Origin of the sequence: Paraburkholderia ginsengisoli NBRC 100965 (assembly GCF_000739735.1) — a bacterium.
GTDB classification, from domain to species: Bacteria; Pseudomonadota; Gammaproteobacteria; order Burkholderiales; family Burkholderiaceae; genus Paraburkholderia; species Paraburkholderia ginsengisoli.
Genome location: NZ_BBJF01000002.1, coordinates 1 through 166,246 on the forward strand (window position 1 = coordinate 1; position 166,246 = coordinate 166,246).

The following is a 166,246-nucleotide window of genomic DNA, read 5'->3' on the forward strand; positions in this document are numbered from 1 at the left end:
TGGAAGGCTTGTTCTTCTACGTCGGCTTTACACAAATCCTGGCGCTCGGCCGCCAGAACAAGATGACCGGCGCGGCGGAACAGTACCAGTACATCCTGCGCGACGAGTCGATGCACTGCAACTTCGGCATCGACCTGATCAACCAGATCAAACTCGAAAACCCGCAACTCTGGACGGCTGAGTTCCGCGCGGAAATCCGCGAGATCTTCCAGCAGGCGGTCGAACTTGAATATCGTTACGCAGAAGACACGATGCCGCGCGGGGTGCTCGGCCTCAATGCGTCGATGTTCAAGAGCTATCTGCGCTTCATCTGCAACCGCCGTTGCCAGCAGATCGGTCTCGATCCGCTGTACCCGAACGAGGAAAACCCGTTCCCGTGGATGAGCGAGATGATCGACCTGAAGAAGGAACGCAACTTCTTCGAGACGCGCGTGATCGAATATCAAACTGGCGGTGCGCTGACCTGGGAGTGATCCGGGTTCGTGTCGCAGATGCATTCATCGATGGGGATGCCGCCGGCTTCGGCCGCGGCAATTTTGGTTAGGAGCAGAACCGCCTGATGCAAAGCGTGCCCGGTGCCTTAGCGGCCCACAAACATGACAGGCACTTTGCGAACCCTTCAGTGGGATGGGCAGACTTCCCCCCGGAAAAAGCCGTTGGCGTCACTGCCGACGGCTCGATCAAGCAATTGCCGGCGTTGAGATTCAACGCCGATCAGATCTGGCGCGCGGTGCCTGTCGGCACGGCGCGCCTTACCGCATTCATTAGCGTAAGCGCGCGGCACCTGCGTACGCCGATGAATAGCCCGCTTCGTAGCGCGCGCCCTGAGAAGCGTCCGCGGGAAGCGGGTTTTGACGAAGGGTGTAGTTTGAACTGACTCTCATCTGAAAACCTGAAGGAGAAAATGATGGCAACTGCAAAGAAAGCCGCCGCTAAGAAACCCGCAGCAAAGAAGGTCGCAGCAAAGAAGGCTTCTCCGGCCAAGAAGGCTGCTCCGGCAAAGAAAGTCGCTGCCAAGAAAGTCGCAGTGAAGAAGGTTGCAGCGAAGAAGGCAGCACCGGCTAAGAAGGTTGCAGCGAAGAAAGCTGCACCGGCCAAGAAGGTCGCAGCCAAGAAAGTCGCAGCGAAGAAAGTTGCTGTGAAGAAGGTCGCGGCGAAAAAAGCGGCACCGGCCAAGAAGGCAGCACCGGCGAAGAAAGCCGCGGTGAAGAAGGTTGCAGCGAAGAAGGCAGCACCGGCGAAGAAGGCCGCAGCGAAGAAGGCCGCACCGGCCAAGAAGGCTGCTGCGAAGAAGGCCGCGCCCGCGAAAAAGGCTGCTGCTAAAAAGGCTGCGCCCGCGAAAAAGGCTGCTGCCAAAAAAGCTGCACCTGCCAAGAAGGCTGCCGCGAAGAAGGCTGCTGCTCCTGCAAAGAAGGCTGCTCCTGCGAAGAAGGCTGTCGCCAAGAAGGCTGCGCCTGCACCCGCTGCGACTTCTGTCTCGAGCGCACCGGCGGCGACGGTGAAGACCGCGTTGAACCCGGCAGCGGCATGGCCGTTCCCGACGGGCAGCCGCCCGTAAGCTGGTCAGTAGGCTGTAGAAGTACTTCGGCACGTCGCACGATGTGTCCGATGATCGAGTGGCGCTTACGCAGTGACGAGCGCTACTCGGTCAGGGTCCCGTTGCCGGTTTCCGGCGGCGGGATTTTTTTTGGCCGAACGTTTTTGCGTGCGCGTGCGCGACCGATTGCTTGAAGACCGGCCAAGACGATTCGGTTGGAAAACCTGCGGGCGAAAAAAGACGCATGCACAGGGGAGGGCATGCGTTTGAGGTCGTCGCGGCGGCGCTTAGGCCGGCCGCGCGAGAGGGAAAATGTTGAGTGTGCTTTAGTGCGTCACGCGCGTGACGCCGCCGCTGGAGAGAAGCCGCACGCGATCGCCGGCGCGGAAGATTTCGCCGGTGGTGGTTTGCGTGATCGCGCGCAGGTCGCCGTTGTCGAGTCGCACGGTGATCTCGACGCCGTCGCGCATCGCGACGCTGTTCTCGATCGCATTGCCGGCCACCGCACCGCCGATGCCGCCGATGATGCCCGTGGCAACCGAGCCGCGCCCGCCGCCGATCGTGCTGCCGGCCAACGCGCCCAGAGCGCCGCCGCCGACCACACCCAGGCCGCTCGGCTGGCCGTTGTTCGTGCTGATGCGGACCGCGCGCACGCTGTCGACCGTGCCCATGCGGACCGTCTGTTCGCGCTGTGCCTGCGACGCCGTGAAGACGTTGGGAGAACTACTGTTGCTAGCGCACCCCGACATGGCCAGCGAACCGGCGATCAAGGTGGCGACTATCAGGCGACTCGTTGTTCTCATTCCTTGGCTCCCATAACTCTCGATCAGGGCAGGCTATATCCGAATGCCTGCTCGAACCGTTCGTTGATCTCCGCCCGGCTGGGCGCATAGTTTTGTGGGCCTTGCTGCTCGATTTTCAAGGCACCCATCAGACTCGCGAGGCGGCCCGTGGTGGCCCAGCCCAGCTTGTTCTCGATACCGTACAGCAAGCCGCCGCGGAATGCATCGCCACAGCCTGTCGGATCCAGTACCTGCTTCGCCTGAACCGCCGGAATGTTTTCGACACCGCCGGCATGATGGATCTGTGCACCCTGTTCGCCGAGCGTGACGATCAACGCTTCGACCTTGCCGGCGATCTCTTCGATCGACCAGCCGGTCTTGTTGCTCACCAGCTTGGCTTCGTAATCGTTGACAGCTACATACGTGGCAAGTTCAATCATGCGCCGCAGCGTATCGCCGTCGAAGAGCGGCAAACCTTGACCCGGATCGAAAATGAACGGCACGCCGGCGGCCGCCAGATGTTCGGAGTGCTGGATCATGCCGTCGAAGCCGTCCGGTCCGACGATGCCGAGCGTGATGCCCTTCGCTTCGTCCGCGCGGTTCAGATGCGACTGCATCATCGCGCCCGGATGGAACGCGGTGATCTGATTGTTTTCCAGGTCGGTGGTGATCATCGCCTGCGCGGTATAGGTGTCCGGCACGACGAGCACGCTTTCCGTCGACAACCCGAGCTGTTCGAAGCGTTCGATGTAGCGCTGCGCATCCACCGCGCCGAGCGTGCCCATGATGCGCGCGTCGCCGCCGAGCAGATGCAGCGCGTAAGCGATGTTGCCCGCGCAGCCGCCGAACTCGCGGCGCATGGTCGGCACCAGAAAGCTCACGTTCAGGATGTGGACCTGCTCCGGCAGGATGTGCTCCCGGAAGCGCCCTTCGAAAGTCATGATGTTGTCGTAGGCGAGCGAACCGCAGATGAGCGTAGCCAAGGCGAGCGTTCCTGTAAAAATGCGATTGAGAGAGCGCGCGAACCCGCGTTGCGCGACAGCGCCGCGCATGATGCGCGGCGCCGGGCTCGTGCGCGAAGCTTTACTTCAGCGCGGCGAGTGCTGCGTCGTAGTTCGGCTCGTTCTTGATTTCGCCGACCAGCTCCGCGTGCACGACCTTGTCGTTCTCGTCGATCACCACCACGGCACGCGCCGTCAGACCGGTCAGCGGGCCGCTCGTCACGTCGACACCGTACGCTTGCGCGAACTCGTGGCCGCGGAACGTGGAGGCCGTGACGACGTTCTCGATGCCTTCGGTCGTGCAGAAGCGCGACGCGGCGAACGGCAGGTCGCCCGACACGACGATCACGGCCGTATTGGTCAGCTTCGCGGCCGCTTCGTTGAACTTGCGGGTCGACGTGGCGCAGGTCGGCGTATCGAGGCTCGGGACGATGTTCAGCACCTTGCGCTTGCCGGCGAAATCGGCGAGCGACACCGGCTTCAGATCCTTGCCGACCAGCGAGAAAGCGGGCGCGCTCTGGCCCACCGACGGGAACGTGCCGGCTACTTCGATCGGGTTGCCACCCAGCGTGACTTGACTCATGTTGTTGTGCTCCGAAAATTCGTCAGTGATGACGGTGAAGGCGCCCGGTCACGGCCGGGCGCGCGAGGATGCGTTACGGATAGAAGATCTGTACGCGGAAATTGGACGCGACCGCCATGCCTGTGTCGAGATGCACGATCATCGTCTGGGTCGTGTGCGCCGGCAGGCCGGCTGCGATCGCCGTGCCGGGCGGCACGTAGTCTTGCGGCCACAGCACGCGCCGCACGGCGACGTTGTTCTGGTCGTCGAGCAGCGTGAGTTCGATGGCGGGGTAGGCCAAGGCGATGCCGTAGCGGTTGTGCAGCGGCATCTTCAGTTCGAGCTTGTGCGGGCCGTCGATCTGCCGCAGATCGGACGGCTCGACCTGCAACCCGTCGATGTCGTGCGGCGGTGTCATCTGACAGCCGAGATATGCGCATGCCTTCACGTACAGCGGCTGCGTGCGCGGCAGATACACCTGCACGCTCTCGCGTTGCCACCACGCGAGTTGCGCGAGCAGCCCGAAGACCAGCAGCAGCCCCACCAATGACGCGGCAATCGCCCAGCCCACGCGCCGCTTGTCGGCGGGGCGGGTTTCGCGCACGACGGGGAAAGGATCGCTGCCGTCGTTGACGGGATTCACGGAGAAGGGCTCGCCGCCTGAAGCGGCCGGAGCCGGGCCGCCTGGGCCCGGACCACGGGTGCCCGAGCCGCCAGCGCCCGCAGCCGTGGCCGCGCCGAAACTGGCGGCCGTGCCTATACCGGCCGTGCCTATACCGGCCGTGCCGAAATGCGGTTCGTTGTCGGGGATGCCGTGCAGGCTCGGTGCCTGGTCGAGCGCCGGTTCGGCCGCGCGCTCGGTCTTGTGCCACACGCGCGGCGCTTCTTCGACGGGCGGTTCGACGATGGGCTGATCGTCGGCATCGTAGGCGAAGGGATCGAGCGGCGCGTCGGCCAGCACGGGTTCGTCGTCGTGAGGCAGCGGCTTCGTGAATGCGCCGGCCGGCAATTCAGGTTCGACCGCGTGGCTGGGGCTCGGGGTGACCGCGACGCCGGCGCCGGTTGAGACCGGCGTCAGCGGCACGTTGCCTGCGTTGTGAAGCAGACGGTTGTCGATGGCGGCGTCGGGCGCGGGCGCCCACGGATCCCACGCTTCGGCGCTGAAGTCGGGGTCCTTCTGACGCACGCCCGACAGCGCCTCGATGGCCGCCGCAGCAGCGACCGGTTTGGCGGTGGAGAAGTCACCGCCTTCAGTGATGTCGAACAGACTACTCGACGCGTCGAACACTTCCTGGCAATGCCCGCAGCGCACGAGGCCGCGACGCTGCGCGAGCTGCGCCGATTGCAGACGGAAGACGGTTTCGCAGAAGGGGCAACGCGTCGCCAGGAGCATATTGAGCCGTTAAGCCGGAAGGCCGTTGGTTTGACAATACGCCTTATTCTAATGGCTTTCGCGACGGGTTCCCGTTAGACATACCCAACCTTCGTGTTCGCGCCACACGCCGATATCGATCCAGCGCGCGTAGACCTGCGCGACCTCGTCCGCCTGCCGCGCAAGAATGCCGGACAACGCGATCCGGCCACCCGGCTTGACCTTCGACGACAGCATCGATGCCATCAGCTTGAGCGGATTGGACAGGATGTTGGCGACCACGATATCGAACTCGCCGGTGGGGCATTCGTCGGGCAAACCGTAGGTGACTTCGGCGTGGTTGCGCTCGCTGTTGTGACGTGCCGACTCGACCGCTTGCGGGTCGATGTCGATGCCGTACACCGGATTCGCGCCGCACTTCTTCGCGAGGATCGCGAGAATGCCGGAGCCGCAACCGTAGTCGAGCACCGACTGCCCAGGCTTGACCGATTGCTCCAGCCACTCCATGCACAGACGCGTGGTGGGATGGCTGCCGGTACCGAACGCGAGGCCCGGGTCCAGCTCCAGCACCAATGCTTCGGGGTCTGGTGCATCGTGCCACGACGGCACGACCCAGATGCGTTCGCCGATCGGAATCGGATCGAATTGCGATTGCGTGAGCCGCACCCAGTCCTGCTCTTCGACTTCCCGCACGGTGAACGACGGCGCGCTTTCCAGCCCGATTTCGTTCACCGCCGCAGTCAGCAGCACCGCCGGCTCCTGCTCCGGCGCGAGCAGTGCGATCACCCGCGAGCGCTGCCACGCGGTGCGATCCGGCGTGAGACCGGGCTCGCCGAACAGCGGCTGCTCGTCGGGCGTGTCGGCGTCCGCGTCTTCGACCGATACGGACAACGCGCCCAACTCGAGCAACGCGTCGGAGAATTCCTCCGCGTGCTCGCGCGCCAGCTCAGCGATCAGTTCCCGGTAGCTCATGACTTACGCTTCTTCCGGCGCGGCCTGCAGCTTCGCGGCCAACCGGTTTTCGAGGTAGTGAATGCTGGTGCCACCTTCGACGAACTTCGCGTCCAGCATCAGCTCGCGGTGCAGCGGGATGTTGGTCTGAATGCCTTCGACCACCATTTCCGACAACGCGATGCGCATCCGCTTGATCGCCTGCTCGCGCGTCGCGCCGTAAGCGATCAGCTTGCCGATCATCGAATCATAGTTCGGCGGCACGAAATAGCCGTTGTACGCGTGCGAATCGACGCGGATGCCGGGGCCGCCCGGCATGTGCCACGACGTCAAACGACCCGGCGACGGAATAAACTTGAACGGGTCTTCGGCGTTGATCCGGCATTCGATCGCATGACCCTTGAACACGATGTCGCGCTGACGGAACGCGAGCTTCTCGCCGGCCGCGATGCGGATCTGTTCCTGCACGATGTCGACGCCCGTGATCAGCTCGGTCACCGGATGCTCGACCTGCACGCGCGTGTTCATCTCGATGAAGTAGAACTCGCCGTTTTCGTACAGGAACTCGAACGTGCCCGCGCCCAGATAGCCCATCTTCTTGCAGGCGTCTGCGCAACGGTCGCCGATGCGGTCGATCAGACGGCGCGCGATGCCCGGCGCCGGCGCTTCTTCGATCACCTTCTGGTGACGGCGCTGCATCGAGCAGTCACGTTCGCCGAGCCAGATGGCGTTCTTGAACGAATCGGACAGCACCTGGATTTCGATGTGCCGCGGGTTCTCCAGGAATTTCTCCATGTAGACCTGCGGGTTGCCGAACGCGCGGCCGGCTTCTTCGCGAGTCATGTTGACCGCGTTGACCAGCGCCGCTTCGGTGTGCACCACGCGCATGCCGCGGCCACCGCCGCCGCCGGCGGCCTTGATGATGACCGGGTAGCCGACCTGGCGGGCAATCTTCACGATCTCTTTCGGATCTTCCGGCAACGCGCCTTCCGAACCCGGCACGCAGGGCACGCCGGTCTTGATCATGGTCTGCTTGGCCGTGACCTTGTCGCCCATCATCCGGATCGTTTCCGGGCGCGGGCCGATGAAGGTGAAACCGGACTGCTCGACGCGCTCGGCGAAGTCGGCGTTCTCCGACAGGAAGCCGTAGCCGGGGTGGATCGCTTCGGCGTCGGTCACTTCGGCCGCGCTGATCAGCGCTGGCATGTTCAGATAGCTCAGGTTCGAAGGCGCCGGGCCGATGCAGACCGCCTCGTCGGCGAGCTTCACGTACTTGGCTTCCTTGTCGGCTTCCGAATAGACGACGACCGTCTTGACGCCGAGTTCGCGGCAGGCGCGCTGGATACGAAGCGCGATCTCGCCACGATTGGCAATGAGGATTTTTTCAAACATAGCGGGTTTTCGACTCATCAATGGGCGCCGGGTTGGTTGCAACACCGGCCGCCTCAGAGGATCGGTCGCGCGCCTTTCGGACTGCGGGCGCGCGGGCGGCGAACAATGCGTGCCGCGTTAGCCGACCACGAACAGCGGTTGGCCGTACTCGACCGCCTGGCCGTTTTCGACGAGGATTTCCTTCACCACGCCGGACTTGTCCGACTCGATTTCGTTGAGCAGCTTCATCGCTTCGATGATGCAGATCGTCTGGCCTTCCTTGACCGTGTCGCCCACCTGGACGAACGGGTCCGCACCCGGCGACGGCGCGCGATAGAACGTGCCGACCATCGGCGAAGTCACCACGTGACCTTGCGGCGCGGCCACTGCCGGCGTAGCCGGAGCGGCGGCAGCGGCGGGCGCTTCTGCGCCCGGAGCCGGAGCCTGTTGCGCATATTGCGGCGCGTACGAGGCGGACGGTTGCACGTAAACCGGCGGCGCATTCTTGACGATGCGCACCTTGCCTTCGCCCTCGGTCACTTCGAGTTCGGAAATACCGGACTCCGAGACGAGGTCGATCAGAGTTTTCAGTTTACGTAGATCCATCAGGATGCCCCTTTCAATGCGTAAAGTGCCGGCGCGTGCAGTCGTGCAGTACCCGGCTTAAATTGGACGTGTTTGGATTCAGCCGCGCGACGAGCCGGCGGCGAGCCGGTCGAGCGCGAATTCGAGCGCGTACAGATATCCCTTCCAGCCAAGGCCGCAAATCACGCCTTCGGCCTGGTCGGAGAAATACGAGTGATGCCGGAACGGTTCGCGACGATGCACGTTCGACAGATGAATCTCGACGAACGGGATGCCGACCCCCGCCAGTGCGTCCCGAATGGCCACGCTCGTGTGCGTGTACGCGGCGGGATTGATCAGTATGAACTCGGTGTTTTCAGTCCGCGCGGATTGGATGCGGTCGACCAGTGCGCCTTCGTGGTTGCTCTGGAACGACGCGAGTTCGACATCTGCGTCCGCTGCACGGTCCGCCAGCGCCTGATCGATCTGTGGCAAGGTCACGCGACCGTAGACCTCGGGTTCCCGGGTGCCGAGAAGGTTGAGGTTGGGTCCGTGCAGTACCAGCAGTCGCGTCATGGTGGCTTCTTTTTCCGTGGAATTGGGCGCACTTTAGCGCTGATTAGAGAAACTTGTCTAGTTTCCCGGACGTACGGAGCGACGCTTGCGTCGATCCGCCGCTGCGCCGGGCGCCCATCTTCTCTCAATTTCGCGCGATTTGCGCGTATTTTTGCGTGTTCCGCACGGAATCGGTCAGCAAAAGAATGCGAAATTTAAAGTGCGTCGAGCGTCTGCCGGAGCGCGGCCGGGTCGATCTGGCCTAATTTTGTCGAGCGGACATTGCCTTTGGCGTCGATGACGACCGTGAACGGCAGCCCGCCCGCGTTATTGCCGAACGCGCGCGCGAGGTCGGCGCCGCCGAAGCCAGTCACGTAGATTGGGTACGCGACTTTGACCTTCTGCAGGAAGGTCTGGATGTTTTTCTCCGAATCGACGCCAAGTCCGACGAACTGGATGCCTTTCTTCGCATATTCGCGCTGAAGCTGCGACAGGGCCGGCATTTCCTCGACACACGGGCCGCACCACGACGCCCAGAAGTTGACGACGATGGGATGACCTTTATGCAAACTTAGCGACTGCGGCTTGCCGTCGACGCCGGTGACCGGCGCAGCCCACAGTTGCTCGACCGCGCTCGTCGGCGAACCGTTCTGCGCGGCCTGGGCGACTTCGCCACCGCTATTGAGCCAGTGATTGGCCAGCACGCCGCCGCCCGCAGCAACGACGGCGACGAGCGCCGCCGCCAGAATCCGTCTCATGTTCATGCCTGATCTGTCTAATTAGTGGAAGGGGTGGCTTCGCTGCTGTCGACCAGCGCCTGGACCGCCGGCAGATTCGCCCGCGCCGTGCGGCCGCGCGCGTCGGCTTTGACCGCGCCACGCAGGTCGTCCGTTTCGTACAGCGCGACGTGGATGCCGACCGGTTCCGCGTCGCGCGCTTCGTTCGTGGGACGCCACAGGAAGCTCAGCGTCTCCACGTAACCGCGACCCGCGAAGTGCCGCGTCTCCGACACGTCGTATTGAATGTTGGCGTTCAGAAAGTAGATCGCGACTTCTTTAGGGTTGTCGCAGAACACCTGCAGATGCACGTCGGAGTGTTCGCCGGCCGTGCCGCCCAGCACGGCGCCGGTCAGATAGGGATTGAACGGCGCGAGCCGCTCCATCCAGTCCAACGCGATATGGCGCAGCCGCCTGAGCAGCGCGGGCTGGCTTTCGCCCTGGAACAGCGCCTGGTATTCGCGGATTTCTTCTTCAATCTGGTCGTTATCCGGCAGCCATTCGCCGGCAACACGGCTCTCGCCGACGACTTGCCGCGCCGCCTTGCGCTTGGCCGTGGCGTAGTCCAGACCGTCTTCGGCGATCAGGCGCGCAGCCGCGATGGCGATTTCCTCGCGCACGCGCTGCGGATCGAAATGTGATTTGCGAACCATCCGTGAATCATACTAGAGATTGCTGACAGCCCTTGTCAGGCGGGCCGCACCGGGCGACCGGCGGGCGCGGCGCGGGCGAGCGTTCGTGGGGCGCGCGGTAGCTGTCGGTTACAATAGCGTCCTTTGCAGACGGTCGTTCCGGCCGCTTTGCAGCACCCCCATTCCTCGCAAAAAACGCCAGCGCGGCACGACAGGCTTATGCACATCCACATCCTCGGTATCTGCGGCACGTTCATGGGCGGTCTCGCGGTGCTCGCGCGCGGCGCGGGCCACACCGTGACGGGCTGCGACGCCGGCGTCTATCCGCCGATGAGCACGCAGCTCGAGGCGCAAGGCATCCGTCTGATCGAGGGTTACGACGCGGACCAGCTGAACGGCCTGAACGCGGATCTGTTCGTGATCGGCAACGTGGTCTCGCGCGGCAACCCGCTGATGGAAGCGATTCTCGACCGCGGCCTGCCCTACGTTTCCGGCCCGCAGTGGCTCGGCGAGCATGTGCTGAACGGCAAGTGGGTGCTGGCGGTGGCCGGCACGCACGGCAAGACCACCACCAGTTCCATGCTGACGTGGCTGCTCGAAGACGCCGGGCTCAATCCGGGCTTTCTGATCGGCGGCGTGCCGCTCAACTTCGGCGTGTCCGCACGGCTCACGGATTCGAGCTTCTTCGTGATCGAAGCCGACGAATACGACACGGCCTTCTTCGACAAGCGCTCGAAGTTCGTCCACTACCGGCCGAAGACTGCGGTCCTGAACAACCTCGAATTCGATCACGCCGACATCTTCCCGGATCTCGCCGCGATCGAAACCCAGTTCCATCATCTGATCCGCACGGTGCCGGGCATCGGCCGGGTGGTGACGAACGGGCGCGAAGACGCGCTGGAGCGCGTGCTGACGCGCGGCTGCTGGAGCCAGGTCGAGCGCTTCGGCGTGCAAGGCGGCTGGCAAACCCTGCCCGCCGAAGACGGCGTGCCGGTCGACCAGCGTTTCGCCGTGTATCACAACAGCGAACGCGTCGGCGTGGTCGAGTGGCAGGTGCAGGGCGAGCACAACCGGATGAACGCGCTGGCCGCGATCGCCGCCGCGCGCAGTGTCGGTGTGCCGCCGGCGCAAGCCGCGAAGTCGCTCACGAGCTTTCGCAACGTGAAGCGGCGCATGGAAGTGCGCGGCAGCGTCGACGGCGTGACCGTCTACGACGACTTCGCGCATCACCCCACCGCGATCGACACCACCGTGGCCGGGCTGCGCGCGCGCGTCGGCCGCGACAACACGCGCATTCTCGCGGTGCTGGAGCCGCGTTCGAACACGATGAAGCTGGGCGTGATGAAAGCGCAGTTGCCCGCCAGCCTCGCCGACGCCGACCTCGTGTTCGGCTACGGCGCGCCGAATGGCCGCGACGCGCTCGGCTGGAATCTCGGCGAGGCGCTTGCTCCGCTCGGCGGCAAGGCGCAAGCGTTCGACAATCTCGACGCGCTGGTCAAAGCGGTGGTCCACGCGACGCGCCCCGGCGACCAGATTCTGGTGATGAGCAACGGCGGCTTCGGCGGCGTGCATCAGAAGCTGCTCGACGCACTTTCCGCGCGAGGCGCGTCGTGATTCTCTATCTGCACGGTTTCCGCTCGTCGCCGAATTCGTTCAAGGCGCGCGTGCTGGCGGCGCGGCTGGTCGAGCTGGGTCGCGCCGACGAATGGTGCTGCCCGATGTTGCCGGTTTCGCCGTTCGAGACGGTGGCGCTCGCGGAGTCGCTGGTGGCGGCTGCCAAAGCGAAGGGCGAGAAAAACGTCACGGTGATCGGCAGTTCGCTGGGCGGCTATTTCGCCACGCATCTGGCCGAGAAGCACGGCTGGCCGGCCGTGCTGCTGAACCCGGCGGTCGTGCCGCAGCGCGACCTGAGCGCCTATCTCGGCGAACAGCCGCTGTGGCACGGCGGCGGGAGTATCGTCGTCGAGCCGCATCATCTGGACGAGCTGCGCGCGCTCGGTGTCGCGTCGATCACGCGGCCCGAACGCTATTATCTGGTGGCCGCCACCGGCGACGAAGTGCTCGACTACCGCGAAATGCTCGCGCACTATCCCGGCGCACGCACTACGCTGATCGAAGGGAGCGACCACGCGATCAGCGAGTTCGCGCAATACGTCGACGACGTGCTGGCCTTTTGCGACGCCGAAGACGTCGAGCCGCCGGCGCCGCGCGAAGCGGCTTGAGGTGCCCAGGCGCGGCCGCAGACCCACGATCCGGCGGTGAGCCGCTGCCGATCAGATTGAATCAGATACAACCCGCCGGCGCGCGTATCCGTACGTCAAGCGCTGCGGATCCACTACCACGAACACGTTGCCGCGCCGCGCACGCAGTGACCGATCGCTGAACCAGATCGGGCGCGCCGGCAGATGCAAGTCAGAACGAGAGTATTGAGTGAACGTTTTCTTCGAGGAATCGGGCAGTTTCAAGGCGGGCAGCGTGCTGTCGCGCCAGGGCGACGCGTTTCAGGTCGAGTTGCCGGGCGGCCGGCGCGCGAAGGTGCGCGCGAAAGACGTGCTGATCGAATTCGACAAGCCGAGCGCGGCCGAACTGATGCAGCAGGCCGATGCGGCCGCGCAGGACATCGACCTGGACTTTTTGTGGGAATGCGCGCCTGACGACGAATTCCCGTTCGCCACGCTGGGCGCCGAATACTTCGGCGAAGGCTTCGGTTCGATCGAGCGTGCCGCGCTGGTGCTGCGCATGCACGGCGCGCCGGTGTATTTCCGCCGCAAGGGCCGCGGCATGTACCAGCGCGCGCCGCAGGAACAACTGAAGATGGCGCTCGCCGGTCTCGAGCGCAAGCGTCAGCAGGCGCTGGTGCAGCAGGGCTACGAGGAAGAACTGAAGGCCGGCCGGCTGCCGGAAGCCTTCGTCGGCAAGACCGCGCTGATGCTGGTCACCAAGCCCGACAAGAACACGATCGAATACAAGGCGCTCGAAAACGCCGCCGCCGCGCGCGGCATTTCGCAGGCGCGCCTGATGCTCGAATGCGGCGCGATCCCGTCGGCGCGCGCGTTGCACGAGGCGAAGTTCCTGTCCGAGTTCTTCCCGCACGGCACGGGCTTTCCGCCCGTCACGGTCGGCAGCTTGCCGGACGATCTGCCGGAAGCCAACGTCGAGGCGTTCTCGATCGACGACATCACCACCACCGAAATCGACGACGCGTTCTCGGTCGAGCATCTGGCCGACGGCCGCGTGCGAATCGGCGTGCACATCGCCGCCCCGGCGCTCGGCATCCAGCGCGGCGACGAGGTGGACGCGATCGCGCGCACGCGTTTGTCGACCGTCTACATGCCGGGCGACAAGATCACGATGCTGCCCGATAGCGTGGTCGAAGCGTTCACGCTGGCCGAAGGCGGGTTGCGGCCGGCGCTGTCGCTGTATGTGATTGTCAATCGCGAGACGCAGGAGATCGTCGCGAGCGAAACGCGCGCCGAGCGCGTGTTCGTGAAGAACAATCTGCGTCACAACACGCTCGACGAGCTCGTCACCGAAGAGGCGCTCGCCGCCGGCACCGGCGACTATCCGCACAAGGAAGACATCGCCGTGCTGTGGCCGTTCGCGCAGGCGCTGTTCGAAAAGCGCCAGACCGCGCGCGCCGGCTACGGTCTGCGCCGCGAAGTGCAGCGCAATACCGACTTCAACTTCTACGTGGAAGGCGAGCACATCACGATCACGCCGCGCCGGCGCGGTTCGCCGCTCGACACGATCGTCGCCGAGCTGGCGATTCTCGCGAACTCGTCGTGGGGCGCATTCCTGCACGACCACGGCGTGCCGGGCATTTACCGCACGCAGCGCGCGTTCGGCGCGCCGACCGGCCCGAAGCGTACGCGCATGCAGACCAACGCCGCGCCGCACGAAGGCCTCGGCGTCACGCAATACGCGTGGAGCACGTCACCGCTGCGCCGCTACGTCGACCTCGTGAACCAGTGGCAACTGATCGCGTGCGTGCAGCACGGCGTGACCGCGAAGCTGGCCGCGCCGTTCAAGCCGAAGGACGCCGATCTGTTCGCCGTCGTGCAAGGCTTCGACGACACCTACACCGCGTACGCCGATCATCAGCGCCGCATGGAGTACTTCTGGTGTCTGCGCTGGCTGAAGCAGGAGAACCGCAAGCAGGTGGTGGCGTCGGTGGTGAAGGGCGATCTGGTGCGTCTCGAAGAGATTCCGCTGCTGCTGCATGTGCCGGGTCTCGGCGTGCATGCACGCGGCACGCGTTTGCAGATGGAAGTGATGTCGCTCGACGAGCTGACCGTCGAAGCGTCCGTGCGTCTGTTGCACGTGCTCGACGCGCCGACCGTGACGAGTGGCAGCGAAGCTGAAGAAGCGGACGAGGGCGACGAAGGCGATGAGGAACTCATCGACGCGGCCGACGACAGCGCCGAAGGCGAAGCCGAGGCGCAGGCCGAAGCCCTGGACGGCGACGCCGCGGCAGCCGACGCCGCTGCCGGGAACAGCACCGACGTCAGCGCGAGCGACGCCGCCGCCGACCACCACATTGCGGAGCCGGGACGATGAGCAGCAATCCCACACGCGACCGCTATGCGGTCATCGGCAACCCGGTCGGGCATAGCAAGTCGCCCTTCATTCATGGCCGGTTCGCCGCGCAAACCGGCGAACCGGTGGAATACGGCGCGCTGCTCGCGCCGGTCGACGCGTTCGTGCCGCACGTGCGCGCGTTCATCGACGCGGGCGGACGCGGGATGAACGTGACCGTGCCGTTCAAGCTCGACGCGCATGCGTTCGCCACCACGTTGTCGCCGCGTGCGGCGGCGGCCGGCGCGGTGAACACGTTGCGCTTCGACGCGAACGGCATCTATGGCGACAACACGGATGGCTTCGGTCTGGTGCGCGACATCGAGGTGAATCTCGGCGTGTCGCTGAAGGGCGCGCGCATCCTGTTGCTCGGCGCGGGTGGCGCCGCGCGCGGTGTGGTGCTGCCGATGCTGGAGCGCGCGCCGTATTCGCTGACCATCGTCAATCGCACGGCGGCGAAGGCCGAAGCGCTGGTCGACCAGTTCGCGCAGGCCGCACGCGACGCCGCGTGCCGTCTGAGCGGCGGCAGCGCACGCGCGATCGAAGCGGGCCAGTACGACGTGATCGTCAACGCGACGGCGGGCAGCCTCGACGCGTCGTTGCCCGAGTGCGACGACCGCGCGTTCGGCAACGGCACGCTCGCGTACGACATGATGTACGGCGCGCATCCGACGGTCTTCATGGAACACGCGCACAAGCTGGGCGCGCGCGGCGCCGACGGTCTCGGCATGCTGGTCGAGCAGGCCGCCGAATCGTTTTACGTGTGGCGCGGCGTGCGGCCCGATGGCGCGCCGGTGCTCGCCGAACTGCGTGCGCTGTTGACGGCGCCGTCGCACGCGTAGCGGCCCGGTGCATCGCTCAGCGGATCACTCAACCGGGGACGGGACGTACATGACAACAACGCGGCGCGCAAGCCGGCCCAGTCCGGTGCGATGGATGGTCTACCTGGGCGCCGTGCTGGTCATCGCGTGGCTCGCGACGCAGGCGTTCTACTTCGCGCAGATCGCGATCTGGAATAGCGTGAATCCGCGTTCGACAGCGTTCATGCGCTCGGACGCGTGGCGTTTGTCACAGGATCGGCCGGATCTGTCGATCCAGCATACGTGGGTGCCGTACGAGCAGATCTCGCGCAATCTGAAGCGCGCGATCATCGCGTCCGAAGACGCGAACTTCGTCAACAACAACGGCTACGAAACCGACGCGATCCTGCAAGCGTGGGAGCGCAACAAGGCGAAGGGCAAGATCGTGCGCGGCGGTTCGACGATCACCCAGCAGCTCGCGCGCAATCTGTTTCTGTCCCGTGAGAAGAGTTATATCCGCAAGGGCCAGGAGCTGATCATCACGTGGATGCTCGAAACCTTGATGGACAAGGAGCGCATCTTCGAGATCTATCTGAACTCCGTCGAGTGGGGCAACGACGTCTACGGCGCCGAGGCGGCCGCCCAGTACTACTTCAAGACTTCGGCGAGCAAGGTGAGCGCGGCACAGTCGGCGCGACTCGCCGTGATGCTGCCGCGTCCGAAATACTTCGACGAACACCGGGGCTCCGCCTATCTCACCCAGCGCGCACGCGTGATCGCGCGGCGCATGGGTGCGGCCGAATTGCCGGATTAAACGTTTTGCACGCGCGGCGCAATCGCGTGCGTGCGTGGCCTCGCGGGAAATTCCGATGGAACTGCGGCAGCTACGTTACTTCATCAGCGTGATCGAACACGGCAGCATGGGCAAGGCGGCGCTCGAACTGGGCGTCGTCACGTCGGCGTTGAGCCAGCAGATCGGACGGCTCGAAAGCGAGCTGTCGACCCGTCTGCTGCAACGTACGTCGAGCGGCGTCGTGCCGACCGATGCCGGGCTCGCGTTCTGGCGCCAGGCGCAACTGGCGCTGCGCCATATCGACGACGCGGCGCTCGCCGCGCGCGACGCGCGTCTCTCGGGACACGTCAGCGTTGGATTGCCGCCGAGCACCACCGGCGTGCTCGGCCTGCCGTTCATGCGGGCGATGCGCGAACGCTATCCGGACATTCGGCTGCGCATGGTGGAAAGCTTGTCCGGCTATCTGGCGTCGATGCTTGGCGCGCGCACCATCGACCTCGCCATCCTGTTTCAGGAAGCGCCCACGCAACGCTGGAGCGTGATGCCGCTGCTCGACGAGCGGCTCTTCGTGATCGGTCCGCGCGACCTGCCCGGCATGCCGACGCAACGCGAAGTGCGGTTGTCGAAGCTCGGCAAGCTGCCGCTGATCCTGCCGAGCGGCTCGCACGGCTTGCGCGCGTTATTGACCACCGCGTTCAAACGCGCGAGGTACGAGCCGCATGTCGCCGCCGAGGCCGACGGCCTCGCGATGCTGATGGATGCGGTGCGCGGCGGGTTAGGCGCGACCATCCAGCCCGGCGCGGCGCTCGCCCGTTCGGAGAACGCGACGCTCGCCAGCAGCCGCATCGCGGATACGGATGCGGTGCGCGCGAATCTGCTGGTCAGCGTGTCCGACGACGAACTATCGCCGGCCGCGCTGGCGGCCCGCGTCGTGCTCGCGGACGTTGCGCGCACTTTGGTGAGCGAGGGCCGCTGGCCCGGTGCGAAGCTCAGATAAGCCGACCATTCACAAAAACTGAAGACCTCTAGCCCGTTTGCTGATGGCGGCGATCGCCGCCGCTGACTACAGTTCGCCTCGACAGCAATTACGTTGCATGGATCGGAGACGCGCCAAAGCGCCAACTCCGATCCACAGGAGGCAAGCTAGATGGTCGATGTACTTGTAATCGGAGGAGGCAACGCCGCGCTATGCGCCGCGCTGATGGCGCGCGAAGCGGGCGCGTCGGTGCTGCTTCTCGAATCGGCCCCGCGCGAATGGCGCGGCGGCAACTCACAACACACCCGCAACTTGCGCTGCATGCACGATGCACCGCAAGACGTGCTCGTCGAAGCCTACCCGGAAGAAGAGTACTGGCGCGACCTGTTGAAGGTGACCGGCGGCATCACGAACGAACATCTCGCGCGTCTCGTGATCCGCGCGTCGGCAACCTGCCGGCCGTGGATGCGCAAACACGGCGTGCGATTCCAGCCGCCGCTGTCCGGCGCGCTGCACGTCGCGCGCACCAACGCGTTTTTCATGGGCGGTGGCAAGGCGCTCGTCAATGCGTACTACCGCAGCGCCGAAGCGCTCGGCGTGCAGGTTCTCTACGACACCCCCGTCGACACGATTGAACTGGACGGCGACCGCTTCGTCGCGGCCCGCAGTGGCGAACGCCGTTTCGAGGCGCGTGCGTGTGTACTCGCGGCGGGCGGCTTCGAATCCAACCGCGAATGGCTCAGGGAGGCCTGGGGGCAGAATGAGCGCGGCGAATGGCCGGCCGATAACTTCCTGATTCGCGGCACCCGCTTTAACAAAGGCGTGTTGCTGAAGTACATGATCGACGCGGGCGCGGATGCGATCGGCGACCCGTCGCAATCGCATTGCGTCGCGATCGACGCGCGCGCACCGCTCTACGACGGCGGCATCTGCACGCGGATCGACTGCGTGTCGCTGGGCGTGGTGGTCAATCGCGACGCCGAGCGGTTCTACGACGAGGGCGAGGACTTCTGGCCGAAGCGTTACGCGATCTGGGGACGCCTCGTCGCGCAGCAGCCTGGCCAGACCGGCTACTCGATCATCGACTCGAAGGCGATCGGCCGCTTCATGCCGCCGGTGTTTCCAGGTGAGAAATCCGACACGCTGGACGGACTGGCGCGTCAGCTCGGTCTGCCGGAAGCGGCGTTCGTGCGGACCGTCACCGAGTACAACGACGCATGTCGCGTTGGCACGTTCGACCACACCGCGCTCGACGACTGCCACACCGAGCAACTCGTGCCGCCGAAAACCCACTGGGCCAGGCCCATCGACACGCCGCCTTTCTATGGCTATGCGCTCAAGCCCGGCATCACGTTCACTTACCTGGGGCTGAAGGTCAACGATCGCGCGCAGGTCCATTTCGGCGGCCAGCCGAGCGAGAACCTGTTCGTCGCGGGCGAGATGATGGCCGGCAACGTGCTCGGCAAGGGCTATACGGCTGGGGTCGGCATGTCGATCGGCACGGCGTTCGGGCGTATCGCCGGCACCGAGGCGGCGAGGGCCGCGCAGGCCACGCCGACGGCGCAAGCGTCGCAAATCGAATACGCGGCTCGAACCGCACGCGAATCATCGGGAGTACTCAGTGCAGAAAATTGAAGCGCTCGCGCGTGAAGCGCAGCAACTGGCCGACTCGCCCGGCGGCGCCGGTCATTCTTCCGCGCGCGATCCCCGGTCGAAAGTCATCCCGATCGTTCCGCTGACCCGCAATGAAACCGAAGTCGCGCGGCAGATGCAGATCTGCAACGCGTGCCGCTACTGCGAAGGTTTCTGCGCGGTATTCCCGGCGATGACCCGTCGCCTCGAATTCGGCAAGGCGGACGTGAACTACCTCGCCAACCTGTGCCACAACTGCGGCGCGTGCTATCACGCGTGCCAGTACGCACCGCCGCACGAATTCGCGGTGAACGTGCCGCAGGCGATGGCGAAAGTCCGGCTCGAAACCTACACCGAATACGCATGGCCGCCGGTGATGGGCGCGCTGTACAAACGCAACGGCTTGACCGTGTCGCTGGCGCTGGCGGCGGGCCTCGCGCTGTTCCTGCTGCTCGGCACCGCGCTCGCGGGCTCGCTGTTCGACTACCGCCCGGGCGCGCAGGCATCCGCACAGGCATCCGGCTTCTACGCGATCTTCCCGCATAACCTGCTCGCGCTGATCTTCGGTGCGGTGTTCGGGTTCGCGGCGCTCGCGTTGGGCATCGGCGTGACGCGATTCTGGCGCGACGTGTCGGCGGGCACGGCGTCGGCGCCGGCGATCGTCGAGGCGACCCGCAATGTGCTGGGCCTTACCTATCTCGACGGCGGTCACGGCGACGGCTGCAACGAAGCCGACGACCGCTTCACGCTCGCGCGCCGGCGCTTTCATCACTTCACGTTCTACGGCTTCATGCTGTGCTTCGCCGCGACGGTGGTGGCGACGCTGTATCACTACGTGCTCGGCGAAGAGGCGCCTTACCCGATGCTGAGTGTGCCGGTCGTGCTGGGCACGCTGGGCGGTCTCGGTCTGTTGATCGGACCGGCCGGTCTGCTGTGGCTGAACCTGCGGCGCGACCGCGCGCGCGGCGACGCGAAGCAGCGTCCGATGGATCGCGGTTTCATCGCGCTGCTGTTGCTGACGAGCACCACCGGACTTGCGCTCCTCGCCGGCCGCGACACGCCGGCAATGCCCGCGCTGCTCGCGACGCATCTGGGCGTGGTGGTGGGACTGTTCGCGACGCTGCCTTACGGCAAATTCGCGCACGGCATTTATCGCAGCGCCGCGCTGCTCAAGTCCGCGATCGAAAAGCGCCGCGGCAGTGGTCTGCAAGCCGGCGCCGACTAGACACGGCAGCGTCGCCAGCATCGTAAAGACAATACAACGGAGACCTTGATCATGAACCCCACAACCCCGATCGCGAAGGACGCGGCCACCTCACGCGTGTCGAAAGTCGGCGCGGTGTTGCGCGTGACCAGCGGCAACTTTCTGGAGCAGTTCGACTTCTTTCTGTTCGGCTTTTACGCGCCGTCCATTTCGAAGGTGTTCTTCCCGACGAGCAGCGAGTTCGCGTCGCTGATGCTCACGTTCGCGGTGTTCGGCGCGGGCTTCCTGATGCGGCCGCTCGGCGCGATTTTCCTCGGGGCGTACATCGACCGGGTGGGACGTCGCAAAGGTTTGATCGTGACGCTGTCGATCATGGCGAGCGGCACGATCCTGATCGGCTGTGTGCCGGGTTACGCGTCGATCGGTCTGCTGGCGCCGGGGCTCGTGCTGCTCGGGCGGCTGTTGCAGGGCTTCTCCGCCGGCGCCGAACTGGGCGGCGTGTCCGTCTATCTCGCCGAGATCGCGACGCCGGGCCGCAAAGGCTTCTATACGAGCTGGCAATCGGCGAGTCAGCAGGTCGCGATCGTGATTGCGGCGGCGCTCGGCTACGGCCTCAATCACTGGATGACGCCCGAGGCAATCGGCGCATGGGGCTGGCGGATTCCTTTCTTTATCGGCTGCGCGATCGTGCCGCTGTTGTTCCTGCTGCGCCGCTCGCTGGAGGAGACGGAGCAGTTCAAGGCGCAGCGGCATCGTCCCAGCTCGCGTGAAGTCTTCGGCACACTGTTGCAGAACTGGAAGATCGTGTTCGCGGGCATGCTGCTGGTGGCGATGACCACCACCACGTTCTACCTGATCACCGTCTACACGCCGACCTTCGGCAAGAGCGTGCTGAAGCTCACCACCGCCGACAGTCTGATCGTCACGCTGTGCGTCGGCATTGGCAATTTCTTCTGGCTGCCGGTGGGCGGCGCGCTGTCCGATCGCATCGGACGCCGGCCGATCCTGATCGCGATTACCGTGCTGGCGCTACTGACCGCGTATCCGGCACTGTGGTGGCTGGCGTCGGCGCCGAGCTTCGGCCGCATGCTGCTCGTGCTGCTGTGGTTTTCGTTCTTCTTCGGCATGTATAACGGCGCGATGGTGGCCGCGCTGACCGAAGTGATGCCGGAGAACGTGCGCGTGGCCGGCTTCTCGCTCGCGTTCAGTCTCGCGACGGCGATCTTCGGCGGCTTTACGCCGGCGGTGTCGACCTATCTGATCCAGATGACCGGCGATCGCGCCGCGCCGGGATACTGGCTGAGTTTTGCGGCGGCCTGCGGGCTCGTTGCGACGTTGATTCTTTATCGGCGGAGTGAGGTGGCCAAGCGGTTTGCGACGTAGCGCGACGCAGTGAAGTCCAAGATTCGAGCCCGCCTTCCGCGGGCTTTTTTTATGCGCGCCCAAACTCGCGCAGCAAGCCTCCGCGTCTGTCCTGGTCGGTCCAATTTCATTAAATCCCATTATCTGAATCCAACATTCACATATTGGTGATTTCTCAAAAATGCTCCTACAATCCAACCCAACACGCAACGTGAGCCGAAAAGCCCCTCAGCAATCCGGCCGCGCAAACAGCGATAGCAAAAAAAATCGGAGACAAGGCCAACCATGCCTACCAGCCCAAGGCAGCACCTCTGCGCCCGCCGCATCGCGCGTATTTCAGGCTTTTCCTCCGGCCCCGCGCTGTAAGCGCACACACCATCCAACGCCAATCGCCATGAACAAAGCGATGCCCACTCACGCCGCGAACGCGTCCGAAGCCGATCACGCGGGCAGCGCCGCACCGCTGGCGGCCTCGGCCGCCAAGGCGCCGCGCGCCAGCGCGCAACCGGCCGCCGTCAACGGAATCGCCGTGCCCAGCACGCTGCTGGACATCACGCCGCAACAAGCCGGCACGCAAACGCTGTTGCGCGGCCTGGCGATTCTCGAAGCCGCCGCCGCCGGCGTGCGCGATCTGCGCACTTTCGGCGCCGCGCTCGGCACGACTCGCAGCACCACGCATCGCCTCGTGAGCAGCCTCGTGCAGGCGCGCTATCTACGTCAGGTGCAGGGCGGCTATCTGCTGGGTCCGAAATTGATCGAACTCGGCACCATCGCGCTCGAACAGATGCCGCTCACCGCCGTCGCCCGTCCGCATCTCGAATCGCTCGCCGAACAGACGCTCGACACGATCCACCTCGGTGTGCGCGACGGCGACGACGTGCTGTACATCGACAAGATTCCCGGCACCCGTGGCCTCGAAATGCGTTCGCGCGTCGGGCACCGTATGCCGCTGGCGTCGACGGGGATCGGCAAGGCGATGATGCTCGACCTCACGCCCGACATCTGGCAGTCGCTGTTCGACGCATCGCGCCGCGCGCTTGCCAGCGTTTCGTTCAAGCCGGACAACCGCCCCGACGCGCCGACCTTCATGCAGCGCATGGCCAACTACGCGGCCGGCGGCTACACGTTCGACCTCGAAGAGAACGAAGCGGCGATCCGTTGCGTCGCCGCCCCGGTGCGCGATGCGTCGGGCGCGGTGGTGGCGGCGCTGTCGGTGGCGAGCACGATTCCGTACATGCCGCTCGAACGCATGGACGAACTGATTCCCGTCGTGCAGCGCGAAGCGCGCGCGATCTCGGAAGAACTCGGTTGGCGCGCTCCGCAACCGACCACCCGCAGGATCAAGCGATGAAACAGGCGGGTTCTCTCACTCCGGCAGGCAGCCATCCGGCGGCAGGCGTCGCCGACGCCGCCGACATCGATTTCGCGCACGCCGCACTGATCGCGCTCGACTGGGGCACCAGCTCACTGCGCGCCTATCTCTACGATGCCGATGGCCAGGTGCTGGCGACGCGCGCGTCGCTAGCCGGCATCATGAATCTGCCGCGCAGCGCGGAGCAGGGCGGCTTCGACGCCGCTTTCGACGACGTGTGCGGCGCGTGGCTCGCCCAGACGGGCACGTTGCCGGTGATCGCGGCGGGCATGGTCGGCAGCGCGCAGGGCTGGCTCGAAGCGCCGTATGTCGACGCACCGGCGAGCGCCGATGCGCTGGTGAGCGGCCTCGTCCGCGTGCAGGCGGCTTGCGGCGCGACGCTGCACATCGTGCCGGGCGTTCTGCAACGCGGCGAACTGCCCAACGTGATGCGCGGCGAAGAAACGCAGATTTTCGGCGCGCTCAGCCAGGACGCGAACGCCGCCAGTGTCGCGGAAAGCGGTAAGCGCGCGTTGATCGGCTTGCCCGGCACGCACGCGAAATGGGTGGTCGTGCAGGCGGGGCGCATCGAACGTTTTCATACGTTCATGACCGGCGAGGTGTTCGCCGCGCTGCGCGAGCACACGATCCTCGGTCGCACGATGGTCACGCCGGATCGTCCGGATACCGAAGCATTCCTGCGCGGCGTGAGCATCGCGCGCGAAAAAGGCCAGGCGGGCATGCTCGCGACCGTGTTCAGCGCGCGCACCCTCGGCCTCACCGGACAACTGGCGGGCGACAAGCAACCCGACTATCTGTCGGGTCTGCTGATCGGCCACGAACTGGCGGGCCTCGACGCCGTGCTGACGCAACAGCAAAGCTCGCTCGCCGCGCAGCGCCTGCGGCTGATCGGCAATGAAGCGTTGTGCGAGCGGTATCGACTCGCGCTCGCGCAATTCGGCTGCACCCAGGTGGAGCTGGTGAAGCACGCGACCGAGCGCGGCTTGTGGCGCGTCGCGTCGCAGGCGGGGCTCGTCAATCCGGCCGCCCACGCGGCGCGCGCCGGCTAGGCGGCGGGTCAAGCCGTCACAGCGCCCCTCACGAAACAAGGAACCGACATGCAACCTCACATCAATCTGCCCGCACCGTACATGCCGCACGCGGGTTTGATCGCGGCGTTCGAAGTCTGTCCGCTGATCGCGATCATGCGCGGCGTGACGCCCGCCGATGCCGCCGATCACGGTCAGGCGCTGTACGAGGCGGGCTTTCGCATCGTCGAAGTGCCGTTGAATTCGCCGCAGCCGTTCGACAGCATCGCCGCAATCCGCAAGGTGTTGCCGGCCGACGCGATCGTCGGCGCGGGCACGGTGCTGCATCCGGGCTTTGTCAACGACGTGAAGTCGGCGGGCGGCGAACTGGTCGTGATGCCGCACAGCGATCCGGAAGTCGTCATCGCCGCGAAAGCACAAGGACTTGCGTGCGCGCCTGGCGTCGCTACGCCGACGGAAGCGTTTATCGCGCTGAAGAACGGCGCGGACGTGCTGAAGATGTTTCCCGCCGAACAGCTCGGCTGCCACATCGTGAAGGCGTGGCGTGCGGTGATTGCGGCGCAGGTGCCGCTGGTGCCGGTCGGCGGCATCACGCCGGACAACATGGGCCCGTTCCTGAGCGCGGGCGCGAACGGCTTCGGCCTCGGTTCGGCGTTGTACAAGCCGGGTCAGAGCGCGGCCGTGACCGCGTCGCATGCGAAGGCGTTCATCAACGGCTTGCGCATCGCTCGCGCGGGCGCCAAGAAATGAAACGGCTCGCCGGCAAAGCCGCCTTGGTGACCGGCGCGGGGCGCGGCATCGGCGCGGCGATCGCGCTCGCGTTCGCACGCGAAGGAGCATCGGTCGTGCTCGCGGAACTGGATATCGACACCGCGCAGCAGACGGCCGAGCACATCAAGGCGCAAACCGGCGCGCGCGTGCTCGCGGTACGCACGGACGTCACGCAATCGGCGTCGGTGCAGCACGCGGTCAGCGAGGGCGAGCAGGCGTTCGGCGCGATCGACGTATTGGTGAACAACGCGGGCATCAACGTGTTCTGCGATCCGCTGACGATGACCGACGACGACTGGCGCCGCTGTTTCGCGGTCGATCTCGACGGCGTGTGGAACGGTTGCCGCGCGGTGTTGCCGGGCATGGTCGAACGTGGCGCGGGCAGCATTATCAACATCGCGTCGACGCACGCGTTCAAGATCATTCCGGGCTGCTTTCCGTACCCGGTCGCGAAGCACGGCGTGATCGGTTTGACGCGCGCGCTCGGCATCGAATACGCGCCGCGCAACGTGCGCGTGAACGCGATTGCGCCGGGCTACATCGAAACGCAATTGACGCACGACTGGTGGAACGAGCAGCCCGATCCCGAGGCCGCGCGGCTGGCGACGCTGCAACTGCCGCCGATGAAGCGCATCGGCCGCCCGGAAGAAGTGGCGATGACCGCGGTGTTCCTCGCATCGGACGAGGCGCCGTTCATCAACGCCAGTTGCATCACCGTGGATGGCGGCCGCTCGGCGCTGTACCACGACTGATTTTTGCAGCACGGAGTTTGCGCAGGGGCGCAAGAGTACACCGGACGACGCGCTGGCCGCGTGTGTCATCACCGGTACAAGAAGACGCGGCCGATACCTTCTCGTTATCAATTAGTCAGGAGACACGCATCATGAAACGTAGAATTTTCCTCACGCTGGCAGCAGCGGCGACGGGTGTGCTCTTCAACGCGCCGGTTGCGCAAGCGGCCGACCCGGTCAAGATCGGCTTCCTCGTGAAGCAGCCGGAAGAACCCTGGTTCCAGGACGAATGGAAGTTCGCGGAAATCGCCGCGAAGGAAAAGGGCTTCACGCTGGTGAAGATCGGCGCGCCGTCGGGCGAGAAGGTGATGAGCGCAATCGACAACCTGTCCGCACAGAAGGCGCAAGGCTTCGTGATCTGCACGCCGGACGTCAAGCTCGGACCGGGCATCGTCGCGAAGGCGAAGGCCGACAAGCTGAAGATGATGACGGTCGACGACCGCCTCGTCGACGGCGCGGGCAAGCCGATCGCATCGGTGCCGCATATGGGCATCTCGGCGTACAACATCGGCAAGCAGGTCGGCGACGGTCTGGCTGCGGAAATCAAGAAGCGTGGCTGGGACATGAAGGACGTCGGCGCGATCGACGTGACTTATGAACAGCTGCCGACCGCGCATGACCGCACCAGCGGCGCGACCGACGCACTGGTGGCCGCGGGCTTCCCGAAGGCGAACATCATCGCTGCGCCGCAAGCGAAGACCGATACGGAAAACGCGTTCAACGCCGCCAACATCGCGCTGACGAAGAACCCGCAGTTCAAGCACTGGGTGGCTTACGCGCTGAACGACGAAGGCGTGCTCGGTGCGGTGCGCGCAGCGGAAGGCCGCGGCTTCAAGGCCGACAACATGATCGGTATCGGCATCGGCGGTTCGGACTCGGCATTGAACGAATTCAAGAAGCCGACGCCGACGGGCTTCTACGGCACGGTCATCATCAGCCCGAAGCGCCACGGCGAAGAAACCTCGACGCTGATGTACGACTGGATCACGCAAGGCAAGGAACCGCCGGCACTCACGCTGACGACCGGCATGCTGGCCACGCGTGAGAACGTCAGCGACGTGCGTCAGAAGATGGGGCTGGCGTCGAACTGAGCGTTCGCGATTCAGCACGCTTTGACATGAAGTGAACTGCCGGCGCGTCATGGTCGAAACATGGCGCGCCGGTGGCAGCAATAGAAAAGTAGAGACAGGCGATGTTTTGCGCCGGCCCATGACTGCGTAGTACGCACCACGCAATCACGCGGCCAGGCGAGAAGCACGGTTCACATGAAGCAGCAACTACATTGCATGGGACCGGCGTGAGTGCTGAAGCACTGACTCCGGTCGACAGAGGAGGCGAAGTGTCAGCGACGCTACGTTTTGACAATATCGGCAAAGTCTTTCCAGGCGTGCGTGCGCTCGACGGTGTGTCCTTCGACGTCAACGTCGGCCAGGTTCACGGCCTGATGGGCGAAAACGGCGCAGGGAAATCGACCCTGCTGAAGATACTCGGCGGTGAATATCAACCCGACTCGGGCCGCGTGCTGATCGACGGCAACGAGGTGCGCTTTTCGAGCGCGGCTTCGTCGATCGCGGCGGGCATCGCGGTGATTCACCAGGAGCTGCAATACGTGCCCGATCTCACGGTCGCGGAAAACCTGCTGCTCGGCCAACTGCCGAACTCGCTCGGCTGGGTCAACAAGCGCGAAGCCAAGCGCTTCGTGCGCGAACGCCTCGAAGCGATGGGCGTGGCGCTCGATCCGAACGCGAAGCTGCGCAAGCTTTCGATCGCGCAACGGCAGATGGTCGAAATCTGCAAGGCGCTGCTGCGCAACGCGCGCGTGATCGCGCTCGACGAGCCGACCAGTTCGCTGTCGCATCGCGAGACCGAGGTGCTGTTCAAGCTGGTGCGCGACCTGCGCGCCGACAATCGCGCGATGATCTACATCTCGCACCGGATGGACGAGATCTACGAGTTGTGCGACGCCTGCACGATCTTCCGCGACGGCCGCAAGATCGCGTCGCATCCGACACTCGAAGGCGTGTCGCGCGACACCATCGTCAGCGAGATGGTGGGGCGTGAAATTTCGGACATCTACAACTATTCGGCGCGACCGCTCGGCGAAGTGCGCTTCGCGGCGAAAGCGATCGAAGGCCATGCGCTCACGCAGCCGGCGAGCTTCGAAGTGCGGCGCGGCGAGATCGTCGGCTTCTTCGGGCTGGTGGGCGCGGGCCGCAGCGAGCTGATGCATCTCGTGTACGGCGCCGATCACAAGAAGGGCGGCGAACTGCTGCTCGACGGCAAGCCGATCAAGGTGCGCAGCGCGGGCGAAGCGATTCGGCACGGCATCGTGCTGTGTCCGGAAGACCGCAAGGAAGAGGGCATCGTCGCGATGGCGACGGTGTCGGAGAACATCAATATCAGTTGCCGCCGGCACTATCTGCGCGCGGGGATGTTCCTCGATCGCAAGAAGGAAGCGGAAACCGCGGACCGTTTCATCAAGCTGCTGAAGATCAAGACGCCGAGCCGCCGCCAGAAAATCCGCTTCCTGTCGGGGGGCAATCAGCAGAAGGCAATTCTGTCGCGCTGGCTCGCCGAGCCCGATCTGAAGGTCGTGATTCTCGACGAGCCGACACGCGGCATCGACGTCGGCGCGAAGCATGAAATCTACAACGTGATCCATCAGCTGGCCGAACGCGGCTGCGCGATCGTGATGATCTCGTCGGAATTGCCGGAAGTGCTCGGCGTGTCCGACCGCATCGTCGTGATGCGCCAGGGCCGGATTTCCGGCGAGCTCGCGCGTCAGGATGCAACGGAACAATCGGTGTTGAGCCTCGCGTTGCCGCAAAGCTCGACCGCGCTGCCCGGAACCGACACTGGAACCGACGCCGCCACCCAGCAGGCGGCCTGAACCTTATTGGACGCAAGTCCGGCAACCCGTGGGGATACGGGAGGAGTATTGAACATGCAAGCCAGAGAAAACCTCGCGCAACAGGCCGCCAAGAGCGCCGCCGACGCGCTGATTCCGCAGACCAACGACAAGGCGAAATGGTGGCAGCAGATCACCGAGTACAGCCTGATCGTGATTTTCGTCGTGATGTTCGTCACGATGTCGCTGACCGTCGATCACTTCTTCTCGATCGAGAACATGCTCGGTCTCGCGCTGTCGATCTCGCAGATCGGCATGGTCGCGTGCACGATGATGTTCTGTCTCGCCTCGCGCGACTTCGACCTCTCGGTGGGCTCGACCGTCGCGTTCGCCGGCGTGCTGTGCGCGATGGTGCTCAACGCGACCGGCAATACCTTCATCGCGATCATCGCGGCGGTCGCTGCGGGTGCGGTGATCGGTTTCGTCAACGGCGCGGTGATCGCATATCTGCGCATCAACGCGCTGATCACGACGTTGGCCACGATGGAAATCGTTCGCGGCCTCGGCTTCATCGTGTCGCACGGGCAGGCCGTGGGCGTGTCGTCGGATACGTTCATCGCGCTCGGCGGCTTGAGCTTTTTCGGCGTGTCGCTGCCGATCTGGGTCACGCTGCTGTGCTTCATCGTGTTCGGCGTGATGCTCAACCAGACCGTGTACGGCCGCAATACGCTCGCGATCGGCGGCAATCCGGAAGCGTCGCGGCTCGCCGGCATCAATGTCGAACGCACGCGCGTCTACATCTTCCTGATTCAGGGCGCAGTGACCGCGCTGGCCGGTGTGATTCTGGCGTCGCGCATCACGTCGGGTCAGCCGAATGCCGCTGAAGGCTTCGAGCTGAACGTGATCTCGGCGTGCGTGCTGGGCGGCGTGTCGCTGCTCGGCGGCCGTGCGACGATTTCCGGCGTCGTGATCGGCGTGCTGATCATGGGCACTGTCGAGAACGTGATGAACCTGATGAACATCGACGCGTTCTATCAGTACCTCGTGCGCGGCGCGATCCTGCTCGCCGCCGTGCTGCTCGACCAGTTGAAGAACCGCGGCTCGCGCGACTGAACCCGCGACCGAGCCCGTCACTTACCTCATTAGCTCTCAAAGGAATCGAACGATGTCGTCTCCGGCCAATGCAACTGCCCGTCTCGCGGACAACGCGTTCGCGCGCTATCCGAGTCTCGTCGACCGCACGGTGTTGATCACGGGCGGTGCGACCGGCATCGGCGCATCGTTCGTCGAGCATTTCGCGGCGCAAGGCGCGCGCGTCGCATTCTTCGATATCGACGCAAGCGCGGGTGAAGCGCTCGCCGACGAACTCGGCGATTCGAAGCACAAGCCGCTGTTCCTGTCGTGCGATCTGACCGACGTCGACGCGCTGCAAAAAGCGATCGCCGACGTGAAGGCCTCGCTCGGCCCGATTCAGGTGCTGGTCAACAACGCGGCAAACGACAAGCGCCACGCGATCGGCGACGTGACGCGCGAGTTTTTCGACGCGGGCATCGCGGTGAATATCCGCCATCAGTTCTTCGCGGCTCAAGCGGTGATGGAAGACATGAAGGCCGCAAAGAGCGGCTCGATCATCAACCTCGGCTCGATCAGCTGGATGTTGAAGAACGGCGGTTATCCGGTGTACGTGATGTCGAAATCGGCGGTGCAGGGTTTGACGCGCGGTCTCGCGCGCGACCTCGGGCACTTCAACATTCGCGTCAATACGCTGGTGCCGGGCTGGGTGATGACGGAGAAGCAGAAGCGCTTGTGGCTCGACGACAACGGCCGCCGGCAGATCAAGGAAGGGCAGTGCATCGACGCCGAACTGGAGCCGTCCGATCTCGCGCGCATGGCGCTGTTCCTCGCCGCCGACGACAGCCGCATGATCACCGCGCAGGACATCGTTGTTGACGGAGGCTGGGCGTGAGTGCCGGGCCGTCGTCATCCGGCGCAGCGTTGCGCGCGGCGCTGCTGCTCGACACGCAATGCACGCTTGGCGAAGCCGCGACGTGGTGCGCGCGAAGCGGCCGCTTCTACTGGACCGATATCGAAGGCGCGCGGCTGTGGCGCTTCGATCCGGACGACGGCGCCAGCACCTCCTGGAGCATGCCTGAGCGGCTCGCGACGTTCGCGTTGTGCGCGAATCCGCGCTACCTGCTGCTCGGTCTCGCGACGCATCTGGCGTTTTTCGATTTGACGAGCGGCAAGACGCAACGCATCGTCGACGTGGAACCCGGCTTGAACACGCGCGTAAACGATGGCCGCTGCGATCGTCAGGGGCGCTTCGTATTCGGCACGAAAGACGAAGGTGCGCCGGCGCAACCGGTCGGCGGCTTTTACCGGCTCAATCATGATCTATCGCTGGAGCGCCTGCCGTTGCCCGCGCCCGCGATCTCGAACAGCATCGCGTTCAGTCCCGACGGCGCGACGATGTACTACTGCGATTCGAAGGTCCCTGAAATCCGCGCGTGCGACTATCGCGCGGACGGCAGCGTCGGCAACGATCGCCAGTTCACCCGCGTGGGCGACGCGGGCGTGGAACCGGACGGCTCGACCGTCGATCGCGACGGCGGTTTGTGGAACGCGCAATGGGGCGGCGCGCGCGTCGTGCGTTACGGTCCCGACGGCGTGGAGACCGAGCGCGTCGAGGTGCCGACGGCGCAACCCAGTTGCGTCGCGCTGGGCGGCCCGGAACTCGGCACGCTGTACATCACGAGCGCACGCGCGGACCTCGACGCCGCGGCGCTGGCGACCGATACTCACGCGGGCGGCGTGTTCGTCGCGACGCTGGCTCGACGCGGCTTGCCCGAGCCGGAGTTCCAGGGCGCGCCCGCTTAGCGCAGAATGACGCAGCCTCGCGTGTTCGCGAGGCGCGGCGCCGCACCGGCCCGCAATGATTTTGAAAGCGAATAAGAAGGTGATGTCGCAATTCCAGTGGCAGCAAATCGGCAGCATGCAGTTCGGACCCAGAGGCGACCCATTCCAGAAAGGCGCCCACCAGAACCCGTCAGCGATGACGGCAATGTCCCAAGCCTCTCGATGGAGCCAGATATGACTGTTGCGAATCTTGTTTCCTCTTCCCCCACTTCTCAGAGCCGACGCTCGCGATTGGCCGCGGCGGCCAATCCGGTGCTGGCCGGGCCGAGTACGTCGGCGGTGGCGGTCGGCGAAAGCAGCGGCGGCGACGTCGCGTGCATCACGCTCGCCAACGCGCATTTGCGCCTCGACGTCGCGCCGACGCTAGGCGGCGGCGTCACCCGTTTCGACTGGCGCAACGACGGCGCGCTCACGCCGATTTTCCGGCGCTGCCGCCATGTCGGCACCGACACGCAGCCGAATCAGCTCGCCTGCTATCCGCTGCTGCCGTATTCGAACCGGATCGGCGGCGGGCGCTTCAGTGTGGCGGGGCGGCGGGTCGACGTGCCGCGCAATCGCGCCGACGAACCGTTGCCGATTCACGGCGACGGCTGGCTGTCGGCGTGGGAAGTGGCCGAGTCGGACCGCGAGAACGTGCGCCTGACGCTCGATCGCCACGACGGCAAGCCGTACGCGTTCCGCGCGACGCAAACGTATACGCTGGATGGGCCGACGCTGATCGTCACGCTGGAGATCGAGAATGCCGGGCGCGAAGCACTGCCGTTCGGACTCGGCGTGCATCCGTTTTTTGTGCGCGACGCGGATACCGAGTTGTCGGCGGCGGCGGGCGGCCTGTGGCTGTCCGGCGACGACTGGCTGCCGGTGCGTCACGTGCCGGCGCCGCCCGCGTGGCAATTCGGCGTCGCGTATCCGCTGCCGGAGACCATCGTCAATCACGCGTTCACCGGCTGGAGCGGGCAGGCGGCGGTGGTGTGGCCGAAGCGCCGCCTGTCGCTGAACATTGCCGCCGACACCGATTACTACGTGCTGTACACGCCGCCCGGCGAAGACTTTTTCTGCTTCGAGCCGGTCGACCACCCGATCAACGCGATGAACCTGGCCGGCGGCGCATGCGAAAACGGCATGACGCTATTGGGGCGCGGCGAGCGGTTGACGCGCACGTTCCGGTTCACGGTCGAGCGGACGGGACTGCGGTCGATGCCGGGCGCGCGGGGAACGCGGGGAGCGCGGCGGCAGTAGCGGGGCGGCGTGCGGGAAGCGGCGCGGTTGTATGGCGCGTGCATCCCGCTACGTCCGCTGCACCCCACGTGCTCGCCCACCCCACACGTTTCGGCCGCGGGCCGCCGCGCAGGACAGGTAAAATACGCGGCTCCTCCGTTTTCCTGCTCGCCGCGAGACCCACCATGTCCAATTTCATCCAGACACTCAACGACGCCTGGCAGCGCACCAACTCGCTGCTGTGCGTCGGCCTCGATCCCGAGCCCAGCAAATTCCCGGGCGCGCTAGCGGGCCGGCCCGACGCGATTTTCGAGTTCTGCCGCACGATCGTCGATGCGACCGCGCCGTACGCGTCGTCGTTCAAACCGCAGATCGCCTACTTCGCGGCGCATCGCGCGGAAGACCAGCTCGAACAGCTGATCGCCCACATTCACGCGAACCATCCGGGCCTGCCGGTGATTCTGGACGCGAAGCGCGGCGACATCGGCAGCACCGCCGAGCAGTACGCGCGCGAGGCGTTCGAGCGCTATCTGGCGGACGCGGTGACGGTGAATCCGTACATGGGTTTCGATTCGATCCAGCCGTATCTGGAGCACGAAGGCAAGGGCGTGATCGTGTTGTGCCGCACGTCGAACGCGGGCGGCTCGGATCTGCAATTCCTCGAAACGGGCGGGCGGCCGCTGTACCAGGTCGTCGCGCAACTGGCAGCGGACAAGTGGAACGCGAGCGGGCAACTGGCGCTGGTGGTCGGCGCAACGTTCCCGAAGGAGATCGAAGCGGTGCGGACGATCGTCGGCGATATGCCGCTGCTGATTCCGGGCATTGGCGCACAGGGCGGCGATGTCGAGGCGACCGTCAACGCCGGGCGCACCGCGAACGGCACGGGCATGCTGATCAACTCATCGCGGGCGATCATCTACGCAGGCAAGGGCGACGATTTCGCGCAAGCCGCAGCAAAGGCTGCGATGGAAACGCGTGACCGGATCAATGCGTTCCGGTGAGCGGCGACGTGGTGATTGGTGAAGCCGGCTGCGCTGGAAAAGCCGGCTGATTGAACGGCCCGGACTCGGGCCGTTTTGACGTGGTGGCTGGGAACGGTTCAGACCGTTCCGGCCGACGAGGCGCTCTGCATCCGAGCACAGCAAACCCCAGCCAATCTCAGGCGCAACGTGACGACGCCACGTCACGTGAACCGACCGAACCGACCAAAGCAATTCAAGCCGTTGGCCCCAATCGCGCGATCAACTCCGCATGCCGCGGATGCTCCGCTTTCAGCGCTTCCACATCTGCGATCTCGAACTCGCTGAATTCGAACCCCGGCGCGACGGTGCAGCCCACCAACGCGAAGGTCGCGGGATCGGCGCACTCCGCCGCGAACCACAAGCCTGCCGGCACCACTGCCTGAAATACGGCGTCGGGATGCGTCAGCGTATTGCCGAGCGTGTGCGTGACCAGCGCGCCGTTCGCGTCGAGCACGTGGACGTTCAGCGACTCGCCCGCGTAGAAGTGCCAGACTTCGTCCGACTTGATTCGATGCCACGCCGAATGCGCGCCATCGCATAGCAGGTAGTAAATCGCGGTCGACGCCGAGCGCGTCTGCTCTGAGCCGTCACCGTCGCGGCTCACGCGTACGGCTGACCGATACGTCTCGCTGAAAAATCCGCCTTCGGGATGCGGCTTCAGACCGAAGCGGCGAATCAGCTCGTCCTTGTCTGCGTGCGAATCCGGCATCGTTCCCGCCTTCAAACGAGGTTCAATATTCGCGTTCGTCGAGCAGCTCGAGCACGCCGCGCAGCGCATGCGCGGCGGCCTGCACGCGGATCTGCTCGCGGTCGCCCTTGAAGATCTTCGTTTCCACCGACGTATGCAGCCGGTTGCTCCAGCCGAACGAGACCATCCCGACCGGCTTGGTCTCGGTGCCGCCGCCCGGTCCGGCGACGCCGGTGATCGACAGCGACACCTGCGCGCGGCTGTTGCGCAGCGCGCCTTCGGCCATCGCGCGCGCGACCGGTTCGCTGACCGCGCCGTGCTTGTCGATCAGATCGGCAGGCACGCCGATCATCTCGCTCTTCGCCTGATTCGAATACGTGACGAAGCCGCGCTCGAACCAGCCGCTGCTTCCGGAGATGTCGGTGATCGCGGTCGCCACCATGCCGCCGGTGCACGACTCGGCGGTGACGAGCATCAGGCGCTGGTCGCGCAGACGGTTGCTCACGCGAATCGCGAGCTGATGAACGACGGAATCGGTAGGCATGGCGTCAGTCAATCCGGAAAACGAGGGCCGGCGGTCAGGCGCGGCAGGCGGCGATTGCCGGTAACGGTCAAACCGACATGCGCCACAGCGCAATCACGAGCAGCGTGAAAAAGGCCGCGACGAGGTCATCGAACATGATGCCGAAGCCGCCTTTCAGACGGCGGTCGAAATAACTGATGGGCGGCGGCTTCACCATATCGAAGAAGCGGAACACGATGAACGCCCACAACTGGCCGGTCAGCGTGGCCGGCGTGACCATCAGCAGCACCAGCCAGAATGCGATGATTTCATCCCACACGACCGGCGACGGATCGTCGATGCCGAGCCGCTTCGCGGTAAACCCGCAAATCGCAATCCCGCCGATGAAGCCCAGGCCGATCAGCAAGCCCCACTCGATCACGGTCAGATAGCGGCTCAATACGGCAAACGAGGCCCACGCGAACAGCGTGCCGATCGTGCCCGGTGCGACCGGCGACAAGCCGCTGCCGAAACCCAGCGACAGCAGGTGCAGCGGATGCGACAGCATGAAACGCGCGGTGGCGCGGCGCGGCTGCGGTCGAGGTGCGCGCGGCTTCGGCGCCTGGGGCGGCTCGCCGCCAATGAGATCGTCGGCGGGGCCGAGCGGGGGATCAGTCTGCATGAAAGTGATCGAAGCCTTGCAACGTCAGGGTGAGCGGCGCGCCGGCGGCATCGCGCCAGTCGATTGCCGGGCGGTCGTCTGCCGCCTGGAGAGCGCTTATTGTACCGACGCGCGTGACCGGAACGGCCGCCTCGCGCCCGGCCGCTTCGACCGCGGCGCGTGCCGTCGCCGGCGCGGTGAAACACAGCTCGTAGTCGTCGCCGCCGGCGAGCGTGCAGCGTCGCTGGATTTCGGGTGCGAGGCGGCGCAGCGCGGCGGAACGCGGCACGGCGTCGGCATCGACCGTGGCGCGCATACGCGAGCGTTCGAGGATATGCAACAGATCGCCCGCGAGACCGTCCGATAGGTCCAGCGCCGCATGCGCGATGCCGCGCAGCGCGAGACCGAGCGGCACGCGTGGCTCAGGCCGTTCGAGGGCGTGGCGAAATGTCGCAGCATCGCTGGCATCGGCCGACCACTCGCCGCGTTGCACGCCGAGTCCCGCGCGCGCGTCGCCGAGCGTGCCGGAAATCCAGATGTCGTCGCCCGGCTTCGCGGCGTCGCGGCGCAGCGCGGCTTGCGGCGGCACGCTGCCGAACACGGTCACGCACAGATTCAACGGGCCACCCGTCGTGTCGCCGCCGATCAGTTCGCAGCCGTAGCGAGCGGCGAGCGCGAACAGTCCCTCGCTGAACGCGGCGAGCCAGGCTTCGTCCGCTTTCGGCAATGAAAACGCCAGCGTGAACGCCTGAGGTTGCGCGCCCATCGCGGCGAGGTCCGACAGATTCACCGCGAGCGTTTTGTGACCCAGCGCTTGGGGATCGACATCGGCGAAGAAATGGCGCCCTTCCACCAGCATGTCCGTCGATATCGCCAGCATTTCGCCCGCGCGCGGCGCGAGCAGCGCGCAGTCGTCGCCGATGCCGAGTGCGCCGGCGGCGGTGTCGGACACACGTACGGCGGCGGCCCGGCGGGCAAAAAAACGGTCGATCAGCGAAAACTCGGAGAGCATGGTGGCAAAAGGTGAACTCATAAGTGCCGCGAACGGCGGCTAACGGCGCGCATTGTACGAAGTTGCCACGCGATCGGCGCCTGGTGCGAACGTGAGGCCGGTCCGGATCGCGTCCGGGCGGGCACGCCGGCCCGGCGTTTCGCTCTGTTTAAGTCGCGGCAGTTGTACCCGTATTGAAGGAATCGTGTAGGCAATTGGGGCTACAATGCCGTCGAACGTCTATTCTAATCCGCACTTCGAAGCCCGCCTTATGTCGAATCCCGTCAATAGCAAACTCCGCGAAGCCGCACTCGATTACCACGAGTTCCCGACCCCTGGGAAGATCGCGATCGCCCCGACCAAGCAGATGATCAACCAGCGCGACCTCGCGCTGGCGTATTCGCCGGGCGTCGCGTTCGCGTGCGAAGAGATCGTCGAAAACCCGCTGAACGCGGCGCGCTTCACCGCCCGCAGCAACCTGGTCGGCGTCGTCACGAACGGCACCGCGGTGCTGGGGCTGGGCAACATCGGGCCGCTCGCGTCGAAGCCAGTCATGGAAGGCAAGGCCGTCCTGTTCAAGAAGTTCGCCGGTATCGACGTGTTCGATATCGAGCTGAACGAAACCGATCCGCACAAGCTGGTCGACGTGATCGCCGCGCTGGAGCCGACTTTCGGCGGCATCAACCTGGAAGACATCAAGGCGCCGGACTGCTTCATCGTCGAGCGTGAATGCCGCAAGCGCATGAAGATTCCGGTTTTCCACGACGACCAGCACGGCACGGCAATCGTCGTCGCGGCGGCGATCACCAATGGTTTGAAGGTGGTCGGCAAGGACATCAAGAACGTCAAGCTGGTGTCGTCCGGCGCGGGCGCGGCTGCGCTGGCCTGTCTGGATCTGCTGGTCGATATCGGCCTGCCGCTCGAAAACATCACCGTTACCGATCTGGCCGGCGTGGTCTACAAGGGCCGCGTCGAACTGATGGACCCGGACAAGGAGCGCTTCGCGCGTGAAACCGACGCCCGCACGCTCGCCGAAGCAATTGGCGGTGCGGACGTTTTCCTGGGTCTGTCGGCCGGCGGCGTGCTCAAGCAGGACATGGTCAAGCAGATGGCCGAGAAGCCGCTGATCCTCGCGCTGGCCAATCCGACGCCGGAAATCCTGCCGGAACTGGCGCTGGAAGTGCGCCCGGACGCCGTGCTGTGCACGGGCCGCACCGACTACCCGAACCAGGTGAACAACGTGCTGGTGTTCCCGTTCCTGTTCCGCGGCGCGCTGGATGCGGGCGCGACGACGGTGACGCGGGAAATGGAAATCGCCGCGGTCAACGCGATCGCCGAACTGGCGCGCCAGGAGCAGAGCGACATCGTCGCAACGGCGTACGGGATTCAGGACCTGTCGTTCGGGCCGGAATATCTGATTCCGAAGCCGTTCGATCCGCGTCTGATCGTCAAGGTCGCGCCGGCGGTGGCGAAGGCGGCGATGGATTCAGGCGTCGCCGAGCGTCCGATCGAGGACATGGAAGCGTACGAACAGCATCTGCAGCAGTTCGTGTATCACAGCGGCACGACCATGAAGCCGATTTTCCAACTCGCGCGTGGTGTCGAGCCGGAGAAAAAGCGCATCGTGTTCGCGGAAGGCGAAGAAGAGCGCGTGCTGCGCGCGATGCAGATCATCGTCGACGAAAAGCTGGCCAAGCCGATTCTGATCGGCCGCCCGGCTGTGATCGAGCAGCGCATTGCGCGCTACGGTCTGCGGCTGGTCGCGGGGCAGGACTACACGGTCGTCAACACCGATCATGACGAGCGTTACCGCGATTTCTGGCAGGAGTATCACAAGATGATGTCCCGCAAGGGCATCACGCCGCAGATGGCGAAGCTCGAAATGCGCCGCCGCACCACGCTGATCGGCGCGATGCTGGTGAAGAAGGGCGAAGCGGACGGGATGATCTGCGGCACGGTCAGCACGACGCATCGCCATCTGCACTTCATCGATCAGGTGATCGGCAAGAAGGAAGGCCGCAAGGTCTACGCGGCGATGAACGGGCTGGTGTTGCCGAATCGCCAGATCTTCCTGGTCGACACGCACGTGAACGTCGACCCGACGCCGGAACAGCTGGCCGAGATCACGATCATGGCGGCCGAGGAAGTGCGCCGCTTCGGTATCGAGCCGAAGGTCGCGCTGGTGTCGCATTCGAACTTCGGTTCGAGCAACGCGCCGACCGCGCAGAAGATGCGCGACACGCTGGAGATCCTGCGCGAACGCGCGCCGGACCTGCAGGTGGACGGCGAGATGCACGGCGACGTCGCGCTCGACGCGAATCTGCGCCGCGAAGTGATGCCCGACTCGACGCTCGAAGGCGACGCGAACCTGCTGGTGCTGCCGAACATCGACGCGGCCAACATCTCGTACAACCTGCTGAAGACGGCGGCGGGCAACAACATCGCGATTGGCCCGATTCTGCTGGGCGCCGCGCAGCCGGTCCACGTGCTGACCGCTTCGGCGACGGTGCGCCGGATCGTCAACATGACGGCGCTGCTGGTGGCGGATGTAATCGCCGCTCGCTGATTCCCTGACCGGGGGCATGGCGCCGGCTGATCGCGCGCCATGCAAAAAAACGGCGTGCCCGCAATGGGCACGCCTTAGGGCAAGCAGGGGATTGCCACCCAAAAACGGCAAAGGACACAATTCCACCTTCAAAAGACTGCCGGCCCGCAGCTCTCGCTACGGGGAATGCAAGCGCATCCAGGCAGTGTGCTGATTAGCCTGAGTTTCCCCTCCATTCGCGCAGTCAAGTTAAGTTTAGCCCGATCAAGCTAAACATTCTGTCAAAAGTCGTCAAAGCCCCGGCTGCGGCCTTTTCCGCACGATCCGGCAGGCCAGGCCTAGCCGTCGAACGTTGATTCCAAAGGCCATTAGCGATACCCTTACGACTTTCATGGTCGTCAAACTCGTGATCTAACAGCGGGGAACCCTGATACATGGCACGCAAGTGGCTGCGCATCAAAGGCGTGCTGACCGCTGCTGTTACGCTGTGCGTGTTAGCCGGCTCCGTACCGGGCGCCGTTGCACGCGACTACGCGGCACCCACCGATGCGACCGCACAAGGGCAGGGCACCGTCGCGCTGGCGCAGTTGCCGCGCGAAGCGGTCAATACATTGAACTTGATTGCTGCGGGCGGGCCTTACCCGTATGAGAAGGACGGGATCGTATTCGGCAATCGCGAACGGTTGCTGCCGGCCCATCGGCGCGGCTATTACCACGAATACACCGTTCCCACGCCTCGCGCGCGTAATCGCGGGGCGCGTCGCATCGTCTGCGGTGGTCCGCTACAGCGAACCGATAATTGTTACTACTCGGACGACCACTACACCAGTTTTAATCGTATTGTTGAATGACATCGGGATGAACGGCATGAGCGACAACGTCTACGCGCACGACACCGGAGTCGCGACGGATCTTTTCGCGGCCGGCGACGGCAATTTGTTCCAACGCGTCATGAAGATGCGCGCCGGCGATCAGGGCCGCGACAATCAGGGCGATGCAGGCACTGTGGTTTCATCGAACGAGGAGCCCATGAGTCTTTTCAAGACCGTGCGACCGAACATCGTGCAGTCGATCCGCGCGTTCCGCGTGCAGGATCTCGCCGACGAGGCCGGCCGGCTCGGTCAGCATTTTCTGTATGCGTATTGCGCCAATGCGGCGTCCAAACAGGAAGTGCTCGAGACCATCGCCACATCGTTTCTGTTTCCGAAGCATTTTGGCAAGAACTACGACGCGCTCTACGATTGCCTGACCGACCTCGTCCACAAGGCCGGCACGCAGCCGGGCTTCGTGATTGTGCTAGAGCAGTTGCCGGTTGCGCAGAAGTTCGACAAGGAAGGCCGTGAAACGCTGCTGGACGTGTTTCGCGAGGCGGCTGAGTTCTGGGCGGAGCGCAAGGTGGCGTTCCGGGTGTTTTACTCGTTTGCCTGAATTTAGCCTGCATGGGCGCTGTCGGTCGCGGCCGGCGGTTGCAGTAAGAATAAAGAGAAAGGCCCGCCAATCGGCGGGCCTTTGCTTTTGGTGCCTGGGTACGCGCAGCTCCGCACTCGTCCGCGTGCGCGGGAGAGCGAGCGGCGAGACGACCGCTTACCAGCCGCCCCAGCGAGCCGCCAACGCCGACAACACCGCAATGCCCGCGGTCTCGGTGCGCAGCACGCGCGGTCCGAGGCCGACGGCGGTGAATCCGTGGTCGGTGGCCGCCGCTTCTTCCGCGGCGGAAAAACCACCCTCCGGCCCGACCAACACGGTCACGCGGCCGGTCGGCGGAGTGCTGGGCAATGCTGAAAAGCTGATGCTGGCGCGTGGCGACAGCAGAATGCGCAGCTCACCTCCGCCGGGTTCGCGAGGCAGCGCGCCGAGCCATGTCGCGATTTCGCGGACCGGCATGACTTCTGGCAGGCGATTGCGCCCGCACTGTTCGCACGACGCGCGCACGATACCTTGCCAGTGCACATGTCGCCGCTGCGCACGCTCGCCAGCGAGACGCACGACGCTGCGCGTGGTGGTCAGCGGCACGAAGCACGACGCGCCGAGTTCGACCGCCTTTTCGATCAGCCAGTCCATCTTGTCGCCGCCGGCAATGCCTTGCGCGAGCGTGAGGTGGTACGGGGCCTCGACTTCGATGGGCCGGAATTCGCGAATTTTCACCTGGGCGGAGCGGCGCTCGACCTCGACCAGTTCGGCGCTGTACTCGCCGCCTCCGCCGTTGAACAGGACGATCGAGTCGCCGGGCTGCAGGCGCAGCACGAGGATGTGGCGCACGACGTCATCGGGAAGCGGCATGACGTCGTCGGGATTCAGCGGCGTACCGACGAAGAAGCGGGGCATCAAAAAAATACTCATTAGCTCAGGAAAGGTGGCGAGCGAGCGCCCAGCGGTAGCCGTCGAGATCTTCGACCTGAGCGAACCGGTCGCCCCAGAATTGATCTTGCGGCTCGCTCAGCGATTTTGCGCCGGCCGCCAGCGCCCGCGTATAAACCGCGTCGACATCGTCGACATAGACATAGAACGATTGCGGGGCGATCGCGCCCGCGCTTTTGGGTGTTTTCGCAGCCGAGCCGAACGCGCCTTCCGGTGCGAACATCACGATGAGCTGGCCTTGATAGGTCATCTCGACATGCATGACGACGCCGTCGTCCTGAACACTGTCGCGGACTTCGAAGCCGAACGCCGCGGAGAAGAACGCAGTCGTGGCACGCGCGTCGCGTACCGTCAGATAGGGGGTCAACCAGGGCACACCGGCTGGGCGGGAGGCGGTCATGGAGTTCTCCGGATCTTGATGGTGTGCGAAACGCAAGCTGCGGATTGGGGCGGCGTTCGCGTACCGATGCTTCGATAGCGCGGTCCGACCCAACCGTGCATTGTGCCCACACGTTAGCTTGATGGCTTTAAGAATTGACTTAGTTTATCGCGCACGGAGCGGGATGCCGAGAATAGTCCGGCGTGCATCGCCGGATCGTAGTGCTTCAACGGCCCGATTCGACGCGCGACGAGGCGCTCGACCAGCGTGTCGGCGGCGAGCGAGGCGGGGTCGAGCGTGTCGCTCGCGCAGGCCATCATCCATAGCGAGCCGTAGAGCGGCACGAAGGTTTGCATCGTGCGCACGACGCCGAAGGCGCCGCGCAGATCGTCGAGCAGGCCGGCAATGCGCCGCGCGTGGAAGTACGGCGAGCCGAGATGCAGCGAGAGCGCGGCGGGCGCGCGCATCGTCCGCTTGAGCCGCGCGTAGAAGGCCGGCGTGTACAGACCCGCGGCGGGCGAATCCGGTGGCGTCAGGTCGAACACGACCAGGTCGAACTGCGCTGGCGCCGCGGCCGCAACGTAATGCGCGGCATCGCCGATCACCAGTTCGACGCGCGGATCGTCGAAAGCGCCGCCGTGCACGTCGGGCAAATGCTCGCGGGTCAGGCGGACCACCTCCGCATCCAGTTCCGCCACCACGATCCGCTCGATACCCGGATGCGCGAGCAACTGCCGCGCGGCACCGCCGTCGCCGCCGCCCAGTACGAGCGCCGAGCGCGGCGACGGATGTGCGAGTGCCTGCGGATGCACCATGCATTCGTGATAGATGAACTCGTCGCCGGTGGAGGTCATCGGCCGGCCGTCGAGCGTGAAGAGCCGCCCGAGCTGGTGCGTGTCCCACACCTCGATGCGCTGATAAAGCGAATCGACGCGCGCGACGAGCCGCGCGTGCGGAAATCCGTAGACGGCGTCGGGAGTCGGATGGAACAGCAGCGGAGCGCTCACGGATGACAGGCTCCGGCGGGAGCGCAGTGGGTGGGGTTGTCCAATTGTAAAGGGCGACGCGCGCCGCGCGTAGGCGTGTGCGGCGACACTCACAGCCAGGCGGCTTTCCGAGCCGGAGGCCGGGCAACGTTCTGTTAGAATGTCTCGCTTTCAGCCTTGTCCGTTTGCTCTGCCCGTTTCGCGCTCCTGGCGCCGCATCGTGCGCCGAAGCGAACTGGCATTCGAGCTCCCGGTCCTCAAGCGCGCACCGCTTTCTGACTCTGTCTCCGGACTCGACATGACGACCTCGTCTCCCGCACCCACCTCCCTGATGGCCAACGCAATCCGCGCGTTGTCCATGGACGCCGTTCAAAAAGCGAATTCCGGTCACCCTGGCATGCCGATGGGCATGGCCGAAATCGGCGTGGCATTGTGGTCGCGGCATCTGCGACACAATCCGACGAACCCGCAATGGGCCGATCGCGACCGTTTCGTGCTCTCGAACGGCCACGGCTCGATGCTGCTGTACTCGCTGCTGCACCTCACCGGCTACGACCTGCCGATGGAAGAGCTGAAGAACTTCCGCCAGATGCACTCGAAGACGCCGGGCCACCCGGAGTACGGCATCACGCCGGGCGTCGAAACGACCACCGGCCCGCTCGGCCAGGGTCTGGCGAATGCGGTCGGCATGGCGCTCGCCGAGTCGCTGCTCGCCACCGAATTCAACAAGCCCGACGCGAAGATCGTCGACCACCACACGTACGTGTTCGTCGGCGACGGTTGCCTGATGGAAGGCATCTCGCATGAAGCGTGTTCCCTGGCTGGCGTGCTGAAGCTGAACAAGCTGATCGCGTTCTACGACGACAACGGCATCTCGATCGACGGCGAAGTGGTGCACTGGTTCCACGACGACACGCCCAAGCGCTTCGAAGCATACGGCTGGAACGTGATCCCGAACGTGGTCGGTCACGACGTCGACGCCGTGGACGCGGCGATCAAGCAGGCCAAGCTGTCCGACAAGCCGACGCTGATCTGCTGCAAGACCGTGATCGGCGAAGGCTCGCCGAACAAGGCTGGTAGCCACGATTCGCACGGTTCGGCGCTCGGCGACAAGGAAGTCGCGGCCACGCGCGAAGCGATCGGCTGGAAGTGGGAGCCGTTCGTGATTCCGCAGGAGGTCTACGCAGCATGGGACGCGAAGGAAGCCGGCGCACGCAACGAAGCCGAGTGGGACAAGGCATTCGCGGCCTATGCGGCCAAGTACCCGCACGAAGCGGCCGAGTTCAAGCGCCGTGACGCGAAGCAACTGCCGGCGGACTGGAAGGAAAAGGCTAAGGCGATCATCGCCGGCGCGAACGAGCGCGCGGAAACCATCGCGACGCGCAAGGCTTCGCAACAGGCCATCGAAGGTTTGTCGGCCGTATTGCCCGAACTGCTCGGCGGTTCGGCCGACCTGACCGGCTCGAACCTGACCAACTGGAAGGCCGCGAAACCGGTGCGCGTGAATGCCGAAGGCAAGGCCGCCGGCAACTACGTGAACTACGGCGTGCGTGAATTCGGCATGAGCGCCGCGATCAACGGCGTCGCGCTGCATGGCGGCTTCAAGGCGTTCGGCGGCACGTTCCTGACGTTCTCGGACTACAGCCGCAACGCGCTGCGCGTCGCCGCGCTGATGAAAGCGCCGTCGATCTTCGTGTTCACGCACGATTCGATCGGTCTGGGCGAAGACGGCCCGACCCACCAGTCGATCGAACACGTGGCGAGCCTGCGCCTGATTCCGAATCTGCAAGTGTGGCGCCCGGCCGATACCGTCGAAACGGCGGTGGCCTGGACCCACGCGGTCGAACATCATGGCCCGTCGTGCCTGATCTTCAGCCGTCAGAACCTGCTGTTCTCGGAGCGCACCGATGCGCAGATCGCCAACATCGAGAAGGGCGGTTACGTGCTGCGCGACTGGAACGACGAGATCGTCGCGCGCAAGATCATCCTGATCGCCACCGGCTCGGAAGTCGAGCTGGCGCTGAACGCGGTCGAGCCGCTGGCGCGCGAAGGCATCGCCGCGCGGGTCGTATCGATGCCGTCGACCACGGTGTTCGACAAGCAGGACGCCGAGTATCGTGAACGCGTGTTGCCGCACGGCGTGCGCCGCGTGGCGGTCGAAGCGGGCGTGACGGATTTCTGGCGCAAGTACGTGGGCCTCGAAGGCGGCGTGGTCGGGATCGACACGTTCGGCGAATCGGCCCCGGCTGGCGTGCTGTTCAAGCATTTCGGCTTCACGGTCGAGCACGTGGTAGAGACGGCCAAAGCCGCGCTCGGCTGATTCAGCTCAAGCGTTGCCGCTTTGCGTGTGAACGCGCGGCAACGCAGCCAGTCAGACGAACCAGGACGAATTTTTTAGCCATCAGGAGATAAATCATGACGATTCGCGTCGCAATCAACGGCTACGGCCGGATCGGCCGCAATACCCTGCGCGCCTTCTACGAAAACGGCAAGAAGCACGATATCGAAATCGTTGCCATCAACGATCTCGGCGATGCCAAGACCAACGCTCACCTGACGCAATACGACACCGCGCACGGCAAGTTCCCGGGCGAAGTGTCGGTGGATGGTGACTACCTGGTCGTCAACGGCGACAAGATCCGCGTGCTGGCCAACCGCAACCCGGCCGAACTGCCGTGGGGCGAACTGAACGTCGACGTCGTGATGGAATGCACGGGCTTTTTCACGACCAAGGAAAAGGCGAGCGCGCACATCAAAGGCGGCGCAAAGAAGGTCATCATCTCGGCGCCGGGCGGCAAGGACGTCGACGCAACGATCGTCTACGGCGTGAACCACAACGTGCTGAAGGCATCGGACACGGTGATCTCGAACGCGTCGTGCACGACCAACTGCCTGGCACCGCTCGTCAAGCCGCTGAACGACAAGATCGGCCTTGTGAACGGCCTGATGACGACCATCCACGCGTACACGAACGACCAGGTTCTGACCGACGTGTACCACGAAGATCTGCGCCGCGCGCGCTCGGCTACGCACAGCCAGATCCCGACCAAGACCGGCGCTGCGTCGGCGGTCGGTCTGGTGCTGCCGGAACTGAACGGCAAGCTGGACGGCTACGCGATTCGCGTCCCGACGATCAACGTGTCGGTGGTCGACCTGTCCTTCATCGCCGCGCGCGATACGACGGTCGAAGAAGTCAACGCGATCATGAAGGAAGCGTCGCAAGGCGCGCTGAAGGGCATCCTCGGCTACAACGATGCGCCGCTGGTGTCGATCGACTTCAACCACAACCCGGCTTCGTCGACGTTCGACGCGACGCTGACCAAGGTGTCGGGCCGTCTGGTGAAGGTGTCGAGCTGGTACGACAACGAGTGGGGCTTCTCGAACCGCATGCTGGACACGGCTGTGGCGCTCGCCAACGCAAAGTAAGTTATCGCGCCTCGTGCGCCCTGCGCTGTGCCCTGTGAAGCCGGCCTCGGGTCTGGCGGCAAGGCACCACGGCAAGGGCAAAAAAGCCGCTCCTCGGAGCGGCTTTTTTACATCTGCGGCGTCGGGAAATACACGCCGGCGCGCTGCGCGGCGTTCGAGATGTGGGTTTCGATGGCCTTGCCGGCAGCCGCGGAATCGCGCGCGGTCAGCGCATCCAGAATCGCGCGATGCTCGGTGTACGTGGACAGCACCAGTTCACGCCGATAAAACGGCATCCGCTGGCTTTCCTTCATGATGTCCGCGCTGCTCTGCAGGATCGATTCGATCGCCGCATTGCCGGCAATGCTTACCATCCGCATATGGAACGCGTAGTCGAGGCGCGCAGCTTCGTCGAGTTCGTCGCAGGCAAGCGCGGTCTGCATCGCTGTGATGTTCTCCTCGAACCAGGCGAGGTCAGCGTCGCTCACGGCAAGCGCCGCCATCCGCGCGACAAAGCCTTCCAGCGCGAAGCGCATCTGATAGGTGTCCGGCAGCGACGATTGCTCGGAGAAGCGCCACGATTGCGCGGCGGTGGCCTGCGCGCTTTCCACATACACGCCCTTGCCGGGGCGGATCACCAGCAGACCGAGCGCTTCGAGCGTGGTGAGCGCCTCGCGCAGCGACGCGCGGCTGATCGACAGTTCTTCGGAAAGTTGACGCTGGGCCGGCAGCAGACTGCCCACCGGATAGTCGCCCGCTTCGATCCGTTCGCGGATGGTCGCGATGGCGGCATCGGTGACGGTATGCGGAACGTTTTTCATCGTGGCTCACTGGGTGACGCGGTCTGACCAGCATTGTAATACGCGGTCTGAACGCGTGCGCCGTCGCGCGGCCGGCCTGTGCGATCCGACCCGGAATGGCTGTAAAAACAACGGGTAAACACTGTTTTATGAATCCTTGACGCCAGTATATCGACTTCCTACTATTAGCCATAACAGTACTGGTCGGACCAGTCTGAACAGAACTGAACCGAGACTAGGAGGAAGCCGTGTTGAAGTTTTTCAATTCGCTGTTTGGCCGGGTCGTGATAGCGCTGGTGGTGGGTATCGTGATCGGCGCGGTTTATCCGCACTTTGCCCAGTCGCTGCGCCCGCTCGGCGACGGCTTTCTCAAGCTGATCAAGATGGTGATCGGTCCGATCGTGTTTTGCGTCGTGGTCAGCGGCATGGCGCACGCCGGCGACCTGCGCAAAGTTGGGCGCGTCGGGCTGAAGGCGGTGGTCTACTTCGAGGTCATGACGACGATCGCGCTGGTGATCGGCGCTGTGCTGGCCTACGTGACGCGGCCCGGCGTCGGCATGAACATCAATCTGAATTCGCTGGATCCGGCTTCGCTGTCGACCTACACCGAGCACGCGAAGAGCCTCAAGGACACCGCCGGCTTCCTGCTGAAGATCATCCCCGACACGGCGATCAACGCGTTCGCGACCGGCGACATCCTGCAAATCCTGGTGTTTTCGGTGCTTTTCGGCTCGGCGCTGTCGCTGCTCGGCAAGAAGGCGCAGCGCGTGAGCGGCCTGATCGACGAGCTGTCGCAGGTGTTTTTCCGCGTGATGGGTTTCATCATCAAGCTCGCGCCGCTCGGCGTGCTCGGCGCGATCGCGTTCACCACCGGCACCTACGGGGTTGAGTCGCTCAAACAACTCGGCATGCTGGTGCTCGTGTTCTACGTGAGCTGCTTCGTGTTCGTCGCGGTGGTGCTGGGCATCGTGATGCGGCTGGCGGGCTTCAGCCTCTTCAAGCTGATCCGCTATCTGCGCGAGGAACTGTCGATCGTGCTCGGCACCGCATCGTCGGACGCCGTGTTGCCGCAGATCATGCGCAAGCTCGAATGGATGGGCGTGAAGGACTCGACCGTCGGCCTCGTGATTCCGACCGGCTACTCGTTCAACCTCGACGGCTTTTCGATCTATCTGACGCTGGCGGTGATCTTCATCGCGCAGGCCACCAACACGCCGCTGTCGATGCACGACCTGATCGTGGTGGTGCTCGTGTCGCTCGTGACGTCGAAGGGCGCGCACGGCATTCCCGGCTCGGCCATCGTGATTCTGGCAGCGACCTTGTCCGCGATTCCGGCGATTCCCGTGCTCGGGCTCGTGCTGATCCTGCCGGTCGACTGGTTTGTCGGGATTGCCCGCGCGTTGACCAACCTGATCGGTAACTGCGTCGCCACGGTGGTGGTCGCCGTGTGGGAAAACGACATCGACCGGGGGCGCGCGCATCGCGTGCTGAATCGCGACGCGGCTTTGCGCTACGTGCCGGCCGGCGAAGACGCGGGTGCTGAGCCGATCGGCGGCGAACCCGCGCACGCGATCTGACGAGCTGACAGTAACCAGCAATCGATCCGCAATCCGAATCAAGATTTCGCGCGCCGACGCGGCGCGCTTTTCCACAGCGGCGGATGCCGTGACTCCGCCGCTTGTTTTCCACTTTTCGCATCCTGACCGAAACCATGGCCAATCCGATCCTCGACCCCAACGCTCCCGCCTTCACGCGCCGCTACATGAATCTCGCCGACCCGCGTCTGGGCGCGAAGGCGCTCTTCGCCAGCGACGAATTTTTCGCGCCGAAAGAGCGCATGCTCGAACCGCAGCCGGCGGTGTTCATCCCCGGCAAATACGACGACCACGGCAAGTGGATGGACGGCTGGGAAACCCGCCGCAAACGCACCACCGGTCACGACCATTGCGTGATCCGGCTCGCACGGCCGGGCGTCGTGCACGGCGTCGACATGGATACGAGCCACTTCACCGGCAACTTCCCGCCGGCCGCGTCGATCGACGCCTGTTACGTGGACGGCGGCGTGCCGCCCGATAACGCCGACTGGCAGACGCTCGTGCCGGCCACCACATTGCAGGGCAACCAGCACCACTACGTCGAAGTGAACGACGCGCGCGCGTTCACCCATCTGCGCGTGAACCTGTATCCGGACGGCGGCCTCGCGCGCCTGCGCGTGTACGGCCAGCCGAAGCGCGACTGGGAACGTGTCGAGCGCGGCACGCTGCTGGACCTCGCCGCGATCGAAAACGGCGCGTACCTGGTCGCGGCGAACAATCAGCACTTCGGACCCGCTTCGCAGATGCTGATGCCGGGCCGCGGCGTCAACATGGGCGATGGCTGGGAAACCCGGCGCCGTCGCGAGCCAGGCAACGACTGGGCGATCGTCGCATTGGCGCGGCCGGGCGTGATCCGCAAGATCGAAGTGGACACCGCGCACTTCAAGGGCAATTTCCCCGACCGCTGCTCGGTGCAGGCGGCGTCGGTGACGGGCGGCACGGACGATTCGCTCGTCACGCAGGCGATGTTCTGGCCGGTGCTGCTCGGCGAACAGAAGCTGCAGATGGACCACGTGCACACGTTCACGGATGGCCTCGCGTCGCTGGGGCCGGTCACGCACGTGCGTTTCAATATTTTTCCGGACGGCGGCGTGTCGCGCCTGCGTCTGTGGGGCGAGATCGCGTAACGGAGCGGCGTCGATGAAGACATTGCAGGTGGAACGTTTGACGCGCGCGGCGTTCGCGCCGTTCGGCGACGTCATCGAACTGGACGGCGCGCGCCATTTCGCGATCAACGGCGGCACGACCGAGCGCTTTCACGATCTGGCGGCGGTCGACGTGACGGAGCAGGGCGGCCGCGCGCTGATCAATCTGTTCCGCGCGCAGCCGCGCGCGCTGCCGGTCGATATCACGATGATGGAGCGGCATCCGCTCGGCAGTCAGGCTTTCATTCCCTTACGAGAGGGTCGCTACCTGGTGGTGGTCGCGCCGGCGGGCGAGTTCGACCCGGCGCGCATGCGGGCCTTCTGGACCGACGCGTGGCAGGGCGTCAATTACGCGAAAGGGGTGTGGCATCACCCGCTGCTGGCGCTCGATCAGGTGAGCGATTTCATCGTGGTCGATCGTGGTGGCGAGCAGCCCAATTGCGACGAATTGTCATTGGCGGAGCCGTGGCGGCTCGAGTTCGAAGTAAGCGCCGAACTGGTCGCCTAGCGGCTTACGAAGGTGCCCGTCGCGGCGCCGCCGTCAACGTCAAAAGACCCGGCCGATTCACATCGGCCGGGTCTTTTTCTGTTTGCCGCCACGCACCCCGGCGCGGGCGGCGATGCCGCATCAGTGTTTGCGATGCGGGCAATTCTCCTTGGTGCAGGCACCATACAGCGCCAGTGCGTGTTCCTGCAGCTTGAAGCCGCGTTCCTTCGCAATGGACTGTTGACGGCTCTCGATTTCGGAATCAAAAAACTCTTCCACGAGTCCGCAGTCCAGACAGACGAGGTGATCATGATGCGACCCCTCGTTCAGTTCGAACACCGCCTTGCCCGATTCGAAATTGCTGCGCGAGAGCAGGCCGGCCTGCTCGAATTGCGTCAGCACGCGATACACGGTTGCCAGGCCGATATCGAGTTCCTCGTGCAGGAGGTTGCGGTACACGTCTTCGGCCGTCAGATGACGTACCGGACTGTGCTGAAAAATCTCAAGGATTTTGAGGCGCGGAAGGGTCGCCTTGAGCCCGATATTCTTGAGATCGGTTGGATTGGTCATGACAAGGGATCCCTAGAGTACAATGCTGGGCTCTCATAGTAATGTGTTTTTGCCGTTCTGGTCATCTTCGATGGAATGAAACTCGCGCGGCTCGTCAGCGGGCCCGCACGGTGAGTGAAATGATTTCAAAATCTCAATTGATCTACCGGGGGAGCCGCATGCGGGGTACCTTGATCGCTGTTGCGACTGTCGCGGTTCTTGCCGGATGTTCCACGTACGACAGCCTCACACAGCGAGTTGCCCAAAGTATTACGCCGTACCGGATTACAGTGGTGCAAGGCAATTTCGTTTCGAGTGAAATGGCGGCGCAGATGCAGGTCGGCATGACTCGCGCGCAAGTGCGCCAGGTGCTCGGCACGCCGCTGCTGACGGATATGTTCCACGCGGACCGCTGGGACTACGTGTTCTATTTCAAACGCGGCTCGACGGCCATCGTGCAGCAGCGCGACTTCGTGGTGTTCTTCTCGGGTGACCTCGTCACCAGTTGGTCCGGCGGAGAAGATCTGCCGTCCAATCTCGAATTGCTGGCGGAAATCGACGGCGATCGTCGCGGTAGAAGGCCGCAGGCGAGCCCGCCGAACGCGGCAAGCGCCGCTGCGGCGAATGCCGCAAACGCCGCGAGCGCGCCGGATGCCGCCGCGCAAGTGCCGGACACCACGCGTTCACCTTCGGTCGACGGCGCGGCAGCAGCGGGCGCGCCGTCCACGGACGCCAATGCGGAAGCCGCGCAAGCCGCCAATCGTGCGACCAATGCGGTGCAGACGCCGTCGAACGGGCAGTCGTCGGTGCGTTCCACGGCGCCGACCCCGAATGCCGGCGGCATCCCACCGCAAGGCCCAACCTCGGGCGGGCAGCCGCAGTTCCAGTTCCACCGTCCGGCGCCGCCGGTTCCGGCTACGCAGAGCAATCCGGTGGGACCGACGGGCCCGCAAAGCAGCAACAGCGGCCCAACGTACAACGCACCGCTGACCTCTACTCCGTCGACCACGGGAACGGGCGGCTAATCCCGCTGTCCCTGTCTTAAGGCGGGCACGGCGCCCTGCGCGGCGCCCGCCGGATTCTCCGCTTGTCCCATGAGTGCGGCGCCCGGGTGTGCTGCCCGCCGCCGCCGCTTTTGCCCGCATTTGCCCGCATTTGCCCGGTTTAGTCTTTCGAACCCTCGTAGCCATGAAAATTGCCATTGCTGGCGCATCGGGCCGTATGGGCCGCATGCTCATCGAAACGGTCCTTAACGATTCCGCCGCCACGTTGTCCGGCGCGCTCGTCCGCGCGGGCTCCGCGCACCTCGGTCAGGACGCCGGCGCGTTTCTCGGCAAACAGACGGGCGTGCTGATGACCGACGACATCGAGCGCGTGTTCGCCGAATCCGATTACCTGATCGACTTCACGCGCCCGGCCGGCACGCTCGTGCATCTGGACGCGGCGCAGCGCCACAATGTGAAGATGGTGATCGGCACGACCGGCTTCGACAACGAACAGAAAGCGCAACTGCGCGCGGCGTCGGAGAAGATCGCCGTCGTGTTCGCGTCGAACATGAGCGTCGGCGTGAACGTCACGTTGAAACTGCTGGAATACGCGGCGAAGCATTTCGCGACGGGCTACGACATCGAGATCATCGAGGCGCATCATCGTCACAAGGTCGACGCGCCGTCGGGCACCGCGCTGACGATGGGCGAAGTGATCGCCAACGCGCTCGGGCGCAATCTCGATGACTGCGCGGTCTACGGCCGCGAAGGCGTGACCGGCGAACGCGATCCGTCGACGATCGGCTTCTCGGCGATTCGCGGCGGCGATATCGTCGGCGATCACACGGTGCTGTTCGCGGGCACCGGCGAGCGCATCGAGATCACGCACAAATCGTCGAGCCGCTTGTCGTACGCGCAGGGCTCGCTGCGCGCGGTGCATTTCCTCGAAGGCCACCAAACCGGCTTTTTCGACATGCAGGACGTGCTCGGCCTGCGTTGAGCGGGGCTTGCGCTAGCACGTTACGCACAAGGGGCATCGCGCCCCTGTGCGAGCCCTGAAACTGAAATCACTTTCCCACGGCGAGGTCAGATGGCAGGCAGCAGCGGCATCATCCATTACCTGCAAACCAGCGACGCGATCACGCATGGTGTCGCGTATGTGCTGCTGGCCATGTCGATTGCGAGCTGGTGCTTTCTGATCGTCAAGAGCTGGATGCTGACGCGCGCCAAGCGTCAGGCCCCGCGAGCGATCACGCTGTTCTGGCAGGCGCCGACGCTGTCCGAGGGTGTCGCGGTGCTGCGGCGCGCGGACCGTGAGCGTGTCTTCCTGCCGCTCGCCGAAGCGGCGCTGCATGCGGCCGAAGTGGACATTCCCGGCGCGCTGCTCGCGCGCGTCGAGCGCGGCGAGCGGGTGCTGCGGGCGTTGCGCCAGGCGCTCAACGCGTCGCAGCGGCGGCTCGAATTCGGCCAGGTGCTGCTGGCCTCGGTGGGCGCGACTGCGCCGTTCGTCGGTTTGCTCGGCACCGTGTGGGGCATCTATCACGCGCTCGGCAGCATTGCCGCCGCCGGCCAGGCGCAGATCGAGAATGTCGCCGGCCCCGTTGGTGAAGCGCTGATCATGACCGCGTTCGGTCTGGTGGTCGCGATTCCGGCCGTGCTCGCATACAACGTACTCGGGCGCCTCGTGCGACAGTTGTCCGAGGAACTCGACGGTTTCGCGCATGACCTGCATGTGTACGTGTGCGCGCCCGCTGAGCAGGCTCAGGCGCCGCGACAGCAGCAGGCTTCGACCCACTAGGCGCACTGTCCGGGACGGCTTGGGCGTCAGGCTCGCGCAAAGGCCTGGCAGCAGACGGCTTCCCCCTAAAGGCGCAGGCGCAAAGCACGGTTGGACAGATCACGCAGAAGGAGGCGACATGGCATTCGGCGGACTCGAGAAAAAGCAGACGGCCGCGCCGATGGCCGAAATCAACATGACGCCGCTGATCGACGTGATGCTGGTGCTGCTGGTCATTTTCATCATCACCGCGCCGCTGTTCACGCATGCGATCCGGCTCGATCTGCCAAAAGTTTCGGCGACACCCGCGCGCGAAACGCCGCAAACCATCTCCCTATCGATCGACGCCGCCGGCAAGCTGTACTGGAACGGCAGCGTCATCACGCTCGCGCAGATGCGCACGCGGTTCGCGCAAGCGGCGAGCCAGGCAAAGCAGCAGACTGAGCAGCCCGAGATTCATCTGCGCGCGGAACGCTCGACGCGCTACGAGGTGATCGCGCAGGTGATGGGCGCGGCGCAGCAGGCCGGGCTCGAGCGGATCGGTTTCGTCACGGACCCGCCGGCGCCGGACGCGGCACATTAGCCGCGCGGCACCCAGGCACAGGCCGCTCACCCTCCCGCCCCCACACCACGCCGCGCGGCGGACCCCGCCGCGAACGGTATAATCAGCCCTTTCCCCGCCGACGGGGAAACGAAGCCATTTCATCCAGCAGAGCACCCAAGCGGCCAGGTGCGAAAGCACCGAACCCAGCGATCCCATCACACCATGCACGAAAAATACGTTCCCTCCGCCGTCGAAGCCGCCGCGCAAGGGCAATGGCGCGCCATCGACGCGTACAAGACGACGGAATCCACCGACAAGCCCAAGTTCTATTGCGTCTCGATGCTGCCGTATCCGTCGGGCAAGCTGCACATGGGCCACGTGCGCAACTACACGATCAACGACGTGATGTACCGCTATCTGCGGATGAACGGCTACAACGTGCTGATGCCGATGGGCTGGGACGCGTTCGGCATGCCGGCGGAAAACGCGGCGATGGCCAACAACGTGCCGCCCGCGAAGTGGACCTACGACAACATCGCTTACATGAAGAAGCAGATGCAGTCGATGGGCCTCGCGATCGACTGGAGCCGCGAAGTCGCAACCTGCAGCCCCGACTACTACAAGTGGAACCAGTGGCTGTTCCTGAAGATGCTGGAAAAGGGCATCGCGTACAAGAAAACCGGCACCGTCAACTGGGACCCGGTCGATCAGACCGTGCTCGCCAACGAGCAGGTGATCGACGGCCGCGGCTGGCGCTCGGGCGCGCTCGTCGAGAAGCGCGAAATCCCGATGTACTACATGCGCATCACGCAGTATGCCGACGAACTGCTGAACGACCTCGACGGCCTCGGCTGGCCCGAGCGCGTGAAGATCATGCAGCAGAACTGGATCGGCAAGAGCTTCGGTGTGAACTTCGGCTTCCCGTATGAAATCGACGGCGAACAGAAGCTGCTGCGCGTGTTCACCACGCGCGCCGACACGATCATGGGCGTGACCTTCTGCGCGATCGCCGCCGAGCATCCGCTCGCCACGCGTCTCGCGCAAGACAAGCCGGAACTGCAGGCGTTCATCGAGGAATGCAAGCGCGGCGGCGTCGCTGAAGCCGACGTCGCGACGATGGAAAAGAAGGGCATGGGCACCGGCTTCTACGTCACGCATCCGCTGACGCAGGAGCAGATCGAAGTGTGGATCGGCAACTACGTGCTGATGAGCTACGGCGAAGGCGCGGTGATGGGCGTGCCCGCGCACGACGAGCGCGACTTCGCGTTCGTGAAGAAATACGGTCTGCCGATCAAGCAGGTGGTGGCGGTCGAAGGCAAGGAATTCTCGACCGAAGCCTGGCAAGAATGGTACGGCGAGAAGGCCGGCACGCTGATCAACAGCGGCAAGTACGACGGGCTCACGTACGAAGCGGCGGTCGACCAGATCGCCGCGGACCTGAAGGAACTTGGCCTCGGCGACAAGCAGATCACGTGGCGTCTGCGTGACTGGGGCGTGTCGCGCCAGCGTTACTGGGGCACGCCGATTCCGATCATCCACTGCCCGACGTGCGGCGACGTGCCGGTGCCGGAAAAAGATCTGCCGGTGGTGCTGCCCGAAGACCTCGTGCCGGACGGCACGGGCAATCCGCTCGCCAAGTCCGAAGCGTTCGTGAACTGCACCTGCCCGACCTGCGGCGGCGCGGCTAAACGCGAAACCGACACGATGGACACCTTCGTCGATTCGTCGTGGTACTTCTATCGCTATGCGTCGCCGGATGCGAAGACGATGGTCGACGAACGCACCGACTACTGGGCGCCGATGGACCAGTACATCGGCGGCATCGAGCACGCGATTCTTCACCTGCTGTACTCGCGCTTCTGGGCGAAGGTGATGCGCGACCTGGGCCTCGTGAAGTTCGGCGAGCCGGCCAAGAACCTGCTCACGCAGGGCATGGTGCTCAACGAAACGTATTACCGCGAAAGCGAAGCGGGCAAGAAGACCTGGTACAACCCGGCGGACGTGACCGTGTCGTTCGACGACAAGGGGCGCCCGGTCGGCGCGATCCTCAACGAAGACGGACAGCCGGTGGTGCTCGGCGGCGTCGAGAAGATGTCGAAGTCGAAGAACAACGGCGTCGATCCGCAGTTGCTGATCGATCAGCACGGCGCCGACACCGCGCGTCTGTTCGTGATGTTCGCCGCACCGCCCGAGCAGCAACTCGAATGGTCCGGCTCGGGCGTCGAAGGTGCGAGCCGCTTCCTGCGTCGCGTGTGGAATTTCGGTCAGTCGAACGAAGCGGCGTTGCGCGCGGGCGGTCAGCTCGACGCCGCGCAATTCGGCGAAGCCGACAAGCTGCTGCGCCGCGAGATCTACAGTGTGCTGAAGCAGGCCGACTTCGACTACCAGCGTCTGCAGTACAACACGGTGGTGTCGGCGGCGATGAAGATGCTCAACGCGCTCGACAGCGCGAAGGGCGCACAACCCGCCGTGCTGCGCGAAACCTATAGCGTGATGCTGCGCGTGCTGTACCCGGTGGTGCCGCACCTGACGTTCCAGTTGTGGCAGGAACTCGGTTACGCCGACGAATTCGGCTCGTTGCTCGACGCCGCCTGGCCGAAGGTCGACGAGAAGGCGCTGGAGCAGGCCGAGATCGAACTCGTGCTGCAGGTGAACGGCAAGGTGCGCGGCGCGATCACAGTGGCCAAAGATGCGTCGCGTGAGACGATCGAACAGCTTGCGGCCGCGCATGAGATGGTCGCGAAGTTCAGCGAAGGCAAGGCCCCGAAGAAGATCGTCGTGGTGCCGGGCCGTCTCGTGAACGTGGTCGTTTGACAGCCCACGAAAACATGTCGGCAGACAGGACGTCGCCGCGCGCGGCGGCGTCGGTCTGCGCTGCGGAATTTACTGCGAACCGGGAGCCAATGTGACTCGCAGATCGTTTTTGACGCTGGCTTGCAGCGTGATGATGTTGTCGGCCTGCGGCTTCCAGTTGCGCGGCCAGCAGGACTACGCATTCAAGCGCCTGTATGTTTCGGGCGGTTCGCCGGCGGCGGTCGCGCGTTTGACGCGCATGGTGCAAGGCGGCAGCGACACGGTCGTGGTCAATTCGCCTGCGAATGCCGACGCGTTGTTGCAAATCACACAGAATCGCAGCCAGAGCACGCTGACGCTCAACACGCTCGGCGTGGTCCAGGAGTATCAGCTGAATCTGTCGATGATTTACACGCTCACCGGCAAGGACGGTACCGTGTTGATTCCGCAGAGCGTGATTGCGCTGAACCGCGCGATGACCTATAGCGACCAGTTCTCGCAAGCGAAGTCCGCCGAGTCCGACATCCTGTTCGCGGATATGGAAAGCGACGCGATCGACCAGTTGATTCGCCGTCTGGCGGTCGTGCGCTCGCTGAATCCGGCGCCGGGCGAGGGTGTGCCGGCCGTCGCGCCGCGTGCGCCATTGCCGCCGCCGCCGCTGTGAGCGCGCGGTTGTCTGCGGTATCGTGTTTCATGCTGTGTCTGATTCACCGCTCCTGTTCAATCTCGCCGATCGGTAGCCATGCAACTGCGACTTGACGCGCTCGAAGCGCATCTCGCGAAGGGACTCGCCGGACTGTACGTCGTGTACGGCGACGAGCACCTGCTCGCGCAGGAAGCGTGCGACCGGATTCGCGCGACGGCGCGGGCGGCTGGCTTTACCGACCGCTCGGTGTTCACGGTCGAGCGCGGGTTCGACTGGAGTTCGCTGCTGGGCGCGAGCCAGTCGATGTCGCTGTTCGGCGACCGTCAACTGGTCGAGCTGCGCATTCCGTCGGGCAAGCCCGGCAAGGAAGGGGCGGATGCGCTGAAGTCGCTCGCCGCCGCGGTCAACGACGACGTGTTGACGATGGTCACGTTGCCCCGGCTCGACGCGGCCACGCAAAAGTCCGCGTGGTTCATGGCGCTCGCCGACGCGGGCGTCGCGTTGAAGATCGATCCGGTCGAGCGCGCGCAATTGCCGAACTGGGTCGGCCAGCGGCTCGCGGCGCAAGGTCAGCGCGTTGCCGCCGGCGAAGAAGGGCGGCGCGCGCTGGCGTTCATCGCCGAGCGGGTCGAAGGCAATCTGCTCGCCGCGCATCAGGAGATCCAGAAGCTCGGGCTGTTGTATCCCACCGGCGTGCTCAGCTTCGAACAGATTCACGACGCCGTGCTCAACGTCGCGCGCTACGACGTTTTCAAGTTGAACGAAGCGATGCTGGCGGGCGACGTCGGCCGCTTGTCGCGCATGCTCGACGGGCTGCGCGGCGAGGGTGAGGCCGCGGTGCTGGTGTTGTGGGCGGTCGTCGAAGAAGTCCGCACGCTGTTGCGGATCAAGCGCGGCGTCGCCGCCGGCAAGCCGCTCGCGATGCTAGTGCGCGAGAACCGCGTGTGGGGTCCGCGCGAACGGCTGATCGGACCGGCGCTGTCGCGCGTCACCGAGGGTGGGTTGGAGAAGGCGCTCGCTTTGGCGGCGCGGGTCGATCGGCAGGTGAAGGGTTTGTCCGGCGCCACGCCGGGCAATCATCGCAACGATCCGCCGCCCGATCCTTGGGACGGTCTGTTCGAACTCGCGATGACTGTGGCGTCGCCAAAAACCGCGCCGGTGCCGCCGGTTCGACCTCGGGCCGGAACGACGGCGCCAGCGCGAAGGCCGGCTTGAATCGCAGCGCGAAGCAAAGTTGACGCGCTTCGCGGGCAGTTCGCGGGTACTGGGCGGTGATCGGCACAGCATGGATCGATGATGCCTTTTTTCTCAAACGCCGCCGCGCGTGCTATCGGCACTGCTACCTTCAGGCGCTTGCAGATTCGATCGACCCGCACAGCACAGCACAGCACAGGCCGCCGCCGCGAGCAAAGCCCCTGTACCCGACTTACAATCGTTGCTTCTTTCGCCAATCCTGCAGTCCGCTGCACGTCGACGTGCGCGGCACCACGAGAATGACCATGGATATCGACCAGTACATGACCGACCTCGGCCGACGCGCACGCCAGGCTTCGCGCGCGATGGCGCGGGCTTCGACGGCCGCGAAGAACGCCGCGCTCGCCGCTGTCGCCGAGGCTATCGAACGCGATGCGGCACTGCTCAAGGAAGCCAACGCGCGTGACCTCGCGCGTGCTCGCGACAAAGGCCATGACGCCGCGTTCATCGACCGTCTGACGCTGTCCGACAAAGCGCTGAAGACGATGGTCGAAGGCTTGCGGCAGGTCGCGGCGCTGGCCGATCCGATCGGCGAGATCAGCAATCTGAAATACCGGCCGAGCGGCATCCAGGTCGGCCAGATGCGCGTGCCGCTCGGCGTGATCGGCATCATCTACGAATCGCGTCCGAACGTGACGATCGACGCCGCGGCGCTGTGCCTGAAGTCCGGCAACGCGACGATTCTGCGCGGCGGCTCGGAAGCGCTCGAATGCAATACCGCGTTGGCGAAGCTGATCGGCGAAGGCTTGCAAGCCGCCGGTTTGGCGCAGGACGCGGTGCAGGTGGTCGCCACGTCGGACCGTGCGGCGGTCGGCAAGCTGATCACGATGACCGAGTATGTCGACGTGATCGTGCCGCGCGGCGGCAAGAGCCTGATCGAGCGGCTGATCAACGAGGCGCGCGTACCGATGATCAAGCACCTCGACGGCATCTGCCACGTGTATGTGGACGACCGCGCGGATCTGACGAAGGCGCTGACCGTCTGCGACAACGCGAAGACGCACCGCTACGGCACCTGCAACACGATGGAAACGCTGCTCGTCGCGCGCGGTATCGCGGCCGACGTGCTGCCGCCGCTCGGCAAGCTGTATCGCGGCAAGGACGTCGAGTTGCGCGTGGATGCGGCGGCGCGCGCGGTGCTCGCGGATGCGGGCGTGGGTCCGCTCGTCGATGCCACCGAGGAAGACTGGCGCACCGAATACCTCGCGCCGGTGCTCGCGATCAAGGTCGTCGACGACCTCGATGCGGCGATCGACCACATCAACGAGTACAGCTCGCATCACACCGACGCGATCGTCACCGAAGACCACGACCGCGCGATGCGTTTCCTGCGCGAAGTCGATTCAGCCAGCGTGATGGTCAATGCGTCGACGCGTTTTGCCGACGGTTTCGAATTCGGTCTGGGCGCAGAGATCGGCATTTCGAACGACAAGCTGCACGCGCGCGGCCCGGTGGGTCTGGAAGGTTTGACGTCGCTCAAGTACGTCGTGCTGGGTCACGGCGAGGGCCGTCAATAGCCGCGATAATGCCGCGCGAACCGGCAGGCAAACGTGCCTGCCTATGTCACAACGTCGTATGAGGACCGCAGATGCTTTGGGTAAAAACGTTTCACATCGTGTTGGTTGCCTCCTGGTTTGCCGGCCTGTTCTATCTGCCGCGCATCTTCGTCAATCTGGCGATGGAAACGGAACCCGCCGCCACGGCGCGCCTGCTGATCATGGCCCGCAAGCTGTTCCGCTTCATGACGTTCATCGCGGTGCCGGCGCTCGTGTGCGGTCTCTGGTTGTGGCTGGTGATCGGCATCGGCAGCGGGCAGGGCTGGATTCACGCGAAGGTCGGCGTGGTGGTGCTGCTGATTCTTTATCACGCGTATTGCGGCGTGCTGCTGCGCACGTTCGAGCGCGGCGAGAATCGTCGCTCGGACAAGTGGTATCGGATGTTCAATGAACTGCCGGTGCTGGGCATGCTGGCGGCGGTCGCGTTGGTCGTGATCAAGCCGTTCTGATCGTGGCGCCAGGGCGCTCAAGCCCGATGTGATGTTTATCGCTGCAATGAAAAAGAGAAAGGGCGGTTTGCCGAGTGATCGGCAAACCGCCCTTGTTGTTTCCGGCGTGCTGTTTTACAAACGCGAGCGCCGAGCGTTGCGCCACCCGCGCCTCACCCGTGCGAGTCCACCCTGCGCCGGTGAATCACCTCCTTGGTCTGCGACAGCTTTTCCAGCAACTCCGGCCCGCGGCTGAGCGCCACCCCCACCGCCAGAATATCGCCGATTGCCAGATGCGAGACACGCGAGGTCATCGGCGAAAAGATGTCGGTGTCCTCATCGACGTTCGCGAACAGGCCGACCGTCGCGAGCCGCGCGAGCGGCGAATTGCCATGCGTGATCGCGATCACCTTCGCGCCCGCGTTGAGCGCGGCCTTCGCGGCGTCGATGATGTCGCGCGTGCGGCCGGTGTTCGAGATCGCCACCACGACGTCGCCCGCGCCGAGCAGCGCCGCCGACATCAGAAACGTATGCGGGTCCGAATACGCGACGCTTGGCATGCCGAGCCGGAAGAACTTGTGCTGCACGTCGAGCGCGGCGATCCCCGAGCCGCCCGCGCCGTAGAACTCGATGCGCCGCGCCTGCGCGAGCATGTCGATCGCCGCGGCCACGCTGTCCGACGACAGGTTGTTGCGCACCTGGATCAGCGCGCCGATGGTCCGGTCGAGCACCTTCGCGGCGACGCCCGGTGTCGGCTCGTCGGGCCGCACGTCGCGATAGACGGCCGGCACCTCGGCGGCAATCCCCTGCGCGAGCCGGATCTTGAACTCGCGAAACCCCGAAAAGCCGAGCGCATGACAGAACCGCGCGATGGTCGGCTGGCTCACGCCCGCGCGCGCGGCGACTTCGGTCATCGACAGGTCGAGCACCTCGCGCGGCGCTTCGATCACGTAATCGGCCAGCTTGCGCTCGGACGGGCGCAACTGGTCGCGCATCTCTGCCACCTGGGACAGCATCATTGGAAAACTCGCACTATGCTGAAGAATGCGTGGACTATATCTGATTGCACGAGAAGGTACAAAAACTACATATCAGCCTCTAGGTGTTATCCCTAGGTTGTTGTCATTCAGCGCTTACTGGCTTCCAGTAAGGCGCAACGCGAGATGGCGCAATGTCGCGGTGCAACAGGAATCAGCGTTGCGATCGTGTAGTTTTTCTACTAAGATGGCGTCGTCGGTTGAGCCGACGCCCCCGCGATACCTACCTGGCAAAGTGCGCGCGCGCCTGCCGCCAGCGACGAAGGAGCTCCGATGGTTTCCCCGCATTCGCAATTGTTGAACGTCACGAAGCGCGTGATCGAGCGCAGCAAGCCCACGCGCGACGCCTACCTAACCCGCATCCATCACGCGCAGGGCAAGTTCCCCGCGCGCGGCGCACTCTCGTGCGCGAACCTCGCGCACGGTTTCGCCGGGCTCGAGGGCAACGACAAGCTCGTCATCAAGCAGATCCGCGAGCCGAACATCGGCATCGTGTCCTCGTACAACGAGATGCTGTCGGCCCACGCGCCGTACAAAAACTACCCCGACATCATCAAGCAGGCCGCGCGTGAAAACGGCGGCGTCGCGCAATTCGCGGGCGGCGTGCCGGCCATGTGCGACGGCATCACGCAGGGCAATGCGGGCATGGAGCTGTCGCTGTTCTCGCGCGAAGTGATCGCGATGAGCACGGCGGTCGCGCTCACGCACAACATGTTCGACGCGGCGCTGTGCCTCGGCATCTGCGACAAGATCGTGCCGGGCCTATTGATCGGCGCGCTGCAATTCGGCCATCTGCCGACCATCTTCGTGCCGGCCGGCCCGATGGCGAGCGGCCTGTCCAACGACGACAAAGCCAAGACGCGCCAACTGTTCGCGACCGGCCAGTGCGGCCGCGACGCGCTGCTCGAAGCGGAAGCGGCCGCGTATCACAGCCACGGCACCTGCACGTTCTACGGCACCGCGAACAGCAACCAGATGCTGATGGAAGTGATGGGCCTGCATCTGCCGGGCTCGGCCTTTGTGCATCCGCACACGCCGCTGCGCGACGCGCTGACCGCGCAGGCCGCGCGCCGCGTGCTCGATCTGACCGTGGAGCGCGGCAACTACATGCCGATCGGCCACGTGGTCGACGAGAAGGCGGTGGTCAACGGGATCGTCGCGTTGCTCGCGACGGGCGGCTCGACCAATCACACGCTGCACCTGGTGGCGATTGCGCGCGCGGCGGGCATCGTGATCGACTGGGACGACTTCGACACGCTGTCGCAAGTGGTGCCGCTGCTCGCGAAGATTTATCCGAACGGCAAGGCGGACGTGAATCACTTCCACGCAGCCGGCGGCGTCGCGTTCCTCGTGCGCAATCTGCTGGAAGGCGGCTTGCTGCATGACGACGTGAACACGGTCGCGGGCAAGGGCCTCAAGCATTACACCGAAGAGCCGAAGCTGATCGACGGCAAGCTCCAATGGGTGCCGGGTGCGCAGACGAGCGAAGACACGGCGGTGCTGCGTGGCATCAAGGAACCGTTCCAGCCGGACGGCGGCCTGCGTCTCATGCAGGGCAAACTCGGCCGCGGCGTGATCAAGATTTCGGCGGTTGCCGCGCAGCATCGCAAGGTGAAGGCGCCGGCGATCGTGTTCGATTCGCAGGAAGCGGTGCAGGAAGCCTTCGACAAAGGCGAGTTGAAGCGCGATTTCGTCGCCGTCGTGCGCTTCCAGGGCGCGCGGGCAAATGGCATGCCCGAGCTGCATCGTTTGACGCCGCTGCTCGGTGTGTTGCAGGATCAAGGTTTCCATGTCGCGCTGGTCACCGACGGCCGCATGTCCGGTGCGTCGGGCAAGGTGCCGGCGGTGATCCATCTGTCGCCGGAAGCGCTGTTGCAAGGCCCGATCGGCAAGGTGCGCACCGGCGACATGCTGGTGATCGACGCCGAAGCGGGCGTGCTCGACATCGAGATCGATGCGGCCGAATGGGCGGCGCGGCCGAACGCCGAGCCGCAGCATCAGGCGGACAACGAAGTCGGCTTCGGCCGCGAGCTGTTCGGCGTGTTTCGCGCGGCGGCGGCGCCAGCGGAGCAGGGCGCGTCGGTGTTCGGCAAGATGGTGGGCGAAGGCGCGGCCTCGCACGCCGGTCAGCACGACACTTCGCATGCGGCGCATCACGGCAAAGCGGCCACAGCGCATACCGACAAACACACAAGCACCACGCAAGCCCGCTAAGTGCTGCAGAAACAAGGAGTCTGACTATGACGTCGAAAACAGTAAGCGAGATCGTGCGCCTCGGCCCGGTGATTCCGGTGCTCGCGTTCGACTCCGTCGAACAGGGCGAACACGTGTCGCGCGCGCTGCACGCGGGCGGCGTGAAGGTGCTGGAAATTACGCTGCGCACCGCGGCGGGCCTCGAAGCGATCGAGCGCGCGAGCCAGTTGGCCGACGACATCGTGGTCGGCGTCGGCACGATCACGAAGCCGGAGCACTGCGCTCAGGCGAAGAAGGCGGGTGCGCAGTTCGGCGTCTCGCCGGGTCTCACGAAAGACATGCACAAGGCCGCGCAGGATGCCGGCTTGCCGTTGCTGCCAGGCGTAATGACGCCGACCGACATCATCACGGCGCTAGAACTCGGCTATGAGATCGTGAAGTTTTTCCCGGCGCAACAAGCCGGCGGCGTGCCGATGCTGCAGGCATTCCATGGACCGTTCCCGACGCTGAAGTTCTGCCCGACCGGCGGCATCACGGCCGAAACCGCGACGCATTTCCTGTCGCTGCCGAACGTGGTGTGCGTCGGCGGTTCGTGGCTCACGCCGAAGGCCGCGCTGGCTGCGCAGAACTGGGACGAAGTCACGCGTCTCGCGCGGGCCGCCAGCCAACTCGCCGCGCCGGCTCACTAACCGCCGCGCGTACTCGATACGTCGCCCGTTCGGGTTCGACGCCAGGGAGCCTCGTCGATCCAGCCTTCAGGCTGTCGCGCCGAGGCTCTTTTTTGCGATTTGCATAACGGATTCACGCGCGGTTTCAGGAAACAAACAGTAAAATTCAGCGTCCGCGCGGTCAGCCGGGTTCTCCGGCGCCGTGCAGGTCGCCGTGAGACGAAGTGCTGACCGTGTTCCGCACTCAGAATCAATAACGCAAAAAAGGAGGAGCTTCATGGAAGCTGTCCACGGCAGCATGCTGCTGGTTTACGCGGTGGTCGCCATCGCCTTGCTGATCCTGCTGATCACGCGCTACAAGGTCTATCCGTTCCTTGTTCTCATCATGGTGTCGCTGCTGCTCGGCCTCGTCGCCGGCATGCCGATGGCCACCATCGTCAAATCGTTCGAAACGGGTAACGGCAATACGCTGGGGCACATCGCGATCGTGGTCGGTCTCGGCACGATGCTCGGCAAGATGATGGCCGAGTCGGGCGGCGCCGAGCGCGTCGCCACCACGTTGATCGACTTCTTCGGCGAGAAGCACATCCACTGGGCGATGATGGTCGTCGCGATCATCGTCGGCTTGCCGGTGTTTTTCGAAGTCGGTTTCGTGCTGCTGATTCCGATCGCGTTCAACGTCGCGAAGCGCACCAACAAGTCGCTGCTGCTGGTCGGCCTGCCGATGGTCGCCGGTCTGTCGGTCGTGCACGGCCTGCTGCCGCCGCACCCGGCCGCGATGCTCGCGGTGCAGGCGTATCACGCGGATATCGGCAGGACCATCGCCTACGGGCTGATGGTCGGTGTGCCGACCGCGATCGTCGCCGGTCCGCTGTTCGCGCTGATGATCAGCCGCTACATCAAGCTGCCGAAAGAAAACGCGCTGGCCGCGCAATTTCTCGGCAGCGCTGACGGCAACGGCGCCGACGCGAAGAACGGCGCCGCGAACACGGCGCCCACGCGTAAGCGCGAGCTGCCGAGCTTCGGCATCACGCTGTTCACGATCCTGCTGCCGGTGATCCTGATGCTGATCGGCAGCTGGGCCGATTTGATCTCCACGCCGAAAACGCTGCCGAACGATCTGCTGCGCTTCTTCGGCAACTCGGACGTTGCGCTGTTGACGGCCGTGCTCGTCAGTTTCTGGACTTTCGGTGCGAGCCGCGGCTTCAACCGCGATCAGATCCAGAAGTTCTGCGGCGAGTGTCTGGCGCCGATCGCGGGCATTACGCTGATCGTCGGCGCGGGCGGCGGTTTTGGCCGCGTGCTGATGGATAGCGGTATTTCGAAGGAAATCGTCAATGCGGCGACGTCGGTGCATATGTCGCCGCTGCTGTTCGGCTGGCTCGTCGCGGCGCTGATCCGCCTCGCGACCGGCTCGGCGACGGTCGCGATGACCACCGCGTGCGGCATCGTCGCGCCGATCGCGGCGGCGGGCGCGGTGCAGGTCAAGCCGGAGTTGCTGGTGCTCGCCACCGGCTCGGGCTCGCTGATCTTTTCGCACGTGAACGATGGCGGCTTCTGGCTGATCAAAGAGTATTTCGGCATGACGGTGGGGCAGACCTTCAAGACATGGTCGCTCCTCGAGACCATCATCTCGCTGATGGGTTTGGGCTTGACCTTCGCACTCGCGGCGGTTCTGTAAAGAAGTAAGGAGTTTCAGATGATTCTGATCGCAATGGGCGTGTCGGGCGCCGGCAAGACGAGAATTGGCGAAATGCTGGCGGAGCGCCTGCACTGCGCATTCACCGACGGCGACGCGTTCCACAGCGCCGCCAACAAGGAGAAGATGCACCACGGCATTCCGCTCACCGACGACGACCGTTGGCCGTGGCTCAAAACCATCCGCGCCGCGATCGAAGACAAGCAGAAGGCGGGCGAGACGGCGGTGTTCACGTGTTCGTCGCTGAAGCGCTCGTATCGCGACATCCTGCGCGACGGCGACAAGGACGTGTGCTTCGTCTACCTGAAGGGTTCACGCAAGGTGCTCGAAGAGCGTCTGACCACCCGCACTGGGCACTTCTTCGATCCGTCGCTGCTGCAAAGCCAGCTCGACACGCTCGAAGAGCCGGGCGCGGACGAAGCGATCACGGTGAGCATCGAACTGTCGCCGGAAGCAATCGTCGACGATGTGCTGAAACAGGTCGAAGCGCGCTGAGTTTGGGTTAGCTCACGCGCAGTCTCGTAGCAACAAAAAAAGCCGCTCTGTCGTGACAGAGCGGCTTTTTTACGCCCGCCTCGTGCATGACGAGACAGGCTTGCACGAAGCGTCGAGCGGCGAATCAGGCGATACGCTTCGCCAGTTCCACTGCCTTGCCGATGTACGAACCCGGCGTCATCGCGAGCAAACGGTCTTTCGCGTCCTGCGGAATCGCGAGGCCGTTGACGAACGTCTGCAGCGCTTCGCGCGTGATGCCCTTGCCGCGCGTCAGTTCCTTCAACTGCTCGTACGGGTTCTCGATGCCGTAACGGCGCATCACCGTTTGCACCGGCTCGGCCAGCACTTCCCAGCAGTTGTCGAGGTCTTCGTTCAGACGCTGTGCGTTCACTTCGAGCTTGTCGAGACCGCGGATCAGCGAGTCGTATGCGAGCAGCGAGTAACCGAACGCGACGCCGATGTTGCGCAGCACCGTCGAATCGGTCAGATCGCGCTGCCAGCGCGACACCGGCAGCTTGTCGGCCAGATGGCGCAGCGTGGCGTTCGCGAGACCCAGGTTGCCTTCGGAGTTTTCGAAGTCGATCGGGTTGACCTTGTGCGGCATCGTCGACGAGCCGATTTCACCGGCCTTGGTGCGCTGCTTGAAGTAGCCGACCGAGATGTAGCCCCACACGTCGCGGTCCAGATCCAGCAGGATCGTGTTCGCGCGCGATACCGCGTCGAACAGTTCGGCCATGTAGTCGTGCGGCTCGATCTGGATCGTGAACGGATTGAACGTGAGCTTCAGGCGCTGTTCGATCACTTCGCGCGAGAAACCTTCCCAGTCGAACTCCGGATACGCGGAAAGATGCGCATTGAAGTTGCCGACCGCGCCGTTCATCTTGCCGAGCAGTTCGACCTTCGCGATACGGTCGATCGCACGTTCGAGGCGCGCGGCGACGTTGGCCATTTCCTTGCCGAGCGTGGTCGGGCTGGCCGGCTGGCCGTGCGTGCGCGACAGCATCGGCTGGGCGGCGTGCGCATGCGCCAGCGCGACGAGGCGCTGATGCACCGAGCGCAGCGCGGGCAGGATCACGTGTTCACGCGCGCCGGCGAGCATCAGGCCATGCGACGTGTTGTTGATGTCTTCCGACGTGCACGCGAAGTGGATGAACTCGCTCGCGCGTTCCAGTTCTTCCTGACCCTTGACCGATTCCTTCAGCCAGTACTCGACCGCCTTCACGTCGTGATTCGTCACGCGCTCGATGTCCTTGATGCGCGCGGCGTCGTGCGCGGTGAAGCGCTCGGCCAGTTGCAGCAGGAATTGCTCGGACGCTTCGGAAAAGCGCGGCACTTCGGCGAAGCCGGCGCGCGACAGCGCGATCAGCCAATGGATTTCAACCGTCACGCGATTGCGCATGAAGGCGGCTTCCGAGAGCCAGTCGCGCAGGGCTTCGGTTTTCGAGGCGTAGCGGCCGTCGAGCGGGGAGAGCGCGTTCAGCGCGAACAGGGTGTCGGGGCGGGTGTCGGACATGATGGGGGCCGGGTCGAAGCGTTGAGCGCTCAGGGAGCGGATCGGGAACGGAGGGAACCGCGAATTTTACCACTGTGCGCGGGGCTGGCCGTTGCCGGGTAAATTTGCGGCGCGGGCGGACGGGCGTTGAGCGGGGGGCGCGTCTCGCGTACCTCGCGTTGTGACGCGTTGTCGAGCGGATACGGATACGGATGTGTGTGCGTGTGCATGTGGCGTATGCGAGTGCGTGTGCGCGCTTCCCGGTCAGGCCGTGATCAGCCGCCGCATCAGCGCGTCACGTTGTGCCCCTTTGCGCTCCGTTGCCTCGCGCCCTGCGCCGCGCCGCTAGAATGCTGACTTCCTCCTCCCGCCCGGCAGCACACCTCGCATGGAACTGAAATGGCTCGAAGATTTCGTTTCGCTCGCGGAAACGCGTAGTTTCAGCCGCTCGGCCGAATTGCGCCACGTCACGCAGCCGGCGTTCTCGCGACGCATCCAGGCGCTCGAAGCGTGGCTCGGCACGGAACTGATCGACCGTTCGGTTTATCCGACGCGGCTCACGGCGGCCGGCCAGGTGTTCAACGAGCAGGCGCTCGCAATGCTGTCGCAGTTCCACGAGGCGCGCGCGCTGCTGCGCGGCCATACGGCGACGCCGCAGGCGACCATCGAGTTCGCGGTGCCGCATACGCTGTCGCTGACGTATTTTCCCCGCTGGCTGCAACGCATCGAAGCGCAGATGGGCCCGATCCATACGCGGCTGCGCGCGCTGAACGTGCACGATGCGGCGTTGTCGCTGGTGGAAGGCGGCTGCGATCTGATGATGGGCTATCACCATCCGAGCCATCCGGTCGCGCTCGACCCGGCCCGCTACGACATGCTGACGCTCGGCAACGAGCCGATCAGCCCGTTCTCCGCGCCGGGCCGCGCGAGCCGGCCGCGTCACACGTTGCCGGGCACGGCCGAGGCACCGACGCCGTATCTGTCCTACACGCCGAACGCGTATCTTGGGCGCATGACCGAGGTGATCCTCGCGAACGCGCCGGAGCGTCTGTATCTGGACCGGCTGTATGAAACCGACATGGCCGAAGGGCTCAAGGCGATGGCGCTGGCCGGTCACGGCGTCGCGTTCCTGCCGCACAGCGCGGTGGAAGATGCGGTCGCCGACGGCAAGCTGATTCGTCTCGATCGTGCGACACGCGGCACGCCGGAAGGACAGCTCACGCTCAGCATGGAGATCCGCCTGTACCGCGACAAGCTCGCGGCGAAAAGCGACGATGCGCGACAGATACTCGTTCGGCAATTGTGGGACGTGGTGTCGGCGGAGTTGGGACAGGACGCGGCATAAAAGGCAAGCGCGAGGCAACCGCGAAACCTGCGCGCCCACGACGCGAATTTGCGGCTTCCCGAGGGTTATGCAAAAAAAGCATAATCGGATAAGGAAACGGCATTGGATTTCAAAACGGCGTTTTTCGACAATGCACGTATTCGATCAACGCCGGAGCGTTCATGTCTTCCCAGCAGCAATCCGTCCAATCCGCAGCATCGTTGCAATCGGTTCCGTCTTACCTCAATAGCGAAGACCTCGGCCCCTGGGGCAACTATCTGCGCCAGGTCGACCGCGTCGCGCCGTACCTCGGCTCGCTGTCCCGCTGGCTCGAAACCCTCAAGCGCCCGAAGCGCATTCTGATCGTCGACGTGCCCATCGAACTCGATAACGGCACCGTCGCGCACTTCGAAGGCTATCGCGTGCAGCACAACGTGTCGCGCGGTCCGGGGAAGGGCGGTGTGCGTTATCACCAGGATGTGACGCTGTCGGAAGTGATGGCGCTGTCGGCGTGGATGTCGGTGAAGAACGCGGCGGTCAACGTGCCGTACGGCGGCGCGAAGGGCGGCATCCGCGTCGATCCGCGCACGCTGTCGCGTGGCGAGCTGGAGCGCATGACGCGCCGCTACACGAGCGAAATCGGCATCATCATCGGACCGAATACCGACATCCCCGCGCCGGACGTGAACACGAACGAGCAGATCATGGCGTGGATGATGGACACGTACTCGATGAACCAGGGCCAAACGGCCACGGGCGTGGTGACCGGCAAGCCGATCACGCTCGGCGGTTCGCTGGGCCGCCGTGAAGCGACCGGCCGCGGCGTGTTCGTGGTCGGCTGCGAAGCGGCGCGTCGTATCGGCTTCGATATCGAAGGCGCGCGCATCGCGGTGCAGGGCTTCGGCAACGTCGGCGGGATTGCCGCGCGGCTGTTCCAGGAAGCGGGCGCGAAGGTGGTCGCGGTGCAGGATCACACGGGCTCGCTGTACAAGTCGACCGGCATCGATGCGGGCGCGCTGCTCGAACACGTCGCGAAGACGGGCGGCGTGGGCGGCTTCCCGGAGGCGGACGCCGTGACCAACGAGGAATTCTGGACCGTCGAATCGGACATTCTGATTCCGGCCGCGCTGGAAAATCAGATCACCGAAAAGAACGCCGGCAAGATCAAAACGAAGATCGTCGTCGAAGGCGCCAACGGCCCGACCACCACCGCGGCCGATGACATCCTGCACGACCGCGGCATTCTCGTGATTCCGGACGTGGTGGCCAACGCAGGCGGCGTGACGGTGTCGTACTTCGAATGGGTGCAGGACTTCTCGAGCTTCTTCTGGACCGAGGACGAGATCAACCAGCGTCTGGAGCGTGTGATGCGCGAGGCATTTGCCGCGGTGTGGCAGGTGTCGAGCGAGCAGAACGTGTCGGTGCGGACGGCGGCGTTTATCGTTGCTTGTAAGCGGATTCTGCAAGCGCGCGAAATGCGCGGCCTGTATCCCTGATTTACGTTTGAACGGCGAGTGCGCTACCCTGCGGAATCGCCGGCAATTTTTGCCTGACGCCGTCCACGAGACGGCGTGTCGTACCCGGCGGGCGGCATCGATCCGATGCCGCCCGCCTTCGCATATCCGGACGCGGTCCGCCGACCGGTCCGACGCGCGGCGAAGCCTTTAGCGGCGTGCGCGCAACAACATGGTTTATAGCGATACTTTCAGAATAATTACTTTGCTAAACTGGCGCCGGTTCTTGCCAAGGAGATCACAACATGAAGGTTAAAAAAGCTGCGCTGCTGCTCGCGACTCTCGGACTGTTTACGGTTGGCGCGCAGGCGCAAGACGCGGGTACGCTGAAAAAAATCAAGGACACGGGCGTCATTTCGCTGGGTCATCGCGAATCGTCGATCCCGTTCTCGTACTACGACGACAAACAAAATGTTATCGGCTACTCGCAGGAATTCGCCATGAAGGTGGTGGAGGCCGTCAAGCAGAAGCTGAACATGCCTAACCTGAAGGTGAAGCTGACTCCGGTCACGTCGCAAAACCGTATTCCGCTGGTGCAGAACGGCACGGTCGACATCGAGTGCGGTTCGACCACGAACAACCTCGAACGTCAACAACAGGCTGCGTTCTCGAACACGATCTTCGTGATCGGCACGCGCATGATGACCAAGAAGGATTCCGGCATCAAGGACTGGGCGGACCTGAAGGGCAAGACGGTCGTCACGACCGCCGGCACCACGTCCGAGCGCCTGCTTCGCAAGATGAACCAGGACAAGAGCATGGGCATGAACATCATCAGCGCGAAGGACCACGGCGAGTCGTTCCTGACGCTGTCGACCGGCCGTGCCGCTGCGTTCATGATGGACGATGCATTGCTCGCGGGCGAACGCGCGAAGTCGAACAACCCGGGCGATTTCGTGATCGTCGGCGCGCCGCAATCGCGTGAAGCGTACGGCTGCATGATGCGCAAGAACGATCCGGAGTTCAAGAAGGTCGCCGACGACGCGATCGCCAAGGTGCAGACCTCGGGCGAAGCCGATGCGATCTACAAGAAGTGGTTCGAATCGCCGATTCCGCCGAAGGGCCTGAACCTGAACTTCCCGCAAAGCGACGACATGAAGGCGCTGTTCAAGAATCCGAATGACAAGGCAATCGATTAAACCTTAGCTGTTTTTTTGAAACGCTGAACGAGACGGAAGGGGCCACGCGCTTCTTCCGTTTCTTTTTGCTGGAGTCTTGGTCATGTCATATCACTGGAACTGGGGCATTCTGCTGAGTCCGGTCTCCACCGGCGAGCCGACCACCTATCTGGGCTGGTTGTTCTCGGGCCTCTGGGTGACGATTACCGTGTCCCTGTCGGCATGGGTGATCGCGCTGATCGTCGGTTCGTTTTTCGGCGTGCTGCGCACGGTGCCGAACAAATGGGCGTCGGGCATCGGCACGGTGTACGTTGCGATTTTCCGCAACATCCCGCTGATCGTGCAGTTCTTCATCTGGTATCTGGTGATACCGGAGTTGCTGCCTGTCTCGATGGGCAACTGGTTCAAGCAACTGCCGCCGGGCGCGCAGTTCTTCTCGTCGTCGATTCTGTGTCTGGGCCTGTTCACCGCCGCGCGCGTGTGCGAGCAGGTGCGCTCGGGCATCAACGCATTGCCGCGCGGCCAGCGCGCCGCGGGTCTCGCGATGGGCTTCACACAATGGCAGACGTATCGCTATGTGCTGCTGCCGGTCGCGTACCGGATCATCGTGCCGCCGCTCACGTCCGAATTTCTGAACATCTTCAAGAACTCGGCGGTGGCTTCGACGATCGGTCTGCTGGATCTGTCCGCGCAGGCGCGCCAACTGGTCGACTACACGTCACAGACGTATGAGTCGTTCATTGCGGTCACGATCGCGTACATGCTGATCAACCTGGTCGTGATGCAATTGATGCGCTGGGTCGAAGCCAGAACCCGGTTGCCCGGCTATATCGGAGGCAAGTGATGCACCATTTCGACTGGAGCGGTATTCCGGGCGCACTGCCTACGCTGTGGACCGGCGCTGTCGTCACGTTCAAGATCACGTTGATCGCGATCGTGTTCGGCATCATCTGGGGCACCATTCTCGCGATGTTGCGGCTGTCGTCGTTCAAACCCTTCGAGTGGTTCGCGAAGGGCTACGTGACGATCTTCCGTTCGATCCCGCTGGTGATGGTGCTGCTGTGGTTCTTCCTGATCGTGCCGCAAGTGCTGCAGAACGTACTCGGGTTGTCGCCGGATATCGACATTCGCCTCGCGTCGGCGATGGTCGCGTTTTCTCTGTTCGAGGCCGCGTATTATTCGGAGATCATCCGTGCCGGCATTCAGTCGGTGCCGCGCGGCCAGGTCAACGCGGCGTTCGCGCTCGGCATGAGCTACTCGCAGGCCATGCGCCTGATCGTGCTGCCGCAGGCGTTCCGCGCGATGGTGCCGCTGCTCCTCACGCAAGGTATCGTGCTGTTTCAGGATACGTCGCTCGTCTACGTGATCAGCCTCGCCGACTTCTTCCGCACCGCCACGAATATTGGCGATCGTGACGGCACGAACATCGAGATGGTACTGTTCGCGGGCGCGTGTTATTTCGTGGTCTGTGTGGCCGCGTCGAGCCTCGTCAAAGGTCTTCAGAAAAAGGTCGCAAGATGATCTCTATCAAGAATGTTTCGAAGTGGTACGGTCAGTTTCAAGTGCTGACCGACTGCACGACGGAAGTCAAAAAAGGTGAAGTGGTGGTGGTGTGCGGGCCGTCGGGCTCGGGCAAGTCCACGCTGATCAAAACGGTCAACGGCCTGGAGCCGTTTCAGAAGGGCGAGATCGTCATCAACGGGCAGTCGCTGACCGACAAGAAAACCAATCTGTCGAAGCTGCGTTCGAAGGTCGGCATGGTGTTCCAGCACTTCGAGCTGTTCCCGCATCTGTCGATCGTGCAGAACCTCACGCTTGCACAGGTGAAGGTGCTTGGCCGCTCGAACGACGAAGCCACCGCGAAGGGGCTGAAGCTGCTCGATCGCGTGGGCCTGCGTGCGCATGCGGACAAGTTTCCGGGGCAGTTGTCCGGCGGTCAGCAGCAGCGCGTGGCGATTGCGCGCGCGTTGTCGATGGACCCGATCGCGATGCTGTTCGATGAGCCGACTTCGGCGCTCGATCCGGAAATGATCAACGAAGTGCTCGACGTGATGGTCGAACTCGCGCAGGAAGGCATGACCATGATGTGCGTCACGCACGAAATGGGCTTCGCGAAGAAGGTCGCGCACCGCGTGATCTTCATGGACAAGGGCTTGATCGTCGAAGACGATCGCAAGGAAGACTTCTTTGCCAATCCGAAGTCGGATCGCGCTAAGGATTTTCTGGCGAAGATCCTGCACTGAGGTTTGTGCGTGCGCTGGCCGGCGGTGGCCGGCTCGCGTGGGTCAAAAAAAGCCGCTCCTTGGAGCGGCTTTTTTTATTGCTGACGTTTCGCGCTGACAACCAGCATTGCAAAAGCAAGTGCGTGGCTGGGCAGACCTGTCAGGACTCGAACGCCGCGGCGTCGTCGGCTGCTTCGATGTCGGCTTCGCTGTCGTCGGGCACGTTTGCGGCCCCGGCGGTCGACGCCGCGATCGTCGTGGCCGACGCCGACGCATCCAGCGCGGGATTACGCAGCTTCTCCAGAACCGACGCCGGCACCGGCACGTTGATGCGGCCGATCACATCGCCATGCTGGAACATCATCAGATCGCCCGGCTCGAACGCGGTCCACACTTCGTTATCGGTCAGCGGCTTGGTGGCGATCACCGCGACGCGGTCTTCCGGCGTCGTGTATTTGGCGAAGTCAATCGACACGTCCGCGTCGACCAGATGCGCGGTCGAAAACGGCCAGCGCCGCACGATGTAATGCAGATGCGTCGAGCAATGCGCGAACAGCGCCTGGCCATTCGACATCAGGAAATTGAACACGCCGAACTGCGTGATTTCGCGCGTGAGGGTTTCGAGCGCGGTGAACAGTTCGTCGAGCGGCGGCTGCTGCGCGCCCGGAAATGCCTTGCGCAGACCTTCGAGCAACGCACAGAAAGCAAGCTCGCTATCGGTCGTGCCGACCGGCTGGTAGACCCCCGACAGTTGCGGCGCATAGTCTTTCAGATCGCCGTTGTGCGCGAAGATCCAGTGACGTCCCCACAGTTCGCGCATGAACGGGTGGCAGTTTTCGAGCAGGATGTGCCCTTGCGTTGCCTTGCGGATATGCGCGATCGTGTTCTTCGATTTGATCGGGTAGCGCTTGACCATTTCGGCGATCGGCGAGGTGGCCGACGATTGATGGTCGATGAACAGGCGGCAGGCTTTGTCCTCGAAGAAGGCGATTCCCCAACCGTCGGCATGGTGATCGGTGACGCCGCCGCGCGCGGCAAAGCCGGTGAACGAGAACGTGACGTCCGTCGGCGCGGCGCAGTTCATTCCGAGAAGTTGGCACATGTTGCGGGTAAGCCTGTGAACGGGGCGAGCCGTTACAATGATGATTTTCCAAGCATATCACCGAGCCAGAAACGCCAAATAGCAAAATTGACGTGTGTTTGGGCCGCAACATGGCGGTTTGACCGGGTCGATTGGCTTTTGCCGCCGAGTCTCGTTCCCCCTTTCGCCATGACCGCTTCCAACGTTTCCATCGACCCCCGCGATTCCATCACGCTTACCCGTCCCGACGACTGGCATCTGCACGTTCGCGACGGCGCGATGCTGGCCGCCGTGCTGCCGGACACCGCGCGCCAGTTTGGCCGCGCGATCATCATGCCGAACCTGAAGCCGCCGGTCACGACCACCGCGATGGCGCAGGCGTATCGCGAGCGGATCGTTGCCGCGATCCCCGCAGGCGCGAAGTTCGAACCGCTGATGACGCTGTACCTGACCGACAACACGCCGCCTGACGAAATCCGCCGCGCGCGGGAGAGCGGCTTTGTGCATGGCGTGAAGCTGTATCCGGCAGGCGCGACAACCAACTCGGACGCGGGCGTCACCGACATCATGAAGTGCGCGAAAACGCTCGAAGTGATGCAGGAAGTCGGCATGCCGTTACTCGTGCATGGCGAAGTGACGGATTCGTCGATCGATCTGTTCGACCGCGAGAAGGTGTTCATCGACAAGGTCATGACGCCGCTGCGCCGCGCGTTCCCCGCGCTGAAGGTGGTGTTCGAGCACATCACGACGAAAGACGCGGTCGACTACATCCGCGAAGCCGGCGCGGCGCCGGAGCTGCTTGGCGCGACGATTACCGCGCACCATCTGCTGTACAACCGCAACGCGATCTTCCAGGGTGGCATCCGTCCGCATTACTACTGCCTGCCGGTCTTGAAGCGCGAGACGCATCGCGTGGCGCTGGTCGAGGCGGCGACCTCGGGCAATCCGCGCTTTTTCCTCGGCACCGACAGCGCGCCGCATCCGAAGGGTTTGAAGGAGCACGCGTGCGGTTGCGCGGGCTGCTATACGGCGCTGCATGCGCTCGAGCTTTACACGGAAGCATTCGACAACGCCGGCGCGCTCGACAAGCTCGAAGGCTTTGCGAGCTTCTACGGTGCGGATTTCTACGGCCTGCCGCGCAATGCGGCGAAGGTCACGCTGCGTCGCGAGGAATGGACGTTGCCGGCCGAACTGCCGGTCGGCGATACGCCGGTCGTGCCGTTGCGCGGCGGCGAGTCGATCGGCTGGCGGTTGGTCTAAGGCTGCGTTAGATGCAGGTGCATGAGGCAGGGCAGCAGGCGGGACAGGATGCGCAGCAAGCGGGCTTCGCCGCGATCGACTGGTCGACGCCCTGGTTCGCGCAGTTCGCCGGACGCGGCCGACGTTGGCAGCAAGCCGCGCTGACGAGCTACGCGGACTTGCTCGCCGAAATGAACGCCGACGCAGTTGAAATGCGGCAGACCACCGGGCGCGGTCAGCGCCTCGCGTTCATCGCGCAGGACGATCTGCCGGCGGGCGCCGCCTATGAAGCGCACATCGCGGCGACCGGTTGCGTGCCGACGCGTCATAATCTGCACGACTTCTTCAACGGCTCGATGTGGTTTGCGTTTCCGCGCATCAAGGCGGCGCTGAACGCGCGGCAGTCGGCGGCAATCGACATGCTCGGCGTCGGCCCGACCCGTGGCGGCGTGCGCGACACGCTGACCTTGTTCGACGAAAACGCGTTGCTGTTCGCGTGCGCCGATCCCCGGTTGAGCGCCGCGCTGCGGGGCTTCGACTGGCGGACGCTGATGGTGACCCGGCGTGCTGCGTGGGGTGCGAGTTGCGAAGTCCGCTGCTTCGGCCACGCGTTGCTCGAAAAGTTGATCGTGCCATTCAAGGCTTGCACCGGGCATGCATGGATCGTTGACGTGCCGGCCACGTATTTCGGATGGGACAACGAGGCGCGCGACGCGTGGCTCGACGAAGCGGTCAGCACGGCGTTGCTCGGCACCGATGCGTTGAAGAGCGGGATGTTTGCGCCGCTTCCGGTGCTGGGCGTTCCGGGCTGGTGGCTCGAAAACGAATCGCCCGCGTTTTATGACGACGCGTCCGTGTTTCGCGCGGGACGGCGCGGCCGCGAGACGCAGGCGCGCTGAGGTTTCAGGGCGGCGCTTTTGACCGCGGCTGCGGTGGTTGCTCCGGTTGCGACCGCTGCTAGCCTGGTTGCCCAGATCTTCATTGCTCTGCCTGGCCATTCGGCTATTTCCACCGCTGAAACGGCTCGCTCGCCGCACAGGTGTTAAAATCCGCCGCAGCAAAGCAGGCCAGGCAGTCGCGGCCTCGGAGGCTTCGGCCAAAGAGGGCGAGGAAAGTCCGGACTCCACAGGGCAGGGTGATGGCTAACGGCCATCCGTGGCAACACGCGGAACAGGGCAACAGAAAGCAAACCGCCGATGGCCCGGCGCAAGTCGGGATCAGGTAAGGGTGAAACGGTGCGGTAAGAGCGCACCGCGGCTGCTGCAAGGCAGACCGGCACGGTAACCTCCACCCGGAGCAATTCCAAGTAGGCAGGCTAGCATCTTCGAGATGCAGGACGGGGCCCCCGTCACGTCTGCGGGTAGGAAGCTTGAGCGCGTCAGTAATGGCGCGCCTAGAGGAATGGCTGCCACGCGCGTCGCGTTTTCGGACGTTGCGCGTGCACAGAATCCGGCTTATCGGCCTGCTTTGCCACCCAAACGAGAAATGCCGGCGTCCGTGAGGACGCCGGCATTTTCATTTGTTGCGTGTGGTTTCGTGCGCTCAGTTTGCGACGATGTCGAACGAGTGCGTGAGCTCGGCGGTTTTCGCGATCATGATCGACGCCGAGCAGTATTTGTCGTGCGACAGATTGATCGCGCGTTCCACGGTGGCTGGATTCAGATTCTTGCCCGTCACCGTGAAGTGAAAGTGAATCTTCGTGAACACTTTCGGATCTTCGCTGGCGCGCTCGGCCTTCAGCGTCACCGAACAGCCCGCGACGTCCTGGCGGCTCTTCTTCAGAATCATCACGACGTCGTAGGCGGTGCAGCCGCCCGTGCCAAGCAGAACCATTTCCATCGGACGCGGCGCGAGATTGCGGCCGCCGCCCTCAGGCGCGCCGTCCATCGCAACCAGATGACCGCTGCCCGTCTCGGCCGCGAACGCCATCCCGTCTTGCCCCATCCAGCTTACTTTGCATTCCATGCTGTGCTCCACCGCGCTATATCGAGACGGCATTGTAGCCCGCCGCCTGCGGATCCGCCCGAGGCGACTTCCGTCGAAAATTATGCGCTTTGCCGGCTTGTGTGTTGCGGTGCGGCATGTTCGGCCGATCCGGGAATGTCCTGATGGGTTTAGGGGTTTTACTCTAGGGGATGTCTGAGTGGCGGGGCGGCAGTGGCGGTCTTTGCCATTGATTCAAAAGGAATTCTTAAGCCGGGCATGCCGCATTGAACTTGCCACATTATGAAATCGAATTTCGCAATGCAAATATTCTTGCATCGCACAAAGCCGGCCCATATAATCGCTTCCATTGTTGCAGCAGTTCTGCAACTTCGCTGTCTCCTCCACCTCCTCCTTTGGTGGATTAAACCCGAACCGCTCGTTCGGGTTTTTTTTCGCCATTGCCAGGCGCGCGGGTGACGCGGGCCGGCTTCACTCCGGATCTGCGAAGACGTCAAATTGCCCCGGTTGTCGGCCGGATCGGCGGGCCGGTTTCGGCAAAACTCGGTACGTTTTGACTTGCCGTAGCAAATTCCTTTATAATTCAGGGCTTTTCCGCATCCGCGCCCGCGGAGGAAGAACCAGGGAGAGCCTGCACGCGCCTCGATGCGCACACTACAAGCAGGAAAAAACACATTGGGCGCAGCAATTTTTTTGGATCGATCATGAAGACGTTTTCCGCAAAAGCCCATGAGGTGACGCGCGAATGGTACGTGATTGACGCGACGGATAAGGTTCTCGGGCGTGTCGCCAGCGAAGTGGCACACCGTCTTCGCGGCAAGCACAAGCCTGAATTCACTCCCCACGTCGACACCGGTGATTTCATCATCGTTATCAACGCCGGCAAGCTGAAGGTCACGGGCAACAAGGCTACTGACAAGAAGTACTATCGCCACTCGGGCTACCCGGGCGGTATCTATGAAACGACGTTCGGCAAGATGCAGGAACGCTTCCCGGGCCGTGCGCTCGAGAAAGCGGTCAAGGGCATGCTGCCGAAGGGCCCGCTCGGCTACGCGATGATCAAGAAGCTGAAGGTCTACGCTGACGCAACGCACCCGCATTCGGCGCAACAGCCGAAAGCGCTCGAGATCTAAGGGGAGCCCACATGATCGGTAACTGGAATTACGGCACGGGCCGCCGCAAGAGCGCCGTCGCACGCGTGTTCATCAAGGCAGGCAAGGGCGACATCGTTGTGAACGGCAAGCCTATCGCCGATTACTTCTCGCGCGAAACGTCGCTGATGATCGTGCGTCAGCCGCTGGAACTCACGAACCACGGCGCCACGTTCGACATCAAGGTCAACGTGACGGGTGGCGGTGAAACGGGTCAAGCCGGTGCGGTTCGCCACGGCATCACCCGCGCGCTGATGGACTACGACGCAACGCTGAAGTCGCAACTGTCGAACGCTGGCTTCGTGACGCGTGACGCTCGTGAAGTCGAACGTAAGAAGGTCGGCTTCCACAAGGCACGTCGTCGGAAGCAATTCTCGAAGCGTTAATCGTTTCGGGTGCGAGCCGGCTTTCGGGCCGGTTTGCTGCAAAAGCCGCCAACGCTTTCGCGAAGGCGGCTTTTTTTATTGCCGCACAGCTCGGCCTTGCGGCAACGGCGCGGTCGCCGGATTGGCGCTTTTTCCCGCTCGGACAGGCTGGGGGCGGCAAGCGCGCCCCGCCGCGTGCGTCGCGCGAAGAACCCATTGATTTTGTGGGCTTCGGCACGATATCGAGATCGGCCCTACAATAGCGGCTATAAGCTTTTTGGAGAGTTCGAATGAACGCAGTCACCGAAACACCCGTGACCGAGATGCCCGCCCCCTTCGTTTTCACCGACGCAGCGGCTGACAAGGTCAAGCAACTGATCGAAGAAGAAGGCAATGCGGACCTCAAACTGCGCGTTTTCGTGCAGGGCGGCGGCTGCTCGGGCTTTCAGTACGGTTTTACGTTCGACGAAGCCGTCAACGAAGACGACACCGTCATGAATAAGAGCGGCGTCCAGTTGCTGATCGATTCGATGAGCTACCAGTATCTGGTCGGCGCTGAGATCGACTACAAGGACGACATCAACGGCGCGCAGTTCGTCATCAAAAACCCGAACGCTACGACCACATGTGGTTGCGGCTCGTCGTTCTCGGTTTGATGGCCGCTTAGGCGGCAGGTTGTAAAAGAAAACGGGGCCGCGAGGCCCCGTTTTCTTTTGCCCGCACGCTTGCGCGTAACACCGTGCGCGCTGCGGCTCTGCGCTTTCACCATCAGCGCGGGTAAATCGCCCCCAGCACGCGTTCACCGCTCGCGCCTGTCACGGCAGGCAGATTGCCGGGCGCCCGCGCAACACAGCGCATCGCCAGCCACGCGAACGCCAGCGGCTCGACCTGGCTCGGCGGCACGCCGAGCGCGTCGGTCGTCATCACGGGGACGCCGCTCACGCCGCTGTCCTCCAGTGCCTGCTGCAACGCCTTCAGGATCTCCGGATTGCGCGCGCCGCCGCCGCACACATAGACCGCGCGCGCGTCCGACGCATGCCGCTCGATTTCGCGCGCTATCGACACCGCCGTCAGTGCGACGAGCGTCGCCTGCACGTCGGCAGGGTCGAGCGCGGCGAACGGCTGGAGCTTCGCATCGAGCCATTCGGCGTTGAACAGATCGCGGCCGGTGCTTTTCGGCGGCTGCTGCGAGAAATACGGCTCGTCGAGCAATGCATTCAGCAGCTTGCGATCCACCTGGCCGCCGGCCGCGAAATGGCCGTTCTCATCGAACGGCTTGCCGAGGTGACGCTGCGCCCATTCGTCGAGCAACGCATTCGCCGGTCCGCAGTCGAACCCGCGCACGCTGCCGGTCGCGTTCAGAATCGTGATGTTGCTGATGCCGCCAAGATTGCAGACCACCCGCGTCTCATCCTTCGCGCCGAACACCCTCGCGTGAAATGCCGGCACGAGCGGCGCGCCCTGGCCGCCGGCCGCAACGTCGCGGCTGCGGAAATCGGCGATCACGTCGATGCCCATCATTTCCGCGAGCAGCGCGGGATTGTTGATTTGCCGCGTGTAGCCCTTTTCCGGCCGATGCCGAACGGTCTGCCCATGCACGCCGATCGCGCGCACATCGGTGGCCGAGATCTGGCTACCGCGCAGCAGTTCGTGGCAACACACGGTGTAGCGCGTGGCGAGCGCATTCGCGGCCAGCGCTTCGCGCTCGATCTCGTTATCGCCCGGCTGCTGGAGCGCGAAGAGCGCTTCGCGGATGCCCGCCGAGAAGCCGACGAATGCCTCGGCCAGCACCTGAGGCGGCTTTCCTGCGGCGAACCGGACGGCCACGCCGTCCACTCCGTCCATGCTCGTGCCGGACATCAATCCGAAGTAGATGCCGTCTGCGGGGTCTTGCGCCACGTTGCTGCTCCTGTCGATGGTTCGTTGCGATCCGTTGTAGCAGATTATCAGCGCAAGCGCGGTCGAAGATAAGCGCGGCGCCGCCCCCCGCACGGCGTGCCGCGCACAAATCGTCCGCTGTCGGCAGGCTTGTGACTGCGTCAGTGGGCGCGGCTGCGCGCATCTATGGGACAATCTCCTTTTTTCGCGACTTCAAGTTTCCATGAGCACCGAGTCCACCAAGCCCAATCACGCTTCCGCGTTCCCGATCACCGACGAAGTCCGTCACGCCCTCGCCGTCACCAAGCGCGGGGTCGACGAACTGCTGATCGAAGACGAATTCGCGCAAAAGCTCGCGAAAAGTGCGGCGACTGGCAAGCCGCTGCGCATCAAGCTCGGGCTCGATCCGACCGCGCCCGACATCCACATTGGCCACACGGTCGTGCTGAACAAGATGCGCCAGTTGCAGGACCTCGGTCACACGGTGATCTTCCTGATCGGCGATTTCACGTCGCTGATCGGCGATCCGTCGGGCCGCAACGCGACCCGTCCGCCGCTCACGCGCGAGCAGATCGAGTCGAACGCGAAGACGTACTTCGACCAGGCCGCACTCGTGCTCGACCGCGAGAAGACCGAGATCCGCTACAACAGCGAATGGTCGATGCCGCTCGGCGCCGACGGCATGATCAAACTCGCGTCGCGCTATACGGTCGCGCGCATTCTCGAGCGCGAAGATTTCACCAAGCGTTTTCAGGGCGGCGTGCCGATCTCGATCCACGAGTTCCTGTACCCGCTGATGCAAGGCTACGACTCGGTCGCGCTGAACGCCGACCTCGAACTCGGCGGCACGGACCAGAAGTTCAACCTGCTGGTGGGTCGTGAGTTGCAGAAGCAGTACGGCCAGGAACAGCAGTGCATCCTGACGATGCCGCTGCTCGAAGGGCTCGACGGCGTCGAGAAGATGTCGAAGTCGAAGAACAACTACATCGGCATCAGCGAAAAGCCGACCGATATGTTCGGCAAGCTCATGAGCATTTCCGACGTGCTGATGTGGCGTTACTTCGAGTTGCTGTCGTTCCGTCCGATGGACGAAATCGCCGGCTTCAAAAAAGAGATCGAAGCGGGCCGCAATCCGCGCGATTTCAAGGTGCTGCTCGGCCAGGAAATCGTCGCGCGATTCCACTCGCAAGCCGATGCGGAGCGCGCGCTCGAAGACTTCAACCATCGCGCGAAGGGCGGCGTGCCGGACGATATCCCGGCAGTGACGCTCGCCGGCGCGCCGCTGGCGATCGGCCAGTTGCTCAAGCAGGCCAACCTCGTGCCGTCGACCAGCGAAGCGCTGCGCAATATCGAGCAGGGCGGTGTGAAGATCGATGGCGCGACGGTATCGGACAAGGGGCTGAAGGTCGAAGCCGGCGAGTATGTCGTGCAGGTCGGCAAGCGCCGCTTCGCACGCGTCACGCTGACGGCCTGATGTCGCTTCCACGCTCGACTGGCCGATGATCGCGCTGATCCAACGTGTGCGGCGCGCCGAAGTGCGCGTGGCCGATCGGGTGACCGGCGCGATCGACGCGGGCCTGCTCGCGCTCGTGTGCGCCGAACGCGGCGACACCGAGGCGGCCGCCGACCGGCTGCTTGCCAAGGTGCTCGGCTATCGCGTGTTCAGCGATGCGGCGGGCAAGATGAATCTGTCCGTGCAGAATCTCGACGGCGCCGGGCGCGCGGGCGGTCTGCTGCTCGTGTCGCAGTTCACGCTGGCCGCCGATACCAACAGCGGTCTGCGTCCGAGCTTCACGCCGGCCGCGCCGCCGGACGAAGGCAAGCGGCTGTTCGACTACTTCGTGACGGCTGCGCGCGCGAAGCATCCGATCGTCGAGACCGGCGAGTTCGGCGCGGATATGCAGGTCTCGCTCGTCAACGACGGCCCCGTCACGTTCTGGTTGCAAACGAACGCCTGACGATCGACGAACGCGCGTCGTCGCACCCCATCCCGATGCGCGCCACCGCGCGCGCGTCTACCCTCCGGCCGTTTTGCGACAATAGCGGCTCGGCACAACCGGCGAACGGCGCCCACTCTCATTTCATGACTACGCAGATTCTGTTCATCCGGCACGGTGAGACCGACTGGAATCGCATCAAGCGCATTCAAGGCCACATCGACATTCCGCTCGCGACGACCGGGCTCGCCCAAGCGCAACGTCTGGCGCGCCGCATCGCCGACGAGGTCGAGCACGGCGCGCGGCTCGACGCGATCTATTCGAGCGATCTGCAACGCGCGCAGCAAACTGCGCAGCCTATCGCCGACGCGCTCGGTTTGCCGCTGCACTTGCGCGAGAATTTGCGCGAGCGTTCCTACGGTGCGTTCCAGGGGCATGACAGCGACGAGATCGCGGAGCGTTTCCCCGATGAATACGCGCACTGGCAAACCCGCGATCCCGGTTTCGCGCCGCCTGAGGGCGAGTCGGTGCGCGCGTTTTACCATCGCGTTGTGCATGCGATCGAGCCGCTGGTCGCCGCGCATCCAGGCGGGCGGATTGCTTGTGTGGCGCATGGCGGCGTGCTCGATTGCGTGCGCCGCTTCGCGTGCCGTTTGCCGCTCGACACCCCGCGCGATTACCCGTTACTGAACACCAGCGTGAACGTCGTGAACTTCGACAATGGCGCCGCGACGATCGTGTCGTGGGCGGACGTCTCGCATCTCGACGCGCCTGGCGCGGACGATGGTTTCAGAAAGGCCGTGCCGGAACCGGGACGTTGATTGAACTGAAGCTGCGTTTTGGGTGGAGTTGCCGGACGTGAACGTGGCGGGCAGCACGGCGGCGAACTTCGCTGGCGAAGGCGTGAACGAACGACCCCGCGTCAATCCGGCTCGGCGGCAGCGGCCGCGCGACGCCGCGCCCGTTTCGATATGCCGTTCACCAGCGCCCAGCGAATGACCGGCGCGACGGCGCGCACACCCGGCCGCGCGAATGTCCGGCGCAGCACCGCATAGCGTTCGAATCCCAACATCGCTTGCGCCCAATCCGGCAGCAGATCGATCCCCGCGCTGAGCACCAACTTGCCGGCGGGCCGCATTGCGATGCTCGGAGCCGGCGCGCTCATCAGAATCCTCACGACTTCGCGAGTGCGCTCGCTGGCGACCAGCGCGGGCCGCATCGCGAGCAGGTAAGCGTCGATCTCGGCACGCGAGCGCGGAACGTTCTCGGCGCCCAGCATCTCGGCGATGCGCGCGGTTTCCGCGAAGTACTGATCCTGCGCGGCCACCGGCAACAGCGGGTTCACATAGCGCAAGTGCGCGGTCATGAAACTCGACACCTCGGCGACATGCACCCACGTCAGCAGCGCAGGCTCGCTCGCGCGATACGGCGTGCCGTCCGGTGCGATGCCGCTCACGCCGAGATGGATGCGCTTGACGCGTTCGATCAGCGCGAGCGCGTCGTGCTGGTTGCCGAACGTCGTACCGGCGATGAAGGTCGCGGTGCGGCGCAGGCGTCCGAGAATATCGGTGCGGAAGGTCGAATGGTCCCATACGCCGGCGAGCGCCAACGGGTGCAATGCCTGAAGCAGCAGCGCGCTGATGCCGCCGGTCATCATCGACGTGAAGTCGGCGTGAACTTTCCAGCAGACGGAGTCGGGGCCGAAGAGGCCCGGGTCGCCCGGCGGCGATGAATAGTCGAGAGTGGGGCCGCTGCCGTGCGTCAGATGCGTGACGCCGGCGGCGAGCTTCGAGCGGAGCCGGCGGGTGAACCGCTCGGTGATCCCGCCTGGGGAGCCGGAGTGCCGCGTCGTCTGGTCGGACATGCTCGGCGGCCTCGTTAAGTACGGCTCGCGGTGTGGCCAGCTGCGCGGCACACACGGAGGCTCACGATGCCGCTCACTTCGCGGCCGAATCCCACAGCCCGGGCAGCACGCTCGACGAGTCAGGCGCGGCGAGACCGAAATGCCGGTAGGTCAGCAGCGTGGCGACGCGGCCGCGCGGCGTGCGCTGCAGGAAGCCTTGCTGGATCAGATACGGTTCGAGTACGTCTTCGATCGTGTCGCGCTCTTCGCCGATCGCCGCCGCCAGATTGTCGACGCCGACCGGGCCGCCGTCGAACTTGTGCAGGATCGCTTCGAGCAGCTTGCGGTCCATCAGGTCGAAGCCGACCGCGTCGACGTCGAGCATCTTGAGCGCCGCGTCGGCCACTTGCGCGGTGATGTTGCCGTCCGCTTTCACTTCGGCGAAGTCGCGCACGCGGCGCAGCAGGCGGTTTGCGATACGCGGCGTGCCGCGCGCGCGCTTGGCGATTTCGAACGCGCCGTCCGGATGAATCTGCGCGTTCAAGAGCGCCGCGGAGCGCGTGACGATGCGCGACAACTCCTCGGCGTTGTAGAACTCCAGCCGCGCGACGATACCGAAGCGATCGCGCAGCGGATTGGTCAGCATGCCCGCGCGGGTCGTCGCGCCGACCAGCGTGAACGGCTGCAGGTCCAGCTTCACGCTGCGCGCGGCGGGCCCTTCGCCGATCATGATGTCGATCTGATAATCCTCCAACGCCGGGTACAGAATTTCCTCGACGACCGGCGAGAGCCGGTGGATTTCGTCGATGAACAACACGTCGTTGGCTTCGAGATTAGTCAGCAGCGCGGCGAGGTCGCCAGCGCGCTCGAGCACCGGTCCGGACGTTTGCCGCAGATTGACGCCCATCTCCCGCGCGATGATGTGCGCGAGCGTGGTCTTGCCGAGACCTGGCGGGCCGAACAGCAGCACGTGGTCGAGCGATTCGGAACGGCGCTTGGCGGCCTCGATGAAAATTTCCAGCTGGCCGCGGACTTTTTCCTGCCCGACATATTCTTCGAGCTGGCGTGGGCGCAACGCGCGCTCGAACGCTTCTTCGTTCGGCGAGACGGGCGTGGCCGCGATGATGCGCTCGGCGGCGAGTTTGTCGGTTTCGATCATGAGGGCCATTGTACCGCGCGCGGTCCGTAGGAAACCCCCTGCGGACGCCCGTTGATCCGGCTTCTGTCAGCGAACGGGGGACGGGGGCCGCGTGCGCGCGACGCCTTATCCGTCGCGCGTCAGCCAGCCTTCCGAGGCGCCGTCAACCCTTCGACAATGCCTTCAACGCCAGCTTGATCCCCTCGGAAACGCCGGTGCCCGCCGGCACGTTCTTGACGGCGGCCAACGCTTCTTTTTCGGAGTAGCCCAAGGCGAGCAGCGCGTTCAGGATGTCGGACGCATGATCGGATGCCGACGCCGCGCCCGCCATCGCGCCGAGGTCCGCGCCGAGCTTGCCCTTCAGTTCGAGCAGCAGCCGCTCCGCCGTCTTCTTGCCGATGCCCGGCACACGCGTGAGGCGCGCGGCGTCCTGCATCGTGACGGTCTGCGCGAGTTCGTGCACGCTCATGCCCGACAGCACCGCGAGCGCCATACGCGCGCCGATGCCGGAAATTTTCAGCAGTTCGCGGAAGGTCGAACGTTCCTCGGCGGTGCCGAAGCCGTACAACAGATGCGCGTCTTCGCGCACGATCATCTGCGTGAGCAGTACGACGCGTTCACCGTTCGACGGCAGGTTGTAGAACGTGCTCATCGGCACGTCGACCTCGTAACCGACGCCGTTGCAGTCGACGAGCAGATGCGGCGGGTTTTTTTCCAGCAGAACGCCGGCAATGCGACCGATCATGGCGAATTCAATCTCGAGAGAAACGGCGAGTGTAGCGCAGCGAGTGGGCGGCGCGCGATGCGTGATTGCGTTGACCGGCGTAAGGCGGCGCTATCAAGCGCGCTTCGCCTGGATGGGACTGCGTAAGGGGCTCGGCCGCGTTGCGCGGTCGGCGTGTGGGCGCAAAACCAAGCCACGTGTGCCGGTTCCGCCTCGCGTCTCCCGTTACCCCACCAACCGCCCACGCCTCACCCGCAACCCCTTCTTCGCCAGCGCAGGTGCGATGCCTCCCAGCGTGCTCAGCGTCGTGCCGCCATGCGCGTGACAGATCGCCATGCCGAGCGCGTCGGCGGCGTCGGTGCCCGGTACGCCGGACAGGTTGAGCAGCCGCACCACCATCTGCTGCATCTGCTCTTTGGTTGCGCGGCCGTAGCCGACCACAGCCTGCTTCAACTGCAACGCCGTATATTCGGCGACCGGCACGCCGCCCGCCACCAGTCCGCAGATCGCCGCACCGCGCGCCTGGCCGAGCAGCAACGTGGATTGCGGATTGACGTTGACGAACACTTTTTCGATCGCCGACTGATCCGGCGAATGCTGACGAATCAGCGTCGAGATGCCTTCGAAGATGGTGCCCAGACGCGAGGGCAGATCGGCGTCGGCGGTTTTGATGACGCCGCTCGCGACATAGCTGAGGGTGTGGCCGCTTTGGTCGATCACGCCGAAGCCGGTGACGCGCAAGCCGGGGTCGATGCCGAGAATTCTCATGAGGTGCCGCAGATGCGCTAAAAACCAGGTGCTTGCGATACTACAACACGCGCATCGCGCGGCGGTCGGCAAGCAGTGCTCTCGGCGGAATAAAAACTGCTGCAACCATAGCGAGGAGGCTTTTCGCAAATGGAGCGCTATCGGAATGTCAGCGGTGACTCGGGCGTCGACGCGTATGAAATCGGCGAGGACGTCATCAAGATTCGCTTCAGACCGGGCGTCGTGTATTGGTATACGACGGAAAGCGTCGGCGCGCGGCATCTCGGCGTGCTGAAGCGGCTCGCGCGCCGCGGGCAGGGGCTTGGCACGTACATCAGCCAGCATCCGGAGGTGAAGGGCGGATACGCGAGAAAGGAACCGGATGACTGAGTTGCGCGGACAGTGCGAAGCGTGTCCGCACCAGGCTAGCCAAAGCGGCGACTCCACAGCGCCAAAGCAATAAGACGGCCTCTGACACGAGGCGAAGGCGGCCCAAAAAAGAAAACGGCCCGGTGGAAAATCCACCAGGCCGCTTTTCTGAACTTCAGCACCTCAACCTTCCTCCGGCACTTGCGCCGCATCAGGTACGAGGGCGGGGCACGAGGCAGTAAACGCCGCCGGTCACCCCCGCATCAATCAATGACGGAAGTGACGCACACCAGTCAACACCATCGCGATGTTGTGCTCGTCGGCTGCGTTGATCACTTCGTCGTCGCGCATCGAGCCGCCCGGCTGAATCACGCAGCTCGCGCCTGCCGCCACGACCACGTCGAGGCCATCGCGGAACGGGAAGAACGCATCCGACGCGACCGCCGAACCGGTCAGCGTCAAACCGGCATTCTGCGCCTTGATGCTGGCGATGCGCGCCGAGTCCACGCGGCTCATCTGGCCCGCGCCGACGCCGAGCGTCATGCCGTTCGCGCAGAACACAATCGCGTTCGACTTCACGTACTTCGCCACGCGCCATGCGAACAGCAGATCGTCCATTTCCTTCGGCGTCGGATGACGCTTGGTCACCACGCGCAATTCATGCGGCTGCACGTTCTTCGAATCGAGCGATTGCACCAGCAGGCCGCCGCCGACGCGCTTCAGATCGAACGCGTTATGGCCTTCGCCCAGTGCGATTTCGAGCAAACGCACGTTCTGCTTCGCCGCGAACACCTGGCGCGCTTCGGCGCTGAACGATGGCGCGATCAGCACTTCGACGAACTGTTTGGCCACCGCTTGCGCGGCCGCTTCGTCCACTTCGCGGTTGAACGCGATGATGCCGCCGAACGCCGAAGTCGGATCGGTCTGGAACGCCTTCGAATACGCTTCGTTGGCGTCCGCACCGACTGCCACGCCGCACGGATTCGCGTGCTTGACGATCACGCAGGCCGGCACGTCGAACGTCTTCACGCATTCCCACGCCGCGTCGGAATCCGCGATGTTGTTGTACGACAGTTCCTTGCCTTGCAACTGGTTGTAGTTCGCCAGTGCGCCGGCCGGCACGCTCAGGTCGCGGTAGAACGCGGCGCTCTGGTGCGGGTTTTCGCCGTAGCGCAGGTCCTGCACCTTGTCGAACGCGAGGTTGAACGTGGCCGGGAAAGCGTTGCGCGACGAGTGCTGCAGTTCGTCGGTGAGGCTCGTCAGATAGTTCGTGATCGCGCCGTCGTACTGCGCGGTGTGCGCGAACACCTTGGTGGCCAGACGGAAATTCGTTTTGTACGACACCGCGTTGCTGTTCGCGCGCATTTCCTCGAGCACGACCGCGTAGTCGGCTGGGTCGACCACCACCGTCACGTCGCGATGATTCTTCGCGGCCGAGCGCAGCATGGTCGGGCCGCCGATGTCGATGTTCTCGATCGCGTCTTCCAGCGAGCACTCTTCCTTCGACACGGTCTGCACGAACGGGTACAGGTTCACGACCAGCAGGTCGATGGTCGGGATGTCGTGTTTCTCAAGCGCCGCCATGTGTTCCGGCAGGTCACGGCGTGCGAGGATGCCGCCGTGCACCTTCGGATGCAGCGTTTTCACGCGCCCGTCCAGCATTTCCGGGAAGCCCGTGTAGTCGGCGACCTCGGTGACGGAGAGGCCCGCGTCCGCGAGCAGTTTCGCGGTGCCGCCGGTCGACAGGATCTTGATGCCGAGGTCCGACAGCGACTTCGCGAAGTCGACGATGCCCGACTTGTCGGAAACGGAGATGAGCGCTTGCTTGATCATGATGAAGACGAAAAGCCGAAGAGAAACGTGGCGGGGGCGCCGGGAACTACAACAAGCCGTGCTGTTGCAGCTTCTTGCGCAGCGTATTGCGGTTGATGCCGAGATACTCGGCGGCCAGCGACTGATTGCCGCCGGCCTGCTCGAGCACCACTTCGAGCAGGGGTTTTTCCACGCATGAAATAACCATGTCGTAGACGTCGTGCGGATTGGAGCCGTCGAGATCCTGGAAATACATCCCCAGGCTGTCGCGGACAGATTGTTCGATATTGTTCTTGCTCATGCTGCCAGTCGGTCGGTGTGATCCTCGCCCTTGTTGTCGAGCCCGGAGTTGCCGGGTGCTTCGTCGACGTAGACGAGGCGGTCGGAGATCGCCTTTTGTGCGTCAAAGAATTCGTTGACGGCGAGGAGTTGTTCGCGCGTGGTGTCCAGCGTATTCATGCGATGCCGGAACACGTTGGCGCCAGAAAGGCCGCGAGTGTACCAGCCGATGTGCTTGCGCGCAGTGCGGACACCCGTAAATTCGCCGTAGAACGCGTAGTGATCTTCGAGATGCTCGTTCATCACCTGCTGGATTTCGTCGATGCGCGGCGGCGGCAGCAACTCGCCCGTTTGCAGGAAATACTCGATCTCGCGGAACAGCCACGGGCGCCCCTGCGCCGCGCGGCCGATCATGATCGCGTCGGCGCCGGTCAGGGCCAGCACCTCGCGCGCTTTGTGCGGCGATGTGATGTCGCCGTTGGCGACCACCGGAATGCGCACCGACGCCTTCACAGCTGCGATGGTCTCGTATTCGGCATCGCCGTGGTACAGGTCGGCGCGCGTGCGGCCGTGTACGGTCAGCATCGAAATGCCGGCGTCCTCGGCCAGATGCGCGACGTTCAATGCATTCTTGTTGTCGCGGTCCCAGCCGGTGCGGATCTTGAGCGTGACGGGCACTGCGTCCGGTCCCACGCCCACCGCGCCCACCACCGCTTCGACGATGCGCTGCACCAGCGGCTCGTTTTGCAACAGCGCCGAGCCCGCCGCCACGTTGCACACCTTCTTGGCCGGACAGCCCATGTTGATGTCGATGATCTGCGCGCCGTTGGCTACGTTGTAGCGGGCCGCTTCGGCCATCATGGCCGGATCGGCGCCGGCGATCTGCACGGCGATCGGCTCGACTTCGCCCGCGTGATTGGCGCGCCGCATGGTCTTCTCGCTCTTCCACAACTGCGCGTTCGAGGCGACCATTTCCGACACCGCGTAGCCCGCGCCGAGCCGTTTGCACAGCTGCCGGAATGGCCGGTCGGTCACGCCGGCCATCGGGGCGACGAACAGGTTGTTACGCAGATTGTGGGAGCCGAGAGTGGGCATGACGTGGACGCGCGCGCATCGGATCGTCCGGAATCCGGCAATCGAAGCAACGCGAAATGCGAGGGAAAACCGCTATTTTAGCGTTAACAGGTAGGCGACACCCGACATGTGCGTGTCGTAACCCATTAAATCTTCTATGAAAGTCCGCCGGTTCATAGAGCCGGCGGCGCTGGCGCGGTGTGGCGCGGGCTGCTTAAAAAAGCCGCAGCGCGCGGGGTGACGGTCCGTTTAGCGGCGCTGGCCGAACATCATCTGGCGCGCCAGTGCGGATTTCACTGGCGGCGCGAATTCGAGCGCAGTGAGCGCCAGCCCCCGGATGATCGCGAGCGGCGCGAAGTCGCCCGTGAACAGGCGCGCGAGCGTGTCGGTCGCACCGATCGTCATGCGCCGGTCGAGTGCGCGGCGTTGAGCGAACGTGGCCAGCGCGAGCGGAGTGGGGCCTTCCGCGGACAACGCATCGGCGAGCGCGTGTGCGTCGCGCAAACCGAGATTCAAGCCTTGGCCCGCGACCGGATGCAGCGTCTGCGCCGCGTTGCCGATCGCGACGATGTGGCCGTTCACCAGCGTTTCGACCGCGTTCAGTCCCAGGGGGAACGACGCGCGGCCGAGAATCCGCGTGAAGCGTCCCATGCGGTCACCGAACGCGGCGCCGAGTTCGCGCAGGAACGCGTCGTCGGAGAGTTGCGCGCGGCGGGTGGCTTCGTCAGGCGCGCAGCACCAGACGAGCGCGTAGTCGGCGCCGCGCACGCCGCCCATCGGCAGCAACGCGATCGGACCTTGCGACGTGAAGCGCTCCCACGCGACGTGAGGTTGCGGCGCGGACACAGTGACGGTGCCGACCAGCGCGGTTTGGCCGTAATCGCGCAAGCCTTTGGCGCTCGCGCTCGCGACTGTGCTCGCAGTAGTGCTTCCCGACGTGGTCCCAACTGCTTGCGCAGCGCCGCTTGCGCCAGCGCCTTCAGCTCCAGCGTTACTGTTTCGGTTCGCGTCCGTGCCGGCGTCCTGCTTGCGCGTCTTCTGATCGCCGAACAACCCGCCTTCCGCATTCACCAGAATCCGCGTGCGCAGCGTGCGCGTGACACCCGCGGTTTCGATCGGCAGCGTAACGCCATCACGCTCCTGAACCGGCACGGCCGCGGACGTGGAGCGGAACCAGTGCACGGAAGTCGCGCGCACCGCGTCGGCGAGACCGTGCACGATCGAGCCGTAGCGCAGCACATAACCGAGCGCCGGCAACCCGTGCTCGCCGTGATCGATTAGCGTGCGGCCGAAGTGGCCGCGCTGTGACACGTGGATGCGCTGGATCGCGGTGGCATCGGCGGGCCAGCGCAGCGGTTCGAGGATCATCCGGCTACCGTGCGACACGGCGATCGCGCGCGGATCGGCGATCGAGTCTTCCGGCTCGCGCGCGTCGATCAGCGCAATTTTCAGCTCGCGCGTCACGCTGCGGCGCGCAAGCCAGCCGGCGAGCGCAAGCCCGACCGGTCCGGCGCCGACGATCGTCACATCGAAGTCGAATGAGTGAGCGGTCGCGGCGGGCTTCAGAATCACCGTCGACGGGGAAGCGTCGTTCATTGCGGGTTACGTCCTTGTTCAGTGAGCCGCGTCGTGGGCCGCGCGGGCTTCCTGCATCAGCGCCTCGATCTCGTCGGCGGCCACCGGCACGTCGCGCGTAATCAGCTCGCAGCCGGTCGGCGTGACGATCGCGTCGTCCTCGATACGGATGCCGATGTTCCAGTAGCGCTCGGGTACCCCCTCGGCGGGACGGATGTACAGGCCCGGCTCGATGGTCAGCGTCATCGAAGCTCGCAGCGTGCGCCATGGCAACGCGCCCGCTTCATCGCGCGGCGCGCCGCGCTCGCGATAGTCGCCGACGTCGTGCACGTCCATGCCGAGCCAGTGGCCCGTGCGGTGCATGTAGAACGGCGCGTACGCGCGCTCGGCGATCACGTCGTCGACCGACGCGAACTTCGCGCGTTCGATGATGCCGGTGTCGAGCAGCCCTTGCGACAGCACGCGCACGGCGGCCTGGTGTGGGTCGTCGAAGGTGGCGCCGGCGCGGGTCGCGTCGACGGCTGCCTGCTGCGCGGCCAGCACGATGTCGTACAGCTCGCGTTGCGCGGGCGTGAAGCGGCCGCTCGCCGGGAAGGTGCGGGTGATGTCCGACGCGTAGCCGTCGAGCTCGCAGGCCGCGTCGATCAGGATCAGGTCGCCGTCCTGCGCGATCGCGCTGCCGGCCGGGTAGTGCAGCACGCAAGCGTTCGGGCCCGCCGCCACGATCGACGTATAGGCCGGCGCCTGCGCGCCGAACTTGCGGAACGTGTAGAGCAGCTCGGCTTCGAGTTCATACTCGCGCACGCCGGGATGGCACGCGGCCATCGCGCGACGATGCGCGAGCGCGGAAATCTGCGCGGCGCGGCGCATGATCGCGAGTTCGTGGTCGTCCTTGACGAGCCGCATCTCGTCGAGCAAGGGCAGCAGGTCGCGCGCGGCGGTGGGCGCGGCGATGCCGCCGCGGCCTAGCGCGCGCACCGCGTCGAGCCAGCCACGCACCTGTTCGTCGAGTTGCGCCGACGTGCCGAGCGCGTAGTGGAGCGCCGGTTTATCGGCGAGGAGTCGCGGCAGTTGCGTCTCGATCTCGCTGACCGCGAACGCCGCGTCGAAGCCGAACGCCGCGCGGGCGCCGTCGGGTCCGAAGCGGAAACCTTCCCACGTTTCGCACTCGACGTTCTTCTCGCGGCAGAAGAGCACCGATGCCGGCTCGCCGGGCGCGGCGCTGGCGTCGAGCACCAGCAGCGCCTCGGGTTCGGTGAAGCCGGTCAGATAGTAGAAGTAGCTGTCGTGCCGGTACGGATAGTCGGCGTCGCGGTTACGCAGCGCTTCCGGCGCGGTCGGGACGATGGCGACGCCGCCGCCCGCGGCGCGCAGCGCGGCGAGTACGCGCTCGCGGCGCGTGCGGTAGACGTCGATGGCGATGGTGGGTTCGGTCGGCTGGTTCATCGTGCGATTGTAGCGCCCAATGCACGGACTTATTTTGCGCGGACACCGGTGGCGGCCCGGCCGCCGGCATGTTGCAATCCGTCCACAGCGCGTCGGCCTGCCGCTTGCGAAGACAAGGCGTGATGCTCCTGAAAGCCCCGGAGCACTTATACTTTCGCCGGATTCAGTTAAAGGCAGATGGTCATGATGAAACTCATCGGTTCGCTCGGCAGCCCCTTCGTGCGTAAAGCACGGATCGTGCTCGCCGACAAGAAGATCGACTACGAGCTGGTGCCCGAGAACGTCTGGGCGCCGGATACCCGGATTCACACGTTCAATCCGCTCGGCAAGGTGCCATGCCTCGTGATGGAAGATGGCGAAGCCGTGTTCGACTCGCGGGTGATCTGCGAATACGTGGATACGTTGTCGCCGGTCGGCAAGCTGATTCCGCCGTCGGGACGCGAACGCGTCGAGGTCCGTTGCTGGGAGGCGCTCGCCGACGGCGTGCTGGACGCGGCGGTGCTGATTCGTCTCGAAGGCACGCAGCGCACGGCCGAGCAGCGCGTCGACGCGTGGGTCGCGCGGCAGCAGCGCAAGATCGACGAAGGTCTGATCTCGATGTCGCAAGGTCTGGGCAGCAAGCCGTGGTGCGCGAGCAATCACTACACGCTCGCGGACATCGCCGTAGGTTGCGCGCTGGGCTATCTCGACTTCCGTATGCCCGCGCTGAACTGGCGCGAAGCGCATCCGAATCTGGACAAGCATTTCCAGAAGCTGTCGCTACGGCAGTCGTTCATCGATACGGTGCCGGCGGATTGAGCGACACTCGATCGCGGCAAGAGGGCTGAAGCAGGGAGTTCAAACTCCCGCAGGCCCGAATCGAAGACTGTGCTTGAGTGAAAAATGCGCCTGCCCGTCAGGCGCATTTTTTTGCGTGCGTGATTCGCGCCGATACGCGCCACGCTGCACGCCCGCGGCGGAACGCGTGCGCATGAATCGCACACGTCGAGCGGCGCCGCGCACCTTGAGCGGCTTGTCGCCGCTTATTGTTTGCCGTTGCGCTTGCCGTTGCGGCGCCGCGTGCTCCCCGGCCCGAACGCGAAGCCGAACGCCAGCAGCAGCATCGACACGGCCAGCACCGTGTTGTTGCCGCTCGTCACGTACGGCGTGTTGCCCGACGTGCCTTGCACCTTCAGGTCGAGCGAGCCCACCGTGTACGGCGTCAGGCGTCCGAGCACCTGGCCGTTCGCGTCGATCGCGGCGGTCATGCCGGTGTTGGTCGCGCGCAGCATCGGCCGGCCGGTTTCCAGCGAGCGCATGCGGGCGATCTGCAGATGCTGGTCCAGCGCGATCGTGTCGCCGAACCACGCGAGGTTGGTCGAGTTGACCAGCACGCCGGCGGGCGTCGAGCTTTCGCGGATGGTCCGCGCAATCTCTTCGCCGAAGATGTCCTCGTAGCAGATGTTCACCGCGACCGGCTGGTTGTGCACCATGAACGGCTTCTGCACCGGCGCGCCGCGGAAGAAATCACCGAGCGGGATGCTCATCAGATTGACGAACCAGCGGAAGCCCCACGGCACGAACTCGCCGAAAGGCACGAGGTGATGCTTGTCGTAGCGGTAGACGTCGCGCGAGCCGGGCGTGACGCCGAACAGGCTGTTCGTATAGTCGATCACCTGGCCTTCCGGCGTGATCGTCCCGCCGATCGCGCCGAACAGGATCGAGCTGCCGGTCGAGTCGGAGAATTCGCGGATCGACGCCGCGAACGGCGCGGGCAATTGCTGCGCGAGCACGGGAATTGCGGTTTCCGGCGTGACGATCAGATCGGCCGGCTTCGACGTGATCATCTGCTGGTATTGGTCGATCGCCGCGCGCATGCCGGCTTCCTCGAACTTCATCTCCTGCTTGACGTTGCCTTGCAGCAGACGCACGGTTAGCGGCGCATTGGCCGGCACGGTCCATTGGACGTGCGGCAGCAGCAGGCCGGCCACGATCAGCGCCAGCGCGACGCCACCGGGCACGGCGCTGCGCGCAATGCCACGTGGCGCTTTTTTTCCGCCGTGCTGGACGTCATCGCGGCTCGCCTGGGCGGGCGTGCCGCGCGGCTCGCGTGAAGATCCCGAAGCCCGTTGCGGCAACAACGGCAACAACGCCTGCACGATCAACGCAGCGGCGAGCGCCAGCACCCAGCCGACGCCATACACGCCGACCACCGGCGCGAATCCCGCAAACGGGCCATCCACTTGCGCGTAACCGCTCGCGAGCCACGGAAAGCCGGTGAACACCGTGCCGCGCAGCCATTCGCCGATTGCCCAGGCGCTCGCAAAAGCCAGCGCGCCGTGCCAGGTGGGCGAGAACGGTTGATCGTCGATCGCCGCTCCGTTGCGCGAGTGGCCAGCACAGAACGACCACACCGCCGACGCCAGCGCCGGATAAAGCGCCAGATACAGCGAGAACAGCACCACCGCCGCGCCCGCGAGCGGTGCGGCCATGCCGCCGTAATCGTGCATGCTGACGTACAGCCACCACACGCCGGTGATGAAATTGCCGAAGCCGAACGCGCCGCCCGTCAGCGCGGCGCTTTTCCAGCCAGTGGCGCGTGTGAGCCACGCGAAGAAGAACGCGAAGATCGCGAGTTGCAGCCAGCCGCCGTGCGGCGTCGGCGCGAACGAGAGCGTATTCGCCGCGCCGACGGCCAGCGCGACGAGGTAATGCCAGCGAGGCAGCGTGCGGCCGCGTGCTGCGTTGGGGTCTGCGTCGGCAGCGGAAGCGCTCACGCCGTGGCGCGAACGGGAAGTCATCGGGTCGGCCATTGTTGCGCGGTCGGCGTGAGGAGTGGAGGAAGCGAGTCGAGGATGCTAGCTGATGACGCGAAAAGCGGCGCGGCTCAGGTCTGCACGTGCTGCGCGTCGCGCTCGCGCTGGCCCGCCAGCGGATCGCGGCGCACCAGCAGCATGTGAATCTGGCGGGCGTCGCCACGCAGAATCTCGAAGATCAGATCGTCGAGGCGGACCTTTTCGCCGCGATGCGGCACCCGCCCGAAGTGATGCGTGACGAGGCCGCCGATCGTATCGACTTCCTCGTCCGAATAGTGCGTGCCGAAAGCTTCGTTGAACTGTTCGATCTCAGTCAGCGCACGCACGCGGAAGCGTCCGTCCGGCGACGCGATGATGTTGCCGCTTTCCTCGTCGAAATCGTATTCGTCCTCGATGTCGCCGACGATCTGCTCCAGCACGTCCTCGATCGTGATGAGACCGGCGACGCCGCCGTATTCGTCGACCACCACCGCGAGGTGATTGCGATTCACACGGAAGTCGTGCAGCAGCACATTGAGCCGCTTCGATTCGGGGATGAATACGGCGGGGCGCAGCATGCCGCGCACGTCGAACTCTTCTTCGGCGTAGTAGCGCAGCAGGTCTTTGGCGAGCAGCACGCCGATGATGTTGTCGCGATTGCCTTCGTAGACCGGATAGCGCGAGTGCGCCTTTTCCAGCACGTACGGGATGAATTCGGCGGGATTGTCCGCGATGTTGATCGCGTCCATTTGCGCACGCGGCACCATGATGTCGCGCGCGCTGAGTTCGGAGACCTGGAACACGCCTTCGATCATCGACAGCGAGTCGGCGTCGATCAGGTTGCGCTCGTGTGCGTCCTGCAGAATTTCCAGAAGCTCGGCGCGCGAGTCGGGCTCGGGCGAGATGAAGTCGGTCAGCCGCTCGAGGAGCGAGCGTTTTTCCTGCGGTTTGTCGGTTTGGCGTCGACTGGGATACGTGTCGTTCATGGTAGTGCGCCCGGCAAGACTGGGCGCGCTGTTGCGGAGCATTAAGGATACACCAGGCACATGGCGAGACCGTGTCCCGCCCCGGCTGGGCGATGGGTGAAGCAGGGTGAATCGGTTGAAGCGGCTCCGTCGCGGGCGGCGTGGCGTGGGTCCATCCTAACTGATTACGCGCGGAAAAGCGTTTTTGGGCAAAAAAGTCAGAGGCGGGGGGGATGAATGGCGGCTCGCGCGGGTATGCGCGGCTTGTTGCAAAGTGTGAGGTGCAGACCGTCAGTGTTGCGACCGGCGGTGGTTGTGCGCTGCGGCCTGTGGCGCTGGTGTCGGCGTGTGCAGGGCGAAGGCAGAGGCGATGAGCGGATGTGTCTAGCGTCGTAGTCGGCAGATTGCGCCGGCCGGTGCAATGCCCTTGACACGCTCAACTCCCCGCCCCCTGCCCAGACGCCTGTCCCGCCAGCCGGGCCGCCTCCTGTTCGCGGCCTTCCTCGCGACAGCGTTCGAGCAGCGCTTCGAGCGCACGGTCGGGCATGCCGCTTTCGCGCAGCGCATGAACGGTGCGGCTGACGTAATCGAGCGTGGTGCCGTAGCGGCCGCACGCGCAGCCGAACACGGTCTTGACGACTTCGTCGCGCAGCTTGCCGGTATAGCTCGGCACGTCGCGGCGCATCACGAAGGCCAGCGCGTCGACGCGCCGGCCGTCGGCGAGCACGCACGGCAGCCACGCGGGCCGGTACGACCCCATCGCCATTTCGCGGCGCCACAGTGCTTCGAGATGAGGCATCGACCCCTCGGCGGCGAGGCGGAACGCGATGCCGGTGCATGAGCCGCCGCGGTCGAGCGCAAGCACGAGGCCGGGCTGCTCGGGCGTGCCGCGATTCACGCGCGACCACAGGTACAGCCCGCGGTGATAACCGTGCACTTTCGAGCGGCTCGCTTCGACGGTGGGCAGGCCGGGATTCCAGATCAGCGAACCATAGCCGAACAGCCACAGGTCGCTCTTGTGGTCCCAGTCGCGCAACGTGCATTCGAGCGACGCGCGCAACTCATCCTCGGTCAGAAGCCGGGACTCGCCGAGCGCCGGCGGGTAGTCCGGGCAGGGCGGGCGGGTATCGGCTTCGGGGGACGAGGTGCTCACGTTGTCGGTTCGAGTGAGGATGAAGGTTGGTGGCAGTGAGGCGACGCGACGCTGATCGGCGCCTGCAGCCTACTGATACGGATCGGGAAACCCGAGTTTGCCGAGGATCTCGGTTTCGAGCGCTTCCATTTCCTCGGCTTCTTCTTCGACTTCGTGGTCGTAACCCTGTGCATGCAGTGCGCCGTGCACCAGCAGATGCGCGTAATGCGCGAGAAGCGGCTTGCCCTGCTCGGCGGCTTCCTTCTCGACCACCGGGCAGCACAGGATCAGATCGCCCGTCACCGGATCGTCTTCCGATTCGGCGTACGCGAAGGTCAGCACGTTAGTCGAGTAGTCCTTGCCGCGATAAGTACGGTTCAGCGTGCGGCCTTCTTCGGCATCGACGAAACGCACCGTCAGCTCGCCGTCCGCGAACAGCGCCGCCTTGATCCAGCCGGCCACGGTGGCGCGCGGCAGCAGCGCCTTGTGTTCCGGCCAGGCTTTGGCGGCGGGGAATTGCAGATTCAACGTCAGTTTCGGGGTGCGGCTCATGCGGTGTCGGTGGGTTGCGGTTTTTGCGTCAATGCTTGCGTTAGAGGTGCGACGTACGTGCGCCGCGCGCGCCGGCTGCGGCGCACGCCGGCTACTGTCGATCAGCGTGAATCCGTCGGACTGGCGGTTTTCTGCGAATGCGCATCGTACGCCTCCACAATTCGCGCGACCAGCGGATGCCGGACCACGTCCGCGCTGGTAAAGCGCGTGAGCGCAATGCCGCGCACGTCCGACAACACCTGCTGCGCTTCGATCAGCCCGCTCTTATGGCCGCGCGGCAAGTCGACCTGGGTCGTGTCGCCGGTGACGACCGCCTTCGAGCCGAAGCCGATCCGCGTGAGGAACATCTTCATCTGTTCGGGCGTGGTGTTCTGCGCCTCGTCGAGGATGATGAACGCGTGATTCAGCGTGCGCCCGCGCATGTACGCGAGCGGCGCGATTTCGATCATCTGCCGCTCGAACATCTTCGCGGTCTTGTCGAAACCGAGCAGGTCGTACAGCGCGTCGTAGAGCGGGCGCAGATACGGATCGACCTTCTGCGCGAGATCGCCCGGCAGGAAGCCGAGGCGCTCGCCCGCTTCGACCGCGGGCCGCGTCAGCACGATGCGCTTGACCTGGTCGCGTTCGAGCGCGTCGACCGCGCAGGCCACCGCGAGATACGTCTTGCCGGTGCCGGCCGGGCCCACGCCGAAGGTCACGTCGTGCGAGACGATCTGCTTCAGATACTCGCGCTGCGCCGGCGTGCGGCCGCGCAGATCCGCGCGCCGCGTGTACAGCTTCGGGCCGAGTTCTTCGAGGTCGTCGTCGGCGGCGTCGGCCGGCTGGTCGAACGGATGGTCCGGATTGCCGGGAAAGCGCGGATCGACCACTGCATCGCCGTTGCCGTTGCCGTTCGGGCGATGGCGCGCCGGGTGCCGCACTTCGACGAGCGCGAGCTGGATGTCGTCGACCGACAGCGGCTCACGCGCGTTGTTGTAGAAATTTTCGAGCGCGGTGAGCGCGAGTTTCGCGCCGCGCCCGCGGATCGTGATGCGGTGGCCGCGGCGCTGCAAAGTCACGTCGAGCGCCTGCTCGATCTGCCGCAGATTTTCGTCGAGCGGTCCGCAGAGGTTGGCGAGCCGCGCGTTGTCGTCGCGCGGAGCGGTGAATTCCAGATGCTGCTGAGCGGTCTTCAAGGCGGTGGGTCGATCCTGTCGGTTGCAGTACGGCTTAGTGAGTGGTGGCGGCGTCGTCATGCACGAGCACGAGTTCGCCACGCAGCGAATGCGGGTACGCGTGGACGATCTTCACGTCGACCATCTGGCCGATCAGCCGCGCGTGCGACGCGATGGGCGCCGGGAAATTCACCACGCGGTTGTTCTCGGTGCGGCCCGCGAGTTCGTTCGGGTCCTTGCGCGCCGGGCGCTCGACCAGAATGCGCTCGATCTTGCCGACCATCGACTCGCTGATACGTTGCACGTTCTCTTCGATGGTCGCCTGCAGGTGCTGCAGACGCTTGAGCTTCACTTCGCGCGGCGTGTCGTCGTGCAGATTCGCGGCCGGCGTGCCGGGACGCGGGCTGTAGATGAACGAGAAGCTGGTGTCGTACTTCATGTCGTGCACCAACGCCATCATCTTGTCGAAGTCCTCTTCCGTCTCGCCGGGGAAGCCGACGATCATGTCCGTGGACAGCGACAGGTCCGGACGAATCGCGCGCAGCTTGCGGATCACGGACTTGTATTCGAGCACCGTGTAGCCGCGCTTCATCGCCATCAGGATGCGGTCGGAGCCGTGCTGCACCGGCAGATGCAGGTGGCTGACGAGCTTGGGCACCTTCGCGTAGGTGTCGATCAGGCGCTGCGTGAATTCCTTCGGATGCGACGTCGTGTAGCGAATCCGTTCGATGCCCGGAATATCCGCGACGTATTCGATCAGCGTCGCGAAATCGGCGATCTCGGACGAGCCGAGCGTCAGGCCGCCGCGATACGCGTTGACGTTCTGGCCGAGCAGCGTGACTTCTCGCACGCCCTGGTCGGCGAGGCCGGCGATCTCGGTGAGCACGTCGTCGAGCGGGCGCGACACTTCCTCGCCGCGCGTGTACGGCACCACGCAGTAGCTGCAGTACTTGCTGCAACCTTCCATGATCGACACGAACGCGCTCGGGCCGTCGACGCGCGCCGGCGGCAGGTGATCGAACTTTTCGATTTCCGGAAACGAGATGTCGACCTGCGCGCGGCCGCTTTCACGGCGCTTGTCGATCATTTGCGGCAGGCGGTGTAGCGTTTGCGGACCGAACACGAGATCCACGTACGGCGCGCGAGCGACGATCGACGCGCCTTCCTGGCTCGCCACGCAACCGCCCACGCCGATGATCAGATTGGGATTCGCTTCCTTCAGCTCGCGCACGCGGCCGAGGTCGGAGAAGACTTTCTCCTGCGCTTTTTCGCGCACCGAGCAGGTGTTGAACAGGATCACGTCGGCGTCTTCCGGCGTGTCGGTCTTGACGAGCCCTTCAGCCGCGCCGAGTACGTCGACCATCTTGTCGGAGTCGTACTCGTTCATCTGGCAGCCAAAGGTCTTTACATAAACTTTCTTGGTCATCGAATTTCGCCGGTCGCAGTGGTTAACCTGGGGGCGTCGTTTAAGAGGTGAAGGGGCCGAACGTGCGGGCCGCGTGCGGATGGGCCGCGAGGCGGCGCCGGGGTCCGCGCCGGCCGGCTGCGGACCGGTGGGTCCGTCCGCGCTGCACGTGTGCGGCGTAACGCAACATTATAGCCCTTCATGCAAAGCGCTTTGGCTGCCCGCGCCGCCGCGCGGGCGCTCCGGCGGCAAGCCCAGCAGGCTTTCCAGTTCGTCCGACACCTGCGCGAAACGCTCGCTCAGGAAATCCAGCAGCACCCGCACGCGCGGCGCCATGAAGCGGTTGCGGTGATAGAGCGCGTGCAAGGGCGCGTCCGGATAGCGCCACTCCGGCAGCAGGATTTTCAGGCCGTCCGTGCGCAGATCGGCTTCCACGTCCCACATCGATTTGATCGCGATGCCGTAGCCGCGCAACGCCCATTCGCGGGCGACCGCGCCGTCGTTGGTCTCGCGGGCGGACTCGGACGGCACCGTGTAGTTCTGCTCCTCGTCGCCGCGTGTGAAGCGCCACTCGTTCGCGAGTCCCGAGGCGGTGCTCAGCACGATGCAATCGAAATTGGCGAGGTCGTGCGGGTCTTTCGGTTCGCCCTTGCGCGCGACGTATTCCGGCGACGCGCACAGCACGCGCCGGTTAGGCGCCAGCTTGCGAGCGACCAGCGAGCTGTCCTGCGGCACGCCGAAGCGGATCGCCAGATCGATGTCCTCGGCCACCAGATTCGCCAGCGAGTCCGACAGCGTCAACGCGAACGTGACTTCCGGGTAGAGCGCGTTGAATTCGTCGAGCCAGTGCATCAGCAGATTGCGGCCGAAGTCGGACGTGGCCGACACGCGCACCTTGCCCCGCACGACGCCCTGGCCGGCTTGCAGCGCGGCTTCGGCGTCGTCGAGCGATTGCAGTGCCTGGCGGCAGCAGTTCAGATAAAGGCGGCCTTCGTCGGTGAGCCTCAAGCGGCGCGTGGTGCGCTCGAACAGGCGCGTCTTCAGGCCAGTTTCGAGCTTGGCGAGGCGCGCGCTCGCGGCGGCCGGCGTTAAGCCCATCTTGCGGCCCGCCGCCGACAGGCTGCCTTGCTGCGCCGCTTCGACGAAAAGTCGGATGTCGCCGAGGTTATCCATCGTTGATCTTTCAAAAGCATTTGAAAATGCTTCAAATGCTACGCCAATTATCAAATCGGCGCTGTCCCGCGACAATGCGCTCCACGAAGACCCTAATGCCGCGCGGACCGCGCCGGCGTCCCTGGACATGCAACTCGATCACGCGACCATCGTCACCGCCGACCTCGACACCGCCCGACGCTTCTTGGTGGACGTCGCCGGGCTGACCGAGGGCGACCGCCCGCCGTTCGCGGTGGCCGGTCACTGGCTGTACGCAAACGGCCGCCCGGTGCTGCATCTGATCGACGCGACTGCGCCCGCCGCGGCGGCTGCGGCAGGCAGAACCGCGCCGCGGATCGACCATCTGGCGTTCCGGCTGGACAGCGCCGCCGAATGGCAGGGCTTGCTGGAGCGCCTGCATGCGGCCGGCATCGATTACCAAACCGCGCAAGTCCCGCAGATGGGCGCGCAAGCCGCGGAACGGCAACTGTTCGTCGCGCTGGCGCCCGGCGTCGTCATCGAATTCGTGACGGCCTTGCCACACGCACAACGTTAAACCTGGAGTAGAAAAATGCCCATCCCATTACTCGCGCTGGCGATCAGCGCATTCGCGATCGGCACGACCGAGTTCGTCATCATGGGCCTGCTGCCCGAAGTCGCGCACGATCTGGCGGTGTCGATTCCGTCAGCCGGTCTGCTGGTAAGCGGCTATGCGCTCGGCGTCGCGGTCGGTGCGCCGTTGCTCGCGGTGGTCACGAGCAAGATGCCGCGCAAGCTCGCGCTGCAATTGCTGATGGGCGTGTTCATCGTCGGCAATACGCTGTGCGCGATCGCGTCGAGCTATTCGGTGCTGATGATTGCGCGCGTGGTGACCTCGTTCGCTCACGGGTCGTTTTTCGGCATCGGCGCGGTGGTGGCGGCGTCGCTCGTGCCGGCCGAGAAGCGCGCCAGCGCGATCGCGCTGATGTTCACGGGCTTGACGCTCGCGAACGTGCTCGGCGTGCCGTTCGGCACCTTCATCGGCCAGCAGTTCGGCTGGCGCATGGCGTTCTGGATCGTCAGCGCATTCGGCGTGCTGTCGCTCGCGGGCGTCACGGCGCTGGTGCCGAATCGTCACGACGCTGGCCCGGTCGGACTCGGTCACGAAGTGCGCGTGCTGAAGGATCCGCAAGTCTGGACCGCGCTCGCAATGACGGTGCTCGGCTTCGGCGGCGTGTTCGTCGTGTTCACCTATATCGCGCCGATTCTCGAACAGGTGAGTGGGTTCTCGCCGCGCGGCGTGACGTTGATTCTGGTGCTGTTCGGCGTGGGTCTGACGATCGGCAACATGGTCGGCGGCAAACTCGCGGACCGCGCGCTGATGCCTTCGCTGATGGGCATTCTGGCCGCGCTCGCGGTGGTGATGGCGATCTTCGCGCGCACCAGTCATTCGCAGGTGGCCGCGGCGATCACGATTTTCGTCTGGGGCATCGCCGCGTTCGCGACCGTGCCGCCGCTGCAGATGCGCGTGGTCGAGAAAGCGGCCGCCGCGCCGAATCTGGCGTCGACGCTGAACATCGGCGCGTTCAATGTCGGCAATGCGGCCGGCGCGTGGCTCGGCGGACTGGTGATCAACCACGGCCATTCGCTCGATACGTTGCCGTGGGTGGCGGCGGCGGTCAGCGTGGCGGCGTTGCTGTTGACGTGGTTTGCCGCACGTAGGGATGCGCCTGGCGCGGTCGTGGCGCAACGGGTTAGCGTGGGCGAGCGCGTGTGAGCAAGCCCGCTCGCCCATATGAAAATTGCGCACAAGCTTTGCGAGAAACGTCCTCCGCAATGCTGATAACAGTGTGAAGATAACTTCGTTGGGCGCGGCAGGGCGCGATGCTATCTTGCTTCCACTAACCGCTTGCGCACCGTCAGGTGGCGCTTTGGAGGCAAACATGCATTCCCCGCTCGCGCTGGTTCGCGATCCCTCGGCCGACCTCGACACGTCGCCGCGTGCCGCCGAACCCTTCGATGCACTGGAACATCTGGTCGGCGTCAATCTGGCCCGTTTGCGCGCCGAACGGCAACTGTCGCTCGATGCATTGGCCCGCGCGTCCGGCGTGTCGCGCGCGATGCTCGCGCAGATCGAGTCGGCGCGCAGCGTGCCGTCCATCAAGGTGCTGTGCAAGGTGGCGGCGGCGTTGAAGGTGTCGGTGGCGGCGTTTTTGCGGCGTCATGCGACCAACGGCTTCGAGCATCTGCCGGCGGAGCGCTCGACGCGCGTCGTCAGTGCGAATGGGCGCTATTCGGCCCGCCCGCTTTATCCCGACGCGGAGCCGACGGCCGCCGAGTTTCACGAGTTGCGCATCGCGCCGTTGCATACGGAAGCCGGCGTTCGCCGAGCGCCGGGCACGACGGTGAACCTGGTGGTCAGCGAAGGCACGCTTGAAGTCAGCGTGCACGACCAGCGCCAGTTGCTGGCAACGGGCGACGCGATCGTTTTCGACGCCGACCAGCCGCATAGCTTGCGCAATCCGGGCGATACCGAAGCGCGTGCGTTTCGCGTGACGCTGAACGCGGAGACGCCGCCGCGCTGGGACGTGCCGGCGCAGCATGAGACGCGGCATGAAGCGCGTCAGGAAGCACCGCACGACACGCCGCGCGAGATCACGCCGGTCTGATTTTGCATTTTTCCCCGATGCGGGTGCTCGCGGGTTGGAGCCTCCATCAGCCGAGTAGGGTTGCGCTGCAGGTTCCGCGCGACTTGTTGTATGCTTCGCCAGCCGGTCGATCCGGCAATCAGTGCGTCTTCAGGGCGGGGTGAAATTCCCCACCGGCGGTATGCCGGCAACGCGAAAGCGTGAGCCGGTGAGCCCGCGAGCGCCCGCGTCGTGCGGTCTTCGGAATGTCGGAGAACGCAACCGGGGTCAGCAGATCTGGTGAGAAGCCAGAGCCGACGGTCACAGTCCGGATGGAAGAAGATGTGCAGATAGTCATGTGCGTTTCCGTTGCGCCACCCGTCGTTCAGGTGGCGCGTGAGTGTCGCCGCGTGCGGCGCCCGACGGCGCGTCGTTGTCTGTTTGCAATGCCCTGAAACGTTTTTCGCCCCCCTTTTGCGATGAGCGTTTCAACTATGTCCTTTGCTACTTTTCCTGCTCCGTCCACGTTCGCGCCGGACGCATCCGCCGACCTTCCGTTGCTCGACTCCGAAGCCGTTCCGCCGCGTATCGCCGCCGCGTTGCAAGCGATGCGCGATGGCCGCGCCGTCGTGCTGCAAGACGACCACGATCGCGAGAACGAAGCCGATCTGATCGTGTCGGCCGAGCGTCTGTCCGTCGAAACCATGGCACTGCTGATCCGCGAATGCAGCGGCATCGTGTGCCTGTGCCTGCCCGACGACAAGATTCGCGCGCTCGAACTGCCGCCGATGGCCGTCAACAACGAAAGCCGTCACGGCACCGCGTTCACGGTGTCGATCGAAGCGCGCGACGGCGTGACCACCGGCGTGTCCGCGCTCGATCGCGTGACGACGATTCGCGCGGCGATCGCCGACAACGCGAAGCCTGCCGACATCGTGCGTCCGGGCCATGTGTTCCCGCTGCGCGCAATGCCCGGCGGTGTGCTGGCGCGTCGCGGCCACACCGAAGGCACCGTGGACCTCGCGATTCTCGCGGGCCTGAAGCCGGCCGGCGTGCTGTGCGAACTGATGAACGCGGACGGTACGATGACGCGCGGCGCGGACGTCGAGCGCTTCGCCGCGCAACACAATCTGCCGATGCTGACGATCGCCGAACTCGTCGAGTTCCGCGAGGCGCTCGCGCAGACGCGCGAGTGCGTCGCTGCCGAAGCGTGAGATGGTGCGCGCGTCGCGTCGTGTCGGGATGACGTGACGTGCGCTGTAAAAACGAAAGGCCGGCTCTCTCTCGAACCGGCCTTTTTTCGTTGCTGCCAGGGACAGCTTAAGCGGGAGCCAGCGCCATCCGCGCGACGTGACGCTACGCCTTCATAACGCCGCGCAGCTTACGACTGCACGTCGCCGAACTCGCCGCGCATGCCCGCTTCGATCAGCGCGGGCAGTTCATCCATGTGCATCATGATGCGCGTCATGCCCATCTGGCGCAGCGCGTCCGCATAGCCGTCGGGGATATGGCTCGCGCCGACGAACGCGATCGTCTTCATGCCCGCCGCGCGCGCCGCATTCAAACCCGCGACGCTGTCCTCGACCACGATGCAGCGCGACGGCTCCACGCCGAGCGTTTGCGCCGCGAACAGATAGACATCGGGATATGGTTTCGGCCGCGCCACCTGTTCGGCGCTGAATATCCGTTCGCCGAAAATCTGCTGCAACCCCGCTCGCCGCACCGACGCGCTCACGCGCGTCATCCGGCTGTTCGACACGACCGCGGCCGGCAGCGTCACGCGTTGCAATGCGTCGCGCACGCCGTTGATCGGGCTCAGCGATGCCGCGAGTTCGAGCTCGACGTTGTGTTCGATAGTGTCGAGAAAATCGGCGGGCAACGTGAGGTCGAAGGACTTCTCGATGCCTTCGAGAAAGCGCGACGTCTGCTGGCCAAAAGCGGTTTTGACGACGGGTTCGAAGTCGATGCCGGGAAAGGTCGCGGTGAGCGTTTCGACCATCACGCGGTCGGCGATGATTTCGCTGTCGACGAGCACGCCGTCGCAGTCACAGATGAGGTGGTCGATCATGCCTGGAAACGGAAAGCAGGGGAGTGCGGGAGCAGGGCGTTTGGAACACTTGCTGGCTCGGGCGCGGCGATTGAAAGCGTCATGATACGTGCTTTCAATCGCCGCGCCGTGAGATGCGGGGGGGCGGATGTGATCGGCGAAGCCGCTGGATGCGCGGCTTCACGATGGTGGACGCGATTTGCCGGTGAAGCGGAGAGGACACTGGCGCATGCAGGGTGTTCAGGCGCGTGGGCCACTCAGTACGCCGAAGCTACCCGGCGCATTCAACGCACCCCACGCACCCCACCTGCTCAATGCATATCCGCCCACGCCTTCGCCGCGCGGACCGCGCGCTTCCAGCCATCCAGACATGCCTTGACTTCAGCATGCGGCAGCGCCGGCGTGAAGCGACGTTCGAGCTTCCATTGCTGTTGCAGTTCGTCGACGTCCTTCCAGTAGCCAACCGCAAGCCCGGCCAGATACGCCGCGCCCAAGGCGGTCGTTTCCGGCACCTTCGGACGCACCGCGTCGACGCCCAGAATGTCCGCCTGGAATTGCATCAGCAGATTGTTCGCGCAGGCGCCGCCGTCCACGCGCAGTTCGCCGATGTGAATGCCGGAGTCGGCTTCCATCGCCTGCAATACGTCGAGCGACTGGTAGGCGATCGAGTCGAGCGCCGCGCGGGCGATATGCGCGGAGGTCGTGCCGCGCGTCACGCCGAACAGCGTGCCGCGCGCATGCGCGTTCCAGTGCGGCGCGCCGAGTCCGGCGAAGGCTGGCACCAGATACACGCCATCGCAATGTGGCACGCCGCGCGCGAGCGTTTCGATCTCGGCAGCATTCTTGATGATGCCGAGGCCGTCGCGCAGCCATTGCACCACCGCGCCGCCGATGAAGATGCTGCCTTCGAGCGCGTAGTCGATCTGGTCGCCGATCTGCCACGCAATCGTGGTGACGAGATTGTTCTTCGATTCGATCGGCTTGTCGCCGGTGTTCATCACGAGGAAGCAGCCGGTGCCGTAGGTGTTCTTCACCATGCCCGACGCCGTGCACATCTGGCCGAAGAGGGCGGCGTGCTGATCGCCGGCAATGCCCGCGAGCGGAATCTTCGACGCGAACACGGTGGTCTTGGTCGGCCCATACACTTCCGACGACGGCCGCACTTCCGGCAACATGCTGCGCGGAATGTCGAGCGCGTCGAGCAGTTCGTCGTCCCACTTCAGCGTGTGGATGTTGAACAGCATCGTGCGCGACGCGTTGGTCACGTCGGTGACGTGCAGGCTGCCCTTGGTGAAGTTCCACACCAACCAGCTGTCGACCGTGCCGAATGCGAGGCGGCCTTGCCGCGCTTTCTCGCGTGCGCCTTCGACGTTGTCCAGAATCCAGCGGATCTTGGTCGCCGAGAAATACGAGTCGATCGGCAGACCCGTTTTCGCGCGGACCTTGTCTTCGAGTCCTTGCTCCTTGAGCTGGTCGCAGAAGTCGGCGGTGCGGCGGTCCTGCCAGACGATCGCGTTGTAGACCGGATGGCCGGTTTCGCGATCCCACACGATGGTCGTTTCACGCTGGTTGGTGATGCCGATCGCGGCGATCGACGTGCCGTTCATGCCGGCGCGCGTCACGGCCTCCGCGGCGACGCCCGCCTGGGTCGACCAGATTTCCTGCGGATCGTGCTCGACCCAGCCGGGGTGCGGATAGATTTGCTGGAATTCTTTCTGAGCGATCGACACGACATTGCCGACCCGGTCGAACAGCATCGCACGCGAGCTGGTGGTGCCTTGGTCAAGCGCGAGGATGTACTGATCCTGCATTGTCTCTTCTCCATGCGTTACGAATCGCCGGTCTGCCGACCGGCGATGGGAGCCGCCTGTTGTTCTAGCCGGGCAGCAATCGTCGATGAGATTGTGCGGCCCGGACGGGTCCAGCCGAAAGGGGTGAGTGGAGCGGAAGCGCATCGTCGGCAACTGCAGCGCATGCGTTGCCGCGTTGCGCCGCGTGCGCCGCTTCCGTCTACGCAGCCTATGCGCGCAGTTTATGCGCTCTGCCGCGCAGGTTCGCGGGCGAACCATGCGTCGATGTCATGCGTGATCGAATCGAGCGTGCCCGGCTCGACGTGCAGACCGAGTTTCGAGCGGCGCCACAGCACGTCCTGAGCGCTGCGCGCCCATTCGATGTCGCGCAGGTAAGTCAGTTCGGCTTCATAGAGGCCCGGCGCGAACTCACGGCCGAGTTCGGCCAGCGAGCGCGCATTGCCGACAACCCGTGCGGCGCGCGTGCCATAAGCGCGCGCGAGGCGGTGCGCAAGTTCGGCCGGCAGCCACGCATGCTGTTGCCGGAAGCCGGCGAGGAAGCGCTCGAAGTCGGCGTTCGCGATATCGCCGCCGGGCAATGGCGCGCCGACCGTCCACGCGGGCGCGCCGTTGTGCAACGCTTGCGCGAGCGTGTCGACGGCCTGTTCCGCGAGCTTGCGGAACGTCGTGATCTTGCCGCCGAACACCGACAGCAGCGGCGCTTCGCCCGCGAGCGCGTCGAGTTCGAGCGAGTAATCGCGCGTGACCGCGGACGGGTTGTCCGCGCCTTCTTCCTCGAGCAGCGGACGCACGCCCGAATAGGTCCAGCGCACGTCGGCCGGCGAGATCTTCTGCTTGAAATAGCGGTTGATCGAGTCGCACAGGTACTGCGTTTCGCCGGCGTCGATCGCCACTTGCGACGGGTCGCCGCGATATTCGAGGTCGGTCGTGCCGATCAGCGTGTAATCGCCTTCGTACGGGATTGCGAAGATGATCCGCTTGTCCGGGTTCTGGAAGATGTACGCGTGGTCGTGATCGAACAGACGGCGCGTGACGATGTGGCTGCCTTTCACGAGGCGCACGCTGTGAGACGCGGGGCGGCCGAGCGCGCCTTGCAGGAGTTCGCCGACCCACGGGCCCGCGGCGTTTGCTATCGACGCGGCGCGCACGTCGAGCGTCGTGCCGTCCGCGCGCCGCAGTTGCGCGCGCCACTCGCCGCCGGCGCGCACTGCGCTGATCAGCTTCGTGCGCGTCAGGATGGTCGCGCCGTGCTCCTGCGCATCGAGCGCGTTCAGCACGACGAGGCGCGCGTCGTTGACCCAGCCGTCCGAATACACGAAACCGCGTTTGATCGAGTCGACCAGCGGCGCGCCGGCGGGATGGTTGCGCATCGTGATGCCGCGCGAACCGGGCAACAGCTCGCGTTTGGCGAGGTGGTCGTAAAGGAACAGGCCCGCGCGGATCAGCCAGGCCGGGCGCAGATCGGGCATGTGCGGCATCACGAAGCGCAGCGGCCACATGATGTGCGGCGCTGCGCGCAGCAGCGTTTCGCGCTCCTGCAACGCTTTGCGCACCAGTCCGAACTCGCGGTATTCGAGGTAGCGCAGGCCGCCGTGAATCAGCTTGGTACTGGCCGACGACGTATGCGCGGCCAGATCGTCCTGCTCGCAAAGCAGCACCGACAGGCCGCGGCCGGCCGCATCGCGTGCGATGCCTGCGCCGTTGATCCCGCCGCCAACGACGAGCAAATCGTATCGGGAGCCTTGCGTCACCTGCTATGTCCCCTGCGTTGCGCTTAAAATCGGATGGAAAATTTACCGAACAGGTCGTGTTCGTTTTCGAACTTTAATGAACACATTCGAAAAAGTAAAGTTCGCTTTATCCGGGCATGTATTGGCCGGTCGGCCAGGGGAGTGGCGCAACGCGCGGCCGAGGACGATACTCTCGGCAGCAGCCATTTCGAGGTGAATTAATGCGTGGACTTTTGATGATCGGCGCCGCTGCGCTTCTCACGGGATGCGTCAGCTCGCCGAGCCTGACGGGCACGAGGGGCGCACCGTCGTTCGAGGCGTTGCAACAGATGTGCACCCCGCAGACCGTCGACTACGGCCAGGACGCGCAGGGCGTCTACGCGGCGTTCTTCGACGCGTATGTGGCGAACCGGCGCGGCGCGTTGTCGAAGGAGGATTTCTGCGCGTTTCAGGCGGCTATCGCCCAGCGTCATGCGAGCGAAGGCGCGAGCGCTGATCCGCAGGTGCGCAATCAGTGGGTCGAGTTCTTCATTGCGCAGCGGGCCAAGGCGTTGAGCTGGCGCGCGGCGGTCGATCCGACGTTGCGCAGCGGCTGAGCGGGGCGTTTGCTTTCTGCTTTTGCGGGCGAGCTAGCGCTAGCGGCGACCGCTTGGGCGGCGACCTTGCGACTGGGAGGGATAACCCGGCGGGTCAGCGGCTTTTGGCGACGCCGCTCACGCTGCGCGTGAGCGCCAAGCCGCACCATGCGGCGGATCTGGAGCGCACACGGCTTCGCGAGCCGGGCGCGCGCTCAGCGTTCGAGGGGTATCGACGGTCGGAATGGCTCGTTGCGCGCGGGCAGCGACAACCGATTCATACGGCAAAGAACTACAAGGCAATCTACACAAAGCAAGGGTGCGTGCGAACATGCGCAACGCACCCTGCCGTCATTGCAAGGCCGGACGTCGACTGCAAAAAACAGCGACAAGCCCTGGCGACACTAGGAAAGACGCTTGATAGCCCGCAGCGCGTTGTCGCCGGTTTCCGTCACACGCCATTGTTCGTTGCCCGACGCGAGTCGTTCGAGTTCTACCAACTGGCGTTCCAGCAGCGCGTCGAGTTCTTCTCGACCCATGTCGACCTGATTGGGGGCGTCCTTGACGAGCAACAACGTGGCGAATTCATGCGGACTCAGCATTGTTCTCTCCATGTCAAGCAAACGCGGACGGCCTTGCCGGCGACTGGCCAGGAGGCCAGAGAAGTCCGCTAGAGGATCGGGCGGGAAGTACGGTTCAAGACAAATTCACACAACCGGCGCTACGCGGAACGCGGAATGAACGCCGGGGAACTGGAGTGTAGTCAACCGCGCGTTAAACACCAAACACGCCCCCGCAAATATTCCGTTTGACAATTGCCCGGCCCGGCGGCGGTTGCGAACCGCGGCCCGATCCTTGATTTCACTCGAAGTTTTGCGTGCGCTGCAGCATGGTCCCGGACGCCTTGCCTACCCTGCGACATACAGCTGGCAATTGGCGGCGGCGAGCGTCTCGCCGAGCTCCGCAGGTGGAGCGGCATCGGTGAACAACGCGTCGATCTGATCGAGATGGCCCTGGCGAACCAGCGCCGGGCGACCGAATTTGGAGCTGTCGGCGGCGAGGAACACGGTGCGCGCGTGCTGGATGATCGCCTCGGCCACGCGCACTTCGCGGGTGTCGAAATCGCGCAGGGTGCCGTCCGTCTCGATGCTCGACGTGCCGATGATCGCGAAGTCCACCTTGAACTGGCGGATGAAGTCGATCGCCAGTTCGCCGACGATCCCTTTGTCCCACGGCCGCACGATGCCGCCCGTCACCAGCACCTCGCAATCCGGATAGCCGCTCATCATGCTGGCGACGTTCAGATTGTTGGTGATCACGCGCAGTCCGCGATGCCGGTTGAGCGCGCGGGCGACTTCCTCGGTGGTCGTGCCGAGGTTGATGAACAGCGACGCCTGATCGGGAATGTGGGTGGCCACTAGCGCGGCGATGCGCCGCTTCTCGTCATGGAACATGCGCTGGCGCGCGGTGTAGGAGACGTTTTCGGAGCTGGTCGGCAAACTGGCGCCGCCGTGATAGCGGCGCAGCAGGTTCATGTCGGCGAGCCAGTTGACGTCGCGGCGGATCGTCTGCGGCGTCACGTCGAAGTGGGCCGCGAGGTCGTCCACGGTCACGAAGCCGTCGCGTTGCACCCACTCCAGCAATTCCTGTTGCCGGGCATTGAGAGTGAGGCGGGGGTCTCGGGTCATGTGTCTCGGGTCGTCGGATTTTTATCGGCGCTCCCCGCCGTCAGCGCAATGCGCCGAGCCGGAAAGCGGATCATGCGTGAACGGGGTGTGGGTATTGTAAGACCATCGGACCCCTTGTCCGCCAACTCGTGCAAGCTGCATAACTGGCGCGACCGCGATCGTTCGATCCATTCAGGCGCCTGGCGCATTTATTCATTTGATAAATGAATTTGTTTTTTGGGCTGGTTCGCGCTGCAATCCACGGTTTCGCGTTTCACCCCCGTTTTCATGATTCCCACGATGTCCGGCGGCTTTTTCGTCGCACCGGACCGCGCTTTCGAGAGTGTTCGACATGACTGGCTTCAACTGGCAAAACCCCTATCCGACGCCGCGTCTGCCTGTATTCGCGCGCAACATCGTTTCGACTTCGCATCCGCTCGCCGCGCAAGCCGGGCTGCGCATGCTGTGGAAAGGCGGCAATGCCGTCGATGCGGCGATCGCGGCGGCCGCCGCCATCACGGTGGTCGAGCCGGTGTCGTGCGGTCTCGGCGGCGATGCGTTCGCGCTGGTGTGGGACGGCAAGAAGCTGCATGGGCTGAACGCGTCGGGCGTGTCGCCGGCGGCGTGGAACGTCGACTACTTCAAGCGCAAGTACGGCGAGGAAAACGGCCTCGCGAAGCAACCCAAGCGCGGCTGGGACGCGGTGACGGTGCCCGGCGTGATCGCGGGCTGGGAAGCGCTGCATCAGAAGTTCGGCACGCTGCCGTTCGCCGACCTGATGGAGCCGGCCATCGAAATCGCCGAGCGCGGTCATGCGGTGGCGAGCATCGTCGCCTACAAGTGGGCGGCGGCCGTGCCGGAGTTGAAAGACCTGCCGGGCTTCGCGCAAACCTTCATGCCGCGAGGCCGCGCGCCGGAAGTGAGCGAGCTGGTCCGTTTCCCCGGCCATGCGAAGACGCTGCGCAAGCTCGCCGAGCAAGGTCCGCGCGCGTACTACGAAGGCGAGATCGCCGAGCAGATCGCGGCGTTTGCGCGCGAAGGAGGCGCGGCGCTCACGCTCGACGACCTGCGCAATTACCGCGCGGACTGGGTTGAGCCGATCGGCAAGGAATATCGCGGTCACACCGTGCATGAGATTCCGCCGAACGGCCAGGGCATCGCGGCGCTGATCGCGCTGGGCATTCTCGAAAAATTCGACGTGAAGGAACTGGCGGTCGACAACGTCGAGTCGCAACACTTGCAGATCGAAGCGATGAAGCTGGCGTTCGCCGACGTGTACCGCTACGTCGCCGATCCGCGTTCGATGGAGGTCACGCCCGAACAGATGCTCGACGACGCGTACCTCACGTCGCGCGCGAAGCTGATCGACCACAAGCGCGCGACGCAGTTCGACTTCGGCATGCCGAAGGCGGGCGGCACGATCTACATGTCGGTGGCCGACGAGCGCGGCATGATGGTGAGCTTCATCCAGTCGAACTACATGGGCTTCGGCTCGGGCATCGTGGTGCCGGACAGCGGCATCGCGATGCAGAACCGCGGCTGCGGCTTTTCGATGGACCCGAAGTCGCCGAACGTGGTGGAAGGCGGCAAGCGGCCGTTCCATACGATCATTCCGTCATTCCTCACGCAGCAGGTGAACGGCCAGCAGGAAGCGGTGATGAGCTTCGGCGTGATGGGCGGCGACATGCAGCCGCAAGGCCACCTGCAATCGATCGTGCGGATGCTCGACTACGGTCAGCAGCCGCAGGCCGCGTGCGATGCGCCGCGCTGGAAGGTCAACCGCGACTTCACGATCGACATCGAATCGACGCTCGATCCGAAGACCGCCGAGGCGCTGCAAAAGCTCGGCCACACGATCAAATCGGTCGACGATCCGTACATGGACTTCGGCTCGGGCCAGTACATCTGGAAGCTGGATCGTGACGAGCCGGAGCGCGGCTACGTGGCGGCAAGCGACAGCCGCCGCGACGGGCTGGCAGCCGGGTTCTAACTGACGCATATGCGAGGCGCGGCGCTGCTAGCGCGGCCGCTTCGGGCGACGCCTGGCCCGGCTTTCGGCGAGGCGGCGCGCGGCGCGTTTCGCTGCGTGGGGACGCGTTTCGCTGCGTGGGGACGCGTTTCGCTCGCTGTGAGCGTTGCGTCAGCTGCGCGCGGCCAGGCGGCAACGCAGCAACGCGAAGCACGCATGGCGCCAAGGGCGCGCGTGAGCGCCGCCATTGAGCGGCGCCAGCCGCCTTGTGCGCGCAATGCGCGCCCCACGCACATCATCCGCATTTCATACACACACCGCACGCCCGCGCATCAGGCGTCACATCAGGCATTGAACAAGGCAGGAGACATCATGCAAACCAAGGCGTCGCCATCGGCGACCGCTTCCCCACCTACGCCGGCCGCGCCGCTTTCCAAAGCGATGGTGCGGCGGATCGTGTTTTCGTCATCGGTCGGCAATGCGCTCGAGTGGTTCGACTTTCTGGTCTACGGCTACTTCGCGACGATCATCGCCAAAGAGTTCTTCCCGATGCAGGACGAGTGGCTCTCGACGCTGCTCGCCATCGCCACCTTCGGTATCTCGTTCCTGATGCGGCCGCTGGGCGCCGTCGTGCTGGGCATCTACGGCGACCGCAAGGGCCGCAAGGCGGCGCTCACGCTCGCCATCGCGCTGATGATGGTCGGCACCTTCACGATGGCCGTGATGCCGCCGTATGCGTCGATCGGTCTGGCCGCGCCTTTGCTGATCCTGCTCGCGCGGCTCGTGCAAGGCTTCGCGGTCGGCGGCGAGTTCGGCAGTGCGACGGCCTTCATGGTCGAGCACAGCGCGTCGCGCCGCGGCTATTACGCGAGCTGGCAGTTTGCAAGTCAGGGCCTCGCGGCGATCACCGCCGCCACCTTCGGCTCGCTGCTGACCGCGTGGATGTCGCCCGAGCATCTCAGTAGCTGGGGCTGGCGTCTGCCGTTCGTGTTCGGTTTGCTGGTCGGGCCGGTGGGCTTCTACATCCGTTCGCATCTCGACGAGACCCCGGAGTTCATCGAAATGCGCAAGGCGCGCGAGGCGGCCAACGAAGGCAAGGGCGCGAGCGAAGAGAAGGGCGTGTCGTTCGCCAACCAGTGGGTCAACCTGCTGCTCGCGATCGGCATCGTCGCGCAGTCGACGGTCGGCGTATACGTGCTGCAACTCTACATGCCGATGTACGCGGTCAAGCAGTTGCACATGTCGGCGGCCGCGTCGTTCGGTGTGGTGGTGCTCAACGGCGGACTGCAGTTCATCCTGTCACCGGTGATGGGCGCGCTGTCCGATCGCATCGGCCGGATTCGCATCATGCTGACTACGTCGATCCTGATGGGCACGCTGATCTATCCGATGTTCGCGTGGCTGCAGACGCATCCGACGATCGGCTGGCTGCTGATGCTGCAAGCGATCGCCGGTATCTTCAAGGCCGCTTACTCCGGCCCGATGCCCGCGCTGATGTCGGAGATATTCCCGACGCACGTGCGCTCGACGGGCCTTTCGATCGGTTACAGCATCGGCGTGACGATCTTCGGCGGCTTCGCACCGACGATCGTCGAGACCTTCATTCATTTGACCGGCGACAAACTCGCGCCAAGTTACTACGTGTTGCTTGCCGCCGTGTTGTCGGGCGTGTCGCTGATCATCGTGGCCCGCCGCATGCGCCGCGCGCCTGCGCTGCGCGGCGCTCAACCCGCCTGAGCGCAATGTATCGAAGACCCGGGCCGACGGCGTTGCCGGCCTGACGCGTAGGGCTCGGTTGCCTATGTGGAAAGCCAGCTCATCGAGCTGGCTTTTTTACGTCTCCGCTCGCCGCGTTGTTCGACCGAACGTTTCGACTATCTCTGAATTGGAACTGCGGCCCTTCGGCATGGTCTGTGCTGTGTTATCTGCAGAGTTGGGTAACACCGGCTAAGATGCAAGATACAAGGGGTTAACTCTAATTCAAGCGCTGTACCGACACGGTGAACCGTCACGGCGAATGCGGGCGGTTCGAGCAGGCATCACGCGTCGGAGCAGCATTCGGAGCAAGACACGATGCACACCGAGCTGAACCATGTCATGCCCTGGCGGATCGAGGACATCGACCTCACCCGCATTGATCGGCAGAAGGCTGTCGCGAACGAAGATCTGCTGTTGCTCCTGTGCGCGGCTTCGTTCATTGAAAGCGGCACCGATCTCTACACCAGCAACCTGAGCACTTTTTTCAACGGCGATCCTGAGGTCTCGGCCTGGCTCAACAACGAGTGGGAGCCGGAAGAGATGCAGCATGGCCGCGCGCTCAAGACGTACGTCGCCTACGTGTGGCCCGAATTCGACTGGGATACCGCGTTTCGTAATTTCATGGACGAGTATTCGCTGACCTGTTCGGTCGAAGACTTCGAGAAGACCCGCGCGCTCGAAATGGTCGCGCGCTGCGTGGTGGAAACCGGCACGGCCACGCTGTATCGCGCGATCGGGGAGTGCTCGGATGAACCGGTGCTCAAGCAGATCACCGACAACATCCGCACCGACGAAGTCCGTCACTACAAGCACTTTTTCAAGTTCTTCAAGAAGTACAACAAGATCGAAGGCAACGGGCGTCTCGCCGTACTCGGTGCGTTGATGCGCCGCGTGATGGAGATCAAGAACGAAGACTCGGAGATAGCACTGCGCCATGTGTTCGCGATTCGCTATCCGGAGCGCGTGCACGATTCGGCGTATAACCGCGAACGCGCGGCGCGTATCAATGCGCTGGTGCGGCGCAATCTGTCGGCCGACATGTGCGTGAAGATGCTGCTCAAGCCACTCGATCTGCCGGCGAAGATTCAGCCGGGCGTGCACTATCCGCTCGCGAAGATCACGCAGCATGTGTTCTTTCGCTGAGTCGAGTCCGAGGGACGCCGCGTGTAAGCACACGATCACCTGACGAAGAATGGCCCGCCGATGCGGGCCATTCTTTTTTCGAGGCATGATTGAGCCTTGGCTACTTTCAACCGGATCGACAGCATGAGCGATTCCTCCGCACCCGCACGTCCGCTCGAACAGAACGCGTTCGACGAATGGCCCGATGCCGTGCGCGCGTTGTTCGACGGGTCGTCGCTCGCGAGCAAGGCGGGGTTCACCGCGTCGCTGCTGACGGTCGATACGAGCGGCCATATCCGCACGTCGCTGCTCGGCGTCGGCGAATTGTATGCGCCTGATTCGCGCACGCTGTGCATCGCGTTGTGGCCGCAAGCGCGAGCGACGCGCGCGATCGCGCAAAGCGGACGCGCCGCGTTGAGCTTCGTCTGCGACGCAGCGTTCTATCAGGTGCAGTTGCTGTTCACGCCGCTAGCGGGCATCGCCGGCGACGAGAGCGGTCTGGTCTATCTGATCGGTTCGATCGATACGGCTGACGAGCAGAGCGTGCGTTATGCGCGCCTGACGAGCGGCATTACGTTCGAACTGGAGGGGGAGGGAAGTGCGGTGCTCGACCGATGGGAACGGCAGATCGAGCACCTGAAGCAGGCCGCTGCGGCCGGCCGTTAGTCCCTCGGCGAGGGGCTGAACGGCAAGACGGAGTGGTGTTGAAGCTTAGCGGCCGCGTTGACCGCTGCGCGACGGCTGGCCGCCACGCGGTGCGTCGGTGCGCGGCTTCGCGCCACCCAGCAACGCACCCGGGTTGCCGCCTTGCGGCTTGTTCGCGTTCGGCTTGCGCGGCGCATGTTGCGCGGCGCTGCCTTCATGCGCGACCGCACGCGGGCGGTCGTCGTGACGCTGACCATCGCGACGCGGCTGGCCCCCGTTGCCGGCCGGCTTTGCGCCCTGCGGCTTCGCCTGACCGTTCGCCGGACGTTGACCCGAGCGCTGCGCCGGCTTCGCCGCTGCGGCACCATCACGCTTCGGCGCGCCTTGGCCCTGACGCGGCGAACGGCCGCCACCGCCGCCACCACCCTGGCCGCGACGCAGGATCGGTTCCGGCTTCGCGGTCGGGTCCGGTTCGAAACCGGCGATCACTTCCTGCGGCACCGGACGCTTGATCAGCTTCTCGATGTCCTTCAGGAGTTGCAGTTCGTCGACGCACACCAGCGACACCGCTTCGCCCGTCGCGCCCGCGCGGCCCGTGCGGCCGATACGGTGCACGTAGTCTTCCGGTACGTTCGGCAGATCGTAGTTGACCACGTGCGGCAGCTGATCGATATCGATACCGCGTGCGGCGATGTCCGTCGCGACGAGCACCTGCAACGTGTTGTTTTTGAACTCAGCGAGCGCGCGCGTACGAGCCGACTGGCTCTTGTTGCCGTGAATCGCGAGTGCGCTGATGCCGTCCTTGGTCAGTTGCTCGGCAAGGCGGTTTGCGCCGTGCTTCGTGCGCGTGAATACCAGCACCTGGAACCAGTTGTGCTGCTTGATCAGATGCGTGAGCAGCTCGCGCTTCTTGTCGCGGTCGACCGGGTGAATCTTTTGCGCGACTGTTTCCGCGGTCGTGTTGCGGCGGGCCACTTCGATCAGCGCCGGCGAATCGAGCAGGTTGTCGGCGAGCGTCTTGATCTCGTCGGAGAAGGTGGCCGAGAACAACAGGTTCTGGCGTTTCGGCGGCAGCTTCGCGAGCACGCGCTTGATGTCGTGGATGAAGCCCATGTCGAGCATCCGGTCGGCTTCGTCGAGCACGAGAATCTCGAGATGCGACAGGTCGATGGTCTTTTGCTGCATGTGATCGAGCAGACGGCCCGGTGTCGCGACGACGATGTCCACGCCGCTGCGCAGCGCGCCGATCTGCGGATTGATGCCGACGCCGCCGAACATCACGGTCGACTTCAGCTTCAGGTACTTGCCATACGCGCGCACGCTTTCTTCGACCTGCGCCGCCAGTTCGCGCGTCGGCGTGAGGATCAGTGCGCGCACCGCGCGCTTGCCCGAGCCAGTGGCGACGGCGGGCATCGAGTTCAGACGCTGCAGGATCGGCAGCGTGAAGCCGGCGGTCTTGCCGGTGCCCGTCTGCGCGCCGGCCAGCAGGTCGCCGCCATTGAGCACGGCGGGGATCGCTTGCGTCTGGATGGGAGTCGGTGTGGTGTAGCCGAGTTCGTGTACAGCGCGGACCAGCGGTTCGGACAAGCCGAGGGAATCAAAAGACATAAATGCTCTTTGCAATGCAGTTTCGCGAACGGCACAAATGGGCTCTGGCAGGCGTGAACGCCGCATGAACACGCCCGCATGGCGCGTTCGAGGCCAAAGCCCAGTTCCGGTCGCAGAGAAATCGGCGGCACGCTCAAACACGTGCCGAATGCTTCAACGCGCTATGCAGACACGTTGACTGGCCTTAAGTTGCATTTCGTCGCCGTGGGATGTCATGCGACATAGCGCGCAACACTGACGAATTGACACAGACTGCCCGCCAGTACGAACAGGTGCCAGATACCATGTCCATGCCGGATGCGCTCGTCGTTGATGAAGAAGTAGATGCCGGCGCTGTAGATGACTCCGCCGGCCACGAGCCAGGCGGTACCCGCTGCAGGTAATGCTTGCAGCAGCGGACGGACGGCAACGAGCGCGAGCCATCCCATCAGGACATACAGCACCATCGAAACGCTGCGGGTGCGTCGCCCGAGCGTCAGTTCCTGCACGATGCCGAGGGCGGCAAGCCCCCAGCTCACGCCGAACAACGACCAGCCCCACGGCCCGCGCAAGGTGACAAGCGTGAACGGAGTGTAGCTGCCGGCGATCAGCAGATAGATCGCCGAATGGTCGCATTTCTGCAGCACCGCTTTGACGCGCGGATTACGCACGCTGTGGTAAAGCGTCGAGATAGCATACAGCACGAACAGCATCGCACCGTACACGGCGAAGCTGACGACCTTGTACGCGTCCCCGGCGAGCGCGCCCATCGTGACGAGCGTCGCCAGCCCCACCACCGACAGCACGGCGCCGACGAGATGGGTAATGCTGTTGAAACGCTCACCGACTTGCACGGCTCTTTCCTCCTGCCCGGTTCATAAGGGCAAATACCCACATGATACCGGTCCTACAAAAACGAAGGGCGCGGCCGCGAATTTCGCAGGCCGCGCCCCAGGTGCAACGAACGCTGCTTAGTCGAGCGGCGCCGAACGCAGATCGGCCACTTGCTGCGGCGACACCGGCGTACCGTGGTTGCCCCACGACATACGAATGTACGTCACCACTGCCGCGACTTCCGTGTTCGACAGCGACTGTGCGAACGGCGGCATGCCATACGGATGCGGGTTAGCTTCCGTGCTCGGCGGATAACCGCCGTTCAGCACCATACGGATCGGGTTGACCGCCGAGGGCATCTGAATCGACTGGTTGTTCGCGAGCGGCGGGAAAGCCGGCGGCTGGCCAAGGCCATTTTCCGCGTGGCACTTCGCGCAGTTGTCAGCGTAGATCTTCGCGCCTTGCTTCAACAGTTCGCCGCCGAACTTTTCCGACGTTTCGAGCTGCAGCGGCTCCGGCGCCTCGCTCTTCTGCGGAATCGTCTTCAGGTACGTGGCCATCGCGTTGATGTCCGCGTCGGACATGTATTGCAGGCTGTTGTGAACCACTTCAGCCATCGGACCAAACACCGCGCCGCGATTCGACACGCCGGTCTTCAGCAGATCGGCGATGTCCTTCAGGTCCCAGTCGCCGAGACCGGCTTCGCGGTTCGACGTCAGCGACGGCGCATACCAGTTCTGCAGCGGAATCAGGCCGCCGGCAAAAGCCGCCGAATTGACCGGGCCGCCCATCGCGTTGATCGATGTGTGGCACATGCCGCAATGGCCGAGGCCTTCGATCAGGTACGCGCCGCGGTTCCATTCGACCGACTTGGTCGGATCCGGCTTGAACTCGCCTTCACGGAAGAACAGCGTGCGCCAGCCGATCAGCATGTTGCGCTGGTTAAACGGGAATTTGAGCTCGTGCGGGCGGCTCGGCACGTTGACCGGCGGGACCGAGCGCAGAAACGCGTAGATCGCGTCCGAGTCGGCGCGCGTGACCTTCGTGTAGCTCGTGAACGGGAAGCCCGGATACAACAGGCTGCCGTCTTTCGAGCGGCCGGTGTGCATCGCGCGATAGAAGTCGTCCTGGGTCCACTTGCCGATGCCGTACTGGTCGTCGGGTGTGATGTTTGGCGTGAACATTGTGCCGAACGGCGTGGCCATCGGCAGGCCGCCGGCGAACTGCTTGCCGCCGCGCACCGTGTGGCAGGCGATACAGTCGCCGGCGCGGGCAAGGTACTCGCCCTTCTTGATCAGTTCGGCCTGATCGGCGGGCGTGGCCGCCATCGCCGAGCCGTTATGCAGGTTGTCGCCGCCCGACCACAGGACGGGAACGAGAGCGGCAGCCGCAACCACGACGACTGCCGAGAGGGCGAACAAGGACTTGCGTTTCATTTGAGTGTCTCTCCCGGTGCCTTATTGCGGTTCGCTGCCGCAGGCAAGCGGAGTCTTCAACGAGCGGGCCGGAGCCGGCACGGGGTTTTGTGGGGCCTGCTGCGTGGAAAGCCATGCTGCAACGGCGTTCACGTCTTCGTCGGTCAGGCGCGTGGCGATGGTGTGCATGCAATCAGGTGCGATGGCATGACGCGTACCCGAGCGCCATGCGCCGAGCTGCGCGCTGATGTAATCGGAGTGCAGACCGACCAGACCCGGGATAGCCGGCTCCATACCGGTCAAGGCCTTGCCGTGGCAAGCCGCGCAAGCCGGAATCTGCTTGCCCGCGTCGCCGTTCAGCACGATCTGCTGGCCGCGCGCGAGCGTGGCCGACGACACCGTCGGCTTGGCCGGCGGCGGATACGGCGGACGCTGTTGCGAGAAGTACGTCGCGATCTTATGAAGGTAGTCGTCCGAAAGATACGTGACGAGATAGTTCATGGGCGGGTACTTGCGGCGCCCTTCGCGGAAGTTCTGCAACTGGTTGAAAAGATAGTCGGCCGGCTTGCCCGCGAGGCGTGGGAAGTAGTCGTTGTCCGTACCTTGCCCGTGAGTACCGTGGCAGGCCGTGCACCCTTGCACGCGCGCTTCCATCGTGTCGGGGGCCTTCGGTTGAGTCTGCGCTTTCGCAGCGCTATAGACACCCGCGGAGCCGATCAGGAGAAGGGCGAGCAGCGGGCGGAAAAGGCGTCTTGAAGACACGCGTAACTCCATCAAAATCGGGGACCTGACCGAACTTCGAGCGGCTCGGTGTGAAGGGCAGCCGGCGCTGCGGCGACGCAGCATTCTAACATCGAAGGGTGATAGTGACTATTTGCCACATTAGAGAAGGTTCCGGGTGTCACCGCTACGCGACAGTTTGACGCGGATGCCGTTTCAGGTGGGGCTTTTTGTTATCCCGATCTGGTTGCGCGCTCAACGCATTCCCGCGATGCATGGCGTGTCGTTCAACAAAGCAGGTTGAACCGATGTCCGCGCGAACCATCGAAGCGTACACTTCCGGGCTCGCTGGCTGCTGTCCGAGCCAGACGCGCCCGGTTCGACACCCATCGTTTTCCTGTTCATCAGCTATCGGCCTTACATGAAGCTATTCGATTTTTCCCGTCCGGCGCTGCGTGCGTTGATGCTCGGCGCCGCGGCGCTGGTTGTGACATCCACCGCTTTTGCGCATGCGCATCTCGCGTCGAGCGAGCCGGCCGCCAACGCCGAAGCCGTCGCGCCCACCACCGTGACGATTCATTTCACCGAGCCGCTCGAGCCGGCCTTCAGCAAGATCACGCTCGCCGACGCGAGCGGCCAGGCGGCCGCGCCGGCTGCCTCGGAAGTCGACAGGCTGGACGCCAGGGTGATGCGCCTGCCGCTGCCGCAGTTGAGCGCGGGCCGCTATGCGGTGCACTGGATCGCGGTTGCCACGGATGGCCACCGTACTCAGGGCGACTTTGCGTTCAACGTCAAATGAGCGTCGACGGATTGTGGATCGGGCAGGTCACAATGGCCGCGCTCATGAACGTCGCGTTTGCGTTTGCCGTCGGTTCGGCGCTGCTCGGCGCGTGGCTCGCGAACGACGCCCAGCAGAAAATCTCGCCCGCGCGACCGGCCTGGCTGCGCGCGCAACGATCGTTGCTGACCGCCACCGTCGTGCTGGTGCTCGCGGACCTCGGCTGGCTGCTGTATCAGGCGGCGTCGATGGGCGGCGTCGCGTTGCCGGCCGCGTTCGGCGTGGTGCCGACCGTGCTGACGCAAACGCATGTCGGCTACGGCTGGAGCGTGGCGTTTGCCGGCGCGCTGGTGCTGCTCGGCACGGCGATGACCAGTCACACGGGCATGCTGCGCAATGCGCTGCTGTGGCTCGCGGTGATCGCGGTCGCCGCTGGCAAGGCGTCGCTGGGGCATGCGGCCGATGCCGGCGTGGCCTCGACCGCGATCGGCATGCAAACGCTGCACGTGCTCGTCACGAGCGTCTGGGGCGGGCTGGCGATGGCGGCAGGGCTCGCGGTCCTGCCGGCGCTCGGCACGTCGACCGCGCGCGGGATGCTGATTCGTACCGCGGCCCAGGTGTCGAATGTGTCGGTGGTGGCGGTGGGGCTGGTGCTGCTGTCCGGCATCTTCAACGCCGTGCGCGGGTCGGGCGGCTCGCTTCAGGCGATTCAGTTCAGCACGTGGGGTCATGTGTTGACGCTGAAACTCGTGCTGGTCGCGATGGCGCTCGTGCTCGGCGGACTCAACCGCTTCCTCGCGTTGCCGCGCCTGCGCCGCACGGCATCGACCATGGATGCGCATACGTTCGTCAACGTGCTGTATCTGGAAGCGCTGGCGATGATCGGGGCGTTTGTCGCGGCGGCCGTGCTGTCGCATAGCGTGCCGGGATTTGCGGCTTTCGGTTGAGCGCGCATAAAAAAGCGCCGCACGGCAAGAGCGTGCGGCGCAATACACACGGACGCCTGGCGGTGGCCAGCAAATCCGTTACTGCTCTTCAGGCGGCGAGCACATCGCGGCTCGCCCGTTCCAGCGTTTCCTCCGGAAACATTTCCTGCTGCAATTCGCCGGCGTCGCTAAACCATTGGCAGATCAGCCAGTTGCCCGGCGCGAACAGCACCGGCCCGCTCCAGGTTGCGGTCATCGGGCGTCCGCCGGATCTGAGTTTCAGCACTTCGCCCGCGCGATACGCCGGTTTCGCGCGTCTCTTCGTCAGTCGCATGGTGAGCTATTCGCGGGATCGAGCCGCTTACTCGAAGCCGAGCCGATGGCCGAGGATCGGCGCGCAGAAGAGCGCGATCGCGCAGCCCGCGGCCTTGCCTTCGAGTTCGGCACCGGCGGCGCGCGCGCCGTACATATGCGTCAGCAGGTCGAAGAGTTGCGGCAGACAATAGATGACCGCGGCGGCAACGAAGCATCTCTCGACGACCGAGATGCGCCAGCCGCGTTCGAACGCCAGCATCGCGCCGAGGATGCGTAGCACGCCGAACGCGACCAGTGCGCCGACGGCCGCCTGTTCGCGGATCAGATAGTCAGGAAGGAATTCGCCCATGATGTTCCCCGATGCACCTGTTGTTTGCGTGCATTTCAGCAAGGAGCGGGCCAATGCGTATGTCTGATGCCGAACAAACGGCGTGAAAGCCTTTCTGGGTAAGGCTTTGCGTAAAACGAGGCGAGGTGGGCAGGTGGCCGTGAAACGCGTGTTTCGGCGTGTGCGGTCCAGGATGTTACGTTACTGCGACGGCCTGCGCGTCACGTCGCCGTAACACGCAGGCGGGTGGGCGTAGCGGGCTTCAGCGGTCCGCGTTGATGCGGCTGTATGAGAGCACGGTGAACTCGGCGCAGGTCATGTCCGGAGCGGTCATGAACACCGGCACGAGCCTGAAGCAATGCTTCCCGCTCATTCCCGCCCGCTCAGCCCGACACACCGGGTCGCCGCCTTAATCGACCATGCCGCCCGCAGACGGCATGGTCTCAAGCGATCACCATTCGGCGACGCTGCCATCCTCATGACGCCACACCGGATTGCGCCAGCGATGTCCGACCTTGGCCATCTCGCGCACCTTCTTCTCGTTGACCTCGATGCCGAGGCCCGGACCTTGTGGAATCGACACGAAGCCGTCTTCGTACTTGAAGACTTCCGGGTTCTTGATGTAGTCGAGCAGGTCGTTGCCCTGGTTGTAGTGAATCCCGAGGCTCTGTTCCTGGATGAACGCGTTGTAGCTCACCGCATCGATCTGCAGGCAGGTGGCCAGCGCGATCGGGCCGAGCGGGCAATGCAGCGCGAGCGCGACGTCATACGCTTCGGCCATCGACGCGATCTTGCGGCACTCGGTGATCCCGCCCGCGTGCGACGCGTCCGGCTGGATGATGTCGACGTAGCCGCCCGCCAGGATGTGCTTGAAGTCCCAGCGCGAGTACAGACGCTCGCCGAGCGCGATCGGCGTGTTGGTCTGGTTGACGATGTCGCGCAGCGCTTCGGCGTTCTCCGATAGCACAGGCTCCTCGATGAAGAGCAGCTTGTACGGGTCGAGTTCTTTGGCCAGCACCTTCGCCATCGGCTTGTGCACGCGGCCGTGGAAGTCCACGCCGATGCCGATGTTCGGCCCGACCGCCTCGCGCACCGCCGCGACGTTGTTGATCACGCCTTGCACCTTGTCGAAGGTGTCGATGATCTGCAACTCTTCCGAGCCGTTCATCTTCACGGCCTTGAAGCCGCGTTCGACCACCGCGCGCGCGTTGTTCGCGACGTCGCTCGGACGGTCGCCGCCGATCCACGAGTACACCTTGATCTTGTCGCGCACCTGGCCACCGAGCAGCGCGTGAATGGGCACGCCATGATGCTTGCCCTTGATGTCCCACAACGCCTGGTCGACGCCGGCGATCGCGCTCATCGTGATCGGGCCGCCGCGGTAGAAGCCCGCGCGGTACATCACTTGCCAGTGGTCTTCGATCAGCAGCGGGTCTTTGCCGATCAGGTAGTCCGAGAGTTCTTCGACGGCCGCCGCGACCGTGTGCGCGCGGCCTTCGACCACCGGCTCGCCCCAACCGACGATGCCTTCGTCGGTTTCGATCTTCAGGAAGCACCAGCGCGGCGGAACGATGAAGGTTTCGAGCTTGGTGATTTTCATGATGTGCGTCTCCTATGTCGACCAGAGTTGTCGCTTCAGCGCCTACTCTGGTCCCATGCCTGTGGTATGTCGACCAGCGCAGCGCTTCAGCGCCTACTGGACCCTGCTGTGATATGTCGGCCCGGGCTGACGCTTCGGCGCCTGCGCTCAGTCGGGCTCCCACGCGAAATATTTCGAGAACCCCGATGCTACAACAAAAGCGCGTTTAAGTACTATTAATAGTATTATTTGCCAAATAGTGGCGAGAGGGCAGCAGGCAGGGAGCGCGCCGGCATTGAAATGCGAGGCTTGGCGCGCCGGGCGGCGCCGACGGTTCGCGCCCGACACGCTGTTCTTCCGCTTTTCCGCTATCCGTCAATCGCGCCGCAAGGCCCTTGGGAGAAAACCATTCAGCACGATCTGCATGGGCGCGTTGCCCATCTGCTGGCGACCGCGATTCTGCGTGGCGACTACGCGCCCGACTCGATCCTGCCGCGCGAGGCGGAGTTGATGGAGACGTTCGGCGTGAGTCGCACGGTGTTGCGCGAGGCGCTGCGTACGCTGACCTCGAAGGGATTAATCGAGTCGCGGCCGCGCGTGGGCACGCGCGTGCGGCCGAAGCCCGCGTGGAATCTGCTCGATGTCGATGTGCTCGACTGGTACTCGCGCGTCGCCGAGCCGATGGCGTTCGCGCTCAAGTTGCAGGAAATGCGCGAGATGATCGAGCCGTATGCCGCCGCGCTGGCTGCGGCGTCGCACACCGACGACACGTTCCGCACGCTGGAAGCCGCACATGCGGCGATGGTGGCGGCGCGCAACGTCGACGAGTGGGTGCGCGCGGATCTGCAATTTCATTTGAGCGTGCTGACCGCTTGCAGCAACGAATTACTGATTCCGCTCGGCACGCTGATCGAGCGCACGCTCGAGGCGCAGTTGCGGCTCAATGCTAAACGCGCGGACGTGTTCAACGCGTCGCTCGCCGAGCATACGGCGGTGTTCGATGCGATCCGCGCGCGCGATGCCGCCGCCGCGCGCGCGGCGATGGCGTCATTGCTCGGGGTGACGCGAGGACGGATCGAAGGTTGAGTGCGTCCGTGGCCGCGCTCAATCCATCGCGGCGTGCGCGACCGACGCATCCGGCGCCTTGCGCGAAGGGCGAATCAACAGCAGCAGCGGAATTACCAGCAGCGTCGCCATGAACATCAGCTTGAAGTCGTTCAGGTAGGCGATCATCGACGCCTGCTGCGTGATCGACGCGTTCAACGCGGCCATATCGTAGTTCGAGCCGCTGGCTAGCATCGGCTGGATCGCCGGGTTGAACGGCGTGATGTTCGCCGCGAGGTCCGCGTGCGAGACCTGGGTGTTGCGCGTCATCAGTGTCTGCACGATCGAAATGCCGATACTGCTGCCGATGTTGCGCATCAGGCTATAGGTCGCGGTGCCGTCCGCGCGCAGTTCAGGCGCGAGCGTCGAGAAGGTCAGTGCGCTCAGCGGCACGAACACGAGACCGAGCCCGAAGCCCTGAATCACGCCGGGCCAGACGATATCCGACGCCGACAGCACGATCGTGTAGTGCATCATCTGCCACAACGCGAACGCCGAGATCAGGAAGCCGGCGAGCAGCAGCAACCGCGCATCGACCCGCTTCAGCAGGCGTCCGGCGATCAGCATCGCGACCATCGTGCCCGCACCGCTCGGCGCCGTGACGAGGCCAGTGGTCGCGACCGGATAGTTCATCAGGTTCTGCAGCATCGGCGGCAATAGCGCGCGCGTCGCGTACATCACCGCGCCGATCACGAAGATGAAGAACGTGCCGGTCGCGAAGTTCGGGTCCCTCAGCAGCTTGTATTTGAAGAACGAGCGCTCGCCGACGGTTGCCGTGTGCACGAGGAAGAACGCGAAGCTGATCGCCGCGACGAGCGCCTCGATGACGATTTCGGTCGACGAGAACCAGTCGAGTTGCTCGCCGCGATCAAGCATTGCCTGCAGCGCACCGATCGCGAGCCCGAGCGTAATGAAGCCGAATGCGTCGAACTTCACGTCGTGTTTGGGCTCGCGCGACGGCAGGAAGGTCGCCACGCCAAACAGTGCGAACGCACCGATCGGCACGTTAATGAAGAACACCCAGCGCCAGTTGTAGCTGTCGGTGAGCCAGCCGCCGAGCGTCGGCCCGAGAATCGGCCCGACCATCACACCCATGCCCCACACCGCCATCGCCTGGCCCTGCTTTTCGCGCGGGTTGATGTCGAGCAGGATGGACTGCGACAGCGGCACCAGCGACGCACCGAAAAGCCCTTGCAGCAAGCGCGACGCGACGATCTGCGTGAGCGTTTCCGACAACCCGCACAGCGCCGACGACACTGTGAAGCCGCCGATCGCGACGATCAGCAGCCGCTTCACGCTGAGCCGATCGGACAGCCAGCCGGTGAGCGGCGTGGCGATCGCGGCGGCGACGATGTACGAGGTCAGCACCCACGTGATCTCGTCCTGCGACGCCGACAGCGTGCCCTGCATGTGCGGCAGCGCCACGTTCGCGATCGTGCTGTCGAGCGTCTGGATCAGCGTCGCGAGCATGATTGAAAGGGTGATCATCGGCCGGTTGAGCGGCGCGGCTGCGCTCGCCGGCGAGGAAACGGAGGACATGGATGAACGGGGCCGTCGATATAGTAAGCATGCTTAGTATATCGGCTGCCTGCGCCCGTGCCATCGGGAATTATGCGGAGCCTGAATAGCGTCGGCGGCCGTGCTGCGAGGCGAAAGGGTTTCGTATAATCCGCGCATGAAAACCCAACTCGAAGAGCGCTTCGGCTTTCTGATTTCCGACGTCGGCCGGCTGGCGGGCAAGCGTTTCGACGATCTCGCGAAATCTTCGGTCGATCTGACGCGCGCGCAGTGTCGTGTGCTGGCTTATCTCGCGCATTACGGCGACATCAACCAGGCGCGTCTCGCGGACCTGCTCGAAGTCGCGCCGATTTCGGCGGGCCGTTTGCTGGACCGGATGGCGGAGGGCGGCTGGATCGAACGGGTCGCCAATCCGCAGGACCGTCGCGAGTACCAGGTGCGCATGACGCCGAAGGCGGAACGCACACTCGGCAAGGCGCGCAAGGTCGGCGATGAAGTCGCGCTCGAAGCGCTCAACGGTTTTAGCGACGAAGAGGCGCAGCAACTGATCGCGCTATTGCAGCGCGTGCGCGGCAATCTGAGCCGGCTGGTGGATCGCTGACGCGCGCGATAGGGCAGTCGCCCGCGCCGGACGACGCGCGGGCTCGTATGCCGCTATTTCGACTCAGCGGCCGGGGCTGCGCCTGATGGCGGCACCAGTTCCAGACACGCGGGCGGCGCGAGGGGCGCTTTCGTTCTCGCATCCGGCTGCTGCGGGTCGATACATTTGAATGCGCTCTGGTCGCGCTGCACGTAGATCGTGTCGGCCGGACCGGCGGCGCCGTGCGCGCCATTCACGACGGCGACAATCTTGTAGCCATCCTGCAGCAACGTGGACAGCGTGATCGGGCTGGTGCGCCACTGGCTGTCGGGCGGAGTCTGAGCCTGAGCGGTCAAGGCGGAAGCGGCGCCGAGCAGCGCGATGGAAGCGGTGGCCGCGGCGAGCGCGGCGGTACGGAACGTCATCAAGAAACCTCCTTGAAGTTGCGATCGGAAAGCCAAAATAAAAAAGCCGCTGAACCTTGAGGGGCAGCGGCTTTTTGCAACTGGCGAAGAATCAATGCAGGGAGGATAACTCACTCCGTGAAAACATCGGTTTGGCGATGGTAACACGAGCGGAATGACGGCTTCGCGGCTAAACCGTCGCCGAAAAACGAAAGGCCCGCTCTCGGTTAAAAGAAGCGGGCCTTGCGAGTGATGCTGGTGGCGAATCAGGGACTCGAACCCCGGACCTGCGGATTATGATTCCGTCGCTCTAACCAACTGAGCTAATTCGCCGAAAGAAGCGAGATTATGCTGAGCGCGCCGGAGGCTGTCAACCCCCGGCGCGCAACTTTTTTAAATTACCTCGGCGATCACGCGTTTCAGTCCTTCGCGTAGATGTCCGAGTCCTTGGTCTCCTTCACGAACAGCATGCCGATCACGAAGGTGATCAACGCGATCACGATCGGATACCACAGCCCCGAGTAGATGTTGCCCCTCGTCGCGACGATCGCGAACGCGGTCGCCGGCAGGAAGCCGCCGAACCAGCCGTTGCCGATGTGATACGGCAGCGACATCGACGTATAGCGAATCCGCGTCGGGAACATTTCCACCAGCATCGCCGCAATCGGACCGTAGACCATCGTCACGTAGATCACGAGGATCGTCAGGATCACCACGCTCATCGGCCAGTTGATCTGCGACGGATCGGCCTTCGGCGGATAGCCCGCGGCCTTCAGCGTCGCGGCGAGCTTGGTGTCGAACGCCTTGCCTTGCTCCTTCGCGTCGGAGGCACGACCGTCGAACGTGTTGACCACCGTATCGCCGACCCGGATCTGCGCCTGCGTGCCCGCCGGCGCCGCGACGTTCTCGTAGTTCAGGCCCGCCCGCGACAGCGCGCTCTTCGCGATGTCGCACGAGCTCGTGAACTTCGCCGTGCCGACCGGATTGAACTGGAACGAGCACTGCGCCGGATCCGCGATCACGACGATCGGCGCCCGAGCGGTCGCGGCTTCCAGCGCCGGGTTGGTGTAGTGCGCGAGCGCCTTGAACAGCGGGAAGTACGTCAGCGCGGCGATCAGCAGGCCGGCCATGATGATCGGCTTACGGCCGATGCGGTCCGACAGCGAGCCGAAGAACAGGAAGAACGGCGTGCCGATCAGGAGCGCGATCGCGATCATGATGTTGGCGCTGCTGCCGTCGACCTTCAGCGTCTGCGTCAGGAAGAACAGCGTGTAGAACTGACCCGTGTACCACACCACGGCTTGGCCGGCGGTCAGGCCGATCAGCGCGAGGATCACGACCTTCAGGTTCTTCCATTGGCCGAACGCTTCGGACAGCGGTGCCTTCGAAGTCTTGCCCTCGGCCTTGATGCGCTCGAACACCGGCGATTCGTGCAGTTGCAGGCGAATCCAGACCGACACGGCCAGCAGCAGAATCGACACGATGAACGGAATGCGCCAGCCCCAGGCACCGAACGCGTCTTCGCCCATCGCCGTGCGCACGCCGAGAATCACCAGCAGCGACAGGAACAGGCCCAGCGTGGCAGTGGTTTGAATCCACGCGGTGTAGAAGCCGCGGCGTCCCGCCGGCGCGTGTTCGGCCACGTAGGTGGCGGCGCCGCCGTACTCGCCGCCGAGCGCGAGGCCTTGCAGCATCCGCATCGCGATGAAGATCACCGGCGAAGCGATGCCGATCGCCGCATAGCCCGGCAGGAAGCCGACGAGGAACGTCGACAGGCCCATGATCACGATCGTGACGAGGAACGTGTACTTGCGCCCGACCATGTCGCCGAGCCGCCCGAACACGATCGCGCCGAACGGCCGAACCGCGAAGCCCGCCGCGAAGCTGAGCAGCGTGAAGATGAACGCGGCGGTCGGATTGACGCCGGAGAAGAAGCTTTTACTGATGAAGGCCGCAAGCGAGCCGGCCAGATAGAAGTCGTACCACTCGAAAATCGTCCCTAGCGACGATGCGAAGATCACCCGCTTCTCCTCGCGCGTCATCGGCACGTGCGAGATTTGCCCGCCAACGGTAGCCATATGCTGTCTCCAATATTGATATGCACGCGGAGCGCCGGTGAAGGCGTTCCCGTGAAACCGATTATTGGAGTGGAAACTTACGGCGTACTGACGTGGCGGGGTGAATTGGTGTAAGGCGGGCCGGCGGCGATTTCTCTTTAACATCTGTCAAGCTTCTCATAAAAACTATCAAATATCTGCTAAATCAGCTTAACGTGCCGTTTCGGTGTTTGTCGCCTCAGGAGGCGTTAGGGTAAGTCCCGCCCCGTGCATGCACATGCAAACTGACACGCACGAGCGTCCCTGCAAGCCGCGGCGAATCCTGATAGACGTTGTCGTCGATGGCCAGCTCGCCGCCGTGCATCGTCGCGATCTCGCGGACGATCGCCAGCCCCAGGCCGCTGCCGTCGCCTTCGCGGCCGAGAATCCGGTAGAAGCGTTCGAGCACTCGCGAACGTTCGGCCACCGGAATGCCTATCCCGGTGTCCTCCACTTCCAGATGCACGAGCCGCGCGGCTGTATCGTGTATCACGCGAACCGTGATGCGGCCGCCCGGCGGCGTGTAGCGGATCGCGTTGTCGATCAGGTTCGACAGCATTTCGCGCAGCATCACCGGATTGCCGTCGACTTCGACGGGCTCGTCGGGCGCTTCGTAGCCGAGGTCCATCTGTTTGGCGAGCGCGGCCTGCACCCAGTCGCGCACGGCGTTCCGCGCGACCTCGCCGACCTCGACCGGCGTGAAGATCTGCCCCGACATGCGGTTCTCGGCCCGAGCCAGCGCCAGCAATTGCGTGACGAGCCGCGCGGCGTGCTCCGAGCTGGTGGCGATTTGTTCGAGTGAGCGGTGCACTTCCGCGGATGCGTCCTGACGCAACGCCAGTTCGGCCTGAGTGCGCAGGCCGGCGAGCGGCGTTTTCATCTGATGCGCGGCGTCGGCGATAAAGCGCTTCTGCAACTCCATATTCTGTTCGAGGCGCGTCAGCAGATCGTTGAAGGACGTCACCAGCGGCTCGATTTCCGGCGGCGCGCGGCGCGCTTCGAGCGGCGACAGATCGTCGGGGCGGCGCGCGCGGATGTGCGCCTGCAGCGCGTGCAGCGGCGCCAGGCCGCGCGACAGGCCGAACCACACCAGCAGGATTGCGAGCGGCAGAATCACGAACTGCGGCAGGATCACGCCTTTGATGATGTCGTTGGCCAGCTGGCTGCGCTTGTCGAGCGTTTCGGCGACCTGCACCAGCACGGGCTGAGCGCCAGCCGTCTGCGGAAACGCGACGGTCGTGTAGGCGACACGGATGTCATTGCCGTGCAGCACGTCGTCGCGAAATTCGACGACGCCCGGCGGCGGCCGGTCCTCTTCATGCGGCAACGGCATGTCGCGCTCGCCGCTCACCAGCTCGCCGCGCGTGCCGAGCACCTGGTAGAACACGCTGTCGACGTTGTCGGCGCGCAGAAAGTCGCGTGTCGAGTCGGGCAGCGACAGCTCCGCCACCCCGTTCACCGGATGAATCTGGCGGGCGAGCACATAGGCGTCGGTTTCGAGTGCGCGGTCGAACGGGCCATTGGCAATCGATTTGGCCACCAGGTAGGTGACGGCGAGGCTCATCGGCCACAGCAACAGCAGCGGCGCCAGCATCCAGTCGAGAATCTCGCCGAACAGCGAGCGCGGACGCGCTTCGGCGGCGGCTTCGGTCTCGTCCGGCGGGGCGAACGGATTGGCGTAGCGCTCGTCGCGCGCCTCGTCGAGGTCCGCCGCGTGCGCCGGGGCGCGATCTGCGCGCGCGGACATGGGCGTCCTCTATTTGTAGTGGTGACTCGCCGGCATCGCGCCGGACGGCGGCGATGCCGGCGGTTCGGGCTCGGCGAGGGCGGCGGGAGCGGGGCCGGCCGCCGCGTTGGCGCTGGCACCCGTGGTCGCGGGCGACGCCGCTTTTTCGAGGCAGTAGCCAAGCCCACGGACGGTGATGATGCGCACGCCGCTCGGCTCGATTTTCTTGCGCAGGCGGTGCACGTAGACCTCGATCGCGTTGTTGCTGACTTCCTCGCCCCATTCGCACAGGTGGTCGACGAGCTGTTCCTTCGACACCAGTCGGCCAATCCGTTGCAGCAGCACTTCGAGCAGCCCGAGTTCGCGCGCCGACAGATCGATCACCTGGTCGTTCACATAGGCGATCCGGCCGACCAGGTCGAACGACAGCGAGCCATGCCGCACGACCGTCGGGCCGCCGCCCGCGCCGCGCCGGGTCAGCGCGCGCACGCGCGCTTCGAGTTCGTTGAGCGCGAAGGGTTTGGCCATGTAGTCGTCGGCGCCGAGGTCGAGGCCTTTGACGCGTTCGTCGACGCTGTCCGCGGCGGTCAGTATCAACACCGGCAGGTTCGAATTGCGCGCGCGCAGGCGGCGCAGCACCTCGAGCCCGGACATGCGCGGCAGGCCCAGATCGAGGATCAATAGGTCGAACGTCTGCATTGACAACGCCGTATCGGCTTCCACGCCGCTCTTCACATGATCGACCGCATAGGCCGATTGGCGGAGTGATCGAACCAGACCGTCCGCGAGTATGCTGTCGTCTTCGGCAATCAGAATTCGCATGATGCGCCAGCCTGGCCTTGCCGGCACCGGGGGTGTTCGCGGCGCGCAGCGGTCTCCGAAAATTATTGTGGGTGGTTTGGGCAGCGCGACGGTAAAAATGCGCGTTCGCATGAGAATCGCGCTTGCCAAAACCACTGTTTTTTTATACAGTGTCTGAGTTTCGTGTGTTGTCCTCCAGAAGTGGGCGGCACACCTGCCTCAGACGCCGTTCATCATAGCAAAGGACGATTCATGGAAGAAAGCAAGAAAGGCTCGGCTGGACTGACTGCTGAAAAGAGCAAGGCGCTGGCTGCCGCGCTCGCGCAGATCGAAAAGCAGTTCGGCAAAGGGTCGGTCATGCGGCTCGGCGCAGGTGAGGTAGTCGAAGACATCCAGGTGGTCTCAACCGGATCGCTCGGCCTCGACATCGCGCTGGGCGTCGGCGGTTTGCCGCGTGGCCGTGTGGTCGAAATCTATGGCCCGGAATCGTCCGGTAAAACTACGCTGACGCTGCAAGTCATCGCTGAAATGCAGAAGATCGGCGGCACGGCGGCGTTTATCGACGCAGAACACGCGCTGGACATCCAGTACGCGGGCAAGCTCGGCGTGAATGTGAACGACCTGCTGGTTTCGCAGCCGGACACCGGTGAACAGGCGCTCGAAATCGCCGACGCGCTGGTGCGCTCGGGCTCGATCGACATGATCGTGATCGACTCGGTTGCGGCACTCGTGCCGAAGGCTGAAATCGAAGGCGAAATGGGTGACTCGCTGCCGGGTCTGCAAGCGCGTTTGATGTCGCAGGCGCTGCGTAAGCTCACCGGCACGATCAAGCGCACGAACTGCCTTGTGATCTTCATCAATCAGATCCGTATGAAGATCGGTGTGATGTTCGGCAACCCGGAAACCACCACGGGCGGTAACGCGCTGAAGTTCTATGCGTCGGTGCGTCTGGACATTCGCCGTATCGGTTCGATCAAGAAGAACGACGAAGTGATCGGCAACGAAACGCGCGTGAAGGTCGTCAAAAACAAGGTGTCGCCACCGTTCCGGGAAGCGATTTTCGACATTCTGTACGGCGAGGGTATTTCGCGTCAGGGCGAAATCATCGACCTGGGCGTGCAGGCCAAGATCGTTGACAAGGCCGGCGCCTGGTACAGCTATAGCGGCGAGCGGATCGGTCAGGGCAAGGACAACGCGCGTGAATTCCTGCGCGAAAATCCGGACATCGCTCGCGAGATCGAAAACCGTATCCGCGAATCGCTGGGCGTCAATGCAATGGCGGAAGCCGTGACCGGCGCAGGCGCTGAAGTCGCGGACGAAGAAGAGTAAGCATCAAGTGATACGCAAGGGTCGACCGTTGTCCAATGACGGACGCCATTCGGCCGGCTCGCGCGACGAAGACGACGATTCGTTCGATCCGTTCGAATCGTTCGACGCACACGATCGCGTTGCGGGCCACGGCCCGCAGCGCGCGCAGTCCGAACCCTCGCAGTCTTCCGCCTCGGATCCATCGGAGATCACCTATACCCGTTCGCGTCGCATACCAGGCGAAGCGAAACCGGGGCAAGACGAAGCAAAAAAATCCCAACGTCCGGCACGTTCGCTTAAAGGGCGCGCGCTCGGCTATCTGTCGCGCCGGGAATACAGCCGCGCGGAACTTGCTCGCAAACTGAAGCCGTTCGTCGAAGAAACCGATTCGCTCGACACCGTGCTCGACGCGCTGGAAGCCGAAAACTGGCTGTCGGATTCGCGTTTCGCGGAAAGTCTGATTCACCGGCGCTCGTCGCGGCTGGGCGCGACCCGGATTCTCGGTGAGCTGAAACAGCATGCGGTCGACCAGACGCTCGTCGAGGAAGCCAGCGCGCAATTGCGCGAAACCGAACTCGCGCGCGCTCAAGCCGTCTGGCGCAAAAAGTTCGGCCACCTTCCTGAAACGCCGGTCGAGCGGGCCAAGCAGACGCGCTTTCTGGCGTCGCGCGGTTTCTCGGGCGCAACGATCGGCAAAATCCTCAAAGGCCTCGACGAGGAGTGGGGCGGCGATTAGCCGCGTTGACTCCGGGGGTCGTTTTTGGGACTTCTCTGTTGGCCGCACACCCTTTTCCTCGGAGACCGGCGCCCAGTCTCGCAGCCGGGGTTGTGCATTCCAACCTGTCCCATATACCCAGTATGCTAAAATTCGTGGGTTTTCCAATCCGGCCTTTCCTTCCCGCATGCCGCTCTCCCCGCCAGTGTCCCGTCAGTTGCGCCACCGTCGCGCAATCAGAGCGGAAGCCTATGAGCGTGCCGATGGCCTGTGGGATGTGGAAGCGTGCTTGACCGACGAAAAGCCACGCGATGTGGCGCTTGCGTCGGGCGTCCGGCCCAATGGTCAGCCGATCCATGAACTCTGGCTTCGCATCACCATCGATCGCAAGCTCAACGTCGTCGACGCCGAGGCATCGTCCGACTGGGTGCCCTATCCTGGTTTGTGCCAAGTCAGCAATCCCGCCTACCGTGCCCTCATCGGGCTCAATCTCCGTCACAACTTTCGTCGCGATGCTGCCCGTTTGCTGGGCGGCACGGCCGGTTGCACGCATCTCACCGAGTTGTGCGCGATCCTGCCGACCGCCGCGATTCAGGCATTCGCCGGCGACGTGTGGAACACGGGTGACACCCCCGGCGGCACGCAAGGCGCGAGCGCAGGTTCAGGAGACGAATCGCCTAACAGCACAGGCGAGCATTCCAACGACAAACCGCCATTCCAGCTGGGACGCTGCCACGCGCTGCGTTTCGACGGCGAGGCGGTGCAACAGTTTTATCCGCGCTGGTATGGTCACGCGCCGCGTTCAGCGGATCGCGCGGCATCGTCAGGCGACAGCGGCAACGCGTCCGGCATGAACGACGGCAGCGGAAACGAAGTTCAATCCAACTCTCAGACTGAAGGGAATCACGCATGAAGATTCACGAGTACCAGGGTAAGGAAATCCTGCGGAAATTCGGCGTCGCGGTACCGCGCGGCAAGCCGGTCTTCTCGGTGGATGATGCGGTCAAGGCCGCGGAAGAGCTGGGCGGCCCGGTGTGGGTCGTGAAGGCTCAGATCCACGCGGGTGGCCGTGGCAAGGGCGGCGGCGTGAAGGTCGCCAAGTCGCTGGAACAGGTTCGCGAATACTCGAACCAGATCCTCGGCATGCAGCTCGTCACGCACCAGACCGGTCCGGAAGGCCAGAAGGTGAATCGCCTGCTGATCGAAGAAGGCGCTGACATCAAGAAGGAACTGTATGTCGGCCTCGTGATCGATCGCGTTTCGCAGAAGATCGTCGTGATGGCATCGAGCGAAGGCGGCATGGACGTCGAAGAAGTCGCGGAAAAGACGCCTGAGCTGATCCACAAGATCGCTGTCGATCCGTCGACCGGCCTGAAGGACGCTGAGGCCGACGAGCTTGCAACGAAGATCGGCGTGCCCGCCGCTTCGCTGCCGCAAGCGCGCTCGATCCTGCAAGGTCTGTACAAGGCATTCTGGGAAACCGACGCATCGCTCGCCGAAATCAACCCGCTGATCCTGACCGGCGACGGCAAGGTCATCGCGCTGGACGCCAAGTTCAACTTCGATTCGAACGCACTGTTCCGTCATCCGGAAATCGTTGCGTACCGCGATCTGGACGAAGAAGATCCGGCTGAAGTCGAAGCATCGAAGTTCGACCTCGCGTACATCTCGCTCGACGGCAACATCGGCTGCCTCGTGAACGGCGCTGGCCTCGCAATGGCAACGATGGACACCATCAAGCTGTTCGGCGGCGAACCGGCGAACTTCCTGGACGTGGGCGGTGGCGCCACGACCGAGAAGGTCACGGAAGCGTTCAAGATCATGCTGAAGAACCCGAACCTGACCGCGATTCTGGTCAACATTTTCGGCGGCATCATGCGCTGCGACGTGATCGCGGAAGGCGTGATCGCGGCGTCGAAGGCCGTGTCGCTGAAGGTGCCGCTCGTGGTGCGCATGAAGGGCACGAACGAAGACCTGGGCAAGAAGATGCTCGCTGAATCCGGTCTGCCGATCATCGCGGCGGACAGCATGGAAGAAGCGGCTCAGAAGGTCGTCGCGGCCGCTTCGGGCAAGGCGTAAGCCAAGCCCCAGAGGCTTTTGCCAGAATTAACCAGGATTACGAATGGCGGCGCGGGAGTGGCGCATGAGCGACGCGGGCGAAGAGCATCCCGCTTCGTGGCGCCACCGCATGACGCCAAACGAACAGAGGTCAATACATGTCGATTCTGATTAACAAAGACACCAAGGTCATCACGCAGGGCATCACCGGCAAGACCGGTCAGTTCCACACGCGTGCTTGCCGTGAATATGCAAACGGCCGCGAAGCGTACGTTGCAGGCGTGAACCCGAAGAAGGCCGGCGAAGATTTCGAAGGCATTCCTATCTACGCGAGCGTCGCTGAAGCCAAGGCTGAAACGGGCGCGACCGTGTCGGTGATTTACGTTCCGCCGGCAGGCGCTGCTGCCGCAATCTGGGAAGCGGTCGAAGCCGACCTGGACCTCGCAATCTGTATCACGGAAGGCATTCCCGTCCGTGACATGATCGAGCTCAAGGCACGCATGCGCGCAAAGAACAGCAAGACGCTGCTGCTCGGACCGAACTGCCCGGGCACGATCACGCCGGACGAACTGAAGATCGGCATCATGCCGGGTCACATCCACCGCAAGGGCCGCATCGGCGTCGTGTCGCGTTCGGGCACGCTGACGTATGAAGCAGTCGGCCAGTTGACGGCGATCGGCCTCGGCCAGTCGTCGGCGGTCGGTATCGGCGGCGACCCGATCAACGGTCTGAAGCACATCGACGTGATGAAGATGTTCAACGACGATCCGGATACGGACGCCGTCATCATGATCGGCGAAATCGGCGGTCCGGACGAAGCGAATGCCGCCGAGTGGATCAAGGACAACATGAAGAAGCCGGTGGTCGGCTTCATCGCCGGCGTCACGGCGCCTCCGGGCAAGCGCATGGGCCATGCTGGCGCGCTGATCTCGGGCGGTGCGGATACGGCTGAAGCGAAGCTGGAAATCATGGAAGCGTGCGGCATTAAAGTCACGAAGAACCCGTCGGAAATGGCGCGTCTTCTGAAGGCGATGCTGTAAAGCGAAATTCGCGCGCTGTAGCGGCGCGATTTTTGTTACGCTTACGAAGTCCTTTCGTGAGCGAGCGGTCCTGAAAAGCGGGGGAGTTTTAGACTCCTCCGCTTTTTTTATTGCCCGCTCGTTGTCCGCTGGTTGCCTGTGGGCCAGATTTTTTCTTATTCTTCCTTTCATGCTCGAGTTCCTCACCACCCTCCATTGGGGCGCGGTCTTCCAGATCATCGTCATCGACATCCTGCTGGGTGGCGATAACGCCGTCGTGATCGCGCTGGCCTGCCGCAATTTGCCGCCGTCGCAACGCATACGCGGGGTGCTATGGGGAACGGCGGGCGCGATCGTGCTGCGGGTCGCGCTGATCGCATTCGCGGTCGTGCTACTCGACGTGCCGTTGCTGAAATTTGCTGGCGGGCTGTTGCTGCTATGGATCGGCGTGCGTCTGATGGCGCCGGCGCACGACGCGCACGAGAACGTCAAGCCGGCCGACCGACTGATGTCGGCGATCAAGACCATCATCGTCGCGGATGCAGTGATGAGCCTCGACAACGTGATTGCGATCGCGGGCGCCGCTGAAACCGCCGAGCCCGAGCATCGCCTCGCGCTGGTGATCTTCGGTCTGGTGGTGAGCATTCCGCTGATCGTGTGGGGCAGCCAGCTTGTCCTCAAGCTGCTCGACCGCTTCCCGATCGTCATCCTGCTTGGCGCCGCATTGCTGGGCTGGATCGCGGGCGGCCTGATCGTCAACGACCCGGCCGGCGACCGTTGGCCGATCCTCGACTCGCCCGCCGCCGAATACGGCATGAGCATCGCGGGGGCGTTGTTCGTCGTGATCCTCGGTTATCTGTTGAAACGCCGCAATGCGAGGCGCGCGGCGGCCTGAGGCCGACGGTCCTTGCAGTCTCACGGTCACGCATGCGCGCCCGGACCAGAAGCAGAACTCGCCGCCGCCGTAGCGCATAGCGCAATAACGCTGTAGCGCAACGTTAGCCATTCGGCTGACTGTGAGCCGCGAGCGTCGCCCGCTACGATTTAAACGTCTGTCCCCGATCCGGAGGCAGGCGTTTTTCGTTTCAGGAGGCCTGCCGATGATCGTTACCTTGCCGTATTCCCCTTATTCCCAGTCCTCGCTTGCCGCCCGCTCCGTGTTCGGACGAGCGGGCTGGTCCGCGCGGCTCGCGCGCGTCTGCCGCCGCTTCGGCGTTGGCTTCACGCTGATCGAACTGATGATCGTGCTGGCGATCGTCGGTGTGATCGCCGCCTATGCGATTCCCGCGTACCAGGACTATCTGGCGCGCAGCCGGGTGGGCGAGGGACTGTCGCTCGCGTCTTCCGCGCGGCTCGCGGTCGCCGAAAACGCCGCGAGCGGCAATGCGTTCAGCGGCGGCTATGCGTCGCCGCCTTCGACCCGCAACGTCGAGTCCATTCGGGTCGACGACGACACTGGGCAGATCACGATCGCCTTCACGACGCGCGTCGCGCCGGCCGGCTCGAACACGCTGACGCTGGTGCCGTCGGTGCCCGACAATGCGGATGCACCGACCGCGCGGGTCGCGTTGGCCAAGGATTCGGTGCAGGCCGGCGCGCTCACGTGGGAATGCTTCGCTGGCGGCAAAACGGCGTCTTCGTTGCCGGCGCCGGGCGCGGGTCCCGCACCTGCCGATGCGCCGACGCTGGCGTCGAATCTCGCCCCGCCGGAATGCCGCTCCTGAGTGAACGGGTGAATGCGGGCGTCGAGCGGCTGATGACTTGCCGCACGAAGGCGAACCACACGTCACGCAGACCGCATGTAAAAGACTGATTTTCGGCATATTTCAGCCGGGCCGGCGCACAGCGGTAGGAATTTTTTGTATAGTGCGCCGGTTGCTTGACGCCCTCCGGTTACTCGATGCCCACCCCATTCGCGCGTTACCTGTCTCTCATTCTGTTGGCTCTCGCGTTGGTGCTGCCTTATGCGGTCGCCAACCACACGTATCCGATTCCGACCTTCTACGCCGAATTCACCGCGCTTGCGCTGTATCTGCTGACCGGTGCGGGTATCGTCCTGTTGACGGCGACCGCGCGACCGCGCATCGCGTTCGCGTCGCCGACGGTCGCGCTAGTGCCGTTGCTGTTCGGGCTGGTGCTGGTTGCGCAAGCGGCGCTGCTGCCGGTCGCGCAGCCGTCGATGAACTGGCTCGGCGGCGGCTTCCTGCTCGCGGCATTCATGGCGGTGCACGCCGGCTATGGCTTCACACGCGCGAAGCTCGACGAAACCGCGCTGCGTTGGGCGGCTGGCGCGTTGATCGTCGGCGGGCTGTTTGCGGTTTTCAGCCAGGTGATTCAGTTGTTTCACCTGGAGACGCGCGTGGCGCCGTTCGTGGTTGCGTATAACGTGACCGTCGAGCGCCGGCCCTTCGGCAATATGGCGCAGGCGAACCACCTCGCCACCTATATCGCGTTTGCGATGGCGGGCGCGCTGTTCCTCGTACAGACGCGGCGGCTGGCCGTCGGTATCTGGCTGCTCGTCTCGACGATCTTCGCAGTGGGACTCGCGTTGACCGTGTCGCGCGGGCCGTGGCTGCAGATGGGCGTGATCGCCGTCGCGGGTTTCTGGATGGCGTTCGCGCAGATTCGCAGCCAACCGCTGCTGCGCCGTAGCAACCGCGAGTGGCTCATCCCGATCGCGCTGGCCGTGCTGTTCTTCGTGGTCAACGCGCTGATCCGCTGGGCCAACGTGCGCTATCACCTGGAGCTCGGGCAGTCGGCCGCCGACCGCTTCAAGGACGCCGGCCAGATCGCGCCGCGCCTCGCGCTGTGGAAATACGGCTGGACGATGTTCCGGACGCATCCGCTGCTGGGCGTCGGCTGGGGCGAGTTTCCGAGCTACCAGTACGAGTTGGTGAAGACGCTTGGCGGCGTTGAGATCGCCAACAATTCGCACGATATCTTCATCGACCTGCTCGCGAAAACCGGCTTGATCGGCGTGGCGATCGTGCTGTTCGGCCTGGTCGCGTGGCTGGTGCGCGTGGTGCGCGCCCCGCAAAGCGCGGCGCGCGTGTTCGGCATCGCGCTGATCGGCGTGCTGACGATGCACGCGCTGGTCGAATATCCGCAGCAGTACATGTTCTTCCTGCTGCCCGCGATGTTCGTGTTCGGCCTGCTGGAGACGCGGCCGCTGCGGCTCGTGCCCGCGCGCCTGTCATTCGGCGCGTTTGCGGTGGTGGTGTTCGGCGGGTTGGCTGCGCTGTATCCGGTGTATCGCGACTATGCACGCGCAGAGGTGCTGTACTACGGTTCGCGGCCGGCGGAGCAATACACTGCCGATCCGTCATTCCTGTTCCGCGCGTGGGGCGAGTACGGTCTCGCGACGCTGCAGCCAATGAACTCGCTCGACCTGCAACGCAAGCTCGCGATGCACAGGCAGGCCATCGCGCTGCTGCCTGGCGAAACCGTGTTGCGCCGCTATGCGGTGCTGCAGGCGTTGAGCGGAGATACCGCGGCGGCGCTCGACACCGTCGAACGCCTGAAGATATTTGCGGAGGAACTGAAGGATTGGCCGTCGCAACTGGGCTATCTGTACCAGTTGACCGACGAGCACAAATCGCTGGCCGGCTTCAAGGCTGAGTTGGTCAAGCGCTATGGCATGCCGGCGGCGGACGTCAATCAGGACGACGACGAAAGCGACGACGATTGAAGCCAGTTGCGCCCGGTTACGTCCCGCTGCGCAGATGCGCAGCTTCAGGGCCTCAGAGCTTCAAAGTTTCAATGATTCAAAGCGTGAGTGAGGAAGCGGGGAAGGGCAACAGCAGGGCGACGACGCAACCCGTCATCAACCCGCCACCCAATCCCCCGACTTCCCGCCATGCTTCTCCACTACCTTCACATCGGTGATCGTCATCCCGCGATCCACCGCCTTGCACATGTCGTACACCGTCAGCAGTCCCACCTGCACGGCCGTTAGCGCTTCCATCTCCACCCCCGTTCGTCCGAGCGTTTCCACCTGCACGGTGCAATGCACTCCGGGCAGCGTTTCATCGAGTTCGAAGTCCACTTTCACGCGCGTCAGCGCGAGCGGATGACACAGCGGGATCAAGTCGGCGGTGCGCTTCGAGCCCTGGATTGCCGCGATGCGAGCGATGCCGATCACGTCGCCCTTTTTTGCGTTGCCGTCGCGAATCAGCGCGAACGTGTCCGGCAGCATGCGGATCGAACCGCGCGCGATCGCGATGCGCTTCGTTTCCTCTTTGCCGCCGACGTCCACCATATGCGCCTGGCCGGCCGCGTCGAAATGAGTGAGTTCAGGCATGTTGGGCTCCTTCAGAGGGCGCCTATCATAGCAGTGCGGCACAGCCACCCGGATTGCCGCATCGACTGATTACAATTGCTCTGTGCCCGCTATCTTAGTCCGAGCGGCGGGCGGCGTTTTTCGACTTCGTCACCGACCTTCGATCTCGCGATGCGTCTGAAACGGTTCCTTGCTGCGTTGTTGTCTGCCGCGCTCGTAGCGCCGCCGGGCGCGTTCGCGCAAACGCGTGGCACTCTGCCGAATCTCGCACTCAACATCCAGCAGACTGAAGCGCCGTTGGTCAGCGGCCCGACCGATACCTACGCCGACCCGATCGTGCCGCCCGACATCGCGCAAGGCGTGTTCGGCGTGTACGGCGGCGCGCAGAGCCGTCTATCCGGCAATGCCGGCGCGAACAGCAATTGGCGCACGCCGATCGCCACTCAGCAATTGCCCGACCTCGGCAACGGCGGCTCCGGTTCGCTGACGCCGCAAGCCGAACGCAAGCTCGGCGAGCGCGTGATGCGCGAAGTGCGCCGTGACCCCGACTATCTCGACGACTGGCTCGTGCGCGACTATCTGAACTCCGTGTCCGCCAAACTCGCCGCGGCGGCGACCGCGTTGTACATCGGCGGCTACCGGCCGGACTTCGAACTGTTCCCGGTGCGTGACTCGCAGATCAATGCGTTCTCGCTGCCGGGCGGCTTCATCGGCGTGAACACCGGGTTGATCGCAGCGACGCAGACCGAGTCCGAGCTCGCGTCGGTGCTCGGTCACGAAATGGGTCACGTGCTGCAGCGTCACATCTCGCGGATGATCTCGGCCGGTGAACGCAGCACCTACGCCGCGCTCGCCGGCCTGCTGTTCGGCGTGCTGGCGGGCGTGCTTGCGCACAGCGGCGACCTGGGCAGCGCGATTGCGATCGGCGGCCAGGCGTATGCGGTCGACAACCAGTTGCGCTTCTCGCGTTCCGCGGAGCAGGAGGCGGACCGCGTCGGCTTTCTGTTGCTGGCCGGCGCGGGCTACGACCCGTACGCGATGGCCACCTTCTTCGGCCGGCTCGATCGCGCGGCGATGAGCGACACCGGCGTCCCCGCATACGCGCGCACGCACCCGCTGACTGGCGAGCGGATCGCCGACATGGAGGACCGCGCGCGTCGCGCGCCATACCGGCAGCCGCATCAGGCGCCCGAATACGGTTTCGTGCGCGCGCGGGCGCGTCTGCTGCAGGACCGCTCGCGCAGCGAATACGCGGACGAGATTACGCGGCTGCGCGCCGAAATCGACGACCGCACGGCGGTCAACGTCGCGGCGAACTGGTACGGCATCGCGTTCGGGCAAATGCTGCTCGAACGTTACGATGACGCGACCGCGTCGCTCGCGACCTCGCGCGCTGCGTTTGCAAGCGGTGAGCGCAACGAAAGCGACCCCGCGCGCAGTTCGCCGAGTCTCGACGTACTCGCCGCCGACATCGCTCGACGCGCCGGGCACAACGACCAAGCCGCACGTCTCGCTGAGTTCGCGCAGAATCGCTGGCCGCAGTCCAATGCCGCGATCGACATGCACATCCGCACCTTGCTGACGTTGCGACGGTTCGCCGATGCGCAGGCGCTCGCGCAAAGAGAGACGCGTGCGTACCCGGATCAGCCGGCGTGGTGGCTGTATCTCGCGCAGGCAAGCGCGGGCCGCGGCGATGCGTTGACGCAGCATCGGGCGATGGCGGAGAAGTTCGCGCTGGAAGGGGCGTGGCCGTCGGCGATCCAGCAATTGAAGGACGCGCGCGATCTGAAGACGATCGGCTACTACGATCTCGCGACCGTCGACGCGCGTTTGCATGAAATGGAGAGCCGCTATAAGGAGGAGCGGCTCGACGAGAAGAGTTAGTCAGGCTTGGGGCTAGAGCAGAACGCGGCTAGCGGAGTGCTGCAAGGAGAGGGCGCGTTACGGCTAAACGAAACGCCGTGCGCTCAACGCGCCAGCGCTAAACGTTCGCCGCCGGACTCGGCACGAACCCGAAGCGCGCCGCCACCTCTGCGCGCCGCAGCGCCTGCAGCGGCAACACGATCTGATTGTTCCAACGGAACTCGCCGCTCAATGAGTCGTCGGCGAGCGTCGCGTGATCGGAGAAGATCTCCAGATCGTGATCGTGCAGTACGGCGACTCGGGGACGCGCCGCGTGGTCGGCGAACAGAACGCCGCCTTCTTCATCGACAAACACCGCAGCCGGCTCGAACGCGCCGCCGGCCTGGTCTTGCAACGCAAGCGTGCCCTTGGCATCCGCCGACAAGCGCACCGCCCACGGCGTGTAGCCCAATTCCACGTACACCCGCTGCGGGCCATTCTGGAAAAACCACTGGCCGCGTTCGTCGGCGTCGTAGTTCCGGTTGATGAACCCGAGCAGTGCCTCATGCCGGATCGGCGTGCCCGGCGCGCCGCTCGCCTGCGCGGCTTCGTCGCGCATGCGCCAGTTGCCGCGCCGGTCGAGCATCAGCCAGCCGGTGCAACTCGGAACGTTCGGCCATTTGGCCAGGGCCTGCCTGACGATGTCATCCATGGGTGTAAGTCGCTTTCTCGGAGCTCTGATAAATCGGGTTACTAAGTGTACTCTGCGACCGCTCCGATTCCCCTGCCGGGAACCGACCCACCCGCACGGCGCTGTCAGCATTCTGAAACGAATCCCCTACGACCAAGTGCGCATCGCTCTCTGGCATCACCTCTCCACTGTGATCAACCCTTTGGGTCATCAACTGGCTTGCTCGGTCTTCACTTATAGCCCGGATTCGCTCCGGCAAATCACCCAGAATTGGCTGGGCAAGCGGGAAGAAGGTAACCGTGCGTAGGCTCCATTGCGATAAGAATTCTGTGAGCGTCGATGCTGCCAAAACCGCTTAGCTCAAATCGTCTTATAAGTCCGAAGCCCTATCCGCTTTTTGCTAAGGCCGTTCGCGTATATCCGTTGCTGACGCGTTCTCCCATCACGCCATGGAAAATGATTTCGACATGTGCTACGTTCAACCGAACGAAGCGATCCTCAGCACTTACTGCTGGGTTCTGGCAGCAAACGATGAATCTGCGTCTGCTACCGCGAGTTGCACTGAATCCGTTACTTCTTTCGTCTCCAGTCTCGCCAGCTTCCTGAACGCGTTGAGGCAAAGTGCCATGACGCGCTGGCTATATCTGCTGGCGCCACTCTGCACTCTGGATCGAGACTGAGCATCGTCAGCTCTCTGGTGTGCCCTGTTTGAGGGAGTCGCATGGCCTACATATCGTTGCTTGCGCTATTCCTGACCGTTACTAACCTGGTGCCCGTCAGCGCGGCTGGGTTTTTACCGATCGTTGTATATTCGTGGCGTTTCTTCGGAAGATCGTACCCGAAGTTCATGACGCCGCTGACACTCTTCACAGTCTTCGCTACGGTGTCGACCCTGCTCTACAACCCGCAGTCGTTCGCTGAATTCGACTTCTATCGGCGGGATGGCAACTTCTTCATATCTTATGCGCCGATCTTCGCCGGGTGTCTCTACACGCACCGCTGGGACTTGAACAAGGTCATGCGCGCATTCTTCGTGTTCGCAGTCGTTGTCAATATTCCCCCGTATGCCGCTTACCTTGTCCAGTCGGGCTTGCTCGCCATCGTCACGAACCAGTACGACAGCTTTGGCAGTTATTTCCTCGCTCGAAATGCCGCTGGCGGCTTTCTCGCGATGCTGCTTTGTCTGGGCGTCGCGTGCTGGCTGCAACGGCGCAGCAAGGTGCTTCTGGCGCTTCTGGGTCTCAATGCACTCATGCTATTTTCCACCTACAGCAGAGGTTCATTGCTAGGCGCGTTCGTGGCACTCGTGTATCTCTACTTCGGCCGCAAACGTCAGATTCTCGCCGCCTTGATAGTAGCCCTTATCACTGGCTCGATTGCGATGGCCATCTATCACACCGACCCAACCATCGACTACATGGGGCATCCATTCACCTTTCATAGCGAAGACCCGAAAGCGGCGAATTTGAGCATTCGCTATGAATGGCTGTGGCCGCGAGCGCTGACCTACTTCGAACACAGCCCGATCGTAGGAATGGGCTTTGGATCGTTCGACGATGAGATCCATTCGGTGGTCTCGTATTTTGGTCTATTTTCTGCGTCCTCCGACATTGCCGTCCAACATAGCGATTCCCACGCGCACAACTCCTATCTCCACATTCTTGCGGAACTCGGTATCGTGGGGCTTGTTCTCATGACGATGTTCTACTGGAGGCTGATTGATTGGAGCCAGAAGGGCGCAGCAGTTTACGCACTGCATGGAGGCGGGCAAAATTTCGCAGCGTACCGTTTCGTCGAAATTTCGTCCGTCTGCCTGCTCGTCATGGGGGCAACGGAACATCGGCTGGTGTCGCCATCGAATGTTTTGATCCTTTCCCTCGTTACCTCCTTGCTGCTGGCGTGGAGACCGTCTGCCCCGCCGCCGCGAGCAGCGGAATCGAACTTGCCGGCGCGGCGCTGAAGGCGGACACTCGGTTCAACCAAAGCCGCCGTGAAGTTCGCGAAAACCCTTCCGGTTCGTCTCGATGAGTAGTGACTGTCGTGCGCTCTGGCCGCCCGCGGTTCCGCTTTCCTGGCCGCTAGGAGTGCGTTCGAATAACGATGTAGGCGAGATGTCTCGGAGGTTTGTCGGCACGGCCGTTCGTCTGATCGGGCACCCTGAAGCGGATCTTTAATCCGTCGCCTTCTCGTGTCAGGACCACGTCGTCGCGCGCACTTTGCTCGCCCGTCACGGCGTCGATGAGCCGTACGTCCGTTGCGCGAGTTGGAGACGCGCCCACGCCTGCCGCCACGACGGTTCTCCAGCCAGGAGCCGCACGCACCTGAATCACAATGTCCGTGCCGGACCGGAGCGCACTTCCGCTAGCATCACTCTCAAACTGGAGCGGTGCCATACACTTCGAGAGCGGGCCGCCAACGGTCTTGCAGAGGACGATCAGACTCCGCCCGGACGGGTTGAAGGTCCGTCTCGGAGGGCCGCGATGGGTCAGAATGAAAGGCTGATAGCCGTCCCAGTGATAGATCATCGAAACGAACTTATTTGCGTCGTTCCAATCGCGCATGAGCGCCCATACCGCGAAGTCAAAAAAGTAACGCGGCAGATAGTGCGGGTCCTCCATGTACGTGTAGCCGATCTCGGTTTGCCATATACCGCGAGCGGGGCCCCGCTTCACATATTTTTCATATGGCGAGTCGAGATCTTTGACAGACATGTAGTGAATATCGATGTAGTCCACCCAGTCGAGCATTCTTTCCTGGAACACAGGGCTTCTGTACTCGAGCCACTTACTGTAATTATCGAGGCCGCCCTGGTCCGGCCAGCCGCCATAGACAACATAAGCGTGGTAACTACGGATGATGCGGGCGGCTGGGATGTGAATTCGGTCCACATAATCTTGCATTGCGCGTTCATATGGCGCTGAGCGCATTTCATCAGCGTTGAAACCCGGTCCGTGCCAGAACGTCGACTGTGGCAATCCACCCGATAACCGGCCCGCTGCTTCGTTCCACACCTGGAAGTGCCGAACGTTGAAAGGTGGCGAAGAATATTTGCGGACCACTGCGTCGACATAGCGCTTCCACGCGTCGACGTTCACGGGCGCCGACTTTGTATCGCCCGGCACCAGCGCGTTCCACTTCGCGGTATAGGCGAGCAGCAGCAAGGAGCGGATACCGTTCCTATTGTTTCGGACCAGAACGGACGGCAGATCGACGTCGTACGATGTGCCTGTTTTGTCGATACGCATAGGCTCATCAGGCGAATTGGACTGCCCGGGCCCGACCACATCGCGTCCCCAACTGATGCCCATTTCGTGCCACATGGCTATGTCGCTGGCAGATCCCGGCCACCCGTTAGCACCGATTAAATCTGTGATCCTGCGGCCGCCGGTCCGGTGAGAGCGATCCGCCAGCGCCGCCATCGCAGGGTACTGCGCCGCACCGGCCAGCACTGCAAGCGCCTCCAGCACACGCCGCCTGTCCGCGTCGCACGCAAGCCGATCGTTGTTCCGGGTGTTGAACATATGAAAGCAAGCCCATTGACGTGACGCAAGATGCGTCTGGCGGCTACCCGAGATGGGCATACCGAGTTTCCAATTGTCTCGCGCCGACCACTTTCCCTATGCTCGCCAAGATGCACTCAGGCGTTCGGGGAGCTGCGTTCGCGCAAACGGTCCCCGAAGCGGGGAGCGATATCTTCGAGTCTATATGCCCAACATTCGTCGCAAACCGACAGGGAACAGCAGCCTTGCAGACTCCATTAGTGGGCCGACTGAAAGGGAGGCGGCCGGCTCTCTGTTGGGGCTAGGCCGTGTTAGTCACAAGTTCGATATTGAGTCTTCTCGAACCGCCGTCGAAGAACTGGCGGGTCAAACACATTCATCGCTTCCCGAAGCGAAATTACCGGAGGGAGCGTGCTGACGAAGCAGACTCCGTTCGATCGCACAGTGCCGCAGACATGCGATCACTATTAGATGTGTGATTGAAAGTTATTAGATATCCTTACGATATCGCATCGAATCCCAACGCCCCGGCTCCGGATCGTCGACGAAATCCAGCCGAATTCTGCCGGGTTCACGGACCGTACACCGCACTTAGCATAGCTGCAGAACAGTACTTTGGACTTAAACGGCCAGAATGCGGGAGTTATTGGCCGATTTCGGTGAAGCCGTCAATCCGTGAGCGGCAGAGCGGCTGTCGTTTTATCGTCCAGACATGCCGGGATGCTCTGCCATTGCGGGTGCTTCTCACTGGCCACTGCGTCGTACCAGAACATTCCGCCAAAATAGCAGAGAAACCGGCAAAAAAATCGTGCCAGCCCCACCTGTCGACTATGCTGCTGGTGACAGTCTTTCAAGGCGCCATAGCTCGCCGTCACGCCTGCTGCCACAAAGAGCAGCACGCGGTCTTGAAAGAATCTGGACTTTCCGTTTGAGGACTTCTCGCGTGACTGCTGAAGATAATTTGCCACGGGGCCAGGACCGTCGATTTGCGTAACCGGGGTGGCGGCCACATCGGCCAGTCGAACGGACAGCTATCCCGTTCGAACCGTAACCCCCATACGCACAGTGCCTGAAATGTGTGATCGCGCCGCCTGCACGCTGACCGCAACGCCCGTCGATCGGAAGAAGAGTAGCGAGGAAATTTCTACTCGCATATAAGCGGGTCCGCCGTCCTTGGGGGCCTCCCTGCAAGCTTGCGTCGATGGTTTCGACCGCACGCAACCTCCATGAGGTGGACATGATGGAAGATCGAATTCGGCAGCAATGGGAAGCGCTTGGAACTGACGATCCATACTGGGCCGTTCTTTCGGATCCGACCAAACAGCATGGCGGATGGGACAAGGACGAATTCTTCCGCACAGGGGGCAAAGAGATAGACCTCATTCTGAGCAAATCTGCGTCTCTTGGTGTCAATCTGGGCTCTGAGCTTGCACTGGATTACGGATGTGGTGTCGGGCGGCTAAGCAGGGCGCTTGCGACACGGTTCCAACGCGTCGTTGGCGTGGATATTTCAGATACGATGCTAACCGAGGCCAAGGCTGCCAACACCAGATTTAGCAACGTTCAATTCGTGCGCAACGACGGTAAGGCCTTACCCGACATTGCAAATAGAAGTGTTGATTTCATCTATAGCAATATAGTTCTTCAGCATTCACCGAAGGAAGTTCAGCAATCGCTGATCAAAGAATTTTGCCGCGTTCTGAGGCCAGGCGGAGTGCTGGTTTTCCAAACGCCATCAAGCCAGAACCTCACGACCATCAAGGGCGCTCTTCATTTTTTGTTGGGTAACCGGATCCTCAACATAGGAAGAACCTTGAAATACGGAAAAACGCGCGTGATGGAGATGCACACGTTACCGAAAAAGGATGTACTGAAAACTCTCAATGGAGAAGGAATGCAGGTTTTGAACGTCGAACGATACGACACTGCGGGAAGGGCGTTCATTAGCTACATTTACTATGTAACCACAACTTGACCGCATCACCGGCCTCACTCGAACCTCGCATGGGACTTGCGCCCCGCTGCACCTAAGGCCACATGGCATCCAATTCGTTGCGGTCTTGTGGTACCCAGCCGGCACTCACGAGCAGTTGGTCAATCTGCTTTTGGCTTGCTGTTCCGATCGACGTGCCGCTCCAGGTAGCCGAACACGCGCCGCGACAGCCAGTCGATGCGGCCCGGGAACGGCCCGGTCATGAAGCCGGCGTGGCCGCCGTGCCTCGGTTGGTCCAGTTCCACCGCTGCCGAGACTTCGTGCCGCGACGGCAGCGCCTCGGCCGGCAGGAACGGGTCATTGCGCGCGTTCAGCACCAGCGTCGGCACCTGAATCTGCGGCAACAGCGGACGGGTGGTCGCGCGGCTCCAGTAGTCGTTCGTATCGCGAAAGCCGTGCAGCGGCGCAGTCACCACGTTGTCGAACTCGTACATCGTGCGGCTTGCCAGCATCGCGTCGCGGTCGAACAGGCCGGGAAACTGCACCAGCTTCTGGTCGGCCTTCTGCTTGAGCGTCCTCAGGAAACTGCGCGTGTAGACGAGGCCGAAGCCCTGCGACAAAGCGCGGCCGCCCGCATGCACGTCGATCGGCGTCGAAATCGCGGCGGCCGCCGCGACCACTGACGCCGCATCCTCGCGCCGTTCGCCGAGCCAGCGCAACAGGACGTTGCCGCCGAGCGACACCCCCGCGGCCACGACCGGCCCGCGATGCGCGGCGCGCAAGCGGCGCAGCACCCAGTCGACTTCGTTGCTGTCGGCGAGGTGATAAAAGCGCGGCAACCGGTTCAACGTGCCGCTGCAACTGCGAAAGTGCGGCACGACGCCGTGCCAGCCATAGTCGCGCGCGGCGGCCATCAGCGAGGCCGCGTAATGCGACGACGAACTGCCTTCGAGGCCATGGAACAGCACGAACAGCGGGGCATTGGCGACGGGGGGCTGGGGCGCGGCGGACTGGCTGTCATGCACGACCCAGTCGAGATCGATGAAATCGCCGTCGGGTGTGTCCCAGCGCTCGCGCCGGAACGACACCGCCGGGCGGCGCGCGAACAACGACGGGACGATGGTCTGCGCATGCCGGTTCGGCAGCCACAGCGGTGCGCGGTAGAGCAGTTCGACGGTGGCCTCGACGGCCGCCGCGACCTTGGCGTGAGCCGTGCCGGGGGAAGCGGGTTTATCGTGCGTCGAACTCATGCCGGCGTTGGAGCTAAAAAATGAAGCGCGAAGCTGAATCTGAAACCGTGACCACGGCGTGCGTCAATGCAGCGAGCCCTGGCCATGCCGCATCTTGGTCGCGAACTGGCTAGCGGCCTCGTTCGGCATCGGGCTTGCGTGAATGTGCGCGATGCGCCACTCGCCGCGTTCGTGAACCATCACGTAGGTGGTGAAGACCATTGCGGGCGTAGCGGTCTGATCGGCGGGACGATGCGCTTCCGCAATTGCGTAGACGACGGTGCCGAGACTGTCGTACACGCGGATATCGAGCGGCTCGATCGATACCGGCGCGGCTTCGAGCTGGATCTGCAAACCGGCACGAATGCTGTCGAGACCGTGCAGATGCGAGCCGTCGGCGCAGATGCAACTGACGAACTCCTCATCGATCCACAGGCCCATCAAGCTGTCGATATTGACCTCGGCGACGGCCTGATAGTAGGCGTTCAGGGTATCGGCGGCGGCTTCGAAGATATGGGCAAAACGTGGCATGGCTCGTCAGTCTCTTGTGCGCGGCGCGCGGTTGCGGGGCAGCGGTCAGCGGGACAATCCGGCGCACCGGACCTGTCGGCCCCGGAGCGTCAGCATGCTCATGCCGCATGGCGTGAACATGGCGCGACGCACTCGGGGGCGTGCGGTGTTGCGTGCAAGTATCAAGTCGACGATCAGTCGACTCAGCGTTGCGCGAGCAGCATGCCGCGCAAATCGCCGAAGACCTGTTCGGCGCTCAGTTGCTTCAGGCAGTTCAGATGCCCAAGCGGACACTCGCGCTGAAAACAGGGGCTGCATTCGAGATGGAGCCATTGTACCTTCGCAAGCTCCGACAAGGGCGGCGTGTGGCGCGGATCGGTCGAACCGTACACGGCCACCAGCGGGCGGCGCAGCGCGGCGGCCACGTGCATCAGGCCGGAGTCGTTGGTGACGACGGCGTTGGCCCGCGAGATCAGCGCGCACGCCTCGCCCAACGCGGTCTGGCCGCACAGGTTGCGCACGTTCGGCGCCTTCTCGGCGATCGCCTGCGCTAGCGGCGCGTCTTTCGGCGAACCGAGCGCGACGATCTGCGTGTACGGGAACGACTGGCCGACCATCTGCGCGAGCGCCGCGAAATGCTCGGGCGGCCAGCGCTTGGCGGGGCCGTATTCGGCGCCCGGGCAGAAGACCAGCAGCGGCACGCGCGTATCCAGATTGAAGCGCGCCGACACGCGCGACGCCTCGTTCAGGTCCGTGTCGAGACGCGGCATCGGCAGGTCGTCGGGGAGCTTGGCGCCGGGTGCGTAGGCGAGGGCCGCGTACTGGCCGACCATCGGCGGGCGCTCGTCCTTGCGCGGATTCGCGTGCCGTACGTTCAGCAGCCCGTAGCGGCTTTCGCCGGTGTAGCCGATGCGCAGCGGAATACCCGCCATCCACGGAATCAGCGCCGATTTGAGCGAGTTCGGCAGCACATAGGCCGCGTCGTAGCCGACGTCGCGCAGATCGCTCGCCAGTTGCCAGCGGCGCAGCATCTGCAGCTTGCCGTGCGCGAGGTCGGTGGCGTAGACGTCGCGGATTTCCGGCATGCGTTCGAGCACGGGCGCGACCCACGAGGGCGCGACCGCGTCGATGACGATGCGCGGATGCAATTTCACGAGGCGCGCAAACAGCGGCTGCGCCATCAATGCGTCACCGATCCAGTTCGGTGCGATAACCAACGCGCGACGCATCAGAATGAGTGTCCGGTGTCGAAACGAAACGCCGCGCGCGCGGTGCGCGTGGCGGTCGGATGGGTAAAAAGGGAGAAGCCGCAAACCGCGTGGCACGTTTCCGGTTCGACCGGATGCGCGGCGGCGGCGGCCCTGCTATTGGCGCCGTGGCGGCGTGCCTGTCTGAGGGCGTGGTTGCGCGTGGGCGTGGTCTGTGTTTGCTGTGCCATCCGGCCCGGCTCGCCTCGCGACCAGGCGGCCGGCGCGATCTTTAATCGCGCAACCGGTGAACCACCGCAACCCAACGGACAACGGAGCGGACCTGCCGTCCCGTCAACCCGCGCCTCTCGACTCGCGCACGACACATCGCAGCCAGCACCGCCGGCCAGGCAACGCTCAGTGCGCCGTGTTCAATGACCCCTGACCACTTCGCCGTCGCGCAGCTTATAGCGCGTGCTGCAGTACGGGCACTTTGCTTCGCCGTGCGTGACGTCGATAAAGACACGCGGATGCGCGCTCCAGCGCGGCATGGCGGGGTTCGGGCAGTACGCCGGCAGGTCTTTCGCCGACAGTTCGACCAGCGGCATTTCCTTGATTTCGCTCATAGGACTTTCTCGTTGTATGCAGGGTGCGGACGTTGCGCCGGTCACGGCCATGCGGTTCGAAGGCCGGCGCAGCGCGCGTTAGATCTTGGTCAGCCAGTGCGCGTACTTGTCGCTCTTGCCGTTCACGATGTCGAAGAAGCCCGATTGCAGCTTCTCGGTGATCGGGCCGCGTGCGCCCGAGCCGATCGTGCGGTTGTCGAGTTCGCGGATCGGTGTGACTTCGGCGGCCGTGCCGGTGAAGAACGCTTCGTCGCAGGTGTAGACCTCGTCGCGCGTGATGCGCTTTTCGATCACCTGAATGCCCGCGTCGCGCGCGAGCGTGATGACGGTGTCGCGCGTGATGCCGTCGAGGCACGACGACAGGTCCGGCGTGTACAGCTTGCCGTTGTTCACGAGGAAGAAGTTCTCGCCCGAGCCTTCCGACACATAGCCGTCGACGTCGAGCAGCAGCGCTTCGTCGTAGCCGTCGGCGATCGCTTCCTGGTTGGCGAGGATCGAGTTCACGTACCAGCCCGACGCCTTCGCGCGGACCATCGACACGTTCACGTGATGACGCGTGAACGACGACGTCTTCACGCGGATGCCCTTGGCGATGCCGTCTTCGCCGAGGTAAGCGCCCCACGGCCACGCGGCGATCGCGACATGGATCGTGTTGCCCTTGGCCGACACGCCGAGCTTTTCCGAACCGACCCAGATGATCGGGCGCAGATAGCAGGACTCGAGCTTGTTCTCGCGGACCACTTCGCGCTGCGCGGCGGCGAGCGTCTCGTGGTCGAACGGCACGTCCATCTGGAAGATCTTGGCGGAGTTCAGCAGGCGCTTGGTGTGTTCCTGCAGGCGGAAAATCGCGGTGCCGCCGTCGGCCGTCTTGTAGGCGCGCACGCCTTCGAAAACGCCCATGCCGTAGTGGAGCGTGTGGGTGAGCACGTGGATTTTGGCGTCGCGCCAGTCGATGAGCTTGCCATCCATCCAGATCTTGCCGTCGCGGTCGGCCATTGACATACGATTCTCCAGCAGGTGCGTTGTGAGGTGTAGCGAAGAGCGTCGGGCATCGCCCAAGCGCGTTATTTTAGCGTCTTTTGCACACGGAACGGGCATTTGGGCGCATACCGGACGCTATAATCCGGCACTCGCATAATTCAAATCCGGATGCGCCAGCGGGTGCCTGACGACCTGGCGTCGACTTCTGTTCGCTGCGGCGCCCTTGCGCCGGCTCGTTTCGCCTCATGCTCGCTCGCCTGTCCGACACCGATCGCCGTGCCTTCCGTGAGGGTGCGCGCGACTATTCGCCCACGCTGATGGCGATATTCTCGTGGGGGCTCGTCACCGGTATCGCGATGAGCAAATCCGTGCTCACGCTGCCGCAGGCGCTCACCATGTCGCTGCTGTGCTATGCCGGGTCGTCGCAACTGGCGGTGCTGCCGCTGCTCGCCGCGAAGCTGCCCATCTGGACCGTGCTGCTCACGGCCGCGATGGTCAACACGCGTTTCGTGATCTTCAGCGTCGGGCTGGCGCCGCATTTCTCCTATCTGTCGATGTGGCGGCGCATCGTGCTCGGCTACTTCAACGGCGACGTGATCTATCTGCTGTTCCAGAAAAAGAGCTTCCCGACCGGCTACGTGCCGGGCAAGGAGGCGTACTACTGGGGCATGGCGCTCTCGAGTTGGCTGTCCTGGCAGGTGTCGTCGATCGTCGGCATTTTGCTCGCGAGCCTGATTCCCGATAACTGGGGACTCGCGCTGGCGGGCACGCTCGCGCTGCTGCCCATCATGGTGTCGGCGATCGCGACGCGCTCCACGCTGGTGGCGGTCAGCATCGCCGGGGTCGTGTCGCTGCTCGCGTTCGACCTGCCGTACCGGCTCGCGCTGCCGCTCGCGGTGATCGCGGCGATCGTCGCGGGCAGCGCCGCCGACCTGATGGTCGAGCGCGCCGACCTGCGCCGCATCCGCAACAGCGCCGGAGATTCCCGATGACATCCACGCAGATCTGGCTGGCCATTTTCGGCATGACCTTCGTCACCGCGCTGACCCGCGCGATGTTCCTGATCGGCGGCGAGCGCACGGTTCTGCCCGCGCGCGTGCAGCGGATGCTGCGCTATGCGCCGGCCGCGGCGCTCGCCGCCGTGGTATTGCCCGATGTGCTGACGACGCCGGACGGCGTGCTGTCGTTCGCGCCGTCCAATCACGAGTTCTACGCGACGTTGTCCGGTCTCGCGTGGTTTTTGTGGCGGCGTACCATGCTGGGTACGATCGTCACCGGCATGGTCGTGTTCACGTTGCTGCGGCTCTTCATGTGATGGCCGTGTGAGGTCCATGTAGGGCCATGTGTTTGAATCGGCAGGAAATCCTGCGCCGCTTCGCTCACCGCGCCAGCGCGGCGCAAACTTCAAATACGCGACATTCGCCCGCTTGCGGGTCAGAAGGCAGTGTGGATCAGTTAAAATGCCGGTTTCCGGGTTGAACGCGCCGTCGCCAGGCGCGTGAGCCGCGGCCCTGCCGTCGGCACCCGATTCCGTGGAGCCGCTGCTGTGCCGAAGCGCTGGAATTCGCCGCGCTCGAAGCCCGCGCGCCGTCCGCCACCGCCTTCTCATCAACTCGCACACAAACGCCCATGAACAAGGTATTGCGTCTCTCCGATCTGATCGCCGAAGGCAAGCTATCCGGCAAACGCGTGTTCATCCGCGCCGATCTGAACGTGCCGCAGGACGATCAAGGCAACATCACCGAAGACACCCGGATCCGCGCCTCCGTGCCGGCGATCAAGGCGGCGCTCGATGCAGGCGCCGCGGTGATGGTCACGTCGCACCTGGGCCGCCCGACCGAGGGCGACTTCAAGCCGGAAGATTCGCTCGCGCCAGTCGCGAAGCGTCTGGCCGAACTGCTTGGCCGCGACGTGCCGCTGGTCGCGAACTGGGTCGAAAACGGCGTGAACGTCGCGCCGGGCTCGGTCGTACTGCTGGAAAACTGCCGCGTCAACAAGGGCGAAAAGAAGGATTCCGACGAACTCGCGCAGAAAATGGCGAAGCTCTGCGACGTCTACGTGAACGACGCATTCGGCACCGCGCACCGCGCCGAAGCGACCACGCACGGCATCGCGAAATATGCGCCGGTCGCGTGCGCCGGTCCGCTGCTGGCGGCTGAACTCGAAGCGCTCGGCCAGGCGCTGGGCGCGCCGAAGCGTCCGCTGGTGGCGATCGTCGCCGGCTCGAAGGTGTCGACCAAGCTGACCATTTTGAAGTCGCTGGCCGACAAGGTCGATCAGCTGATCGTCGGTGGCGGGATCGCGAATACGTTCATGCTGGCGGCCGGCCTGAAGATCGGCAAGTCGCTCGCCGAAGCCGATCTGGTGAACGAAGCGAAGGCCATCATCGACGCCGCCAAGGCTCGCGGCGCCTCGGTGCCGATCCCGACCGACGTGGTCACGGCCAAGGAGTTTTCGCCGACCGCCAAGGCCGAAGTCAAGGCCGTCGCGGACGTGCAGGACGACGACCTGATCCTCGACATCGGACCGGAAACTGCCAAGGCGCTCGCCGCGCAACTGGAAAAGGCCGGCACGATCGTGTGGAACGGCCCGGTCGGCGTGTTCGAATTCGACCAGTTCGGCAACGGCACGAAGACGCTGGCGGAAGCGATCGCCAAGTCGTCGGCGTTCTCGATCGCAGGCGGCGGCGACACGCTCGCGGCGATTGCCAAGTACGGCATCCATGACAAGGTCAGCTACATCTCGACGGGCGGCGGCGCCTTCCTCGAGTTCCTCGAAGGCAAGAAGCTGCCGGCCGTCGAAGTTTTGGAATCGCGGGCTTAACGTGGCGACGCGCTCCCCAACGGCAAAGTCAGCAAAAACGCGCGGCGGCAAGTCCTCGCGCGACAGCGCGGCAGCGACGGCAGGGGAGCGCGCGGTGCGCTCCGCCGCCACCCCGGCGGTGGCCGCCGCGGCAGAAGAAGTATCCGGCTCGTCTCTCGCGCTCGCGGAGTTGACCACTGTCGGCGACACAGCGGCACTGTCCACTGGACAAGCCGCGCCGGCGGAACTCCCCGCTGAAGAGATCATCCCCCCGCCGGCACCTCCCGTGCTGGTATCGAACACCGCTTCATCCTATAAAGCGACGCTGGTTTCAACCGGCGCGCAGCCCCTGTCAGCATCTTTCGGTGCGCAGCCTCCGCATCCGACTCGCAGCGCTCTTTCCAGCGATCCTATCCAGACGAGGAGACTCATGCATCGCGCCACCAAGATTGTCGCTACCATCGGACCGGCTTCCAACACGCCGGAAATCCTGCTGCAAATGATTCAGGCAGGGTTGGATGTGGTGCGGCTCAATTTCTCGCACGGCACCGCCGACGACCACCGCCAGCGCGCCGAATTCGTGCGCGAGGCGGCTCGCCAGGCCGGCCGTGAAGTCGCCATCATGGCGGATCTGCAAGGCCCGAAGATCCGCGTCGGCAAATTTGAAAACGGCAAGATCTTGCTGGTCGCCGGCGAGCCGTTCATCCTCGACGCCGACTGCGAACTCGGCAACGAGCAGCGCGCCGGTCTCGACTACAAGGACCTGCCGCGCGACCTGAAAGCGGGCGACGTGCTGTTGCTCAACGACGGCCTGATCGTGCTGAACGTGCAACGCGTGATCGGCAACGAGATCCACACGGTCGTGAAGATCGGCGGCGAGCTGTCGAACAACAAGGGCATCAACCGCCAGGGCGGCGGTTTGTCCGCGCCCGCGCTCACTGCGAAAGACATGGAGGACATCCGCACGGCGATGTCGCTCGGCGTCGATTACGTCGCGGTGTCGTTCCCGAAGAACGCGACCGACATGGAAATGGCTCGCCAGCTGGCGAACATCGCCGGCGCGCCGTTCGGCATCAAGCCGAAGATGATCGCCAAGATCGAGCGCGCGGAAGCGATTCCGGCGCTGCAGGGCATTCTCGACGCGTCGGACGGCATCATGGTCGCGCGCGGCGATCTGGCCGTGGAAGTGGGGAATGCCGCAGTCCCCGCGCTGCAAAAGCGGATGATTCGTATGGCGCGCGAATCGAACAAGTTCGTGATCACCGCGACCCAGATGATGGAGTCGATGATCTACGCACCGGTGCCGACCCGCGCCGAAGTGTCGGACGTCGCGAACGCGGTGCTCGACGGCACGGACGCGGTGATGCTGTCGGCGGAATCGGCGGCGGGCAAGTACCCGGTGCAAACCATCGAGACGATGGCGGCGATCTGTATCGAAGCCGAGAAGTCGGAGCAGTCGGAACTGGACAGGGATTTCCTCGACCGCACGTTCACGCGGATCGACCAGTCGATCGCGATGGGCGCGTTGTTCACGGCCTATCACCTGGGCGCGAAGGCGATCGTCGCGTTGACCGAATCCGGCTCGACGGCACTGTGGATGTCGCGTCACTGGACCCATGTGCCGATCTTCGCACTGACGCCGCGAGTCGGCAGCGAACGGGCGATGGCTTTGTACCGCAACGTGACGTCGCTGCATCTGGACACCAACACCGATCGCGATACGGCGTTGCAGCAGGCGTTGGAAACCGTGGTCAGCAAGGGTTATGCGTCGCACGGCGATATGGTGGTGCTGACCGTGGGTGAGCCGATGGGGCAGGCCGGCGGTACCAATACGTTGAAGATCGTGCGGGTTGGTGAGCCGTATTGAGCGACTCGCTGTGCGTGGGACGGAAGTAAAGCGCTAAACCGCTAACTCCCGTCGACTCGCGGTGCGTGGGACGGAAGTAAAGCGCTAAAGCGCTAACTTCCGTCGACAGGAGACTGCTTGATCGGCGCAGGCTGGATTGAGCGAAGCAGGCCGATATGCCCCGCGAGAGGCGGCGCACCGTCGGCAGGCGCGTCCGGAGCGGAATCCCCGGCGCCTTGCAGACCCTGTGCACGGGTATGCGGCTTGCTTCGCGATAAAATCGCCCAAAAGATGCCGACGGCACAAGAATTCGTTTCAATCTAAGGAGTTAAGCATGCCTCTCGTATCAATGCGTCAACTGCTGGACCATGCCGCCGAAAACGGTTATGGCCTCCCGGCATTCAACGTGAACAATCTGGAGCAGGTGCAGGCCATCATGGCCGCGGCCGACAAGGTCAACGCCCCGGTCATCATGCAGGCTTCCGCCGGCGCGCGTAAGTACGCGGGCGAAGCGTTCCTGCGCCACCTGATCGAAGCGGCGGTGGAGTCGTATCCGCATATTCCGGTCGTGATGCACCAAGACCACGGACAGTCGCCGGCGGTCTGCATGGCGGCGATCCGCAGCGGTTTCACCAGCGTGATGATGGACGGCTCGCTCGAGGCCGACGGCAAGACCGTCGCGTCGTACGAGTACAACGTCGACGTATCGCGCAAGGTCGTGGAAGCGGCTCACTCGATCGGCATCACGGTTGAAGCGGAACTGGGCGTGCTCGGTTCGCTGGAAACCATGAAGGGCGACAAGGAAGACGGCCACGGCGCGGAAGGCACGATGACCCGCGAGCAACTGCTGACCGATCCCGAGCAGGCCGCCGACTTCGTCAAGCTGACGCAGTGCGATGCGCTGGCGATCGCGATCGGCACGTCGCACGGCGCGTACAAGTTCAGCAAGAAGCCCACGGGCGACATTCTGTCGATCCAGCGCATCAAGGAAATCCATCAGCGCATTCCGAACACGCACCTGGTGATGCACGGTTCGTCGTCGGTACCGCAGGAACTGCTCGCGGAAATCCGCGAATTCGGCGGGGACATGAAGGAAACCTACGGCGTGCCGGTCGAGGAAATCCAGGAAGGCATCAAGAACGGCGTGCGCAAGGTCAACATCGACACCGACCTGCGCCTGGCGATCACCGGTGCAATCCGCCGCTACATGGCGACCAATCCGGGCAAGTTCGATCCGCGCGATTACCTGAAGCCGGCGCGCGAAGCGGCGATGAAGATCTGTATCGAGCGTTACACGCAATTCGGCTGCGAAGGTCAGGCCGGCAAGATCAAGCCGCTTTCGCTTGATAAAATCGCGGAGAAGTACAAGTCGGGCGAGCTTGCGCAAGTCGTCCGTTAAGCTATAACAGGCTCTGCACCTGGCCATCCGGCCAGGTTGTCGTTAGATCGCCGTTCCCGCATCATCTGGGGAACGGCGTTTCCCTTTTGTTCCGGTCACACTTTTTGCCTCATTTTTAGCGAACCACGACGATGTCTACCCTCTACGAATCCACGCTCCGCTCGCTGCCGCTGCTCGGCCGCGGTAAAGTCCGCGACAACTATGCAGTGGGCAACGACCAGTTGCTGATCGTCACGACCGACCGTCTGTCGGCGTTCGACGTCATCATGGGCGAGCCGATTCCGAACAAGGGCCGCGTGCTCAACGAGATGGCGAACTTCTGGTTCGAGAAACTGAAGCACGTGGTGCCGAACCACCTGACGGGCGTCGCGCCGGAGTCCGTGGTCGCGGCGGACGAAGTCGAGCAGGTCAAGGGTCGCGCGGTGGTCGTCAAGCGCCTCGAACCGATCCTCGTCGAGGCGGTGGTGCGCGGCTATCTGGCCGGCAGCGGCTGGAAAGATTACCAGGCCACCGGCTCGGTGTGCGGCGTCGAACTGCCGCCGGGTCTGCAGAACGCGCAGAAGCTGCCCGAGCCGATCTTCACGCCGGCCGCGAAGGCCGAGATGGGTCATCACGACGAAAACATCACGTACGACGAGATGGAACGCCGCATCGGCACCGAACTGTCGGCCACGATCCGCGACATCTCGATCAAGCTGTACAAGGAAGCCGCTGATTACGCCGCCACGCGCGGCATCATCATCGCGGATACGAAGTTCGAATTCGGTCTGGACAACCACGGCAAGCTGTACCTGATGGACGAGGCGCTCACCGCCGATTCGTCGCGCTTCTGGCCGGCGGATCAGTACCAGGTCGGCACCAACCCGCCGTCGTTCGACAAGCAGTTCGTGCGCGACTGGCTCGAAACCCAGCCGTGGAAGAAAGAACCGCCGGCGCCGAAGCTGCCCGACGACGTGGTCACGAAGACGGGCGAGAAGTATCAGGAAGCGCTCGAACGCCTGACCGGCCACAAGCTCGCCTGACCCGCGTGGGTCACCAGAAGCGCCGTTCGGGAAACAAGGAAGCCGTAAGATGAGTGAAGCTCAAACCGCCCATACGCATGGCGCGCCGGTCGTCGGCGTGCTGATGGGCTCCAGTTCCGACTGGGAAGTCATGAAGAACGCCGTGGCGATTTTGCAGGAATTCGGCGTGCCGTACGAAGCGAAGGTCGTATCCGCGCACCGCATGCCCGACGAAATGTTCGCCTATGCTGAAAGTGCACGCGAGCGCGGCATTCGCGCGATCATCGCGGGCGCGGGCGGCGCGGCGCATCTGCCGGGCATGCTGGCCGCCAAGACCACGGTGCCGGTGCTTGGCGTGCCGGTCGCGAGCAAGTATCTGAAGGGCGTCGATTCGCTGCATTCGATCGTGCAGATGCCCAAGGGCGTGCCGGTCGCGACGTTTGCGATCGGCGAAGCGGGCGCGGCCAATGCGGCGCTGTTCGCGGTGTCGCTGCTGAGCGGCACGAGCACCGAGTATGCGGAAAAGCTCGCTGCATTCCGCGTGCGCCAGAACGAAGCGGCGCACGCCATGGTTTTGCCGGCGCTGTAATTTCAGCGTCGCTGATTGCTTGAAGACGTCCCCCTGTCCGACCCCCGGCCGGGTGTCCGCAGTAGCACGAGCGCGTGCACGACTGCCTGCGCACCCGGCCGCGACC

157 protein-coding genes, 1 tRNA gene, 1 other RNA gene and 1 riboswitch are annotated in these 166,246 nt (G+C 64.2%); of the genes, 92 read left to right on the forward strand and 67 right to left on the reverse strand.

Features of this window, described 5'->3' with window-relative positions; all coding sequences use genetic code 11:
• The 3 genes from BGI01S_RS00270 to BGI01S_RS29145 all read left to right on the forward strand — a co-directional run.
• A partial coding sequence (locus BGI01S_RS00270) for a ribonucleotide-diphosphate reductase subunit beta (RefSeq protein ID WP_042320835.1) occupies positions 1-473 on the forward strand: 473 nt, incomplete at its 5' end.
• An 86-nt stretch (positions 474-559) separates the two neighbouring features.
• Positions 560-877 (forward strand): hypothetical protein, encoded by a 318-nt coding sequence (locus BGI01S_RS29140; protein ID WP_084585227.1) that lies wholly within the window; start codon positions 560-562, stop codon positions 875-877.
• Positions 878-907: 30 nt separating this feature from the next.
• Positions 908-1,558: a histone H1-like DNA-binding protein gene (locus BGI01S_RS29145; RefSeq protein ID WP_042320839.1), complete on the forward strand. Its 651-nt coding sequence runs from the start codon at positions 908-910 to the stop codon at positions 1,556-1,558.
• Between the two features lie 305 nt (positions 1,559-1,863).
• Here the strand turns inward: BGI01S_RS29145 and BGI01S_RS00280 are convergent, their stop codons facing one another.
• The 10 genes from BGI01S_RS00280 to BGI01S_RS00325 all read right to left on the reverse strand — a co-directional run bounded on the left by BGI01S_RS00280 (position 1,864) and on the right by BGI01S_RS00325 (position 10,124).
• On the reverse strand, positions 1,864-2,340 hold the full coding sequence (locus BGI01S_RS00280) for an outer membrane lipoprotein (protein ID WP_042320841.1): 477 nt from the start codon (positions 2,338-2,340) through the stop codon (positions 1,864-1,866).
• Between the two features lie 23 nt (positions 2,341-2,363).
• Positions 2,364-3,302, reverse strand: a complete 939-nt coding sequence (locus BGI01S_RS00285; RefSeq protein ID WP_042321208.1) for a carbohydrate kinase family protein — start codon at positions 3,300-3,302, stop codon at positions 2,364-2,366.
• Between the two features lie 100 nt (positions 3,303-3,402).
• Complete coding sequence (tpx, locus tag BGI01S_RS00290) at positions 3,403-3,903, reverse strand: thiol peroxidase (protein ID WP_042320844.1); 501 nt, start codon at positions 3,901-3,903, stop codon at positions 3,403-3,405.
• Positions 3,904-3,976: 73 nt separating this feature from the next.
• Entirely contained in the window at positions 3,977-5,275 is a 1,299-nt protein-coding gene (locus BGI01S_RS00295; RefSeq protein WP_042320846.1) for a zinc-ribbon and DUF3426 domain-containing protein, read from the reverse strand.
• Between the two features lie 48 nt (positions 5,276-5,323).
• Positions 5,324-6,226, reverse strand: coding sequence for a 50S ribosomal protein L11 methyltransferase (prmA, locus tag BGI01S_RS00300; protein WP_042320848.1), 903 nt, complete (start codon positions 6,224-6,226; stop codon positions 5,324-5,326).
• A gap of 3 nt (positions 6,227-6,229) precedes the next feature.
• On the reverse strand, positions 6,230-7,597 hold the full coding sequence (gene accC / locus BGI01S_RS00305) for an acetyl-CoA carboxylase biotin carboxylase subunit (protein WP_042320854.1): 1,368 nt from the start codon (positions 7,595-7,597) through the stop codon (positions 6,230-6,232).
• Positions 7,598-7,714: 117 nt separating this feature from the next.
• A complete protein-coding gene (accB, locus tag BGI01S_RS00310; RefSeq protein ID WP_042320856.1) occupies positions 7,715-8,182 on the reverse strand; it encodes an acetyl-CoA carboxylase biotin carboxyl carrier protein in 468 nt (155 codons plus the stop codon).
• A 78-nt stretch (positions 8,183-8,260) separates the two neighbouring features.
• Entirely contained in the window at positions 8,261-8,716 is a 456-nt protein-coding gene (aroQ, locus tag BGI01S_RS00315; protein WP_042320860.1) for a type II 3-dehydroquinate dehydratase, read from the reverse strand.
• A gap of 194 nt (positions 8,717-8,910) precedes the next feature.
• Entirely contained in the window at positions 8,911-9,459 is a 549-nt protein-coding gene (locus BGI01S_RS00320; protein ID WP_042320863.1) for a TlpA family protein disulfide reductase, read from the reverse strand.
• A gap of 11 nt (positions 9,460-9,470) precedes the next feature.
• The gene (locus tag BGI01S_RS00325; protein ID WP_042320866.1) at positions 9,471-10,124 is read right to left on the reverse strand and encodes a hypothetical protein; all 654 of its coding nucleotides are present in this window, start codon (positions 10,122-10,124) and stop codon (positions 9,471-9,473) included.
• A gap of 198 nt (positions 10,125-10,322) precedes the next feature.
• On the opposite strand from BGI01S_RS00325, the gene mpl reads away from it, so the two are divergent.
• The 20 genes from mpl (at position 10,323) to pyrF (ending at position 33,390) form a co-directional block, all read left to right on the forward strand.
• Complete coding sequence (gene mpl, locus BGI01S_RS00330; protein WP_042320868.1) at positions 10,323-11,717, forward strand: UDP-N-acetylmuramate:L-alanyl-gamma-D-glutamyl-meso-diaminopimelate ligase; 1,395 nt, start codon at positions 10,323-10,325, stop codon at positions 11,715-11,717.
• Positions 11,714-12,325: a YqiA/YcfP family alpha/beta fold hydrolase gene (locus BGI01S_RS00335; RefSeq protein WP_042320871.1), complete on the forward strand. Its 612-nt coding sequence runs from the start codon at positions 11,714-11,716 to the stop codon at positions 12,323-12,325. The genes mpl and BGI01S_RS00335 overlap by 4 nt, the downstream gene beginning before the upstream one ends.
• Before the next feature lie 208 nt (positions 12,326-12,533).
• Positions 12,534-14,660, forward strand: coding sequence for a ribonuclease catalytic domain-containing protein (locus BGI01S_RS00340; RefSeq protein ID WP_042320874.1), 2,127 nt, complete (start codon positions 12,534-12,536; stop codon positions 14,658-14,660).
• Positions 14,657-15,520, forward strand: coding sequence for a shikimate dehydrogenase (aroE, locus tag BGI01S_RS00345; RefSeq protein ID WP_042320875.1), 864 nt, complete (start codon positions 14,657-14,659; stop codon positions 15,518-15,520). Before BGI01S_RS00340 ends, aroE begins: the two co-directional genes overlap by 4 nt.
• 49 nt (positions 15,521-15,569) lie before the next feature.
• On the forward strand, positions 15,570-16,292 hold the full coding sequence (gene mtgA / locus BGI01S_RS00350; protein WP_042320876.1) for a monofunctional biosynthetic peptidoglycan transglycosylase: 723 nt from the start codon (positions 15,570-15,572) through the stop codon (positions 16,290-16,292).
• A gap of 55 nt (positions 16,293-16,347) precedes the next feature.
• Positions 16,348-17,268, forward strand: a complete 921-nt coding sequence (locus BGI01S_RS00355) for a LysR family transcriptional regulator (protein ID WP_042320879.1) — start codon at positions 16,348-16,350, stop codon at positions 17,266-17,268.
• Between the two features lie 150 nt (positions 17,269-17,418).
• Entirely contained in the window at positions 17,419-18,882 is a 1,464-nt protein-coding gene (tcuA, locus tag BGI01S_RS00360) for an FAD-dependent tricarballylate dehydrogenase TcuA (protein WP_042320882.1), read from the forward strand.
• Positions 18,869-20,104 (forward strand): tricarballylate utilization 4Fe-4S protein TcuB, encoded by a 1,236-nt coding sequence (tcuB, locus tag BGI01S_RS00365; RefSeq protein WP_042320885.1) that lies wholly within the window; start codon positions 18,869-18,871, stop codon positions 20,102-20,104. Before tcuA ends, tcuB begins: the two co-directional genes overlap by 14 nt.
• Positions 20,105-20,155: 51 nt before the next feature.
• The gene (gene tcuC, locus BGI01S_RS00370) at positions 20,156-21,466 is read left to right on the forward strand and encodes an MFS transporter (RefSeq protein WP_042320887.1); all 1,311 of its coding nucleotides are present in this window, start codon (positions 20,156-20,158) and stop codon (positions 21,464-21,466) included.
• Positions 21,467-21,839: 373 nt separating this feature from the next.
• Complete coding sequence (locus tag BGI01S_RS00375) at positions 21,840-22,796, forward strand: IclR family transcriptional regulator (protein WP_042320890.1); 957 nt, start codon at positions 21,840-21,842, stop codon at positions 22,794-22,796.
• Positions 22,793-23,866 carry a 2-dehydro-3-deoxygalactonokinase gene (locus BGI01S_RS00380; protein ID WP_042320896.1) on the forward strand — a complete coding sequence of 358 codons (1,074 nt, stop codon included), beginning with the start codon at positions 22,793-22,795 and terminating at the stop codon, positions 23,864-23,866. The genes BGI01S_RS00375 and BGI01S_RS00380 overlap by 4 nt, the downstream gene beginning before the upstream one ends.
• A gap of 48 nt (positions 23,867-23,914) precedes the next feature.
• Positions 23,915-24,595 (forward strand): 2-dehydro-3-deoxy-6-phosphogalactonate aldolase, encoded by a 681-nt coding sequence (locus tag BGI01S_RS00385; RefSeq protein WP_042320898.1) that lies wholly within the window; start codon positions 23,915-23,917, stop codon positions 24,593-24,595.
• Positions 24,592-25,368 (forward strand): SDR family oxidoreductase, encoded by a 777-nt coding sequence (locus BGI01S_RS00390; protein ID WP_042320901.1) that lies wholly within the window; start codon positions 24,592-24,594, stop codon positions 25,366-25,368. Before BGI01S_RS00385 ends, BGI01S_RS00390 begins: the two co-directional genes overlap by 4 nt.
• Positions 25,369-25,499: 131 nt before the next feature.
• Positions 25,500-26,498 (forward strand): arabinose ABC transporter substrate-binding protein, encoded by a 999-nt coding sequence (locus BGI01S_RS00395; RefSeq protein ID WP_042320903.1) that lies wholly within the window; start codon positions 25,500-25,502, stop codon positions 26,496-26,498.
• 248 nt (positions 26,499-26,746) lie between these two features.
• Positions 26,747-28,297: an L-arabinose ABC transporter ATP-binding protein AraG gene (gene araG / locus BGI01S_RS00400; RefSeq protein WP_042320905.1), complete on the forward strand. Its 1,551-nt coding sequence runs from the start codon at positions 26,747-26,749 to the stop codon at positions 28,295-28,297.
• 54 nt (positions 28,298-28,351) lie between these two features.
• On the forward strand, positions 28,352-29,368 hold the full coding sequence (araH, locus tag BGI01S_RS00405) for an L-arabinose ABC transporter permease AraH (RefSeq protein ID WP_042320907.1): 1,017 nt from the start codon (positions 28,352-28,354) through the stop codon (positions 29,366-29,368).
• A 52-nt stretch (positions 29,369-29,420) separates the two neighbouring features.
• Positions 29,421-30,221 carry an SDR family NAD(P)-dependent oxidoreductase gene (locus tag BGI01S_RS00410; protein ID WP_042320910.1) on the forward strand — a complete coding sequence of 267 codons (801 nt, stop codon included), beginning with the start codon at positions 29,421-29,423 and terminating at the stop codon, positions 30,219-30,221.
• The gene (locus BGI01S_RS00415; protein WP_042320913.1) at positions 30,218-31,132 is read left to right on the forward strand and encodes an SMP-30/gluconolactonase/LRE family protein; all 915 of its coding nucleotides are present in this window, start codon (positions 30,218-30,220) and stop codon (positions 31,130-31,132) included. Before BGI01S_RS00410 ends, BGI01S_RS00415 begins: the two co-directional genes overlap by 4 nt.
• 213 nt (positions 31,133-31,345) lie before the next feature.
• The gene (locus BGI01S_RS00420; RefSeq protein ID WP_042320915.1) at positions 31,346-32,410 is read left to right on the forward strand and encodes an aldose 1-epimerase; all 1,065 of its coding nucleotides are present in this window, start codon (positions 31,346-31,348) and stop codon (positions 32,408-32,410) included.
• Positions 32,411-32,574: 164 nt separating this feature from the next.
• Complete coding sequence (gene pyrF / locus BGI01S_RS00425) at positions 32,575-33,390, forward strand: orotidine-5'-phosphate decarboxylase (RefSeq protein ID WP_042320918.1); 816 nt, start codon at positions 32,575-32,577, stop codon at positions 33,388-33,390.
• A gap of 214 nt (positions 33,391-33,604) precedes the next feature.
• Here pyrF and BGI01S_RS00430 read toward each other — a convergent pair whose 3' ends face one another.
• From BGI01S_RS00430 to thiL, 4 genes are all read right to left on the reverse strand, one after another.
• On the reverse strand, positions 33,605-34,120 hold the full coding sequence (locus BGI01S_RS00430; RefSeq protein WP_042320922.1) for a cupin domain-containing protein: 516 nt from the start codon (positions 34,118-34,120) through the stop codon (positions 33,605-33,607).
• 22 nt (positions 34,121-34,142) lie between these two features.
• A complete protein-coding gene (locus tag BGI01S_RS00435; protein WP_042320925.1) occupies positions 34,143-34,643 on the reverse strand; it encodes a CinA family protein in 501 nt (166 codons plus the stop codon).
• Positions 34,644-34,710: 67 nt separating this feature from the next.
• Positions 34,711-35,283, reverse strand: a complete 573-nt coding sequence (locus tag BGI01S_RS00440) for a phosphatidylglycerophosphatase A family protein (protein ID WP_174447372.1) — start codon at positions 35,281-35,283, stop codon at positions 34,711-34,713.
• A complete protein-coding gene (thiL, locus tag BGI01S_RS00445; RefSeq protein WP_042320928.1) occupies positions 35,273-36,274 on the reverse strand; it encodes a thiamine-phosphate kinase in 1,002 nt (333 codons plus the stop codon). The genes BGI01S_RS00440 and thiL overlap by 11 nt, the downstream gene beginning before the upstream one ends.
• 205 nt (positions 36,275-36,479) lie before the next feature.
• On the opposite strand from thiL, the gene BGI01S_RS00450 reads away from it, so the two are divergent.
• From BGI01S_RS00450 to BGI01S_RS00460, 3 genes are all read left to right on the forward strand, one after another.
• Complete coding sequence (locus BGI01S_RS00450) at positions 36,480-38,819, forward strand: NADP-dependent malic enzyme (RefSeq protein WP_042320930.1); 2,340 nt, start codon at positions 36,480-36,482, stop codon at positions 38,817-38,819.
• 413 nt (positions 38,820-39,232) lie between these two features.
• Positions 39,233-39,649 (forward strand): ribonuclease, encoded by a 417-nt coding sequence (locus BGI01S_RS00455; RefSeq protein ID WP_042320933.1) that lies wholly within the window; start codon positions 39,233-39,235, stop codon positions 39,647-39,649.
• Positions 39,650-39,665: 16 nt separating this feature from the next.
• Complete coding sequence (locus tag BGI01S_RS00460; RefSeq protein WP_042321212.1) at positions 39,666-40,226, forward strand: barstar family protein; 561 nt, start codon at positions 39,666-39,668, stop codon at positions 40,224-40,226.
• Between the two features lie 156 nt (positions 40,227-40,382).
• Here BGI01S_RS00460 and BGI01S_RS00465 read toward each other — a convergent pair whose 3' ends face one another.
• The 3 genes from BGI01S_RS00465 to speE form a co-directional block, all read right to left on the reverse strand.
• Complete coding sequence (locus BGI01S_RS00465) at positions 40,383-41,123, reverse strand: 16S rRNA (uracil(1498)-N(3))-methyltransferase (protein WP_042320936.1); 741 nt, start codon at positions 41,121-41,123, stop codon at positions 40,383-40,385.
• 19 nt (positions 41,124-41,142) lie between these two features.
• On the reverse strand, positions 41,143-41,556 hold the full coding sequence (locus BGI01S_RS00470) for a VOC family protein (RefSeq protein ID WP_042320938.1): 414 nt from the start codon (positions 41,554-41,556) through the stop codon (positions 41,143-41,145).
• 113 nt (positions 41,557-41,669) lie between these two features.
• Positions 41,670-42,542, reverse strand: coding sequence for a polyamine aminopropyltransferase (gene speE, locus BGI01S_RS00475; RefSeq protein WP_042320940.1), 873 nt, complete (start codon positions 42,540-42,542; stop codon positions 41,670-41,672).
• A gap of 277 nt (positions 42,543-42,819) precedes the next feature.
• Here speE and tkt point away from each other — a divergent pair, with 277 nt between their 5' ends.
• Together tkt and gap are read left to right on the forward strand one after the other, a co-directional pair.
• Positions 42,820-44,841, forward strand: a complete 2,022-nt coding sequence (tkt, locus tag BGI01S_RS00480) for a transketolase (RefSeq protein WP_042320942.1) — start codon at positions 42,820-42,822, stop codon at positions 44,839-44,841.
• Positions 44,842-44,936: 95 nt separating this feature from the next.
• A complete protein-coding gene (gene gap / locus BGI01S_RS00485; RefSeq protein WP_006051892.1) occupies positions 44,937-45,947 on the forward strand; it encodes a type I glyceraldehyde-3-phosphate dehydrogenase in 1,011 nt (336 codons plus the stop codon).
• A gap of 107 nt (positions 45,948-46,054) precedes the next feature.
• On the opposite strand, the gene BGI01S_RS00490 is transcribed toward gap, so the two are convergent.
• Positions 46,055-46,747, reverse strand: coding sequence for a FadR/GntR family transcriptional regulator (locus BGI01S_RS00490; RefSeq protein WP_042320943.1), 693 nt, complete (start codon positions 46,745-46,747; stop codon positions 46,055-46,057).
• 227 nt (positions 46,748-46,974) lie between these two features.
• On the opposite strand from BGI01S_RS00490, the gene BGI01S_RS00495 reads away from it, so the two are divergent.
• The 3 genes from BGI01S_RS00495 (at position 46,975) to BGI01S_RS00505 (ending at position 49,974) form a co-directional block, all read left to right on the forward strand.
• Positions 46,975-48,303, forward strand: coding sequence for a C4-dicarboxylate transporter DctA (locus BGI01S_RS00495; RefSeq protein WP_042320945.1), 1,329 nt, complete (start codon positions 46,975-46,977; stop codon positions 48,301-48,303).
• A gap of 134 nt (positions 48,304-48,437) precedes the next feature.
• A complete protein-coding gene (gene alc / locus BGI01S_RS00500) occupies positions 48,438-49,448 on the forward strand; it encodes an allantoicase (protein WP_042320947.1) in 1,011 nt (336 codons plus the stop codon).
• A 13-nt stretch (positions 49,449-49,461) separates the two neighbouring features.
• A complete protein-coding gene (locus tag BGI01S_RS00505; protein WP_042320949.1) occupies positions 49,462-49,974 on the forward strand; it encodes an ureidoglycolate lyase in 513 nt (170 codons plus the stop codon).
• Between the two features lie 120 nt (positions 49,975-50,094).
• On the opposite strand, the gene fur is transcribed toward BGI01S_RS00505, so the two are convergent.
• Positions 50,095-50,523 carry a ferric iron uptake transcriptional regulator gene (gene fur, locus BGI01S_RS00510; protein WP_012434340.1) on the reverse strand — a complete coding sequence of 143 codons (429 nt, stop codon included), beginning with the start codon at positions 50,521-50,523 and terminating at the stop codon, positions 50,095-50,097.
• A 158-nt stretch (positions 50,524-50,681) separates the two neighbouring features.
• Here fur and bamE point away from each other — a divergent pair, with 158 nt between their 5' ends.
• The 9 genes from bamE to BGI01S_RS00555 all read left to right on the forward strand — a co-directional run bounded on the left by bamE (position 50,682) and on the right by BGI01S_RS00555 (position 60,507).
• On the forward strand, positions 50,682-51,527 hold the full coding sequence (bamE, locus tag BGI01S_RS00515) for an outer membrane protein assembly factor BamE (RefSeq protein ID WP_042320950.1): 846 nt from the start codon (positions 50,682-50,684) through the stop codon (positions 51,525-51,527).
• 163 nt (positions 51,528-51,690) lie between these two features.
• A complete protein-coding gene (dapB, locus tag BGI01S_RS00520; protein ID WP_042320952.1) occupies positions 51,691-52,488 on the forward strand; it encodes a 4-hydroxy-tetrahydrodipicolinate reductase in 798 nt (265 codons plus the stop codon).
• Positions 52,489-52,578: 90 nt separating this feature from the next.
• A complete protein-coding gene (locus BGI01S_RS00525) occupies positions 52,579-53,286 on the forward strand; it encodes a MotA/TolQ/ExbB proton channel family protein (protein ID WP_042320953.1) in 708 nt (235 codons plus the stop codon).
• A 118-nt stretch (positions 53,287-53,404) separates the two neighbouring features.
• Positions 53,405-53,848 carry an ExbD/TolR family protein gene (locus BGI01S_RS00530; protein WP_042320955.1) on the forward strand — a complete coding sequence of 148 codons (444 nt, stop codon included), beginning with the start codon at positions 53,405-53,407 and terminating at the stop codon, positions 53,846-53,848.
• Positions 53,849-54,031: 183 nt separating this feature from the next.
• Positions 54,032-56,623 carry a leucine--tRNA ligase gene (gene leuS / locus BGI01S_RS00535; protein ID WP_042320957.1) on the forward strand — a complete coding sequence of 864 codons (2,592 nt, stop codon included), beginning with the start codon at positions 54,032-54,034 and terminating at the stop codon, positions 56,621-56,623.
• 91 nt (positions 56,624-56,714) lie between these two features.
• Complete coding sequence (locus BGI01S_RS00540; protein ID WP_042320958.1) at positions 56,715-57,266, forward strand: LPS-assembly lipoprotein LptE; 552 nt, start codon at positions 56,715-56,717, stop codon at positions 57,264-57,266.
• 78 nt (positions 57,267-57,344) lie between these two features.
• Entirely contained in the window at positions 57,345-58,463 is a 1,119-nt protein-coding gene (gene holA / locus BGI01S_RS00545) for a DNA polymerase III subunit delta (protein WP_042320962.1), read from the forward strand.
• Positions 58,464-58,747: 284 nt separating this feature from the next.
• Positions 58,748-60,019 (forward strand): glutamate-5-semialdehyde dehydrogenase, encoded by a 1,272-nt coding sequence (locus tag BGI01S_RS00550; RefSeq protein WP_042320964.1) that lies wholly within the window; start codon positions 58,748-58,750, stop codon positions 60,017-60,019.
• A 71-nt stretch (positions 60,020-60,090) separates the two neighbouring features.
• Entirely contained in the window at positions 60,091-60,507 is a 417-nt protein-coding gene (locus BGI01S_RS00555) for a CopD family protein (protein WP_042320965.1), read from the forward strand.
• Positions 60,508-60,659: 152 nt separating this feature from the next.
• On the opposite strand, the gene BGI01S_RS00560 is transcribed toward BGI01S_RS00555, so the two are convergent.
• Positions 60,660-61,505 carry a MurR/RpiR family transcriptional regulator gene (locus tag BGI01S_RS00560; RefSeq protein WP_042320968.1) on the reverse strand — a complete coding sequence of 282 codons (846 nt, stop codon included), beginning with the start codon at positions 61,503-61,505 and terminating at the stop codon, positions 60,660-60,662.
• Between the two features lie 291 nt (positions 61,506-61,796).
• Between BGI01S_RS00560 and edd the strand changes: the two genes are divergently transcribed.
• From edd to BGI01S_RS00580, 4 genes are all read left to right on the forward strand, one after another.
• Positions 61,797-63,737: a phosphogluconate dehydratase gene (gene edd / locus BGI01S_RS00565; protein ID WP_042320971.1), complete on the forward strand. Its 1,941-nt coding sequence runs from the start codon at positions 61,797-61,799 to the stop codon at positions 63,735-63,737.
• Positions 63,738-63,763: 26 nt separating this feature from the next.
• Positions 63,764-64,405 carry a bifunctional 4-hydroxy-2-oxoglutarate aldolase/2-dehydro-3-deoxy-phosphogluconate aldolase gene (gene eda / locus BGI01S_RS00570; RefSeq protein WP_042320973.1) on the forward strand — a complete coding sequence of 214 codons (642 nt, stop codon included), beginning with the start codon at positions 63,764-63,766 and terminating at the stop codon, positions 64,403-64,405.
• Positions 64,406-64,661: 256 nt separating this feature from the next.
• Positions 64,662-66,065: a GntP family permease gene (locus tag BGI01S_RS00575; RefSeq protein ID WP_042320976.1), complete on the forward strand. Its 1,404-nt coding sequence runs from the start codon at positions 64,662-64,664 to the stop codon at positions 66,063-66,065.
• Positions 66,066-66,083: 18 nt separating this feature from the next.
• Positions 66,084-66,578: a gluconokinase gene (locus BGI01S_RS00580; protein WP_042320978.1), complete on the forward strand. Its 495-nt coding sequence runs from the start codon at positions 66,084-66,086 to the stop codon at positions 66,576-66,578.
• Between the two features lie 124 nt (positions 66,579-66,702).
• On the opposite strand, the gene purB is transcribed toward BGI01S_RS00580, so the two are convergent.
• Positions 66,703-68,091 carry an adenylosuccinate lyase gene (gene purB / locus BGI01S_RS00585; RefSeq protein WP_042320982.1) on the reverse strand — a complete coding sequence of 463 codons (1,389 nt, stop codon included), beginning with the start codon at positions 68,089-68,091 and terminating at the stop codon, positions 66,703-66,705.
• Between the two features lie 367 nt (positions 68,092-68,458).
• Between purB and BGI01S_RS00590 the strand changes: the two genes are divergently transcribed.
• From BGI01S_RS00590 to BGI01S_RS00615, 6 genes are all read left to right on the forward strand, one after another.
• On the forward strand, positions 68,459-69,415 hold the full coding sequence (locus BGI01S_RS00590) for a LysR family transcriptional regulator (RefSeq protein WP_042320984.1): 957 nt from the start codon (positions 68,459-68,461) through the stop codon (positions 69,413-69,415).
• 161 nt (positions 69,416-69,576) lie between these two features.
• Positions 69,577-70,890 carry a Glu/Leu/Phe/Val family dehydrogenase gene (locus BGI01S_RS00595; RefSeq protein ID WP_042320987.1) on the forward strand — a complete coding sequence of 438 codons (1,314 nt, stop codon included), beginning with the start codon at positions 69,577-69,579 and terminating at the stop codon, positions 70,888-70,890.
• 263 nt (positions 70,891-71,153) lie between these two features.
• Entirely contained in the window at positions 71,154-72,047 is an 894-nt protein-coding gene (locus BGI01S_RS00600; RefSeq protein WP_042320990.1) for a glutamate/aspartate ABC transporter substrate-binding protein, read from the forward strand.
• A gap of 82 nt (positions 72,048-72,129) precedes the next feature.
• A complete protein-coding gene (locus BGI01S_RS00605; protein WP_042320992.1) occupies positions 72,130-72,870 on the forward strand; it encodes an amino acid ABC transporter permease in 741 nt (246 codons plus the stop codon).
• Complete coding sequence (gltK, locus tag BGI01S_RS00610) at positions 72,870-73,547, forward strand: glutamate/aspartate ABC transporter permease GltK (RefSeq protein WP_042320994.1); 678 nt, start codon at positions 72,870-72,872, stop codon at positions 73,545-73,547. Before BGI01S_RS00605 ends, gltK begins: the two co-directional genes overlap by 1 nt.
• Positions 73,544-74,269, forward strand: a complete 726-nt coding sequence (locus tag BGI01S_RS00615) for an amino acid ABC transporter ATP-binding protein (RefSeq protein WP_042320997.1) — start codon at positions 73,544-73,546, stop codon at positions 74,267-74,269. Before gltK ends, BGI01S_RS00615 begins: the two co-directional genes overlap by 4 nt.
• Positions 74,270-74,408: 139 nt before the next feature.
• On the opposite strand, the gene BGI01S_RS00620 is transcribed toward BGI01S_RS00615, so the two are convergent.
• On the reverse strand, positions 74,409-75,350 hold the full coding sequence (locus tag BGI01S_RS00620) for a class II glutamine amidotransferase (RefSeq protein WP_084585229.1): 942 nt from the start codon (positions 75,348-75,350) through the stop codon (positions 74,409-74,411).
• Between the two features lie 168 nt (positions 75,351-75,518).
• Between BGI01S_RS00620 and pyrC the strand changes: the two genes are divergently transcribed.
• The 3 genes from pyrC (at position 75,519) to rnpB (ending at position 78,041) form a co-directional block, all read left to right on the forward strand.
• Positions 75,519-76,589: a dihydroorotase gene (gene pyrC, locus BGI01S_RS00625; protein ID WP_042321002.1), complete on the forward strand. Its 1,071-nt coding sequence runs from the start codon at positions 75,519-75,521 to the stop codon at positions 76,587-76,589.
• An 11-nt stretch (positions 76,590-76,600) separates the two neighbouring features.
• Positions 76,601-77,467: a DUF3025 domain-containing protein gene (locus BGI01S_RS00630; protein WP_042321004.1), complete on the forward strand. Its 867-nt coding sequence runs from the start codon at positions 76,601-76,603 to the stop codon at positions 77,465-77,467.
• A gap of 160 nt (positions 77,468-77,627) precedes the next feature.
• Positions 77,628-78,041, forward strand: an RNA gene (rnpB, locus tag BGI01S_RS28845) — RNase P RNA component class A.
• A gap of 69 nt (positions 78,042-78,110) precedes the next feature.
• On the opposite strand, the gene BGI01S_RS00635 is transcribed toward rnpB, so the two are convergent.
• Complete coding sequence (locus tag BGI01S_RS00635) at positions 78,111-78,533, reverse strand: OsmC family protein (RefSeq protein ID WP_042321006.1); 423 nt, start codon at positions 78,531-78,533, stop codon at positions 78,111-78,113.
• A 683-nt stretch (positions 78,534-79,216) separates the two neighbouring features.
• Between BGI01S_RS00635 and rplM the strand changes: the two genes are divergently transcribed.
• The 3 genes from rplM to erpA all read left to right on the forward strand — a co-directional run bounded on the left by rplM (position 79,217) and on the right by erpA (position 80,684).
• On the forward strand, positions 79,217-79,645 hold the full coding sequence (rplM, locus tag BGI01S_RS00640) for a 50S ribosomal protein L13 (RefSeq protein ID WP_042321008.1): 429 nt from the start codon (positions 79,217-79,219) through the stop codon (positions 79,643-79,645).
• An 11-nt stretch (positions 79,646-79,656) separates the two neighbouring features.
• Positions 79,657-80,049: a 30S ribosomal protein S9 gene (gene rpsI / locus BGI01S_RS00645; RefSeq protein ID WP_042321010.1), complete on the forward strand. Its 393-nt coding sequence runs from the start codon at positions 79,657-79,659 to the stop codon at positions 80,047-80,049.
• 269 nt (positions 80,050-80,318) lie between these two features.
• Positions 80,319-80,684: an iron-sulfur cluster insertion protein ErpA gene (gene erpA / locus BGI01S_RS00650; RefSeq protein ID WP_013340463.1), complete on the forward strand. Its 366-nt coding sequence runs from the start codon at positions 80,319-80,321 to the stop codon at positions 80,682-80,684.
• Between the two features lie 112 nt (positions 80,685-80,796).
• Here erpA and BGI01S_RS00655 read toward each other — a convergent pair whose 3' ends face one another.
• Complete coding sequence (locus BGI01S_RS00655; protein WP_042321013.1) at positions 80,797-81,927, reverse strand: anhydro-N-acetylmuramic acid kinase; 1,131 nt, start codon at positions 81,925-81,927, stop codon at positions 80,797-80,799.
• Positions 81,928-82,129: 202 nt separating this feature from the next.
• On the opposite strand from BGI01S_RS00655, the gene tyrS reads away from it, so the two are divergent.
• The 3 genes from tyrS (at position 82,130) to BGI01S_RS00670 (ending at position 84,664) form a co-directional block, all read left to right on the forward strand.
• Positions 82,130-83,380 (forward strand): tyrosine--tRNA ligase, encoded by a 1,251-nt coding sequence (tyrS, locus tag BGI01S_RS00660; RefSeq protein WP_042321016.1) that lies wholly within the window; start codon positions 82,130-82,132, stop codon positions 83,378-83,380.
• Positions 83,381-83,405: 25 nt separating this feature from the next.
• Positions 83,406-83,864 (forward strand): D-aminoacyl-tRNA deacylase, encoded by a 459-nt coding sequence (gene dtd / locus BGI01S_RS00665; RefSeq protein ID WP_042321019.1) that lies wholly within the window; start codon positions 83,406-83,408, stop codon positions 83,862-83,864.
• A gap of 125 nt (positions 83,865-83,989) precedes the next feature.
• Positions 83,990-84,664: a histidine phosphatase family protein gene (locus tag BGI01S_RS00670; RefSeq protein WP_042321021.1), complete on the forward strand. Its 675-nt coding sequence runs from the start codon at positions 83,990-83,992 to the stop codon at positions 84,662-84,664.
• Between the two features lie 101 nt (positions 84,665-84,765).
• Here the strand turns inward: BGI01S_RS00670 and BGI01S_RS00675 are convergent, their stop codons facing one another.
• The 4 genes from BGI01S_RS00675 to ruvC all read right to left on the reverse strand — a co-directional run bounded on the left by BGI01S_RS00675 (position 84,766) and on the right by ruvC (position 88,316).
• Positions 84,766-85,707 (reverse strand): oxygenase MpaB family protein, encoded by a 942-nt coding sequence (locus BGI01S_RS00675; protein WP_042321023.1) that lies wholly within the window; start codon positions 85,705-85,707, stop codon positions 84,766-84,768.
• Positions 85,708-85,780: 73 nt separating this feature from the next.
• A complete protein-coding gene (gene ruvB / locus BGI01S_RS00680) occupies positions 85,781-86,845 on the reverse strand; it encodes a Holliday junction branch migration DNA helicase RuvB (RefSeq protein WP_042321215.1) in 1,065 nt (354 codons plus the stop codon).
• A gap of 142 nt (positions 86,846-86,987) precedes the next feature.
• Positions 86,988-87,569, reverse strand: coding sequence for a Holliday junction branch migration protein RuvA (gene ruvA, locus BGI01S_RS00685; protein ID WP_042321025.1), 582 nt, complete (start codon positions 87,567-87,569; stop codon positions 86,988-86,990).
• Positions 87,570-87,773: 204 nt separating this feature from the next.
• Positions 87,774-88,316, reverse strand: a complete 543-nt coding sequence (ruvC, locus tag BGI01S_RS00690; RefSeq protein ID WP_042321028.1) for a crossover junction endodeoxyribonuclease RuvC — start codon at positions 88,314-88,316, stop codon at positions 87,774-87,776.
• Positions 88,317-88,445: 129 nt separating this feature from the next.
• On the opposite strand from ruvC, the gene BGI01S_RS00695 reads away from it, so the two are divergent.
• Complete coding sequence (locus tag BGI01S_RS00695; protein WP_042321031.1) at positions 88,446-88,685, forward strand: hypothetical protein; 240 nt, start codon at positions 88,446-88,448, stop codon at positions 88,683-88,685.
• A gap of 246 nt (positions 88,686-88,931) precedes the next feature.
• Here the strand turns inward: BGI01S_RS00695 and purH are convergent, their stop codons facing one another.
• From purH to BGI01S_RS00720, 5 genes are all read right to left on the reverse strand, one after another.
• Complete coding sequence (gene purH, locus BGI01S_RS00700; protein ID WP_042321033.1) at positions 88,932-90,497, reverse strand: bifunctional phosphoribosylaminoimidazolecarboxamide formyltransferase/IMP cyclohydrolase; 1,566 nt, start codon at positions 90,495-90,497, stop codon at positions 88,932-88,934.
• Positions 90,498-90,543: 46 nt separating this feature from the next.
• Positions 90,544-90,777, reverse strand: coding sequence for a Fis family transcriptional regulator (locus BGI01S_RS00705; protein WP_007180440.1), 234 nt, complete (start codon positions 90,775-90,777; stop codon positions 90,544-90,546).
• Positions 90,774-91,850, reverse strand: a complete 1,077-nt coding sequence (gene dusB / locus BGI01S_RS00710) for a tRNA dihydrouridine synthase DusB (RefSeq protein ID WP_042321035.1) — start codon at positions 91,848-91,850, stop codon at positions 90,774-90,776. Before dusB ends, BGI01S_RS00705 begins: the two co-directional genes overlap by 4 nt.
• A gap of 228 nt (positions 91,851-92,078) precedes the next feature.
• On the reverse strand, positions 92,079-93,425 hold the full coding sequence (locus BGI01S_RS00715; protein ID WP_042321037.1) for a UbiH/UbiF/VisC/COQ6 family ubiquinone biosynthesis hydroxylase: 1,347 nt from the start codon (positions 93,423-93,425) through the stop codon (positions 92,079-92,081).
• 18 nt (positions 93,426-93,443) lie between these two features.
• Entirely contained in the window at positions 93,444-94,850 is a 1,407-nt protein-coding gene (locus BGI01S_RS00720) for an aminopeptidase P N-terminal domain-containing protein (RefSeq protein WP_042321040.1), read from the reverse strand.
• A 177-nt stretch (positions 94,851-95,027) separates the two neighbouring features.
• Between BGI01S_RS00720 and BGI01S_RS00725 the strand changes: the two genes are divergently transcribed.
• On the forward strand, positions 95,028-95,648 hold the full coding sequence (locus BGI01S_RS00725; protein WP_042321043.1) for a glutathione S-transferase N-terminal domain-containing protein: 621 nt from the start codon (positions 95,028-95,030) through the stop codon (positions 95,646-95,648).
• A 224-nt stretch (positions 95,649-95,872) separates the two neighbouring features.
• On the opposite strand, the gene lnt is transcribed toward BGI01S_RS00725, so the two are convergent.
• The 7 genes from lnt to BGI01S_RS00760 form a co-directional block, all read right to left on the reverse strand.
• Positions 95,873-97,642: an apolipoprotein N-acyltransferase gene (gene lnt / locus BGI01S_RS00730; protein ID WP_042321045.1), complete on the reverse strand. Its 1,770-nt coding sequence runs from the start codon at positions 97,640-97,642 to the stop codon at positions 95,873-95,875.
• Positions 97,643-97,716: 74 nt separating this feature from the next.
• Positions 97,717-98,610, reverse strand: a complete 894-nt coding sequence (locus BGI01S_RS00735; protein WP_042321048.1) for an HlyC/CorC family transporter — start codon at positions 98,608-98,610, stop codon at positions 97,717-97,719.
• Between the two features lie 415 nt (positions 98,611-99,025).
• On the reverse strand, positions 99,026-99,742 hold the full coding sequence (locus BGI01S_RS00740; protein ID WP_042321049.1) for a gamma-glutamylcyclotransferase: 717 nt from the start codon (positions 99,740-99,742) through the stop codon (positions 99,026-99,028).
• A 69-nt stretch (positions 99,743-99,811) separates the two neighbouring features.
• Positions 99,812-100,273 carry an rRNA maturation RNase YbeY gene (gene ybeY / locus BGI01S_RS00745; protein ID WP_042321053.1) on the reverse strand — a complete coding sequence of 154 codons (462 nt, stop codon included), beginning with the start codon at positions 100,271-100,273 and terminating at the stop codon, positions 99,812-99,814.
• Positions 100,274-100,374: 101 nt separating this feature from the next.
• Complete coding sequence (locus BGI01S_RS00750; protein WP_042321055.1) at positions 100,375-101,448, reverse strand: PhoH family protein; 1,074 nt, start codon at positions 101,446-101,448, stop codon at positions 100,375-100,377.
• 34 nt (positions 101,449-101,482) lie between these two features.
• Positions 101,483-102,853 carry a tRNA (N6-isopentenyl adenosine(37)-C2)-methylthiotransferase MiaB gene (gene miaB / locus BGI01S_RS00755; RefSeq protein ID WP_042321057.1) on the reverse strand — a complete coding sequence of 457 codons (1,371 nt, stop codon included), beginning with the start codon at positions 102,851-102,853 and terminating at the stop codon, positions 101,483-101,485.
• A gap of 168 nt (positions 102,854-103,021) precedes the next feature.
• Positions 103,022-104,005, reverse strand: coding sequence for a LysR family transcriptional regulator (locus BGI01S_RS00760; protein WP_042321060.1), 984 nt, complete (start codon positions 104,003-104,005; stop codon positions 103,022-103,024).
• A gap of 127 nt (positions 104,006-104,132) precedes the next feature.
• Here BGI01S_RS00760 and BGI01S_RS00765 point away from each other — a divergent pair, with 127 nt between their 5' ends.
• The 4 genes from BGI01S_RS00765 (at position 104,133) to ribB (ending at position 107,804) form a co-directional block, all read left to right on the forward strand.
• Positions 104,133-104,540, forward strand: a complete 408-nt coding sequence (locus BGI01S_RS00765; RefSeq protein ID WP_042321064.1) for a VOC family protein — start codon at positions 104,133-104,135, stop codon at positions 104,538-104,540.
• Positions 104,541-104,555: 15 nt separating this feature from the next.
• Positions 104,556-105,740: an MFS transporter gene (locus BGI01S_RS00770; RefSeq protein ID WP_042321067.1), complete on the forward strand. Its 1,185-nt coding sequence runs from the start codon at positions 104,556-104,558 to the stop codon at positions 105,738-105,740.
• Between the two features lie 166 nt (positions 105,741-105,906).
• Positions 105,907-106,632 (forward strand): helix-turn-helix domain-containing protein, encoded by a 726-nt coding sequence (locus tag BGI01S_RS00775; RefSeq protein WP_042321069.1) that lies wholly within the window; start codon positions 105,907-105,909, stop codon positions 106,630-106,632.
• A gap of 121 nt (positions 106,633-106,753) precedes the next feature.
• A riboswitch (FMN riboswitch) is annotated at positions 106,754-106,938 on the forward strand.
• A gap of 146 nt (positions 106,939-107,084) precedes the next feature.
• Positions 107,085-107,804 (forward strand): 3,4-dihydroxy-2-butanone-4-phosphate synthase, encoded by a 720-nt coding sequence (ribB, locus tag BGI01S_RS00780; protein ID WP_042321074.1) that lies wholly within the window; start codon positions 107,085-107,087, stop codon positions 107,802-107,804.
• Between the two features lie 167 nt (positions 107,805-107,971).
• On the opposite strand, the gene BGI01S_RS00785 is transcribed toward ribB, so the two are convergent.
• The 3 genes from BGI01S_RS00785 to glpD all read right to left on the reverse strand — a co-directional run bounded on the left by BGI01S_RS00785 (position 107,972) and on the right by glpD (position 112,199).
• Positions 107,972-108,658, reverse strand: coding sequence for an HAD family hydrolase (locus BGI01S_RS00785; RefSeq protein WP_042321077.1), 687 nt, complete (start codon positions 108,656-108,658; stop codon positions 107,972-107,974).
• Positions 108,659-108,948: 290 nt separating this feature from the next.
• Complete coding sequence (gene glpK, locus BGI01S_RS00790) at positions 108,949-110,448, reverse strand: glycerol kinase GlpK (protein WP_042321078.1); 1,500 nt, start codon at positions 110,446-110,448, stop codon at positions 108,949-108,951.
• A gap of 221 nt (positions 110,449-110,669) precedes the next feature.
• Positions 110,670-112,199: a glycerol-3-phosphate dehydrogenase gene (gene glpD / locus BGI01S_RS00795; RefSeq protein WP_042321081.1), complete on the reverse strand. Its 1,530-nt coding sequence runs from the start codon at positions 112,197-112,199 to the stop codon at positions 110,670-110,672.
• 200 nt (positions 112,200-112,399) lie between these two features.
• On the opposite strand from glpD, the gene BGI01S_RS00800 reads away from it, so the two are divergent.
• Positions 112,400-112,774 (forward strand): hypothetical protein, encoded by a 375-nt coding sequence (locus BGI01S_RS00800; protein WP_174447373.1) that lies wholly within the window; start codon positions 112,400-112,402, stop codon positions 112,772-112,774.
• A gap of 383 nt (positions 112,775-113,157) precedes the next feature.
• Here the strand turns inward: BGI01S_RS00800 and BGI01S_RS00805 are convergent, their stop codons facing one another.
• Together BGI01S_RS00805 and BGI01S_RS00810 are read right to left on the reverse strand one after the other, a co-directional pair.
• Positions 113,158-113,355 (reverse strand): hypothetical protein, encoded by a 198-nt coding sequence (locus tag BGI01S_RS00805; RefSeq protein ID WP_042321084.1) that lies wholly within the window; start codon positions 113,353-113,355, stop codon positions 113,158-113,160.
• A gap of 306 nt (positions 113,356-113,661) precedes the next feature.
• Positions 113,662-114,441: a DeoR/GlpR family DNA-binding transcription regulator gene (locus tag BGI01S_RS00810; protein WP_042321086.1), complete on the reverse strand. Its 780-nt coding sequence runs from the start codon at positions 114,439-114,441 to the stop codon at positions 113,662-113,664.
• Between the two features lie 331 nt (positions 114,442-114,772).
• Between BGI01S_RS00810 and BGI01S_RS00815 the strand changes: the two genes are divergently transcribed.
• The 4 genes from BGI01S_RS00815 to BGI01S_RS00830 all read left to right on the forward strand — a co-directional run bounded on the left by BGI01S_RS00815 (position 114,773) and on the right by BGI01S_RS00830 (position 119,935).
• Complete coding sequence (locus BGI01S_RS00815) at positions 114,773-116,410, forward strand: gamma-glutamyltransferase family protein (RefSeq protein ID WP_042321089.1); 1,638 nt, start codon at positions 114,773-114,775, stop codon at positions 116,408-116,410.
• Between the two features lie 351 nt (positions 116,411-116,761).
• Positions 116,762-118,126, forward strand: a complete 1,365-nt coding sequence (locus BGI01S_RS00820) for an MFS transporter (RefSeq protein ID WP_042321220.1) — start codon at positions 116,762-116,764, stop codon at positions 118,124-118,126.
• Between the two features lie 336 nt (positions 118,127-118,462).
• Complete coding sequence (locus BGI01S_RS00825; protein WP_042321092.1) at positions 118,463-119,290, forward strand: ferritin-like domain-containing protein; 828 nt, start codon at positions 118,463-118,465, stop codon at positions 119,288-119,290.
• Positions 119,291-119,413: 123 nt separating this feature from the next.
• On the forward strand, positions 119,414-119,935 hold the full coding sequence (locus tag BGI01S_RS00830) for a hypothetical protein (RefSeq protein ID WP_042321095.1): 522 nt from the start codon (positions 119,414-119,416) through the stop codon (positions 119,933-119,935).
• Between the two features lie 45 nt (positions 119,936-119,980).
• On the opposite strand, the gene BGI01S_RS00835 is transcribed toward BGI01S_RS00830, so the two are convergent.
• The 4 genes from BGI01S_RS00835 to BGI01S_RS00850 all read right to left on the reverse strand — a co-directional run bounded on the left by BGI01S_RS00835 (position 119,981) and on the right by BGI01S_RS00850 (position 124,524).
• Positions 119,981-121,522, reverse strand: a complete 1,542-nt coding sequence (locus BGI01S_RS00835; RefSeq protein WP_042321099.1) for a DEAD/DEAH box helicase — start codon at positions 121,520-121,522, stop codon at positions 119,981-119,983.
• Positions 121,523-121,734: 212 nt separating this feature from the next.
• On the reverse strand, positions 121,735-122,355 hold the full coding sequence (gene trhA, locus BGI01S_RS00840; protein ID WP_042321103.1) for a PAQR family membrane homeostasis protein TrhA: 621 nt from the start codon (positions 122,353-122,355) through the stop codon (positions 121,735-121,737).
• A gap of 117 nt (positions 122,356-122,472) precedes the next feature.
• Complete coding sequence (locus BGI01S_RS00845; RefSeq protein ID WP_042321106.1) at positions 122,473-123,771, reverse strand: c-type cytochrome; 1,299 nt, start codon at positions 123,769-123,771, stop codon at positions 122,473-122,475.
• A 21-nt stretch (positions 123,772-123,792) separates the two neighbouring features.
• Entirely contained in the window at positions 123,793-124,524 is a 732-nt protein-coding gene (locus BGI01S_RS00850; protein ID WP_042321108.1) for a c-type cytochrome, read from the reverse strand.
• Between the two features lie 367 nt (positions 124,525-124,891).
• Here BGI01S_RS00850 and copC point away from each other — a divergent pair, with 367 nt between their 5' ends.
• Both copC and BGI01S_RS00860 read left to right on the forward strand, forming a co-directional pair.
• On the forward strand, positions 124,892-125,269 hold the full coding sequence (copC, locus tag BGI01S_RS00855; protein ID WP_042321111.1) for a copper homeostasis periplasmic binding protein CopC: 378 nt from the start codon (positions 124,892-124,894) through the stop codon (positions 125,267-125,269).
• Positions 125,266-126,195, forward strand: a complete 930-nt coding sequence (locus BGI01S_RS00860) for a CopD family protein (RefSeq protein ID WP_042321113.1) — start codon at positions 125,266-125,268, stop codon at positions 126,193-126,195. Before copC ends, BGI01S_RS00860 begins: the two co-directional genes overlap by 4 nt.
• A gap of 88 nt (positions 126,196-126,283) precedes the next feature.
• Here BGI01S_RS00860 and BGI01S_RS00865 read toward each other — a convergent pair whose 3' ends face one another.
• From BGI01S_RS00865 to dgoD, 3 genes are all read right to left on the reverse strand, one after another.
• Positions 126,284-126,508 (reverse strand): YodC family protein, encoded by a 225-nt coding sequence (locus BGI01S_RS00865; protein WP_042321115.1) that lies wholly within the window; start codon positions 126,506-126,508, stop codon positions 126,284-126,286.
• A gap of 27 nt (positions 126,509-126,535) precedes the next feature.
• Complete coding sequence (locus BGI01S_RS00870) at positions 126,536-126,838, reverse strand: hypothetical protein (RefSeq protein WP_042321118.1); 303 nt, start codon at positions 126,836-126,838, stop codon at positions 126,536-126,538.
• 430 nt (positions 126,839-127,268) lie between these two features.
• Positions 127,269-128,417, reverse strand: coding sequence for a galactonate dehydratase (gene dgoD, locus BGI01S_RS00875; RefSeq protein WP_042321121.1), 1,149 nt, complete (start codon positions 128,415-128,417; stop codon positions 127,269-127,271).
• Positions 128,418-128,696: 279 nt separating this feature from the next.
• Between dgoD and BGI01S_RS00880 the strand changes: the two genes are divergently transcribed.
• A complete protein-coding gene (locus BGI01S_RS00880; protein WP_232624333.1) occupies positions 128,697-129,482 on the forward strand; it encodes a FadR/GntR family transcriptional regulator in 786 nt (261 codons plus the stop codon).
• A gap of 18 nt (positions 129,483-129,500) precedes the next feature.
• Here the strand turns inward: BGI01S_RS00880 and BGI01S_RS00885 are convergent, their stop codons facing one another.
• Positions 129,501-131,039 carry a DHA2 family efflux MFS transporter permease subunit gene (locus BGI01S_RS00885; protein WP_042321122.1) on the reverse strand — a complete coding sequence of 513 codons (1,539 nt, stop codon included), beginning with the start codon at positions 131,037-131,039 and terminating at the stop codon, positions 129,501-129,503.
• A 136-nt stretch (positions 131,040-131,175) separates the two neighbouring features.
• Here BGI01S_RS00885 and BGI01S_RS00890 point away from each other — a divergent pair, with 136 nt between their 5' ends.
• Complete coding sequence (locus tag BGI01S_RS00890; RefSeq protein WP_042321124.1) at positions 131,176-131,619, forward strand: MarR family winged helix-turn-helix transcriptional regulator; 444 nt, start codon at positions 131,176-131,178, stop codon at positions 131,617-131,619.
• Between the two features lie 53 nt (positions 131,620-131,672).
• Here the strand turns inward: BGI01S_RS00890 and BGI01S_RS00895 are convergent, their stop codons facing one another.
• From BGI01S_RS00895 to BGI01S_RS00915, 5 genes are all read right to left on the reverse strand, one after another.
• A complete protein-coding gene (locus BGI01S_RS00895) occupies positions 131,673-132,023 on the reverse strand; it encodes a hypothetical protein (RefSeq protein WP_042321125.1) in 351 nt (116 codons plus the stop codon).
• A 235-nt stretch (positions 132,024-132,258) separates the two neighbouring features.
• Positions 132,259-132,335 (reverse strand) — tRNA-Met (locus BGI01S_RS00900).
• An 86-nt stretch (positions 132,336-132,421) separates the two neighbouring features.
• The gene (locus BGI01S_RS00905; RefSeq protein ID WP_042321129.1) at positions 132,422-134,080 is read right to left on the reverse strand and encodes an MFS transporter; all 1,659 of its coding nucleotides are present in this window, start codon (positions 134,078-134,080) and stop codon (positions 132,422-132,424) included.
• 217 nt (positions 134,081-134,297) lie between these two features.
• Positions 134,298-135,845, reverse strand: a complete 1,548-nt coding sequence (locus BGI01S_RS00910; RefSeq protein WP_042321130.1) for a sensor histidine kinase — start codon at positions 135,843-135,845, stop codon at positions 134,298-134,300.
• Between the two features lie 9 nt (positions 135,846-135,854).
• Positions 135,855-136,646 carry a response regulator transcription factor gene (locus BGI01S_RS00915; protein ID WP_042321132.1) on the reverse strand — a complete coding sequence of 264 codons (792 nt, stop codon included), beginning with the start codon at positions 136,644-136,646 and terminating at the stop codon, positions 135,855-135,857.
• 231 nt (positions 136,647-136,877) lie between these two features.
• On the opposite strand from BGI01S_RS00915, the gene recA reads away from it, so the two are divergent.
• From recA to BGI01S_RS00955, 8 genes are all read left to right on the forward strand, one after another.
• Positions 136,878-137,954 carry a recombinase RecA gene (gene recA, locus BGI01S_RS00920; RefSeq protein WP_042321135.1) on the forward strand — a complete coding sequence of 359 codons (1,077 nt, stop codon included), beginning with the start codon at positions 136,878-136,880 and terminating at the stop codon, positions 137,952-137,954.
• A 7-nt stretch (positions 137,955-137,961) separates the two neighbouring features.
• Positions 137,962-138,669, forward strand: a complete 708-nt coding sequence (gene recX, locus BGI01S_RS00925; protein ID WP_042321137.1) for a recombination regulator RecX — start codon at positions 137,962-137,964, stop codon at positions 138,667-138,669.
• Between the two features lie 166 nt (positions 138,670-138,835).
• Positions 138,836-139,561, forward strand: coding sequence for a DUF2889 domain-containing protein (locus tag BGI01S_RS00930; RefSeq protein ID WP_084585230.1), 726 nt, complete (start codon positions 138,836-138,838; stop codon positions 139,559-139,561).
• Entirely contained in the window at positions 139,558-140,727 is a 1,170-nt protein-coding gene (sucC, locus tag BGI01S_RS00935; RefSeq protein ID WP_042321142.1) for an ADP-forming succinate--CoA ligase subunit beta, read from the forward strand. The genes BGI01S_RS00930 and sucC overlap by 4 nt, the downstream gene beginning before the upstream one ends.
• 137 nt (positions 140,728-140,864) lie before the next feature.
• Positions 140,865-141,746, forward strand: a complete 882-nt coding sequence (gene sucD, locus BGI01S_RS00940; protein ID WP_042321144.1) for a succinate--CoA ligase subunit alpha — start codon at positions 140,865-140,867, stop codon at positions 141,744-141,746.
• Between the two features lie 169 nt (positions 141,747-141,915).
• Positions 141,916-142,620: a TerC family protein gene (locus BGI01S_RS00945; protein ID WP_042321147.1), complete on the forward strand. Its 705-nt coding sequence runs from the start codon at positions 141,916-141,918 to the stop codon at positions 142,618-142,620.
• A 205-nt stretch (positions 142,621-142,825) separates the two neighbouring features.
• On the forward strand, positions 142,826-143,449 hold the full coding sequence (locus BGI01S_RS00950; protein ID WP_042321148.1) for a pilin: 624 nt from the start codon (positions 142,826-142,828) through the stop codon (positions 143,447-143,449).
• A gap of 176 nt (positions 143,450-143,625) precedes the next feature.
• Positions 143,626-145,413 (forward strand): PglL family O-oligosaccharyltransferase, encoded by a 1,788-nt coding sequence (locus tag BGI01S_RS00955; RefSeq protein WP_042321224.1) that lies wholly within the window; start codon positions 143,626-143,628, stop codon positions 145,411-145,413.
• Positions 145,414-145,548: 135 nt separating this feature from the next.
• On the opposite strand, the gene moaC is transcribed toward BGI01S_RS00955, so the two are convergent.
• Entirely contained in the window at positions 145,549-146,025 is a 477-nt protein-coding gene (gene moaC, locus BGI01S_RS00960) for a cyclic pyranopterin monophosphate synthase MoaC (RefSeq protein ID WP_042321152.1), read from the reverse strand.
• Between the two features lie 150 nt (positions 146,026-146,175).
• Between moaC and BGI01S_RS00965 the strand changes: the two genes are divergently transcribed.
• The gene (locus BGI01S_RS00965; RefSeq protein ID WP_042321154.1) at positions 146,176-147,888 is read left to right on the forward strand and encodes a M48 family metalloprotease; all 1,713 of its coding nucleotides are present in this window, start codon (positions 146,176-146,178) and stop codon (positions 147,886-147,888) included.
• A gap of 97 nt (positions 147,889-147,985) precedes the next feature.
• On the opposite strand, the gene BGI01S_RS00970 is transcribed toward BGI01S_RS00965, so the two are convergent.
• Positions 147,986-148,558 (reverse strand): DUF2946 family protein, encoded by a 573-nt coding sequence (locus BGI01S_RS00970; protein ID WP_042321157.1) that lies wholly within the window; start codon positions 148,556-148,558, stop codon positions 147,986-147,988.
• A 700-nt stretch (positions 148,559-149,258) separates the two neighbouring features.
• On the opposite strand from BGI01S_RS00970, the gene BGI01S_RS00975 reads away from it, so the two are divergent.
• Positions 149,259-150,497 carry an O-antigen ligase family protein gene (locus BGI01S_RS00975; protein ID WP_042321159.1) on the forward strand — a complete coding sequence of 413 codons (1,239 nt, stop codon included), beginning with the start codon at positions 149,259-149,261 and terminating at the stop codon, positions 150,495-150,497.
• Positions 150,498-150,615: 118 nt separating this feature from the next.
• Here BGI01S_RS00975 and BGI01S_RS00980 read toward each other — a convergent pair whose 3' ends face one another.
• Both BGI01S_RS00980 and BGI01S_RS30010 read right to left on the reverse strand, forming a co-directional pair.
• Positions 150,616-152,058 carry a hypothetical protein gene (locus BGI01S_RS00980; RefSeq protein ID WP_042321161.1) on the reverse strand — a complete coding sequence of 481 codons (1,443 nt, stop codon included), beginning with the start codon at positions 152,056-152,058 and terminating at the stop codon, positions 150,616-150,618.
• 647 nt (positions 152,059-152,705) lie between these two features.
• Positions 152,706-153,005, reverse strand: coding sequence for a hypothetical protein (locus BGI01S_RS30010; protein ID WP_157004098.1), 300 nt, complete (start codon positions 153,003-153,005; stop codon positions 152,706-152,708).
• Between the two features lie 269 nt (positions 153,006-153,274).
• Between BGI01S_RS30010 and BGI01S_RS00985 the strand changes: the two genes are divergently transcribed.
• The gene (locus BGI01S_RS00985; RefSeq protein WP_052400395.1) at positions 153,275-154,012 is read left to right on the forward strand and encodes a class I SAM-dependent methyltransferase; all 738 of its coding nucleotides are present in this window, start codon (positions 153,275-153,277) and stop codon (positions 154,010-154,012) included.
• A gap of 119 nt (positions 154,013-154,131) precedes the next feature.
• Here BGI01S_RS00985 and BGI01S_RS00990 read toward each other — a convergent pair whose 3' ends face one another.
• The 5 genes from BGI01S_RS00990 to BGI01S_RS01015 all read right to left on the reverse strand — a co-directional run bounded on the left by BGI01S_RS00990 (position 154,132) and on the right by BGI01S_RS01015 (position 158,524).
• Positions 154,132-155,220, reverse strand: a complete 1,089-nt coding sequence (locus tag BGI01S_RS00990; RefSeq protein WP_042321167.1) for a hydrolase — start codon at positions 155,218-155,220, stop codon at positions 154,132-154,134.
• 63 nt (positions 155,221-155,283) lie between these two features.
• Positions 155,284-155,730: a nuclear transport factor 2 family protein gene (locus tag BGI01S_RS00995; RefSeq protein ID WP_042321171.1), complete on the reverse strand. Its 447-nt coding sequence runs from the start codon at positions 155,728-155,730 to the stop codon at positions 155,284-155,286.
• 182 nt (positions 155,731-155,912) lie between these two features.
• On the reverse strand, positions 155,913-156,938 hold the full coding sequence (gene waaF / locus BGI01S_RS01000; RefSeq protein ID WP_042321174.1) for a lipopolysaccharide heptosyltransferase II: 1,026 nt from the start codon (positions 156,936-156,938) through the stop codon (positions 155,913-155,915).
• Between the two features lie 389 nt (positions 156,939-157,327).
• Positions 157,328-157,522 (reverse strand): zinc-finger domain-containing protein, encoded by a 195-nt coding sequence (locus BGI01S_RS01010; RefSeq protein ID WP_042321180.1) that lies wholly within the window; start codon positions 157,520-157,522, stop codon positions 157,328-157,330.
• 78 nt (positions 157,523-157,600) lie between these two features.
• The gene (locus BGI01S_RS01015) at positions 157,601-158,524 is read right to left on the reverse strand and encodes a branched-chain amino acid transaminase (protein WP_042321182.1); all 924 of its coding nucleotides are present in this window, start codon (positions 158,522-158,524) and stop codon (positions 157,601-157,603) included.
• Positions 158,525-158,748: 224 nt separating this feature from the next.
• Between BGI01S_RS01015 and BGI01S_RS01020 the strand changes: the two genes are divergently transcribed.
• From BGI01S_RS01020 to purE, 7 genes are all read left to right on the forward strand, one after another.
• Positions 158,749-159,495, forward strand: a complete 747-nt coding sequence (locus BGI01S_RS01020; RefSeq protein ID WP_042321185.1) for an AzlC family ABC transporter permease — start codon at positions 158,749-158,751, stop codon at positions 159,493-159,495.
• Positions 159,492-159,818: an AzlD domain-containing protein gene (locus BGI01S_RS01025; protein WP_042321189.1), complete on the forward strand. Its 327-nt coding sequence runs from the start codon at positions 159,492-159,494 to the stop codon at positions 159,816-159,818. The genes BGI01S_RS01020 and BGI01S_RS01025 overlap by 4 nt, the downstream gene beginning before the upstream one ends.
• A gap of 314 nt (positions 159,819-160,132) precedes the next feature.
• Entirely contained in the window at positions 160,133-161,326 is a 1,194-nt protein-coding gene (locus tag BGI01S_RS01030; protein ID WP_042321191.1) for a phosphoglycerate kinase, read from the forward strand.
• A gap of 409 nt (positions 161,327-161,735) precedes the next feature.
• Positions 161,736-163,172, forward strand: coding sequence for a pyruvate kinase (pyk, locus tag BGI01S_RS01035; protein ID WP_042321194.1), 1,437 nt, complete (start codon positions 161,736-161,738; stop codon positions 163,170-163,172).
• A 313-nt stretch (positions 163,173-163,485) separates the two neighbouring features.
• Positions 163,486-164,550: a class II fructose-bisphosphate aldolase gene (gene fba / locus BGI01S_RS01040; protein ID WP_042321197.1), complete on the forward strand. Its 1,065-nt coding sequence runs from the start codon at positions 163,486-163,488 to the stop codon at positions 164,548-164,550.
• A 131-nt stretch (positions 164,551-164,681) separates the two neighbouring features.
• Positions 164,682-165,572 carry a phosphoribosylaminoimidazolesuccinocarboxamide synthase gene (locus BGI01S_RS01045; protein WP_042321200.1) on the forward strand — a complete coding sequence of 297 codons (891 nt, stop codon included), beginning with the start codon at positions 164,682-164,684 and terminating at the stop codon, positions 165,570-165,572.
• A gap of 49 nt (positions 165,573-165,621) precedes the next feature.
• Positions 165,622-166,140, forward strand: coding sequence for a 5-(carboxyamino)imidazole ribonucleotide mutase (gene purE / locus BGI01S_RS01050; RefSeq protein ID WP_042321203.1), 519 nt, complete (start codon positions 165,622-165,624; stop codon positions 166,138-166,140).
• Positions 166,141-166,246 lie beyond the last annotated feature (106 nt).

Excerpts from the sequence above, each read along its gene's own strand:
- BGI01S_RS00420 (WP_042320915.1), top strand. The coding sequence starts at position 31,346 with ATGACTGTTGCGAATCTTGTTTCCTCTTCCCCCACTTCTCAGAGCCGA.
- dgoD (WP_042321121.1), bottom strand. The coding sequence starts at position 128,417 with ATGAAAATCACCAAGCTCGAAACCTTCATCGTTCCGCCGCGCTGGTGC.
- tkt (WP_042320942.1), top strand. The coding sequence starts at position 42,820 with ATGACGACCTCGTCTCCCGCACCCACCTCCCTGATGGCCAACGCAATC.
- mtgA (WP_042320876.1), top strand. The coding sequence starts at position 15,570 with ATGACAACAACGCGGCGCGCAAGCCGGCCCAGTCCGGTGCGATGGATG.
- sucD (WP_042321144.1), top strand. The coding sequence starts at position 140,865 with ATGTCGATTCTGATTAACAAAGACACCAAGGTCATCACGCAGGGCATC.
- BGI01S_RS00605 (WP_042320992.1), top strand. The coding sequence starts at position 72,130 with ATGTCATATCACTGGAACTGGGGCATTCTGCTGAGTCCGGTCTCCACC.
- BGI01S_RS00450 (WP_042320930.1), top strand. The coding sequence starts at position 36,480 with ATGCCGTCGAACGTCTATTCTAATCCGCACTTCGAAGCCCGCCTTATG.
- aroE (WP_042320875.1), top strand. The coding sequence starts at position 14,657 with ATGAGCAGCAATCCCACACGCGACCGCTATGCGGTCATCGGCAACCCG.
- BGI01S_RS00595 (WP_042320987.1), top strand. The coding sequence starts at position 69,577 with ATGTCTTCCCAGCAGCAATCCGTCCAATCCGCAGCATCGTTGCAATCG.
- tcuC (WP_042320887.1), top strand. The coding sequence starts at position 20,156 with ATGAACCCCACAACCCCGATCGCGAAGGACGCGGCCACCTCACGCGTG.
- dapB (WP_042320952.1), top strand. The coding sequence starts at position 51,691 with ATGAAAATTGCCATTGCTGGCGCATCGGGCCGTATGGGCCGCATGCTC.
- pyrF (WP_042320918.1), top strand. The coding sequence starts at position 32,575 with ATGTCCAATTTCATCCAGACACTCAACGACGCCTGGCAGCGCACCAAC.
- BGI01S_RS00695 (WP_042321031.1), top strand. The coding sequence starts at position 88,446 with ATGGAGCGCTATCGGAATGTCAGCGGTGACTCGGGCGTCGACGCGTAT.
- BGI01S_RS00825 (WP_042321092.1), top strand. The coding sequence starts at position 118,463 with ATGCACACCGAGCTGAACCATGTCATGCCCTGGCGGATCGAGGACATC.
- moaC (WP_042321152.1), bottom strand. The coding sequence starts at position 146,025 with ATGCCTGAACTCACTCATTTCGACGCGGCCGGCCAGGCGCATATGGTG.
- BGI01S_RS00985 (WP_052400395.1), top strand. The coding sequence starts at position 153,275 with ATGATGGAAGATCGAATTCGGCAGCAATGGGAAGCGCTTGGAACTGAC.
- BGI01S_RS00715 (WP_042321037.1), bottom strand. The coding sequence starts at position 93,425 with ATGAACGACGCTTCCCCGTCGACGGTGATTCTGAAGCCCGCCGCGACC.
- BGI01S_RS00865 (WP_042321115.1), bottom strand. The coding sequence starts at position 126,508 with ATGCGACTGACGAAGAGACGCGCGAAACCGGCGTATCGCGCGGGCGAA.
- miaB (WP_042321057.1), bottom strand. The coding sequence starts at position 102,853 with ATGACCAAGAAAGTTTATGTAAAGACCTTTGGCTGCCAGATGAACGAG.
- BGI01S_RS00430 (WP_042320922.1), bottom strand. The coding sequence starts at position 34,120 with ATGCCGGATTCGCACGCAGACAAGGACGAGCTGATTCGCCGCTTCGGT.
- holA (WP_042320962.1), top strand. The coding sequence starts at position 57,345 with ATGCAACTGCGACTTGACGCGCTCGAAGCGCATCTCGCGAAGGGACTC.
- BGI01S_RS00320 (WP_042320863.1), bottom strand. The coding sequence starts at position 9,459 with ATGAACATGAGACGGATTCTGGCGGCGGCGCTCGTCGCCGTCGTTGCT.
- ribB (WP_042321074.1), top strand. The coding sequence starts at position 107,085 with ATGTCCTTTGCTACTTTTCCTGCTCCGTCCACGTTCGCGCCGGACGCA.
- ruvC (WP_042321028.1), bottom strand. The coding sequence starts at position 88,316 with ATGAGAATTCTCGGCATCGACCCCGGCTTGCGCGTCACCGGCTTCGGC.
- bamE (WP_042320950.1), top strand. The coding sequence starts at position 50,682 with ATGCGGGGTACCTTGATCGCTGTTGCGACTGTCGCGGTTCTTGCCGGA.
- BGI01S_RS00970 (WP_042321157.1), bottom strand. The coding sequence starts at position 148,558 with ATGGATGACATCGTCAGGCAGGCCCTGGCCAAATGGCCGAACGTTCCG.
- BGI01S_RS29145 (WP_042320839.1), top strand. The coding sequence starts at position 908 with ATGGCAACTGCAAAGAAAGCCGCCGCTAAGAAACCCGCAGCAAAGAAG.
- accC (WP_042320854.1), bottom strand. The coding sequence starts at position 7,597 with ATGTTTGAAAAAATCCTCATTGCCAATCGTGGCGAGATCGCGCTTCGT.
- BGI01S_RS00890 (WP_042321124.1), top strand. The coding sequence starts at position 131,176 with ATGAAAACCCAACTCGAAGAGCGCTTCGGCTTTCTGATTTCCGACGTC.
- BGI01S_RS01010 (WP_042321180.1), bottom strand. The coding sequence starts at position 157,522 with ATGAGCGAAATCAAGGAAATGCCGCTGGTCGAACTGTCGGCGAAAGAC.
- BGI01S_RS01030 (WP_042321191.1), top strand. The coding sequence starts at position 160,133 with ATGAACAAGGTATTGCGTCTCTCCGATCTGATCGCCGAAGGCAAGCTA.
- BGI01S_RS00295 (WP_042320846.1), bottom strand. The coding sequence starts at position 5,275 with ATGCTCCTGGCGACGCGTTGCCCCTTCTGCGAAACCGTCTTCCGTCTG.
- BGI01S_RS00395 (WP_042320903.1), top strand. The coding sequence starts at position 25,500 with ATGAAACGTAGAATTTTCCTCACGCTGGCAGCAGCGGCGACGGGTGTG.
- gltK (WP_042320994.1), top strand. The coding sequence starts at position 72,870 with ATGCACCATTTCGACTGGAGCGGTATTCCGGGCGCACTGCCTACGCTG.
- BGI01S_RS00525 (WP_042320953.1), top strand. The coding sequence starts at position 52,579 with ATGGCAGGCAGCAGCGGCATCATCCATTACCTGCAAACCAGCGACGCG.
- tyrS (WP_042321016.1), top strand. The coding sequence starts at position 82,130 with ATGAGCACCGAGTCCACCAAGCCCAATCACGCTTCCGCGTTCCCGATC.
- lnt (WP_042321045.1), bottom strand. The coding sequence starts at position 97,642 with ATGGCCGACCCGATGACTTCCCGTTCGCGCCACGGCGTGAGCGCTTCC.
- BGI01S_RS01045 (WP_042321200.1), top strand. The coding sequence starts at position 164,682 with ATGTCTACCCTCTACGAATCCACGCTCCGCTCGCTGCCGCTGCTCGGC.
- BGI01S_RS00765 (WP_042321064.1), top strand. The coding sequence starts at position 104,133 with ATGCAACTCGATCACGCGACCATCGTCACCGCCGACCTCGACACCGCC.
- BGI01S_RS00385 (WP_042320898.1), top strand. The coding sequence starts at position 23,915 with ATGCAACCTCACATCAATCTGCCCGCACCGTACATGCCGCACGCGGGT.
- prmA (WP_042320848.1), bottom strand. The coding sequence starts at position 6,226 with ATGAGCTACCGGGAACTGATCGCTGAGCTGGCGCGCGAGCACGCGGAG.
- purB (WP_042320982.1), bottom strand. The coding sequence starts at position 68,091 with ATGTCCGACACCCGCCCCGACACCCTGTTCGCGCTGAACGCGCTCTCC.
- BGI01S_RS00620 (WP_084585229.1), bottom strand. The coding sequence starts at position 75,350 with ATGTGCCAACTTCTCGGAATGAACTGCGCCGCGCCGACGGACGTCACG.
- BGI01S_RS00720 (WP_042321040.1), bottom strand. The coding sequence starts at position 94,850 with ATGAACCAGCCGACCGAACCCACCATCGCCATCGACGTCTACCGCACG.
- BGI01S_RS00945 (WP_042321147.1), top strand. The coding sequence starts at position 141,916 with ATGCTCGAGTTCCTCACCACCCTCCATTGGGGCGCGGTCTTCCAGATC.
- ruvB (WP_042321215.1), bottom strand. The coding sequence starts at position 86,845 with ATGATCGAAACCGACAAACTCGCCGCCGAGCGCATCATCGCGGCCACG.
- BGI01S_RS00455 (WP_042320933.1), top strand. The coding sequence starts at position 39,233 with ATGGCACGCAAGTGGCTGCGCATCAAAGGCGTGCTGACCGCTGCTGTT.
- BGI01S_RS00560 (WP_042320968.1), bottom strand. The coding sequence starts at position 61,505 with ATGATGCTGTCCCAGGTGGCAGAGATGCGCGACCAGTTGCGCCCGTCC.
- gap (WP_006051892.1), top strand. The coding sequence starts at position 44,937 with ATGACGATTCGCGTCGCAATCAACGGCTACGGCCGGATCGGCCGCAAT.
- BGI01S_RS00435 (WP_042320925.1), bottom strand. The coding sequence starts at position 34,643 with ATGCCTACCGATTCCGTCGTTCATCAGCTCGCGATTCGCGTGAGCAAC.
- BGI01S_RS00915 (WP_042321132.1), bottom strand. The coding sequence starts at position 136,646 with ATGCGAATTCTGATTGCCGAAGACGACAGCATACTCGCGGACGGTCTG.
- BGI01S_RS00965 (WP_042321154.1), top strand. The coding sequence starts at position 146,176 with ATGCGTCTGAAACGGTTCCTTGCTGCGTTGTTGTCTGCCGCGCTCGTA.
- BGI01S_RS00805 (WP_042321084.1), bottom strand. The coding sequence starts at position 113,355 with ATGCTGAGTCCGCATGAATTCGCCACGTTGTTGCTCGTCAAGGACGCC.
- BGI01S_RS00410 (WP_042320910.1), top strand. The coding sequence starts at position 29,421 with ATGTCGTCTCCGGCCAATGCAACTGCCCGTCTCGCGGACAACGCGTTC.
- dusB (WP_042321035.1), bottom strand. The coding sequence starts at position 91,850 with ATGCCCACTCTCGGCTCCCACAATCTGCGTAACAACCTGTTCGTCGCC.
- rpsI (WP_042321010.1), top strand. The coding sequence starts at position 79,657 with ATGATCGGTAACTGGAATTACGGCACGGGCCGCCGCAAGAGCGCCGTC.
- glpK (WP_042321078.1), bottom strand. The coding sequence starts at position 110,448 with ATGCAGGATCAGTACATCCTCGCGCTTGACCAAGGCACCACCAGCTCG.
- BGI01S_RS00860 (WP_042321113.1), top strand. The coding sequence starts at position 125,266 with ATGAGCGTCGACGGATTGTGGATCGGGCAGGTCACAATGGCCGCGCTC.
- BGI01S_RS00930 (WP_084585230.1), top strand. The coding sequence starts at position 138,836 with ATGCCGCTCTCCCCGCCAGTGTCCCGTCAGTTGCGCCACCGTCGCGCA.
- ybeY (WP_042321053.1), bottom strand. The coding sequence starts at position 100,273 with ATGAGCCGCACCCCGAAACTGACGTTGAATCTGCAATTCCCCGCCGCC.
- accB (WP_042320856.1), bottom strand. The coding sequence starts at position 8,182 with ATGGATCTACGTAAACTGAAAACTCTGATCGACCTCGTCTCGGAGTCC.
- BGI01S_RS00810 (WP_042321086.1), bottom strand. The coding sequence starts at position 114,441 with ATGACCCGAGACCCCCGCCTCACTCTCAATGCCCGGCAACAGGAATTG.
- tpx (WP_042320844.1), bottom strand. The coding sequence starts at position 3,903 with ATGAGTCAAGTCACGCTGGGTGGCAACCCGATCGAAGTAGCCGGCACG.
- BGI01S_RS00725 (WP_042321043.1), top strand. The coding sequence starts at position 95,028 with ATGGTCATGATGAAACTCATCGGTTCGCTCGGCAGCCCCTTCGTGCGT.
- BGI01S_RS00820 (WP_042321220.1), top strand. The coding sequence starts at position 116,762 with ATGCAAACCAAGGCGTCGCCATCGGCGACCGCTTCCCCACCTACGCCG.
- BGI01S_RS00440 (WP_174447372.1), bottom strand. The coding sequence starts at position 35,283 with ATGCAGACTGATCCCCCGCTCGGCCCCGCCGACGATCTCATTGGCGGC.
- purH (WP_042321033.1), bottom strand. The coding sequence starts at position 90,497 with ATGATCAAGCAAGCGCTCATCTCCGTTTCCGACAAGTCGGGCATCGTC.
- BGI01S_RS00955 (WP_042321224.1), top strand. The coding sequence starts at position 143,626 with ATGCCCACCCCATTCGCGCGTTACCTGTCTCTCATTCTGTTGGCTCTC.
- waaF (WP_042321174.1), bottom strand. The coding sequence starts at position 156,938 with ATGCGTCGCGCGTTGGTTATCGCACCGAACTGGATCGGTGACGCATTG.
- BGI01S_RS00530 (WP_042320955.1), top strand. The coding sequence starts at position 53,405 with ATGGCATTCGGCGGACTCGAGAAAAAGCAGACGGCCGCGCCGATGGCC.
- BGI01S_RS00735 (WP_042321048.1), bottom strand. The coding sequence starts at position 98,610 with ATGAACGACACGTATCCCAGTCGACGCCAAACCGACAAACCGCAGGAA.
- fba (WP_042321197.1), top strand. The coding sequence starts at position 163,486 with ATGCCTCTCGTATCAATGCGTCAACTGCTGGACCATGCCGCCGAAAAC.
- BGI01S_RS00815 (WP_042321089.1), top strand. The coding sequence starts at position 114,773 with ATGACTGGCTTCAACTGGCAAAACCCCTATCCGACGCCGCGTCTGCCT.
- BGI01S_RS00490 (WP_042320943.1), bottom strand. The coding sequence starts at position 46,747 with ATGAAAAACGTTCCGCATACCGTCACCGATGCCGCCATCGCGACCATC.
- BGI01S_RS00590 (WP_042320984.1), top strand. The coding sequence starts at position 68,459 with ATGGAACTGAAATGGCTCGAAGATTTCGTTTCGCTCGCGGAAACGCGT.
- BGI01S_RS00355 (WP_042320879.1), top strand. The coding sequence starts at position 16,348 with ATGGAACTGCGGCAGCTACGTTACTTCATCAGCGTGATCGAACACGGC.
- BGI01S_RS00550 (WP_042320964.1), top strand. The coding sequence starts at position 58,748 with ATGGATATCGACCAGTACATGACCGACCTCGGCCGACGCGCACGCCAG.
- BGI01S_RS00325 (WP_042320866.1), bottom strand. The coding sequence starts at position 10,124 with ATGGTTCGCAAATCACATTTCGATCCGCAGCGCGTGCGCGAGGAAATC.
- BGI01S_RS00800 (WP_174447373.1), top strand. The coding sequence starts at position 112,400 with ATGCGTGGACTTTTGATGATCGGCGCCGCTGCGCTTCTCACGGGATGC.
- BGI01S_RS00390 (WP_042320901.1), top strand. The coding sequence starts at position 24,592 with ATGAAACGGCTCGCCGGCAAAGCCGCCTTGGTGACCGGCGCGGGGCGC.
- BGI01S_RS00760 (WP_042321060.1), bottom strand. The coding sequence starts at position 104,005 with ATGGATAACCTCGGCGACATCCGACTTTTCGTCGAAGCGGCGCAGCAA.
- purE (WP_042321203.1), top strand. The coding sequence starts at position 165,622 with ATGAGTGAAGCTCAAACCGCCCATACGCATGGCGCGCCGGTCGTCGGC.
- pyk (WP_042321194.1), top strand. The coding sequence starts at position 161,736 with ATGCATCGCGCCACCAAGATTGTCGCTACCATCGGACCGGCTTCCAAC.
- araH (WP_042320907.1), top strand. The coding sequence starts at position 28,352 with ATGCAAGCCAGAGAAAACCTCGCGCAACAGGCCGCCAAGAGCGCCGCC.
- BGI01S_RS00465 (WP_042320936.1), bottom strand. The coding sequence starts at position 41,123 with ATGCCCCGCTTCTTCGTCGGTACGCCGCTGAATCCCGACGACGTCATG.
- aroQ (WP_042320860.1), bottom strand. The coding sequence starts at position 8,716 with ATGACGCGACTGCTGGTACTGCACGGACCCAACCTCAACCTTCTCGGC.
- BGI01S_RS00905 (WP_042321129.1), bottom strand. The coding sequence starts at position 134,080 with ATGGCTACCGTTGGCGGGCAAATCTCGCACGTGCCGATGACGCGCGAG.
- thiL (WP_042320928.1), bottom strand. The coding sequence starts at position 36,274 with ATGCTCTCCGAGTTTTCGCTGATCGACCGTTTTTTTGCCCGCCGGGCC.
- BGI01S_RS01020 (WP_042321185.1), top strand. The coding sequence starts at position 158,749 with ATGCTCGCTCGCCTGTCCGACACCGATCGCCGTGCCTTCCGTGAGGGT.
- fur (WP_012434340.1), bottom strand. The coding sequence starts at position 50,523 with ATGACCAATCCAACCGATCTCAAGAATATCGGGCTCAAGGCGACCCTT.
- BGI01S_RS00670 (WP_042321021.1), top strand. The coding sequence starts at position 83,990 with ATGACTACGCAGATTCTGTTCATCCGGCACGGTGAGACCGACTGGAAT.
- BGI01S_RS00830 (WP_042321095.1), top strand. The coding sequence starts at position 119,414 with ATGAGCGATTCCTCCGCACCCGCACGTCCGCTCGAACAGAACGCGTTC.
- BGI01S_RS00630 (WP_042321004.1), top strand. The coding sequence starts at position 76,601 with ATGCAGGTGCATGAGGCAGGGCAGCAGGCGGGACAGGATGCGCAGCAA.
- tcuA (WP_042320882.1), top strand. The coding sequence starts at position 17,419 with ATGGTCGATGTACTTGTAATCGGAGGAGGCAACGCCGCGCTATGCGCC.
- BGI01S_RS00835 (WP_042321099.1), bottom strand. The coding sequence starts at position 121,522 with ATGTCTTTTGATTCCCTCGGCTTGTCCGAACCGCTGGTCCGCGCTGTA.
- BGI01S_RS00910 (WP_042321130.1), bottom strand. The coding sequence starts at position 135,845 with ATGTCCGCGCGCGCAGATCGCGCCCCGGCGCACGCGGCGGACCTCGAC.
- pyrC (WP_042321002.1), top strand. The coding sequence starts at position 75,519 with ATGACCGCTTCCAACGTTTCCATCGACCCCCGCGATTCCATCACGCTT.
- erpA (WP_013340463.1), top strand. The coding sequence starts at position 80,319 with ATGAACGCAGTCACCGAAACACCCGTGACCGAGATGCCCGCCCCCTTC.
- BGI01S_RS00990 (WP_042321167.1), bottom strand. The coding sequence starts at position 155,220 with ATGAGTTCGACGCACGATAAACCCGCTTCCCCCGGCACGGCTCACGCC.
- BGI01S_RS00580 (WP_042320978.1), top strand. The coding sequence starts at position 66,084 with ATGATTCTGATCGCAATGGGCGTGTCGGGCGCCGGCAAGACGAGAATT.
- copC (WP_042321111.1), top strand. The coding sequence starts at position 124,892 with ATGAAGCTATTCGATTTTTCCCGTCCGGCGCTGCGTGCGTTGATGCTC.
- BGI01S_RS00980 (WP_042321161.1), bottom strand. The coding sequence starts at position 152,058 with ATGTTCAACACCCGGAACAACGATCGGCTTGCGTGCGACGCGGACAGG.
- edd (WP_042320971.1), top strand. The coding sequence starts at position 61,797 with ATGGTTTCCCCGCATTCGCAATTGTTGAACGTCACGAAGCGCGTGATC.
- mpl (WP_042320868.1), top strand. The coding sequence starts at position 10,323 with ATGCACATCCACATCCTCGGTATCTGCGGCACGTTCATGGGCGGTCTC.
- rplM (WP_042321008.1), top strand. The coding sequence starts at position 79,217 with ATGAAGACGTTTTCCGCAAAAGCCCATGAGGTGACGCGCGAATGGTAC.
- BGI01S_RS00460 (WP_042321212.1), top strand. The coding sequence starts at position 39,666 with ATGAGCGACAACGTCTACGCGCACGACACCGGAGTCGCGACGGATCTT.
- ruvA (WP_042321025.1), bottom strand. The coding sequence starts at position 87,569 with ATGATCGGTCGCATTGCCGGCGTTCTGCTGGAAAAAAACCCGCCGCAT.
- BGI01S_RS00895 (WP_042321125.1), bottom strand. The coding sequence starts at position 132,023 with ATGACGTTCCGTACCGCCGCGCTCGCCGCGGCCACCGCTTCCATCGCG.
- BGI01S_RS00880 (WP_232624333.1), top strand. The coding sequence starts at position 128,697 with ATGCGAGGCTTGGCGCGCCGGGCGGCGCCGACGGTTCGCGCCCGACAC.
- BGI01S_RS01025 (WP_042321189.1), top strand. The coding sequence starts at position 159,492 with ATGACATCCACGCAGATCTGGCTGGCCATTTTCGGCATGACCTTCGTC.
- BGI01S_RS00775 (WP_042321069.1), top strand. The coding sequence starts at position 105,907 with ATGCATTCCCCGCTCGCGCTGGTTCGCGATCCCTCGGCCGACCTCGAC.
- recA (WP_042321135.1), top strand. The coding sequence starts at position 136,878 with ATGGAAGAAAGCAAGAAAGGCTCGGCTGGACTGACTGCTGAAAAGAGC.
- BGI01S_RS00850 (WP_042321108.1), bottom strand. The coding sequence starts at position 124,524 with ATGGAGTTACGCGTGTCTTCAAGACGCCTTTTCCGCCCGCTGCTCGCC.
- BGI01S_RS00280 (WP_042320841.1), bottom strand. The coding sequence starts at position 2,340 with ATGAGAACAACGAGTCGCCTGATAGTCGCCACCTTGATCGCCGGTTCG.
- BGI01S_RS00505 (WP_042320949.1), top strand. The coding sequence starts at position 49,462 with ATGAAGACATTGCAGGTGGAACGTTTGACGCGCGCGGCGTTCGCGCCG.
- BGI01S_RS00380 (WP_042320896.1), top strand. The coding sequence starts at position 22,793 with ATGAAACAGGCGGGTTCTCTCACTCCGGCAGGCAGCCATCCGGCGGCA.
- BGI01S_RS00785 (WP_042321077.1), bottom strand. The coding sequence starts at position 108,658 with ATGATCGACCACCTCATCTGTGACTGCGACGGCGTGCTCGTCGACAGC.
- sucC (WP_042321142.1), top strand. The coding sequence starts at position 139,558 with ATGAAGATTCACGAGTACCAGGGTAAGGAAATCCTGCGGAAATTCGGC.
- BGI01S_RS00615 (WP_042320997.1), top strand. The coding sequence starts at position 73,544 with ATGATCTCTATCAAGAATGTTTCGAAGTGGTACGGTCAGTTTCAAGTG.
- BGI01S_RS00870 (WP_042321118.1), bottom strand. The coding sequence starts at position 126,838 with ATGGGCGAATTCCTTCCTGACTATCTGATCCGCGAACAGGCGGCCGTC.
- BGI01S_RS29140 (WP_084585227.1), top strand. The coding sequence starts at position 560 with ATGCAAAGCGTGCCCGGTGCCTTAGCGGCCCACAAACATGACAGGCAC.
- BGI01S_RS00705 (WP_007180440.1), bottom strand. The coding sequence starts at position 90,777 with ATGAGCAAGAACAATATCGAACAATCTGTCCGCGACAGCCTGGGGATG.
- eda (WP_042320973.1), top strand. The coding sequence starts at position 63,764 with ATGACGTCGAAAACAGTAAGCGAGATCGTGCGCCTCGGCCCGGTGATT.
- BGI01S_RS00770 (WP_042321067.1), top strand. The coding sequence starts at position 104,556 with ATGCCCATCCCATTACTCGCGCTGGCGATCAGCGCATTCGCGATCGGC.
- BGI01S_RS00885 (WP_042321122.1), bottom strand. The coding sequence starts at position 131,039 with ATGTCCTCCGTTTCCTCGCCGGCGAGCGCAGCCGCGCCGCTCAACCGG.
- BGI01S_RS00600 (WP_042320990.1), top strand. The coding sequence starts at position 71,154 with ATGAAGGTTAAAAAAGCTGCGCTGCTGCTCGCGACTCTCGGACTGTTT.
- BGI01S_RS00470 (WP_042320938.1), bottom strand. The coding sequence starts at position 41,556 with ATGACCGCCTCCCGCCCAGCCGGTGTGCCCTGGTTGACCCCCTATCTG.
- alc (WP_042320947.1), top strand. The coding sequence starts at position 48,438 with ATGGCCAATCCGATCCTCGACCCCAACGCTCCCGCCTTCACGCGCCGC.
- leuS (WP_042320957.1), top strand. The coding sequence starts at position 54,032 with ATGCACGAAAAATACGTTCCCTCCGCCGTCGAAGCCGCCGCGCAAGGG.
- BGI01S_RS00575 (WP_042320976.1), top strand. The coding sequence starts at position 64,662 with ATGGAAGCTGTCCACGGCAGCATGCTGCTGGTTTACGCGGTGGTCGCC.
- BGI01S_RS00675 (WP_042321023.1), bottom strand. The coding sequence starts at position 85,707 with ATGTCCGACCAGACGACGCGGCACTCCGGCTCCCCAGGCGGGATCACC.
- BGI01S_RS00555 (WP_042320965.1), top strand. The coding sequence starts at position 60,091 with ATGCTTTGGGTAAAAACGTTTCACATCGTGTTGGTTGCCTCCTGGTTT.
- BGI01S_RS00845 (WP_042321106.1), bottom strand. The coding sequence starts at position 123,771 with ATGAAACGCAAGTCCTTGTTCGCCCTCTCGGCAGTCGTCGTGGTTGCG.
- BGI01S_RS00635 (WP_042321006.1), bottom strand. The coding sequence starts at position 78,533 with ATGGAATGCAAAGTAAGCTGGATGGGGCAAGACGGGATGGCGTTCGCG.
- BGI01S_RS00995 (WP_042321171.1), bottom strand. The coding sequence starts at position 155,730 with ATGCCACGTTTTGCCCATATCTTCGAAGCCGCCGCCGATACCCTGAAC.
- BGI01S_RS00950 (WP_042321148.1), top strand. The coding sequence starts at position 142,826 with ATGATCGTTACCTTGCCGTATTCCCCTTATTCCCAGTCCTCGCTTGCC.
- BGI01S_RS00375 (WP_042320890.1), top strand. The coding sequence starts at position 21,840 with ATGAACAAAGCGATGCCCACTCACGCCGCGAACGCGTCCGAAGCCGAT.
- dtd (WP_042321019.1), top strand. The coding sequence starts at position 83,406 with ATGATCGCGCTGATCCAACGTGTGCGGCGCGCCGAAGTGCGCGTGGCC.
- BGI01S_RS00975 (WP_042321159.1), top strand. The coding sequence starts at position 149,259 with ATGGCCTACATATCGTTGCTTGCGCTATTCCTGACCGTTACTAACCTG.
- BGI01S_RS01015 (WP_042321182.1), bottom strand. The coding sequence starts at position 158,524 with ATGTCAATGGCCGACCGCGACGGCAAGATCTGGATGGATGGCAAGCTC.